Here is a 230686-nt window from a genome sequence, read left to right on the forward strand (position 1 = left end):
CTGGCCGCTTCGGGGAACTCGATATCGTAGCAGGTCAAGATCGCCGCCATGCCCCACTTCGTCTCGATCATGTTCAGCCCGCTGCCGGGCGTCAGCTTCCACTGGTTCTGTTCCTCCGGGGTCAAATGCAGCTTATTTTGCGTTTCGATCCGGCCGTCGGGAAAAAAAAGATGCGCCTTGTTGACGAAATCCCCGTTCTCCCTGCAGATGTGCGTTCCCCCAAGAATGACCATGCCGTGCTTTGTGCCAGCCGCTTGAAAAAACTGCACAACCTTCGCCGTAAAGCCGTCTAAATAATGACACGCCTCGGCATAACTCATCGGCGGCGCAAGAGCGAGCAAATGGGCCGTCGTATATTCCGGGAACACGAGCAGCTCCGCATGCTCTTCCGCAGCCTCATTAATTCTTGCTTCCAGACCGTCCCAGAACTGCTGCTCCGTCCGGATGCCTTGAAGAGCGTACTGCGTTAAGCCGATCGTTAATTGCGTCACATGATCACCCTCTACGAACGAATTTGTAAAGAATAAAGATCTGTCCGGCGGTCGCGGATCGTCAATGCGTCTTTCGTTTTTTTATAGCGCTGCAGCACTTCCAGATCCAGTTCGGCCATCATGACCGTTTCCGTGTTTTCGCTGCATTCCCCCGCCACCCCGTCGCGGTCGAACGAAAAATCGGAAGGCGTATATACGCCGGACTGGGCATACTGAATGTCGACATTTTCAACGTGGGTGAGATTGCCGACGGTTCCGGCCGTCACCACGTAAACTTGATTTTCAATCGCCCGCGCCTGCGCGCAATATTTGACGCGCAAAAACGTTTGACGGTCCTCCGTACAAAAAGGCACGAAGATAATCTGCGTCCCTTCCTGCGCGGCAATGCGCGAAAGTTCGGGGAACTCGATATCGCTGCTCAGCATCATCGCGATTTTGCCGCAGTCGGTATCGAACACATCCAGATTCGGCCCTCCGTTAATACCCCACCACTTTTGCTCGTTCGGGGAGATGTGGAGCTTGGTCTGCGTCGCCATCGTTCCGTCGCGCCGAAACAGATGGGCCACGTTATAAATGCGTTTATTTCGCTCGACAAAATGGGATCCGCCGATCACGTTGACGTTGTACTTCACGGCCAAATCGGAGAACAGCTCGACATATTGGGGCGTGAACTCCGCCAATTTTCGGACCGCGAGGCTGGGCGAGCGCTCCTCGAGAAACGACAGCAGCTGCATCGTGACGTTTTCCGGGAATACGGCGAAATCGGATTTGTAGTCCGACGCCACATCGACGTAATGCTCGCACTGCGTCGCAAACTCTTCAAAGGATCCGATTTTCTTCATCATATACTGAACGACGCAAATGCGAACCGGAAACGATACTTTATAATGAAGCTTCGATTTCGCCGGTTTAAATTCGATATTGTTCCATTCGAGCAGCGCTGCATATCTCATCGACTCTTGGTCGTCCGGCATATAGTTAATGATGATCCGTTTCAAGGTGAAACCGTTCATCATCTGAAAGGTGAGCACCGGATCGTAAATGTTTTGCTGCAGCACCTCTTCGGCATACTCCCGCGGCGTCATTTTATCGCTGTACTTGTGGTAGCCCGGGATTCGCCCGCCGACGATAATGCTTTTTAAGTTCAGCTTTTCGGCCAGTCCCTTCCTCGCCTCGTACAGCCGCCTGCCGATCTTCATGCGCCGGAACTCCGGATGAACCATAACCTCCATACCGTACAAATTTTCGCCGTTCGGGTTATGGTTTCGAATATAGCCTTTATCGGTAATTTCCGCATACGTGTGCTGCTCAAAATAATCGTTGAAGTTGACAATCAAGCTGGAACACGACCCGATGATTTGGTTGTCGTATTCCACGCAAATTTGCCCTTCCGGAAAAATCCGGATGTGGCTTTCCAGCTGTTCCAGCGACCATGGCTTCATATTCGGAAAGCAGGCATGCTGGAGCTTGATAATCTCCTCAAAATCTTTGCGTTCGATGCTGCGAATAATAATTCGTTTCTCAATTTGCGACTTATGACCGTCGGTCATCATCATCCCCACCTTGATCCATTGGATTTGGCTGCCGGAACCGTTAGACATGATTTCTCGCTCATCATTAGGTTCAGTATAGCAAAAAGCCGCCTATGAAACGGGAACGACCTGCTTAAACTGCCCCATATTTACCAATACTTCATTTTATCCTTTTCTAAACGGACTAATTCCGCGGCGGCATCATCCGCCATATGAATGAGGTAAGAGAGACTCCTCAAGCTTCGGCATTTTGCAGCAGGCCGTGTCATACAGCGGGTTCGGTTCACGAAAAAAAAGACTCCGACGGCATTCGTCAGAGTCTTCTATGTATGCTTTAATATTTTTGGGTCCGATACTTATTTGCTGTCTTTTTTCGCGTGGGAACCGTCACAGCTTCCTTCTTTACTTTGCGTTTTACCGCATGCACATTGGGCCATCGTTAACGCCTCCTTTTGTTAAGGTAATGTTATTATAACCACTGTACTAACTTTTGTAAAGATGGTAATATAAAATAAGTATGTGAGAATAATAATCCTTCTCAAATTGAGTTCATGAACAAAAAAGACTCTGACGGCATGGCCAGAGTCTGCAGAGAGACATCGGTTGTGCATGATGAGGGAGAACTATGCGGATGTGACGACGCCCACCGTAAGGATAATGTTGGCGAACAGCCGCAAGTCGCCGGTAGCGACGGCTATTTTTACATTTTCTTTTTTACTCACTTCATAGAACTCGAACCGCTCCAGCCTGTTAAGCGATATCCCGTCTCCGATAATATCGGCAAACTCCGAGTAGATCGGCAGCTCCGAGGAGTGATCCGGCAGCATAACCTCCGCCTGTTCGATATTGATCGTCTGCGTAATGACGCGCAGCACGTCGGTCACCGTCGGGATTCCGGCCGTCAAATTCAAGCGGATCTTGGCGGCATCGGGGTGCGTGTACGATTCCAGGCAAAAATTACCGTCCGCAATTAATATTTTGTCTCCGTGCCCGCACTTTGCGAGCGCATATAACAAATCCGGATGTGTGCAAGCGGTTTTCAACATGAACAAGCACCTCGCCTCTATGTAGTTGACAAACGAAACCGTCAATTCAATGATAGGCGAGTCCCGTGTTGCGGTCAATCACGATTGGCGTGTTACGGCCTCCGGCTGGTAACCGCGTTTCATTAACGTTTCGACAATAGGCTGATCCTTTAAAAACCGCATCAACTGGCCGCAAATATGATCAAGCTCATCTTCCGAATAGATGCGCAGCATCTGCTCATACATTTGAGTTTCGATACTTTCAATCGTCCTTGCCATTTCCCCGCCTTTGGCGCTTAACTGTAAAATGACATACCGGGAATCTTTCGGGTCCGCGACTTTGTCGATAAGACCGTCCTGATTCATCCGCTCAATAAGTCTGGACGGACTGCCGGTTTCACATATTAATAATTTGCCCAGCTCTTTAAGCGAAAGGCTGTCCCATTCATCCAGAATACGGATCACTTCGGCTTGCGAAGACGTTAATCCCATTTCCTTTAATAAGTCGTTCAAGATTCGATTGCCCTGCCGCTGGGTCGCCAAAATGAGGTAACGAAACGCTTCCGCCTTGGAATGCTTATTCTTTTCCACTCGCTCTTCCACATCCTTTATGCCAAAATTTTGCGGTCCAATACATAAATGATACATCATCTATAATACGATCCATCGTAAATGATCGATCGTCAAAAGTCAACTGGCCCGGCCCATATGTCATCATTCGTAACATGTAAAACGGTGTTTCATTGATTTGTCAAGTGGAGAACCCTTTTTTTGTGCATCGTGAACAGCTTTTCAAGTCCATTTTTATTTTCATTAACATTATTTTCATAAACTAATGAAATTTGAAAGCTCATTCATTATACTTTAAATATATATGGAATAATTATTTACAAACAATGTTAGATTTAATGAAAGAGGGGATTTGGGTTGGAACAACAGATTGGCAAGTTTAAAGTATTCTCATTGGGTCTGCAGCACGTACTCGCTATGTATGCGGGCGCCATTCTGGTGCCATTAATTGTGGGACGGGCATTAAACCTGACGTCCCAACAGCTTTCGTACCTGGTGGCGATCGATCTGCTCACTTGCGGGATCGCGACGATCCTTCAGGCCTGGAAAACGAAATATTTCGGGATCGGCCTGCCGGCTGTACTCGGCAGCTCATTTGTCGCGGTTACACCGATGATCGGAATCGGCAGCCAGTACGGGGTAACGGCCATATACGGCGCGATCATCGCCGCCGGCCTCTTTATCCTCGTATTTGCTTCCTTTTTCAGCAAGCTTGTTAAGCTGTTTCCGCCGGTTGTAACCGGGTCTGTCGTAACGATCATCGGTCTTTCCCTTGTTCCGACTGGAATCCGGAACATGGCGGGCGGCGTCGGTAAACCGGACTTTGGAAGCCTGGAAAATTTGCTCCTTTCTCTGGGCGTTCTGGCTGCTATTTTATTCATGAACCGTTTTTTGAAAGGTTATGCCCGTGCGCTGTCGGTGCTGCTTGGAATTATCGGCGGTACGCTGGTCGGATTTATGATGGGCAAAGTGAAGTTTGACGCGGTTGCCGAGGCCTCCTGGATTCATATTCCAAACGCTTTTTATTTTGGTACCCCTACATTTGAGATTGGGCCCATCATTACGATGATTATTGTCGGCATGGTCATCATTATTGAATCGACAGGCGTTTTTTATGCTTTGAGCAAAATAACCGAGCGGACGCTAACCGACCAGGACTTGGCTCGCGGATACCGTGCCGAAGGTTTGGCTTTTACACTGGGCGGCATCTTTAACGCTTTTCCTTACAATACGTTTGCCCAAAATGTAGGGCTTGTTCAATTATCGAAAGTTAAAACGACCAATGTCGTTTTCGCGGCAGGCGGCATTCTCGTTTTTCTTGGCATCATCCCGAAAATAGCCGCTCTTGCCACCGTTATCCCGGCTCCTGTTCTGGGCGGCGCAACAATCGTTACGTTTGGGATGGTCGTTTCGTCCGGAATCAAAATGCTCAGTTCCGTCGATTTTAATAACCAGTACAATCTGCTGATCATTGCCATTTCCATGTCTTTAGGACTCGGCGCTACGGTCGTTCCCGAGCTGTTCAAAGGGCTGCCCAGTTGGCTGCACATTATTGTGAGCGACGGTACAATAACGGGAAGTTTAAGCGCGATTCTCCTGAATCTCTTTTTCAATTTCCGCTCGGGTTCTGCCGATGAATCGGCGGAACCCGAACAGCTAGCGTCCTGAAACCGTTAAGTAAGCAAGAAGCATCCAGCCTGCTGTCGCAACAGGCTGGTTTTCAAACCCATTTCTGTAACTGATGATCGTACCGGAACAGTCCGTCCCGATTGAGCAGCTTCTTCAATCTCGGTTCTCTCTTCCAAATGATGCGGTCAAATTGAACGGTCAGCAATTCTTTAATGCCGGCTTTCGTTTCAATGGACGCCATCTCGGCCATATACGCTTTCAGATTTTCGGAAAGCTGGCCCTTATGAAGCCGAAACCCTCCTAAATATGCCTCCACGATTTTTAATTGTTCAACGGCCGCAAATTGTCGCCATATATAAAAATCGCCGGCATATTGAAACGTCGACAATGTATACGGATCAATTAACGCGTTCAGTTCCTTGCTCCAGAAGGTGGATTCCTGCTGCACGAAAGGAAGCTTTTTGCCGTAATATCCGCAACCCAGCAAGTTTTTCCGGTATTTAAAAGGCAGGAAAGAAGCGACAAATTGCGAACGATCGTTATAGTTCACATTTAGTCCGGTGAGCCATTTCACTTGCTTTGATTCAAACAGATCCAGAATAATGTCAAAAGCATGCCTGGAGTAATAATCCCCCGCATTAACATAAGCGCATATATCGCCTGTTGCCAGCCTCAAGCCTTTCGATAACGCGTGATACATGCCGAGGTCGCTCTCGGATAGGAGCTTGATAAAGGGACAATCGAAGCTTTGAATCCGCTCAACCGTCCGGTCCTTTGAAAGGCCGTCGCAAATAATATATTCCAGCTCCACCCTTCCCGACTGTACGGCCGTTTGACCGATGACCGATTCAACCGTCTCCACAATATATTTTTCAGCATTCAGGCACGGTGTAATAATCGATATTTTTTTCAATGCTCTCCTCTCCGCTTTCCGTTTAAAACTGTTTCTCCTGTTATATTTTTATGAAATTAGGCTCAAGATGTGCACGTCAAAATGGACATAACCGGCGGGCGAAGACTGGATTGTACCGGCGATACAAATCGAAAGGCGCGCCCCTTAAGGCACGCCTCCTTCTTCACTTAATTCTGAATGCCGATTTGAATCTGGCCCAAGTATTGATCCACCACAAATAGATCCGCGGTCGGTGGGACTACTATTTTCATCTCCGTTGCTCCTTGTAATAGGTCAACGTTTCGCTTAGACCAGTAACGAAGTCATACTTCGGCTTCCAGACAAGAAGGCGGCTTGCTTTGTTATTATCGAGCCGGCTGTACCAAACATCGCCGCTGCGGGCGGGCATATAGCGGGGAGCAAGCGACGTGCCGGCAAGCGCGTTCATCAATGCATATCGTATATTCAGACTTCCATTTACATCCGCATTGATCTCAAAAAAACCGCATTCATCTCACCAGAGGGAGACGGTTAATTGATAAATTTATAAAAATGAGGAACCTCCAAAATCTTTGGCGCGAACGACTTAATCAAAGCAGGTGAAGGTTTGAGCGTCCGGATGAATTTCTTCTGCAACGAGACATAATACGAATCTGCAATTTCCTCCCTCCTTTTTCACCGATTCCGCCAACACCTTGGCTTGGGCAAGCTGATTAACGGCCGCAACGGACCAAATAATCATACGGTTCACCCCTTTGGAATTGCATTGTTGCGGATATATGCGAGCTGACTTTAACCACAATGGCTGTCACCTCTGGACAGCGTCATGACCAGCACCGTACCCCGGTCGGAAGCCCGGGTGCCAGTCAACCCAAAACCCGCCTTCTGGTAAATATTTACTGACGCGCTATTGTGTTCGAACACTTCAAGATAAATTTCTTTAAGCCCCATCTCGAGAAACCCGAAGTCGCATATGGCGGTAACGCTCTCCAAGCCGATGCCCTTTCCCCTTGCCTTGGAATTGCCGATCATGAGCCGTCCGAACTCTGCCATTTGCTTGTCGGTATCGATATTGGACAGAGCTCCCATCCCAACAACCTCGTGGATGTCCGCCGTTTCTTCGATCATGAAAACAATATCGCGTTCATTATTCAAATAAGCTGCAAACCAGGAGAGATGCTGTTTCCAGGTTATAATATCGTTGTTGAAAAACGAATTTCGAATCTCCGCCTTGTTTCTCCATCCAAAAACGCGATCCAAATCCTCCCGCACGAGCGGCCGCAGCTTAAGACGGTCCGTATCGATGCTGAAATTGTGCCTCACATGTTCACCCCTTTGCATGCTGCAGAATAATGCCGCCCTCATGGCAAACGAAAAACACCTGCCAGCTGTCCGGTAAAGGAAGCTTAGGCAGGCGCTTTGTATGCAGCGCACCCTTTTCCAAGCGCCGGTTATCCCACAGCCATTTCATGACTTATGAGACTGTCCTTTTTTATAGCTACACTGTTTCAATTATTTCGTCCAAAAAGCTGACGCAATTTGGCAAGCCATTTCGCACCTTGTTTCACAGTCGGCTCCGGCGCATTCGAATCGGGCTTCGTAATCGCCGCCTCAGGCTCAAGCGCTGAGGGAGACGCCGCGGTTTCCGATTCAGCCGAATGTACTAACGAATCAGCCCCTGTTAAAGACATACCCTGCAACAGCTGCCGAAAGGTTTCGTGCATGTTTTCGTCACCATGATAAGGAGCTTCCACTACGCACACGCCATTGATACCGGTTTCCAGCTCATTTATTTGCAAAACATGGTGCAGATAGTTAATGATCAGCAAATGAGCCGTTTTCCCGGGTCCAACCGCACTATCAATAGCCGCTTTAAGCAGTCTCACATCTTCCGCAGATTGAGATCCGACTTGTGTCCGAATAAATAGAAACGACTGCTTGTCTTTCAACAGTTTATAAAACCTATTAATTCTCCTATCCATCTTTTCTCTGAATTTAGGATAACCCGTTAAAGAAGTAGGAGTGTTTTCGTTGATATGAAAATCGTGAAAAGAAAGTGTGTTATGAATGAAATCCTCGACAATATACGTACCGAGCCCGTCATGCGGATATTTAACGATTAGATTAGGCTGCTCCATAAAATTGGCAAAGCGGGTTAACAGCATATAGGCCACTTTTGGTGATGAAGGTGTGACGAACCAGTCCAATGGCAAAGTGGCTTGTTTCAAATTCAACTTCTCCAATTGAAGGGCGGGCATACAATTAGCGCCGAGGGAGATGAAGTAATCATATGATTTTTCCAGTTCAGATAATTTCAAATTTATCACCTCCAATCTTACGGTATTATAGTTTGTCTGCCGACTCTCTGTAACGGCGTGAGCATATTGTGTGTAACTATTAATCGTGTTAAATAGAACCAAGATCTATATATGCGATGCACTAGCGGTTCGACTTATATATCTAGCTGCAGTGATTCTTTGAAAATAGTCTATTGGCTTATCACCGGTCTAATTCTACTTAATATAATAATCTATCGATCAGATCAGATCAGACTACTGGGAAGAGGTGATTTAGGCAATATGAAATACTTCGCTTGTATAGGGTATGTGAACCGTCAGGATTTGCTGCGTAACGCTATTCTCAGCGTTCAGCCTTATTGGCCCCACTTGATGATCATCGATAATTCCGAAGGGAGAGATTTACGCAACGCCGACTGGTTGAAATCTTATGCCACGGTTTATGAGCCGCCTGTTCCTTTTAATTTTTGTCAAATGATGAATTATTTACAAAAGTTAGGCGCACAGCGAGATTGTGACTTTGTGCTATTTATGCACAATGATGCAGAACCACAGCCGAATGTAGCCCAATATTTTCTGGATATGATAAAAATGTACCAATCGTCCGGCAGAAAATGGGGTGTTGCTTACACAGCTTACGACATACTCGTCGCTTTCAATATAGAGGCCGCGAAGGCTGTCGGGCCGTGGGATACGAATTTGCCGAGCTACTATACCGATTGTGATTACTATTGGCGGATGAAGCATTCACCGTATGAGATTATAGAAACGGGACTGCCGGTTACCCATCACAATGGGGGAGGAACAACCCACAAATCTGATTCATACAAGGGCAAGGTAAATGAATGCACATTTAAACTTTATGAACAATTTTACATTACAAAATGGGGAGGAACTTGGTATGCGGAAAAGTATCCAACTCCTTTTAACCGATAATCTACAGCTTATTAAAAATTATTTTATGCCCCTTAACATGAAGCTTGACACCGGTTATGTGAATAGCTCTGACATGAGGTATTTGCTTGGCATCGGTTATGTCAATCGCTCCGATCTGCTCGTCAAGGCGGTAACTTCCGTCTCAGATTTATGGAAAAACGTGGTCGTTATCGACAACTCTCCCTCAGGAAGCTTACAGACGGAAGCGTTATTGCCTGAGGCTGTATCCGTGTACACGCCTCCCGTTCCGCTAACACTGCCTCAGACGATGAATTTGCTGCACCGAATGGCGGCCGAGCGCAACTGTGATGCCGTACTGTTCATGCATAATGATGCGGAAGCGGGAGCCGGGACACCGAACCAGCTACTGAAAAGGCTCAATAATCTCCAAAGTACGGGTACGAGATGGGGAGCCGTAACTGCTGTCGACAATGCCTTATCCGCGTATAACATGGCTGCAGTTCGAGCGGTAGGACCTTGGGATACGGTCTTTCCTCATTATCTTGCCGATCACGATTATCTCCGAAGATTGAAATTGAGCGGTTACGAAGTCATCCAATCCGATCTTCCCGTTCATCATCATAATAACGGCGGAAATACAATTAAATCGAACGTCCATTTAAAAGAAATGAACGATTTGAATTTGCCGCTTTACGAAACTTATTACAACGACAAATGGGGTGGAAAAGTCGGCGCAGAGCAATATTCGTTGCTATTCAATCAATTTCCGCTGAATCCGGTCCCCGATTATTTGGCATTTGTCGATCCTGAGAACAAGGAGTTAATGATCAATGGATCCATCCATTCATGATTTGGCAGACAAGATGAAAGTCGTGATTTTGGCCGGGGGACTAGGAACACGCATTATGGAGGAATCCGCCGTCAAACCGAAGCCAATGATCGAAATCGGGGGGATGCCTATTTTATGGCACATCATGAAGAGCTTTTCCACTTTCGGATTCAAACATTTCATCATTTGCCTGGGGTATAAAGGTCATGTGATTAAAGATTATTTCGCCCGCTATTATTTGCACCATTCCGATGTTACGTTTAACTATAATGGCCGGAACGACTATATCGCTCATCATTCTGCAGTTGAGCCGTGGACAGTGACGTTAGTTGATACCGGGCAGCACTCCATGACCGGAGGACGAGTGAAACGCGTCGCTGATTATGTCGGAAATGATCCGTTTATCCTCACTTATGGAGACGCCGTATCCGATATCGATTTAAATCTTTTGCTTACCTTTCATTTATCCCATGGGAGGCTTGCGACCGTATCGGCGGTTCAGCCTAGCGGCAGATTCGGAGCGCTGAGCCTGGACAGCAATAAGAAAGTCGTTTCGTTTAAAGAGAAGCCTAAAGGAGACGGACAATGGAGTAGCGCGGGATTTTTCGTGATGCATCCGGACGTTATGGATTATATCAAAGGTGATCAAACGATTTTGGAGAAAGAACCGCTGGAGAATTTGGCCAAGGACGGCCAATTAATGGCTTATAAGCATACTGGATTTTGGCATCCGATGGATACGATGAAGGACAAGAACGAGCTTGAGCATCTATGGAATACGCACCAGGCTCCGTGGAAACGGTGGTGACGGGAATGATAGACCCCTCTTTCTGGAAAGGCAAGTCGGTCTTCATCACCGGTAATACAGGTTTCAAAGGCTCATGGATCAGCATGTGGCTGCATTCGCTGGGAGCCAATGTGACAGGCTATTCGCTTCAACCCCATACGAACCCCAGCTTGTTTGAGCTTTGCCGTTTATACCAATTGGTGCCCACCCATTATGCCGATATCCGCGACAAAAAAACGTTGACTGAGGCGTTACGGAAAGCCGATCCCGATATCGTCATTCATATGGCCGCACAACCGATTGTTAGAGAATCATATCAGCATCCGCTCGATACGTATGAAATCAATGTCATGGGAACTGTTAATTTGCTTGAAGCTGTCCGCGAGATGGCAGCCAGTAACGGACGAATTCAAGTGTTCCTTAATGTCACTAGCGATAAATGCTATGAAAATAACGAATGGCCATGGGGTTATCGGGAGAACGACCGGCTTGGAGGGCATGATCCGTATTCCAACTCCAAAGCTTGTTCGGAACTCGTGACTTCGGCTTATCGAAATTCTTTTTTCCACTCGGGCTCAGACCTCAAAGTAGCGGTAGCTACCGCCAGAGCAGGGAACGTCATCGGCGGAGGCGACTGGTCCAAGGATCGGTTAGTGCCTGATTGCATCAACGCTCTGCACCATAATCGGAGCATTGTTATCCGCAACCCCCATGCTCTGCGCCCGTGGCAGCATGTGCTCGAGCCAGTGTCCGGATATATCCTCCTGGCGCAGCAATTGTACCTGCATGGATCGGCCTATGCCCAAGCTTGGAACTTCGGCCCCTATGAACAAGATGTAAAGTCGGTACAGTGGATCGTCAATAGTTTATGCCGCAAATGGGGACAGTCCGCCTCTTTCGACATTCAGCCTGGGGACCATCCGCACGAGGCTCAATTGTTAAAGCTCGATTGCTCCAAAGCTATAGCTGAGCTGGGCTGGAAGCCGAAATGGCATTTGGATACGGCGCTCGATAAAGTGGTGGAATGGGCGCGAGCCTATGAAGAACAAAGAGATCTTCTGACGTTTACATTGTCGCAGATCGACGAATACATTCATACCAGCTAGAGGAGGAATGCAGGAAATGATTGAGGGTGTAAAAGTGACCCCATTAAAACAAATTGTTGATGAACGCGGTAAAATCATGCAAATGCTGCGTGCGGATGACCCCGTTTTCGTTAATTTCGGTGAAATTTATTTCTCATTCATCCATCCCGGCGTCATCAAAGGGTGGCATCTGCACCGCAAAATGATCCTTAATTATGCGGTACCTCATGGCCACATTAAATTTGTTCTGTACGATGCCAGGGTAGACAGTCCCACCTACAAAATGATTCAAGAACTATATTTAGGTCCCGACAATCATTGCTTGGTGACGGTCCCCCCCTATGTATGGAACGGATTTAAAGGTATCGGAACAGAGACGGCTATTGTCGCCAATTGTGCCTCAATTCCACATGATGCAGGGGAAATTGTGAGAATGGATCCTTTTGACCCGGCCATTCCTTATGATTGGAGCTTGAAGCATAGATGAGTAAGACGGTACTCATTACTGGAGGACTGGGATATGTCGGAGGGCGCATAGCACAATATATGGAACAAACGACCGAATATACGGTTAAAATCGGAACTCGGCGGAAAGACATCTCCCCTCCTTCTTGGCTAAAGCGGGGTACAATCGAACCGATGAACCTTCTGTCGGAAGACGATTTGGACCGAGCCTGTGAGTCGGTGGACATTATCATCCATATGGCAGCCGTCAATGAAATTGAATCACTGGCAAACCCGGAGCAAGCGGTAGCGATCAACACTTTGGGCACGATGAAATTGCTTCAGGCCGCGGAACGGGCTAAGGTGAACAAATTCGTATATTTCTCAACTGCCCATATTTATGGCCCTTTAACCGGAACGATCACCGAGGACACTGTTCCTCAGCCCGTTCATCCTTATGCCATTACCCACTTGGCTGCTGAACACTTTATTCTTGCGGAACACGCCAAAGGAAAGCTGGAAGGACTCATTATCCGGCTATCCAACGGATTTGGAGTTCCGGCGTTGGATCATGTCGATCGTTGGACGTTAATTGCTAACGACTTGTGCCGGCAAGCCGCAACGGCAAAGAAGCTGGAGCTGCGCTCTTCCGGTCTGCAGTACAGAGATTTCGTCACTTTAACCGATGTTAGCCGAGCCGTCGTTCATCTTCTGGAGCAAATCGATCCCACTTATCCTGACCGGATATTCAATGTTGGCGGAGAATGTTCGATACAAATTATCGATTTAGTGAACACGATCATAGAGAGATGTTCCGCCGTCCTTGAATATACGCCTTCTTTATATTTACCTGAGCCAACCAAACCAGAGCAGCTGCCGCCGCCCCTGGACTATCGAATCGACCGTTTGAAGAAAACCGGATTCACCTTATACAAGCCGCTCCATGACGAAATTGATGCCACTCTTCGTTATTGCCAGACAATTTTTCAAACCTGATGAGAGCAACAAAATAGGGCTGTCAACAAGTATAGTTCGTTTACTGTACGTCCATTTCTGTGGATACAACAAGATAAGAGGACTTAGGCGGATAGAAGATGATTCCTTTCTTTATCGAGGCTACTGAAGAACTGTGTTTAAAGACGACCATTTATCCATATTTTGGATGAAAGGTCGTCTTTTTGCTATTCCAAAAGGACCGTAGTCCAGATCTCTTACTTTATCAGTTTCAATATTCTCTTTAGGTTTACAGTGAAAATCGCCATTGCGCCTTGTAACTCCATGCCAACAAGACCCGAGGAGGACGCTACGTCATACCCTTGCCTGTGTTTGAGTTCACTGTTCTTCGCCTCAATTTTGTAGAGAATCCGCAACTGCTCAAGGTCATCTGCGACCGTTTCTTTGAGCAGATTGAGCGGTTCTTTTATCTTGGGAAGCTCGCAGACACCTCCTTCTGCTTCAAGAACATCAATAAGTTTCTGGCAGTAGGCAATTTCGTCTTCAAGCACATCGCTGGTATTTTTCACCGGAAACTTGGCTTTTAGTAGTTTGTCGACCGTGTAGACGGCTTTTCTCAGTTTTCGGGAACAGTCCTGCAAAATTTCTCGAGGGGCCTTCTGGTTGTAGCGAGCTTTCGTGTGCGTCGCATCGACAATAATCGCCTTGCTTTCGACGAGGTCAGCATCAGATAACTCAAAAATTGCCTTGAGCAGCAAGTACTTGAACATCCGAATCGGATCGATCGTATTTCTGCCGTTGTCCAGACAGTAGTTCTCTTTTAGTTCTTCATACACAAAGGAAAAGTCAACAAGCTCATTGATTTGCCGCAGCATATTAGAAAAAAGGTACAGCCATCTCACTTTTCTTGAGTGACTGTACCTTTCAAACTTCAAAAGGACTTTTTCAGTGGCCTCTGCGCTACGCGGTTTTTTCATATTATGGTTGTGAGTCCTTGTTCTTTGGGTTAGACAAGAATCTGCATCCTTACCCGATTACGGACAAGAACTTGCATTGATTTCCGAATTGATCTCGAGAGCACATCGGGCAGCGTGGGGATAAGTTGAATATCTGGGGCATTAGCTCAACTTGGAGAGTGCTTTGCATGGCATGCAAGAGGGTTATCCCCCTTGGCTCCATATAGCACACAAGACGTCCACTGACATAGTGGCGTTTTTTGCTATTTGGAGCCGAGAAGGGAGCTGGAGACAAGCGAGCTTTATGTAAAAAAATCTTGACACAATGTATCCTTAACAGTACATTATGTATAGAAATATTTACTTGCTAATTAATAGAAGATAAGCGGAGGAGATGTTTGTTGTCCTATCAAGAGAAGAAGAATATTGTATCGCTAATCAGCACGATTGTTGTATTTGGAGCTTATTGTTGGAATGTCTATTTACGGTACAATGATACGAACATGGAAGGGGCAGAGCTTTTCCGTTTCTGGGGTGCCGCGATCTTAATTCTCGTCCCGGTATCGATGGTGGCGAGAATGATCATCGAGATCATATTCATTATCATCAACTGGCTCTCGACGAAAGAAGCAGCACCTTCCTTCGCTGACGAGCTCGACAAGATCATCGAATTGAAGGCCATTAGAATTTCCTATTTTGTGTTCATTCTCGGGTTTCTGCTTGCAATGGGTTCCTTAGTTCTTCAAATGAAGCTATCCTCAATGTTCATCATCATGTTTCTTTCAGGATTCACGGCCGATGTAGCCGGCATCATCTGGCGACTCTATCTCTATCGGAAAGGTGTTTAAAATGGTCAAATGTCACATCAGCAACAACATTCGTAGTCTGAGGTTCAACAAGAACGAGATGACCCAGCAACAACTGGCCGATCTAGTAGGTGTGACAAGGCAAACAATAGTTGCGATTGAAAAAGGCAAATACTCGCCTTCGTTAGAGTTGGCTTTCCGCATTGCGCGCGTATTCAATCTTCATGTCGAGGAGGTCTTCACTTACGAGGAAGAACATGATTAATTGCGAAGAGCGGATTAATTGTGGGAGTACTGTTTATGATCACGGTTCGGCAAATACCTAGATCAAGGAGAGCACAATGAAGATAACAGCCTCGAATCTCATCCGTTGGGCAGGTTTATCAGCTGTGGTGGCAGGGATCCTTTTCGTGGTCATTCAGATGATCCATCCACCTGAAATTCTTTCGTCGGTCACCACCGGCGCATGGGCAATCGTCCACTACTTGACCATCGCCATGTCCCTCTTCGGCCTGCTTGGCATTGCGGGGATCTACGCAAGGCAAGTGAAAGAGGCCGGTTGGCTTGGTCTGGCCGGCTTTCTCCTGTATAGCCTCTGGCTGGTGCTCGTGACGGCCTTTACCTTCGCCGAAGCCTTTATCTTGCCGCTGTTGGCGACCGACGCACCGAAGTTTGTAGAGGGCTTCTTGGGGCTCTCCAGTGGGTCCGCCGGCGAGATGAGCCTCGGAGCCCTCACAGCAGCACCGCCGGTATCAGGGGTACTGTATATGCTCGGCGGTCTGCTGGTTGGCATCGCTACGTTCCGCGCCGGTATCCTGCCGCGCTGGGCGGCCGGCGTGCTTGCCTTCGGGGCCGTATCGGCCCTCGCGGCTTCGCTGCTCCCGCACGGACTCGGGCGGATAGCGGCGGTGCCGGTGGGGTTAGGTCTGGCTTGGCTGGGATATGCGCTCTGGTCTGAACGGCGAGAGTAAGCCCGGAACCCTTCCCTGGCAGTGGAAGCCCCCAGCTCCGCCAAACCGGAGCCGAATAAGTTCGCTGGAAACTGCATGGAGTGGACAGCGGCCATACGGCCGCTTGTCTCAGTTGTGTACTCGATAGTCACCCTATTAATCACCACCGATGGTGATGACGCCTCACCACGTGGCCCGGTATCTTCGGAACGCGCTATGAAACGCACACTGCACAGCGTAAATCTGTCCAAGGAGCTGAAAATAAAAGCGAATGTCTAAAAATGAAGGTCGAGCCCCCGATGTGCCTCAGCTCAATGAGTTAGGGAAACCTACGTCACAGAAAACCAAAGCGCCGGCAAAAGCAGTTTCGGCAGGGTGGCTCGTGCCCGCCGCACTGCTCGTGCTGAGCGCCGTTCCGCTCGCCGCCGGCGCCTTCCGCCTAACCGAGCTGGCCGGCGGAGCGGAAATCTCGCCGGCCAACGCACGATTCTTTGCGTCGCCCCTGCCGGTTGTGCTGCATATCTTGAGCGCCAGCGTGTATGCCATCCTGGGCGCGTTCCAGTTCGTAACCAATTTCCGGCGGCGCAGGCCCGGCTGGCACCGCGCGACCGGGCGGCTACTGGTTCCATTCGGACTGCTGGTTGGGCTTTCAGGGCTGTGGATGACCCTGTTCTATCCCCGCCCGGATGGCACCGGTGAGCTGCTTTATGCATTGCGGCTCCTGTTTGGGTCGGCCATGGTCGTGTCCATCCTCCTCGGCTTTACCGCGATCCGGCGAGGGGACGTGATCCGGCACCGTGCATGGATGATGCGCGGCTACGCGATCGGGCTTGGCGCGGGCACGCAGGTGCTGACCCAGTTGGGCGGGGCATTGATCGTTGGCCCGCCGAGTGAGCTCAGCGGAGCGCTACTGATGGGCGCGGGCTGGGTGATCAACCTCGCCGTGGCCGAATGGGCCATCCGTATGAATTAATTTGTAGACGACGGTCTAAAACTAATTTTTCAAAAGCTGACGTTTTTCCAACTCAAAAATCGCGTAAAATCAACATCTCCGGTCTAATACTTTATTTTCCTTAAACAGCATGACGCGGATTATAGAGTGTTTCAAGGCGCTCTTGAGTTCTTGTCAACCGACATCCGGCGCAGCCCCCTTCAACTCTCGCTCGATTGCAACGAGCTGATTGCAGAACAGGAGCCCTGCAGGGCTGCTGATTCAGTTGAAGCAGGCAGCAACTTCCTCTCCTAAATAGAATTAGCTCATCTTTCAACACTACAGGGTAACATTTCCAGTAGATATCAGTTGTCTCGAATATGTGTTCATAAAAAAAGAACCGGCTCGAGTTCCCGGTTCTTCATTTCCCTATTTCGATGCAATCAAATCAGGTCGATAATTCCGGTACCATTGCGCAGTGTCGTGAAGCGTCTCCGTGAGCGGTCTGAAGCGGATTCGGAGCTCTTTCATCGCCTTGGCCGAGCTGGTCTTATTCTTCTGTGTTAAGACGCGAACGGCATCGATCGTCAAGTTGGCTTCGCGCTTGGTGACCGCCGCAATCCGTTCCGTCATCCATGCGATGAAGTAAATCATTGCCGTCGGCACCCGGCGCGACGGAGCTTTAATGCCGGTCACTGTTTCAAGCTCACGGCAGAGCTCCGTTAAGCTCGTATAATGCCCGCTCACAATGTAACGTTCCCCTCCCTTTACATGGGATGCGGCTATAATCATAGCGGTCGCGACGTCGCGGGCGTCGACAACGTCAAAGCCGGAATCGAACACACCGGAAATACGGCCGTTCACAAAGTCGAGCACGAATCTTCCGCCGCTTGTCGGCGCCGCATCGCCAGGGCCGAACATCCAGCCCGGCATGACCGTTACGACCGGGATGTCATGGGTCTTCATAAACGCCGCAATTGCCCGGTCCCCCAGTACTTTGCTTCGTCCGTACAGATGAACGGTTTTCTCCGGCTGAGCCACATCACTCTCATTGCCCGGCTTGCCGTCCGGCCGTTTGCTTATCGTATTGTTGCTGCTCGTGTGAATAATTTTCCCTACTCCTTGCTGCTCGGCCAGCTCGAACAACCGGACCGTATTCGTAATGTTGAGCTTTTCCAGCATCGGCCAATGATCCCCGCTCCCTAATGCTTCGCGGAAGTAAGCCGCGGTATGGAACAGGACGTCGCAGCCGGCCATCTCCGGAGCGAATGCTTCCACGTCGTTCATATCTCCGACAACGATCCGCGGGCCGGTCTCACCAAACATCCGCTTCGCTTTTTCGGCGTTTCTTGCCAGTGCAATGACCTCATATCCCTGCTGAATGAGCAATCGAACCAAATTGTTCCCAAGCAACCCCGTGCTTCCCGTCACAAACGCCCGCATGTCAATAACCTCCCAGAATGAATTTTTTTATTTATTAGTCAATAAATGAACGGCCAAAAAAAGAGTTGATTCCAGTAGAGTAGATTCCAGTAGAGTCGAATTCGAGCAGATGCTTTGCGTTAAGATTTCAAATATATTTATTGATAAATAAATAATAAAGGGCGGCCACCTTTTCGTCAAGCATATCAAGCAGAAACGGCTGACGCCGTCTTAATGGGCGACCATGCGTTTCGCGGTGAAATATAAGAAAGTATAAGCGTGAAACTTTCTTATTATTTTGAGAAAACCTCTATCGAGGCCTCTCAGGGATGAGCGACCGTGTTTAAGCGAAAAAAACCATGGAGCGGATGTCCATGGTTTTTTTAGAGGCAAGCGCCGTTATATCGGAAAAATGACTACTATATCCTGAAGGGCTCGTCCAAAATTTGAATTACATCGCGGGCAACCAATTCGGAAACCCTTACCTGCGACTCATTGGTCAACCCCGCGATATGAGGAGTGACGATGCAATTGTCCAAAGCGAAAAGCGGGTAACCGGGCTCCGGAGGCTCTCGTTCCAACACGTCCAGAACGGCACCTGCAATGGAACGGCGCGACAACGCCGCGAATAAATCCGTTTCGTTCACGACTCCGCCGCGCGACGTGTTGATCAGATAAGCTTGCGATTTCATGGACGCGATGGCATTGCCGTCGATCAGGTTTTTCGTTTGCGCCGTCAACGGGACGTGGATGCTGACAAAATCGGCATCGCCGAGCAGCCGCTGCACGGAAACCGGCTCGACTCCCGTTTCCATGACCGGGTAATCGTACGGAGAGACGAGGGGATCGCACCCGATCACTTTCATGCCGAACGCTTTGGCGCGTCCAGCCAGCCGGTGGCCAATTTCGCCGACGCCGATCAGACCGACAGTTTTTCCGTATAATTCAAACCCCGTAAATTGCTTGCGCGCCCACCCTCCTCTGCGTACATCGGCATGGGCAGGCAGCAGCGGCCTTGCTATCGTAAGCATGGCCCCCATGACATATTCGGCAACAGAGGCGGCATTGGCGTTCTTCGCATAGACGACCTTCACCCCGCTCGCTTCCGCCGCCTTCAAATCGATATTGTCCAGCCCGACGCCCAGCCTGCCGATCACTTTCAAACGGGGCGCGCCGTTTATCACCGCGGCATCCACTTTCGTCTGGTTGCGAACAATAAACGCATCGGCCTCATCAAGTTCGCGCCGAAGCCGCTGCGGATCCCGGTAAAGCTCGGGTTCATAAAGGACTGACCATCCCTTGTCCCGCAGCAGCCGGATGCCGGACTCTTCATTCCATTCGCTGATCACAATTTTCATTTGCGTTTCCTTTCCGAAGTTCGCGCATATACCGGCGCGAGCTGCATCGCTGCATGGCTGCATCGCAGCATGGCTTCTGTCAGGCCGCATCCGTTTGTTGATTCGATTTTTTCGCTGGCCTATTCGAACGGAATACCCAGCTCGCTTCCGAGCTGCAGCAGCTCGGCTTCCGTTTGCTCCGTCAGCTTGAGCGGCTGCGATTTGCGCCGGGCGTACTCATTCTGCCTGCGCTCGCCTGGATAATAAATCCGGTCCGCATCCGCATTTCGCGGAGAGCCGGTCACTTCGCCGATCATCCGGTCCGTCTCCTGCAAATACGTTTCCATATCCATCCATTTGGAAATATCGAGCAGGATGAAGCTGTGGCCAACGTTGGCCTCACCGTCCGAATCGTTATAGATACTGCCCACGTGCGGGCCGAAGGCCGCTCCGCTTAATATGCCGGTTAGCATTTCGATCGACATGGCAAGCGCGTAGCCTTTGGCGCCTCCGATCGGAAGCATCGTCCCCCGCAGCGCTTTGGCCGGATCGGTCGTTTCATAACCGTCTTCATCAATCGCCCAACCGGGCGGAATGCTGCGGTCAGACGCTTTCGCCAGAATCACTTTTCCGCGTGCCGCCACACTGGAGGACAGATCGGCGATGATCGGCGCTCCATGTCCGGTCGGAAACCCAAAGGCAATCGGATTGGTGCCGAAAAACGGCGATTTCCCGCCCCACGGGGCAATCGCCGGAGGCGAATTCGTCATCGCGATCATCGCCAGATTGGCCTCGCAAGCGATCCGGCAGTAATACGACGCCGCCCCGAAGTGATTGCTGCCGCGCACGAACGCGGCGGCGATTCCCGCTTCCCGGGCGAGCGGTATCGTCTCTTCCACTGCTCTTGCCGAAACGACCTGCCCAAGCCCGTTATCCCCGTCCACCTTCAGGACAGAGCCGGTCCTGACGATGCGGATGTCGGGGTTGGCGCGGATCCGGCCTTCGCGCAGCCGCTTGGCGTAAATCGGAAGCCGGCTGATCCCGTGGCTTTCAACCCCTTCCAAATCGGCCTGCAGCAGAGCGTGCGCCGTCAGCCGCGCATCCGCCTCCGGCACACCTAAAAGCACAAGGACGCGCCCGGCGAAAGCTTGCAGCCGCTCCGGCGTATATAAAGCCGGTTCCTTTTTCATTGCTCATCCCCTCCTTATCATGGTAACCTTTTCCATGAAATTGCGTCTAATTTTGTACATGATCATTTTTGAGGAGGAGTCATATCTATGTTGTCTAAACAGCGTCATTCCATTGTACTGCTTATCACAGTATTAACAGGCGTTCTCCTAATGACCGGCGTACATTCGGCGTGGGCCATATCTCCTGCCGCTTCGTTCATTGGAGCCAATTATGAAGAAACGTACGGACAAGGCAAGACAATCATGCCGGTTTGGCGGAAACCAGCTGACATTCCTGCCGGGTCGCAGTATGGCACAGACTATGCTGCATCGGATAAAGGCAGCGTGTTTGTCCTGCAGAAGGGTAAACTTACCGCATTTGAGGCTAAGTCGGGACATGTTCGGTGGACCTTCGGCAGCGGTCTCCAGCTCCCTTTGTACAACAAAGATGGAACCATCTACGTTGCTTCGGCAAATGGCTACCTTTTTGCGGTTGATGCTTCAACTGGCAGGAAGCGCTGGAAAAGCAGCGCACCCTCTCCCGGCTTGTCTTCGATCACGGCAGCAAACGGTCAAGTGCTGATTACGAATGGACATATCCGGGCGTACGATATCTCAACCGGTAAGCTGCAGTGGCAGGACAATAATTATTGGGCGGCGAGCGGTCCGCTGACCCTAACAGAAAATCTGGTGCTGATGGCCAGCGTAGAGTCGGGAGCCTATACCTATGATATTTTGCGAGCCTATGATCGGAAAACCGGAAAAAAGCAATGGGAGCAGGCTAGACATAACACTCCCTTGATAGCGAACGACAAGGCGATTGTTGTAGACCGGACAAGCACGATGCTGGAGCAAACCAAGCTGCCTACACTGGATACGATCGATCCGAAGACCGGAAAGATCATCAAAAGCGTCGTCTATAACCCCGAGAATCTCAATGAAGATACGATGGAGCAAGCATTCGGTGCGAAGTTCGTTTTAAGTGATGGCAAAGTCTTCTTGATTGCCGACACTAAAGTCTATGAATATCCGGAGGAAGCCGATCCGGCCAAGACGAAACCGGCTATCTATTCACTGCAAGGCAGTCTGGATTACCGATATGCCGCCGGCCCCTACAATGGAAAGCTTCTCTTCTCAAACGGCCGGGGTGTTTCCGCGATAAAAACCGTAAATAACACAACCATCAGCTTTGAAGGTATTACCAATCCGACCGCCCGCTTCGACTTATTGAACAAAGGCATGTACCTGTCGCAAACCGACGGCTATGTCGTTGCGATCAATTTGCGCACAGCCAAGGCGGAGGTTCGTCTGCAAACCGGAAGCCGTACGTTTGGAACGCCCCTGCTGGAATCTGGAATGATCATTGTTCAAGCAAAAGGGCAACTGATCGCATTTCGGGAACCGGAAAGCTTAAAGCAATAAGCGCAATGAAAGCGAGAATTTCGCGCTGCACCCCCTGTGCCCTCCCTCGAAAAAGGAGAGCGGAGCGGCTGGTTTGGAGCTGGAGAAGCGTTAGCGGTCGCTTTTGTCACCGGATTCTAACCCTGTAAGGGTTTATCGAATCCTAGAATCCGGGGGCGGTGGCGATCGGAAGCCCAAACCAGCCGCGCAGCGGCTCTCTTTTTCCCCTCACTTTCGGATGCCGTTCTTCTCGGCAATTTCCGTGCTGCGCGCGGTTTCCTCGTTGATCGTTTTCACAAACTGCTCCGAATTTTGATACGCGGGGTTCAAATGAATTTTGCGCAGCTGCTCGATAAACACCGGGTCCTGCTCCATTTTTTCCAAAGCATCCTGCCACTTGTTAATAACCGCATCCGGAGTGCCCTTCGGAAACGATATTCCCGTCCACCATTTAACGGCCAGATCGGGCAGACCCTGCTCCGCAGTCGTCGGAACATTCGGCAGCAGCGGGCTGCGCTCGGGGGATTGAACGGCCAAAATCCGGATTTTGCCCGCCTCGGCCATCGCATACATTTCGCCGACCGTGTGTACCGCCAGCACGGCATGACCCCCGGCCACCTTCGGTACGGAATCGCTGGCCCCCTTGGACGTGACCATCCGCGTTTTCGTAAAATCCGCCCCGATCGCGTTAAGCCACTCCGCCACGCCGAAGGAAGAGAAGCCGGCCGCACCGACACTCGTCCACGTCAGCTGCTCCGGATGCTGCTTCACCCAGTCGGAAAATTCCTTAAAATCTTTCCAAGGGGCATCCGCTTTAACGGCGTAAGCGAGCGCATCCCCGGCGATCATCGCGCCGAAAATTTGGTCTTCCAGCTTCACCGCCGGATTTTTGCTGCCCGCCGTCAGCATCGTCGTATTGGAATTGTTGACCGCGAGCACCGTATAACCGTCTTTGGGCGCTTCTTTGAGCGCATATTGGGCGCCGATGGCGCCGCCTCCCCCGGGCTTGTTGACGACCGTGATCGTTTGTCCCCATTCCTTGCCCAAGTACTCGGCTACTGCGCGCATGACAAGATCGACTCCGCCTCCGGCCGAGTAGGGTGCGACCAGTTCGATCGGTTTCGTCGGATAGTTGTCCGCCGACTGGCGTGCTCCCGAGCATCCGCTTAGTGCTACGGCTGCGGCAAGCAGCAGGATGCCGGTAATCGTACGCTTTTTCTTTTTCCCAAACATAGTAGACACCTCCATTAATTTGACGGGCTGCATAAATGCCCGAAACTGCCGGTTCAAACGATTTCCAGCTCATGAACGCCTTCCTGGTGCAGTCTCCGCTTCGTCCGCTGCATGAGCACAATGGAAACGGCCAGCAGCAGCGCAGCCGCGACCAGAATCGTCAAGCTGATCGGGTGGGTAACGAATATCGCCAGGCTGCCTCCGGAAATTTGCACGGATTGGATAAACGAAGTCTCCAGCATCGGTCCGAGCACAAGGCACAATATAAACGGAATGACCGGCCAGTGGAATTTGTGAAAAAGATAACCGAGCGCTCCGAAGAAGAGCGTAACTCCCACATCGAACAAGCTGTTGCGCACGGAGTAAGAGCCGATGAAGCTGATCAGCAGGATGAGCGGGCCCATCACTTGAAACGGCACTTTGGTCAGCTTCGCCCATAAACCGACCATCGGCAGGTTCAAGATGAGCAGAAAAAGGTTGCCGATAAACATGCTGGCGATGACGGTCCAGACGAAACCGGCATTTTTTTCAAACAGCAGCGGTCCCGGCTCCATGCCGTAAATCATCAGACCGGCAAGCAGCACGGCAAGCGGCGGCGAAGCCGGAATGCCGAGCGCAAGCAGCGGGATGAACCCCGCCGAACTCGTTGCGTTGTTGGCGGCCTCCGGCGCCGCTACGCCTTCGATCGCTCCTTTTCCGAAGCGGGCGCGGTTTTTGGAAATCTTTTTCTCGACGTCGTAGGACAGAAAAGATGTAACGGTCGGCGAGCATCCCGGCAGCAGCCCCAATACGAAGCCGATCAGGCCGCCGCGCAGCATCGGGCCCGATGTTTGACGCAGCTCCGCCAAGCTCGGATAGCTTCTTCCGATCTTCTCCTGCTTGACCGCCGCCCGCTTCTCTTCGATTCCTTTGAATACTTCGGTGAGCGCAAACAGCCCGATCAGCACGCTTGTCATTTCGATGCCGCCGACCCAGGAGTCAATGCCGAAATCAAACCGCGGCACTCCCGACGACGCCCCGAGGCCGACGAACGATACCAAAAATCCGAACGCGCCCATTATGAGCGACTTCACGAGCGAGTAACCGGTCATATTGACGGTCACCGCAAGCGCCAAGATCATTAAAGCGAAATACTCCGGCGGGCCGAATTTCAATGCCTGGTCCGCGAGCAGCGGCGCGAAAAACACGAGGCCGACGAGGCCGATCAAGCCGGCGGTAAAAGAAGCGATGGCCGCGACTCCCAAAGCGGCTCCCGCTTTTCCCTGCTTGGCGAGCGGATATCCGTCCAGACAGGTCGGCACGGACGACGTTTCGCCGGGAATATTGAGCAAAATCGCCGTCGTTGAACCGCCGTACATCGCCCCGTAATAAATGCCGGCCATCATAATAATGCCTTGATCGGGCGCGATGACGGCTGTCATCGGGAGCAGAATCGCAATCGCGGACGTCGGGCCTAGTCCCGGCAGCACCCCGACAAATGTCCCGATCGCCGCGCCGAGCGCGGCAATAAGCAGATTAAGCGGGCTTACCGCCTCGCCAAAGCCGGACAGCAGCATGTTCAGCGAATCCATTCCATCCCCCCCATTAAATTCCGTTGTTTAAAAATGCAAAATGGCGCCCGGGAAAGGCGTTTGGAGCCAGTAGACGAAAATAACGTACAGCAGAGCCGCAGTAAGCCCGGCATACAGCAGCGTTTTCGGCCACCGGTAGGCGCCGATCACTTTAAACAAACCGGCTGAAACGAGCAGCGTGCTGACAAAATAACCCGTCACGGGAATGAGATAGCGGTATAGCACGAGCAGGGCGAAAGCGGCGAACAAAACAAACAGCGATTTGCCTTTCGGAAACGGCTCCGGCGCCCTCTCCTCCGGCTTCTTGAGCGTCAGCGCCAGGCCGAGCAGGCACAGAAGAATGCCCACAATGGCGGGGAGCACATGATCGCCGATGAGAACGTCCGTCCGATAGGCGTAGAGCCGTGCTGATTCGGTTAACGTTATCCCCCCGATAATGACCGTCGCGATTCCGCCGATACGGTCGGCGGTAAACTTGTTGCCGTTTCGATTCATGGCATTTCTCCTCCCGAAGCTGTCAAGCCAAGCGCATGTTCCATGCTGCTCAAATGACGCATCATGGCGGCTTTGGCCGCGTCTGAGTCCCGTTGTTTGAGCGCCGCCATGATGCACGCATGCTCCTCCCATGACTGCTCGATCCGTTTGGGCAATTTGGCCGCCTCGGTCCGGACGTCGCTGAGCAGATCCGTCAAATGCTGCATAATCCGGTAGGTGACGGAATTGCCGGATAGCTGCGCAAGCGTTAGATGAAACCGCTGATCCCGGTAAGCGAGCTCCTGCGCGTCGACCGGTCCGTTTAGCACGGCCCCGATCGTGCCGGTCACGAAGTCATCCAGGGCGGCTATTTGCCGGTCGGTTGAGCGCTGGATGACCCATTCGACGCCCTGCGTTTCAAGCAGCTTGCGAATTTCGAACAGATCGGCGAATTGATGGCTCCGCACCAGAAAATTCGAGGCGAGAGAGTCCAAATTTTCGTTATGCTCGCTGACGAATACCCCCAGCCCGTGTTTAATTTCAATAAACCCGAGTGTGGCGAGAATTTTATACGATTCCCGTATCGAGTTCCGGCTCACGTTCAACTGCCGGGCCAGCTCCCTTTCTGCCGGAAGCTTTTCTCCCGCCTTCAGCTTATTGCCCTGTATAAGCCGCTTAAAATGGTCGACCACCTGATTGGACACGCTGCTGCGGTCGAGAGTGAAAAAATCGTGCATCGCGCTTACGATTACCTCCTTGCTCCAATTGCCTGCATATGAGGAAAGACGGCCCTTTTGCGCCGATGAGTCCGGTCAGCGGAGGTCGGAGGTGGTGTGGTCCGACCACCTGATCTAAAAAAAATATGCATGTCGGACGCAGATCAGGACGTTTACAAGCTCTTTTTTCCATGAAAAAAGAGACCTTCTCCTATGATGGTTCACCCATCGGAAAAGGCCTCCTGCGATCAGGTCAGCACTCATTATACATACTATTTCGCTTTGAATAATCAATATTATATCAGTCGTTATTACGGATTTCAATACAATTTTTTGCAGTTGCTGTAAAGGAGTGGGCCAGATCATTGAATGCCTACAGGTCTCTGCAAAACAGCAGGTTTGCTGCCGTCTTTCGCTGCATGCAGCGGAGAATCCCGGTGGATTGGTTCAGTAAGCAACACTTTTGCAAGTGGGTGGGAACTCACCTTCTACTACTTCTCGCTTTACGCGATCCGTAGATACTTGATCTTTTTGGTTTTGCCCAGGTACCTTATATCTCCATGGAGATGTTTGGACAATATCCCTTTGCTGCCGTGAACATCACGATGCTCCGTATAGCCGCAGGTACAGATATACACTCTTGTAGAAGTCTTCTTCCTTCTACCGCAACAAGGACATTGTTGACTCGTGAAACTTTCGTCGATCCGATGGATCTGAGTCCCGTGTTCTTCAAGCTTGTAGGCAAGCAGCTTCAGGATTTGGCCAAACCGCCAGTTGGAAAGTTTTTGATTCACGACTTTTCTTCGCTTCTTCTTCGTGTTGCGCTGTACGCCTTCCACTTGACCGACGACGACTTCCTTCACTTCGTTTTCCGTGCACCACTGTACAAAATTCCGTGTCGTTTTGTGGATCGCGTCGCTTAATTGACGGTAGCTTTTGCTCAATATGTATTTCATCGCCCGGTTGTATTTTTTCCATTGACGGCTGCCTTTTTTGCACTTGCTCTGCCCGTCCTGCTCGACAAGGAGGGAGAAGCTGCGCAGAAATATGAGATTCGCCCGATTCCGTCCACTTTCTTTATCAATAAAGATGGAATCATTGTGGACGGCGTATTGGGGGCGCTTGACCAGACTTTGCTGGAAGGCAAAATCGGGAACTTATCAATAGCTAAGATGGCTGACCGGACACTCCATTAGCAGCAATCGGGTGCCGGTTAACTCGGTTCTGCCGATACCGTACGTGATCCGCGCGGATTTGCCGTAAAATTCTGCACAGAAGAAGGAAATTATGACTTAGTTGGCAACAATACCCCTGTTTTCTTCATTCGTGATGCGATTAAATTCCCCGATTTTATCAATTAACCGCAGAAGACTCCCTCCTCTACAGGTGGTGAGATGAATGCGGTTTTTTTGACTTTCTGTGTTTTTTTGTAAGAACATACGTTTCGTTTTGTGGTAAAATATTGGTGAAGGAGGTGAAACAAAGTGAAATTGGTCTACAAGTGGTCGCCAAGCCTCACTGCGGAGCAACTTTCTATTTTGGAAGATTTGGCTTTTCATACGACCAAGCTCTACAATATCGCCAATCACCGGTGCCGGGAAGAAGGGTTCCTTCCCTACGTGAAACTGGAGAAAGAACTAAAGTCGAATTGGCACCACGATTATCTCCACTCGCATACCTACCAGCAATGTCTGAAAATGGTGGAGCAAAACTGGAAGAGCTTCTTTGCTTCCAGCAAAGATTTCAAGAAGAACCCGCATAAATATAAAGGCACCCCCCAGCCTCCCAAGTACAAGCACGTCAACAATCGCAAGAATGAAATCATTTTCACCAAGTTTGCGATTCGCTTACAGGAGAATGTGCTCAAGCTATCGTTATCGAAGAAGATGCAGGAACGTCATCAGGTTGACAGTTTTCATGTTGTCCTTGATCCGGACAACATGCCGTTTGACGTCACCACCCTTCAGCAGATTCGATTCCAATGGCGGCAAAGCCTCCGTACATGGGAGATGGTGATGATCTACAAACAGAAAGAACGGGTACTTCCGAAGACCTTTACCAACACCATGTCCATTGATTTGGGCGTCGATAATTTGGCTGCGCTCACGTTCCTGGAAGGCGAGGACAGTTACCTCATCAACGGAAAGCCCTTGAAGAGCAAAAACAGCTACTACAACAAAGAAATCGCGCGTCTGACCTCCATCGTCATGAAGCAAACCGGAACGAGCGAGGACTTCATCCGCACCCGACGCATTCGTTCTCTGCAGGGGAAACGAAACCGGTATGTCCATAACTTTCTGCATCAAGCCAGCCGGCAGATCGTAGATCTGGCTGTGGAGCATCAATGCCGCACGATCGTCATCGGCAAGATGAAAGGCATCAAGCAAGAACATCCATGCAAAATGTTTGTCCAAATCCCTCATGCCCGCTTCGTTGATTTGATCACCTATAAGGCAAAGCTCGCTGGGATTAAGGTAACCAGTCAGAATGAAGCCTACACGAGCGGTTGTTCGGCTTTGGACGAAGAAAACATTTCGCAGAAATCGTATGCGCCGGAGCGCCGGATTCATCGCGGGCTATTCGTATCGAATATGGGACTTGTAATCAATGCGGATGTAAATGGAAGTCTGAATATATTGCGGAAATACATGAAGCAAAAAGGTAGTCCTGATCTGATTCGTTCAGCAAGGGATAATGGGTGCTTGAAGCATCCGAAGCGTATCCTTGTCGGCTAAGACTTGGAACGTTTGAATCCCCCACCCCTAAGGGGGCTGCCCGTAGGTGGCGGGAGACTTCAATCATACGCAAAAACGCCATCCGCAAACACACTTGAAAAACCCGAATGCGGTCTGGGATTTCTGGTCTTTATCTCCTGAATCATTGCATCAAGTGACCATTTTAATGTCCGATCGCGGAATTCCGGCAACACTCCGACATATGCATGGTTTTGGCAGCCACACCTTTAAATGGGTGAATGCCGAAGGTCAAAGCGTATGGGTGAAATATCATTTCAAAACGGAACAAGGTATAAAAAACCTTGATGTCGACCTCGCCTCCAAGCTTGCCGGTGAAAATCCGGATTATCATCTCGAGGATTTATTCAACGCCATTGAGAATGGCGACTTCCCGGAATGGAAATTGTATGTTCAAATCATGCCGTTAGAAGATGCAAGCACCTATCGTTTTGATCCATTCGATGTAACGAAGGTATGGTCTCAGAAGGACTACCCGTTAATCGAAGTGGGCCGCATGGTATTGGACAGAAATCCGGAAAACTATTTTGCCGAAGTTGAACAGGCAACATTTTCTCCGGGATCGTTTGTGCCGGGTATCGAAGCTTCACCGGATAAAATGCTGCAAGGCCGTCTCTTCGCATACTCCGACGCTCACCGTTACCGCGTTGGCGCTAATCATAATGCGCTGCCGATCAACCGTCCGGTAGCAGAAGTGAATAATTATCAGCGCGACGGGCAAATGCGATTTGACAACAACGGCGGGGCTTCGGTTTACTATGAACCGAACAGCTACGGCGGATCAACCGAATCTCCTCAAAACAAGCCGGCTCCTTTCGTGGTATCCGGTCTGGCCGACAGCGTTGCCTATGACCATGACGATCATTATACGCAAGCCGGTGACTTATACCGTTTGTTGAGTGAAGAGGAACGGACACGTCTGATCCAAAACATTGTCGGTGCCATGAAACCTGTTGAACGAGACGAAATTAAACTCCGTCAAATCGAACACTTCTATAAAGCCGATCCGGAATATGGACAACGTGTCGCCGAGGGGCTTGGCCTTCCCGTACCGCAAGGCGTTTAATCACTCGAATAGACCGAGGCTGATGCGGCAGGTTGTTAACGTTTAATTCGTTGATATGGAAAAAAATGCGCTAGTGGAGAAAATGATATCTTTCTTCACTAGCGCATTTACTATAAGCAATCCGGGCCCTTACATCTCCTCGGTCTGCTCCGGCAAGTACCGGATTAACGATTCTTTGCCGAGCTCGGCGTACTCGCCTTCATGAGCTATAACAGACGCTTCCTCGATCCAGCCGAACGCCCAATGCGTACGATCGACGTCGGGAAAATGCTGCACGACCTCTGTTTTGCCATCGGCAAGCGGACCTCTGGACAGCCCGATATCGATCAGCTTGGCCGCCTCGTCGCGCCGCAGAAATTGGTCCGGTTCGAACGCGATGGCTGTGAGACCGTCCACCATTCCGAGCGTTTTGGCGGTGCCGACCAAATCCTGCGCCCAGTGGCCGTCTACGTCGCCGAAGGAAGGCAGCGGAACGGGATGAATTCCGCGCAGCCGCAAAATGAGCGCGGTCATTTCCGCCCGCGTAATCGGCTCGTCCGGCCGGAATTTGCCGCCGCTTCCTTGCATGTACCCTTCCTGCGTCACTTTGACGATATAATCGCGAGCCCAGTGGCTTTCGTATACATCGGCGTATTGGACGGGCGGGTCCGGCTTTATTTCGAGGTTTTTGATGCGGGCGATAACCGCCGCCGCTTCCGCCCGGCTCAGATTGAATTCGGGATGGAACTTGCCGTCCGGATAGCCTTTAAAGAACGGCTGGTCCGTCTGCGGACCCGCTTCCAGCCGGACGGCGGGAATCGTCACCGACACCCCCGAATCCGATTGGGCTGTGCCGCTTATGGCAATCGAAGTACCCGCCTGCACGTCTGCTCCGACCTTCAGGTTGAAATCGAAAGCGGCGGTGCCGTTCGCCGGTATATCGTTCACGCTCCACTGCAGCGTTCTCAGTTCGGCAAGCCACTTGGCTTCGCCCGCCGAGCTTACTTCCAGTTCCAAAGGGACAAAAAGGTTAATGCTTGCTTTCGATACCGCTTCGCCGACGCCATTATGTACGAGCAAATGAAACGACGCCTCCCCGCCCGGAGCCACCTTATCCTGGTCGGCGATCAGCTGTACATCGAGCGCGGTTTGCGTTTGCGTTTCGGCAAACGTCGTGAAAGGGCAGGCGAAGGCAACGAGCAGCAGCAGCCCAAGCAAGCGCACCGATATTTGCCCCGGCCTCCTGTTTGTTTTCGTTCTCATCTGTTGACCTCCTTTTTGAACCAGACTTGTTTTGCTACTGTATACTTTTCGCATTGCAAGCCCGGTTTTGGACTCTTATCTGCATCCCAATCAATAATAAACCCACCCGGTGCTGGTTAAAGCAGCCGGATGGGCATTGACTTTCCTTGATTCTATTGGCGAATCCATATCCTCTTTATCCCTTCACAGCGCCGGCCGTAATGCCCTGAATAATATAACGCTGCATCGACAGGAAGAACAGAATGATCGGGATGATCGCCATCGTCAGCGCCGCCATCGCCAAATGCCATTCATTCGTATACTGCCCGAAATAAACGGATGCGGCGAGCGGAATCGTCTGATTTTCCTTGGCGTTCAGCGTAATAAGCGGCAGCAGAAAATCGTTCCAGATCCAAAGCGCCTGCAGAATGGCGATCGTCGTCGTAATCGGCTTCAGAAGCGGCAGCAGTATGCGGAAGTAAACCCCAGCAGTGCCGCTGCCGTCGATATGGGCCGCCTCCTCCAGCTCCCGCGGAATCGACTTGATGAAGCCGTGATACAGGAAGAGGGCAAGCGGGATGCCAAAGCCCCAGTACATGATGATGAGGCCGTACAGCGTATCGATCAGCCCCATATCTTTGGCCACTTTGACGAGCGGAACCATCATCGTCTGGAACGGGATGACGAGCGAAGACAGAATGGCAAGGAAGATGATCTGGCTGATCCGGCCGGGCCGGCGCACCAATTGATAGGCCGCGGCCGAGCTGATAAGCAGAATGCCGCCTACGGAAACGACGGTTACGATGAGGGAATTGATGAATACCCCCAGGAAATTAATTTGCTTCCAGACGGTTCCGAAGTTTTTGAACTGGAATACATGCGGCAGCGAGACGGTTGAGACAACGACTTCCTGATATGTTTTCAGCCCGTTGACAAACGTAATATACAGCGGAAAAAAGAACGCGACCGCAAGCGCGATCATCAGCAGCTCGAGGATCAGCATGCCGGGCGTATACGGGGCGCCGGTCCGGTTTGCCCGTTTGACCGTTGCTTGCTTGATCTGCATCGCTTGCCCCGCCTGCTCTGCCGGTTGTTGGAGCTGAGGTGCCTGCTTTGCGAGCTTCACAATTCCACCTCCCTTCGTTTCATCGCCGCGACCTGCACCAAGGTGATCGAGGCCAGCACGAGGAAGAACACGACGGCTTTGGCCGATGCGTACGTAAACAGGTTTTTCGCGAATGCGTCCAAATAAATATGATAAGCGAGCGATTCCGTCGTCCCGAACGGCCCGCCCCTCGTTAATGCGAAGTTGAGGTCGAACGCTTTGAAGCCGTTCGAAATGGCCAGAAACAGATTGATCGTCATCGCCGGCCGGATGAGCGGCAGCAGCACGTGCCAGAAGCGGAGGTACCGTCCCGCTCCGTCCATTTCGGCCGCTTCGAGCAGATCCTTCGGCACACCCTGCAGAGCCGCCAAGTAAATGACCATGAAGTAGCCCGCCGAATGCCATACCGTTACGATGACGAGCGACCAGAAGGAGTGGTCGGGGAGGCTGAGCCAGTTTTTCTGGAACAGGGCCAGGCCCGTCGCTTTGCCGATTTCAGGGAACAAGCCGGTAATGATAAACTGCCAAATAAAGCCGATAATGACCGGACCGATCACATAAGGCAGGAAGAAAGCCGTCCGCAGCACATTTTTCGTCCGCAGCGCCATATTCAGGACCAGCGCGAGAAGCAGCCCCAGAACGTTAAGGAGAATGGTAGTGGCAATGACGTATTTGAACGTAAAAACAAACGATTTGCCAAATCCGGAATCGTGCATGAGCTTCGTATAATTGCTCCATCCCGCCCAGCGGATATGGCTGCTGATTCCGTTCCAATCCTGAAACGAGAACAGGATCGCCCTGAAGAACGGAATGACGATGATCAGGATAAAAAAGAGTACCGCCGGCGCAACAAACGCCGTATATGCAGCCATATGGCGGGCTTTCGTTTTACTCACCGCTCTCTCCTCCTTTCTCTCGATTAAGATGCACGAGGGCGCACCGGGAGAGGTGCGCTTGGCACGCTTCCTCCCGGCACGCGGTGCGCCGCACCGTTCACCTGTTTATTTTTTCACCCGGTCATCCCAAATCTTTTGAACCTCTTCCAGCGTTTTCTCCTTGCTCAGCATGCCGCCCACATAAGCCTGCAGCGGCTTGGCAAACTCCTGGTTCGCGCCCGTCGGCCACAGCGTGTGCGCCCACGGAATCGTCTGATTCTTCTCGACGTAAGCGCTCAAATCCGCGGCAAGGGGGCCAAGCTCCGGCGTCGTTTTCAGATCGGTGAACGCCGGGATGAGCTTGAAGGAATCGACCAGGTACTTTTGGCCGTTGTCGTGGAGCCAGGTCAGAAACTTTTTGCATTCGTCGAGGTTTTTGGCGTTCTTGTTGATGACATAGTAGCCCGGAACGCCGACCGGCATTTTCGTATCGGCGGCCGTATCGTTCAGCGGAATCGCAAACATGCCCATCTTAATGTCCGGGTTGATTTTCACAATCGAATCGATCGTCCAGACGCCCTGCTGCATCATCGCTGTTTTACCCGAGGCGAAATCCGATACCTGGTTGTCGTAGCTGGATCCGACCGACTCCGCGCCTTTACCGTATGTGACGGTCTGATCGAGCACATCGAAGAAGCCGTTCATGTTCGCGATGTCGCTCACTTTTATTTCGCCTTTGTTGATTTTATCGATGGATGCGACGGGATCCTTCTCGTAGGCAAACGGCAGATTGAACAGGTGCTGGCCGAGCACCCACCATTCCTTGTAGCCCTCGGTATAGGACGAAATATTCGCCGCCTTCAGCTTCTCGTTCGCCTGCTTCAGCTCCGTCAGCGTCGTTGGCACCTGATCGATGCCCGCTTTTGCAAACAGGTCCTTATTATAAATAAAGCCGTAGCCTTCAAACGCGACCGGGAAGCCCAGCTTCTGGCCGTTTACGGTCATTCCGTCGACGGCGGAAGGAGAGACGCTGGCCATCCACGGCTCATTCGACAGATCGGCCAATTTGTCGGACCAATCGGCAATATCCGTAAACGCCTTGGTCATGAACACGTCCGGTTCGTCTCCGGAAGCGAAACGGGTTTTGAGCAGCGTCTCGTAGTCCTTCGTCACCTGCGTCTCGATCACAACGTTCGGGTGCTCCGCCATATAGTCGGCAGCCATCGCTTTCACTTTGTCGGTAATTTCGATTTTAAACTGCATCAACTTGATCGTAATTTTTTCATTGCCCGCTGCCGAAGTGCCGCCGCCGCTTTCGTTTGTCGTACCGCTCTGCTGCGCTTCGCCGCTTTCGTTCGGCTCGCTCCCTCCGGCACAGCCGGCAAGCCCCGTCAGGAGCACCACTGCGGCGATACCGACCGTCATCCGTTGACGCACCACTTCCAACCGTTTACGCATCGACCTAATCCCCCTAGAAAAGAAATCGCTTACAAAACAAGTGTAACGGGTTCCCGGCAAGAACGGCAGTGACGATTTTCGCCAAAAAGAGGAATCTATGAATGTCTGCGCTGCTTGCGGAACTGCAGCGGTGACAAGCCGGTATGCTTCTTGAACACTTTGCCGAAATAATTTTCGTCCGCATATCCGAGTACCGACGCCATTTCCGCGACCGGCATATCGGTATGCGCAAGGAGAGAGCCGGCCTTCTCCACACGCAGCTCGGTCAGATACGTCATGACGGTCGTGTGATACAGTTCCTTGAACTTCTTGGCGATATACTGAGGGCTGAAGTGAAAGCGCTCGGAGAGCGTCGACAAGGACAGATCCTCCTGAAAATGTTCAAGGATATATTGCCGGATCGTCTCGATTCCCCGGCTGCCGCCATCGCCCGCTCCTTGTTCCATTAGGCGCCACCACGTCTGGATGAACAGCCGCTCCCATTCATTCAAATCGCCGATCCACTGCGGCATTGAAAAATCCGCGTCATCGTTGCCCGACATGCCCGGGCGGCTTGCCCGTTCCAATAAGACGTTGGCCTCGAGCGTATACACCTGCAATTCCTTGAGCGTCAGCGTCCCCCGCTGGCGCAGCATGCCGGTAAACGAGCGAATGATCTCGGCCGCATACGCCTTATTGCCGTTTTTCATGGCCGCCTGCAGCAGGATGTATTGATCCGCAAGGCGCGGCGCTTCCTTGCCCGGCTTGGATGGGGAGCCGGAGGCGAGAAGGTCGCATTTGAGCAGCGACGAACGCGACGCACCGATGGCAGCCGGCAGCGTATCCGCCGATGCGCCCGCGCCGCTTAAGCCGATAAGCGTTTCGAGTCCGAGCGTTTGCCGCCACGCCTCTGTAACCCGGTTCATATAGCGGCGGTATTCATCGGCAGTGCGGGGCCCGCGCTCAGGGGAGACCAGCAGCATCCACTGGTAATCGTCCAGCCGGCACAAATAATGGGAGCCGAGCGGCGTTAACGTTTCATGGGCAATATTGTTGACCGCAAAGTAAAACAGCTCCCCGTCGCCGAAATAGCGCCGGTCCACAAGCGCGCTCCGGTTGCAGGGCAGCACGAATGCGACGCCGACGTGCTGAACGGACAGCCCGATTTTGTAGAAAATTTCGCGGATCCCGTCATGAAAGGAGGTCTCTCCTTTAAAATAGGCGGCGAGCTTGTGCTCGTCGAGCAGCGCATCCGCCTGCCGCAGCTTATGCCCTCGCTCGCGTTCCTCGCGCAGAGTCGACTCCTGCCGCTTCCAAGCCTTCACCGCGCGCGCAAGCGCCTGCTCCAGATCGCTTTTGCGAAACGGCTTGAGCAAATAATCGACGCCGTCCGCCCGCAAAGCCGCTCTCGTATAGGAATAATGATCATAGCCGCTGACGACGATGACCTGCGTATCCCAGCTCTCCTCGCGGAGCAAGCGGAGCAGCTCCGTGCCGTCCATGCCCGGCATGCTCATGTCGCAAAACAAAACAGCCGGTTTATGAAGGCGGATCATCTCCATCGCCTCGATGCCGTTCTCCGCCGTCAACCGTTCGGCAATGCCGAATTGGTCCCAGTCAACGGCAAGCTCAATGCCCTCCCTGACATGTTCCTCGTCGTCCACAATTAATACTTTCACTTCGCGTCCTCCTCTTAAGCCGGATGATCAAGCGGTAACCAAAGCGTAATAACGGTCGCCTCGTAAGGGATACTCTCGATCTCCCAATCGAAGCCTTGTTCGTAGCGGAGACGCATCCGCTGCAGCACATTGATCAGCCCGATCCCGCTCTGCCGATCGTTCACGTGCTTGCGTCCCGCATATTCCCGTCTGATGCGCTCGATCGTATCGGCGCTTATCCCTTTGCCGTTATCGATGATCCGGATGCAGAGCTCCCGATTCGGGCGGAGCTCAATTCCGATGTGCAGCACCCCCGATCCGGTCCCCTTCTCAATGCCGTGCACGATGCTGTTTTCCACGAGCGGCTGCAAAATCATTTTCGGCACCTGCACCTGCAGCGCGCCCGGCGGACAAGAAAGCGTGTAGCTCAGCTTGCTTTTAAACCGTCCCGTTTGCAGCGACAGGTAATGCTCGATATGTTCGATCTCTTTTTGCAGCGGCACGATTTCGGTTTCCAAATCCATGCTGTAGCGCAAGATGGTGCCGAGCTCGGCGATTTTGTCGCTGATCTCCTCAGAGCCGTTGCGAAGCGCGAGCGTGCCGATCGACTGCAGCGTGTTATACAAAAAATGCGGGTTGATCTGCGCCTGCAGCATCTTAAGACGGGCCGTCGTCAGCTCCAACCGGTTCCGGTACTCCCGGTTCATCAGATCGTCCAAGCTTCGGACCATCGATTGAAAGCGGTGCTCCAGCACGCCAAGCTCATCCATCCGGATCGGGACGGGCTTTACCTCGAAGTTGCCGAGCTGAACTTGGGCGATGCTGCGCACAAGTCTCTTGAGCGGCGCGATCAGCACATAGGCCAGGAAGGAAGCGAGCACGATCACAAGGGCAACCGCCATGAGCTGAATGGCCAGCGACTGATTGAGCGTCCGGTTCGCCGACTCATTGATGACCGATGAAGCGACAAACTTCACCATCGTTAACGGCACATCCATGTAGCTGCTTTTCACATAAATAAACACGCCGCTGCGATCGTTGATTTTTCCGGCAAACGTTCCCCGCTCGCCGTTCATTTTCCGTGCAAGGCCTTTTTGCCACTCCAAAGACGCATTCGTACCGGAACCGTACAACAATTTAAAGTCTTGGTCAATGAATAAAAAAGCGCTTTCAGATTCCGGTGTCTTCGAGACGTAGAGCGGACTGATCAAGCGTCCGATTTCATCCGTGCCGACATATAAGGAAAGGAGTCCGAGCACCTTCGAGTCCGGATAATCGACGATGCGCTTGTGATAGGCGAGCAAGCTCTCTCCTTCCACCGAAACGACCTCAAAGCGCTGGTTATCGTGCCAGGCTTCATTGCCGCTGCTTTGAATCGTCTGCCGGATCAGCGGAACGTCGGCCCCCATTTTGCTTATGTCCGACTTGATAAACGTTTCGCCCGTTAAAGCGCTCGTATAGTGCACCGCGCGGAATTCCGGCCGGATGTTGTAGACGGCCGCCACTTGATCCGTAATATAAAGCGTCTGATAAGAGACGGACTGCTTCGATCTCAAGTAGCGCATCAGCGTCTGGTCATGGTAGAAGGTAACGGAGGTGTGGTTCAAATCGTTCAAATAGCGCTTGATATAAAAAATGCTGCTTTCCATCGCGTTCTGATTCAGCTCGATCACTTGGCGCTCTACCGATGCGGAAGTCGTCCGATACGACAGTATAACGGAGATCATGAACGGGATAACCGCCGCCACGAGCATTCCGACCAGCAGCTTCGCAAGCAAGCTTTTTTTCAGCCACATTGGCATTGTCCCCTTGTACCGACCGATTCGATTGCCCCAAAAACGAGCCGTTCCGCTACCATAAATTCGATATATTTCGTCTATTTCCTGCACCGATCCGCCGCGCCAAGCCTCCGACCGCCGTTAACGCATCAACTTGCATCCCGTGTTAGATTCCTCTTCAGATTCGGTTCGTCTCTTCCGATATATATTACAGCTTCTATCTAAATAACGAGGTGTCTTGGATCATGAAAATCGTCGATTCGAAAGAGATGTACGTTCTGAATGTGGACGTACCAAGAGGAGTTGTGTATCAAAAGCCGCGCGGTTTCTGGAAAGAGGAAGACGCGCTCCGCTTTGTCGAGGATATGAAAACGAAAGTCATCCCTCTCCTCGAAAAGAAGAAATGGGTCGTTATTTCCGATGTCCGGGAATATAAAGTCTCTTCCATCACCGAAATACTAAACGAATTGATCGCTTATTCCCACCAGAAGGGACAAGTCGGAGGCGGCATCATCGTCGAAAGCGCCCTCGTCAAAATGCAGCTCACCCGCAGCACCAAATCATCCGAAATCGCTCCCGTCGTCTTTACAAGTGAGGAAGAGGCGGAAGCATGGTTGAAAGAGCAAGGCTATTAATGGACTGACAACGCCTGGAACGCCCCGGATGACGGAAGTTTTCGTCCGGGGCGTTCTGCGTTTCCTTCAAATTAAATCCGCCCCCGAAATCTCTCGGAACCGAATTTCCTCGCTGCACTCAAGTTTGCTCTCACGCCTGTACCGGCAATGACGATTGTTTTCATTAACTACACGCTGCATAGAAGCAGGAGAAACAAATTGAGATGACGAATGCGTTTTTGTAATCCTTTTGTAATACTTTATTTTGGTGAACGTAAGATTTGCCAAGTAATATAAGGATTATCCATCCGGAAAGGAGTGAGTAACCCTCCATGAGCGACTGGCTTCGTAAAATTCAGAGAGGATACGGTAAAAAGCTGGCCTCCATTCACGCATGGAACGGCGGAATCGTCGTCATCCTGGCTGTGACGGGACTCATTCTGCTGGGCGGCTTCTGGCGGGAGGTGCTCGGAGGCGGGCGACAGTGGATCAAGTGGCTGCATATTGTCATCGGTCTTGCCTCCATCGCGCCGGTCATCTATTATTTGCTGCTGGCGGGAAAGCACTGGAAGCAGCTCAAGAGTCGGCCATGGCAGAAATTGAATGTGCTGATTGTGCTCGTCCTTCTGCTCGGCTGGTTTGGCTCGGGTATTCTGCTGTGGCAGTACCGGGCCGTAGGGCCGGCCTTCTCCAATGCGGGTTTAATCATTCATGATTTGCTGACGTGGGTAGGTCTTCCCTATATGATTTACCATTCCCTTACCCGTACGAAATGGCTGAAGGAACCGAACCGCCGCGCGGTAAAATTCGAACGAAAAACGGTAACGGACCCCTCTGCCGCTGCGGGGCCCGCAAGCCCCCAACCTGTGTATACCCGGCGTTCGTTTATTAAAGGAGCGGTCGGCGTCGGACTGGCCGTTACCGTCGGACCGTCCTTTTTGAAATGGATGGGCAGTTCGCTGAGCGGCTTTAGCGGTTCGTCCTCCACGAATGACCTTGTACTGGCGGACAAAAATCAGTTGATCCCTGCGCCGCAGCCTTTGCCGGATTCCTTGATCCCCGCCGGGGGAGGAGCGCGCGGGAACTTCCGGGTCTTCACCGTCACGCCGATTCCTTCTTTTAATAACGACAACTGGTCGTTTACGGTGGATGGCCTTGTCGATCACAAGCTGAATTGGAACTGGGAGCAGTTCGTCCGGCTGAAACGCACCGTCCAGGTCAGCGACTTTCACTGTATTACTGGCTGGTCGGTGTACAGCAATACATGGGAAGGCATCAAGCTCAAAGAGCTGCTCGACATGGCCGGAGTCCAGCGGGCCGCGCGCTCGGTCAAGTTTTATTCGGGCGACGGCGTTTATACCGATTCGTTGACGTTGGAGCAGGCTTATATGGACGATATAATGATCGCCGTCATGCACGACGGCAAACCGATTCCAAACGATTTGGGTGGTCCGGTCCGGCTGATTGTCCCCAAAATGTACGCTTACAAGTCGGTTAAATGGGTAAAACGGATTGAGCTGATCGAAGACCCGGATTATACCGGCTACTGGGAAGAAAGAGGATATTCGAAGAATGCGTGGATCTAAGAGGCTGCTGGCGTCAAAGAAAAACAACTCCCGGCCGCCCGTCGTATACGGACCGAGCGGGAGTTGTTCGATCATGATATAGCCCGGATCTGTCTCAATTCTTTCCGTTTCCGCAGGACTACGTTCAGCCATTCTGAGAACAGAAGCAAGGCAGCGGCTGATACGACAAGGTACAGAGGAAATATACCAATGGTCGAAAAACCTGCAAGAAATCCAAGAAACGGTGGCATCAATGTACTGCCCGTGTACGCAACCGCCATTTGATACCCCATAAGGGTCGAAGCATTCGTCTTGCCGAAACGAATCGGCGTCTCATGCAACATGCATGGGTAGATCGGTGCCAAGCCCAATCCTGTGAAGTGCGCCATAATTAGGACAGCTCTTTTTCTGTCTATCGTTCATCATCCTAAGATTTCTTCTCCATCGCTTGCGTCCGCACGAGGTTTTGACCGCCGACGTGTGACCGAGCACCGCGCGGGGCGGAAAAGAAGCTGCATATGCGCTTTCAGCATCCACCTGGAATGCCGGGCGGCGATGATCTGGCAGTTATGGCACACATGAAACGGCTTGTTCGTGTCTTGGTCAAAGTGCACGCCGACGTCATGTTCGGACACTTTAGAGTCCGGAGCTCACTCAGGGAGCACAAAGCTGCCGATAACTGTAGACGAGCATTTAAATCTATACGACATAATACCAGTCGCCATACTAACTGGAATTGCAATAAACAAAGCAAGCCAGGCCAAAAACCGAGCAATCCAGCAGCCGCACAATACGGAACAGCAATCCAACCGCAAACCTCGCTACTGTAGAGTGGATTCCCGTTTTATATCAAACCCTCAGAATCCACCTGCACTAACTTTTTCAATCGTCAACATTGATGTTACTTTCTCGGTCATGCTTTCCTCTTTTACATATGGATTCTTTTGTTTTGCTTTGATCTTAGCAAACATCCTCCGCTGAACCGTATTTGACTGTCCTAAGCTCTGCTTGTGTACTTCAAACATGACACCAACATTTGTGTCTATCACTTTTACGTTGCTCTCGTCAGCATGATCGAAGAAAACTGCGTCTAATAACAAATCACGGTCAATGTCATACGTAGCAAGAATTGTCCAGTTTGCAGACTCAAAAGTCACAGAATATACATCGTGCTTATTTAACGACTTTCCGATGCGAATATTATTCGGATTTAGGGCTTGGTTCCGAATTTCTCCAGAAACGAAGCTTCGACGATCGTCCCAATTGTCTTTAGCCTATATTTTCGTTAAAATGTTGGCCCGACCCCAACATATATGAAAAAAAGGCCGGGGATGCTTTCCCTCGGCCTTTCCTTGTGCGGCGCTTCCGCTACAACCCGATAATACTCTAGTAGAACGACCCTGAAAAACTGTTTCCATTACGGGTTGTTCTTGGATGCTAACGGAAGCAGTGGACGTTATTCCGCTCATGTTGTTCGATTTGAAAATCTAACGGAAGTATCGGACCTTATTTCGGTTTTTCGGTCTGAAAATAGACCATTTTCAATCGATTAAGAGCTGTGAGTTCCGTTAGATATCCAAATGGGCTCATAAATGCAAAATAAGAGCACTGAGTTCCGTTAGATCATCGGAAGGTTTTTCGGAGCGAGCGACTCAGATCCCCATTCATAACGCCTTGTAAATGGCCTGCATCACGGTCTCCAGCGGGACGCCGAAGCTGCAGGCGGCAGCGGCGGCATCTTTGAACTCGGGGGATTGGTGGACCAGGCGCTCGCCATCCCAGCCTTGTTTCACCCGGATCGGTCCATACGGCGATTGGATTTGGATAAAACAGCGGTCCAACACCTTTCGTTCCATAACGGCTTTGCGCAGACCGAAGGTGGACGTTTCCGTGAGCAGCGTTTGTTCGCAGCGCTCCGCGGATTCCGGATGGGCGAGCACGCTGACGAGCACTCCCGGGCGGTTCTTCTTCATATAAACCGGCGTGAAATAAACATCAAGCGCGCCGGACTCGAACAAGCGATCCATTGCAAATCCGAGCGCTTCTCCGGTCATATCGTCCACCTGAGCTTCGATAACGATTACGGATTGCAAACCGCTTCGCTTAGGATCGCTTTCTTTTGTCATCAAGATGGCGCGGACAACGTTGGGATGCTGAAAATCTTTCGTCCCCGCGCCGTAGCCGATGCGGTCGATCGTCCCTGCGGGCATCGGACCGAACCCGCTTGCAAGAGCTTTGACAATACCGGCTCCTGTAGGAGTGGTTAACTCCCCTTCCTCCGTGAATGACGACAGTGGCACTCCCCGCAAAATTTCAGCGGTAGCCGGCGCCGGAACCGGATATAGCCCATGGGCCGTCCGCACCCGGCCCGTTCCGGTCGGAACCGGAGATACGAGCAACTCGTCAAATTCGAAGCACTCCAAAGCCAGACATACGCCGATAATATCGAGGATGGAGTCCAGAGCTCCAACCTCGTGAAAATGAACGTCGTCCGGATCGACGCCATGAATTTTGCCTTCCGCTTCGGCAATAACGCGAAAAATTGCCGAGCTTCGCTCTTTCACCCGTTCAGGCAGGTCTGATGCTGCTATCATTTGCAAGATATCGGCCGCTTTGCGCGGGTCGTGAGGATGGTGCCGGGCATGATCGGGCATATCAAATCGCTCGTCATGATCGTCATGGTGAGTATGATGGTCATGATGACGATGGTAATGATCATCATGGTGATCTTGATGATCCTGGTGATCATGAAGATAATCGCGTTCAGAAAACCGCAGATCCAGCCATTTCGCCATAATGCCGCGCCGGTTAACCGGAATAAACTCGATCGTGAACAGCTCAAGCGGAAGTTTTGCCAGATGAGAGCGAATAAACGCCGGATCGGCTCCTAAATCAACAAGCGCGGATAACGTCATGTCCCCGGCGATGCCCGATATGCAGTCCAAATATAAGATTTTCATTGCGGTGCCTCCGCTGCAAGCTGCAGGATCATCGCCGCATGATAACCCGCCCCGAACCCGTTGTCGATGTTGACGACCGTGATGCCCGCAGCGCATGAGTTCATCATGGCGAGCAGTGCCGCTATGCCTTCAAAATGCGCGCCGTATCCTACCGAAGTCGGGATCGCGACCATCGGTCGGCGGATCATGCCCCCGACAATGCTGGGCAATGCCCCTTCCATTCCTGCCGCTGCAATGACGACATGGGCTTCGCAAATCCGGTCGCGGTGCGCAAGCAAACGGTCGATGCCCGCCACTCCGACGTCATAGATCCGGTCCACCGTGCAGCCCATCCATTCGGCCGTGACGGCCGCTTCTTCCGCAACGGGAATATCGGACGTCCCGCCGGTCACGACGGCTACCGTTCCGGCCAGCATCCGCCGCGGCTCTCCGTAACGGATGATCCGGGCGACGCTGTCATACGCCGCCAGCGGATATCGCGCCGCAATCCTCGCCGCCGTTTCCGGCGTCGCCCGGGTCACAAGCGCCCGTCCGTGCACTTCGACAAGGCGCGCAAAAATCGCCTCGGTCTGCTCGGCGGTTTTTCCCAATCCGAATACGACCTCGGGAAATCCGGTCCGCTCTTCCCTGCCGATATCCAGCTTGCAGAACGTCATATCCTCAAACTTTTTCATAGGGACGATCCTTTCCGGCTCAGGCTCAGTTCCCCGTTCATGCTGCCGCTTCGGTAACCTCCAAGGTCCATCGCTACGTACATATACCCCAGATCCTTCAGATGACTCGTAATCCGGTCCGCCTTCGCTAGCAATTGCTCTATCTCTTTGCTTTCCACTTCAATTCGCGCGATGCTCCCATGCGTCCGCACCCGGACTTGGCGCAAGCCTTCGGAACGAATGAACCGTTCGGCTCTCTCCACCCGGCTGAGCTTTTCCTCCGTAATGGCTTCCCCGTACGCAATGCGGGAGGAAAGGCAGGCCAGCGAAGGCTTGTTCCAGGTCGGAAGCCCTTTGATGCGTGAAAGCTCGCGGATTTCCGATTTATAAAGCTCCGTTTCCTGCAGCGGCCCGCGTACCCCAAGCTCCTTCGCCGCTTTCACTCCGGGCCGGTGCTCATTCATATCGTCGGCGATGAGCCCGTAGACGATGTGACGGTATTTCCCGCCGTTCAGGAACGGCTCCAGCTGCTCAAACAGATTCCTTTTGCAAAAATAACAGCGGTTGCCGTGGTTTTCCTTGTAGCCGGGAATGGCAAGCTCCGACGTTTCGATCACGACGTGAGACGCTCCGATGCCGCCCGCAAGCCGTTTCGCTTCCTCGAGCTCTTCGGAAGGATACGTCTCGGAATCGGCCGTAACGGCAAGGACGTTGTCCCTTCCGAGCGTCTCGATCGCGGCATGAAGCAGCAGCGTGCTGTCCACTCCGCCGGAAAACGCCACGACGACCGAGCCCATTTCGGCCAAAATGTCCTTCAGCTTGTCATATTTCGTGTCCATGACGATGCCCCTCCTGTTCGTCTGCTTCCATTCATCCTGCCGTTGATCCAGTCATTTGGGCAAATATCCGTCATCGTCAAACGTCCATTCGTAAGGCTCCCCGATCACCTTGATCCGGGGATTGCCAAGCGCCTCCGGAAGCAGCGCTTCCGAAATTTCGATCGTCGCCAGATGAAGCGTGTCGCGGATGCGGACGAGCCTGCAGGCCCCGTAGTCTAAAATGTTGCACGTTTTAACGCCCGCCTTGATCGCGTCGCGGTCACTCGCCAGCGTCGTCGCCTGCTTCGTAGGCGCGCATACCGTGGAGGTCAGGCCGTTGGCGTACGTTGCCGGCCAGTCTGTTTTGGCGACCAGGCGGGCGGTCGTAAAGTCGGCGGTGCCGACGCCGTTTGCATTTCCGCCCGATTCAGGCGTCAAATCGAGCACGACGATTTTATTGACGTCGGGCCCGCCCTGCGCGTACGGCGTCGGATACCTTCCCGTTATGTTGGGATCCGCCCCATCGCCGCTGATGTTTTTGCCGATATAATCGATCACGAGCACGTCCAGCTGCCCGAACGGGATTTGCGGCAGCAGCCGTTTCGCCTCCGCAAGCAGCTCCGGCTCGCGCCGTTCCATCTGATCCGCGCCGAGCACCTCAATCCGGCATATGCGATCGTATGCGTTCTCGACCACCGCCACGCCGAACCGAACCGGGAGCTTGTCGAGCATCACCTTCGCCATGGCAGGCACATTGTCCGCCATATATTTGAAGCCCATCTGATGGCACGCTTCGGCTCCCTTCTGCTTGCCGAGGCCGATCGCCAGCATCTTGAGCAGCCCGCTTTCGACCGGACCGCGAAACGCCGTATGCGGCTTGATCCGGTTAATGACGACAATCGCATCCGCCTCTTCCGCCGCGATTTTGTCGCAATAGACCGGCAGCCCGTTCGGAAGCTCCCCAAGCTCGATCACGTCCATGGACGAGCGGACGGGCGCGCCCATCCGCTGCTCGTCGATACCGAGGTGGGCGAGCACTTCCGCCTGGCCCGCTGCCGTCGCGCCTCCGTGGCTGCCCATGCACGGCACGATGAACGGCTGCGCTCCGATCCGTTTCAGCTCCGCAATGACGGTGGCGGTCAGCTCATCGATGCGCGAAATTCCGCGGCTGCCGACGGCTACCGCCACTTTCTGACCGGCTGCAATCCCGTCCATTGCGCCGGGCGCGCGAAGTCGGCGAATCAGCTCGCCCAAAGGATCGTCCAGCTTGGTATCGTCGAAGGTTTGGCGGATGCGCACCATTTTCGGAATCGGCACATGCTCGACCAGCTTCGTCAGAATGTCGCTCATATCGTCATCGCTCCAAATCCTCCGTCTACGCGAATAAGCGATCCGGTCACAAACGATGAGGCCTGTTTGGAGGCCAAATAAACAACCGTTCCTTTCAGCTCCTCGGGACTTCCGAATCTGCCCATCGGGGTGTGACGCATAATCGCCTCCACGCGGGCCGGCGTCAGAATGCTCCGGTTCTGCTCCGCCGGAAAAAATCCCGGGATAATCGCATTGACGCGGACGCCGTGGGCAGCCCATTCCCGGGCCAGAAATTGCGTGACGCTGTTAATGCCGGCCTTCGATACAGAGTACGTAAACACGTTCGACAGCGGCGGACCTGAGGAAACAGACGAGATATTGATGATTGCCCCTCCTTCGCCCTGCTGAACCATGTGGCGGCCGAAGATTTGGCTGGCGAGCACCACGCTGTGCAGATTGACGGCCATGATGCGCTCCCATTCCTCCGTACCCAGCTCAAAAAAAGGCGTCGCGCTGTTCGTCCCCGAAGCGTTTACGAGCGTATCGACCCTTCCGCCCCACGCCAGAACCTGTGCAAGCAGCCGTTTCAGCTCGCCTTCGCGGGTCGCATCGGCAGTGAAGCAAACGCCTTCCCCGCCCTCCCGCTCGATGCGGGCTTGCACGGACTCCGCTTTCTGCAGATCCCGGCCGACAATCGCCACTTTCGAACCAGCTGCGGCCAGCGCTTCCGACATGGCGCCTCCGAGTACGCCGCTGCCGCCGATCACAACCGATACGGTGCCTGTCAAATCAAACATCTTTGTCCCCCGCCCCCTCTCCCCTGTTGTGAACGGCTTCCTATTTTCGTCCGATAAATGTCCAAAAGTTGCGGCTGAACAAATCCTCCAAATCCCGCTGAATCTCCGCCTCTGTCACCTGCCAGCCCTCGCGGTAAAGGCGTTCGTACCGGTCCGCCAGCACATCGCCGATAATCGTGCGCGAATGCTCCCACTTGTAGATGAGCTGTTCCAGCACCCGACAATCGGAGTGCTGCGGGATCGTCGCGGTGCCGAGCAGCTCCAACCGAAAACGGGTCATTTCTTCCACCATCGATTCGATATGAAGGAACCACCAGCAGCCGAATACCATGACATTGCGGAACTTTCGGGCGAGTACGGCGAGCTCGTGCTGGTTCTCGCGCGCAAGCATCGTGACCAGAAACTTCTGGTCCGGGTATCGGCGGCAAAGCGCTTCGACGGCAGTCGCATCCGCGCGCATGCTCATGTCGCCGGCCAGCCGCAGCAGCGGATTCACCTGGCGGCGCACGCCGATCATAAGAGCGAACGGAAGCGCATGCGCCCGGCAGACGGGCACGATCGCTTCGTCGATCATACGGGAGCGGTGGTCGTCCAACGGATATCCGAAATCGCCCGGCAGCGAGACGGCCACATACAGTGCGTCCATGCGGACGATCCATTCCGTAAGAAATCTGCGGACCTCGTCTTTTGTTTCCTCCGTCCACGCCTCCACGACCTGGTACCCGAGCCCCTGCAGCTCGCTAACCGCACGAGGCCAGTCGTTCAGCAGGCTGTCGATCCGCAAAGCCGCATAAAAGCGGGAGTCCGTCTTCCCTCCTCCGGATAACCATACCTTTCGTTCCTGCGGGTCGAACGGATCGTTGGTCATGACGATTTCGTTTACTTTTGCGATTCTCATCACGTCATCGAGCTGCTGCTCCACGGTTCGATCCGCCCATGCCGCACGGTATTCGTCCAAATCCCGGGATGCCGTGTTCAATCCCATCCGGTTGAAAATCGTAATAAGGCCGCTTGTTGCTTCGCTGATCGGAGAATGGTCCATGAACAGCTTCCGCCAAATCCAATTCGCCTGTTCGCGTTTCGTCAGCGACCAGAAGTCGTCGTAAGGCACTTCCGACCAGCGGAACGACTCCGAGATTAAATAATGGTAAGTGAGCAGCTCGTCGACGCCCCAAAGCAGCAGCTCTCCGAACTCGGCCGGATACAGATGCGTGTGCATATCCGTAACCGGCATCGTTCTCGCTAGCCGGCGGACGGTTTCCTTCATCTCGGCGATACGGTCTGTCAGTGGTCCATGCATCCCCATCCTTCTTTCTCCGCATGAGATTTATCCGCAGATTATCCGCTCACCACTACGGCTTGTTGCTGTGCCAGCAGGCAAAGCTCGGCGGCTTTGAACGCATGCTCCTGCGTCATCGCATGCTCCGTCCGGTTCAGGCAATCGAGAATCAGCTGTCCGAAAAAAGGATAGCCCATTTTGCCGGCTAGCGAAAAATGCCGCTCGCCCTCCTTGTTGACCAAATACAAATGATCGCCCCGCGGATCGCGCGCAATATCGATATATTTCCGCAGCTCAATGTAGCCGTCCGTGCCGAGAATAAGAGTCCGGCCGTCTCCCCACGTACCGAGCCCCTCAGGAGTAAGCCAATCGACGCGGAAGTAATGGGTCGCCCCGTTGTCGCCGATGAGCGTTGCATCGCCGAAGTCCTCAAGCTCGGGGTACATCGGAGCGTTGTAGTTGGCGACTTTGCTTTGCACAACTTTGGCGTCTTTGCAGCCTGCAAAAAACAGAAACTGCTCGATTTGATGACTGCCGATATCGCATAAAATACCGCCGTAGCGTTCCTTTTGAAAGAACCACTCCGGTCTGGAAGGGGCATTCAGCCGGTGCGGACCGAGGCCGATCACCTGCACAACCCGCCCGATGGCGCCTTCCTGGATCAGTTGACCGGCGAACACGGCGCTTTCGACGTGCAGCCGCTCGCTGTAATAGACGGCGTACTTCAGTCCGGTTTCCGCCGTTTTCGCCCTTGCCTGCCGCAGCTGCTCCAATGTCGTAAAGGGAGCTTTATCGGTAAAATAATCTTTGTTATGGCTGAGCACCCTCATCCCGAGCGCGCATCGTTCGGACGGAACGGCCGCCGAGGCGACCAACCGCACTTCCGGATCCGTAAAAATCTCCTCTTCGGAGGAGGCGACCCGCGCCTGAGGAAACGTTTTGCAGAAGGCGTCTACTTTGGCCGGATCGGGATCGTACACCCATTTCAGCTCCGCGCCCGCTTCGATTAACCCGTTGCACATCCCGTAAATATGCCCGTGATCCAGCGCAACGGCGGCGAACCTGAACTCAACTGCCTTCACAACCGGGTTCGGCTTCCCCTTGGGCGCGTAATTCATTCCGTCATTGTGCGGCAATTTGATCATTCCTTCCGATTTTTCGTTGCAAATGATCGTAAAATAGCTGTTCGTCGATCGGGAAGTTCACCCAGCCATCGGTCCAGGTGGACAGCAGCATCGCATTGGAAAGCATCAGCCCGTTAATCCCTTCTTCTCCTGGAGCGAGCAAAGGCTCGCCATGCAGGATCGCATTCACCCAGTTCTGCGTAATCCCTTTATGGCCCGATTCCACTCCGGCAATCGGAATCTCGCATTTCCAGCATTCCGGCTGTCCGAAGCTTCCTTTGAACGTACGGTTAAATTCCGGCTCCGGCACACGAAGACGCCAAAAATGCAAGCGCCCGTCTTCGATCACGATTTTTCCGCGGTCCCCGCAAATTTCAAACCGGTTCGTTCCCGGCGCTTCGCCGGTCGTCGTCACAAAAACGCCGGTTGCCCCGTTCTCATATTCCACAAAAGCGGTGACGTCATCCTCTACTTCAATGTCGCGGTATTTACCGAAGTAGCAAAAGGCGCGAAGCCGTTTCGGCTTCAGTCCTGTCGTCCACTGCCAAAGATCAAGCTGGTGCGGGTCTTGGTTAATGAGCACACCTCCGCCTTCTCCGGCCCAAGTCGCTCTCCAGCCGCCGGAATCGTAGTAGCTTTGCGAACGGTACCAGTCCGTAATAATCCAGTTGGTCCGTCTAATCTCGCCCAGCTCGCCGGAAGCGATAAGGTCGCGAAGCTTCTGGTAGAGCGGATTGGTGCGCTGGTTATACATCAGGCTAAATACTTTGCCTGATTTCGCGGCGGCTTCATTCATCAAGCGCACCTGCTTCGTATAAACGCCGGCAGGCTTCTCACAAAGCACATGCAGCCCCCGTTCGAAAGCCCGGATCGCCAGCTCCGTATGGGAATAATGAGGAGTCGCAATGAGAACGCCGTCCAGCCCATCGAATGCGAAAAAGCGGTCCAAGTCATCAAAGAGCTCGACGTTATTTCCGATGTTTTCTTTTGCCCATTTCAGCCTTTCGGAACCTCTGTCGCATACGGCCGCAATCCTTGCTCCCTGCACTTCATTGTCGATTAAGTACTGGACATGCCCCGTTCCCATATTGCCGAGGCCGATAATGCCAAGCCGGATCTCGCTCATCTGAAATGTTCACAACCTTTCTTCGCCTCTACTTTCCAAACTTTACCTGCTCGCCAATATCTATGTAATCCTTTGCTGTGTCATTACTCCATCCTTTTGCTCCCGGATAGAAGGGCTGATCGTCCAGCACAGGCGGCACAAAGTAAGATTTGTAAGCCCTTACAATTTGCATTTTACCCCTTCACCGCACCTGAAGCAATGACGTAAAAAAAATGTCACCTGGCGGGATAGGTGGAATTGAGCCCCCCTCCTTTGGTCAAAATAAAAACTCCCGGCCGTCCGCATACGGGACAAACCGGGAGCCTCAATAACTCTCAACGTATCATGTTGTAAAATCCTATTTCTTCGCCCACATCGTTTCGATTTCCTCCAGCGACTTGCCTTTCGTTTCAGGAATTGCGCGCCAGGTGAAGATAACCGTTACGAGAGCCATGAAACCGAAAATCCAGAACGTTACGGCCGGACCGGCCGTTGAAAGCAGCGGCGGAAACGATTGGGAAACGGCGTAATCCGCCACCCAGTGCGTCATCGTTCCGATCGCGACCGCTTTGCCGCGGATGGGGGCCGGGAAGATTTCGGACAAAATGACCCACAGTACGGCGCCAAGTGAAATCGCAAATGAAGCGACATAGAGCAAAATGAAGATCAGCACGATCGGTCCGGACGTTTGGCCGGTTTGGAAAGCCAGTCCGATAACCGTCAAACATACCGTCATCGATATGGAACCGATGAGAAGCAATACTTTGCGCCCTACTTTATCGACGAGCCACAACGACAGCAGCGTGAAGACCAAGTTGACGAACCCGACCATAATCGTTTGGATCAGGGATGCATTCGCGCCCATGCCCGTTTCCTTGAAAATGACCGGAGCGTAATACATGACGGCGTTAATTCCCGTGACCTGCTGGAGCGCCGCCAGAACGACACCGACCATGAGGGCGGTTCTCATACCGGGCATGAACAGCTGCCGGAACGAGCCGCCGCTTTCCTGCTTGGACACTTCCTTGATCGCCAACACTTCTTCTCTGGCCAATTGCTCACCGTGGATTTTGATCAAAATCGGCAGCGCCTCCGCAGGACGTCCTTTCTTGATCAGCCATCTTGGACTTTCGGGTACGAAGAACAGAAGCACCAGGAACAGCAAGCCGGGAACCGCCCCGACTCCGAACATCCAGCGCCAAGCGCTGGAGACGTCCCAGGCATCGTCGCCGAAGCTTGTAATCCACAAATTGACAAAGTAGACAAGAAAAATTCCGGTCACGATGGCAAGCTGGTTCAAGGCAACGAGCCGGCCGCGGTATTTCGCCGGAGCAATCTCCGCGTTATAAAGCGGACTTAGCGCCGATGTAATCCCGATTCCGAGGCCGCCGATCATCCGGGCGATATAATAACCGGTGAACGTATCCGGAAGCGCGGAGGCGACGGTACCGACCATAAAAATGAACGCCGCCGCAATCAGCACTTTTTTCCTGCCGAACCGATCGCTGAGCACCCCGGAGATAGCCGAGCCCGCAATACAACCGATAAGGAAACAGGAAACGGCCCAGCCGAGCTGTACCTGATTTAATTGAAAGCGCTCCCCCAAAAAGCCGAGTGCACCCGAAATGACAGCCGTATCGAAACCGAACAATACGCCGCCCAAAGCCGCTACGATGGAGACAAGCGTGACAAACACCATATTCGGCTTCTGCGCAGTTTCCCCGCTCTGCCGTTCAGCCTGTTTTTCTATCTTTTTTTCATTCTCTTTTTTGATGACTAATGACACTGTTATCCTCTCCTTCCGTCATTAGCACTGCATCTTTCGAGAAAATTATAGCACGAGGAGCTTCCGGCCAAAGCTCATATCATCTGCACTTTTCTGCGATCTTCCTGCATTTAATTATCTTGGCGCCCGATTTGCCGGCTGCGAGGAGCAAACTAGTATATTTTTGTCCTGCTGAACACAAAAAAGTCCATGTGTTGAATTATCCCCCCCAGGGGGATATAATAGGACCAAAATTAAAAGAGGTGATACGATGGGTTTCGGACATCATCATGGTCCCGATGGACACTCTCATACGCATGGCGGCGTAGACTCGAATATTATCCAAAGTAAGGAAGCGACAAAGGTTTTATTGATTTCGCTTGTCGGTCTGTTGATAACCGCCCTTTTTCAAGCTATTATTGTAGCCATATCCGGCAGTGTTGCGCTCCTCGCCGATACCATTCATAACTTTGGGGATGCATTGACATCCATTCCGTTATGGATTGCTTTTGTGCTAAGCCGTAAGCTTCCAACAAAACGCTTTACGTACGGATTGAACCGGACAGAAGATATTGCCGGCCTGATCATTGTTCTTGTCATCGCTTTCAGCGCCTTTGTAGCCGGTTATCAATCTGTCATGCGGATGATCCATGGTTCAACCTTCACCCATTTGGGCGCGACATCAATCGCCGCGATCGTAGGCTTTATCGGAAATGAAATTGTCGCCATCTACCGCATACGCATGGGTAAAAAGATGGGAAGCGCCGCACTGATTGCTGACGGTCAGCATGCGAGAGTGGATGGAATGACTTCGCTCGCTGTATTGGTTGGTGTCCTTGGAGTGTGGCTAGGCTTCCCGATTGTGGATCCGCTCGTTGGACTGGTGATTACAATTATGATACTCTTCATTGTAAAAGACTCGGCAAAAGCGGTGTTTACCCGCTTATTGGACGGAATCGAGCCCGAAACCATCGATACGATCACAAGATCCGCTTCTCAGGTTGAAGGCGTTCAAACCGTAAATGACATCAAAGCACGCTGGTTTGGTCATGAAATATTAGCCGAAATTTCAATTACTACGGATTCGAACCTGTCGGTTAGAGAAGGACATGCAATCGCTCAAAATGTCATCCATCGTTTGCAGCATGATATTGAGCATTTGGGGAAGGTACAGGTTCATGTGGATCCGGTTGAAGAACAAGGCTATTCTTTTCATGAGCATGCTCATTTCCATGCTGCCAAGCATTCGCATAAACATGGGCACGATCATCACCATGATCCCCACGATCACCACCATAAGCATCAGCACCACCATGACCATGACCTTAAACATGATCCTTCTCATGACGATCATAAACATCGGCATCATAGTCATCATAGTCATCTGCAACCTGCAGCAAAATAATTCCGCAAATGATGCCCTTGTATATTTCCAAGGGCATCATTCATCTTTCCGGAGGGTAAGAATATGAACGATAATCATCAGCCGGATCATACTCATGATCATGAGCATAAACACCGCAAACAAATTGTAAACCGTCTGTCACGAATTGAAGGACATCTTCGCGCTGTTAAGGAGATGACTGCCGACGGCCGCGATTGTGCAGAAGTGCTGCTTCAAATTGCGGCCGTTCGTAAAGCATTGGATAACGCAGCAAAGCTTTTATTAAAAGACCATCTGGAAAGTTGTGTTATCAATGCCGGCTCTGGTGACGATCGGACTAAAATTTTGGATGATCTGAACAAAGCATTGGATCATTTTATCCGTTGATAAATGCGGGCGTGCGGATTTCACGAACGGTTAACGATCGTTTTTGTAAAAAAAAACGTGACAGCCTAGAACGATTCTGCACGTTCCAACTGCCACGCTTTATAAACGGAGTGTGTTCTGTACGGGTTTATTTGGCTTGGCCGCGGTACTCGGAAGGGGTGATGCCCGTCACTCGTTTGAATACCCGGCTGAAGTAATTCGGGTCCTTGTAGCCGACCTCGAAGCATACTTCCTTCAGGCTGAGCGACTCCGACGCCATCAGCGCCTTGGCCTTCTCGATCCGCAGGCGGGTCACAAGGTCGATGAACGTTTCCCCGATTTGCTGCTTCAAAATTTTACTGAGGTAAAAGGGATTCAGATGAACGTACTCCGCCACTTCCTCGAGCGAAATATCCTCTGTGAACCGTTCCTGGATATAGCTTTTGGCCCGGTCGAGAACGGTCAGCGTCTGCTGCTCGCGTTCTTCCCTGTTCCGCTGCAGGGCGGAAACGACGTAGGACCGGTGAAGCGCGCTCTCGTTCAAAGACCCTTCTCCCGGCACAGGGAGCGGAACGCCGCTGCCTTTCTTCAGATCGTCGAAATGGCATGCTTTTCCGCCGTGCTCAAAGTAGGTGGATGCAAACACCGCTTCAAAATACGACTGGTGCAGCCCTTCCGTTCCGCTTTGCGCCGACCCGATGCCTACAAATAACGTCATGTCGAGCTGACGCTTCGCCCGCGAGATGAGCTCCTCGCCGTACCGGATCGTTTCCTGTTTCCACACCTCTCCCGCCGCTGCCGGAGGAGTCCGCAGGAAAATCGCCATATGGCGGTCGATCAGCGAGCTGACAATGCAGTCCGGCCCGCTTGTTTTGGCAAAGCTGCGGACCGAATCGTAGATCTTCTTTTTGTCCCGGGTATAGACGTCTTTCGGAAAAGCAACAACGACCGCGCAACCTCCATCCAGTGGAAAGTCCAGCCACTCGGCGAGCTGCCCGGCATCCGCGTCCACGATTTGATGGACCATGATCATAAGCGCCAGCTCGTTCTCGGCCAAAGGAATGAGCCTGGAAACGGTATGCCTGAGCTCCAATTCCTCGGTACGTTTGCTTCTTTCGCTGTCCAGCTCCTCCACAAGCCGCTTCAGCGTTTCCACGACATGAGTCCGCTTGGCCGGTTTGACGATGTATTCCTTTACGCCGAGCGAAAGCGCCTCCTGCGCATAAGAAAAATAATCATACGCCGTGACCAGCACAAATTTCGTATCCGGCAGACGCGATTTGATTTCCCGGATGGCATCGAGGCCGCGGATGCCCGGCATGTTGACATCCATCAGCACGATCTGCGGATGATGCTCCTCCGCCCGTTCGATCGCGATCCGCCCGTTTTCCGCATGGATGATCTCGAACTCGCCCGGCATCATATTCCGGACAATCCATTCCAGTCCTTCCCTCTCAAGCGCTTCGTCATCGGCGATCATCACTCTGTACATGGATCGTTCCGCCCCCCTTTCCCGCTGGAATCCGAATCGTAACCTTCGTTCCTTCGCCTGGCCCGCTTTCGATGTCCACCAGATCGCCGCTGCCGTAGAACAGCTGCAGCCGTTTGAACACGTTTCTTGTGCCCAGCCCCGTCCCAGCCTGCGGCTTCTTCTCCGCTCCTGCCTCCGCCTCTTCCAGACGGAGCAGCGCGAGCCGCTCCTGCTCGCTCATGCCGATCCCGTTGTCGGACAGCGTAATGCGTACCTCGTCCGCCCTGCGGGCCGCTTCCAGGCGGATGACCGCGCCTTGCTCCATATCCGCAATGCCGTGCAGAAACGAATTCTCGACAATCGGCTGAAGCGTCAGCAGCGGGATCGGCACATCGAGCGCCGAATCGTCGATATCCGTCTCGAATTTGACGCGGTCGCGGAAGCGTGCCTGTTGAATCGTAATGTATTCTTTGACATGCTCCAGCTCTTCCCGCAATGTGACGGGCCGGTCCAGCTTGCGCAAATTGTACCGCAGCAAATTGGACATCGATACGATCAGATCGCTCGTTTTCTCCGCCCCTTCCAGCAGCGCCAGCTTGGAGAGCACATTGAGGGTATTGAACAAAAAGTGGGGATTGATTTGGCTTTGCAGCGCCTGAAGCTCCAATTCCTTCACAAACCGGTCCCTCTCCAGGCTTTCTTTATCCTTCTCGATCAGCACATTCAGGTCAGATGACATTTGCGTAAATGCGCCCAACAAAATTCCGAGCTCGTCACCCGATCGCGGCGGCGGCTCAAGACGCAGGTTTCCAGTGGAAACCTGTCTGGCCATGGCGACAAGACGGCTTACCGGCCGGGTAATGCTCCGGGAAATCCAGATCGCGATTACAACGCTCATCACCGTGTTGACGATCAAGATCGCGGCCCCCAAACGGTTGATGCGCCCGGTTTCCTGCTGGATTTGCTTATAAACCGGCTGGTAAAGGCTCAGCTCCATATCCACCAGATGCTGCCCCTCCTCGCGGATAAACCCGGTTGTTTGCTCCGCCTCTTCGTAACGGTCCAGCGCGGGGCGCAGCGCCGGCGTCGTTGCCGCGGCCAGAGCTGCCTGCTCCTGCTCCATCAGCGTATCCAACATATGGACATACCCGGCTGCCGCCGATGCCATCGGGGTGGAAGCGGTTGTATCAACAAGCGACGCGCGCGCCGCAAGCAGCTGCTCCCGCGATCTCCCCAGCTCGCCGGCACCGCCGTCATTCGGGTTGAGCAAATAACCATAAAGCGTTTTCAGATGATCTTCCGCCGTCTTGACGGATTGCTTGTACAGCAAAACGCGAACTATCGTCCGGTCATAGCTCGTCTGTACGATTTTTCCGCTCTCGAATAAGAAGTACGTCACCGAATTGACCAGCAGGACGAGCAAGGGGATAAACAGCAGCAGCTTCATTCGAATCGTCATGGGCAGCTTCCTCCGCTTCCGCCTGCGGCCTTGCTTCCTGTCAGGATGTTTGCTTGCGTATAATACTGCGGCGCCGGCTTCTTTCCCTGGAAATAGTCATGCAGCATCGAGATCGCGCCATACCCCATTTCATGCGGCTGCTGCACGATCGTCGACACGATTTTGCACTGCCGGACCGCTTCCTTCGTTTCGCTCAAATCGTCGAATGCGAAAATTTTCAGTCCCGCCGGACTTTCGCGATTGGCCGCTTCCAAAATCCCCAGTCCGTCGAGCGCGCTGAAACCGATCATATAGCGGACCTGAGGGTACTTCGCCAACAATTCCTCGGCCTGCTGCGCTCCCTGTAAGCGGGAATTGTCGGAGGCGCGAACCCCGACAACGTCCAGATCAGGGTATCGGCCGATCACCTCGCGGAAGCCGGCCAGCCGCAGCTGCTGGCTGTACGAATTCTCATTGGCGATCAGCACGCCGATGCTGCCTTCGCCTCCTGCCGCTTTCGCTACCAGCTCTCCCATCGTTTTGCCCGCGTTCAAATTGTTCGTGCCGATATAGGACAGCCGCCGGCTGTACGGCTCGTCCGCGTCCACCGTAATGACCGGAATGCCTTTATCCGCCGCCTGGCCGATCAGCAACCGCTGCTGCGGATCGTTAATGCCCTGCACCAAAATCGCGTCGGCTTTGGCCGCAATCGCTTTCTCAAGCAGCCGGATCTGCTCCGCCGGATTGATGCGGATCGGACCGGTATATTCGACATTCATCCCGTATTTCTCCGACGCTTCCCGGGCTCCCTCTTCAATCGTCCGCCAGTACGGATTGTCAATTTCCTGGGCAATTAAAACGACATGAGGCGGCGGATTTCCGTTCATTGCGCCGGGTTTAGGGTTCACCAGCTCCCGGAGACGCATCGTCGAGAATACGAACTGCAGCAGCAAGCAGGCAAATACGATAAACAGGATCACGATTGCAAAATTCCATCTTCGGGACGGCATGCAGCACTCCTTTGTTCAAATCAAAGTAAGTATAAAGTTGCACGAATACTTTCTTTGATTTCATCGCGAAACTTTTGGTCGCCATTAAGACGGCGACAGCCGTTTCTGCTTGGTCGTTAGACTCATTATACAGGAATCGTCAAGGGAACGAAAAGAAAGACGGTCATCAAATACCGGCTGACGCCCGAATACGCTGCGTGCTTCACTTTTGGCGAAATACGGATGTTTGTCGCAATTTGTCGTCCCTTCACTCACTGATGTCAAACTGCTGCTTCATATCCGTCGACAGAGAAACCTCTGAGAAGATAATGTGCGTGCACGCAACGGCATATTGGGCGACCTCGTCGATAAAGGCTTCGATTTCCTGCAGGCCGGTGACCGAAAGCTTCACAAAAAAGCATGCCCGTCCGGCAACCCGATAGCAAAATACGGCGCGCGGGTGCTTTTCCACAAAACGTTTGAACTTGTCGTACTCGCCGTTTTTAATCGTAACTTCGATCATACAATCAAGCGTCAGCCCAAGTTTTTCACGGTTAACCGTAATGGTGTACTTGTCGATGACGCCTTGGCTCTCCAGCTTCCGGACACGTTCGGCAACGGAAGGAGGAGACAGGTTCACTTGCTTGGCGATTTCCCGCAACGACAACCGCGAATCTTTCGACAACACATCCAAAATGGACAGATCCGTTTCATCTATTTTCATATATAACCCCTTCCTCCTCATTCGCTTACATCTGAAAACAATATTGGCATAAATTCGTTTTAAATGGAATGGAAGAACGGAGAACCCCTTGTATATAATTTTAGTCATACGAGAGGAGAGTTGAAAAGATGGCGCGAATCGCATATTCAGCAGTGGGTGAAACCGCCTTTCAGCGGTTGATGGGGCACCACGAAGCGGTGTTGAAAGGCTGGAACGGTTTGGGGGAGATTTTTGAGACGGAGGGGTTAAGCGCCGAATTAAAGGAGCAGGTGCGAAGAACGCTCGCTTACGGCAACTGCTGCGAATACTGCAAAGCGAAAGGGGCGCCCGACGCCAATCCGGCCAATGAGAAAATCAGTCTTGCGGTCGCTTTTGCCGATATGGTGCTGAACAACAGATCGTCCATCAGCGACCAAACGTTTGCCGTTTTAAGCGAATCGTTCACGCCGCAAGAGATCGTGGAATTGTGTACGTATATTTGCTTTACAACCGCTTCCCAAATGTTCGGTGCAATCATGAACCTGCAAGCGGACGATTTACACGCAACGTTCTAGCGGCGGTTAAGCCCCATCAGACAAAGGAGCCGTTCCGGATTTAATTATTGGCATTAATCAAACGGCAATAACCCGCCAGGTTTGCGCCAAGGACGGGTTATTGTCGTCGTTTTCGAAAATAGCCATTCCTACTGCCGGCCGTCCGTTTGGTTACTGCGCCACGTCGTCGTGGTCCGTCCCCGTAATGACATCGTACCACGCTTCATTGTCTTGCTGAAGGTTGGCCGTCTTCTCGTTGTACCGGGCAAGCGTGTCTGTGCCGAGCAGCAGATGGACCGGAGGCCGGTCGGCGTGCGCCAAGCGGATGAAGGCGTGCGCCAGCTTGACCGGATCGCCCGGCTGCTTCTTGTTTACTTGCGTGGCGAAGCTTCTCATTTCGCCTACCGTGTCGGCATAATCGTCAATGACGTTCGCGGTTCTCGTCAAGGACGTCGTATCCAGAAATTCCGTCCGGAAGAAGCCCGGCGCGACGACGGTGGCGTAAATCCCGAGCGGAGCCAATTCCAGTGCCAACGCTTCCGTCAGTCCTTCAACGGCAAACTTCGTGGAGCCGTATATCCCCCAGCCGGCATAAGCACTCAGCCCCCCTACCGACGAAATATTGATCACGTGTCCCGATCTTTGCTCACGCATAATCGGCAGAACCGCCCGAGTCACGTTCAGCAGGCCGAACACATTGACTTCGAAATTCCGCTTCACTTCTTCGCCCGTTGCCTCTTCCACCGCGCTGAGCAGGCCGTAGCCGGCATTGTTGACCAGGACATCGATGCGCCCGAAGCGGTCAACCGCTTGCCCTGCCGCCTCTTTGGCCTGATTTTCGTCCGTGACGTCCAGCCGGGTCACGAACAGATTCGGATCATTTTCGAGCCGGCCTGCCAGCTGCTCCGTTTCGCCGCGAACGGCCGCGACCACCTTGTCGCCGGCAGCCAGAGCCGCTTTTACAATTTCCAGCCCGAAACCTCTCGATGCTCCCGTAATGAACCATACTTTTGAAGCTGCTTTAGAAGTTGTCATGTTATTCCTCTTCCCTTCTCAATTGTATTGGATGAGCGATGAGTTAAGGATAACAAAGCGGGAGCCGGCTTACTTTCCTAAACGGCCCAGCAAATTTATCAATTTGGCTCAAAAACTGCTTCAAAAGCGTAAACGAACCGATCCAGAGGCTCATCTCGGCCGGTTCGTTCGTTTTGTCAGCTCTGCACGAAGGGGTCATTTTTGAAATTCCTGCGTTCGTACATCTTTTTTCTTGTTATTTTTCGACTGCGTTAAAATTCCTGCGAAAATACATCTTCTCACCGACCCAATCGCATGTTCAGGCAATAAAAGCCCGAAATGCCTGTACAATTGCAGGTTTTCCCTCTCGAGATGCGATTTCGATCGATAAAACCTGCACATTCGCAGGTTTGCGAGGAAAGGACCTCCGACTCCGCGTTGCCGGCGGTGAAGTGCACCCATTAGAATGAACATTGAGAAAAGACCTCACAGTGACGAAACTGGAGGTCCTCTTGTGTCCTATTAAGGACTAGCTCATTCATGTGAATACTTATGAGACAGCCTCTTCAAGCCGTCGACGTTTAACTTAACTGCTGTTTGAGGGACGAAGGCGGATGACCGAACCGCTCTTTAAACACTCTGGAGAAGTGCCCCACGCTCTCGAAGCCGGTGGCAAAGCAAACATCCGTTACCGACATGGCGGAATGGGCCAGCAGCTCCCTCGCCTTGTCCAGCCTCCTGTGCCTTATCCATTGCGAAGGCGGGGCGTTGTAAATCGTCTGGAAGTCGCGCTTAAAGCTGGAAAGGCTTCTTCCCGACAAATACGCCAGATCGTTCAGCGAGACGGGATTCATCAGGTTCTCCTCGACAACGGCCGAAATATTGGTGCGCGCCTGCTGCTTCAATTGCACGAATTGCCGCATGAAGCTCTCGTTTGCATCGGCAAGGTCGAACAGCAATTCCAGCAGCTTAATGCGAATGAGGTTATCCCTGATCGAATCCGGTTCGTTGAAATAAGGCTTCAGCGATTCGACATAAGCGAGCAGGCGGTCGTTCATCGGCATGACGGATACCGGAACGAGGCCGGCCGGTTTGACGGATGGAAGCTGCGCCATCATCATGAAATCTTTCAGCAGGTCCTCTTTCAGAAAAAACATCATGTAGTCCAGCAGGTAATCTCGATCGGGTTCGCCCGATTTCTCATAGTGGACGACGATCGCTTTTTGCAGCAGCACCATCTCATTCTTGCCGACCTTGTACGTCTGGCTGCCGTGGCGGACCGTGTAAGTGCCCTGCAGCACGAACAGCAGAAGATGGTCTTCCAGGAACATGGAGCCTTGTTTGCCGTCGGTATGCGAGCACGATTCGATGACGGAGAGCCCCTTCGCCGTTAATGCGCTTTGATGGTAAGGCTCCGCCGTCAACCCTTGCGGCACTTTGACGATTCTGTCGCTCACGCCTCCATCACCTCCTTAGGGACGTTCCAAACTTAACATTCCAATGCGTCTGCAACAAACGGCAAGGCATTCCCGAAGCCAGGCTCATCGCTTATTTTTTCTGGGCGATCAATTGCTCGGACCGGGAGGAATCTGCTGTCTCGCCGCCATGACCGGGTCCAAAGAGGTTCAAAATGACGACCCCGACTACGATTAAGGCAATTCCAATTATACTTCCTGTATTTATTCTTTCTTTCCAGATTAATACCGATATGACAACCGTAGCAATCGCGCCAATGCCGGACCAAATGGCGTAAGCGGCATTTAAAGGTATTGTCTTCAGCGACAATGACAAAAAGAAGAATGCGCAAGTAAAGCTAACGATCATCCCTAACACGGGAAGCAGCCTTGTAAACCCTTGGGACGCTTTTAACATGGAAGTTCCGACAAGCTCGCTCACAATTGAAATCGCTAAAAATAAATACGCCAATTACTTCAGCTCCCTCTACCCTACTCGCACAAAATGATAGGGTCGACTCCATCAATTTCTAGATTTGTCTGCCAAATTACATACTAAACTATATCGTTCGGATAGGATCGTTTCAAGTCGATTGAGAGAGACCCTTGACATTCTACCTACTAGTAGGCACTATGAAAATGAGATGGAATATAATAATCCTTACAGAAAGTACTGGAAGAGGAGAATGGATATGAGCGTTTACGACTACAAAGCAAACAATATTCGCGGTCAGGAAATCAGCTTGGATACATACAAAGGCAAGGTGCTCCTGATCGTGAACACGGCCAGCAAATGCGGCTTCACGCCGCAGTACGCCGATCTTCAGAAGCTGTATGAAACGTATAAAGACCGGGACTTTGTCGTGCTTGGATTCCCCTGCAACCAATTCGGCGAACAAGAGCCCGATTCCAACGAGAACGTGAACATCTTCTGCCAGCTCAATTATGGCGTTTCCTTCCCTTTGTTTGAGAAAATTGACGTAAAAGGGGAAACGAAGCATCCGCTCTTTGCCTACTTGACGGAACAAGCGCCGTTTACGGGCTTCGACCAAAGTCAGTCCGCCGGCAAATTGCTGCACAGCATGCTCGCCGAACGAATGCCGGAATCGCTGCTCAATAACGAGGTGAAGTGGAATTTCACCAAATTTCTCGTCGACCGCGAAGGCCGCGTTGTGAACCGGCTGGAATCGCCCGTCGACCCGCTCGATATCAGCCCCCTCATAGAGGCGCTATTATAAAATTATAAAATAATAGAGAGCTGGCATGTCCACCTCACTGACCAATCCGTTTTGGGTTGGTTTTTTTGTTATGGACTGGACATATCAAATAATCTGTATATAATGTATATATACAGTTTATTATAGGGGTTACAAATGGACATCATACTTTTAAATTCGAGCGACCTGCCGATCTATCAGCAAATCAAACATCAGATTATCGAACAGATTTTAAAAGGCCAGCTGTTGGAAGGCGAGCAGCTTCCATCCATACGGAAACTGGCACAAGAATTGAAAATCAGCGTGATTACAACAAAACGGGCGTATGAAGAGCTGGAACGCGAAGGATATATTGACAGCGTCCTTGGCAAAGGGTCGTTTGTTTCCTTGAGCGACAAGCAGATGTTAAGACAACGGCAATTGGAAACGGTTCGGAAGCAGTTGAAAGAGATTGTTCAAGACAGCAAAAAGTATGACATCACCCTCCAACAACTGATTCTCCATATCACGCAATTATACGGGGAGGATTGAAAGTGGAAACGATTCTGGAATTGAATCACGTAAGCAAAGGGTTTAAGGATTTCGCGTTGCAGGATGTCAGTTTTTCGCTGGAAAAAGGCTACATCATGGGATTTATCGGTCCAAACGGGGCAGGGAAAAGCACCACGCTCCGCTGCATCATGGATCTTGTACACATCGAAAGCGGCGAAATTAAACTGTTCGGTACCGATTACCGCAACAATATGAAAGCATTAAAGCAGCGTATCGGGTTCGTCTATGATCAGGATGTTTTTTTTGAGGATTTGACCGTCGAAAAGAACAAACGCATTGTCTCTTCATTCTACGATCAGTGGGATGACGATGCATTCTACCGGTATATAAAGGATTTCGAAGTTCCTCTAACGAAGCCGGTGAAAGCTTTGTCAAAAGGAACAAAAATGAAATTTGCTTTAGCCGTCGCTCTATCCCATCATGCGGAGCTAATTATTATGGATGAACCGACTTCCGGACTTGATCCGATTTTCCGAAAAGAGCTGCTGGACATCCTGCTGGATGTCATTCAGGACGAAAACAAGGCGATCTTCTTCTCGACGCACATTACCACCGATTTAGAACAAGTGGCCGACTACATTACTTTCATTCATGACGGGAAAATTGTGCTGTGCGAGGAAACGCAAAAGCTGCTGGATGATTACCTGCTCGTTAAGGGACCGTTAAGCCTGGCCGAGAAAGTGAGAGGGTACCAGCCCGATGCAATGAAAGAAACGTCACTCGGGTTCGAAGCATTTATGAAAAGGAACGAGACAAAGCAATTCGAGACGGAGTTCAATCTCAGAATGGATCGGCCCACTCTGGAAGACATCATGTACTATATGGTAAAAGTGCGAAAACGTTAATTTTGCAACAGAAAGGAGTTCTTACACGATGTTTGGATTAATGATAAAAGATTTTTATACACAAAGAAAATTCGCTTACTTAGCACCGATCTTTTTATTGCCGTATTTCTTAACATTGGGAAGAAACATCTCCGGCGCCGGGATCGAGCTCTTCAGTCTAAGTATCGGTTTTATTGGTTATATCATGACCTTATATTCCAATTTTAATATCGGCGAAAGCGAAAAAATGCAAAACAGACTACTTATCAGTTTACCAACCACGAGGACAGCGATTATCTTTGCCAAGTATGTAATGATTAGCTTTTGGTGGTTGATTTCTTATATTTCGTATGTGGTTTTACTATTTGTTTTAGAACGTTTACTTCATTATAACCTAACCCAATCGTTTGATATCAGAATCGCTGCTTTATCGCTTTGTGCCACTTATCTATTTGCTTCCATTTTTTATCCGTTTCATTTCAAATTCGGATATCGGGCCGCGAGTTTATTGGGGATCGCAATGTTTTTTCTGGTAACAAACGGGATGGGGAAGCTATTCTCGCTTAGTCGTAGTGGAAGTTGGGGTTCTGCAATGGCCGATCAGCCAATTCTCAGCTTTGCTGTTATTACGCTTTCATGTGTGCTTGTTTCTTATCTCTTATCAGTCCGTATATTTTCCAAAAAAGATTTTTAGATACCAAAAGACGTAGTAAATAAGAGCTCTAGGATCAAGAAGCTTTTATAAAATGAAACAGACCTGGCATGCTCCGGCATAACCAGGTCTCTATTTTTTCGCTTCGCGGTGCTTACACCATAATTTTGCAAATATCGTTGGTGAATTCAACGGGATCGCTGATCGGCAGCCCCTCGATCAACAGCGCCTGATTGTACAGCAGGTTCGTGTACAGATTCAGCTTCTCTTTATCTTTCGCGAAAGCGTCTTTCAGCGACTGGAACACCTCGTGGTTGACGTTGATTTCCAGCACCTTCTCCGCTTTCACGTCCTGGCTGTTCGGCATCGCTTTTAATATTTTCTCCATCTCGATCGTCAGATCGCCTTCTGCCGCCAGACAGACCGGATGGGACCGCAGCCGCTTCGAAGCTCTTACCTTCGTTACTTTGCCGGACAGCAGCGATTGCATCGATTCAAAAAGATCCTTGTTATCGCTCTCCTCCGCATCCGACTGCTTCTCATTCGCCTCCGGCTCAATGCCTAAGTCACCGCTCGACACCGATTTAAACTCTTTTTCTTTGTACGTCATGATCATCTTGATCGCGAACTCGTCGATATCGTCGGTAAAGTACAGCATTTCGTAGCCTTTATCGGATACGACCTCGATTTGCGGCAGCTTCTCGATCCGCTCAATCGATTCTCCGGAAGCGTAATAGATGTACTTCTGGTCTTCCGGCATTCGCGAAACGTATTCGTCCAGCGTAACCAGCTTCTTCTCCTTGGAAGAATAGAACAGGAGCAGGTCCTGAAGATCGTTTTTATGGGTGCCGTAATCGCTGTATACCCCGTATTTCAGCTGTCTGCCGAACGCTTTATAAAACGGCTCGTACTTGTCGCGCTCGTCTTTCAGCATGCTTTGCAATTGGGACTTGATTTTGTTCTTGATGTTTTTGGCGATCAGGCTCAACTGGCGGTCGTGCTGCAGCATCTCGCGGGAGATGTTCAGCGACAAGTCTTCCGAATCGACCATCCCTTTCACAAAGCCGAAATAGTCCGGAAGCAGGTCCGCGCATTTGTTCATGATCAGCACGCCGTTCGAATACAGCTCCAGTCCCTTCTCGTATTCCTTCGTATAATAATCGAAAGGCGTATTTTCAGGGATAAACAGAATCGCATTGTATACGACCGCGCCATCGGCACTAATATGGATATGCTTCAGCGGGTTGTCGAAGCCGTAACGTTTTTCATGATAAAAATTGTTGTAGTCTTCCGCTGTCAGCTCATTTTTGTTTTTGCGCCAGATCGGCACCATGCTGTTGACGGTTTGTTCTTCCTCGTACTCCTCGAATTCATTGTCGCCGCCTTCTTTTGGCCGCTGGCCTTTCACATCCATCTTGATCGGGTACCGGATAAAATCGGAGTATTTCTTAATAATCGCTTTCAGCCGGTACTCTTCCAGGAATTCATCGTATTGGTCGTCTTCGGTGTTTTCTTTAATTTTCAGAACGATTTCCGTACCGGTCGAATCCTTCTCGCCCGGCACGATCGTGTATCCGTCCGCACCTTCAGACTCCCATTTATAAGCCTGATCGCTGCCGACGGCCTTCGTCGTGACCGTCACGACATCCGCAACCATAAACGCCGCATAAAATCCGACCCCGAACTGACCGATGATGTTGTGCCCGTCCTTCAGCTCGTTTTCGTTCTTGAAGGCAAGCGAGCCGCTCTTGGCGATGACGCCGAGATTGTTCTCCAGCTCTTCCTGGGTCATGCCGATGCCCGTATCGGTAATGGTCAGCGTGCGGCCGGCCTTATCGGCGGTTACTTTAATGTAGTAATCCTCTTTGTTGAACGTGAGCTTATCGTCGGTTAACGCTTTGTAATACAGCTTGTCGATCGCATCGCTCGCATTGGAAATAAGCTCTCTGAGAAAGATTTCCTTCTGCGTGTAAATGGAGTGGATCATCATGTCCAGCAGTCGTTTCGATTCGGCTTGAAACTGTTTCTTTGCCATGAAAATGGAGCTCCTTTCAATTCAAAAAATAAAGTGTGAATCGGTGTCGTCGTAAAAAGTTGGAGATGTTCGTTAAACCGGTCGACTCGGAAATAGCACTCTAACGGATCGAGTGCTAAATCTTATTTTTATATAACATAGGATGATTTTTGAGTCAATATGGTAACCGATGCAGGGAATGCATGTATTGGCGGAGAGATGGTTAAAGTAACAGACAGATCCAACATGAAGGAGGGCAAATCATTGGAAAATACGCATGATTTTGTCGAGAAACTGCAAGATACGCAGAAAAAAGCCGAACAAAATAAAAAACATCAAGGGCAAGGAAATCCGGGCCAGCAGCTGCCGAACAAGCAGCACAGCACGAACAAATAGCACTTCACGATTCCATGCTCGAACTGCAAAAATTAATTTCCCGGCCTTCCAGCCGGCTCATTAAAAGGGTGACAGCATGAACAAAGAGGGTCTGCCGGGCTTCCCGGACAGGCCCTTCTATAATTTGAATTTGCTCGAAGCAATGAATTTTCGAATTAAATCGGCCGTTTCTTTGCGGTAATGAATATCTTTATGTCCGTACGGCAGGACGATAAAATCGTACATTCCATCAAAATAAACGGACTCGACGGTGACACGCCCGTCATTATCGCCCTTCAGCAGCTTCCCCAGCAGCAGATTGCTGTTATTTCCGGCGATGACCCCGACTTTGACGTCCGTTTCCTTCATGTTTAGATGGCGGACGCTCTTGCCTCGGATCGATTCCAATGTCTTGAAAATTTTGACGCCTGTTCTGGAGACCTTTGCCAAAAAATCGGCGAGCTCGCTCCCTTGATTGGGAGTTGCAATCAAAATGCACTTGTTCACTCTGTCCAGGTGCTTCGTATCCGACAGAAACTTGCGAATGACCAATCCGCCGCTGCTGTGACCGACCAAGCTTATTTTTTCACCGGTCTTTAATGCAGGGACGAGCCCGTCAAATATTCCCTCCAAAACAACCGCGCAATGCTCGATGCTCTTAAACGTCAGCGGCAAATCAATCGGCATGCATGCAAAATGGTGACGGGATAAATTCGCCTGCAGCTCCATCATATCTTTTTTATTTTTGCTGAACCCGTGCAGTAACATGACTTTATGCCCCGATCCTTCAATCTCCATCGGCATCTCCTCGGATTTGAGATGTGTTCAACTATTATTGTATCTGAAAATACAATTTTTTGCTGCTCAATGGTTCTTCGTCCAGTTTGTGAACAGCTCCTTGTTACGGATATACAGCTGTTTGAATAGTCCGTAGTAATGGTCGTACAGCTCTTGATGCCGCTGATCGGGCTCATAATACCGCTCCTCCAGGGCTACCGCCTGATTGCACCCTTCGCTTATCGACCGATAGATGCCGACACCGGTTCCGGCGACGATCGCCGCGCCGACGCATGCTTCTTCTTTCACCTTGGTCGTATAAACCGGCTTGCCGAATATATCCGCCTGGCACTGCAGCCATACACTATGCTTCGCGCCGCCGCCGGATGCGATCACCTTGTCGGCCGCAATTCCCTGCTGCCCCAGCAGCTCCATCGAGTCCCGGAGCGCGTAAACGACACCTTCTACAACCGCTCTCACCAAATGCTCCTTACGATGCTTTAAAGTCATGCCAAGGAAACCCGCCCTTGCTGCCGGATCCATGTGGGGCGTTCGTTCGCCTGCCAAATAAGGCAGAAAAAGCACGCCCTCGCTTCCCGCATCCACATGCGAGCACATCTCCATCAGAATATTAAAATCTGCTGCCTGCAGTACATTTTCCTTCAGCCACTTCAGCGCAAGGCCGCTGTTCAGATTAGAGCCCTGGATCACCCAGGAGCCCGGGAAGATGTGACAAAAGGTATTCATTCTCCACTGCGGATCGTAAATCGGATTGGATACCATGGCGGCGACTTGGCCCCCCGTCCCGATATTCGAGGTCACCCAGCCGGGTTCGACGACCCCATTGCCGACCGCTTGCATACATTGGTCGGATCCTCCGCACACGACGGGCGTGCCGGGGTACAGCCCTGTTTCCCGCGCCGCTTCCGTCGTGACTTCGCCGGCAATATCGAGCGGCTCCAGGCATTCCGGGAATATCGTGCCCGCAATGTCCAGCGCTTCGATTAGCGGGTAGGACCATTGTCTGCCGCGTGTATTAAACGCCACCGAGCCGGAGGCGTCGGTCGCCTCGGAAGCAAGCCGGCCGGTCAGCTTATAGCGGATATAGTCCTTGGGCAGAACAATCTTATGAACGGCGGCGTACTGCTCGGGTTCGTTCTCTTGCATCCACAGCAAGGACGCGAGCGCAAAACCCGTGGATGCCTTGTTCATCGTTTCACCGGCAAGGCTCATCCGCTCCATTACGTCATTGATTCGATCAACCTGCCGCTTCGATCTTTGATCCGGCCAGATGATTGCCGGCCTGACCGGCCTTCCTGCTGCGTCGAGGGCAACGAGTCCATGCATTTGGCCGGACAATCCTACACCGCGTATGCTTCGGGGATCGGCCCCTGTATCCGTCAGCAGCTTGCGGATCGTGCGGGCTGCGGCGGCCCACCATTTTTCGGGCGACTGCTCGGCCCAATCGTTCCTTGAAACGTCGATATCATAATGCTCTTGGGCGATCCCTAGCATCCTGCCGTCGATATCCATCAGCAGCGCCTTTACGCTTGAAGTTCCCAGATCAATACCTAGCAGTAAGCTCAATTCGGATTCTCTCCTTCTGCAGTGGAGTGGCAGGCGGTCGAGCAGGTCGTTCCTTTAAGTCATTCTGACGACGCCTTTGATCACATCTTCATCACGTTTTCCTTGGAGCAAGTCTTCGACCTCCTCCAAACCAATCTCCGTTAGGATCGAATCGAGCTTGTACGCCCCGGCCTCGATCAGCCGAATTGCCCGCACCTGCGTATCGGGATACGTGAACGAGCCGATCACCCGCAGCTCCTTGCGGAAAATTTCGTACGGCTCAATGGATACGGTCCTGCCCTGCGGATAAGCGGCGAACAGCAGGATGTCCCCGCCCTGCTTCGTCGCCCGGACGCACTGCATCAGGACATCGCCTGCTCCGGCGCAATCAACCGTTACATCAAGATCGGCCAGTTCCTCCAGCGCCGATTTCCCGGCAAACGGATCGATCGCCTGGAAACCGAGTTCCGCCGCGACTTTACGTTTATGCGCCTGCGGCTCGATCAGGGTGACCTCACTTGCTCCCTGGAGCCGAAGCGTCTGCAGCATCAACTGGCCGATGAAGCCTCCTCCGAATACCGCCGCGCGATAGCCCGCCTTAATCTGCAGCCGGTCCAATCCATGCAGCACGCATGAGACCGGTTCTGCCAGACAAGCCTGCAACGGATCGACGTTCGGCGCTATTTTATAGACGAGCTCCTCCGGAACGACGCAATACGACGACAGCCCGCCATTCAGATTGACGCCGAGCGCGCGCATAGCCGTGCACAAATGCGGAGCTCCCTGCAGGCATGAAGGACAATGGCCGCACCAAATGTTGGGGTTGACCGTAATAAAGTCGCCAACGGCGGCATGCTTGACCCCGCTTCCGGTCTCCACGATGACTCCCGCAAACTCATGACCCGGTGAAACCGGCAAGGATGCCGGATAAGTGCCGTGAAAAATATGGCGGTCGGTGCCGCATATACCGCAGGCCGACACTTTGATAAGCACATCGTTGCTGCCGATGGAAGGCCGGTCGACCTGCCTAATTTCAATTTCCCCCGGCTTGTGAAGAATAAGCGATTCCTGACTCATTTTTACGCCTCCTGTTATGTGAATGAGCTAATCGATGACGGCATTTAGCGTGAAGGCGGCGATCAAGCCTCTCCTTCACAATTTGAATCCGCTTACAATTTGAGATTGTCAGCACAAAATAAAGTCCGAGCCCATCATAATCCGCCGTGCAATTAATGTCAATGGCTCCGCACCTGCCTCCAGACTGCCGAAAAGAAAGATCAAAGAGCTGTCCCCTAAGCAGGTTTTTAATCATATCAATCAAGCTCTTCAGCTTCAAAAGCGAAAAACGAACCGATCAAGGGGCTTATCCTTGGCCGGTTCGTTCGTTTTCATCGCTCTGCACGACCCCCTTATTTGGTAAGCTCGGCATACAATTCAGGTCTTCGATCCCGAAAGACCGGTTCTTGCTTTCTCTCTTTAAATATTAAGGATGTATCAATTTGTCCGATTAAAACTTCCTCTTGGTCGCCCGCTTCAACCACAACTTCGCCGCGCGGATTGACAATTTTGCTTTTTCCGCAATATACGAACCCGTTCTCCGTTCCTACTCTATTTACAGCTACCGTAAAAATTTGATTGTCCTGTGCCCGAGCGCTAGTACGGAGGTCTAACAAGTATTCAAAGTTTTTAGGAATAACCGAAGGAATAAAAATGATTTCGGCTCCTTTAAGCGCCAAAATCCGAAAACATTCTTCGAAAGCGTGGTCATAACAGATCACTACGCCTACCTTCGTCCCGAACAGTTCAAAGATCGGAAATTCAGCACCGTTTCGGAAGTATCGGTGTTCCGTCGGATAAAGATGTACTTTTCGATATTTTCCGATATACTCGCCTTTCTCATTGATGACAAAAGCGGTATCATACAAAACACCGGTTTTGAGCTCATCTTTTTCTACGATATTTCCGATAATAGCCGTCTGATATTGCTTTGCTTTGATGGCTAATCGTTCCACCGTCGGACCCGGTATTGTCTCCGCCAATGTATAGAATTCGTCTTGAATCAGATCGAAGTTATATCCTGTCGAAAATAGCTCCGGAAAACAAATGATGTCCGTCTCTTGACCGATTTGATCGATATAATATTCCGCTTTTTGAATATTGCTTTCGATATCTTTAATGACGGAATCCATTTGCACAAGCCCTACATTTAGTTGTGTCATCTAATTCCCTCCATACATGAGTCTGATTAAGCCTCGAATTTTACATAAACTTCATCCCTAAGGTCGTAATCTGCGCTGGGCCAACATCAATAGAAACCGTATCTGTATGCGCAATGGGTTGAATGATTTCTTCAAGAACGTTGCTTGTATAGACTTCCTTGATGGACGCGTTGACTTTAATTGCTATTTCCGATTCTTCCACTATCATATTGAACCAACGGATGATTAAATCGTCCGTCTGATCGTTTATTTTCATACTCGAAAAAGCGATACCCTCTCCGCTCCACTCCAGAAGTCCAAAATCGGCCGGCAGCTTTCCTGAATGAACCCCGGTTTGCTGCACAGTCCATGGAATCTGGAACTGGTAGGCCTCCACAAAGGCTCCGGAACGTACACCATCAATCGGATGCGGAATAATTTCAAACTCGGCGGTCTGCTCGCCCAAACATTGCGCCTCCGGTGTTGGGAACACTCCCCAATCCCCGAGTTCACCGACCGAGCGTAATAAAGTTAAAGCAATCGTGTTGCGCCCGTCTCTTAAAATTTCGTATTCATTCAGCCCAAGGTTGGCAATCGTCAGTCCTGCCCTCTCATCACTCACATCGACAAATGCTTGCTGGTGTTGGCAATTGCTTGGGTTTTCCCATTCCGGGGCCGGCTGGATATTTCTCTGGGCCACCTCAAAAATCGAATCAACCGAGCATACATCCGTTTTCAAATCAACAGGAAACAAGACGCGCAATCGATGATCCGTTGCCTTGTTGTCAAAAGCTGTTTTTACCTTCACCCCTTTGCCGCCCTTTTCCAGGCTGACACGAGTGACGATCTTAAGCGGCACCGTTTCTTCGACGCGCTGCGCCTTTCGTTCTTTGAACAAAACCATTTGGCTGATTTCGGTTTGCAATACCTCGTTGGCGCCTTTTGGAATGGCTAATTCATGGATGATTTCAAAGGAAGCACGATAGGGGTGATCCTCGATAAGGCTAATCGCGGCTTTCAGGCCTTTCGTTGTGATTGCACTCTCCCCGTCAGGTTGTTTAAATACATACTCATTTCCAATATCACCTACATCCTCGTAAGCTAAAAGTTCCGAAAACGTATGTCCGCTTTGTTTTTCCGTAATGACTAACCGGCCATCTTCGGATATGGCCACTTTTAACCATTCGTTTTCCATTTCCCGTTCCCCGCTTACTAGAGAGGAATTAGGTACAGCCTCTGAATGAGCGGCATCCGAGCGGACCGGATTTTTTATCCATGCATACGTCTTAAACCCGAGAGCGGGTACATCCTCTGCTGCAAATGTAAGCTTATGTTTGCGGGCCATATAAGGCTGGCGGAACCGCTCCTCCGGAAGATCATAGCCAAATTGCACTCCCAGGTCTTCCATGACAGAAGAGATTTTATTGCCGTGACGATCCACCAGAATCCAGTCCTCATCGCTCTCTTTCTGTAACTCCTCTACAACGAGAGCGGGGACTTTTCCGTCAATCGGCAAACGCTTGATTTCCAATACGACAGAAACAACACCTGTTCGCACCCAGCCGCTCGTATTAAAAACGGAGAACGGCACAGCCTCTGCGGAAAATTCCGTAAAAACATCGGACTGGATATGCCGGGTGATCGCTTTTAAACTTTCTTCAACAATTACTTCTGCAACATGGAGACTTTTATCGAAACGGGTCATCATTTCCCGGTGGACCTCGTCAATACTGCAGCCGCAAATGCTGTCGTGCGGATGATTCTGCATTAACGTTTTCCATGCATACGTAAACAAATGGTGAGGGTAACGCTGCCCAAGAAGATGAGCAAATGCGGCCAAAGGCTCGGCCACCTTCTCCAGCATAGCCTGGCCGATCTGGTTCTTTTGTTTCATATAAACTCTGGCTGAAGCCGTGTTGACTAAAGAAAACCATCCATCCGTATGTTGGCTCCGCAATTCCCCTTTCACGACAGATAAATGGCTTGGCAGCGACGGCTTAACCTGTTCAATATAGCGTTCAAAGCTGGAATGGACGAATTGAACATCGGGCAATACTTTTCTTGCTGTTGTCAGCGCAGCAGTCAAGTCCGTTTGAACGGGTTGATGGTCACAGCCGTTCATGAATAATAAATGAGGGGTGGAAGCGTACCGCTTTGCATCCTCAATTCTTTTCTCCCAATAACCTAAAGCTTCTTCCTCTTCTGCCGGCACTTCCATTCCATTGTGGTACCAGTTAGCAAACAGGATTCCTAGAACAGAGGACCCATCCGGGGATTGCCATATCATCTCTGAAAACGGTGACTCAAAATGGTTTGTTTGATCCTCCACCGCATTATTGAATCCTGTCGGCTTTACCCCCCGTCCAAATACGGCGGTATCAATTCCAGCCTGCCGCAATATCTGTGCGGCCTGTCCCATATTCCCGAAGGAGTCCGGGAAATACCCCAGTTTTGATACAACATTGCCATACTGTCTGGCATCTTGAAATCCGGTCATCAGGTTTCGGATATTGGCTTCACTGCTTGTTAAAAATTCATCCTGCAAGATGTACCATGGGCCGATATGCAATCTGCCTTCTTTAATGTATTGAACCAGTTTGCCCCGCATTTCAGGGCGAACCTGTAAATAATCCTCGAGAATGATCGTTTGTCCGTCCAAATGAAAACTATTAAAGCCAGCGTCTTTTTCCAACAGATCCAATAACTCGTCCATTAACCGGATGAGACGAACATGATGTTTTTCGTACGGCAAATACCATTCGCGGTCCCAATGGGTATGAGAAATGAGATGGCAAACAAATCGATTGTTCATGGTCACTCCGCTCCCGTAAGTAAAGATCCGGCGCTAGTTAACTTGTTCACTTCACGCCGGATCTGATAACCCGTTTATTTTACAAAAGGATTTGTTTTATCCTGCTGCAGCTTGTTCCGCTCATCCTGAACCTGTTGACCGCCGCTCTTGTAATAATTCGCTACATAATCGTCAAAGGTTTGACCCGGATCTGTTTTGCCGTCCACAATGGCTTTCGTTAAGCCTTCCTGAACCAGCGCGGCCAGCTTGGAGCCATATTGTTCATTCGCAGGGCTTGCAATGGTTCTTCTATAATCCGCCGCATACTTGTTTATTTTGGATTTCTCCAGGTAGAGATTGTATACTTGTTTCAAATGTTCGAATTGATCTTTGTGATCTGCGAATTTCGATTGAAGCTTCTCCAGGGAATCTACTTCGGATTGCGGAACAACTTCACGAAGAACTTCAAGAGGAGCATAATCGTCAGGCAATTTGTCACTTGCGATTAGCGTTTTAACTCCGTCTTTCTCCGTATAGGTTTTGTCCAAAACGCCATACTTCATGAGGTCCAGACCGTCGGTTAACTGCCAGTCCAGGTATTTGAAAATACAATCGTAATAAACGCGGTGATATAGAAGCTTTTGAGCAATGCGCCCGTAGAAAATAAATACTTATAGGCTTGAAACGTCAGCTCCTTAGGCCATAAAAGAAGATTGCTCTTGTGGATCTCGTTTGCAGAGGTCAAGGAAACGTTGAAAACGTGAACGATCGGGAGGATCGTGACCAAACAGGCAAAAGCTAAAATGGAATAAATCAAAAGATCAGCCAGACGATTTTTTTGTTCAACCACGGCCCTTCACCCTCCTCACCATAGCGTTGGCTCGCCGCTTCGTTTAATAATTCGGTTAGCCGACACAATTAAGATAAAGCCGACAATCCCTTTAAACAGTCCGATTGCCGTGGCCTCGCTGAAGTTAGCCTGTTCGATGCCGATGCGGTACACATAGGTATCAAATATATCCGATACGCTATACACCGTCGGATTACTCATCACAAAAATTTGTTCAAAGCCCGCATCCAGAATATAACCGATCTGTATAATCAACATGAGAAATACAGTTGGAATAAGGGAGGGTAATGTCACGTGAATCATCTTTTTCCATCTGCCGGCGCCATCGACTGTAGCCGCCTCGTATAATGACGGATCGATACCGCTTAATGCTGCTAAATAAATAATGGCTCCCCACCCAAAATCCTTTAAAATACCTGTGATCACCAGAATGGAACGGAAATAATCAGGACCCGTAACAAAATCGATTGCAGGAATGCCAAAACCCTTTAATATTTCATTAATGATCCCCGCCGGGCTGATAAAAGAAAGGATCAATCCTCCATAAACGATCCAGGAAAGAAAGTGCGGAAAATATGTAATCGTTTGAACGGTCTTTTTAACGGATTGTTTTCTTACCTCATTCAGCAGCAATGCGAATATAATCGGAACGGGAAATCCAAAAATAAGCCGATAGCTGCTAATGAGCAAGGTATTGGTTAATAACTGATAAAAATCGTCGGACTGGTAGATCATGATAAAATGTTTCAGTCCTACCCACGGGCTATCGGCAATGCCGACGAAGGGCTGAAAATCTTTGAATGCGATGCTGATACCAAGAAAGGGGACATAGTGGAAAAGGAAAAAATAAGTTAAGGTAGGTAATAACATGAAGTATAAATTTCGATGCTTCTTCATTCGCCGCCACCACGATAAACCGGGTGCTCTCATGGATAAACCGGATGCTTTCAATTGGGGAGTTTGTTCCACATCCATAAATGCACGTCGCCTCCTTTTGAAATAGATGACTTTTTAGTTATAAAGTAAGCAGTTTTTAATCATCCATCAATTTCCTAAAACGTTTTAGAAAAAGTGCAAAGAGCGCCCTATAAGTTGTGATTTCGTCACGCAACGCCACCTCATGTAAGATTTGTATTAGCAAATCATCATTCACAAGACCTAAAACGTTTTCGATAACATTTATAAACTAATTATATGTTACAATAAATAACGTGTCAATTACTTTCTTTAATCTTTTTATTGTTTTATGTTAGTTAATATAACGTCATTGTTTTTCTCGAGTTCAATATCAGAAGAAAGATTATTATATCGGCAACCTACTTCTTGAAGGGTAAAGTAATCTACTATGGATCCAGCCATTTGAGGCTTCTATAGAAATCGTTTTAGATATGGAATCGAGTTTTCGCGCCCATTCGCTTCGGAGACTGAAAGGCAGTGCGGCTGCTTGGTCCACAAAAAAACCATTGCAGCTGAAATCCTGCAATGGTTTTTTTCGGCTTGTTACTTATCAGGGCTGCATCAACCGTTTAATCGATGTTGCATCAGCCACTGTTTTGCGTAATCTACCGCTTCCCCCATATCGAACAGTTTGCAAGCAGCATTGCCTGCTTGCACCACCGCTTGCGGACCCCCGAAAACCCATCCCAGACTGGATAAAGAGGAATGGACCAGCAGTTGGTCCCCCTCCCGAATACCAAGCCGTCTTAGATCCTGAACCATTCCGCTGCCCCATGCAGCCCGTCCCTTACAGTTCCATCCATTCGTTGACCAAATCAATCGTCCGTTTAAACCGTTCCCGGCCTTGATTCACCAGAGCCTGCTTCGCCTGCTGAAACTCCCCTTCCAGCATCCATCTCGCATTCTGGTCCTTAACCTTGTATTTTATGGTCCATTCTCATCCTCGCCAAGATACCTGTGGATGTGGCAGGCCATCTTGACGTTAAACCAGTCGTCGCCTTCGTCGAACGCATAACCGAGCAGGTCGCGAATGCGTCCGATCCGGTAATAGAGCGTATTGTGGTGGATGGACAGCTCCTGTGTCGTGCTCCGCAGGTCTTTATCGTTCTTTACGAATGCAAGCAGCGTTTGGAGCAGACTCGTGTTTTTCTCCCGGTCATACGCCATGATCGGATCGAGCACGTCGCGGAGATATTCCTCCAGCTCTTCCCGGTTGTGCCGGATCAGGAAACGGATAATTCCCAAATCACCAAAATAGATCACCCCTCGTCCGCGCTCACGTTTATCCAGCAGACGAGCGCTCTGCTGAGCGTCAAGATAAGAGCGGCTTACCCGGTCCAGCCCCTGATAAAGACGTCCAATTCCTCCTTCGATCGTTCGCATGCGCTGCAATTCATAAAGCAAGGCACGGAAAGCCGATTGACGCTCGCCCGGTTCCATCGCAGCCGGAAGGCTCAGGATCATAATGCTGCGCTGACTTCGCTCGACGGATAAATATTGGAACGGCATTCGCTGCAACAGCTGTTCCAGAGCGGTCTGCACGTTCATCTCCATCGGGCTTGTCAGCAGTACGGCATAATAGCTGTCTTTCTCCAGACCGAGATACCGCGCCTGCTCCTGAAGCTGGACATTCATTTCCCCGGCCAGTACATCTTCGAGAAAAGCGTCCTTGACCCGCGCCTGCGACTCCCGCACCGCCTCTTTCTTCACCCAATCAAGCGCCAGAACGGTCGCGCTGTATTCGAAGATCAGCTTGCCGGCGTCCACGAATCCTTCCGGCCCCGTCCGGGCGCATAGATAGCCGAGCAGCCTTTCCGCGCCGACAATCGGCGTGACGAGCAACGTACCGCCGCCCTCGGGCAGATCGATGCGCTGCCAATTCCGGTTGCGCTGTACCCACTGCATGGCCGGATGCTGGAGAAAATGGTCCGGCAGCCGGAAATCGCCGCCTTCCGGCAGCTTCGCAACGGGTGTCAGCAGCGGATCATAAACGGCAACGGGCACCTTAATGTTATGGTACAGCGCGGCCAAAATTTCCGGTGTGCCTTGTCCTTTGGCGGCTAGGTGGCTGAGCCGGTTATGGAAATCGATCGTGATCTGCAGCCGCTCATGCTCTTTGCGCAGCGCCTCGTGCGTCATCTGCAATTCGCGGTTCTGCTTCTGCACTTGAAGGAACAACCGGTTCCGCTCCAGAACGACGGCCGCAAGATCGGCGAAGCCCTGGAGCAGAATAAGGTCCTCGTCGCCGAACGGCTCCGGGCTGGCGAAATTGTCGATGGTCAATACGCCGATGCACTGGCCGCCATACATAAGCGGCGCAGCAATGCAGCTGTTCGGATAGTTGGCGTAAATCGTCGAATCGAGATAATACTTATGGTTAAGCTCGGTCATATTGGCCATGGCCGAGCGTATATTCTCTTTCCCGTTAATGAACATCGGCTTTTCGCTCATAAACGTGCGCCCTGAGATCCCCTCTCCCGGCGAGAGACGGGTCATCGCGGATGCAGATTTGTCGAAGCCGATTACCGAGTGCACCGCAAGCTTGCGGATTCGAGCGTCATACAGAAACAGAAATCCGGTATCGGCGGCCGGAATGGCGTCGATGGCCGACTGCAAAATCAAATCCAGCATTTGCTCTTCGTTGATCGACGAAACGATAGTCCGGGCAATACGCATGAGCGATAGAAACGAACGATCTGCCACGGTACCCCCTCCTACCTTTGAAAGTTCAAAATCTTTGCTCTTACTTACTCGAGTCAAACGTAATGCGGCCGCCGGCAATTGTCAGTTCGGCTTGACCGCCTTCGGTAACGGGGTCACCGTCCCAAAGCACAAGATCGGCGTCCTTGCCCGGTTTCAGCGAGCCGGTCCGCTCCGACAAGCGGAGATGGCGGGCCGCATTGAGGGTCAGGCCGCGCCATGCCGCCTCCGCGGAAAGCCCCGCCCGGACCGCCAGCCCGGCCGACATCGGCAAATACTGGATCGGCAGTACCGGATGATCCGTCGTAAACGAAATCCGCACCCCGGCTTCGTGAAGAGCCGCATACGTCTCCCAGCCCATCTCCCGCAGCTCCACTTTGCTGCGGGACGATAAGGTCGGTCCGATGCAGCAATCCACGCCGTTTTTCGCAAGCAGGTGGGCCAGCCGGCGGCCTTCGGTCGCATGCTCGACCGTCAGGTCGAGTCCGAACTCCTTGCCGATCCGAACGGCCGTCTCGATATCGTCGGCCCGATGGGCGTGAACCCGGACCGGAATCCGTCTCTGCAGCGCAAGTACGAGCGCCTCCATCCGCAGATCGCGGCCGGCTTGCGCCGCGCCGGCAGCTTCCCGCTCCTGCATGTAGATGGCGGCCTTCACGAATTGCTCGCGGATCAAGCCGGCAATGCCCATCCGGGTCAGCGGCGCCCGTCCCGCCGCGGCTCCGTGGTATTTCTTGGGGTTTTCCCCCAATGCCATTTTAAGCCCGGATGGGTGCAGCATCAGCATCTCCTCCAGAAGCGCTCCGGGGAGCACCTTCAGGCAGCACATAAGTCCGCCGATAACATTGGCGCTTCCGGGCAGCACCTGAACGGTGGTGATGCCGGCTTCCGCGGCTTCGGCGAACCCCCGGTCAAAGGAATAGATGCCGTCCAGCGCGCGAAGATGCGGTGTGACAGGCTCCGAGGTCTCGTTATAATCGTCGCCTTCCCAACCGACCCCCTCCTCGTCGATGCCAAGATGCGTATGGGGATCGATGAGCCCGGGCGTTAACAGCCGGCCATCCGCTTCAATAACGAGCGCATCTTCGTCGTTATCATGATCCGGCTCCGTCCGGGAAGAAACTTCAATTAACCGGCCTTCGGCGATGCGAACCGCCCCCCGCTCGATCATTGGGCCTTCCATCGTCATAATGCGGGCATTGCGGATAACGATCGACCTGCTCATCTCCATTCGTTAACCCTTCTTTTCCAAAGGAATGCCCTGCTTCACGGCATCCACCCAGTCGTAGTACTGATCGATCAGCACGCTTTTGTTGTCCCTGTAAATGCGTTCAAGCTCATCGACCGGCTCCGGATGGTCGTCGACCCGAAAGTCGATGAACGGAAAGCCGGCGATCGCCGCCACTTTGATGGCTGCGGACTGCTTGCCCCGTCTGTCGCCGCCCGCCCGCGAGCCCGCCTGCAGCGCGGCCAGCAGCCGGTCTGCGAAATCGCCATCGCATAATGCGTACGCCTTTTCCATGGCACCCATAACGGAGTCGTTCGCCAGCAGATTGCCGGAGATGCAGAATTGATCCCGGATCAGATGACCTTTCACATCGTCGTTTTCCCTGCCTGTATAGGCGGCGCAATTGCCGAACCGGTCGACGACGGACACCTGCCTCAGCTCCCGCCCCGGATCCTCGAGGAGCAGCTTGTTCAGCACTTCATTCGCCGTCATCCCCCCGCGCAGCAGCTCGATCCCGAGCGGTCCAAGGGTCGGATTGACCCACCCCTGCGTCGCGACGATGCCGGCCTCGGGGTCGATGACCGGAGAATAGGCGCCGACCCCGGGGAACTTGGAGGCGACTGCCGCACCGAACTGCTTCGTGTCCGGACAGCGGGCTATGATAGCAAACGTATTGCAATAGAAGTCGGGCATTGCCCGATGCGGATTGATCAGAATAGGCATCGCGTATCATCGTCCTTTCAAATCTCTGTTAGACTGTATCCCGCCGAATCGCCCTGAAGACGCTCGGCATAATGGCAGGCCGATGAGTGGCCGCTTTCCAGCTCGCGCAGCGCCGGCTCCTCAAGCCGGCACCGCTCCGTCGCAAGCGGACAGCGGGGATGGAAACGGCAGCCGGAAGGCGGAGCGACAGGGCTCGGCAGCTCGCCTTGAAGCAGGATGCGTTCCTTCCGCTGCCGCGGATCGGTCTCGGGTACGGCGGAAAGCAGCGCCTTCGTATAAGGGTGGAGCGGGCGCTCGTACAGACGGGCGCTCGGCCCCAGCTCGACGAGCTTGCCGAGATACATGACGCCGACCCGCCGGCTGACGTATTGCACGACGCCGAGATCATGCGCGATAAACAGGCAGGTGAGATTATACCGCTGCTGCAGGTCGACCAGCAGGTTCACGATCTGCGCCTGGATAGAAACATCAAGCGCGGCGACCGGCTCGTCGGCGACAATGAATTTGGGCTCGACGGCAAGCGCGCGCGCAATGCCGATCCGCTGCCGCTGCCCGCCCGAGAATTGGTGCGGGTAGCGGTCCCCCGCGGCTTGCGAAATGCCTACCGCATCCAATAGTTCATTGATTTTGCTGTCGCGGCCGCCTCTGAATAAACCGTGCGTCACCATCGGCTCCTCCAGAATTCTCCTGACGGTCATGCGCGGATTCAGGCTCGCATACGGATCCTGAAATACCATCTGAAACTGCCTGCGGGCCCGCTTCAGTTCGCGGGCGTCCATGCCGGTCAGCGGACGGCCGTCAAACCGGATCGCACCCGAGGTCGGCTCGGTCAGGCGGATCAGCATCCGGCCCGTCGTCGACTTGCCGCACCCGGATTCGCCGACGATCCCGAGCGTCTCCCCCTCGAATATATCGAAGCTGACGTTGTCCACCGCTTTTACCGGAGGACCCTGTTTGCCGAACAAACCGGTTCGGACCGGAAAATGCTTCGTCATCCCTTCGGCTTCCACAAGCTTCTTCATCGTCTCTCCTCCTCCAGCCAGCAGGCCGAGCGATGGCCGGGACCGGCTTCAAACAGCGGCGGAATGCGGCCGCCGCACTTGTCCATCACATACGGACACCGCGACGCGAAACGGCACCCTGACGGCAGATCGAGCAGGCTCGGCGGCTGCCCCTCGATCGGAACGAGCCGCTCCCGGCTGCCCGGCTTCGGGATGGAAGACAGCAGCCCCTGCGTATACGGATGGCGCGGACCCGCGAATAATTCGCCGACCGGCGCTTGTTCCACGATCATGCCGGCATACATGACGGCAACGGTGTCGCACGTCTCCGCCACGACGCCAAGGTCGTGCGTGATCAGGATGATCGACAAGCCGCGTTCGTCGCGGAGCCGCTTCATCAGCTCCAGTATTTGCGCCTGCGTCGTCACATCGAGAGCCGTCGTCGGCTCGTCGGCAATGAGCAGCTCGGCCTGCGAAGCGAGCGACATCGCAATGACCGCGCGCTGGCGCATCCCGCCGCTGAACTGGTGCGGATAATCTTTTGCCCGCGACTCCGGCGCAGGAATGCCGACCTGCCGCAGCATGGCGACGGCGGTATCCCACGCGCTTCGGCGGCTTGCCCGGGCATGAATTTCCGGCACTTCCGCCACCTGGCGGCCCACGGTATAAACCGGATTCAACGACGTCATCGGATCCTGAAAAATCATGGCGAGCCTATTGCCGCGCAGCTGCCGCATCTGCTCTTCCCGAAGCGACAGCAGATCGCGGCCATGGAACGCGATTCGCCCCTCCACCGTCTCGTTCTTGCGGCCGCCGATCAGCCGCATGATTGCTTGCGATGTCACGCTCTTGCCGCACCCGGACTCGCCGACTACGCCCAAGATTTCGCCGCGGCCCACGCTGAAGCTGACGCCGTCGACCGCTTTCACGAGCCCCTTGCGGGTCCGGAAGTGGCAGCGGAGATTTTCGACTTGAAGGACCGCCTGTCCGTTTTCGGTCATTGGTACACACCCTCCTTATGCGCAGGTGATAAAGGTTTGCCCTGGTGAGCTCTAGTGAGCAGGCATCCCGGGATGCGCTGTCTGGCTCCCGGGGCATGCTGTCAGGCATCCTGGGACGCGCGCGGGTCCAGCGCATCGCGAAGCCCGTCGCCCAGAATATTGAAGCTGAGCACCGCCAGCGTAATCGCGATGCCGGGGAATACGGCGATCCACCAGGCCGATTCCATCCAGTCCTTGCCTTCGCTGAGCATGACGCCCCAGGAAGGCATATCCGGCTCCGCGCCGAGTCCGAGAAAGCTTAAGGAGGCCTCCGACAAAATCGCAAATGCGAACGACAGCGTCACCTGAACGATGACCGGCCCCAAAATATTCGGCAGCACATGCCGCCGCATGATCGCCAGATGGCCGACGCCGATGGAGCGCGCCGCCTCGATATAGAGAGAATCTCTCATCGCAAGCACGGCGCCGCGCGCGATACGGGCGAAGATCGGCGTATAGACGATACCGATCGCAACCATCAGATTCGTCGTGCTGGCGCCAAGTACAGCCATTACCGCAAGCGCGAGCAGAATATCGGGAATGGAGAACAAGACGTCGACGACGCGCGAGATGACGGCGTCCGTCTTACCGCCGAAATAGCCGGCAAGCACGCCCATCACGACACCTGCGGCAAGCGCTATGCTGACGGATACCGCACCGACGTGAAGAGAGATCCGCGTTCCGTATACGATGCGCGACAAAATGTCCCGCCCGAGCTGATCCGTGCCGAGCCAGTGCTTGGCCGAGGGCGCGCCCAGCATCTGCGTGCCGAGCGCATACGGATCGTACGGCGACACCAGGGAAGCAAGCAGCGCCGTCAGCGCGAAGGCGGCAATGAAGAGAAATCCCGTCAGCGCCAGTTTGTTTTTGCGGAATCGGTACCAAATTTCTTTCATCGGGACGGATCCTCCTAGTAACGGATTCTCGGGTTCAGCAGGGCGTAAATTAGATCGACGACAAAGTTGATGAGCACGAAGCAGAACGCAACGAACAGAATGGTGCCCTGCATGAGCGTATAATCACGGTTCGTAATTGATTGCAGCGCCAGCCTGCCGACGCCGGGCAAAGAAAAAATCTGTTCAATGACGACCGAGCCGCCGATCAAATAACCGATCTGGATGCCGAGCACGGTGATGATCGGAATCATCGCGTTTTTCAAGGCGTGGCGGATGACGAGCAGACGCGCCGGCACCCCTTTGGCGCGCGCCATTTTCATATAGTCCTGGTCCAGCACCTCAAGCACCGTCGAACGGGTCATCCGCATCACAACCGCGGACACAGCAGCCCCCAATGCAACGCCGGGCATCGCCATACGGCGCAAATTGTCCAGCGGGTCCTGCCAGAGCGGCGTGAATCCGCCCGATGGAAACCAGCCCAGCTTCAATGAGAAAAAGAGGACCAGCAGCGTTCCGAGCCAGAAGCCGGGCACCGAAATGCCGAGCAGACCGAGAAAGGTGGCGGCATAATCCGGCGGACTGTTGCGGCGGTACGCGGCCCAGACGCCGAGCGGAATGCCGATCACGACGGCGAACAGGACGCTGATGACGGCCAGCTCCAGCGTCACCGGCAGCCGCTCGAGAATCGAGGTCAACACCGGATCGCCGCTGAAGGACGATTTGCCGAAATCGCCGCGAAGAACGTCCGAGATCCAGATGCCGTACTGCACGTACAGCGGTTTATCCAGCCCGTACCGCTCCATCATCTCTGCCGCCAGCTGCTCGTTGTACCGGTTTCCAAGCAGTACGGTGACCGTATCGCCGGGAATCAAGCGGACAAGCAGAAATGTAATGACCGATATGCCGAACAGGACGGGGATGGTGATCAGCAGCCGTCTGATAATGTACCGAATCATGGCAAACCTCCAGAAAAGCGGGAACTAGCCCGCTCGAACCGGCTAGCTTCCGCAAACATTTCGGGAACAGCCGGGATGCCGCGCATCCCGGGGGCATGTCCCGATAGGGGAATGTTACTTGATGTCCGTACGCTTCAAGGAAATCGTCGACACCGTCGGCTCCACTTCAAAGCCGGATACGCTCGTGCGGTAGGCTGCCGTGCGCTCGTTCATGTACAGGAACACCATCGGCGCGTCTTCCGCAATCAGCTTCTGCGCCTGCTTGTAAATTTCTTTGCGCGCATCGTCCCCGACCGTCGTACGGCCCTGCTCCAGCAGCTTGTCGACCTCGGGGTTGGAGTAGCCCTGCTGATTCCAGGCTCCGCCCGTATGGAAAATGTTGTACAGATACTCATCGGGATCGACGAAGCCGGACCAGCCGACGACATCCATTTGGAAGTCTCCTTTGCCGAGAGCGTCGAAGAAAACGCCGGATTCCTGGGCTTGCACCGTTACCTCGATGCCGATATCCTTCAATTGCTGCTTCACGATTTGTGCAGCCTGAACCTGATAATCCCAGTCGGAGCCCGCTTTGATCGTCAGCTTCAAATTCGCAGCGCCCGCTTCCTGCAGCAGCTGCTTGGCTTTCTCTACGTCCCGCTTCTCATACAGCTTGAGGTCCGGGAATGCCCAGTGGTTGGGCGGAATATTGGCGCCGTCCAGCACCGTTGCCTTGCCGAATTTGACGAGCTGGTTGATCTGCTGGCGGTCGATGGCGTAAGCGATTGCCTGGCGCACCTTCGGATCCTTCAAGGCCGGATCTTTCGCATTGATGCCTACATATTCCCAGAACGTACCCGGCACCGATTCCAGCTTGACGTCCTGCTCTTTGGCGAGCACTTCGTTTTCCTTGGCGGTCGTTTCGAGGATCAGGTCGATCTCGCCGTTGCGGATTGCCGTCGTACGGGCCGTTTCATCGGTGATCGGCTTGAAAATAACCTGATCGAGATACGGCAGCCCCTGCTCAAAGTAATTCGGGTTTTTCTTCAGTACGAGCTGCTGGTCTTTCTTCCATTCCTCCAGCTGGAACGGCCCGCTGCCGGCATCGGCGCCGTCGAGCTTGCCGCCGTTTGCTTCAACGACATCCTTGTTCACGATCGCGTTCATCGGATGAGCCAAGTAGGAAAGAAACGGCGCCATCGGTTGCTTCAGCTTGATTACGATCGTGTAGGGGTCCGGCGTTTCTACGGAGGATACCAGCTCGAATTCACTGGCATGGACCTTCTGTTCCACAATGCGGTTAATGGAATATTTAACGTCTTCGGAAGTCACTTCTTTATCGGAGTTGTGAAATTTAACGCCTTGGTGCAGCTTGAACGTATACGTCAGCTCATCCTCGGAAATCGTATACGACTGGGCAAGGCCCGGCACGACCTCACCGTAATTCTTCGTATAGGACATGAGCGAATTATACATGTTCTCGATCAGGTGAATGGAGCCGGCGTCGGCTGCCAAGTGCGGATCGAGCGTCTTCCCTTCGGCCTGAATCGCGACGCGCAGCACTTTGGGCCCTGCGGCCGGCGTACTCCCGGACGTATTCGTCTGTTCATTCGCGCTGTTCCCGGCTTGTACGCCGGCATCGCCCGTATTCGCGCCTTTCGTTCCGCCATCGGAACATGCCGCAATTAGCGCCAGCATCATTCCTAATATGACGACCATCCATCTTTTCATCGTTCCACCCCATCCGCTGGATTGTTGTTTCCTATGTACGATCCTAACAATCCAACGTCGGTCATGGTAGGTAATCTGTCACGAAAAAAAGTTCCTCTCTTTGGGATATATACCAAAACCAAGTCGTCTGCAGGTGCAAATCTATTCGTTTTACTATAAAAAAAGAATATAAACCGGTTCTCGAAATTTCCAAGTAAACGGAAATGAGTTTGCCTGAAACGGCAATGTTTGATTCTGTAAACCAAATTATATGTAAGGTTATTTTACATGTAATAGGAGCGTTAGGTGAAGGTCTGGAACTGCATTCTCCAGAAAAAAGCGAAGGAACGGGGACGGAAGACAACTTGATCGGTCAGCGGAGCCCTTCAAGCATGGATCTATATTTTACAAGCATGAGAAATTACCGGGATCTTACCCATTCGTACCAAGACAGAAAGAAAGGCCTGCTGCACCCGAGATCAGATCAGCAATCTCCGCAGCTTCTCCAGCGTTTCGGCCGTTTCCGGCAAATGGACCGTGACCAACAAATCCGGCGCGTCACTAACCTGTAATGAAAGGTGGCCGAGAACAATCCAGCAACTCCTTCATATACGACGATGTGAACGTCCGCCAAATGGAATTGCGCTCCAACTCCGACATTTCATTATAATCTCCAAAAACTTCGCACGCGGCCCGGTTCCACGCAACAAAATCCCATCTGAGAGCACATAAGCCGGACTGGGATCGGCGGCGGATGGGGATTTCAAGCAAGCCTGCAGCTGGCGGGAAATATCCCCAGACCGGAAGATCGCGCAAGCGTCATTTCAACTTATTATTCCGCGTCCTACTCCGGGTTTGTCGTTCCGATTGTCGGCGTGGGCTTGATGAGCTTGTTTGTAGGCTTATTTCATTCGCTTATTATTTTGAATATATGTGCAACCCTCATTGTCGTATTTCTTATCGGCTTCTCATTGAAATACAAATCGTATTTAAGTTAGGGTGGCGACGTATCCAGAAAAGGAGAGAGGCGGTCTTTAGCCGGTTCGTTCGAAAAGCTGCAATCGCTCTGCACGAAGGGGACATTTTTGATAAAACATCGCACATTTGCAGGTTTGCAAGGAAGGACCTCCAACTCCGCTTTGCCAGCGGAACTGGAGGTCCTTTTGCGTCTATTTGGGACTGGCTCATTCATGTGAACACCTATGAGACAGTTCCCGATTTCTATTTTTGTGCCTGTATCGGGATGCGGAGCTTCTGGCCGACGACGATAAAATCCGGGTCGGACAGGCGGTTGTATTCGGCGAGCTCCTGCCAGGTCAACCCATACTTCGGCGCGATCTTGGACAACCAGTCTCCTTTGTGCACGATGTAGATGATTTCAGTTTTGGCAGGTAGGGCCGGCTTGGCTGGTGTTGACGGTTTCGCCGGTTTCGCCGGTTTCGACGGTTCAGCCGGTTTTGTCGGCTTTGCCGGTACAGCCGGTTTCGTCGATTCGACAGGCTTCGCCGGTTCGGTTTCCTTCGGTTTCGATTGGCTGACCGCGATCCGGCCGTCCGTTTTCGGTGCAATCGCTCCTTGCTTCTGGATCGCCTCAATGATCAAGCCTGACAACAGCGGACCCGCATTGGCATCAAGAAGCACGTTGGCGTCCTTGAACATCTCGTAACCATCGCCGCCATTGGCAATGAAATCGACAGTGGCAAGCGTATACGTCTTGTCCGGATCGATCGGTTTGCCGCCGACCGTCGCTGTGACAATCCTGCTTCCCGCCGGCAACTCGGGGTTGAAGCTGTACGCCATGCCGCTCACTTGCGCGAAGCGCCCGGCGCCCTTCTCGATTTCGCTGACCCCGTTCTCAAGCGCCTGCATCAGCTGCTTGCCGGTAACTTCGATCTTGACCACATAGTTTGTGAACGGCATCGCATCCATAATATCCTGTTTGGTCAGATCACCGGCCGGGAACACCCGATCCGCACGAATGCCTCCGCCGTTGATCAAGGCAACGTCGGCATTCGTATAAGCCCGCACCGAATCGGTGATAAAGCTGCCGATGGCGGTTTCCCCATTGCGCTGGGACGCTTTCATCACGTCCAGCTCGGTTCCGGTTTTGCCGATGACAATAGACAATTCCTTCGAAAGCTCGCTGTTGTATTTATCCATAACCGCTTTGACCGCCGCATCGGGCTGGAAGCCGGCTTTCGCCGCCTCTTCCTTGACCGTATGGCGTTTGTAGTTGAAATCGGCGATTTTGCCTTCCTTCACCTGCAGGTTAATTTCCCCGACAAATTCAAATTCGTCCCCAATGAACCAGAGCAGCGTATCGTGGATTTTCTCGGGGCTTTCATACGCGAACGCCGCATGGTCGCCGACTATGAGGTCGATTCCGTCGACTTCTTCCGCAACGACGCGGGCATCAGGGCTTGCCAAATGGGAGGAAACGACAATGAGCTGAGCCCCGGCCTGCTTCATCTCCGGTACGATTTTCTTCATCGCTTCGACAGCCGGCAGCACGAAGGCATTCTCGCCCATCGACGTAATTTCGGGCGCTTCTTCATTAATCAGGCCGGTGATACCAACCTTTACGCCGTTCACTTCTTTGATGACATAACGTTTGGCCCCTTGCGTGGCGGCGAAAACGTCATTCGTCCGCTTATCGATCACGTTGGCGCTGACCCAGGTGAACTGACTCTCCTTTACCCGTTCCGCCAGCTGATCCGGACCCATATCGAAGTCATGATTGCCGAACGTATCGACATCCACTTTTCCCGCGTTAAACGCGTCCACGATATGCCGCCCTTTGAACGTCGAGGACAGTACCGAAGTAGCCAAATCGTCGCCATTGGCGATGAACAGGCTGTTCGGCTGCTGATTGCGGATTTGGTTGACAACGCCGAAATAATTGCTGATATTCTCCTCTTGGCCGGCATTTCCGTAGTTTCCGTGGAAGTGCGTGTCATGTACAATCGTGAGTGTCGTTTCCGTAAGAGGATGCTTTGACTTCTCGTAAGCTTCTCCTACGAGATTAGGCTTGGATGTATCGGCGGTACCGCTGTGCGCAGAAACAAAACCGATTCCCGTCAGTTGAAGCGCCAGCGCCCCTGATATAGCCAGCGCTGCAATCTTGCGGGCTTGTCCCGAAAACGGATAGAAGTCGATTCTCCCCAGTTTCATTCTGTTTCTCCTCCCTCTATTTAGACACATTAATTAGCATAATATAGAAATATTTAGGCCGTCAATTAAAGATTATGATTCTATGACAGCGCCAAATCATAGGAAGAAATAGCAGAAGACTTGAAAGAGAACCTAATAGAAAGGGTTCCTTTCTTCAACATCCGATTTGATAGCACATCGAATCATTCAGATCGCAAAATGCAGGATGGCGGCAACTTAAACTTCAGCACGGTCCCGCCATCCCGCACGGTCTTTTACCAGAGAAAACGATATTCTCCCGACCCCGCATTCAGCACGATCCCCGTCTCCCGACTTTCAATCTTGGTGATCCCGGCCGATTGCTCCAATGATTGTCCGCTTTCCGTTGCCGTTTCCGGCCGTGCGCCCGGCAGCCATATTTCAGCCGTCGTATTGGGCGGAACCGCGGCTTGCATTTCCATGTTCCCCTGCTGGAGCTTCTTCCAATAGCATCGGATTTCACCATACATCGTTTCAAGGCGCCCTTCGGCCCATGTCAATCCTTCGGGGGGCTGAGGCCGGATGATGATGCGCTTGTAGCCCGCTTCCTCCTCATCCGTGTCGATCCCGGCGATGCAGCGGTACAGCCAGTCTCCGATCGCTCCGTAAGCATAATGATTGAAGGAGTTCATTCTATTGCTCCAGAAGCTGCCGTCCTCCTTGATTCCGTCCCAATGCTCCCACACCGTCGTCGCGCCTTTCTTCACCTGGTACAGCCAGGAAGGATAATCCTCCCGGAAAAGCAGTTTGCACGCCACGTCATGAAGCCCGTTCGCGCTTAGGACATGGTTCAGATAAGGGGTGCCGACAAAGCCGGTCGTCAGGTGATAGCTGCTCTCCTCGATCAGCTCTGCAAGCTTGCCGATCGCCCGTTCCTTGGCTTTTCCATCCAGCAAGCCGAACATGAGCGCCAGCACTTGAGCCGTCTGGGTCGGCACTGACATTCGGCCCGATGGAGTAACGAATTCCTCTGTAAATGCGGCTTGGATGTTCCGGTACAGCTCCCCATAAATGCGCACGTCATCGGCCTTGTTCAGGACAGCCGCCGTTTTGCGCAGAAGCGATACGGAATACAGATAGAAAGCTGTCGCGATAAAGTCCTTGTCGGTCGCTCCGACATAAGTGTCCGGCTTGGAATCCAGTCCGAGCCAATCGCCGTAATGGAAGCCCGTATTCCATAGAAACTCGTTGTCCCCCTGATTTCGGATATAAGACACCCAGGCTTTCATGCTATCGTATTGCTCTTCCAATATCCGCTTGTCGCCGTAGATCAGGTAGAGCGTCCACGGACAAATGACGGAGGCATCCCCCCAAGCGGCGGACGAGTGCGCCTTATCGTTCAATATATGGGGAATGACGTGAGGAACGCCTCCATCCCCGGTTTGGTCCGTCTTCAAGTCGCGAAGCCATTTGGTGAAGAACGGCGCGACGTTTTTCAGGAAAGCGGCCGTTCGAATGAACATTTGGGCATCGCCCGTCCAGCCGAGCCGCTCATCGCGCTGCGGGCAGTCCGTCGGCACGTCGAGAAAGTTCCCTTTCATTCCCCATTCAATGTTGTGCTGCAGTTGATTGACCAGCGCGTCGGAGCACCGGAACGAACCGGCTGGCGCCATATCGGAATGGAGCACGATACCCGTAAAATCATCCAAATCGACTTGTTCATCGAAACCGGTCAGCCTGACATACCGGAAGCCATGAAAGGTGAAATGCGGCTCGAACGTCACCTTCTCCCCTCCCTTCGCAATATAGCGGATTTCCTGCTTCGCGGAACGGAGGTTGTCGGTGTAGAAGTTGCCTTCCTGGTCGAGCACTTCGGCATGATGAATGACCGCCTCATGGCCGGCTTCGCCCGTAACCGAGAAGCGGAGCCATCCGACCATATTTTGTCCCATGTCGAGCACGGTCTCGCCTCGCGGCGTCTTGATCAGCGCGATCGGCTTGATTTCTTCCATCTTCCTTACCGGCTCATTCTCCTGGGCGATCAGAATTTCCGTAGAATGGGGAATGATCTCGACCGCTTTCCACTGGCCGTCTTCGAATCCGGGCGAGCTCCAGCCCGGCTGCTCCAGACGGGCATCGTACGTTTCGCCATCATAAATTTCCGACATCAGAACGGGGCTGCCGGCCGTCTTCCAGCTCCCGTCCGACATCACGACCATTTCTTTTCCGTCCTCAAAAAGAATATGCAGTTGAACCAGCAGCGCCGATCGGTCTCCATAGATGTTCCTGCGGCCTTCCCAGGCCAATCTCCCGCTGAACCACCCTTTGCCGAGCAAAGCGCCGACGGCATTGTCTCCCTGCCGCAGCAGTTCCGTCACCTCGTAGGCTTGTATTTGCAGACGATAATTGTAGCTGGTCCATCCGGGCGTGAAATAATAATCGCCGACTCTTCGGCCGTTGATCTCCAGTTCATATAACCCGAGAGCGGACGCATAAATAGTCGCTTGTTTCACAGTCCCCTCGACTGTGAAAGCTTTGCGCATCATGGGAGATTGCCCCGAATCCATAGCAATCACATCCAGAGGAGTCCCGATCCACTGCGCTTTCCACTCATCCGCGTTCAACAGTCCCGTCTCCCAGAAGGCGGGGTCGGACCAGCCGGAATTCGTCTCGTCCCGGTTCCAGACCATCACCCGGTAATGATAGCGGCGGCGCGAACGGACTTCCAGACCATCCAGCTCCACATGAACGGACTGCGCCGATTGGACTTTGCCCGAATCCCACACGATCGTTTGGAAACGGCCATCTTCCGCAACTTGGATGCGGTATGCGGACTGCAGCACTGCTCTTTGATCCGATTTCAATTTCCAGCTGATGCGCGGACGCCTGACATCGATTCCGATCGGATTTTTCATATATTCGCAGCGCACTCCGGTAACGGTTAGCATGGCTATTCCCCTTTAACATGTGATTTCAATACTATGTTATTGTTTCACCGGTATTTTCAGTCTCTGAGCATGCAGCAAAGCTGCGGACTTCCGGGAAGCCCGCAGCTTAAAATCAATACGGTTGCCTGCCTTTCTAAATGGTGTCCGGATCGGTGAAGACGGTCCCCGTTACACCCTCCGCCGTCAGCAGGGGAACTTTAACGGAATGAAACGCATTCCCGATCAGATACACGTTGTCCGCATCGACCGCATGGATGCCGATGCCGGAATTTTTCATGACATTATCCGCAATGATAATGTTTCGATTGAATTTGCCGCTGAAGCCGTCCGAGCGGATGCCGATGCAGCCGGAAGCACCGTACCTCGGGAAAAAACCGCAGTTGTCGAACTCGCAGCCTTTGATGACGATATCCCTTGCATGGCCTCCCTCTTCGTGCACGGGCAGCTCCGCGCCCAGCAAGACGCCGGGGTTCATCGTATTTTTGTACGTGCAGTTCAGGATGTACAAATGCTCGAAACGAACGAGATGTCCGGCCCCGGCAATATTGACGAACTCGGAGTCTTTGCAAATATACCGGTTCGGTTTCCAGCAGGCTGCCGTTCCTAACGTCCCTTCGGCCGCTTCGTCCGGAAGTTCCCGGTCAAAGACGATCCGGTACAGCTGCCCGTCGCCTTCTTTTCCCTCATGGGACGAGTCGAGAATGCGAAGACTGTGCGCTTCTTCACCGTCGTACAGGTCGACGACGCTTCCCGCTTCAAGTGGGGCGTACGTAAATTTGCAGAAGAAAACCGCTTCGTACCGGTTGACAATCCGCCTCAGAACGAGCCAATTGCCGTGCATGTTCTGGCCGTCCATCCGTACGCCTTCCACCTTCATCCGGCTGATCTCGATGCTTCCGCTGCATTTGAAAATTTTCCAGGCGTCGCGGGGACATGTAAACAACCGGTTTCCGTCCGGTTTAAAGACGAGGCGGTCGGCCGTGATGTTATGGCAGCTTTCCGTCAGCACGCAGAAGCTGTTCGAATTCATCGTCCGAAGGTTATGAAGCTTTAAATCATCGCATCTTGCAAAGTAGGTCTGAAAATCCGTTTGCGCTCCCTGATGCCAGGACAAATGCTCACCGATGTTGACCTTGGAAGCGACATCTGCGCTGGATAACGTTAACCTCCTTTCTCCTTCCTGTCTCCATAGCGTTCCGGCTCCGCCGCCATACGTGACGCTTTCGCCTATCAAATCCCCCGTATCCGGGTCGAGACGGTTGATACAGTACGTTCCCATGCCGTCGTAGCAAGGATTGCCTTCAAAAACTTCAACCGTAACGCTGCATTCATCTTTCGCGATCACGACGCCGGCCGACGCGAATGCCGGCCCGCGGGTGAAGGCGATATCGTTCACCTGCAACTGATCGCAATCCTCGCACCAAAGAATGGAAGGCAGGAAACCGTTAATGTTCAGGTCGTTATAACCCATCAGCACGGTTCCCGGCTCGCCGTTCCCGCGGGCGGCGCCTTGCAAGGTCAGTCTTCTCGCGCCGAGAATTGGAATATGGCAATCCTTCTCCGTTTCGCCAGGACTTCCCGCATCGTGGGCAGATCCTTCCGTCCGGATCGTCACAGCGCTCTTGAGCGTATAGACCCCCGGCTCGAAAAGCACCGTATCCGCGTTCGTTTCCAATGCGGCTTGAACAGCGGCGCGGATGCCGGCGGCATCGTCCGAACGGTCCGGATTCATAAAATCTTTAACATGAACGACCGATTTCACCTTCATCGGATCTCACCCCTGTTCTACCGTTTGTAATTCCTGAGTCAACCGAATCAGCAGCTCCGCTTTGGAAGAATCGATTTTTTTGCCGGATTGCGCTTCAATCTGATTGATGAATGACTGCAGCTGATTAATATACGCTTCATCCTGACCGCCTTCCAGCGATGCGATGGCCGCTTCGAGCTTGCTAATCAGCGCATTCTCCAAGGTCGTATCTCCGCCTTCCAGGAGGAACCGCTGCACCAGCTCGACCAAGCTCTCTACCGTCACGACCACGGTAACGTTCGTGCCGGATACCGTTTCATTTCCCGCCGCATCGGCTGCCGTCACCGTCAGCGGATGCTCGCCTGTGCCGAGCTCATAAGCCTCCATATCGATAATGGGGGCGGAACATGGCTGCCCGACAAGGCCCGATAAAGCATCCGCTGCCTGGCAAGTCACGTATACGGACTGGGAAACCGTGTAGGTACCGCCGCCAGACCATTGCACGACCGGCTGCGTCCGGTCGATCTTAACCGGCAGCTGCCGTTCCTCCTCCTTGTTGCCCGCGCCGTCATACGCAAAGTACTTCACTTGATGAATACCCTCTTCCGCAACCGCAACGGATCCCGACGACGAGTCGATTCGCTGCTCCGGCCCGTTGTCGATCGAATAGACGATGCGCGAAACACCCGAACCTCCCGAGTCCGCGGATTGGAACCGGATTTCCGCATCCTGCGCATTCCAGCCCGACTCCGTCGGCTGCGGAGCGATCGACGCGGCCGTAACGGGCTTGACCGTATCGTAGCTTAGCGGTTTAAGCACCTTCGCGGCGGAACGGCTGACATTCCCCTGCAGATCGGTGATCTCGACGAAATAGTTGAACGCATCTTTGACTTCAGGCACCTTCTCGATAAATTCAAACGGAAAGTCCGTCTCCTCCTTCGTCAGCCACGCCCCGTCTCCCGTCTGATAGTGGAGAACCGCTTTTTGAATTTGCGTATTCGTATGCGGTACGAAGACATAGGCGTAATACGAAGCGGGGTCGATCTGCAGCACGATGCCTTTGCCGAAATCGTCCGCGGATGCCGGCTCCGCCACGGTATTCCCGGTTGGCTGCGCAGACATCGCCGCTTTGTCGATTTCGGCGAAGTTCGGCGCCTTAACGGGCACATCGTGAAGCGTAACGGCGGCAAGCGATTTCGCCGGGATCGCAACCGTCAGCTGCCCGTTCACCACGGCGGCTTCGGATACGGCGCCTCCCGGGAGATGAACTGTAGCCGTCCCGTTTATCGGCTTTCCTCCGGTTACTTCATCCCCAAGCGTCACCGTCACCTCGGTCGTTTGAGGGGCTTCGTTCATGAGCGCAACCCCGAAGACGCCGTCTTTCCTCGACGCAATCCAATCCACCTGCTTGTTGTCCGTTGCAATCAGGCCTCTCTTTAACCAAGGCCACATGCCTTGCTCGCCGTAGAAGGTTCCCGGCTCCAATCCGTACACCCGGTTTTCGAACCAGACGTATCCGTACTGGCGGACCGAAGGGAACTTAATGCTTCCTTCAGACCATTTCCAGGCTTGGGCGAATAAATAATCTTGAAGAATGCCCATGTAAACCGGAATATGATGATAGTAAATATTTGTCGTGTCCGGCCCCGTATAAGGATAATCGGCCTGCATGTAATGGGTCATATCTTTGCCGATATAGTAGCCCGGATAGCTCGCCGCCCTCCCGATAATTTCGTTGCGGGCGACCGTTTCGAACAGCGTATCCCCGGTATACGCCGCCAATCGAAGCAGATCCGCCGCCCAGTTGGTCATCGTCACATTGGTGGAATCCTGCCAGAAGTATGTGGCGGTGCCCTCCACGCTCCAGCCGATCCGGGAAGTCAGCCAGGCCGGAACGTCGCTGCTTGTCAGCGTATCGATATTGTCCGCCGGCCCGTTCGGTCCGTTATCATCGTTTGAAAAAGGCTGCTCATTCCCTAACCGGTGCCGGACGAGCCCGTTCCAAAAGTACGTTTGGTTTGCCCAATCGTCGCTCCAGAACCCTCTTTGGCGAATCCAATCCGCATCGATATGAATCGTTCCGTCCGGCACGAGCGGCTGCGTCCATGTACTGGTCAGCAGCTGCCTTGCGCTTTGAACGGCTGCATCCAAATATTTGGCATCGTTGCTCGCTTCGTACAGATCGAGCAGGGCGGACACGTTCGGCCTTGCGTCCAGCGCATAGAAGGCGCCGTTCGGATCGGAATACCTGCCGCCGTACAAATTGGCGTTCAAGTATTGATCGGCTTCCTGCTTGGCCTGATTCAGCATTTCGGCGTCGCCGGTTTCCCGGTACCGGTACACTTTATCGAGCCAAGCGGGAATTTGAGGCGTGACCGAACCTTTCACCGGCCCTTCTACCCCGATTTGGCGATAAGCGGGGACGAGCCCCCTTGTCATCGCATACATGTTCGCGAAAATGCCTGTTCCGTAAAATTGCGTCGGCTTGCCGATCGGAAGCACCGGATGCGTGGAGCCCGGAAGCGCCAAATCTTCGCGGCTGCGCGTCAGCAAATAAGCCAGCGTCGGAATCGTCCGCCGCTCGTAGAAGGCCGGATCTTCCGTGAGCAGATACTCTTGCAGCATGACCAGCGGAACCGGCTGCTTGTACTGATTTTTCACTTCCATGTTGGCGAAGCCTTTGGCATTGTCGCTCCATCCCGAGTAAGCGTCGTTCATAATCAGGTCGTGGAGATTGAAGACGGTATCCGTAACCGAAGCATTCAGATTCTCGCGAACATCGCGGACCTTGTACAGATCGCTGACAATATGCTTGTAAGCCGGGTACCACGAATCAAGCGCATAGATCGGGCGATACGAGATTTCATAGGCTGTTCCCGCTTCAAAGCGGGAATCCGGCATGCCCAGCAGCGGCGCGAACAGCTGCGGCTGAACGCCCCCGTCCCGGCCGCGGATGCCGAGCCCGAATTTTTGGTTGTCCGTATACGCCCACCGGTAAGGGACCGACGAAGGATCGACGGCAATGCCGAAGGTTGCGGCACCGCTGGCGCCGGGAAGCGTTTGAACCGTCATCAAGCTGGACGCGTTCGTGGACGTCACTTCGGATACCAGGGCGGAAATCGGCGGCAAAAACTTGTTGATGAATTGCAAAGGAGCAAGCAAGTACTCAACTTCCGCCAGCGGCGTCTCCATGCCGTTGAACATGCCGAGCGTCAAATACCCCGGCTTCTTGGCTTCAAGGCTGCACGTCACTTTCGGTTCCAGATCGCCCTCCTGCAGCTCCCATTTGACGTTCAAGCGGGCATATTCATTTTCTCCCCGGAGAATAACGGTGTTGTTGCCGGGACTCTCCATCGACGAGGGAACAATCCAGCTCGGCACCCCGCTTCGGAAGATGTCGCCCGTCTCATAGTTCAGCGTTTGGCCGTCATATTGAACCTGCTGCTTCCATACCGGTGAGCCGTTAAAATAGTACGTGCTGATCGAGCTTTGATCCGCGAACAGGGTCATATATCCGAAGCTGCCGCCGCGGTCCTGGACGGCAACCCATGAATCGTCTTTCTTCAGCTCCACCTTCTGTTGAATGGCCGTGCCTTGCGCTGTCGGAACTTCATAGAACGTGACGCGGGTATTGGCGTTTTCCAGCTTCCGGTTCGAAGCAGGCTCGGCCGGAGCATTGGCCCATTCCGGAAAGGCGAGCAAATTTGCAAAGGGCGAGCTGTTCTTCGCTTCCACGACGTCGCTTATCGCCAGCATTTGCTGGTAATTCTCCGGCGGGATCAAGGTCGGGTTATCGGTAATGAACAGCGAATCGAATCTGGCGAAAAAGGCCGACGTATCTTTCAGCATGACGTTTAATTCTCCGGCCGGAAGCTGCACGAGCCCGCCGTCTTCCCACCGGAAGCCGTTGCTTCCGTGCTTGCCGAACGCGCGGTCATACAGACCGCCGCCCAGCTCCACATTGAAAAATCTCGCGCCCTGCTGATTCGTCGCAAAATCCGAAGCCCGCACCCATACGCGGTAAGTGCCGGGAGCCTCAATGATGACAGAGGATTGCGCCGGCCGCGTGTTCTGCGCATTCGTGTCGGTTGCGCCCGCCAGGATGACATTATCGAAAGAACCGGTGAACGAGCTCAGCTGCCAGGAGCCGAAATCGTCCGCAAAACTGGAAGCCCGCAGCAGAAAGGAATGATGCCCGCCTGGATTTTCATCGGGCGCCTGATAGATTTTGATATCGTCAAAGGCAAGCCGGCTCGTCATAACCGATTTCACTTTGAACGAGATGCGGTTGATGCTTTCCAGCTTTGCGCCGCCGACAAAGCTTTTATTGCCTAGCAGAATACGGTCGCCTTCCATGAGCGTCCACGTGTCGGTCACCGTATTGATATAAATTTTATAGTGATGCCACTCATTGGACGTAAAGCGATAGGCGCCGCTGACCAAATCATTGTTGGCCCGAAGCTGTCCCGCCTCCGCCGTGACCAGGACGGCTTCGGCGGTGCCCCCGCCTTCTTTCGTTCCATGCAGGACCGGAATTTGCTGATATTGCTCGTCATTCACTCTCACCTTATATTCCACGACCACATTGCCGGACAAGCCGGGGAAAATCTTGCTCACATTGCTGCTCCCCGTACCGCTTGTATTTCGGATCTCCACAAATTTGTTCATCTGCTCTTCCACGATTTGCGCCGCGACCGGACCTGCCAGCGTCCAGCCCGACCCTGTCGGCAAATTTCCGGCCGTGTACGATTCAAAGGTGTCATCCACCGTGTATGCGTTTTCAGAATCAGCTGCAATGGAGACGCCGGCAAAAGGAACGAGCTGCGCAATGATCAGAAGAGCGATGGCCAGCAAGATCAACCGCTTGGTTTTCAAGATTCATGCCTCCAATTCGTAAGGCGATGGGGACCGATCATCCGATCCCCGTGCTGCCCCGATTTTCATGACCATTTTCTCAAGCTTTGCTTAATTTTTTGATATAATCGTTCATTTGCCGGACGTATTCTTCTCCGCCGTTCTTGTACCATCCGTCCAGAAGCTCGTCGAATTTGCCGACCGGTTCATCCCCGAGCACAATTTTCATGATCGTCTGCTGCCACACCTTTTGATAATCCATGTAGTTGGGCTGTTTCGAAGCATCGGGAACATAATCGAGCGACAAATTAGGCACGACGCTGCTTACCGACCGGTCAAGCCACGGTTTAATGATGTTCAGGTCTTCGGTCGAAGTGCCGGGATCGATGAAGAAGTCCGAGTCTCCCGCCCGTCTCATCGAATTTCGCCGCAAGGGCGCCGGCTGCCTTTCCTTCATGTATTGCTTGCTGCCGTCAACCACTTGGTAGTCGGTCCCTTCGTATCCTTCCTTCACCTTCGTCCACGCCTCGTCGGTCAGCCAGTAATTGAGCACCTCCACCGCCTTTTGCGGATTTTCGCTCCCCTTCATGATCGCCCACAACCCCCACATTCCGGTGCTCGCTTCGGATGGAGGCGCCCCTTTCACTTCACCCTGCTCGTTCTTGACATGAACAAACGTGACTTCGGCATCCGGATTCAGCTTTTTCACTTCATCCCGGTAGGAAATATACGTGCCGGCAAAGGCGGGCACAACGCCGGCGACGCCCCGGAAAAAGCCCTCGTATGCCTTGGTGCTGTCCGTCGTGGCGGAATTCGGCTCGAACAGCCCTTCCTTGTACAGATCCTGCGTATATTGAAGCGCCTTCTTGTAACCGTCGCTCGTACGGTCGTACATCAGATCGATGTATTCATAGGATCCGCCGCTCGCCTTCTGCCACCCCAATTCGCCGAACGACGAAGCGACAATGGGCTGAAGCACCTTGTTCTTGTCGACCGAGCCGGCGAACCCGTAGGTGTCGTTCTTGCCGTTCCGGTCCGGATCGTTCTTGGTGAATTTCCGTAATATGTCGGCGAACTGCTCCAGCGTGACCGTTCCGTCGGCCGGCAGCTCGATCCCGACGTTCGCGGCCCAGTCCTTCCGTATCCAGTACCCGTCATTCCGGACGACGGACGTACGCGGAATGCCGTAAATGTTGTCGTCCTGATTGACCTTGAGTACATCCCAGGTTGTATCGTACGTATACTTCTTGATTTCGGGCGCTTGGTCCAAATAACCGTTGACCGGAAGCACGATGCCGTCGCGAACCGCATTTAGAAAGCTTGGATCGGATGCGGACGGGAAATAGACGATGTCCGGGTAATCGCCCGTCGAAAGCATGAGCTGCAGCCGCTCTTTGTAACCGGTCGTCGGCGGAACTTCAACCGTCAGCTTTGTGTTCGTCCCTTTTTCGATCATGTCCATGAAATGCCTGTCGGTGTCGAAGAAAGAAGCTACGCCGTAGTCTGCCATCATTTTGATCTCAACCGGCTGCTGCTCCTGCTGCTGTTGCTGTCCGTTCGGCGATGCCGTTCCCGTATCTTGCTGCGGTTGTCCCGCATTGTTGTTGCCGCTGCAAGCAGCCGTCGCGAGTATGGACAACACGACAATAAAGCCCGCAATCCCCCTGTGCAATCTGTTCATGTTTTCAGTCTCCTCCTGTTTAGGATGAATACCCAATATTTCAAGCAGAAACGGTTGCCGCCTTTATTACCCCTTGACGGAACCGAGCATAATGCCCTTCACAAAATATTTCTGGACGAACGGATAGACGAACAGAATCGGAAGAATGACAATGATGAGCGATGCGTACTTGATATTCTCCGTCATGACCTGGTCCATGCTCATCTCCGCCGCATTGCCGCCCGAAGCAAGCTCCCGCATTTTCGAGGCTTCGATCACTTCGCGCAGAAACAGCATGAGCGGCCACTTGTCGACGCTGCGGATGTAGACGATCCCGGTGAAAAAGTTGTTCCAGTACGTCACGGCCGCAAACAGGCACAAGGTGGCGATGATCGGTTTGGAGAGCGGAACGATGATGCGCCATAAAATATACGGGTCGGACGCCCCGTCGATTTTGGCCGCTTCCTCCAGCTCTTCCGGCAGGTTCTCCATGAAGTTTTTCATCAGGATCAGGCTGAATCCCGTCAGCAGCGGCGGAAGGACGAGCGCGGCCAGCGTATCGAGCAAGCCGAGCGTCTTCATCAAATAATAGTTTGGAATCATGCCCCCGTTAAACAGCATCGTGAAGATGACAAGGAGCATAAACAGCTGCCGGCCTTTCAGATGCTTCTTCGAGAGCGGGTAGCCGGTCAGAATATAAAGCGCAGCGCCGATCGATACGCCGGACACGGTGACGATAATCGTGTTCAGATAACTTCGCCACAACACCGGATTCGCCATAATCTGGCGGTAGGCGTCGACATTGAAGCCTTCCGGCCAGATCCGCATCGGGTTGTCGATATAAGCGGTGTAGGAGCTGAAGGATACCGCCGTTACGTTGACGATCGGATACAGCATCATAATCCCGATAATGACCAGCAGCGTGTGATTGACGATATTGAACATATTGAGCCGTTTTCTTTTTCTCATGCCAATCCCTACCATATTTGATTTCCGAATCTTCGCGCCAACCGGTTGGCCAGCACGATGAGAACGAAGCCGACAACAGCCTTGAACACTCCGGCAGCCGTCGCAAACGAAAGCCGGCCATCCACCAAGCCGATTCGATACGTGTACGTATCGAATACATCCGCCACCGAATACGTCGACGTATTGTAAAGCAGAAACACTTGTTCGAACCCGTTGTCCAGAATGTTGCCGATCCGCAAAATGAGCAGCACAATAATCGTGGTCATAATGCTCGGGATCGTAATATGCCGGATTTGCTGAAAACGGTTGGCTCCGTCCATACGGGCCGATTCATACAGCGTGGGGTCGATATTCGTCATGGCGGCCAAATAAATGATCGTCCCCCAGCCAAGCTCCTTCCACACCTCCGCGGAGACGATGATGCTGCGGAAGTAAGCCGGTTCCAGCAAAAAATGAATCGGCTCTCCGCCCATCGCCATAATGACGCGATTGACCCATCCGTTGTCGGGGGACAGAAACTGGATGATCATGCCGGAAAGCACGACCCAGGAAATAAAATGGGGAAGATAGAACACCGTTTGCGAGATCCGCTTGAACAAGGCGCTGCGCACTTCGTTCAGCATGATCGCGACCAAAATCGGAGCCGGAAATCCCCATATGATCTGATACGTGCTGAGCACGAGCGAATTGCGCAAAATGGTAAAAAAATCGCGCGACTGGAACAGGTAATAAAAATTGTCAAACCCGATCCATGAAGATCCCCAAATTCCTTTGACCAGGCTAAAATCTTTAAAAGCGATTACAATTCCGAACATCGGCACATATTTGAATACGATGAAATACGTGAATCCCGGGATCAGAAAGAAATACAGCCATTTGTTCTTGAGCAAATACTTGAAATTGATCGTGCGCTCGCGCTGCCGCTTCAGTCCGGCAATGGCGGCGTTTGAAGCGCTTTCGTAATCCGGCGACATGGTCTGCACCTCCTCTGTGTAGCTTACGTTGTCTCTTCTCTTAAACAGTAGCCTGCGACGGGAAAAATATGGACTTCGTAGCCGTTCGTTCCGGCAACGGAATAATAAAGCGTGTCCGCTTCTTTCCGCCACTCGATGCGGATCGTTCCGCCGCCTGCCGGCAAGCTTCCTTCGCAGCGGGAGAGAAAGGAAGGATCGAACTGCAGCTCTAGCCGCCGGGTCGCATGGTCCAATGTCCGGACTCCGAGCGCATTCCGGTACAGCCAGTGGACGACATGCGATGCAAAGCCGTGGTTGCAGCTTGCCCGCTCCGACATATGCTCCCACAACGTTCCCGTTTTTGCCGCCATGTAGTGGAAGTATCCCTCCATCTGTTCCAGGACGTTCCTGCCGAGGCCGTAACGGGAGAGCAGCTCGAGACGAAGGTAATTCCCGATAAACGCGTTCGCCGGATAAACGTGCGGAAAGAGGTTTTCCTTCTGCCTGGACGGCCCGAACGAGCGGACAAGCAGATCCCACAGCTTCGGATGGCTTACGGGATCGGCGATGCCGAACATGAAAGCGTAATACTGGCAAACCTCGGTCGTTTCCCGGTTTTGCACCAGCTTGCCGACTTGGCGAATCGCCTGATCGATAAAAAAGGTTCCGTCAAACGCCTGATCGCGGATCTTCGCTCTCACTTGTTCGGCTTGAGCCAGCAGATCGCCGTCGCCGTACAATCGGCCGGCCGCGGACAGCGCCCCTGCATAGAGCATATTGGTCGGATAGTTCACGCCTTGCACAAGCTCATTGGCTTTGGACCATTCAACGAAAATCCAGCCCTGCAAATTTTCCAGCAAGCCGTCTTCGTTCCGAAACGTGCGGAAATAATTGAACAGACGGTCCGTCTTTTCCTTTGCCTGCATCACCAGCTTGCGGTCTCCCGTACGGCCGGCATATTCTTCAAGCTCGAGGACGAACCACAGCATCCAATTGGGGATGAATCTGCCGTCGTCATGGTCCGCAGGGTAGCACATGGGCAGCACGCCATCCGGCAGATGGGCGAACCGCTGCGGCAGCAAATAGTTTTGCAGAAAATTCGTTTCCACGGCGGCCGCGCCCGTCAGCACATACTCCGCGCGGGAAGTGAAGAAGCTGTCGCACAGCCATCCCGCCCGTTCGCGGGAAGGGCAGTCCATATAGAGGTCTACCGCATTCTGCTTGAACGTCTCCACTCCGGCCGCGAAGATCTCGTTAAGCGGTTCCCTGTCGCAGCGGAAGGAAGCGGTCTCCGTGTCGGGGTTGATATATTCCCGCAGCGACACAGCCTCCACGGCCACCTCCCCTCGCATCACCATCAGTTTGGCATAGCGCAGCGTATAGGGTTCCATGCTCTCCAAGTCATATTGGCCCGGCTCCAGCTCATAACCGATCGCATTCACGCAGACGAGTCGGAGGAAATCGACATCTCCTTGCCCGCTCAATATTTCGTCAAAGGTGATATAGAGCTTGGCCGGCTTCTTCACGGTCAGTCTGACGCCGACAAAGCCGGTCAGGTTGAGTCCGAAATCGAGGATGGCGAATCGGCCTTCCTGCAAAATCCGCGTTTCGGCGGCTTCATATCGCTCCGACAGCTCGCGGCGCTCGACCGTCCTTGTTTCCTGCAATTCATCGGAAACAAGCAGCTCCAGTTCGTCTATCCGATAACCGGCAAGGCCTGACCCCACCGACACAAGCGAGCGGTTCCTCCAGTAGCTTTCCGGCGGGTATCCGGCTTCGAACCGGCCTTCGGCAACGACCGCCGCCGGATTCCGGAGTTCAAAAGCGGGATAGGACACGCCTCTTGGCAGCAGCGCCTTCGGCGCAGCTTCCGAGCATGGACCGGCAGCGACCGGCGCATCGGCAGCGGTTATCCAATCGCGCGTGTTCGCTTTCAACCTGTAATATTCGATAAATGTCCGTTGGAAGCTGTACCGCTGCACCTTCTGGATCCGCTCATCGAGACGGAACGGCGTGAAATGTCCGTTATCCGCCGAGGTATAAGCGATGATCCGGCTGCCGCTCTGCAACTCCGCCTGCAGGAAGGACGGCTGGTTCAGCACATAATAGCCGTTGGCATTATAACCGGCGACTTCAATGGCAATGACATTGCGGCCAGGCTTCAGCGCATCGGTCAAATCCCATTGATCCACCCGGTAATAGCCGTGCGGACCTCTTGCAGGCCCGTGCCCGATAAAGGTTCCGCACACGTGAACCCTGTACAGGCTGGATGCCGTTAAACGAAGCAGCATCGGCTCCTCCCCGTCCGGTTCCACAATGGCGCGGAAGCCGGCCGTTACGTTCATTTCATGTTCAAGGCCGTCAAGCCACACCGGTTTGGCCCTCTCAAAATGTTCCGATTGTGCGGATTGTGCGGATTGTGTGAAATAAGAATCTGTCACAATGTATTCCCCCACTCTTCCGTTACCGGGGCAATAACGCCCGGGCGCATCGCAGTCTCGAATTGACGTCCGTCAAAGCTCATCGCTTCATTGCCTTCGATTGCGAACGGGATTTGGAGGTTCTCGTACTCCACCACTCCGGCAACCGCGTTCGCGCTTATTCCGATAATCCCTTGAAGGGAGCCGCTTCGGTCCGTCACCAGCCGAATGCCGCGGGGAAAGCGGTACAGAAGGCAATCGTCGCGGTACACCTTGGCTTCCGTTGCATTGGTCACGATTTCGAACTTTCGGTGATCGGCCGTTCGGCCGTAAGCGAATTGCTCCTCCTGCCGGCTTACGCCTTCATACGCCCACGCCGTCATGCCCGTGAACCAGAGCTGCCCGCTGGGCAGCGGGACGATGCCGCACAATCGCTCGATGTAATCAAGCAGGCATAGAATGGCAGGCGTGTATTCCGAAGTGTAAGCCGCTTCTCCCGACCACGGGCACATCCCTTGGGAAAACCGGGTCATCTTGGAGAATGCCGCGATTGCCGCATTCATGATCCAGCTCAATTCGACGAACCGGCCGTGATGCTCGAACGCATGAGGAGCCCGCAGCAGCGTCAGGAAGTTGGTCATGCCGAACCAATTGTTCAGATCGAACCGCGGATTGAACCGGGGATCGTCCATCGCGATCGAGGTCAGCGGAAACCGGGAGAAAAATTTCCGGGTATTCAGCAAATATTTTTTCAGTGCCAGGCTGAAAAAGCGGTCGTCCCCGACTTCGCAAGCGAGCACGCGCAGCAGGACGTCCGATTGAACCCGGATAAAGCCGCCAAACCGGTCGACGTCGTAGAAGAACTGATCCCGCTCGTCAAAGCAATGATTCATCAGGTTTTCCAGCATTTCAGCGGAGAGCGTTTCCCAGAGAACGGCTTCCGACTCCGGCTCTCCGAGCTCTCTCGCCATCTTCGCCAAATACTTCCGCTGGCAGTAGACATTAGCGGTCAAATCGGGTGCGAGATAAGGCAGTGCCGGAACATCTTCATAGTAGGCGCACGCATCGCCAAGAGGGGTGCAATCCGGGATATGCCAAAACCGGGGAGACCGGTCGTGCCCCGTATCCCAGACGCAGAACGCTTCCACGCATCCCGTTCCCCGTCTGTTCCGGTGTTCCCCTACCCACTGGTCGAACCGCTTCATCGCGCCGTACATTTTGCTCAAGTGATTCCGGTCTTGACCCCCCTGAAGCAAGTAACTGTTCCAGACCGATCGGGCGAGCGGTGTCACCATCTGAATGTGGGTGTAATCGGCTCCTGCCGGCGTAATCATAAACGGGAGCAAACCGTCTTCCCGCTGAAAATCCGCAAAGTGCTCATAGGTGCTTGCCGCCGCCTCCGGCCAAAAACGGGCCAGCACTTCCGCGTTGATGGTGCCCGTGCTCTCCAGCCAGCACCCTTGATATACGCCTCCTTCATATAAAATGGGGCGGTCCAATGGGGATGCCTCGACGCTTGCGGACAGCTCTCTCAGACCCTGGGCATATATTGCCTCCAGCGATGATGAGGTGCATGCAAATCGGACCCCCATTTCCCGAAAACCAGCGTTTTGCCTTAATCTCGTCAGCATGTCGCACATCCGTGTCGGCTCCTCATCGCATTTTTCCTTCACGAGCTCCCGCTTATTTACCGTGACGTTCCCGGCAAGAATCGGGGGAAGCGGCCGTGCGCTATCGTATGTCATGGAAGCCTCTTCATCATAGAATCCGCGGAGCTTTCATTCAATCCTGCGCGTTTTACATTTAAGGTACCGGATTCGCCCGAAATATTGAAACCGTTTTCAAAACTTGGTTCGCATCCAGTTGCCTGATTCAACTTCGGAAGATTAAATCCGATGCCCATGAAACAAGCACGAAGCCAACCGAATGGCATACGCAAGCGGAGGAATTATCACAAGACCAGCATCGAATGGCTTACGAACCGAGTCATCGTTATTTGTACATATTGAAGCTGTTCCAAGCTCTAACGAATCGCAGCGTCACTATTTGATTCCGATCGACTCGGTTTGGTTGTTTTTTGATGAAATAGTGATTGTAGGGTTCGTTATCGCTCAAGAAGTCTCATTATTCCTGAAATAACGGTTTTACGATTCTTTAGGCCAGTTTCATAAGGCGTGCGCTGCCGTTCACTGCTCGAAGACTCCCCCTGCCTCAAGATTCGCCCAATCCCTGCGGCCATAACGAAACAAAAACGAGGCGGAAGTCAAAAAAAAACGTTACCGGCCGGTAACGTCGCTTAATGAATGTACGGAATGACCATCTCGACAATCGTTCCCACTTTAAGCTTGCTGCGAATGGTAAGCCCGTATTTGTCGCCGAATGAAAGCCGCAGCCGCTGGTTCACATTTCGCAGCCCGATATGTTCGTTTTCCTTGAACAGATCCTTCTTTAAATCCGCGTTTAAGCTGTGCGCCGTCGAAAAAGGGATCCCGACTCCGTTGTCCCGCACCCGTATGACGATCGTTTCCCTCCTGGCTTCAACGGAGACGGTGATCATTCCATTGCGAGGGCTCGGCTTGATCCCGTAATAAATCGCGTTCTCCACGATCGGCTGCAGCACCAGCTTTACGATTTTGCAATCCAGAAGACGTTCATGAACGTTGCACCGGAACGAAAATTTGTCTTTGTAGCGCAGCTTCTGCATTTCCACATACAGCCGGAGATGCTCCAGCTCCTTGCCGATGGTGACGAGATCGTCTTTCGTCTCCAGCGTCAGCCGAAGCAGCGCCGACAACGATTGGATCATCTCGGAGGCCTCGTTTTTCCCGCGTGTGAGACGCATTACCTTCCAATTGATCGATTCCAGCGTATTGTAGAGAAAATGAGGATTGATCTGCGCTTGTAAAGCGACCGCCTGCGCTTTGCGCAGCAGCTCATACTTTTCCTGCAGTTGCACCTCCATGCTGCGGTTCTGATGAAACGATTCCGTCAGGTTCGTTAATATATACTTGGTCTCGTTCCATGGTTTCGAGCCGGATTTGCCGCCTACGATCCAAAACGGATTTTCTTTGTTCTCGATAAGCGACAGAATTTGCCGGATCGGCTGGTAGCTTCTCGTGGCGATAATAAAAGCCAATACAATGGCGGAGCATACGCTGACGCCAAGAAGTACGATCATCAATTCTGTGATCTGCGTACGCCTCGCTTGATACGATTGCAGCGAAACGACCGAAATGTAAGCCCACTTCTTCTCGGATAGGGAAGGCAATACGGAGATCACCTGATTTTGTCCTTCCAGCTTGAGAATGCGCGATGCGATCCCGTTCTTCAGAAGCGCAGCCAGTTCGGGCTTGGCCTCATGCAACGGTTCGTTCAGCAAAGCGCTGTCGCGGTGAAACATGATTGTTCGTTCCGGATCGACGACGTAAATCCTCTGGTAGACCGAATGATCAACCAGGTTTCCCAACTTCTCGAGGTTCAAATGGATCAATACGCCGCCGCTTTTGCCTCCTTCATAGGATGAAATCCGGTTCACGAAGCTGAGCAGCGGCGTACGCGATGTTTTGTCTGTCACAAGACCGGTTGTCCAGAAATTGGAACGGCCATTATGCTGCTCATAAGCGTTGAACCACCATCGATTGTCGGCATTCTGGAACGTACCGCCGGACTCGGCGGTCAGATAGAAGTTATTGTACTCCGAGAACATTTGGATCGAATCGATATACGGGCTTGTCAAACGGGCGGTTTGCAGCACCTGCTGGATGCGCTGAATGCGTACCGTATCGCTGTAGTTTAACGGAGATGAAAGCCGTTCCTGATAAAATAAACCGGAGTCGGGATCGGATTTGATTCGCACCGATAACCGCTCCGTTTCGGACAGCACCATATCGATCGAATCCCGCGCGATGGCAAGCTCGCCAAGCGCCGACCGCTCAATCTCGGCCCGCATATTCGCATCGTTATGCTCATAAACGTAAACGCTGATGCCGATAAGCGGCAAAATAATGAGCCCGACGATCAGTACGAAATTGCGCAGCAGGATGCTGTTGAAATTGTACTGCCTGATATTTCTCCACAAATTGTTCATCGGTTTCATCATGAATGCTGCTCCTTGGAACAACCCGGCATGGACGATGATTTCTCATTTTCCCCGGAATTCGGAAGGCGTGTAGCCCGTATAACGCTTGAATAATTTATGAAAATACTTCGTATTTTTATATCCGATCAAGGCGCCGATTTCGTAAACTTTGTACTGGGGGTCTCTTAAATAGTCCATCGCTTTTTTCATGCGCAAGCCGGTGACATAATCGGAGAACGTTTCGCCGGTTTCCTGCTTGAACAAGCGGCTGAAATAAACGGGATTCAAGTGAATATAACGGGACACCTCACTTAAACTTAAACCCCGCTCGACCTGCTCCGAAATATATTGCTTTGCCTGTCGTATGATAGCCCTTTCATTTTCTGGCGAGCCGCTTTCCTTGTCCGGCACCGAAACGAACATTTTCCGGCACCATTCGATAATCGGTTGTTTTTCCTGCATTTCGCGAAGCTCCCTGATCGCTCCTTCCAAATCGCTTTCCTGCAATTCATCCCGCATCATCGTCAGTACGCCGATAGCCAATTCCTTCAAATCGGACAAGCCGTTGTCGGCCGCGGTGACTCCCCACTCGACAAAGTCCCGCTGGTGAAGCAATTCGCGCAGGCTCGGGTAAACCTTATGCCGGTCGAGCCGGATGGACATGCCAAGCAAGGATAGCAGCGATTTTTGAATATGGATGAAAAATTGCTCGTTCTTTTTCGCAAACTCGTCGTACGTGCATTCGCCCATAGCGGCAGCAACGATGAGCAGCCGGTTGTCCCCCAAATGGATGCAAGTGTAATAAACCTGATCTTTTTCCTTCGTAATCGCAACGCTCAGCGCATGAATTTCTTCCGACCTTCGTTCCGGCGAACGGGCGGCTAGATCGGGCCGCGACCATTCCGCCTTCATAATCGAGCATTTCCCCTCGTCCGGATGGATGGGAAGGCCGAGCTGCTGCAGCTTTCGATGGATTTCTTCGTGTCCCCATGCTCCCCCAACCATCATATTAAAGAAAAACTGCTCCAACAGCATCGGAAGCAGCGTCTTGTACTGTTGACGCTGCTTCCAATTCTGCTCGATTTGTTTCTTCTCTTCCTCTAATTGCCGGTATATCTTCTGGAAGGTCGCAGACACCTCGTCCAAATCCGTCGGCTTCAGCAAGTAATGCGTGACGTTGTATTTCATCGCCTCTTGTGCCAGCACGAACTCCTGAAAACCGCTTAACAGAACGACTTTCGCGTTCAATTTGTGCTCGGCAACGTACCGCGCGATTTCGAGACCGCTGGCGAACGTCATTTTGATATCCGTCAGAATCGCGTCGACCTCATGTTCTTGAAGATAATAAATCGCATCTTTGCCGTCCTGAAACGTTCCAGCGACAAGGAATCCGAGACTGGACCAATCGATCATATCGGCGAGCCCCTCCCGGATTTCCTCCTCGTCATCGACAATCAACAATTTATACATCCCCCAAGCCCCCCGGTTGATTATGCCCTTCATCTATAACGATGTTGAATGTTGTAAGCGCTTTATAAACATTATAATCGGGGAGCCTATTTTTAACAATCCACTGCTTTTAACTTTTGGGGGTAGGATAATGACATTCGACCCGCAGCGGAGGTTCGATCAAACCGCTCGGGATCAAGTTATAGTCTTTCATGAAATGGCCGTCAGCCGGAATAAAAGCGTCCGGCGAATGGCCCGGAGGCAGATGCCGTGAACGGTGGAGCGGCCCGAACGTGTTCCGTCTTGTCAAAAACACCGTCAGATCCACGGATCCGTCTTGTTCCAGCAAGCGGGTAATATCGAGCCGGTAGGGCGGAAACGCGATGACCTCCTCCTCGCCCCGTTTATTGGACACCGTTATGCACGCTGCGCTGAACTGCGGGCAATGCAGCAAGACCGGCTGTTCCGGGCGGGTTTCCGTGCGAACGATATGACGGTAAGTGACGGCCCCTCCGTAAAAGGGAAAGCCTTGTACGCACAGATCGCCCGTTGTTATTTTCGGCGGCAGAGAGGTGATGACCTTACGGTCGCCATTCAGCCGAACACCATATTCGCCTAATAAATAGATCGCTTCCAGCGCCGAGCCCTGCCGGAAATCCGTCTTGACCTCAATGACGTTTCGGCCGGCGACAAGGGCTTCGCCGGGGATTGGAATGACTTGAAAGCATCGATCCACCCAATATTGCCGGCTCCGCGTATCATGAAGCAAGGTGCCGTTGCAGCGGAACGCGAACGTATCCGTATTTTCCACGGCAACATAAACCGGACCGTCTGGCCGTATTTCGATGTCGAATTCGAATGCCAGCGTGACTGTTATTTTGCCGCCGTCCGACTGATGACCGTACTTTTGCCTGAACCATGGCTGTATCATCTGCTCGCCCCGGGCTTCGAAGCCGAATTGTTCGCATAAGCGCCGTTCGATCTGCAGCACTTCCGTTTCGTCCTGCCATTCCGAATCTCCGAAGCGGTATTGGGCCAGATCCAGGACGCATACGTTTGGCTCGTGCAGCGTATAATCGTACTCGCCGTTCAGCTCTTCACTGCTTTGTTCAATCGGATGTTCTTCGAGTTGCGGCAGCCCCCGTTCCTCTTGCCTGGTTAGCACGAACAGCTTTTCTTCGCCTGCGGCAAACGAAGTATCGATTGTGATCCCGGCTTCTGCCGCTGCGCCGGCTTTATACCTTAGTCCGCTCCTCAAGTCCCACTGCTCGGCGTATCCCTCATAATCAAAATGAATCCGAACGGGAGCGATTGCTTTGTTTCGGTCCGTATTCAAGAACGCCGCAATGAGAACGTCCCCCTCCTTGCGGACTTGGCAATAAATCGAATCCGTGTTGGCCGCAGCCTGAATTCGAACCGGCGGAAGCGTAAGACAAGCAAGCCCCTTTGAAATTTGTTCGTTGTTGAATTCACACCGGAACGACCGTTCCGCCAGAAGTCCGGGCCGCGCACTTGGGAGAGCATCTGCATATTGCGGGGCATCGCCGACGAACAGAACCTTCCCTCCGGCCGTCTGGAATTGCTCGAGAATATCCAGCGTGCTCTCCCGGACCGTTGTCAGTCCCGCAACGACGACGATTTTGTACGCTGCTTCTCCCACATATAAAACCGGCTCCTTTGTTCCATCGTGCCCGATCCGGCATAAACGGCTGATCATCTCTTCATCGCCATAATCGAAATCGATTCGCGATTGCATCAAGATTTGAAACAGCTCCATGAAATGCCGTTCGATTTCAATCGCTTCCGGCGATTTCGTCTCAAACACCTTGACCCAATCCGGATAAATTTGGCACCACAGGCTTTCCACGGGATGAATGACAAGGACGTCGCAGCAAGCAACCCCCCGGCTCATCATATATCCGAAACGGGCAAAATAATCCTCCACGTACCGGTATTGCGAATGCCAGGCGCTTTGATGCAGTATGCTTGCGGGATAGTCCCTTTTGGCCTGCCCTTCCATCGTATACCAGGACAGGTGGGGACATCTCAAATTGACGCCGAATAAAGCCTCCCAGTCTCCTACCGCTTTATGGCCGTAAAACGGCATCTGCCAGCCCGTTACCCCGTACAATTCCGTTAACGCAAACTTCTTGCCGGTCTGTCTCGCGACGGACATCACCTGTTTGGCGGACCAGTATCGGTCATACGCTTCCCCAAGGACATCGATTCCCGGATAATCCATCTTTTCGTAGAAGCGCATCGAAGAACCGACATGGCCGGTTTGTCCCGCCAACGTACATTCGCGGAGAACGTGTCCGGTCAGATGCATCCGGTTCTCCTTGCACCATTCCGCCAGCGGGGCCGCGAAATTTTCCAAAAACATCGTCTGCTGCAGCTCGATATATTTCCATTTCACCGCGGAAACCGCGTTGCCGTTCTTTTTCAAAAACAATTCGGGCAGCACGGCCGTGAGAGACTCTTTATATTGTTGTTCGTAACGGTCAAACAAGATTTTGTTGTAAGGCGTCAAATATCCGGCATCGCGATTTTGAATCCCGAACCCCGTCATGTTCGCACCGCTGTGGGGCTCGTCGATAAAAATGCCTTTAATGCTGCTGCCGATCCTCTCTCCGCAAGCCGCCTTGTATTTCTGATGGGTCAGCCTCATAAATTGTTCGGTCGCCGCTTTATTTAGCGTATCGATATAAGTGTAGCCATTGTAAAAGCTTTCGGGTTTCATCTCTTCAACCGAGAAAACGAGTATTTTAAATGGTTCGGCGAATTCGGCCAGGTTCGAATCCCTGTTTATCGGTAGGGCCTTCGTATAAGACAGATCGGCAACGTCCGCCGCAAACGCGGCGAGAATGCCGTCCGTCCATTGAAAATCGGCCCGCTCCTTTATTTCCAGGCGCAAATAGTTCATCCTGTATTCCGAATTTTCCGTTACGGCGCCTCCCGCGGTTCCGCTCGGCCACCGGTCTTCATCGTACAGCCAAGCCTCCAATCCCAATTTCTCGGCTTCATCACTGCAGGTATTGATGAGCTCGAACCACTCTTCTCCCAAATATTCCGTTTGAAGCCCCGTTCTGGAATGCATGAAAAAACCGCCAAACCCCATTTCCTTCATCACGTGAATCTGCTTGATCAGTTCCTCCTTGTCCAGCTTCCCGTTCCATGCCCAGAAAGGCTTACCGCGCCATTCCGGACTTGGATTCAAAAATTCATCGTAAACCGCCTTATCCATTCGGCTTTCCCCCAAACTTCAATTTTGTTTACCAGTTTATCATGAATGCGGTTTCACACAATCCGGCTGGCTTTACTTTTCTGAAGCTTCAATATTCAACACCGCTGCTCCTTTCATGAAAAAGGGGCTAATCTTTACATTTGCTATATAGAAATGATTCCATTATTTTTCCGCTCTCCCCGGCTTATTCTGGTTGCAACGTAAAAAGAGGCTGACCGATTCAGCCGGTCAACCTCTTTCGAAACGATTTTACAGAATCTTATTCTAGCTTAGTGCCTGCCGTGCACCTATTAGAGAAAAAGCAATCAGCCTGCTGCTTGAAATGTTATACCTTAACCCTGCCGTAAGCCGCCAGCATGATGGCAAAAGGATCTGCGGAAACCGGATCCTCCTGCAGCTTCATCAGCACAGCCCGGAAGCCTTCGCCGTATCTATCGTTCCGGTCCATGAGCCCCTCGCGCAGCTTCTCCGCCTTGCCCGCATACCCAAGCTGCTCCAGCACATGTATTTCTGCCCATTTGGCGAGACCTTCAAGCTCTTCGCCAGGGATGACATCCAGCTGCAAACTGTCGTATTGCCAAATATGAGTCAACTCATGCGCCAATGCGGCGATAGCATCGCTTCTTGCCGTGTCACCGGCCAACCGGATATGTACGACGCCGTCCGGGAATCGGACGGCTTGGCCGTACAGCTGCCGCCCGGGCTCCAGTTCCGGCGCCTCGACGATAGGCGTGCCGATCCTTTCCCGCATGCCGTCTCCCGAAACGAGGGACAGCTCGATCCGCTCCCGGAGTCTCACCTTCAGGCCGCTCAGGAAGACGCCCCGCACATCAAGATAGACGGCAAACAGGTCGTCATGCGTCGCAATCGGCACATCCAGCTGCGGCTTGGCATTTGGCTTTGACCGATCGTCGGAGGACTCAACTGTGGCGCTCGGCATAACTGTTACGGCCGCCATTTCGGACTCGACTGCACCGCTCGGTTCAACTGTTCCGTCTGCCGCCTCGAACTCGATTGAGGCGGCTGCTTCGGCCTCGGCGGCACGCGCCTCCTCAGCGATACGCTCCTTGCGCAGACGCCTCGCCCGCTCCCTCTTGCTCTCGCGCTTCGCCTCGCCCGTGACGGCTGCAGGCTGCTGCGACGCGTCGGCGGAGGAAGCTGCCGCAGCAGCCGCAGCTCCCTTGCCGGCGACGGCCGGCCTGCTCTCCTGTGGCGGTGCCGACGGATGTCCCGACGATGGCGCAGATGGTGATGCTGTCGGCTGAGCCGATAGCGGAGCTACCGAAGGCGCGGACGATGCTGCCGACGGCTGTCCCGAGGACGGCGCGGACGGCTGAGCAGCCGGGCTGCTCTCCGTCAGCTGTGCTGGCGTCGGCGCGGACGGCCGTGCCGACGAGCCCGCCGATGTCGCATCAGCCTGCGGTACCGCTCCCGCCGTCCGCTGCTCATATTGTGCCCGCAGCGTCCGGAGCGACTGCGCCGGAAGCCAGCGGCGCATCATTGCCGCGAGTTCACGCAGCAGCAGATCCCGTGGCAGCGTCACGCCGCCGTGCCGGAGGTAATTTTCCTTGTCACCTGCCCGGCCATCCTGCTTGAACACCCAGTACAAGTAATCGTCAAGAATCTCGATATAATGGTTCCAGTGCTGGATGACGCTCTCGATCAGACCCAGGTTTTGGAGGCTGTCTTCGAACACGTACAGTTGAACGATCTCTTTTGTGTTGCCCTGCGAATTCGCCGGCTTCAGACGCGGCACGTATTGCAGGAGCCGTTCGCGTGCGGCGTCTTTGCCCGCCGCATAGAACGAGTCCGGCAGCGCCGTACTGACGGACAAACATTTATGGTTGTACGGGTACAAAGTAACGAACAGCTCGTTCAGCAGGTAGCTGAGTGTGAACGCCAGCCGGTCGGCTTGCTCGAACTCGCCGTCCAGCGACTGGATCGTAATCGAGAGCATATTGCCCTGCGTATAGGACCGGCGCGAGCCCTGGTCCTCCTCGCTGAGCGGCACATAGACTGCGGATTCGCTCTGAAGGTTGATGCCGCTGCTGAAGTCGAAGTAGCCGTTCGTATGGACGTCAAAGCTGCGAAACTCGGCCCGAAACGTCAATTCGAACCGGTCGATCATCCACCGGACCGGACTGCCGTTAGGCTGGCTGACGCTGTCTTTGCGGACGGCGTAGGTCCGGCTTTGCTTATACAGATGCGGGCTCGTCAGCGGCTCCACAGCGAGCTCCACACGCTGCAGGTAGTCGTCGATCCTTGCGATCCGGTACCACCGGCCGCCGAAAGAAGCGGCCTGGCCCGGCAGGTACTGCTGATACACGTCGCCCGGAATATGGGCAATCGTATCTCCGGATTCCAGCCGCACCGCGTAGGTTGGCAGTACGGACTTCTTGTACCGCTCGGCCTCCTCCGGATTGAGACGGTACAACATATCCTCCTTGAACCGGCCTTCGGTCCGGTCAAACCGCTTGCGGAAGCGCACCTCCAGCATGTCGCGGCGTGCGCTCGTTCGCCCGAGCAGCTCCGCATATTTTCGAACGCCGTCGGCCAGGGAGCTTTCCTCGATGCCGGCCTTGCGCAGAATGCCTTGAAGCTGCATCCCGGTCAGCCAAGTGCGCGATAACCGGTCCATCATGGACAAATACGCGGTCTTGCGGTTTGCTGCCGGCTTCGGCACGATGGATGAGATTTTGCGGTGATTCTGCAGGAAAAAGTCGGCATTCGCCGCAAGATAGTCCCGTAGCAGATAAGGCGGCGATACGACAACAACGATCGTATTGTCCTTTCCCGCCGACCACCAGCGGCCGATGCCCTGGATCAGATTGTGCGACGCGTCACGGCAAATGACAAGCGCATCGCCGCGCTCGGCGACGGACCATTCGCGCGCGTGCAGCTCGATGCTCTGACGCAGCCGGTCAGCGGCTTGATTCGGGAGCTCGTAATCCTTCACGGCGTGCACAATATTTTCGGACAGCTCCTCGATATTATCCCGGCCCGGCATACTGCCGTAATCGACGACGACGATCTCCTCCAGCCCGATCTTGATGGCCGGAATGACAAGCGCGGCCTCAGGGTCCAGCCAGCGGTGAACGAGTCTCGGCATGATCCGCTGCTGCAGCATGCCCCTGTCCTGTGCGACCGCGGCGTAATGCAGCTCCCGGCTCCGGCTCTGGTGAATCGTAATATCGTCCGCCTGCACGCCGAAAATTTTTTGCATCGCGTCCTCGAGATCTTCAGCCCAATCGGAAAAAACGACAAACTGCGGCGTTCCCCCAAGAACCCCGGTCAATCGGCTGGCAAACAGCTTGAGCGGGTTGCCGTGCCCCGCGAACAGCTTCTCGCCCTCCATCATAATAACGACCAGGTCGGATTTATGCTGCTCATGCTCGTGCTGAATGTAGTCCATCAGCGTTTCAGCAAGCAGATCGCTCGTCTTCACTAGCAGCAGATCGGCCTCCAGGTTCTGTTCCACAGCGGTCGCCAGGGGAGCGGCCGTCCAGGCAAAAGCCGGCCCTCCCGCTTCTTTGATCCCCCGGTAGAACCACTCGGCGCCGGGCGCCAGGTCCTGCTCCGACTCTACAATCAGCACCAGCTTTTTATTTTGGAACAGCAGCCGGTACAGCGCGGGGAAAATCGCCTTGCTTGCGGTCAGGAACATGCCGTCCCGCACGAGCAGATGCCGGCCCTGCACAAGTCCCTGCAGGATGGCCTGCATGGACTCGCCGTGCTGCGCTTCCGCTTTGCCTTCGAGCTCGCGCGGGTCGCCCACGATGCCGGAGGCCAGCAGCTGCGAAGGCCACAGCCTCTTATATTCCTCGAAAAGCTCGCGATAGGATACGTTTGTGCGATCCTCGGCTGTCCCGGGCGGCTGCGTCTGCCGCTTGCCCTTGCCGCCGGCAAGGAACCAGCCGCACTCTGCCAACAGAAGAAACGCAGCCGCCAGATGATCCGGCAGCAGATCCGAATACGGCTGCAGCTCCGGTACGATCGCGAACACGAAATAGATCGCGAGCAGAAAACCCGAAACGATGGAGGCGTAATGGAGCGCAAGGCCGGCATGCCGGTACTCCGCCTTCACGCGCAGCGTCCCCTGGTGCTCCTCGAAAAATACCATCCCGGCGTTCGGATCCCGCCGCTTTAGCCGATGATGCACCCGCTTCGGCAGCAGCGCAACATATCGTTTCGCGACGAAGCGCACCGGCGAGACGGCCCACTTCAGCCGCCTCGCGATAAACCTGCCCGCCCGGTGAACAAATACACCGATCGCTTTAACGAGGGCAAACAGCGCCAAAAAAGCCAAGTTCATCACGACAAACAGATAAGGCACAAGCTGCGGCATATATTCGTTCAGCAGCTTTTCGATCGCCGCAAAGATCGCATCATGGGCAACGAGGAACACCGCTCCCGCGACAAAAGCGAGAAGCGGCGACCAGAACTGCAGATACCGCTCCCCTTTATCGTAATTGGAGAGCTTCAGCGAACCCGCGACAAAAGCGAACAAGGCGAGAGCGACGAGCAGGGTCGTCATTTGAAAAGCACTCATAAACGGTACACCCGATCATGCTCGCAGATGACCCTCTCCGCCGGATAAATGAGGGCGCCCTTGATCGTATCGCGTGACAGGCCGACGACGAGCTCGGCCGCGGCATCGCCGTCCTGTTCGACGCCGGGCTGCTCCCAGAGCGGGCAGTAGACCGGGTGAGCGGTCGCGTCCCGGTCGAACCAGCTTTGCTCATCGTACCAGTTCTCCAGCGACCGGCCCTGATCTTCTTTTACCCCAATGTTCAACAAATAGGCGAGACGCTTGCCGATATCGATCGCCTCCTCCAGCGCCGTCTGGTGAAACCGCAGCCGAAGGTTCTCCTCCGCCTTCTCGCTGCTTAACCGGCTGACGTCGTGCGTCCGCTGCGTCAGCTTAAGCAGCTTGTACAGCCGATTCAGGTAATCGTTATATTGCTTCTGAGTACGGTCCTGCTGGACTATCATCTCGTCCAGGCGCTTTTCGGTCCTGCGGCTTCGCCTCTTGACCGCATCGAAGATCATGTTGCGCGACAGACGGAGACAGAGCGCGACCGCCGCTGCCGCTGCAGCCGGATAAACGCCGTACACAAGCACGGGATGCAAGCCTCCCGTCCCCGCAGCGGGCGCCGCGTCATTCCACTTCACGAACGCCGGCGCCAGCAAGGCGCCGCCGATGATAAAGGTGATCCAACCGATCTGGCGGGCTCCCGGCATACTCCGTAACTGGAACGAAATATCCTGCTTCGTCTGCTCCATATAGTCGTTCCACGCCGATAACGACGACGGCGTATGAGGCACCTCGGCGAGCAGCTCCTGCCGGGTAACGGCTATCTCCTCCTGCAGGCGGCGGATGATTTCTTCCGGCTCCTCCTTGGTGAAGGCTTGCGGCTCTTCCTTCAGCTTCTTCTGAATGTCCAGCTTGCGCATGCCTTCCTTCGCCAAGTAAAGAACCCGCTGGTCCCGCTTGTTCATCATCTCGCGAGCCTCGTCTTCAAAGATCCGAAACTGCTGCTCGAACTGAAGGTAGCGGCCGCGCCTCAGCTTCGGCAGCGGCACATTCATTTCTTCGAGCGCCTCCCGGCCGTGCGGCAGCGACGTCCACGGCGCATAATCCGGCGCCATATCGAGCCTTCGGTTGCGCAGCGAATCCTCGATCCGCGACTTGCAGATGTACAACCTCGTAATATAGCGATTGAACAGCGAAGCCAGGTCGCGCTCCCGGAAGGCAACGTCAAGCGTATAGGCATTCCCTTCCTGCCAAAGCCGTGACACCGGATCGTTCAGGGCGATCGCATTAATGGCATACGCGACCTTCAGCAATGTGCGGACACGTCTCGCCGCGAACTCCTGCGGATACGGCACGCGAATAAAGACGTAAGAAGCGATGGATACTTTTGTGCCCATGAGCTCCTTCAATACCGCCTTCAGTTCATGCGACGGCAAATATTCATTCAGCTTGGGGGACAGCGGCGGCACCATAATCCGGTTAATCCGCTCATAGAACCCTTCCTCCACGGCGCGAATCTCGTTCTCAAACAGGACGTCGGTCGGAACGCTCCCGGGGTCACAGGCGTACTGCTGCTCGATTTTCCGTTTATCCGCCAAAATCTCCCGGAAGCTGATCTTCACCTTGTCAACCTGCATTCTCAATAGTTGAAGGAACGACTCGGTCGGTTCTTCGAGCGGCCCAGCCTGCCTCAGATCAAGCGCCGACCGGTCCCACGAAGCGTCGAGAGCTTCAATCTCACCAAGGTAAAAAAGATTCCCATCACCGAGGGGCTTCCGCGGCAAGTAGCCGTGAATATCGAGCGTCCAGACATCCCTCAGAAAATCGTCCAGCGGAGCGCCGCCCTCCTCCCGGTCGATGCCGTCCAGCGCGAGGACGAACACCTTCTCGGGCGACAGCTTGCGGTCCTGAAGACGGCTAAGGAAGCTTTTCCGGAATTCCCCCAGCTGCGAGCTGAGCCGCTTCCGGTAATCCTTCTCCTGGGAAATGTTCATCATCCAGACGAGCTGCCATTTCTCTACCATGTTGACATTCAGGTACTCATATACCTTGTTAACCAAATACTGATAAGCCGCGTTCCGGTTCGCCTGATGACGGAACAGGGCAAGCTTACCCGAATGGATGCCCATATGGAAGAAACGTTCGATAAGGTTCCAATCCTGCGGCGTTTCATCATAATGCACCACAATCGTTAGCATTGCGATCCTTCCTTCGGCGAGCAGCTTACACTCTCGCTATAGTTTCAATCCTGCGGGTAATCAGATTCTCCCACTGTCCGTACGTGGAAGAATCGGTTTCCACCGTAAAGCGCAGGTCGGACCCTTGCCATAATTGCAGGATAAAGGCGGACGCTTTCTCTCTGGCGAGAGGGCCGCGATGGCCGCCGTACGTTTCAATGAAATACCGTTCAATCTCGTCCAGCAGCACCACCCGCAGATGATTGGCTTTCTCCGACAGATCCTGCCTCGACGAATCTTCCAGTTCGTATAGAAACAGAATATCCAGGATGTTCTTGACATTTGTTTTCGTCGTCATGGACAGACCGGACGCCTGCTGGATGAACTGATGCTTGTCCATATTGTCCCCGTGCTTCCTTCGGTCCTGGTCGAATTCTTCCTTCACGCGCTCCAGAATCTCTTCGCAAATGATCGGATTATGCAGCAGGCCTCTGTGCAGCTGATAAATCTCCCCGCCAATGTCTTTCCCGTTCCGGTATATCATGCGTGTACTCGTCCGGTCCAGATACTGGTAGAGGTACTTGCCGTGGGTGTTCTTCATCACCAGCCAGCCGTATATGATGCCGAGAATGAGCGCCCGGTCGACGCGGTGGTTGTCGAGCTCCGCCTGCTTCGGGTTCAGGTCCGGCATGAAGGCCGGCACGTGCCAGCGCCGGTCGAGATGCGGCGTAACCGCCGGCTCGTTCCGGTTCAGCTTTTCGACCCGCTTCTTGTAAGCCGCATAGTATTGCCCTGCCGGACGGACAAACGAATCCGCGTAGTCTCCGGAAGAGAACTTGCCGAAATTCTGTACGCTGAGGCCGTAATGGGCCCGGTAGCAGATCAATTCATACCGCGAAAAAGCCGGATCCGTTACCGCTCGTTCACCGAACAGATCCTTCCGCTGCGACGCCGTAAACGGTGTCAGGCTGTCCGGATGGATGCCCCAGAACCGCAGCTCGCGGCTGTCCGCAATGTTTGGAATGAACGGGCTGGACAGTTCCTCGAGCGCCTCCGTTTTTCCCTGGATATAGGCCGGCGCCTCCAGCTTCAGGATGGCCGCTTCCCGCAGCAGAGCGGTCGTCACGTCGATGTCAAGCCGGTCGCTGCAGCGCTTCTCGATATCGTCCCGCAGGTAGGCGAGCACGTGCTGGCGGTAGAGCGCCTCGACCTTGATCTCCTGCTGCATTTCTTCCGGCAGGCGGTTCTCGTTGCGGCGGCAGAACTGGAGATAATGCGCCTTGTAGATCTGGCCCGCCACGTCGCGCGGCAGCACATCGTTATCGAACATGCGGCGGACGCCCTCCCACGACTGCTGCATCATGAAGGCCGAAGCGAGTACATAATTTTGCGGCGTGTTGTCGGTATGCTCGAATTTCGTTTCGATCCGTCCCAGCTCTTGGAGCAGGTTCAGGCGCGTGTTCTTGAGGTTGTCGAAAAACCGCTCCCAATCCTTGCACAATTGATCGACCGATTGCGCCACCGAGTTGAGAACGAGCTCGAGCAGCATCGACTTCTCGTATTTCTTCAGCGTCGTCAACTGGCGGTTCGCCTTGTCGAGATATTCGGTCCTGAAGTCCTTCAACTGGTTTTTGAAGAGCGCGCCGACCGCGTTCTGCTTGAGCGCCGCATCCACCCGCTGCTGTGCGGATTCCTTGCGTTCCGTCTGGCTCAGGCTGTACGCTTCCGGATATTTGTCGATCTGCTGCTTCGCGGCTGTGTTTTGGGTGCGGAGCGACTGTATACGCGTGCGCAGCTCGGCCCGGATCTGGTAGAGCATGTAACGGACCGCGATCGGGTGCACCGGATCGGGCTTGCCCAGGAACCACGTGTTGAGGCGGTACTCCTGGCCGTCGATCAAGTTCTGTTCATTGGCGTCCTGCTCAATGATCTGATAAGCGGCGTACGTGCGGTACTCGTATACCTTCTTGTTGATCTGCTCCTGATAGTACATCAGCTGGCTCTCGACCCGGCCGATTTCCTGCTTCATCTGCTCCTTGATGCCCAGCTTGCCTTCGTTGATACGGCTGCTGGCCTCCAGCGACCGCAGCTCCGCATCGTCGCTGAGGATACGGTAAACGAACTCTTCAACCCTTCGAAGGAATTGTCCCGACTTCGCATCGCCGATCTGCCCCTTCTCCAGCTGTTCGTACGCCTGGCGGTATACCTGCGTGAAGAACGGCTGCGGCTTCTCGTCGCCGTAGACATTGTCCAGGTGCCAGATGTAACGGTCCCCGCGGTCCGGCTTATCCCTTGCCACACCCCGCCGCAGATCGCTCTCGTAGCGGTCCATCTCCTCCTCGAACAGCTTGTCGAGATAAAGCCAGTTGTCGCTCAGGCCGTCCACGGACCTTTTAAGCGCAACGTATTCGACGATGTCTTCATACGGGTAGGTCAGCGAAGCGACGCCGGCGCCGCAAAACCGCCCGCGCCCTTCCGAGGAAATGAGCTCGAGAATCTGGTTGTCCTCCTGCGAGAAATGCTTGGCCGAGATCGGGCTGAACAGCTGCAGGTAAATCGTGCGGGTCACGAGCTCCAGGTAGTCGCTGAAGCCGTTCAAGTGCTGGCCCTTCAGGTTCTCGTAATCGTAGAAAAAGCAAAAGTCGAACGGAAGCTGCTTTTCCGTCACGGCATGCGTCACGTTGCCTTCCAGGTCGACCTGGTTCGGGCGGTATTCGAGCTCGATCGTGACGCCGTCTTCTTCGTTCTGGTTCCACTTGCCGGCCGCGCTCAGCGTAATGGCGTTCAGTTCTTTCATGCACGCATAACCGTTCGCCTGTACCGCTTCCCATTCCCGGTGATCCAGGATGCCGGTATGTACGAACAGATCCGGCAGCAGGAACGCTCCGCGGATGAGGACGCTGGACTGCCCGAACCGCCGCTCCAGCACCTCGCGGAGATACATCGCCACCTGCAGGAAAATGCCGGATCCCGTTCCGCCCGCCAGTGAGCTCAAGATGATGACGCGTACGCCCTGTACCGTGCTGTCGCGCTGGACCGGGAAGATCGCGTTTATGCTGTCCCACAGCCCGTTCATCTTGCCGTCTTCCATCGCCGCGCGGAACGCGAGCCGCGAGACGGCCCGGATCTGGCCCGCCCCTTCGGTCATCGTCTTGCGGTTCAGCTGCGGGTTCTCGGGAAACCACGACTTCAGCGCGCCGTTCTGGGCCAGATACTCCCCTACCGAACGGGTCGTGCTGGTCTGTGTCACGTTACCCTTCAAATGCTCCAGCTTCTGCAGGCTGTTGACGTCCGTATCGAACGCGTGAATGGCGACCCTGTCCCTGCTGTCTGCCGGAATGCGCCCGTAAATTTCGTTCACGACCTGCCCGCCGATTCCGCCGAGGCCGATCAATATCGTTGGCACGTTGTGCGACATATCTATTCTGCTCCTCTCGCACCGCTTAATTTTCTAGCCTTGCACCCATTCTTCGAGCGTCCTTTGGACTTGCATCCGTTCTTCGGACATGCATCAGTTCTCCGGATATGCATCAGTTCTCCGGATATGCATCAGTTCTTGCAATATTTGTACACCGACTCCATTTGGCCGTTGCGGACGATGATCTCGTCATTGCTGTAAATGCGGCAGTCGCGACGGCCGGCATCCTCGTCCAGCACTTCCTCGGCAACGATCATCCCCGGGGACTGCGAACCTTTCGGCAGGACGATATGGTCCCGCTTCGCCCCCGCCTCGAACGTGAGGTCGTGGATGAGCGACTTCTCCGGCCAGTAAGGAACGAGCCAGCGCGACCACCACTTGGACCGGAACGGTTCCGTCGATTCGTATTCGCCGATCGCCCGTCCGTTGATTAAAGTTCGCGTCGTAACGGACATGTAGGACGACTTCCGGTGGAACCGCGGCTTTCGGATCATTCCGATCAGCCACCATAGGAAAACCGCCAGAAGCACCAGCGCAAGGATCGGCAGCCCCCATCTGTACCACCAGGGTACGTCCTGGACCGTCGCGGTGTACTTGACCGTTGCCTGCTCGTTCGGGAAGGTCCCGTTTATCGTGAGCGTCAGCGGGATTTCCCCGGCGTCCGTGAACCATACGTTCCAGTGCGGACGCGGCTGAAGCAGAATCTCGCTGCCCTCCTGCTTCACGTCGAAATGGATTTTTTTTCCGTCGGCATCGACTTTAAGCGAAGGCAGAATCTGCGCCAATTCCTCTTTTCCAACCGGCTCGCCGTCCGCGGTTACGATGAACCGCAGCGGTTCCGCATCCTCCAGCTTGTCCACGCGGGCCGACCATTCGACCTGCCCCGATTCCATGCCGAACTTGCGCGGCGCGTGCCCCCGGAATTCGAGCGACTGCTCCTTCTGAAAAAAACCTTTGATGCGCACCTGCGCGTTCACTTTGGTGAAGTCCTTGACCGGCATATCAAAGGGCGCCGTATACGCCTGCAGCTCGTCGTCCCACTGGAACGCCAGTGCGTTGCCGTCATCCAGCGAACCTGTGACCTCCACCAGCTTCCTTGTAGCGGGAAGCAGATCGAGCGGGTCGTTCGTGGCATTGCTCTTCACCAGCTTGACCACGGCGAGCATCTGGCTGCCGAAGAAAAACGCATTTTCCTGCTGGCCGAGCGTACCGTCCGGATTGCGGTTATATACCGCCAACCGGAAGTCCAGTGCGGGCTCGGCCAGCAACTGCACCCGATCCTTGCGGGAGTCGGCCCCCTTCATCTCAATTCGGTATTCGCCGTCCTGCATGATGCCTTCATCCGACAAGTCCCGGTATTGTGTGATCTGACCGAGAATCGGCGGGTTGAGATTCGCTTTATCCTTCGGGGTCACGATCTGGTAAGGTCCTTCCGTGCCGGTGCTTCCGCCCTGGTTGATCGTAAGCTTCCCCTGGTCATTCGGGATGGTGACCCCGGCCGAGTTTTGAACGACCTGCTCCAGCAGCGTCAGCCGCTTGATCGGGAATAAAGAGTTGAACTGAATGCCGTTGCTAGTAAAAACAGGATGCAAGCTGACCGCCGTTCCCGACTCGGGGTCGCGGTTTGTGATGAGCGCTGCGACCTCATTGATTTTACTGATAATATTTTGCTGCCCGTTGCTTTCAATGACCTTCGCGTCGAGCGCATCCTGCCACATCTCCTTGATGCTGCTCATCATCCTCTTGTCTTCTTCGTTCAAATACTGCTCGATCGTAACGAGCGCGCTCCGGGTTGTTGCGTTGTACGACTGCATCGTCTGGCGGTAGGCCAAAAATTGCTCGCGGGCGCGCTTCATGTTTCCTTCGGGATCGGCGACATTGTCTTCGGCCGGGTCGAAGTCGTTGAACACGCCATCGGTCAGTACGACGAGCCAAAACTCGGAATCCGGATTGGCCTTCGCCTTGTCCATCAGATGCTTCATGGCCGTCTGGACGGATAAGAAAGGGGTCGGCGTATTGCCGTCATCCACCCATTGCTGCACGGACCGGATGGAGCCCTGCCGCTTATCCGAGGAGAGCGCAATCTCTTCAACCTTCGTCGGGTCGCTCATGCGGGTAACGTAAAGATTGTCCTCCGGTGCCAGCAGTCCCGCGAGGCTCTGCAGTGAGTAGTTCGCATACTTCCAATTGTCGATCTGCATGCTCTGGCCCGTTGAGGGATTTCGTGCATACTTCATGCTGCCCGAATCGTCGAACACGAGTGCAACCACCCGGTTCTTCACGAAGGACTGCCCGGCCGCCGCAACACGCGGTGTTTGGGGCAGACATAGAATAGATACGACAAATATCATCACGATCGTTAGGACTTTTTTCATAGTTACTCCCGTTTTTGGATGAATGTGGTCTAAAAGTACCGTTATGAATATTCCATAATTATAGTAAGTCTTCCTTTTCTTTGAAATCGATTTCTCTTGAAATCTCCTATAAAATTATATTTCACAATAAGTAACCGACTATTTGGCAACAAGTAGCCGACTTGCGTGTTTCTGCTTCTTAGACGATTTACGGCCGACAAAAGTCCTGGTTTCTTTTTTTGGAAGAAAAAAACAACCTCTGCCGCTTCTCTCCCTTCATCTTTCATCTTTCATCTTTCATCTTTCTTCTTTCTTCTTTCTTCTTTCTTCTTTCTTCTTTCTCCCTTCATTCTTTGAGCGGGTCGTTTTGGCCGAATCGGCCAATCGCAGCGGGAACAAAACCTATTCCCCGCGTTTCCCGTAGTGGTTGCTTTAACAGCCCGCTTGGTAGTCTTGTTTTAGAACAACAATCCGAACTGCCTTTAACCTACTTGATTGCATACCGATGAAGCTAAAATTCACCCCTTCCGTCCGCGCGTGTTGAACCCTTGTAGGGCTGAGAAGATAGATAACGAGTTTAATTGCTTGATGAATCAGCCATGTTGTGATACATTTTAAGCAAAATTAACGGTATGAAGCACTTACCGCTTTGATACGTTCTGCTCATTCGGGCTTTGCGTATTGAGGCGGTTTTTTGCTTATTATGAGATTTGGTGGGGGAGAGGATGGGATTGTTTGATGCCGTTTATGAAGATTGGTTGTCCAAACAAATAGCCGAGGAGAAAAACCGTAGAAGACGGGAGCTTTTAGAGAATGGTTTGGGACACGGAACAATTGAGTTCTTACGCTCGATATGGTTCCCAGCCATCGGCAACCTGGATCATCTGTATCCCGAGCACGAAGTGCGGGACCTGGGTAATCGATATCGCTATCTTGATCTTGCTTATATGCCGGGGAACGCGAAAGGCTGCATTGAGATCCAAGGCTACGCTACACATGCCAGAGATATCCAAGCAGGGAGGTTTAAGGATTTATGTATGAAGCAAGCGCTGCTTGTCCTCGATGACTGGTACTTCATGCCTGTCGCTTACTTGTCCATTCGGGATGATCCGGGGATCTGCAAGCAATTGGTGCTCTCCTTTGTCGGGAAATTCCTGTCGAACTCGCTGCATTCTGATCTGCACTGGGCGGAAGCAGAAACGCTGCGCTTTGCCCGTAGACTGATGCGTCCTTTCGCTCCCAGGGAGCTTTCTTCCCATCTAAGGCTTTCGGAGCGCCACACCAGAGTAATCATTCATGATTTAGTAGACAAAAAATTGCTGTCCGTAGCAAGCGGAAATCAGCGATACCGTACGTTTCGGCTCAGCTCGACTCATTCCGGTTCGATTCATTCCGGCTGAGATCGTCATTAAATGCCAGGTTATTTCCTAACGGCTGCCACAGCCGCTAATTTGATGAAAATGACCCATTTTAAATTTTAACGGAGCTGAGCGCCTTTATTGTATGCACGAATGGTCATATTTCAACGGAAACCTTCAGATAAGGTCTCTGACAACCGTTAAATTTTGCAAAAGGGCATTTTGAGCACAATAAGGTCTTGGTTAGCCGTTAGCGCTCGAAGGTCATCCACTCCGTCCGCGCGGGGTGAACCTCCAACCTCATGGCTGCCAGTGAAGCGCTCTCCCGGCTGAGCTATGGCCCCAATAGTTCAGACATGATGCCAGCTAATGACCTATTTCGTAATCATTTCGAACCCGGTCGGATTGAAAAGAGAGATATCGCATTGGGTATGGCCCTCCATTGTTAGAACCGCAAGTATTTCTCCGAACAGAAAGCCGGACTCCTTCTTCATCAGAGGAGTCCGGCTGTGCCGGGGCATGGCGCTTAACAGCATCCGCTCCGGATAACCGGGATGAACGATACCGGAAAAAGCGGCGGGAGAAAGTGCTAGATAAACCACCACAGTCCATCTCTTATTTCAACAAGACGTCATCGTACTCTTTGTGGCGGTCGAATTGGCTTTTGGCGAAAGGGCACAGGGGCATGATCTTGATCCCTTCCTCCCGGGCAAATTCGACGAGCCGCTTCACTAACGCTTGTCCGACTCCTTGACCCCGCAGACGATCGGAAACAATCGTGTGGTCGACGATAATTTTATCGTTTCCAGTAGGAACATAATGGATTTCCGCATCTTTATGATCCTGTTCGCCTACATAAAAACTGTTCGTATCTTTTTTGATTTCGATCATGAAACCACTCCCCCCAAAAGTTTGCTGCATCGTTTTATATTTTTTGCTTTTCCAGCCCCAAATGTTCGTTTCTCATCGTTGTATATTCAGGCATTTCCTGCCTCGTTATCTTTTCGGATATATTGCAACGCGCCGCTTGGGCATGTATCGATAAGAGCTGCAATTTTGTCGGCGGATTCTCCATCGGCATTTACCCATGGCTTCCTCTTCACATTGAACACTTCCGGCAGCCCTCTCACACAATTTGCCGAATGAATGCATCTTTCCGGGTGAAATAAAACGTCGATATGTTCCCCTGTATATCGCTTGACTTCATCGCTCATTACGATCACTCACCCTTCGGCTCTTTCATTTCGTATCGAGATATCCTTATTATCAATCAAAACGGATATATGATCAATCCGATTGATAGGGAGCGCATTTAGATGATAGGGAGCGCAGTTCATAGAACGAGATGTTTATTCAAAATAAGACCGTCTCCACATGCGGAGACGATCTTATTCCCTCATGGATCAGCTATTTCACTTATTTACCAGATACGCCGCAACTTCAGCCAAACGTGAAGCATAACCCCACTCGTTATCGTACCAGGCTGCGATCGATAAAATTTCGCCCTGTAATTGGGTCAACGGAAGGTCAATGATGGAAGAGTGGGAATCGCCTACGATCCGGGAAGACGCCCATTCACCTTCGAGAACATCCAACACTCCCTTTAGCTCGCCCTCTGCGGCGGCATTGCGGAATAGATCGTTTACTTGCTCTACCGTGGACGGCTTTTCCGTCACCAGGTTTAATTCGGCGATGCTTCCGGTACGAGTCGGGATCCGGTATGCCTTACCCGTAATCTGCAAATCGTTCCAAATAAATTTCAGAGCCTTGGCAGCTCCGGATGAAGAAGGAATAATATTTTCCGCGGCGGCCCATGAATCGCGCCGATCCTTCATCGGCTGATCGGTCAGCGATTGCGTGTTCGTATAGGAATGAACCGTCGAGAACAAGCCGTATTTGATTCCGAAGTTTTCTTTCACGATTTTGACGACTGGAGCGAGTGCATTGGTCGTGCAGCTTGCCATACTAATGATCTTGTGCTTGTCCGGATCAAAGCTGTCCAGATTGATCCCTTTAAGCAATACGGCATCGCAATCTTCAAGAGTTTTGCTCGGTCCGCTGACTAACACCCGGTTTGCGCCGCGATCCAAATGGACTTGCGCAACAGCACGGGTGACGGCCCGGCCTGTGCAGTCGATGACGAGATCGACATCCAGAGCTTTCCAATCCGGGACTTCTTTCGAAGAATTGATAAACAGAATTTCACGGCCGCCGATCACGATCAGACCCTCTTGTGCCGAGACCTTTTCGTGCCAACGCTTATAGTTGGTATCCACTTCGAAAAGAGCGGCAAGCGTTGCCTCGTCTTTAATATCCGAAATGGAAGCCGGAACAAACAGCTCATCCTGCAAAGCGACTCTTAATAATTGCCTGCCGATACGTCCAAATCCAAACACTCCAATTCTGCCCATCATAAACCTCCTTAAGGTTTTTCTGAAAGGAAAACCACTTCGTAAGCATTATCTTGAACAAATGACTTAACATTTTTATTATACTTACTTTTTAGTAGCGTTGTAAAATTAATTTTCAGAATATTAGATCGAAGCCGCTTTGGTTACTTTTCCGAACCGACAATCATTTTTCTGTATTCCGACGGGGTCATGCCCGTATATTTTTTAAACGTCCGGAGGAAGCTTCGGGAGTTGGCATAACCGACCTTCTCCGCAATATCGTTCACCTTCCTGTCCTTCTCGAGCAGCAGCGCCTTAGAGGCATTAATACGAATTTGAATCAAGTAATCGATGAAATTGTTCTCCGTATATTCCTTAAACAGCCTGCTGATGTAAGCCGGGCTGATATGAAATTGCTCCGCCAGAAGGTCGAGAGAGAGCTCGCTTTCCTGATAATGCTCCTGGATATATGCGGTCATCCGCTCAATCGTCTCATTTTTTCCGCGATGGCTCCGCTTCTCTTCGATTTTGGCGGACAGCTCCTCCAGAACGGAATAGACGAGCCGTTCCGCTTCCTTCCAATTATCGCAAAGTCCGATCTTCTCATAGATGCCGCTAAGGGAAGGGGCGGACGGCTCCTGTTCAATGCCAAGCGATTCGACCGTATACAGAGATTTCAGGATCAGTTCAAAGGACAATTGACGAATCAGCTCCGGCTCCAGGCTGCTTTCCACGGCGGCGCGGAACATGTCATCCATGTCATGGCGCACTGTTGTCATGTCCGTCTTTTTCAACGCGTCGGTGATCGAATGGACAAACCGGCTTAACCGGTAATAATGCTGGCTTTCGGACGGAAGCAGGTCTTCGATGGAAATGACCGAATTTTGGCCAAAAACCATTTTGTAACGGAGCGCCTTTTGCGAACCGGTATACGATAAGGGGATATCTTTCATTTCTTTGAAGCATGTGCCGACTCCAACGGTCACGACGATGCCAAACTGCCGCTTCATGATATCAAGCACCTGTTCCAGCAGCGCAAGCGTCCGCAGATGGTTCTGGTCCGCATCGCCTTCGGCAAAGCTGATGACAACCGCTGCCCGGCCGCCTCCCAAATCGATTGCGGCTCCCGCACATTCCGTATTGATCAGCTCTTCCGCCACGTTGCAAAACGCAAACGCAAAGAGCGATTCGTCCCGCGGGCTCAGAGTCGCTCCTTCTTTTTCGATTTCAGCCGTACAAACCAGAAACCATTCTTCGTAAAGCTTGGCCCCGACAAATTCAAGCTGCTGGCTCACCGATTGATAATCCGCTTTGAACCCCGTCAATATATCCATAATGATTTTCCACTTCAACATCGGCTTCGAATCCCGCAGATGCTTTGCGAGGTGATCACGGTCGATGACCATTTGGTCAAACACCGTTTCCAAATAGCCAAGCTGTGCCGTATTCCAAGACTGCGGATGCGACGGGTCGCTTGTGTACGCGCTCGATACTTTCCCGATCAGCCTCTCCAGCGGTCTAAACGTCCAGCGGTTTACATAAAACAAAGCGGCCAGCCCAAGCGCAATCATCAAACAGGCGAATAAAACGAGCAAATTACGGGTAATGTTCAGCGGTTCGTAAATTTTCGATTCCGGTATAATGCTGATCATCTTCCAGCCCGTATATTCGGAAGTCCGATAAAAAACCGTTTGCCGCACGCCGTCCAAATCGACCGTAAAAAAGCCGTTTTCTTTTTCCGATAACACGCGTTTAATGTATGGAAGCGCATTCATATTGTGGAATAATTGAGTTTTGTCATCATGGGTAACGACTTTTCCTTCCTTGTCCACAATCATTAAATGGCCGGCGTGCCGATCTTCGTAAACGGCTTTGACCATGTTATACACGACTTTTTCATTAATGTTGACGGCGACCAAGCCTTTGCGGAATCCCGGACTGCTGATCGCCGGATAGCTGCGGACAAGGGTAATGACATTGTGATTCTGGCTTCCATCCCAAGCCTGATGAGTGGGCAGCCATTTGAAATATTCGGACATATTCAAATAAGGCTTTAACCAATTGCTCTCGGGAGCGGCATTCTTGATGTAGGACTTATCTGTTAAAATATCGCCGCTTTTATCGGAATAGACATAGATTGAGGAATAATCGGGATTCGTACGAATGAAGTCGGTCAGTTTGGTGTTCAGCGCATAAAAGTTATTGTATTTCTGAGCGTCATCTTTATAACTGTCCATAATAAAGTAAACGAATTCGATGTCGTTTGTCAGGTTAAGCAAGTCCTTCTCCGTCTGCCGGAACACGACTTCAATTCGTTGATCGACCTGCTGAAGCAAAGCCGAGTTCGTATCGTTTAAATCCCTTTCCAGCGTCCCCATCGTACCGATGTAAGACAACCAAAACGTAAGGATGATAACGGTTAAAAAGACGACTCCGTAAACCAACATCACTTTCCCGGAAATGCTGATCTCCATTCAAGGACCCCCATCGGTTCGGCTATGGACACGGACGGCTCATACTTGGAAAAATTTATCGGCACAGTAAAGTATATCAAAGTCGGTACAAGTGCGTAAAACGGAATTTGGGGGATATTTTGAAATACATGCGATCCTGCAAAAATACTTTTTTTGTTGCACCGCTGCAGGTTTAGCGAGGAAGGACCTCCGACTCCGCTTTGCTTCAGCGGAATTGGAGGTCCTTTTGGGGGATAATCGACAACCCGCTTGCTGCGCTGTTTATAGAGTGTATGTGTCGATAATGCTTCGTATTCGCAATCCGCTCTGCAATTCGCTAAGCGTTGAAGGCGCGGAGAGATCTTCTTTACGGAGGATGATTCGTTTCGGACGACCCGCAGATAGGTGGATGAAATTATCGCTGAGCCGGACGTCATGACCGGTGAAATCCAACTCGACAAACGCGGCAAACGATTCGGAATGAAGGGTCAGGATGTAAGCATCGGCCTCTTCCGTCATTTCCGCCCGCAGCGCCGGCTCTGCAAAATGAAAATGTTTCGGTTTCACAAACAGGACGCAGCCTTCGCTGACAGCCCTTCCCTCCAATTCAAGTTCATATTCCAGGTAAACTTCACGGCTCTTGACCGGGTCTCCTCCAAGCACTTCGGCAAAATCCAGCTCCGCAGATCCCGCTGCCGAGAGCGCCTCGACCGTTATGCTCATCGAGCCTTGTTGAATGACGGCTGAGAGCCGGTCCCGGAGCCGCCAATGAACCATACCTTGAACAAGTTTCGGCGTATCGTTCGTGACGGCAAGCTTAACCTTCGTTCCCGTTTCTTCCGCGGACAGCAGCACCGGCGCATAAAAGCGTTTTGCGTAGTAATGCAGGGCTTTCCATCGGCCAAAATAATCGATGCTCGACCAGGATGCACCCGGCCAGCAATCGTTGAGCTGCCAATAGATCGAGCCCATGCAGCGGCCCCGGTTGCGGCGCCAATGCTCGACGCCATAGCGCATCGCTTCGGCTTGAAGCAGCTGCGAAACAAACAGCAGAGAATCGAAGTCCTTAGGGTACAGAAAATTTTCGGAGATACCCGCTATAATTTTCCCGTTGCCCGCCGGATTTTTTTGATGACTCTCCATCACGGAGCTGAAAATATTCCGGTCCCCCTGCTCCGTGAACGAATCCACCGTCTTCAACGCGGGGAACGATTGAAAGCCGAATTCCGAGCAGAAGCGGAAATAATGCTCCCGGTATGCCGTGAAAGGCTCCCCTCCGTGCCAAACGTCCCAGTAGTGGACATCGCCTTTATGCGGGGCGTTTGGCTCGTCAAAGCCGCCTCCCGAAGAAGGCGAAGCCTTCCAGTAAAACGTACCCGGATCAAGCGTCCGCATCAGCTCCGGAAGAATGATTTCAAACTGTTTCACATAGTCGGTCTTCAGCTTGGCCCGCTTCGGAAAGTCCCAATCGACCCAGGCCATTTCCATTTCGTTATTGCCGCACCAAAGGCCAAGCGAAGCATGATGGCGAATCCGTTTGACGTTATCGGCAATTTCGGCTTTGATCTGCTCCGTAAATTGTTCCGTCATTTCATATTCCGCACAAGCGAATAAATGATCCTGCCAAACGATCAAACCGTATTGATCGCATAAATCGTAAAAATAATCGTCCGGGTAATAACCGCCGCCCCAGACGCGGATGCAGTTGAAGTTCGCATCCCTGCAGTCGCGGATGAGCCGCTCCGTCCTTTCCTTGCTTTGCCGGGCCCTGATGTTATCCTCGGGGATATAGTTCGCCCCCATTGCAAACATCGAAACCCCGTTGACGACGAATTCGAACGTTTCGCCCCAGGAATCGGGTTCCCTCTTTACGGTCAGGGTCCGCAGTCCGATCGTATACTCCCGTTCATCCACCTGCATGCCGTCTTGCCTGAGCTCGAGCTGCAAGCGGTACAGAGGCTGTTTGCCGAGCCCGCTCGGCCACCACAGCTCCGGCTGATTGACCCGAATCCGGATATGCCCGGGGCTGGCGCCGCCCGGAAGCGTTTGGGCTTCGTTCAGCAAGCCGTCCGGCGTATACAGCATGGCGAGAAGCTCGAAGGAATCCGCACCGGGCGATGCCCCAAACGATTCGGCCGATACCCGGATATCCAGCAGAACGCCGCCTGAATCGTCGTGTTCCTGCGTTATGTAGACGTCACCCAGGCGTCCTTTGCGGTAAGCCGCCAAGTAAATATCCCGCCAAATGCCGCTGTCCGGCAGCTTCGGCCCCCAATCCCAGCCGAACATATAGTGCGCTTTGCGCAGATGCGGAAAGCCCTGCACAACATATTCGCCGTTCGCCGCCCACAGGCTGCGCTCCTTCTGCTTTTGCTCCACATATTCGACCGGAGAATAGAATATGAGCCGGAGCGTATTCACGCCGGAAACGATCTTGGACGTCACGTCAAAGCAATACGTACGATGCATATTCATCGTTTTCCCGATGATTTCTCCATTCAAACGCACTTCCGCTATCGTGTCGAGCCCTTCGCAGACGAGCTCCAGCCGTTCGCCTTCCAGCAGCGCGGGATCAACAATAAATTCACGCACATATTCATAAATTCGCCGGAACGAATCAAAGACTTCATACTGCCGCTCCCGGTAATACGGGTCGTTCATCTTGCCGGCGCGAATGAGATCGGAAGCGATCGAACCCGGCACGCGGGCGGGAATCCATTCTTCGCCCAAGGCTGCTTTCATCCTCCAGCTTCCGTTTAAATCCTGCTTGATCATGTTTGATCCCCGCTCTTCCTGTTTTGGGTGCCGTTACAAAAATTCGCTCAGCAGCATCAGGACCAAACCTTGTCCGTACAGTGTCGGATGACAAGGAATGGCGTTGTAGGCTTCGACCGTATCCAGAACCGGGGTTCCTCCCGAAACGCCGGATACCTCTCCATTTGCATCGATTTTTTGCAAAATCGCTTTTAAGGTTCGGTCCGCCGACTCCATCATGGAACGATCGAGAATGCCCTGCCTTACCCCCTGAGCAATACCGCAAGCAATTCCGGCGCTGCCGGACGTCTCCGGGTAAAAGTCGGAGCGGACCATGACGGTAGGCCACAGCCCGTCTTCCCGCTGGTACCGGATCAGCCCTTCGATCAGCAGGGTATACTGGCGGATCATTTCCTCGGAAATGGGACATATCCCCTCCAGCTCGCTCACAATCATCGGCACGCCGACGGCGACCCAGGCGTTCGCCCGGGTCCATCTGGCAGAAGACATATGATTGGCGGCGATGCAGTTCCACCCGTGAAAAAGCACATGCGTATCTTTATCCTGAAGAAGCCTCAAGTGAAGCTCGAGCTGACGGGCAGCTTCCCGTCCGTATTCCGCCCGCCCCGTCAATTTCGCCAATCGTGCCAAAAACAGAACGGCCATAAACACCGTATCCGCCCAAACCTGCTCCGGAAACCCCACATTTTCCGTCACCGTATGCTCAAACGCGCCTTCCCTCGTACGCGGAGCTTCATTCAGCATCCAATCCCCTGCCTTGACAGCCGTGTCGAAAAAGTAGGCGTCCGACGTATAACGAAACAGCTGCGGATAGATCGCAAACGGGGCCATGGAATTAATCACCTTGGCACGCTCCGCTTTGTCCCTGTTATTTTCCGCCCACGCGGCCAATTGATCGATGATTTCCTTCCGTCCGCTTCGTTCATAATAGGACAAAATCGCGATCACCCCGACTCCGGGCACCCAGTCCCATTGATCGAGGCCCATCGCCCACTTGTTGGCATGCGGCTTCAGCATATACTCGTACACCAGCCGGGCTTTGGCCGGAATGCTTTCCTGTGGTTCAATATGTTCCATTCCCCCCTGATCCTCCTTCTGCTATCCGCCTAATTTATCCGGTCCCGGCCGCACGTCCAGCGATATCGAAAGCTTCTTGCCGGGGACGGCGCTTTCGGCCGTCAGCCGGTCCGGTTCATGGGTGAGCATGACTTCAGGAACAGAGGCCGTTTCGCCGATCGATAACATAAACAAAAAGGCCGCTTTCTCCATCCGCGAAAAATGAAACGTCCGCTCCGCGCCCGCATAAATGACATAGTCGGCGGCCAAGATGCCGTCCTGCTCCGTCACTTCCCAACGAAGCTTCACGCCTTCATCCGGGGGATCCTTGGGCTTCCCGCTTTCATCCCCGGCTTCTTCATCGAACGCGCCGTAAACCGAACGGACCGCCGCCTGCATGTCGCCGATGCGCAGATGAACCGTTTCCGAATCGGACCTTTCACTCTCCACGTGATGGAGGGATCCGCCGATTTCGAACCGGATCCGCAAATCCGACGACGTGATGGAGCCGCCCGTTTTGTCCAACGAAGGGTGCGTGTTTCCTCCGTTCGTTAATAAGGTGAGGCCAAATAAGGCATTCCCCTCCATTTGATCGCAAGTCAGCAGGGCCGAGGATAAATCGTATCCATCGTTTAAAAATCTCATGTGCAAATAAGTCACTTCTCCGCCGTTATCGAAATACGCAACGAGGCTCCTGCACTGATTCCACATGATCTCCCGGCTAAACGAGCCCAACGTATAACGGGGATTCATATACGTTGTCGCCCATTTCTCCACTTCTTTCTGCTCGTCTTTAAAATACATGTCACGCACGGTGCATTCTTCCGGCGTACGGAAGTAAGGCAGGAACCGCATCGGGCACCGGATGCCGCTCTTGAACCACTCCGTAGAGTACTCAAGCCGATCGGACGAAAGAAAAGAAGCGGCGCCAGCTGTCGCGATCTGCAAAAAAGATTGCGCGTACGGCTGCAGCAGCGTGCTGTAGCTGCGGGTATGCGGACCGGCCCACTGCCTCGTCGGAGGATGGTAATGCGCCGCAACCATTCCCCATGCGATATCGAGCAATTCCAGACAAACGGTCTTTACGCGTTCCAGCTTCGTTTCCGCATGCAGCTTGGATAATTCGAGGATCGAAATGAGCGCGTAAGTCGGACTGTTATATTCCTGAAAGGTATTCAGCTTTCGGGTGTACGCAAGGAAAGTTTCCAGTCTTTGCAGCCCATAGCCTGTGTAGTCTTCCCTGCCCAGCAGCTCTCCTGCAATGAGCGTCACGAACGATCCCATAATGGAAATATTCGTATAATTAGGGCCGACATTCCGCTTGATGATGGCGTCCGCTGCATTGCAGACCGCCTGACGAACGCCACTTTCGAGCGATTCGGGAAGCTTGCCGCCGTGCCTGGAGAGAACCAGGGCGAGATTTTTCCCGATAAAATCGGCCCAGTTCCAATCGGGAGGGGACATTTGCGACAGTGGCTCCTCGTAAAACCAGGACCAAATCCCAAACGTATCACGTTTGGGATTGGTATCCTGAAGCTGGATCAGCTTGCCCAGAATGCTGCAGGCACGCTCTTCAAGTTCCGGAATTTCGCTGTCCAGCAATGCGACCGCATAGACCGCACTTGGGTAAGTGGCATGAACGAAATCCGCCTGCTTGATGGTCGTATGGTAGCCCGGGCTGCTAAAGGGAACACGAAGCAGCTGGACCTCGGGATTATATTGGTCTTCCAGCGACTTTAGCTTTTCAATGAGCCGGTGATGATCCGTCATGGCTTCCATACTCCGCACCTCCGATCAGGATTTAATCTGCTGCAGTATTTTCAGGCTCAACGGATGTCTCGGTTGAAGGCTGGTCTGGTGTATCTCCAGCATTCATGGATGTCTCGGTTGAAGATTGGCCGGCCGTGTTCGTCGATTGGAGGATGGCATTCGCATCTCTTAACAAATAAGACGCCGCCTCGTTTGTAATCGATTTGCCGGTTTGTTCTTTTACCTGAGCGATAAAGCCTTTGATATCGCCTTTCTGCAGCTTCTTCTGTAAGCTGGCGGCAATTTCGGCCTTACTAATCCATTTTTTTGCTTCAAACAGGGATACCAATTTTTTTAATGAGTCAATATTGGTATACGTCTGGAAAGTCACCGTCTTTTGCTGCGTGTTCCCTGCCAAATCGCTTGCATTTACCGTAAAGGTATGGGAGCCAAGCGGCAGGCTGTAAAGGGGAATGGTCGTTCCCGGCGCTACAATCCCGCCATCCAGCGTCGCCGTTGTCTTTTGCGCGTCCACCCCGGATAAAGGGTCCGTTACGGTATACTGCGGCGTTAAGTCGCCGGCATCGCTGTAACTGCTTTCTGCCGGCGCCGTTACGTCAATGACGGGAGCGGTTGCATCCATGTTGAAGCCGATCGTATGAGCTGCTTCAACATTGCCCGCAAGATCCGTCGAACGGTAGCTGAAGGAATAGGTTCCATCTTGATCGAAAGGTACGGCCCCCGTGTACACTTGCCAAGCGGTGCCGCCATCCAGGCTGTATACGGACTCGGCCACTCCGGACCGATCGTCGGCGGCATCCAGACTTACAGTTACTCCGTGCACATACCAGCCGTTTTGGCCGTCAGGTGCTGCAGGGCTCACGCTTGAGGTCGTGGTCGGCGCCGTTACGTCGGCATGAATAATAACCGGCTTGAACAACGAAGATTGCTTACTGGACCCGATTCCGCTTCCCCATTCGATATAACCTTTGCGGCCATTGCCGTCGTTATCGTTCACAACAACCGACAAGCTGAGAATGCCATCTTCCGGTACGATCGGCGTCAGCTCGCTCCAAGGCACCGCCAACCGGTAAATCGTATCTTTCGCCGTCTCATCCCTCGTAATTTGCAGAGTACGATTGGTTACGGTTCCGGGGACGATTCCTTGCGGGGCCAGCCATCGATACAATTCCGGCCCTGTCGGCGTCAATGCCGCCCCGTACTCATACCATTGACCATTTTCGCCCGGCGTGCCGGCCGAAACCGCAAATTGAACGCCATCTCCCTGCCAGATCGACTCCTTCTCAAACGGCTGGGAAAAAGCATCATCATGAACGTTCGCACTCAAGTACAGGTACTCGGAATCGTATCCGAACCAAAGCTTCCCGCTCAGATCTTCGGCGCCGCCGTAAGTTGCAATCTTCAAATTAACGTCCGTCACCAGATCGATGCTCCCTGAATCAGGCAGGCTGTTCATTTGCTCCGCCGTGCGGTAATCCAAAGGGAACATGCTGCCGGCGTCAACCAGCTTTAGATTTCCTCCGTATTGCAGCGTTTTGCCGTCCGCCATAGTCAAGTTGAACGTATAAGGAAGCAAGGTATTGTACGGGAGGCCGTCAGGAACCGGAATTTCCACCGATCGTTTGGTATACGCAGGAATGACCATATCGACATTCGTAGCGCCCGTTATCCCGCCAATGTTCCAATCGATGCTCATTAACCGCCGTTCGAACGGCCTTTTATTGTCGACGATGACTTCCAGCACATCTTCCGACTCGTTTTTCAGGATATGCTTGGCCGTCACTTCCTGAGGCGTTATGACGTCGAACGTTTCGGACAGCCTTGCAAATTTGCCCGCCTCGTTTTGCACAGTGGCGAAAGCCGTCTTTTTGCCTGCCTCGACAACGCCCGGGAACTGTAGAGGGTAGCTTCCCGCAGCAGTTACCGTCAAGTCCTTCGATATCCCTTGGAAAGAAACGGTAACCGTTTCTTGCGGGGATGCATCCTGCTCGGTAAACGTCAAGGTTACCGGATCTTCGGTGTACGTCAAACCGCCGGCCAGCTTAAACCGGCTGCTGGCATCAATGGTGTCGATGCTCCCTTGCACGAACAACGGCTCGCCGCTCAACGTCAGATAGACTTTTCCCTGATTCGGAACGTAGGTGTCCGAGCGGCCCATCATGTCGGTTATGACAAGAGGGGTTTGCGTACTCAGCGCAACATCTTTTTTATCGAGCGACCATAACACGTGTACGGCGTTGTTGTCCTTATTAAAGCTGTAATGATAGATACCGTCCGACGTCATCTGAGCGGCGACGGTTGCTCCGGTAAGCTGCCTCGTCATCGTCGCCAGGGCGACATAAGCCGGTTTAGGCGTGTACGCGCCCAGCTCATCGCCGGAATTGTGGATGATGCCGAAATTATGCTCATTGTTGAGCTTATCCGTGCCGTCGTTCATCAGATCGTACCAAAATATTTTTTCCACACCGGATGCGATACTGACCACGTAGCTGCGGATCAAGTAAGCGGCCTGCGTATTCTCATCCACACCAAGCGGATTAAGATGTGTCGGCCATCCGATTTCGGAGAACCAGATCGGAATAGTCGCTCCATTATTGTGCGTGCGCACCAGCTCGTTCAGCCGGTCGATTTCCCCGATGAGCCCTTCCGGACTGTCCGGATAACGGTAGGGATGGACCGAGAGCGTATCCATGTAGTTCAATCCGCCGAGTTCAAATACGTCCGTAAGCCATTCATGCGGAATTCCGGCCGTAGCTGCACCGACGACGTTCAGGTCCGGGCGCACGGATTTGACCGCTTCGTAACCTTTCTTGAGCAACTCGAAATACATATCCGCCCTTGATGCCGCGGGACCTTTGCCTCCGAAAAACGGAAGGTTGAACTCATTCCAAATTTCTCCGGACTGGAGCTGGCTCCCGAATTTATTCACAACCGCCTTCACATAATTCGCGTACCCTTCTCGGGCGGAATCGGTATAGGGCGTCTGGAAGTTATCGTAATACTGATTCGTAAACGCGAATACTAGAAATGGATCAATTCCTCTCTCCTTCATCGACTGCATCGGGAGTGTGAATTTGGGGTTGAATGAATATTGACCCTGGGTAAGCTCGATTTCCGACCAGAAAAAAGAGTCGCGAACCGATTTGACGCCTGAATATTCAACAACCGGCATCATCTCCCGGTTCCAGCCAATCCCAAAGTGCGCTTGGATGGCAAAAGGGGAATCCGCTACTTGTGAAATGTCGAACGCGGGCAGTGCCGCAAACGTCGTTTCAGCCGTTTTGACGAGTGCACCCGCTTGATAAGCGTCCACCTTGAGCCGGTAATATCCGTCCGCAGGCACCTGCACGTTCAATCTGGCCTTGCCCGCTTCAACGGGCATGCTTCCGGTCGCGACCTGCCCGCCATAAGCATCGTAGGCCGTCCATGCCACTTGATCGCCCGTCGTTAGAACGTCCATCGTTGCGGTCCGGCTTCCGGCAAACACATTGCCTACCTGTGTCTGTACGATCGCCAGATCAGGGGTATTCACTTTGGCCCGAATGTCATCGAGCCAGATGGTTCCGGCTGTCTTGCCGGTTATCAATCCCGGTTTGGATAATTTGAAGTAAATTTTCTTCAGCGGGCCGTACCATATCCCGTCGTTTTTCCCGCCAAAATGAATGTAATTTGTTCCGGAGGTGAAAGAGCTCACCGTGATTTTCTGCCAATCCGACACCGGCTGAAGATTGATCGTCTGCTGGTGATTCTGGTTGCTGCTATCCATTAAAACAAGGTCCAAAGCCTTGAAATCGCCCGTTTTTACCCAAAACGATATTTCCGCCGCATCGACCGGCAAAATCCTTTTGAACGTATAACGCTCCAAGGAAACCGCGAAATATTTGCTGAAATCAAGCTGCATTTTCCCTGATGAATTGCCGAATTGATAAATGGCGGGATCCAAACTGTATTCTCCGTTGCCAAGATTGCCGCTGCCTCCGATCAGAAAGTCCCATATTTCATCCGTGCTTTCAAAATCTCCGAGGCTTACTTCAGTCGTCAAACTGGATGCCGCATTAGCTCTCGGTTCCGGCACGCCATAGGCTGCAGGAAAAAGAAATGAACCGAAACCGATTGCGGCCGAAACGAGAACGGACAGCGCTTTCTTATGCCAACTCATGATGGTTGCGCCCTTTCTTTCTAGATTTTGTGAAAAAGGCGGCAACCCATCGTCCACAAAAAGGTTGGCATAGGATTACCGCCGCAACGTTATTTCAGATCGGCTTTATTTTTCTCGTACCACTCTTGAACCAGCTTCTCTACATTATCGCCGCCAAGCCGCTTCCATTCCTTGCGGATTTCTTCCATACCGGCCTGCGGTGTAAGCGCGCTGCCTCCGGTTATGATCTTGGCCTCGATTTGGGTGGCGATCGGATAGAAGGTCGCGACGAGCTGCGTCAATTCCGGAAGGTCCGGGTTATAGGGCAAATCTCTGCGGTACGGGTTTTTCATGGCCGTTTGAATGGATTGCGATCTCAGCTTGGCATACTCCTGCGAAAGAGGATCCTGGGCCGCCATGATCGGAAACCACTCCGGCTTCGGGCTCCACTGGCTTAAGACGGCATATTCGGAAGCATACGAAACCTCATTCCTGAACTTGGTGGCGTCAATCCGTTGCGGAACTCCGTCAACCAGCTTGGAATGGACGTTCTCTTCGCCGATTCGGAGCGTCCACCAGCCTTTATCCAGCATCCAATCCAGGAATTTAATGGCCGCTTCAACCTTCTCCTCCTTCATGCTGCTGTTGAAGGCGACCAGGATGTAGGCCGGGTTTTCCTGGTACAAACCGTTTTTGCCATATTTCGATGACAGGGATTCCAGCGGGGCCAGCTTCGCATCCGGGACGTTTTGCTTTAAATCTTTGAATTCATTCTCCATGTCCCAGTTGCCGAAAAAAATGCCCGCATTCCCGGTCGTCCACAGCTGGCGCGCACGCTGGAAATTCGTATCGGTAATGTATTCCTTGTCGATCAGCCCTTCATCGAACAGCTGCTTCTGGAAGGCAAGCGAATCGGTGTAACGGTCGAGCGTTCTGGCGAACTTGAGCTTGCCGTCCTCCAAATACCATTGGTTTTCATTCGTAAAGAAGAATGCCCGCATAATTTGCACCGCATTGCCGTTGAAGACGATCGGCACCGTATCCGGTTTCCCGTTGCCGTCGAAGTCCGCATCCCTGAATTTACGGGAGACCTCGATTAACTCCTCCACAGAGGTCGGCGCTTTCAATCCAAGCTTGTCGAGCCAGTCCTGGCGAATCCACATGCCGTGGTTGGCGATGGTATCAATGCCGCGCTTACTTGTAAGCGCATACATTTTTCCGTTAATGGTGATGGCGGACTTTAATTCGGGATGGTCGTTCAAATATTTTTTGATCGTGGTGCTGTACTTTTCAATGTACTCATCAATCGGCTGAATCGCCCCCTGGTTGGCGAGCTGGGCAATGTAGTTGCGGTCGTATTCCCAAATCAGATCCGGCGCGCTTCCCGAAGCGATTAACGTATTCAGTTTTTGCTGGGCTTGCGGCCGCGGTACGGGTACCCAATTGACTTTGACGGGCGAATTGTCGTTGATCCATTGGGTCCACCGGTTCTTTTCGTAGCTGCCTTCTTCTACCGGCACTGTCCCCCTGTCGAACATGGAAACGCTGATTTCCGTCTTCGGTACATTTGGAGCCGTTCCCTCTCCCGTTGAATTCGAATCGTTAGGAGCCTCCGAGTTGGAGCTGCAGGCAGCCAGTACGGACAACGACAAGCTTGCGGCGAGAACCATTTTCCAGATCTTCTTTCTGCTCAACTGATACATCCCCCTGTACAATAAATGTATATCAAGAGAATAAAACCTCCGGATATCAGCCGTTCACCCTTTCACCGACCCGATCAATACGCCTTTGACAAAATGCTTTTGCAGGAAAGGATACACCAGCAGAATCGGCGTAATCGCGATGACGATGGCGGCCGCTTTAAGCCCTTCCGGCGTAAGGACGATTTGCGAAGCCCCTTCGCTTCCCGACACGTTCGTTAGCAGGCTCTGGTCCACTTGCAGAATCATCTGGTATAACTTGACCGACAGCGTTTGTTTTGTGGTGTCCGATATATATATGAGTACACTGAAGTACGAATTCCACCATCCAACGGCATAAAACAATGATAAGGCGGCGATGATCGGCTTGCAAAGGGGCAGCATGATCCGAACCAGTATGAGCCAGTCGCCCGCTCCGTCGATCGCTGCGGATTCCTCGATTTCTTCCGGCAAGCCTTCCATAAACGTTTTCATAACGAACAGGTTATACGTACTGATTAACGCGGGCAGCCACAGTCCCCAATACGAATCCATCAAACCGAGGAATTTGACCAGGATAAAATTCGGTATAATGCCGCTAATGAACAGCATCGAGAAGGTGATCAGCATGAGGATCGAGTTTCGCCCCATTAATCTCCTTCTGGAGAGAGGATACGCGGCCAAAACCGTCATGACGATGTTGAACAGGGTGCCGACAGCCGTGAGTATAACCGTATTTTTCATCGCAACGAAAAGCTGGCCGTCTTCCATGAGCCGCCGATAAGATAAGACGTTGAATTCGACCGGCCATAAAAACACTTCCCCGGCCGTAATCGCCCGGCTGCTGCTGAAAGAGGAGGCGACGACGTACCAGAGCGGATATAAAGCCGCCAGCGAAAGAAGCGCCAGAATGAAATAATTCGCTCCCGTCCAAACGGACCCTGCCTGTCGTTTTGCCCCGGACATTTTCATTTTCTACCATAACCCCCTTTCTCCGAATGCCCGGATCAACCGGTTGACGGTCACGACAAGAATGAGAGCAATGACCGATTGAAAAAGCCCAAGCGCAGTGGTATAGCTGTAGCTTGCATTTTGCAAGCCGACCCGGTACACGTACGTGCTGATGACATCGGCGACGTCGAGCACGGATTGGTTTTGGAGCACCAGCGTTTGTTCGAGTCCAACGTCCATGAACTGCCCCATCCGGAGGATAAGGAGAATGGCAATCGTGCTGCGAATGCCGGGAAGCGTAATGTGCCAAATTTGACGCAGCTTGGATGCTCCGTCGATTTTCGCCGCTTCATACAGCTGCGGATCAATGGAGGCCATCGCCGCCAAATAAAGGACCGTACCCCAGCCCGCTTCCCGCCATATGCCGGACATCGTGTAGGCGAAAGGCCACCAATTGGAGCTAGCCATGAAATAGACCGGTTCGATCCCGAATACATTGTGCAGAATCATGTTCACGACACCGGTGCTCGGCGAGAGCATGGCGATGACGATCCCGCCCAGTACGGCCCATGAAATGAAATGCGGGAGATAGAGCAGGTTTTGCATCGTCTTCTTGTACCATTCCCTGCGAACTTCATTCAGCAGGAGGGCGAGCAGAATCGGAACCGGGAATCCGAGCACAAGATTGTAAACATTGAGCAGCAGCGTATTGCGGAGAACCCTCCAAAAATCGGTGCTCTCAAACAGCATCCTGAAATGCCTCAGACCCACCCATTTGCTGCCGAAAATTCCATCCACAAACCGGTAATCCTTGAAGGCGATAATTTCCCCGGCCATCGGGGCGTATTTAAAGATCAGATAATATCCGATGACCGGCAGCAGCATCAAATAAAGATGCCGGTCCCGAACAAACCTTCTGACAATGGCTGCGCCAGGCTTTCTTTTGTCCACTTTTGTCCATTCCTTCCCGGCTGGTGTCTTTTCCCCGAATGGTGTCTCTTCGATTAGGGCCGCTTGATTGTTCACTGCTTGATCGCTCACTAGGTATCCTTTCCGGCCGGTTGCTCGCCTGTCTTCTTCTTTTTTGACTTGGATTCAAATGGATCGTATCATGCCGCAGCCAAAATCAACATTGACACATTCGATACTCGATGTCTTTTTCTTCAAAAATGCAGGTCGCATTTTTTGCACCCAGTTCATTTTGTTGAGGTGTCAGGTACTTTAATTTGGAGTGAGGCGGAGAGACGGCGTGGCAAGGGCGGCTGCTCGCGGTCCCAAATTAGCTTCAAAAATATAAAAAAACGAACCGTTAAGGTGTTACCCTTGAGCGGTTCGTTTGCATTTGAGATCTGCCGCCCGGAGTCCTCGGAATCCCCGGACACCCCGGCTGTTGAAATTCTAACGGAACGAGCAGCCGTTATTTGAAGAAAATGAAGCACATTAGAAATGTAACGGAGCCAAGGGACCCTATTTACTGAAAAAGACCATGTTAAGGCCATTTATGTGCCCCATAAGGACTCTGGTCTCCGTTACGTTAGAAATATGGACTTTTTCCAGCTAATAACGGCGCTGAGCTCCGTTACGGGCAGCCAATACGGACTACTTCATCAGATTCGATCCTCTTCACTCTTCATCAGATTCAATCCTTTCTTCGATCCTTTCGGAACACCCCTTTGCCAAAACAACCGGCGTGGTACGCCGCCACCTACTGTCCGATCGTCCTGCCGCATGCCCTCCGGCAATAAACGGCAAGTAGCCAATGCCCCGCGATAACTTGAAGCGCTTACACAACACTCATCGCCTCAGACCGAAACTTCATCCGTTTTACGGGAGACGAGCGCCTTTCGTTCCCATGCTCTGCTTTTCCAGCGCAAAAAGAGGACCAGTCCCCGTACCCATTCGTCAACAATAAAAACAGCCCATATGCCGTACAGGCCATAACCCAATTGAATCCCGAGCAGATACATCAGCGGCATGCTGAACAGCCACATAATCAATACGGCCGAATTCATCGCGAACCGCGCATCGCCTGCAGCTTGCAGGGACCGTTCGAAGATGATATTGAAGTTTCTTCCCGGCTCCAATAAGAAGCTTAGCAGGAACAAAGTCGACCCGAGCCGGATGATGTCCTCCGATTCCGTGAACATTTCAAGCAGCGGAACCCGGAAAAAGCAGATGATGGCTACGGCCGCCAGCGTGATCAGCATGCTGCGGAACAGGTTGCGGAGCACCTGCTTATACGCTTCTTCATGCTCGCCGGCCCCCACTAGCTGCCCGACAATAATCTGGATCCCCCGCCCGATCGCAATCGCGATTACCATGACGATGAACGTGATGTTCTGCATGTAAATCTTGGTTGTCAGCATCATGGTGCCGAGCGATGAGACGAAGTAGGTGATCACTAATTGGCTGACGTTGTACGACAAATTGACAGCAGATGAAGGTATCCCCACCTGCAGCACCTTCGACACGAGGTCGCGTCTCCAATGCATCAAATTAACCCACCAGATAGGGATGCCGACGATTTTCCGCAGGATAAACAAATTGATGATTAAACCGATCAGCTGACTGACGTTCGTCGAAATCGCCACTCCGGTTACGCCAAGCTTCGGAAACCCCATCGGCCCATATATGAACAGGTAGTTGCCGAAAATATGCAGCAAATTGATCCCAACTGCGACCAGCATCGTGTGCCGGGTAAACCCGTGAGATTGAATCACCGCCACCGTCACCGTATTCAAAGCCTGCAGCACAAGCGCCCCGCCGGTAATCAGCAAGTAAGTGCGGGCCATTTCGAACAGATCTGGACTTAAGCTGAAAATATGCAAAAGTCTTCCGCTGAACAAAACGACAATGGCGCTCATGAAGAGACCGAAAACAAAATTGATTCCGAGTGACGAGGCAACGATGTTCTCGATTTCATCCGTTCTGCGGGATCCGAGATATTGGGAAACGACGACGGTGGAGCCTAGTGCGATGAAGTTGAAGGTGAGCACGGCAAACATAATAATCTGGTTGGACACGCCCACAGCTCCAACCGCTTCATCCGAAACCTTACTCAGCATCAGCGTATCCGTTGTGCGCAGGAGCATTTGGAGCGCAAACTCGATAAAGATCGGAAAAGAAATGGCAAACAGGGATAAGCTCCCTGCCCGGTGTCTGTTCATGCCAGTCGCCTTCTTCCTTAACCCTCGCAGGCTTACTTGATCGAACCTCATTACAGTATAGGGTCTGGAAAAATGAATGAGAATGTTAGATTCAGATTCTTTTTGTACATTAGCGACTTTTGCTCCTGGAACTGACCTCCCTCTTTACGGACGGAAAAACCATTAATGACAAAATTACAATTTTGTTAGTTGACAGTTGTTATATGTCAGGTGTATATTATAGTCAACAAGAGAGGAGATGTGAAAATGATGGATAAGAAGGAAGGAAATGTCGTTCTTGTCACAGGAGCAAGTTCTGGAATCGGTTATTTATCCGCGAAGTCGTTGGCAGCAAAGGGACATACGGTATACGCCAGCATGCGCGACATCGGCGGTCGAAACGCGAGGAAAGCGGAGGAACTTTGCGATTACGCCGAAGCTCATGGGTACACATTAAGGCCAATTGAACTCGATGTACTGTCGCAAACCTCCGCGGACCAAGCGGTTCGAACCATCGTGGAAGAACAAGGTCGACTTGACGTCGTCATGCACAATGCCGGTCATCTCGTCGTCGGGGTCGTGGAAGCTTACACCCCGCAGGAAATCATGAACGTGTTCGAGACAAACGTCCTCGGCTCACAGCGTGTCAACCGCGCGGCACTGCCGTACATGCGGGCGCGTCAATCCGGATTGCTGCTTTGGATCAGCAGCACGACCGTAAGAGGCGGATTTCCTCCGTTCCTTGGGCCGTACGTCGCGGCGAAAGCGGCCATGGACTCTTTAGCGCAGTCGATGGCCTACGAAGTCGCGAAGTTCGGTATTGAAACGTCCTTTGTCGTGCCTGGAGCCTTTACGAAAGGGACTTCCCACTTCCCCAATGCAGGCCGCCCGCAAGACGACGCGACTTCTGCGGAGTACGAGCGGATCAACGGCCTGCTTGAGGAGGTCGGCGCACGTTTAAGCGACCTTACGCCTCCCGAAGCCGATCCTCAAGCCGTAGCCGACGAAGTCGCTCGGATCGTAAGCTTGCCGGCTGGCAGCCGCCCCGCTCGCGCTGTCATCGATTTCGTCAATGACGGTGCTGAAGAGGTGACGGAGCTCTCCGAGAAAGTTCGGATTGAATTCATTCGCCGCATCGGATTAGATGATTTACTCACTGCATCTGCCTCAATGTAAGACGGAATCATATAAAATTATAAAAGGATGGGATAAACATGGTTCAAACGCTGGAAGGGAAAGTAGCATTGGTAACAGGGGCGTCTCGAGGCATCGGACAAAAGATTGCCGAAACGTTGGCTTCGGCTGGCGCGAAGGTCGTTGTGAATTACGCAAGCAGCCCGGCGAAAGCAGAAGAAGTCGTGAACGGCATTCGACAAAGTGGCGGCGAAGCGATTGCCGTGCAAGCCGATATCGGGAAAGTCTCGGAAGTGGAACGGCTGTTCGACGAAACGCTGCGGGCTTATGGGCGATTGGACATTCTCGTGAACAACGCCGGTGTTCTTGCGACGAAGCCGCTTACCTCCATCACGGAAGAGGATTTCGACAAGCACTTCGCAATTAACGTGAAGGGAACATTCTTCGCGATTCAGCAAGCGGCACGAGTCATGAGCGAGAACGGCCGCATTATTAATTTCTCCACTTCCATTGTGGGGATGATGCTTCCGACGTACAGCCTTTATGCGGGGACGAAAGGTGCCGTCGAGCAATTTACGCGTCATCTGGCCAAGGAGCTTGGACCGAAGAAAATTACGGTCAACGCGATCGCGCCGGGACCGGTGAACACGGAACTGTTTACCGCCGGGAAATCGGAAGAACAGATTAGGATGTATGCCAGTATGAACGCCTTCGGAAGATTAGGGGAAACAGAGGACATCACCAAAGTCGTTCTTTTCTTAGCGAGCGACGAGTCCCAGTGGATTAACGGGCAGACGATCCGTGCCAACGGCGGTTCCATCTGATTTCGCGACATCGTTTCGACGAAACATAGTATACATGCCTCGAAGGCCCGGTATCCTTATTGTCGGGGCCTTCGTGTATACCTATTTATCACATTTTCAATGAAGACACATTTCAAGCAAGAAGGTCATATCTCTGTTTAGTATCAGGCATTATTGAAGTAACGGGTAACGTTAGTTCAACAACCAGCGGCAGTCTAGACTATTTCAGTCCAAGGCTGCAGCTGGTTATTATATTGGGGTCAGTCTATCCTGAAAATATCGCTATCCTGAAAATATCGCTCCGTAATGTACACCTAAAAAAGGCAGCAAAAAAGTGACCCTTCGGCAAACAAAAAATGCCCAGGGGCATTAGCAACGTATGGTCTGAATAACGATCAGGATGCTGCCGTATTCACAGTAATTGATACACCTAATGACTCCAGTTTCTTTATGGAATGCTTGATGATCACGTCCCGTTTTCGTTCCTCGTAGTAGTTTGGACCGAGCTCGATGTAGGATTGTTTCCGCTTAAGGATATAGTAAACCATAGACAATATACTGTGTGCTACTGCGACCGTCGCTCGATTGGCTCCTCGGCGTGCGGCAATCCGGTGATACTGACTGGATAAATACGTCTCTTTTGTTCTAGCCGCAGCCTTTGCGGCTTCTACAAGCGTACTTCGGAGCTTCTTGTTTCCTTTTCGCGTCTTTCCGGACAATCGTTTTCCAGCGCTTTCGTTCTGACCCGGACACAGCCCTGCCCAAGAACATAAATGGGCCGCGGAAGGATACTGATCCATATTGGAGCCAATTTCGGCTAGAATGGTCTCCGCTGTTCTTCGTGCCACACCTGGGATTGTGTCGAGCAGTTCCAGGTCTTCCTCAAAAGGGAGCATGCGCTTTTTTATTTCCTCATCCAACCTGCGAATCTCTTCGTCCAAATAATCGACGTGACGGAGCTGAGCTCCGAGCATCAGTTTTTGATGAGGTCCCATTAAGCCGTTCAAAGCTCGCTTCAAGTCCGCTTTTTTGCTTCTCAGCTTCCGTTTTGCCAGATCAGATAAAGCCTCAGGATTGGTTTCACCAGCAATCATCGCTTCAATCATGGCGCGTCCTGATTTCCCGAGCACATTGCTGGCAACCGAGGAAAGCTTTATGTTTGCACCTTCCAGCACTTTTTGAATGCGGCTGACTTCTCGGGCGCGTTCCTCAATGAGACTACGACGATACCGGATCAATTCTCTCAGCTCGCGTTGCTCGCGGTTAGGGATAAAACTACCTTTCAATAGTCCGTGACGGAGCAGTCCTGCAATCCATTCCGCATCTTTAACGTCGGTTTTACGGCCCGGAACATTCTTGATGTGCTGGGCGTTCACAACAAGTGCTTCAATCTCCTCAAGCTCCAACAGATTGTATATCGGTTTCCAGTATGGTCCTGTGCTTTCCATAGCAGCATGAGTGCATTAAGATGGCTGCCTCTTGAATCTGCATGTTGGGGAAAATGTTAAGACCTCTTCAAGCGAGGCTCTTCCTGCATGACGCGGTAGTCGATAATATTGCCGTACCGGTCCGCTTCAATCGCACAGCAGCTGGTCATCATGTCCTTTATCATCTTCCGGCCCCGCTGCACTCTTGATTTGGCTCCCGAATAAGAGATCCCGAGATGCTCGCTTAGTTCCTTCTGGGACATCTCACTCAGTTCAGAGAGCTCCAGCGCCTCCCTGTATTTGTCCGGCAACAGCCGGATGACATTTTTCAAGCCGGCGACGGCCTCCTCCGTAAGATCCGGTTCTTCGTATTCATCGGAGAAACACAGCTGATCCGGCAGTTCCCCGGTTCGTTTCTGTTTCCGGTAATGGTCAACGATGCAGTTCCGCGCGATTTGGTACAGCCAGGCTCGTATTTTCAAATCGTCCTTTACGTCGTCCACGCGGGCGAAAGCCTTCATGAACACGTTTTGGACAATATCCTCGGCATCGGGATGAAAATGGGTTTTATGATCGACGAATCTTCGGATATGCTCATGGTGCGCTTCCCAAAGCGTTTCAGCCTTCAACACAATTCACTCTCCTCCGACCAAAAAGTTTTCAAGATTGCTGCGTCTGCTTCCTTTTTGCTGCGTCCCCTTTAGTGTAAACCATATTCCGGAAGGAGAGAAGGCAATGAAGTACAATTTGCTTGGTAACACAGGAGTGATGATTTCGGAAATCGGTCTCGGCACGATGACGTTCGGCGGCGGGGAGATGTGGGGCGCATTCGGTTCGCTTGGCGTAAAGGAAGCGGAGCGGTTGGTGGATCATGCGCTGGACGCCGGCGTGAACTTTTTCGATACGGCTAATGCCTATGCGGAAGGGCAATCCGAAGAGATACTCGGAAAAACGTTAAAGTCGAAACGGCACCAAGCGATCATCGCCACGAAAGTGAGAGCTCGCATGGGGCCGGGTCCTAATGATCTCGGCTTATCCCGGCTGCATATCATCCGGCAAGTGGAAGAAAGTCTGAGGCGGCTGGAGACCGATTATATCGACCTGTACCAAATTCACAATCCGGACCAGCTAACCGATTGGGAAGAAACGCTTCGCGCGCTCGACGACCTTGTACGCAGCGGCAAAGTTCGCTACATCGGCTCATCCAACATGCAAGGATGGGAAATCATGAAGGCGCGCGGGATATCGGCATTACGAGGTCTCGAGGCGTTCAAGAGCAGCCAATCCTACTACTCGCTTGCGGCACGCGAGATCGAGCGGGAAATGATCCCGGTTCTGAACGATCAGAAGATGGGGTTAATCGTTTGGAGCCCGTTATCGGGCGGTTTCTTGTCCGGCAAATATACGCGTGACAATCAAGGGGGCGCAGATGACCGGCATAACAAGGCATCTTTTCCTCCCGTGGATAAGGAGAAAGCATTTCGGATCGTGGATGTGCTCTCGGACATTGCTGCGGAACGCGAAGCAACAGTGGCCCAGATCGCTCTCGCATGGGTGCTGAATCAACAGACGGTCACCAGCATTATCGTCGGAGCGAGAAGCCCCGAGCAGCTAACGAACAATTTGGACGCATCCGGCATCCTTTTGACCGAAGCAGAATTAAGCCGCCTGGATGAAGTGAGCCGGCTGCCGATCGAGTACCCTAAATGGCCTTTTCTCGAAGATAACGATTCCATCGTTCGGAAACATTCGGCAATAGCTCGATAAAAATAAGACTTATGGAAAAAACCAAAGGCGACTTCCGGCATGCTCGCTCACCCCCGTCTCCAAGCACGCGAAATGCATATAAATTCTCTTGAGTATTACACCGATGTCAGGGTTTATAATGAAATTGTATCCTATGAGAAGGAGTTGCTTCGCATGAGAATCGGAGAACTGTCCACCCGTACCGGGGTTAGCATTCGCTCGTTGCGTTATTACGAGCAGCAGGGTCTGCTCGCTCCCGATCGACAAGGGAACGGTTACCGCGAATATTCGCTGCTTGCGGAAGATCAGGTGCGTACAATTAAGTTTTATTTGGACCTCGGACTATCGACGGAGCAAATCGCCGGGTTTTTGCAGTGCGTCCTGAAGAACAAAGAAGCATTCTGCCGGGAAGTGCTCCCCATTTATCGGCAGAAGCTGGCGGAAATCGACGATCAGATCCAGCTTCTGCAAAATATCAAATCGAATTTGGAGGACCGCATCCACTCGATCTTGAACGAACGACAAATCGACGAACAGGAGGCTTGATCCATAAGCATGTACGATATCATGCTTCTGCGCAATTCTATAGATATCGGCTAACAAGAGTCTGCAACTGGTTTTTAGACTTGAAGCCGACGATTCTATCCACTGCCTGACCGTTCTTGAACACGATAAGCGTCGGAAGGCTCATCACGTTGAAGCTGCCGGGGGTTATCGGATCATCATCCACATTCAACTTGACGATCTTCAAGCCCGGTATTTCGATATCTAACTCTTCAAGAACCGGCGCGATCATTTTGCAAGGCGGGCACCAGTTCGCCCAGAAGTCGACGAGTACCGTCTGAGCGGATTCAACAACGTCTTTGAAGCTTGCGTCCGTTACGTCTGAAATAGCCATCATACACACACCTTCCTTAAAATGTTTTCGCCGACCGCCATTTCTGAAGCAGCTGCTTCTCGAATAAAACAGAACTCATCGCAGGTCACCTCCTTATCATGCATCATCTATTCGTCATGTTTCCGTGTGGTGTAATCATACCCCCTGACACTGGTGTCAGGGTCAAGAGATTTTTTCATTTTAACCTTCAGGGATTCATCTCCCCTTGGCGTCATCCATCAAAACAAAAAACCACTTCTAAATGAAGTGGCTTGATTTAATACTATCGAAACCATACATCGTGTACTTCAATGAAAGTCAGGCAGCCAGAGATATTTCCTTCATACAGTGTTATCCACTGCCCATTATGACGCTGAAAACCGGCTTCACATTTTTCTCCGCGTACATCAAACAATGTAATTCGAGCCATTGAAATTCCGCATATTTCTCATCGATTAAAGGCTTGAAGAATTGTGCAGGGTACACGTTATGAATTCAATCAACTTTTAATCTGGAGACCGTTTTTATGGAAGTAACTCTCCAGATATTCCGCCTCTTCTTTACACACTTTGAGCAACCTCCGCAAGATTCCGAAATCGTCTTCTGGTTCCTTTTTGTTTTTACGAAGTTGTATTCTCCATTTTTTTTCTACGGGGATGATCGTCACAGTCGAATGGCCGCCTACAGCAGTCGAAATTTTTTGATTATCATAAACTATATCTATCAATTGAGATGGGTGAAAAATGCTCGAGAAAGCAAAGTATGAGCCTTCTGCTTCCAGCTTTAAAGCCTCTTCCAGCAATTCATTCGTCTGTTTGCGGTTAAACGTTGGGGGAGTGGGCAGCTGTTGTGCCCGTAATAAAATCAATCCTTTTTCTTCATAGTCGAACATAAAAGCAAATGCATATAGGGTATAGATTCGGTTATTGTACATGGTGAATAGTTGTTCGATGTCTTGCTTCTCGATTGGCCTTAACCGAGTAAAATCTATGTGTAGTATATTACCTTCTTTGAGAATGGGAGCAGTATAAGAATCGGGATGGAATTGGAACATCACATGGCTTGGGTCTTTCTTGGATTGGATTATAAACGGGTTATACTCTGCAAGCTTGATCATGTTATCCAAATTTAGTTTCATTGTTCCGTACGTTTCTTCACGCACATATTCCATTAACGAATCAAATAGCATAGGAGCCCTCCTCAAAAAACTATTTCAGGATCGCCTGCAAAATAGGAATATACAACGAGTCGAAGCCCGTCATACAAGAGGCTACTCTACTCTGAAGTTTAAAGCGCACGTCAAAATAAATCAACTCATTACATCTCGGCATCTATGCTCCCGACGGGAAATATATTTACCGCGACCCGTAAACAAGCCGTATGGGGACCGATTCACATTTTCGGGTTTGCCGAAGCCGAATCGGTATGGGCTTATAGTGGTTTATTGGACCTTCGCCAATTCATCCAGAAACGCGGGACGCCTGTTGTATTGGTTTTCTAATTGAAGAACGATCTCATTCTGGCTCGCTTTGCCGGCAATTTTTTTGTAACGCTTCAGCATGCCGCATACGCGCTGATACTTTTTGCGGTTGGAAGATGCACTGGCAGCGTTATAGATCTGATCCGCATAGATCCGTTTGACTTCTTCGCTGTATTTCTCAGACAGACGGGCGGCATGCTCGCCTGGAAGGCTCATGATCCTTAACAATAATGGAAATAGCTCTTTGATCCGAAATTGCGATAAGAGAAATATTGTTGCTCATGAATCCCATTCCTTACGAGATCTTTTTACTTCATCTAGAAGTTCCTTGCCTCGTTCAGGCGATAATGTCCCAGCCGCTTCCAAAAAATCATCAATCGAGTAATGATCCTCTTGAGCTTGGTTATCGATTTTTTTGGGGATCATCTTTATCCCTCCAATGTCGTACATTTTATATCAATTATAACATACCCGTTACAGTTTCAATTTAAGCTCTTAAATAGCTTTGCCTAGTCGGGTAAGCAAGTAATCCCGCAGCTCCTTATCCCTGCAAAAAACATAACAGCCCTTCATGCCCCGCGTCATCAGCACTTTGTAGATGTTCTTGATCAGACGGGTCAGCTCCTGGTTGTTGTTTTTCATCCCTTTTTTCCCGGTCGTATCTTTATACTCATTGTAATCCGCAACAATTTCATCCGTCTCCGGGTTATACTTCAGATCGTTACCAATAATGACGCCGACATAGTCGAATTCCAGCCCCTGTGTCGTATGTACGCAGCCGACTTGATGGACCCCATCGGGATGAATCGCCCAAGCACCCTGTATGGCACGTCCGTTCCAAGGCATCCGGAAGTCATGCTCCTCGATAATGACATCGTCCACTTCGCCATTGGCGTTTCCTTTATCCGTCCATGGCCATGCAAATCCTGCCACCATTCTCGCTTTACAGCCACTCGCCTGCTTCTCTTGGGTAGCCTCATAAACCTCGTGAGGAGATTCATATATCCGAAAATCAAACGTTTCCCGATCCCATCCGCTATAATTGGCCGTCTCCCGAATGCGCAGCACATCGTCAATCCAGTTTAAAAAGCCGTCAGCGCCCGAGCATCGAAACTGTGACGTTAACGAATACTCATAGACCAAAGAATGACGCTCAGCCGCAATGCGCTTAATCTCGTCAAGCGAGCCGATATCATTGGGCCGGATTCTCTGGTTGTCGTCGATGAAAAAGACGTTAACCTTCGAGCTTTTGATAATATCGTCGATCTGATTAACCCCTTTGTACATGTATGTACCTTTGCCCTTCAGCCGGTGGGCTTCGTCCACGATCAGCACGTCAAACTCATCTTCCTGAGAATCGACAAAGCTGCCGGAACCCATAAAAAGGCTTTTCGTGCGCATCTTCGATTTGGAGCTTTGCTTCGTCAGCATCTCCACCATGACATTCCGGAATGAAGCATTGGGAGCGACGAATTTAGTATTCAGCTTGCTGCGAAGCAATCCGCCAAGCGCGTTCATAGAGATGACTGATTTTCCAGTACCGGGGCCGCCCTTAATGATGATCGTCTTCTTCGTATCCTGTTTTTTGGCAAGCGAAATAATCGTCTCATAAGCGATCTTCTGCTCATCCAGCAGCACAAAATCCGAATGCCCTTCGAACAGAGCATGAACATGATCGATCAACGATTTGGAGGGGACGATTTTGCCGTTCTCGATTTCGTAGAGAAGCTCCATTCCCTTGCCCTGGCCCACATACTTGTACAAAAAGGTTTGCAGCTGCCTCATTTCATGCGAGAAAAATAGCGGTGCTTCTTGAACGGTTTTACGATACTGCTCTGCCTTTAGCGGTTCCGGATTCTTCTCCTTGTAATTATGCAGGAAGGCGACGGAGTGTCCTTTAACTCCACGCGAATAAACCGCCGCATTCATATCGTACATGAACTGGCGGTATGACCAGGCTTGATAGGAAGGATGCGTCGTCTCTCGCAAGGAGCCGTTAATGCTTGAAAGAACGACGTCCTCTTTATCGGTAGCCAACGCCTCTTGCCACTGCTTCAGCTCTACGATAATAAAATGATCGTCCTGATTGTCGTCCTTTCCGGCAATAACAAAATCGATTCGTTTGCTCGTCGAGGGAATGTTATATTCGATCATGACGCCGCAGTCATCAGCAACCTTCGAGTTTCGGATGACCCGTTCCATAAACTGCATCGAATTGTTCCACGCCCGCCACTCCGATACCGTCGGACGCTTGCCTAGTTTTTCGATATAAGAAGCTTCGATATTTGCGGCGATTTTGTTGTCGTCCACCGCTTCCTTAAACTCTGCGACAGAGCTGCTGTACACGATCATAATGTCACCGTTCCTATAACGTATCGTATTTGTCTTTTTTGCCGAATGCCTTATCGATCGGGTACTTCCGGGCATTCTTCTCCATCTTGCTGCGGATAATTGTTTCGAGATCAAACCCCATTTGATCCGCCATCGTAAAACAATAGATCAGAACATCTGCCAGCTCATCCGCGATGTCATCGCGTTTGTCCTGCGCCGCTTCCTGCCAATCCGACCATTGAAAATGCTCCAGCAGCTCGGCTGCTTCCAGGCTTATGGAGATGGCAAGGTCCTTCGGGTTGTGATATTGCTTCCAATTGCGTTCATCGCGGAAGCGAATAATATCTAGCAGCAGTTGGTTCATCAGGACCTCCTAATATGTACAATGTCAGGCATCTTCCACCTCAATCAGGTAGAAGCGATTGTAGAAGCTTGTGGGGATACAGTTCCGACCCGTTTGTTAGAAAGTTATGTAAATACTATTCGATTAAGGAATCATCGTTTCCTTTATTCAGATAACTTTCAGTCAACTTTCAGCCGACTTTCAGCCCACTTTTAAGCTGGGTTCAGTATCGTTTCCTATAATGGATCCATAGCACTTCATCACCAAAAGCTTATGCTTACGAAGTAGTTTTGCTGCGCAAAACCTTAAGGAGGAGCGAACTCCATGAAAAAAAATAAATGGCTCAAATGGAAAATCGGCGGGGCTTTTATGATCGGAATTACGGCTATTTTTCAAACGGTGAGGACCAGCGTGCTGTTCGAAGCGAAGACGGCCGATGCGGCATCGTCCAAAACAAGCACGACCGATTCCGCGCAGCAGCAGCAAGACCTTGTCATCGACGAGTGGTCGAACCAGCGCCCGAATCCGGATGACGGTACGGGCTTCCGCCATCATCGCAGAGGGAATTTTCAAGGCCAAGACGGCGGACAATTCGATAACAACGGCCAAAGCGGCAGTTCGTCCGGCAGCGGCGGTTCGTTCGATGATGGTTCGTCTGGTAGCGGCTCTTTCGGCGGCGGATCGTCAGGAGGCGGCTCCGGCTTCGACTCGAGCACAGGCCGTTCGTAACGCGCATTAACGAGAGGAGGGCTGCATGATGGAGAACGTTGTAGCATCAGTTCGAGAGGAATCGCTTCATTCGTTTCGTTTCAAAGCTATGAATACGACAGTGGAATGTTCGCTTCTATGTACGCCGGAGCAAATCTGTGAACTGGAGGAGTTGACGTTCGACTGGTTCGCGCAGGCTGAAAAGCGGTTCAGCCGCTTCCGTCCGGACAGCGAGCTCAGCTATCTGAACAAACGGGCGGGCGAACGCTGCATGATTTCCGCGGCTATGATGGAGGTGCTGCAGCTCGCCGAATCGTATAAACGGCTGACAGAGGGCGTATTCGATCCCTATGTGCTGGACGCCCTGCTTCAAAGCGGTTACGACGAATCGTTCGACCTTGTTAAAAACCGGCCTCTTGGTGAACTCGGCAGCAGGACTATGCCTACATCTGACCACCACACGCTTACATCAAACCAGCACACACTTACATCCGACCGTCACAGTCCTATCCGTCCGCGCGAGATGCAAATCGACCCGGTCATGAAATCGCTCAAGCTGCCGCCTTTGGTTACGATTGATTTGGGCGGCATTGTGAAAAGCTGGTCCGCGCAGCGTCTTGCCGGCTACTTCCGGGATAAAAAGGGGATCCGGCGCGGACTGATCAACGCCGGCGGCGATTTGAGCGTCTGGGAAAGCCCAAAGTACGAAGCGCGGGCTTGGCGGATTGCCGTCGAGAACCCTTGGACGGACCAGACGAAGGCGGGAATCTTCGTCATGCAAGAGGGCGCGGCGGCGACGTCCGGCACGCTCGGCCGCAGTTGGATGTCCGGCGGCAAACTTATGCACCACCTGATCGATCCGTCCACGATGCAGCCAAGCGACAGCGATGTCGTGCAGTGCACAGTCACCGGACGAAATGCAACGGAGTGCGAGATCTGGGCGAAAACGATCTGCATCGCCGGCAGCAAGCGCGGGCTGTCCCTGCTGACTGCAAAGGCCGACCCGGATTGCGAAGCACTGCTCTTCACCAAAGACCGCAGAACGCTGTTCTTTGGAGATCCATCATCGCTAGGCGCCGCATGGCGCGATGTAACGGTCGACCGCGTCTACCCGAAAAATCATTTTAACCCACATTATCCGGAGGTGAATCCCAATGATTTCGTTTTTCGTTGATCTTCCAACCTGGCTAATTATACGGATCGCGGGGATTGCTACATATGTCCTACTAACGGTCGGCATTGTGCTCGGCATGTCGTATAGTCTGCCGCTCTGGTCCAAAAAGACGAAAGTGTCTCTTTACAAAGCCCACTCCTTCACCACCATTTCCGGCATGGCGCTCGGACTGCTGCATGGCGTTTTCACCGTCATCGACGCTTATGTACCCTACACGTGGAGCGAGCTTCTGATCCCGTTTACCGCCCATTACGAGCCGGTGCTGAGCGGACTCGGCACGTTAAGCGCATATGCGATGCTGACCGTGATTCTGACGACCGACCTGCGCAACAAGCTGAAGCGCAAAGTATGGCTTGCGCTGCATATGCTCTCCTACCCCATATTCATCATGTCGACGATCCACGGGTTCTTTATGGGTACGGACAGCAAGCTGCCGGGTATCCGTATCATGTACTTGGCAGCAATCCTGCTTGTGCTTGGACTGACGGCGGTTCGCGCCGCCATAAAACCCGCTAAAAAAACCGCCGCAGCAAAAACTCCCTTGCAGCCTGAAATCATCTCGCCCGGCAACACCCGTGCGCTCAGTAAGAGATTTCAGGACATGCATCCGTCCTCCCGGGACACGTTAAAATAGAGTCTAGCTGTATTACACCATATGCTGGAATAAAGTTGTTCGTATCGTATTTGTAATCCCTTCTTGTAGCTGACTAAATGTGTAATACTGTATAAAATGTATCCGTCATTCCCGATATTTAATCACTTGCCGCTCTGTATACGATCTTATGTCTTTCCTCCAAAACAAAAAATCAATGCCGGAGCTTGATGTTTGGACTAAAGGGGAATTGCAGTGGGGGCACTCGAGTGTGATATTTGAGCATTACATCCGTATTTATAACCACTGTCGTCCACAAAGAAAATTAAACAAGCTGACCCCGGTAAATACCGTTGCCAGCTTGCTAGGTAGGGCTTTTCTAAATTGTCCGCTAAATGGGGTCTTGACCACCTTGTGAAACAAGGCTTTTTAGTTTTATTTTTCTGCGTTCGAATGCGCCGCAGCTGTCGGAAAAGAAATAATGTGACCAGAATTGTGACCAAGAAAACCCAAGGTTAGGCTTGCTGTTTCGTATATTTCTTTGACTGCTCTATTGTGGTTCTGAATCGTTTACACATTCCATAGATTTTTTGATATACATCTGTAGCATAATCTCTTCTGCTATCTCTTGATTCAATATCAACAGATTCACGTATTTCCTCTAATTCTTCAACACGAGCTTTAACGTGATAATTTCGAAGCCGTCTAATGAGATCATCTAGTCTATCGATGAAGTTATATCTTAAATCCCCATCTATTTTCATATTAAAAAATGGAGCTAAAAGATCGTCCATTCCATTTAAAAATGAAACTGTTAATTTGAGCTGTTGATTCGTTACTCCTAGTTCTATATACATAAGTAATGAATTAACTACACTAGCAGATTTATTAGCTTCTTGATCATCAAGGTTGATTATAACTTTGTCTATAATAGTCAAAGCTTTCTGAAGCAACATATCAAACTGCTCTTTATCTACAATTGTATTTATTAACATATTACAATAATCTTCTATTTTTTTCGAGTTTAATTGTGGGCGTCTTTCATCCTTCCATACAATTTTCGAAATAATATATAATAAATGATATCTGAACTTTGAATATTTATCTTCTATTTTGTCATTATTAAAATAGTTATCTATAATATGCAAAAGTAAAGCAGATGTGTAATAAATGATTGGCTGTTGCCCAGTCACAAAAATTCCCTTACTGATATCCTTACCATCATCTTTTTCAATGTCATCTTTTAAGCTACCGTAAAATCTACTTGCTCTATGTGGAGAATCCAAAAAAACAGATGCAAAAGCCCGCATTTGCATTTCAGGATTCACAATTTTCGATTTGTCAATATTTCCATTATAGTTGTACTGACCTGATCTTCTTTCATAGTATAGATTATATGATCCACCATAACTAATAAAATAACTTTCCAATAATTCTTGGTATTCAGTCATAGAGAGTAGCTGAATTTCTTGCACCTCAGTTTGATTATTCGTTGCCTTTACAATATTTTTAATAATTGTATCGTTATCAGTAATTACTATCTTCACAGCAACCCACATACTGTTGTCCAGTTGTTCTGAACTTAAGTGAAGTATATTTGAGGTTTGACAACCATTCACTACATAGAAGTTTTTAATTGTATACAATCCTTTTCCCTTACTTAAAGATTTTCCAACGATTGTAATGCCATTATTCATTAACCCAAAATAGTTTTTATTATCAGAATTAATTGTATTAATTATTTCCTGATTAACACGATTATTTTGAATACCATTAAAATCTCGCACATTAAGTTCAAAAATACCTTTTGTGATCTTGTTTTGTTCATCACCTATTAACTTCAGATATTCTTTTACAGGCAAAATGGCCAAATAAGACTCCTTAACACCATCCATATATGGTAACTCAATTTTTTCTTTTAGCTCAAAAGTCGCGCTATTTTGTAATTTTGTTAATTCATATTGTTTTCTAATTTCCTTTGATCCATAAGTATAGAACTCAATATTTTCTTCAAATAATTCTAATTGTTTAATATCAGAAATTATCTTTTCTTTATCACTCAATAGATTCAAATCATCAGCCCATATCCCCGTCGTAACATAATATAGATAACATCTGGGAGTCGAACTAAATGAATCATAATTGTCAAGCAACATCTGAATCATTTTGCATTTCTCTTTAATTTTCTCATTTCTAACTTTAGTTACACCATCACCAATTTTAAAAACATCGAGCACTCCATTGCCGAATTGAAGCATTTCTTTCCCTTCAAACTTATCTGAAGTCTTGGATTGAATAAAATACATTTCCACCGAAAACTCCATTCCAGATCCCAGGATATCTTCAAGCTCGCCAAGTGTAGAAATATACTTATTATTGAGAACTATAGCTAGGCCATCAATCGCACAGTCCCCACCATCTCCAGTAGATACTGATGAAAGATTAAAATTCGAAATATTTTTTGGAAAAAGAACTGAATAATTAATAAACTTCTCAAAATTTCTCTCCGATAGTCCGCCACTTATCCCAAACTCAGTTAAAAATTTCTCAAAATATCTCCCTGTTATTAAATCCATAAAAATTTCCTGCCTATTCTATATAGTATTAATCTTAATAGGTTTTGCCTTAGTTTAAATTAGGAATCAATCTATTAAAGGTCATCAAATTTGTATCAACCCATTGATTCACTAGAGAAAAGTAGCTAAGTTAATTGAAAAATAAAAAGGAGATGAAGGACATTAGATAAATGGGAACAAAACAAAGTCACAGCTAAAGGAACACGTCGTTTAGTTTCGTTGCGCTTACATCTCAAGAACCGTACGATAAGTACGGAAAGGATTCCTATAAGAAGTAACTCTGAAGGGGAGACAGTTCCCCTTCTTTTTTAAAAGCATTCCTTGCCTTCAGCACATATTGATTCGGGTATTGTTGAAGTTGACCTACTCTCTTCTTTGTTTTTGTTATGCTTAGCTAGGAGGTTTTTTTCTATAGATATTTACTTTTTAGTAGCTTTGCTACTCCCACATGAGCAACATTGGAACTTCTATATAATCCCTCTACCACTTCTGGTATAGTTTTTCCTTCAAAAATTCCTTTATTTTCTCCTTCAGTGTCAATGCTGTAATAATTTAAAAATGTTTTACTTAGCCAGCCTTTATAGCTCTCCGTCTTAAACAATTTTACTTCAATTTGTGTTAAACTAAGTCCTTGAAATAAGTAATAGTATATGATTTCTGGGATCAAATCTTCAAGATTACGATGATCAAAGAGGTCGTACGTTTTAAACAATCACTTCCTCCTCCTTTTCATTAAGCCATTCTATTAGAGAGTTGAGAGGAATATGTGCTGATGTACTCAAATTTGAATTATATTCTGTTTGAGTTACACCATCTGGTTGAACCACATTAAATTTTGGAACACTTGAAGCAGGAAAAAATCGAATGTTATTTTCAAAATATGTTTCATCATATTTTAATTCATGAAGGATTTCTTCAGGAATATTTTTAATTAACTGTTCAATATATAACAGCGTTCTATAGTCCTCGGCAGCAATTGTTCTGACCCCTTGAATTAATTTAAATAACGATAATCCAGCATCGTCTTTTCGCAGAAGACAAGAAACTATCATAATATCATACAGTTCAGACAACAGCTGTTCATGCTTAAAATGATGAATTCTAATGCTTTGTATTGTAGATTTAACTTCTATTCGTTTTATACGATTGATTGTAAAATCAAAGTTCATTTTATTCTGCTTCTGCCAATAAGAACTAATATTTACTCCAAGCTCCATAAAGTATTTAATGACATATAGTTCTGCAAACAAACCTTGCAATTCAGTATCGGCAACTTTCCCACCTTGAGCGAAAAGATTGACAAGAGCGGAAAAAAGTTCGTTAAGCATGTATGGGTTGCTTGATACTAGATGCTTTGAAAAGGATTCTGTTAATCGTACAAATGCCAGCTGTTCCTCAGGTTGGCTACTTAAACACGTGAGAATATGAACGGTTTTTTCTAAAAATACTCCATTAATTATCATTTCACATTTAGTATTTGAGCTAAAAAATAATTTCCTTGTACTTTGTAACTGAGAATTCATTTTAGGATTAAGGGATTCTATTACAAAAACAGGGTTTTTATCATTATCTACACCGTAATAAATGGTTTGTGAAAGATCAGCGATATCAAACAAAACAAATTTGTCATTTTTAGGGGAAGTTTGAAGTGCTTTTATTTGGCTCAAAATATATTCAGAATTCATATCATTCCCTCCAAACTCTTATATTTGTCCTACAAGACGCTCCATTTGTTCGGAATACGCTACAGGTACATAAAGGGCAATTGCAGGGCTGTAATAATTTATTTCCGGAAAATTCTTAGGCTTTATAAAGTGAATTTGTAACTGCATGACATCACTTCTCTCAATAGTTACCATATTGCTATCTCCAGGATAATAGGTTTTACTCCCTTGATTGGAGTTTCGGCCTTGAAATAACTGATTTATTTTCCCAGAACTACTAATAGTACGTGTTTCGTGAGCTGTATCTCTTATCCAAAGAATATCCACCACGGGATTAATATCGCTTTTTATAAGTGCCTCTTCTATTTTATTAAAAAAAGTTTGATCCAACACACTCGTTTTTGGAAAAACCAAGTGATCCAGTAAAGTTCTTTTCAATTCAAAAAAATCCAAGCCTTTTATGAATGCATGTTTATTCACACCATGATAATCTAATATTTCAATGAGATCATGGTGCCTATCTCTAAAAGCGCTGATATATGCACTATTACTATCTACACTCAAACGGTTCAATAGAAGGATATCTTGCTTGTTCCATTCCGAAAAACTAAAACGTTCAGCTCTTGCAACATTTCTTCTTGTCATGTTAAGCATTTTGTTAGCAAGAACAAATACCCTCGGAATTTCTTTAAAATGAGCTCCTCTGAGTTCTGCACGTTCAATAGTAGCCCAGAGATCATCATCGTGCTCTAAAATGGAAGAAAAATCATCTTTAATCGGTTGTGTTGTGAATACTCTACACACATCTAAGAAACTCCGCTTATATCCAAACCACCGTGCCCTTTGTTCCGTGTTATCTACATTGGATACTCCACGGGCTCGGCGAATTATATAAGTTACTGCTAAGCCTTTGATTGTCAAACCTCGTTCTACTAAATTACCCCCAACAAAAATATTAACCCTGTAAAATCTTGAGTTTTCACTCGCATCTTCATCACCATTGCAGAGATGCGCGTCTGGACACATTCCAATACACTCTAATATATAATTCTCTAGTTCACTAAAACTCGGAAGAATTACTCCGTCATTTTGGAAGTCAACATACGCTTTTTCTAAATGAGTTGAAAGATTTTGATAAGATATATCCTCTATGCCATCAAGCTTAGCGCGAGCATGTTCTCTCCACTCATTCAATACACTGTTTACTTTTCTTAACACGATTTGATGATCATACTTCCTCTGACTCGGATGAATCAACATTGCATGATTACGATTATCTCCACGATAAACTCTGATTGCTCCACCAATAAAAAAAGCGGCTAAAGCCTTATAAAAAGACAAAGGAAGACCCACATCTTCCAAAATGCTTGGTTCATTATCCGGAATTAATTTGATATAAGTGTCTTGAATTTCTCCGTGGAATTCATCAAGCCCACAATAATCATCACCTGGATATACCAAAGAACCAAAATCAGGAGACAATTGATCACAAGTTTTAATTAAAATGTTAGCTTGGGGAGTTGCAGTAATAGACAAAAAACAATGTCTTTGCAACCTTGCCTTTAATGTAACCGCCGCTTCATATGTAGCACTCATAGAGTTACGAGACGCTTGTGTATTAAGTGTTGCTTGATCGCCTTCATCATCAATCACTAAAGTTGGTACATTACATAATATAGGATCTGAAAAAATGCCTGCAATTGTATTTATCCTAACCTTACCTTTTAGTCCTACAATTACTACTTTTCTTTTTTCCTGAATAAATTGTTTAATCGCAGTAGGATTAAGTATGGACTCATTTTGGTTTGTAGCTAGAATAACCATTTTATCCATCTCAATGTTACTAAAATATGAGCGTATTCGCGCTACATTTTGACCAAGAAGAATATTTTTTGTACCACCTAATACAACAATAATATCGTAATCGTTATCAAAGGCAAGAGCCATTAAAGAGATAAAATTTGAAGTTTTCCCACTCTGTACTTTTCCAATTATGATCCCCGTTTTTGAGTTAGGATTCTCATCCTTAGGGTTCGGACAATTCGAAAGAATATTTATTGAATTTTGAAAAATTTTATCAACAGCATCCCTCGGGATATCGTCCTTAGTCAATTGCTCAGTCATTTTCATGCGAAAGAAACCGTCAGAAATAATCGGCCAACTATTACTATTGTTCTTAACTTTCATTTCAATAGTTTTATCCATTACTCCGATCTCCTTCCTATGATTGCAATGCGAGATCTGCCAGAATTTTATTCATTTTATTTCTAATTGAACTAGCTTCAATTCGCCCATCATAAGATATTTTAAGAGCCTCTACTTCCGCAAGAATTATTGCAATTACCAATTTTGTCATAACTACACTGAATTCTTTATTATCAATAAAAGGTTTAAAAAAAGCATGCTTCATATTTAACTTAATTTTATATACTTCATCTACTGACTTGGATAAAGTTACCCAAGGTGATAAAGGATTTAAAGTTTCAAACTCAACAAAAAAAGTATATTTAACTTTCATGTATTCAAAATTAGTTTGGTAACTTGATGGCCCACTTAATATAAGTCCTGTGTCAATTGCGCTTTCATCAACAATATTACCAAGCGCGACATTTTGTGTTTTATTCATGTCAGGTGCAAGTTGAGGAACATAATGTGAAGATGGTTCACTACTAGCCCCAGCGACAGGTATTATACTAACTCCTTGTATCACATCCGCTTTTTGTAATCCATCTACTACTTTTCCAATGACATCTGCAGTCTTTACACGTTGACGCACTCGTATTTGTTCTGCTTTTGCACGAAATGGTTTTGAAAATACCAATAATTTTTCGATAAATTGCTCTTCCAGACCACTTGTATGCCAATCAAAATCATCTTTCGCCTGCGTAACAGGCCAATTATCCATATAAAGCTCACCAAAAAGCCTTTGATATGTATATGAATTTGAATCGCCAAAAAGCTCTGTTGGCCGATAGTTTTTTTCAGGTCCTCCGACAATTACTCTGCCTCTCCTAATAAGAGTAAACCCGGCATCTCTTACACTAGCAGGGATTCTTATTGCAATAAACCCCTGAACAGTTAGCTCTTTTCCTTCGTGATTAACGGAGAATTTAACATCCCTTTTCCATCGTTCAACACTACCATCGGCCAGTTCTTCCTCATAAATAGCAGGATCGCTATAAGTTAGTTCCGTTCCATTATATCTAATAATAACTTCCCCGCTTCTAAGATCTTGCCTATATATATTACTCAAAAGTTCCTTAATCTTCCATACGGTTCGAGAAGCGGTTAATTTTTTATTTAAACATTCAATTTTTATAATTGTGTAATGCTCAAAAGGATTTGCCTCAAAAATGTCAGCATCTATTTCATCGTCCTTATCGTTCTTCAGTTTTTCCACATCGACAGTTGCACTATATGCAAAATTAGATCCCAATTGAGTAGAAGTAACACTCCATTTCTTGCCAAACCAACATGCTGCAGTTTTTAATCCCATTCCAAATTCATTGCGTCCCTCTCTATTCTTAGGCACCTTATCCAAAATAATAGCTCTCTCAAAATCTTCCCATTCCATTCCATATGCAGAATCAGTGATTGTGAGAGTGTCGTTTCCATCCGAATTACTTTCATATATAATATCAATATTCAGCTTTTTGAAATCAGGTAATTCTAATAATTCTTCTCTATGGTCAAAATAACTTTGCGTCGAGTTGTCCAGAAATTCTGCAATCGCTGTCCAAGGCTGGTAACTTAAGCGCTTATATGTAGCATACACAGCACTTGTGGGGCGAATATTAATCTTTGCCATAAAAGCTCCCTTCTCTACATTTCCCCCAAAAATAATTATTCCAACAAATAAATAATTGGATATTTTCAGAACTCTCATTTCATAACCATCAAATCCGGTTCTCCAACAATTTTATCTAGTTTGCTAACTGCACTAAAATATTAATAACTTAGCTATACTTAAACTATTTGCATCTCTTGTCTGAAATTAAGCTCTTGATTATTAATACTTTCTTCCATGATCAAAGATTGGATGATTCTATGGACCACCTCAACATTTAACGCATTACCTAATGCCTTATATGCAGACGTAAGACCTTCTGGCAAGCACTTCAAACTATCCATGCTTTGAAGTCGCGCGCACTCTCTTGGAGTCATATATCTATTTTCCCAAGTAATAATAGGAACCTGAGTCGCAGTCATTGCAACCAGAGAAGGTGAAGTCGTCGGTCTTTTAGCCCTAAGTCCTGATGCTCTGCATTGTAAAACCAAATTTGTTAGATTTCTCTCTGCACCTTTACAATTCCATTCAAACTTTTGGAAGCTGGAAGGAAGATCCAAAATAGAAGGTAACCATTCATCAATCCATTCTTTATTATCTTCATAAAGTTGACGGTTTTGTTTAATAAAACGAATTTTCCAATCAGGAAATCTATCCTCCTTTGTTCTTGCGTAAGAAGGAAGAGTTAAAAAAAGTTCCTCTTTGGTTAGATTTTCCAGAGATCTGCCATGAGAACCCAAATATCCTCTAAGCTTTTCAGAACCCATTTTCCATGGGGTTTCCTCCTCATAAGGATACGTAGCACCAAATTCCATTGACCAAATTGGAAAAGAGGGAAGATTCCTCTCTTCAGGGTAAATATTTAAAAATTGCTGCCATGCAGCAATACATTTATTCACATGTTCCGGCAACTGCCTGGCATCCGTAGGTAATTTATCAAGCACAGATTTTATAGAAATATCATGCTCCACCGTTAGTTTTTCAGGCCACTTAAAATGTGAGAGTCCCTTTCTACTACCGACTATAAAAACCCGTTCGCGTATCTGGGGTATTCCAAACCAATGCGGAGATAGTTTCCTTATATCTACTTCATAGCCTAGTTCAATTAATATTTTTTTGGCTATTCTCCAAGTCCTACCTTCATCATGCCGTTCAAAGTTAGCCACATTTTCAAGCATGATATAAGTAGGTCTACGCAATCTGAGTATCTTAACAATATGATAGAAAAGATCACCTGATTTTTCATCCTTAAAACCATTCTGCTCACCGGCTTTGGAGAATGGTTGACAAGGAAATCCCCCGCATAAAATATCATGTTCAGGGACATCCTTTGCCTTTATAGCTTTAATGTCTCCACGAGGCATTATACCGTGGTTCTTTAAGTAAAGCTTTCTTAAACCCTCATCAATCTCTGAAGCAAACACACATTCATGGCCAGCCCAAGAAAGAGCAAGATTAAACCCTCCCAGACCAGCAAACAAATCTATAAATTTCATTCAGATCCCCCGCTGTTTAAAATTTTCATTGATATTTAAGAGTTGCTCATGGAAAGCAGCTAACCTCTCCGTATTATTATAAAAATTATCATTAAAGATAGACCTAAAGTCCTAACCGAAGTCTCAGGATAATTATATAGTTCTACATTTTCCTTCAAATTCCTGTATCAAAAAATGATTCGCAATTTGAATACGAAAGTAAAATGCTTATTTATACAACTTTATATTTTAGAACTAAGCAGATTATTTAATGCAACAAAAGTCGCAATCCGTGAATGTGACCCTTATCCGAACTCAAGTTCGTATGTATCTATTTTATAGAATTATACAAGTTCAATCAAATTAATTTTATATAGAACACAATGGTGCGTCACCCTGATACGATAAGGTTAAGTCGGGGGGGGGGGGGGGGGGGGGATTAATCCCAAATATTTTTTGTCCACATGACCTACTGCTCACTTGATTTTCTATTTTTAACATAATTAATCGTTCTTCTACCAACAAAAGAACTGCAATAAATGTAATTATTTAAAAATTCGTTTGATTTTTTCTAATCATCACTAGACAAGCTACTTAGTTATAAGAAGCGGCATAAGATTGACGAGAGTGAATGGATGGTTTCTCCAAAGCCATCATCGCGAATAAGGCTTGTGAGGAAGAACCTAATACCTGTTCAGTGGCAGTGAAGAACGTATCTAAGAACTAGAGGAAAACTTCAAACGGAAACCGTCGACGAATACAATTCAGTGTCGCAAGTATCGGCGTTTAAGTTTGAGTTAATGAGCTTCTCCGCGTTAAATGTAAACAACGAGGAAGTCTTATGAGTTATGATTCACAGTATCATTGACAGTGTGGACGTTCACCAAGACGGTCCAATCGAAATCAGTTTCCTTCAAAACCAACCAAAAAAAGGGGCGAAGCATATTTAGGCTCGCCCATCCATTCCATCCATAATACACACTCCACATGCACCGTATGCGGGAACATATCCACCGGCTGAACCTCAACCGTCCGGTATCCGCCGTCTTCAAGTACTCGCAAATCCCTCGCCAGTATCGACGGATTATACGACACATACACTACCCGCTCTGGCTTCATCACCAGAATCGTGTCCAGGAGCGCAGGATCGCAGCCTTTTCGTGGCGGGTCGACTACTATGACGTCGGCTACGATGCCTTCCTCGCGCCAGCGTGGAATGACAACTTCTGCCGGGCCCGCCTCGAACGAAGCATTGGTGATTTCGTTCAGCTCCGCATTGCGCTTCGCGTCCTCAACCACCTCCGGCACAATCTCGACGCCGTACACTGTCCTACCTTGCGGGCAAGGAATAGCGAAATCGTTTCTATGCCGCAGTAGGCGTCAATGACGTTCTCAGTGCCCGTCAGCCCTGCATACTCCACCGCTTTGCGGTACAACTCCAATGTCTGCGCCGGGTTCACCTGATAAAACGACCGCGCCGAGATCGCAAAGCGGATGCCGTCCAGCTTGTTGTAAATGACGTCGCTGCCCCACAGTGTGCGCGTTTCATCGCCGAAAGTGACGTTGGTTGTGCGGGTGTTGATGTTCTGTACGATGCTGCTAACACCCGGAATGGCTTCGCGGATGCCTTCGATCCACTGGTCAGCCTGCGGAATCTTCCTGCCGTTGATGATTTCGCCGCTGATAAAACCGGTCCGCACGACGACATGGCGCAGCAGGTCACGACCGCTTTCTTCGTCGTAGGTGGTAACCGCACCGCTTTCCGATCTCTTTGGAGGCGGCCTTCGTCGTTCTGCTCATGCTGGATCAGGCACTCGTCCATGTCGATGATGCGGTGCCTGCCGCGCGCGTAGAAGCCGCCGATCAGGCCGCGGCCTGCGCCGCCTTCCAGCGATGCCATCGCCATGCTGATCGGCCCCTGCGCCTTATTGCGGTAGCACCAAGGGTTCTTCATGCTGATGGTCGGATGGACGATAACGGAGGAACGCTGCTCGGACGAGCCGGATGCAGAAAAATCCGAAGCAAGCTGGCCGGAAGGTGGCACCGTAGTCCATATGCTGCAGCTGGCAGCCGCCGCACTGCTTGTAGATCGGGCACGGCGCGTCGACGCGGTCGGGACTGGTCTGCAACAGCTCGAGCTGCTGGGCTTAGCCGTACTGCTTTTTCACCTCGAGCACTTGACGTTGACTAGCTCCCCTTGCAGCGCTCCCTGCACAAAAAGGGTAAGGCCGTCCACGCGCCTCCCCCTTATCCTTCATACATCCTTGAGATCCCAACCGTTCCCGAATGAAGGCTGATAAGGAAAATCAGTCTCTGAATTTTAACATTATCTGCTTGTTTTACTTCCTTTTCTCAACCACTGTGACTTGGGCTTGGGCATCGAATTTGCCTTGGATTTGGCTGGTTTTAACACTGCTGCAGATGTCGATGAGCCTTCCGCCTTTAAAGGCTGAGTGGTATTCAGCATCGGATAGGGATGGTCTTTCACTTCGGGAATGGTCTTTCCGATCAGTTTCTCAATATCTTTGAGATACGGAATTTCGTCAAATTCGCAAAAGGAGATCGCGGTCCCGCTCTGTCCTGCTCTGCCGGTACGGCCAATTCGATGAACGTATGTTTCCGGAATATTAGGGAGATTGAAATTAATCACATGAGAAAGTTCCTCGATATCAATCCCTCTTGCTGCGATATCCGTCGCGACCAACACGCGCGTCACGCCGCTCCTGAAATTGCTTAATGCCGTCTGTCGGGCATTTTGAGATTTGTTTCCATGGATGGCCTGAGCGGAAATTTTCGCTTTGGTCAGTTCGCGCACAACACGGTCGGCGCCATGCTTGGTACGGGTAAAAACCATTGCCGAAGCAATGGATTTATCTTGTAAGAGGTGATTCAATTGCTTTTGCTTGTTCTCCTTATCTACCTTATAAACCGATTGCTTGATTCGATCCACAGTAGATGATACCGGCGTAATTTCCACCTTCACTGGATTAACGAGCAGCGATTTAACCATTTTGGATATTTCGGGTGGCATAGTTGCCGAGAAGAAAAGCGTTTGTCTTTTGCTGGGCATTTTTGTGATGATTTTCTTCACATCGTTGATAAAGCCCATATCCAGCATTCTGTCGGCTTCGTCCAGTACTAATATTTTGACGTATTGTAAATCGATTCGCTTTTGATTCATCAAATCGATGAGTCTGCCAGGAGTCGCAATAACAATATCCGCACCTTGATCAAGCGACCGCTCCTGTACTTTTTGTGAAACGCCGCCAACAATAGCCAAGCTACGCAAATGGGTGTATTGACTATACGCTTGAATGTTATCCGAAATCTGAAGAGCAAGTTCTCTTGTCGGGGATAAAATCAAGGAGCGAATACGGCGTTGTGTGTTGGGTCTGATCTGCTGTTCGCTTAATAGTTGGACAATCGGTACGGCAAATGCGGCCGTCTTCCCTGTTCCCGTTTGAGCGCAGCCAAATAAATCTCTGCCGGCTAACACAGCCGGGATCGCCTGTTCCTGAATGGGTGTCGGCGTCGTATAGTTCTCTTTACTTAAAGCTTTTAAAACCGCGGGTATAAGATTTAAATCTTGAAATGTCATTTTTTCTCCTTATACATCTATATTCTTCATTGCGTAACTTCTCTTGTAACGTCTTCACAAAGCGTTCCTTTACATCATAACACATAAGATGAGCACAAATCGGCGCAAAAAAAGAAGCGGGATTTTACCCGCTCCACGGATGTACGAAGCTTCATTCTGGTGCTTATTTTTTACCGGCATATTCCTTCGTCGCGGTATCCAGCATGGATTTCCAATCCGCAAAATCCGTCTCTCTTGCAACATGGCGATCCAAAAATTCGTCCGGTATGTTATTGATATCTTCTTGTGTCTTGACTTGAAAGCTGCCTTTTTCTAAAAACGCTTCAAAGCTTTTAAAGCTGGAATGCTTACTCATGAACAATTCATTAAACAACTCATCGAATGAAACATGATTCGGATCTTCTTGAACCGTTTTCTCGCCTTGCAAGTCCTTCAGCAGTTCGTCAAATGACATTGGTTTATGCTTTCTCAGAATACCACCCCTAGATTCAGTTTTATCCATATCCATTCAGATTACCTTGTCGATAAACGCGTTTTCGAGCCACTGATCAAGGAGGTTTCAGGTGCCCTGCTTGTCTGATTTGTCGCCTTTAGGATTACCGGAAGCTTCGGCTCCATCCTGATTTTTCGTGCCTTTGCTTTTATAAGGTTTAGGCGCGCTTCTTTTTCTGTTAGCACTTGCTTGCCATCGGTTCCAGCCCTTTTTATCTGTTCCCCTGCCTGTTCCGCCTTTACCCTTAGATTTAGCCAAGTAATCACTCCATTTTTCGTTGTCGTTAACTTCTGTATTCTCAGCCACTCTAACTTTAACGATCCTGCAGATTAATTCATAAGGCAGCGGCTTTTCGATAGGAAATTGTACTGACTGAAAGTTGGATAAAATCCGATATGATTTTGATAAGCAGCAAAATGCACCAGATTTCCATGCAGCGCAAAAGTAGGCATTTGATAACTTATCTTTCCCTTTGCGTCTGTTGCCGACTCCTTTTCTTAACGTTTGAAGTATTTCCTGAACCTCGGGAGAAAATGTTGAAATATATTCATCAATGGATTCATAATTGATTTTATTTCCTTCCATGATTTCTCCTTCCAAAGGATGGGCATTTACTCACTCTCGAGGCGGCTGATAACAGCCATCCTTTTTATTTTATCATGAAGACCCTATCCAGTGCTTATTTAAATGATTTCTTTTTGACCGTGGAATCCTTCAGCGTCGATCGGAACAACTCGTCAAGCAACTGATCCTGGCCGCCGTCAGCAGCGTGCATACCTGATGCTGTTCGCTCGTAGTAGGCCATTCGTTCCTCTAAAAATTCGTTGATCGGATTGATCTTCGGTTCGTAATCCATTTCGTCGCCTGCTTTTTTACGGGTTAGCAAATCGAGAATAATCGCCTTAAGCTCACTTCCCTCCGGAACCAAATCATCGACAAGCCGATCAAATTCAATTGGAGGCATCGCGTTGTGCTTCTCGATCCACTCACATGCCAAGATTGGACGCAGAACATAGAAGTATTTCTTGATTTTTACTTGTTCACCCTGCAGGTACTCCCGATAGTTCCCCTTCGCCATGTGCAGATAGTGATACATGCATGACCTTGGGGAGAAAGTGTATGGAGAAATGCGGCGGATTTGCTCTGCTGTCGAATAGTTCTCCAAATATACAATCGGGGACTGAAGCCACTCCAGCAGCGGCGGATTCGATTTGCGGAACAAGTTCAAGGCTTTTCTTAAGTCCCAGCCACTGATGTCCAGCATGTCGCTGATCGGCCGTTCGATCACATCTCGTTTCTCGAAAATCGATAAATACCATTCTTCCGGTCTAATATAGATAAATCTGACGTCGTAGTCGCTGTCCTTTGACGGGAAACCCCATGCGCGGCTGCCCGATTCGCAAGCATACAAAATCCGAACATTTTCTTCCTTTTCGATTCGTTCTAACTCTGCTATGATTTGTCGTCTAACATCGGACATGCGGGTCTCCCCCTTGGACATAGAATTAGCAAGAGACCATGGATTCAGCGCCCATGGCCAATTCTTACGGTTGATGGTCTAAACTTATCCCATCTACCCGCTCCACCGGCGACGAATAGCCGCCGCTCGATGCGCTCACGTTATTTGCTTGCTTCCTTTTTCTCACCAATGAGAGAACTCAACCGCTCCAACAGGTCCCCGCCACCCGTTAAAGAGATGGATCCAATTTTCTCACATATTTTCTCCAGGAATTCCAGCTCCTTCAGACGGAATAACGTCTGATTCTCGTCCATCAGCTTCGCGGTATTAAGCAAACTTCGGGTCGAGGCCGTTTCTTCCCGACGAGTGATTAGATTCGCCTGGGCCTTCTTCTCCGCAAGCAGGACGGTGTTTAGAATATCTTTCATTTCCCCCGGTAAAATGACATCCTTAACCCCCGCACTCAGGAACTGTACTCCGAATTCATCACCCTCCTCACGTAAACGGGACAGGATGAACGACGCTACGTCCTCTTTTCGTTTCAAAAGATCGTCCAATTTAAGAGTTCCGACATATTCCCGAAGCATGAGCTGAAGCTGGATATGAATTTGCTCGTCGAACGATTTCATTTCTAACGCACGTAATGGCTTTACGATCTTGTATTGGCAGACGAAGTTCAACCGCAGCGTGACTTTGTCTTCCGTCATGATTTCTTGGCCGATGAGATCCATTTGCTGCTGTCTTAAATCAATGGACTTAATCATAACCGAAACGGGGCCCTTCCAGAAGTAGTACTTTCCAGGAGAAAGCTCTCGTTGTAAAACATGATCGAAAAATAAAAATCCGGATTCGTAACTCGCGATTTCACAGGACTGCACATGGGCTGTAAGCTTCGGTATAATCGAACGGTCTACCTCGGCAGGCAATTCAGGTTTTCTGATATCCGAATGTAAAAAGGTATGTTTTTTGAGTATGTTCCAGTAGGCGTAGACACCAGGCTTAAGCAGTTGTACGAATTGACCGTCCTCATAATGCAGTACGTATTCATGGTCTTGTACTCGCATGATATCGAGCTCTCGCACAAGGTCTTCATCATGAAGGAACAACTGCAAATCTTTGCCCTCTACAACGAACGGATTCGCGATATTCAACACGACAACTGTGGTTTGTGACCACAATAAATAGTGATAGGTCCCCGGAATAAGCTTTTTCACATAACTTCCTTTATGAAAGAGTAAACCGCGCTGGTCAGCTTGAATGGTTACTTTTTTAAACATATTTGTTACCCCCTTAATGGTTCGACCATTGGATGTAGAATCCCGCTGCGGTTCCGGCGGAATCTCGTTTTAGATAAGCGATCTGCCCGTGATTTTTAAGGACATTTGATTCAGGAGGATGACCCTGCTTCAGCCATCCTTCTTCCTCTTCCATCCTAAAAAGCCTCCCGGAGTTTCGCTCCATCGGTATCCACAGATTGCAAGGCCTTTCCTGCAGTGCGCTCAAACTAGCCGCTAGGGATTCTATCCTTTGGTCTTTGTTCAAGTTTTCGCTCGATTGAAAGTCGAGTATTCTACCAGAATCGCTCCCTAGGCGATTGGGGAATCGAACCCCAAATAGTGGCTTTTACCGATCCGATCGTACAGGATACCGTAACCTAACAGGCACGGCACTGCGGGATAAACGGATATCCCCGCCTCGTTACGACCGTCCGAATAAGAACCCATGTATGATGAAACGCCATTAGCGTTTACCACCTAACACTTGCGTCTTACAGGTTCTATAATCGCTCATTTCAATCGGAACGAACATGGCAAAAGTATTACGACTACCCATAAAGTTTCCATTTCATCCAAATCCCTCCCCTGTTAGAATAGAAAAAGACGTTTTATTGAACGGGGGGATTACGATGGCCAAGGAAAGCTTTGATAAAGAAATCCAGTTCCTGCGCATGCTCGTGCTGACAAGCGGCGCATTTAGCAGACAGCAGTTCGCAGAGCGATTGGGCATTTCCGTCCACACCTTTGACAAAACGATCCGGCGGCTCAAAGAAGTCGTAAACTCCATGCACCAGCATTTACAGCAGGAACAGAGCAAGGAATTTTCCGAGACCCTTCGGTTCAGCTATTATGACTCCACCGATCCTCTGCTGCTGTTTCTGTTTCGAGCCAAATCCGTAAAAGAATCCGAAAGTCAAAGAATGTCGCTGCTGCTCGGGGCGATGAACGAGCAGGCTTTGACGGCAATGGAGCTGTTGGATCTGTGCTGCAGCAGTCTGTCATCCGACCTTGCGCTGCCGGACGAGAAGACGATCCGGTCGGACCTTAAGTACTTGGAAGCGGTTGGCGTCATCAGGAGGGAACCAGGACCTCGCCCCTACCGGTATCGCATTCATAACGACTTGGTCCGGAGCTTATCCGATGAGGAACTTATGGATTTATATGATTTTGTGGATGTGATGGCGAACACACAGGTGCCTTCCGTTCAAGGCTATCTGCTGCGCGATGGACTCAAGAAGCATCTTTTGCGCAATCAAGTCGAGCAGCACGCCGTCGAGCCCTTTTTATATAAGTATCACTATTACTCGCGGATTTTGGATGAGGCGCACCTGTTCACGCTGCTTCATGCCATCCGTCACCGCCGCAAGGTCCGTTTTCTCTACTTTTCTCCGAAGTCCGAAAAAAGCTACGCCTCCAAAAACACCAATCCCTTATTTGAACGGGATACGGAGGGCAAAGCCGAAAAAACGCTTCCGCTGAAGATTGTCTACGATCATCAATATGGACGATGGTATTTGCTTTCTTACGGCAGAGAAGGAATCCGAAAATACCGCCTGGAAGGAATGACGCAAATCGAAGAAGATGAGCCTGCAGCGGAGGATTGGTTTGAGGAAAAGCAGAGCGAGCTTGCGGACAAAATACGTTACAGCTGGCTGATCGATACAGGCCGGCCGGTGACGGTGCGCGCACGATTTTACAATCCGGAGGGTTCCGAGCCCAACTTCGTGAAAGACCGGGTCATGCTGCAGGGACAATGGGGACAGATTGTGTCTGAAGATCATTATTCTTTTATCTATGAAATCACCGTAAACGGGACGACCGAGATCAAGCCGTGGTTGCGGAGTTTCGGTTCCAGCTGCGAGATTCTGGAGCCCATTCGGCTCCGCCAGGAAATGATTGCCGAATGGAAGGAGATTCAGTCCTACTATGAATCTGTTTGAGAAAATATTCAACCACCAGATCATCTCCCGCCTGGAGGATTCCGGCACCTTCATGATTACCTCGCATGAACGGGCGTGGCTGAAGACGATGCTGGAGCATCCCGCATCTGCTGACGCCTTTACTCCGGATACACTGGACAAACTGCGCGCAATCCTTGAGCCGGATGAGGTGATGGACACCTCCCGCCACTTGATTGAAAAAGCCCGCAGTATGGAAAAGCAGGTGTATCACCCGCTCCTGCGGCCTCTGCGCCGGCACATCATGAATAAGACTGGAATCCGTATCACTTACGAGATTAAGGGTGGCCGCGTTAACCGGGACCATTCGGGATTTTCGTACAAATTGGAATACTCGATGGTCAAGAGAGAATGGTATCTGCTCTGGTATCACCTCCGGTATCAGGCATTTATGAGCACGAGGCTCAAGAAAATACATGCTGTGACTTCAGAAACGATCAAACCGTCGACAGCAGATAGCATCATCAAGAAGACCGGCAGGATCCTGGAATCGCGTAAGAGTGAAGCGGTGATTGAAATCGTCCGCAAATATAACGAAGAGTTGTCTCGCATCCTGTATGCTTTCTCCAGCTTCGAAAAAGATGTGGAGTACGATGCGGAGAACGATTCCTATAGAATCAGGGTATGCCTTCTCGCGGACGAATTCGAGTATCTTCTCTCTAAGCTCCGTTTTCTGGGGAAACGAGTTCGCGTGGTGGAGGGCGATTATCTGAAAAGGCGGATGTTGGAAGCATCGACAAAGGCCTTGGAACGTTACGGGATCATTCCAGGCGATGAGGAATTGTCCTCATAACCTGTTCCGGTTCGTATACTGCTTGTGGAGGAGGCGGGCAGCTAAGCCCGCCTCCAATGTTATTCCTGTTCATCTTTCCATTCTTCGGGAGGTACGAAGTAAGCGTCGTACTCCTGCAATGCTTTTTTACTTAACCCGTTTTGCCATTCCCATAAGTGCAATAGATAATCTTCTCCCCTTCCCATCCTCCAGAATAGGCTGAAGGGATGGTGTTCAGGATAAACAATCCATTGCGGCAAAAAGAATTCCGGCGAATAACCTTCCTGTTCGTTTCGAACCTCCATCAGAATCTGGCCGAGCATATTACGTCCGGTTCCATCCCCATTATCGCCCCAGAAGGAATCGTTGGAGGTATGTTCGACCAAAAGACAATTGCCTGTAGACATCAAAATTTGTTTGACTTCTTCGTGCTGCTCCATTTTGTATCTCTCATTACTCATCCTACCCCTCCGTTAAGAACTCGAGTTATTTGGGGACAACCAGCCCGATAACAATCTCAATGATCATGACGAAGTCAATCATCTCAGATTCACATGGAATTTAATCTGATCCGAGAATATAAGGTTTCAGTATCGGTGCCAGCTGTTCGGCCATCCGATTGAAACCCAAATCGGTAGGATGAATGCCGTCAACCGTGCACTCGTTAAAATCAGCAGCTCCAAGCAAATGTTCGCCATCGTGAAAAAAAATTCTTTTATCTCCCTTCTCACGGAAGGCATTCACGGTTTCCATCTGAATCCTTTTTCTTTGAAGCCGCAGTTCGAGCAATTCACGATCGAACAACTCCTGCCCAAATCGGATTTGGGAAAGGACGACAATTGGCACATCAGGATGTTTGTTGCGGTAAATTAGAATGAATCCCGGCAAGGTCATTTGGAGCAATTCGGGGCTCACTGAGTTTGCTTCATAGTCAAGAACAAGAAGCGCCGGATTCGGGATTTCACTCACAATGTGTGCCATTTCCGCTTCGCCTTTACCGCTTCCGGAAAAACCTAAATTAATAAATTCAGCGTTAATCTTTCGGCTTAAAATGTTAGTATAAGCCATTCCCGGTCTTGAAGCGCATCCTCCCTGAGTAATCGAAGTGCCGTAGAATATAATCCGTTGGTTACGTTGATACGGCGGAGGCGATATAATGTCAGCATCCGGATCAATTCCGATCAGCACTTCTTCAACTCCTTGGTAAAGCGGGAAGTACAAAGTAATATTTTGAACACCCACAATAAGCTTTTCAAACATTGAAAATTCGTATTCTTGTTTCGTATGGTCGTACTTAGTCGTGCTGTAGTACATCTGCTTACCCGGCATTCCGATATAGCAGTCGAAGCCGCACTGTCCCGTAGCCGGCATATGGTTCATATTCGCCTTTCCGGTCAAACGCACCTTAACCGATAATCGGCTCGAATTCGTTTGAAAGCGGATTTGACCTCCAGCCGTGCAATTGGCAAGGTCATCAACAGCCGGTGGAATCGAAAAATTAGGAGTTAACGGTAATCTCCTGTATACACTCTCTTGTTTAAACCATGCTAATCCGGCAATATGAAACGGCAGCTCCTTCGGGGAATGCCAAACCAGTGCGATCGTTTCGGCTGCAGAGGAAATTTTGTTCGATTCACCCTTATCCATTAGATCATTCCTTCCGCGAATTAATCGGAATTTAAGAAATCCATCGGAATTTCCACTGCCGGCTTGCAAAATTGCCAACAGAGTGCAGAGTGCAAATTGCTTATTAAAGTTTTTCCATCCGACCCAATGAGTCGTATCCACAACCGAATAATCGGTGAATGTCCTATTTATTCCGTTATTTAGTTCTTATTTTCGTTGTTCCTTGGCGAAATATAGATCCAACAACCTGACGCTAAAAGCCAAATCAAACGTCAATCGGTTCTTCACCTCCGCCTGAATCGTCATCGATTCGGAGGTGTCTTTCTGAAGGCTCTCCAGCTTCTGCTTCGCGGCCGTAGCGATGCCGTGGTTGTATTCCCGATGTGGCTTCAAGACATTTAAAACGCTATTCAGATCCTGCTCCAGCCCCTTCGCGTCATTAGCGCTCATTCCCTGGAATGGAACGTAGATGTTATCGATTTTGCGGACCATATCTTCCACCATCACGGACAGCGGAAGTGTCGTCCGGTAATCTGGCATCACCGCCTCATTACGGTAAACGCCGAGTTTTAATTCACGATCATAACCGTTGCCGAACAGCGATTCGAATTCGAACAAAGCGGATCCATCCCCTCCCGCCATTACCGCTGCATTGATTTGACGTACGAGCTCCGTCTTTGTCAAATTGATAAAGGTACCGACACCGGACGTCACGAACGATTTACCTTGGGCAAGAAGGAGTGAATTTTTCAAATCCTGTACGACGACGACAGCGTCCGGAACATAGGACATATGAAACAGGTTGTCTATCAGATTATGCTCTACCCAATACTTGGTTTCCTGGGCGTGCGTCTTTGGAGCTTCGTCATAATTGGGCCATACAGCCGCTGTAATTTGTAAACCGTCTCTGATCACATGGGATTCGGCAACTACCCTCTCGATCCACGTATTAATGAAATCGGCCCGGAATTGAAGCCACTCATCCCAATGATCGTCTCCTGGATGCAGGTCAATCGGATCCACGCCGGCCTTCTTGATGAACAAACCGCGTGTATAGGTATCGTATCCGAAATCATTCGTGTAGTCTCCGGAGCCCGGATAACGGGCATAATCCAGATGCAGGGAAGCGACATCGTATCTGGTCAACAATTCCTTATAGATGGACGAAACAAAGTCTCTGGCTTCCGGCAGAGCGGGATTTAACCAGTACCATTTTGTACCATAGTCATCCAGTTCGAAATTATTCCCTTTTCTGTTCACCATGAGCCATTCGGGACGTTTCTCAACGACCGGTCCGCCAGTACCGAAAGCGAAGTTTTCCACCCAAGCATGAATCTCGATGCCCAGTTTCTCCCCTTCTTCAAGGTAAGCCTTCAACACGTCAAATCCTTCGTAAATCGGATTTAACTTGGTATAAGGGTTGTCGATGGGGAATATCGTGTAACCGTCCCACATCGATTCCAAATAAAGGGAATTGATGTTCGTCTCTTTCATTCTTTTCAGATGTTCCCGCACTTGTTCTATGTTCTTCTCTTTGGGACGAAGCCACAGGCCACGATTGTCGACTTTGCGTGACTCGAAATTCATAAAATAGGTATCCGATATATATTGATCCAATTCGTTCAACAGCTCGAATAACCCGTTCGTTACACCGCCCGAGAGCTCCGCTTTCGCCCGTTCATTGAGCGTTTTGGCAGCTGCGATTTTCTGCTCGATTTGCTCGTATGGAACATCCATGAACTTGCTCTTGGAATCTTGCAGCGCTTTTTCCGCATTCGCGATGCTGATATCGGCCTTGTCCAAATACGATTCCGGTGTGAAAATGATCAGCACTTGTTTATTCGCATGGTCGAACCTTACTTTGGCGCCCACCAAGGCGTTTTTCGTCAACCATTCGTTTTTCACCCCGTGACCGGACAGGACATAGCCGCCTTCGGGAATAAGGCTGTCGTTGCCTCCGTTTGAGATGATGAAGCCTTTGTCGTTCACAACCGCTTCGAAGCCCCAAGGGTTCGTTCCGGTGTGCGTACCGTAGTTGCGGTCATAGACGATCAACTGGTCCGCGCCCCGAAAGCCGGGAAAAGGTCCGCCTGCGGCATCGTCCCAGCCGGCTGGGTTGTCTTCTTTCACCTTCGGATTAAAAGCGTCGTAAGTGATTTTGCCTGCCGAATAGATCAGGCTGTTCGTAACCAACTCCACCGAGTCGCCAACCGCAACCTTTCCGTTCAATTGATTGTAGAAGGGACTTCCGGCTTGAATCGAGAGAACATAACCATCGGTTGGTATGGGAGAGTCGTTATTCAAATATTGTCCCGTACCAGGATCGTAAGTGATCGCTGTTACTCTCGTGACCTTGTCTTGGACGACGGTCAGTTCCATCCCCCACGGATTTTGTCCAGTCGAAGAACCATAGGAAGGCTGGTAAAGAATAACTTCATTAGCTCCGCGGGAAGCGTCTACTTTATCGATGCCGACAGTAATTCCGTTCACGGTAAAGTACTTGGACGGAAGCACCGGAATTTCAATGTTCCGCGTTTGTAACACATCACCGACATCCAGATCCCCGAGCGCGGCGGTAGACGTTCCGGAAGCAGACAGAACATATCCCGTCGTCGGAATGAACGTTCCTTTGGTGCCATTCTGATTTTTGACCACTACAACGCCGTCGGCCACGATATACTCCACAGTGTCTTCACTGAACGGAGGCGTCGTTTCACCATAGTTTCGTGTGTAGATTGCAAGTTGATCCTGACCACGTTCTTGATCGATCGCATTGACGGATAAACTCTTTCCGTCTTCAAGAACGATTTCCGGAACTCCCTCCGAATCTGCACCTGCCTGTCCAACCGCTCCCGTAAAAAAAAGTGTTATTCCCACCAGAATTAATAAGGCTTTGTTCCTCTTTTTCATTTTACGCCTCCTCTATTCCTGTAGACTATTGTTCATAGATTGTTCCTGAAAGTCTGACATGCTCTTCTCTTCGTCATCTCCTATATATTTGAATGCATTACCCATGTGTTAATTATAGTAACGTTTGTTTACAATGAAAAGATCTTTTTTTTTATTTTGATAAAAAAATATTTCCTCCTTTATTGGAATTGATAAGCTTCATTTCCCCTTCACACAGCAAATTTTGATGAGTCTTTTACTATAGAGATCGACACCCAAACCCATGGCCGCCACGTCTTCTTCGTAAGTGGAGATCGATCTAATCATCTAGGCGGAGCAGGCTTTGCCGGCTTACATACTGAAGAAATAATCCGATATATATTTTTTTATGGAAAAAAAATCTACTAGATGTTATGTTGTAGATAATCTGGATACGAGCCGGAATAAACGCTCACACAAATTTATTACAGGCGGCTGTTAAACGTAATGTTCGCGGGAGAACATCTATCCGGGGTAGTGCACCACATCTCATCCATTGGAGGAAATTGTTATGAAAAAAATGAAAGTTGCAGTAATCGGATGCGGCACTATAGCTAACAGTGCACACATCCCGGCATACATGGCCAACCCATGTGCGGAGATAAAATATTTTTGCGACATCATTAAAGAAAAGGCCCAAAAGGCTGTTAAGGAGTACGGATGCGGTGAAGCGATTCAAGATTATCATGACATCTTAAACGACCCTGAAATCGAAGCCGTGTCGATTTGCACACCAAATCATGTTCATGCATCAATCGCGATCGATTTTTTGAGTGCTGGCAAAAACGTATTATGCGAAAAACCGGCCGCAAGAACGTATTCCGAAGCGCTGGAAATGCAAAAGGTTCAGCACGAAACAGGGAAGGTACTGAATATCGGCGTTGTGAACCGCTTTAATACCGGTGTAAACATCATCAAGAAAATGATCGAAACCGGCGAGCTCGGCGAAATTTACCATGTATACGTAAGTTTCCGTGCGCAACGTTCTATTCCAGGGTTAGGAGGAGCATTCACTACGAAGTCAATCGCGGGCGGCGGCGTATTAATTGATTGGGGTGTTCATCTTCTTGATATCGTCATGTATTGTTCGGGCGATCCGCAACCCAAAACGGTCTCCGGACAGACATACAGCATGCTGGGACGGAATATGGAAAACTACTCATATTTGAATATGTGGGCAGGTCCTCCCGATTATTCCGGAACGTACGATGTTGATGACTTTGTAACGGCGATGATCAGAACCGAAGGACCGAGCATTACACTAAACGGCGCATGGGCTCAAAATATAGGCATCGAAGAGATGTATATCGATTTTTTGGGGGACAAGGCCGGAATAAGACTCCAATACGGAGCGGACTTCAAAATTTACAGCGCACAAAACGGCGCCTTGTTTGAAACCACTCCCAAGTTCAATATGGGAAATCATTTTCAAACCGAGATCGATAGCTTTATAGAGTGCATTAGATCAGGCGAAAAACTGCCGTCACACATTGATACGGTCGTTGTCACCGCGAAAATTATTCAGGCAATATATGATTCATCCGATGCAGGCGCAGAAATAACCCTAACAAGTCTGGAGGATAAATAAGATGGCTAAGATCGGTTTTATCGATTATTTCCTCGATGAATGGCATGCAGAAAAATATCCGGAATGGATTGAAAGTGCGACGGACGGCAAGATGAAAGTAACTTACGCTTACGGCAAGACCGATTCCACAACCGGGCTCAGCAACGCCGACTGGTGTGAAAAAAAACGCATACAGCTGCTCGATTCAATAGAGGCTGTTGTGGAACAAAGCGATTATTTGATCGTACTGTCACCCGATAATCCGGAGTTTCACGAAGAACTGTCCGCGCTTCCTCTACAATCGGGAAAACCCACATATATCGATAAAACGTTTGCTCCCGATAGAAAGACTGCGCTTCGTCTGTTCGAGTCAGCCAATCATCACGGAACGCCGATGTACTCAACCTCTGCTCTTCGGTTTGCAACTGAATACATTGAAACAGATAAGCAAGGCATTGAAACCATTTGCAGCGTCGGCCCAGGAAGTTTCAGCAATTATTCCATTCATCAAATTGAGCCGATCGTCTCGCTTATGGGAAGCGAGCCTAAGCGAGTCATGTATATCGGAACTCCCAAATCTCCCGCCCTGCTTATCGGATTCGCGGATGGAAGACAAGCCACGATCCATCATTTCGGATGGGAATGTCCTTTCAGTATGGTGTTAAACTATGATTCGGGCAACACGAAACTGTTAAAGCCCGAATCGGATTTCTTCGGTTTGTTTATTAAAAACTTGATCACGTTTTTTGAGACCGGCAAGCCTGTGGTCGACCCGTCCGAAACGATAGCAATAGCAACCCTGATTGAGTACGGGCATAAGGCTGCGAAAAATCCCTATCAATGGCTGGAGCTTCCATCTGAAACGGTATAGCTTGGCATTTCGCATTTTCAACTCCGATGGCGTGTCCACTTTCATTCCGCAAACGTAAGAAGAATACAACGAAGCGCTGCGACTTATTTCGACATTATTATTCAAACGGATACTCCATAGAGAATCTGGAGCAAAGGATCATTTATCCGTTGTAAATGGAGGAAAGCATGTCGATTATGAGCACACTATCAGAAAAAATTCGGACACAATTGTCCGGCGAGCCGATATTCAGCGCGAAAACGGACCTGCAGCTGGATGGGCATTTCGGTGAGCTGTCGGTCATAATCACGGAGGATGAAATTACACTCTGGTGCGAAGATGGTTCACTGTCTTTCCGGCTTGCGATCGGGGAGCTGACGGAAGCACATGCGATGAACGGCGTCGGAGGAGGAATGCTGATTGCCGACACGAAGAACGGACCGATCGTGATCGCGCGGTACACCGCTGCGTTATCCTCGGTATTCGGATTTGCCGCCAAATTATTAAGCGCGATGGCCAAGGAAGAAGAACGTCCGGTTGCCTTGGAGAATGAGTTTCCCCGTTACTGTCCCAATTGCGGAAATCCGCTGTCCGAAGGCACGCAAATATGCCCGACTTGCAAAAATAACGGAAAAGTGATTGCTCGCATGCTGCGGTATGCCAAACCGTATAAGCTCCAAATGACGGCAGCAGCGTTTCTGCTCATTATGACAACCGTCTTTGAACTTATTCCTCCTTACTTGACCAAAGTCATGATCGACGACGTGCTGCAGCCGAAAAACATGGGATCGACGCTGCTATGGGTCGTGCTCGGACTCGGCGCTACATCTCTAGTGATGTCCGTGATGCAAACGCTGCGCGGATTGATCGGCGTGTGGGTCGGTTCCAAGTTGATGGGTGATTTGCGCAATGACATCTACAACTCGCTGATGAGGTTGTCCCTCGCTTTTTTTGATAGGAGACAAACGTCCCAGTTCATCGGACGCGTCAACAGCGATTCAGAGGCGATGCGCCAATTCATGACGGACGGCGTCATCTGGTTCAGCGGGGAGTCGCTTCGTGTCATCGCCATTTTTGTCATTATGTTCGGTCTAGATTGGAAATTAACGCTGCTTGCCCTGCTGCCGATGCCGGTTATGATTGCCGTATCCATGAAAATATGGCCCAAGATGGGTCGGCGCTGGTACCAGCAGTGGAGGTCCATTTTTCGGCTCAATGTACTGGTTGGCGATTCGCTGCAGGGGATTCGTGTCGTCAAAGCGTTCGGCCAGGAAACTTCGGAAATATCCCGATATTCCGAAGCGAATCACGAGGTCGTGCGTCAGAATATCCGAATCGAAGGTCTATGGCAGGGCATCTTTCCGATGTTTTCTCTCATTGCCGGAGTAGGCACTCTGTTTATCTGGTATTATGGCGGCTCATCGGTGCTTCGGGACGAGCTTCAACTCGGCGTTCTGATGGCGTTCATTGCTTATGTCGGCATGCTGTTCGGTCCTCTGCAATGGGTCAGCCAGATGATTAACTGGGCAAGCCATGCACTGTCTGCTGCCGATAGGGTATTTGAACTGATGGACACCCCTTCCGAGGTTCCGGACGCCCGCGACCCGGCGCCGATCGGTCTAATTATGGGTGAAGTGATATTCGACAATGTGACGTATGGATATGAAAAACATCATCCCGTCATCAAGGGCATCAACCTGCAGGTGAAAGCCGGCGAAATGATTGGACTTGTCGGTCATTCCGGAGCAGGCAAGTCGACGTTCATCAATCTGATCTGCCGGTTTTATGACACGGATGAAGGTTCCATCCGTATCGACGGTATCGATTTGCGCAGCATCAGCCAATCCGATCTGCGCAAGCAAATCGGCGTCGTCCTGCAGGAGACGTTTCTGTTCGACGGCACGATTGCCGAGAATATCACCTATTCCAAGCCGGATGCAACGCCGGAGGAAATCATGCGGGCGGCTAAAATCGCCAATGCCCATGATTTTATCGTCCGTCTGCCGGACGGCTATGACACTAGGGTCGGAGAACGCGGGCATCGTCTGTCCGGCGGAGAAAAGCAGCGCGTTGCCATCGCTCGCGCGATTATCCACGATCCCCGCATTCTGATTTTGGATGAGGCAACCGCTTCAGTGGATACGGAAACGGAAAGGCAAATCCAGGAAGCGATCTCGCGACTTGTCAAAGGCCGAACGACTTTCGCAATCGCACACCGTCTTTCCACGCTCCGGAATGCGGACCGGCTTGTCGTATTGGAACGCGGGAAAATCGTGGAGGTCGGCACGCATGAAGAACTGCTCGCCCAAGAGGGCGCGTACTTTAAGCTTGTCGAGGCGCAGAAGGAACTGTCCAAAATCAAGGGGGTTGAAGGATGATGAACGACACCTATGATATACACATACTGGAGCCGGAAATCGTATATTTCAGCCGGGGTACGGGCGGTGTCCTTAAAGGCGTTGTCGAAGGCAAATTATATGAGGAGCTCATCGTCTTCCGTGCCTTTCCATTCCTGTACCCTACGCAATATATTTCCATACGTGATTCCAAGGGCGAGGAACTCGGCATCATCCAAGATATTTGGCAGCTTGATGAGGAGAGCGGAAAGGAATTGGAAAGAGAGCTTCAGTTTCGTTATTTCCTTCCTCGGGTAACACGTATCGAGAGTGTAAAAAACAAAACCGATTTGTGGATTTGGGAGCTGCAGACGGGCTTGGGCCGGACCCGCTTGTCCATGCCAAATTTGCATGAGTATATGCTGTTTCCGGGCGGGGGACGCATTATCCTTAGGGACGTCAGCGGCAAGAGGTGCGAAATCGAGGATTGGCGGACGCTTGACAGCCATAGCCGAATGCAGCTGACAGATGTGATATAATTCGCGAATCGCAAAAGCGTTAAAAAACGTTCCCCTGGTCATCCATTCTACCAGGGGAACGTTTCTTTATCCTGATGAAACCGTTATTTCGGCAACTGCGAAGGATTCACTTTCCTTCCAACAAAGACGGCATTTCCTGCCACCACTCGTAACGGTTAATGTATACTGTATCGAACAGCATCACCCCATACGTTCGCTCCCGGCACATCCGCACCGCTCTCCGGAACTGTTCAAGATTTCCATCATAATCATTCAAATACAGGCTGGCAATGACAGGAATCCGGTTTTGGATGGCTTCGAGGCTCATGTCGATGGCGCCTTCCACACTATACCATGCAGCCGGTCTGTTGTTCGCGGCAGCTTCCTCGACCGTAACCTCAGGGTAATAACAGCCTGTCATGATGAAATCGAGTTCATCCGCATAAGCGCTGTGGTGATAATCTACCGATGCCCAAGGCAGGCTGGAACGATACGTTTCGCTTGCCCAATTTACTCCTTCCTGGTAATAGAGCGGATACCAGGAACCGACGTAAATGCTAAACAGGCACTCGTGGCGAATCGATTTGACCGCCGCTTTCGCTTCCTGCACGAATTTCTTGATGTTGAGCGCGCGCCATTCCGTCCATTTTGGAAACCATTTTCCTTGCCGGAAATCCCCCGTCCGCCGCCTGCAACGGGCTCTAAAATATCATAAGGCCACCGCTCTACGGTTTGGTTGATATACCGCTCGAACCCTTCTCTGCTCCGGTCGCTGAAATCTGCATGGATATTCGGATAACGGCAGCGGTCCAGCACGATCCCGTCGACCCCGTACCCGGAAACGATTTCCCGGAGGATAGACAGCTCGTGTTCGACGACTTCCGGATGGATCGGATTCACAAATACGGCATCATTGTCCTCACCCTCCGCATAAGCGGAAAGACCGGAAGATTCCGGTTTGATGTAAACGACCTCCCAATCTTTTTTTTGAAAAGCAATCCCTTCTCCGCTCTTCTTCGATCCTTCCATAAACACATCGACGTTAGCTAAAACCTTCAAGCCAGCAGAACGAGCCTCCCGCAATATTTCGGCCATAAAGTCCCTGCCCTCCCATGCTTGATAGCGGCCGTCCGACCACTCACTGACATGAAGAGCATAACGACTGGGATATGTAGTATGCCCGTGAGGAATTTTCGCATCCACGACCAGATGCGTGACCCCGGACTCCTTCGCCCGGCTCACCAATGCTTCCTGCTCGCTTGGGTCAGCCAGATGGGCCCCGTTGGCCAGAAAGTCAACCCATAGCACATTCGCGCCTTTTTCGATTTGGTTATGCAACGGCATCTATTTCCCTCCCAACTCGGTACTGGTTTATTTCTTAGATTTCATTATATCAAAATTACTGATAACTATAAAGTTTTATTTCTATATTGAAATAATTTTAGGAATAAATATTCAGTATTTATTTTGACAAGGACACCTTAACTCATATCGTGTTTAAAGCTCATTTCACTTTTCATTTTTTGATCCGAAGTCTAATAATCAAAGTACTTACTTAGTAGTTAAAAGCAAATTCCTTTATATTATACTTTAATAATGAAATTTTCCTTTAAAATTTAGTTGATTTTTAGAGGATATTCGTGATCAATATAGAATATCTAATCAAGGAGGTGCCGACTTTGAATAACAGAAATCCCGGCTCAGATGGCGCACGTATACCACAAAGGATCTATACCTTTAATGATGCATGGACGGAGTGGCTGCAGGGAAATAAGTTCCCTATTGCTTTTTTCGGAGATAGTACAGTCGATGGCGTTAACACCGCGGAATGGGTAGGTAATACCGTTGGTGCGGACAGCACTTCACCTAATTCGTTCGCCAAGAAACTGGAGGATATCCTTCGAAAAGGGACAAATAACGAAACTTTGCGCATTTATAACGCGGGATTTAGCGGTCAAGTCGCGTCCTGGGCCGCAACCGTCTTAGATCGGGAGTTTAGCGGAACTTCTGCGTATCGGGACGTGAAGATGATCGGTATCGGCTTCGGCATTAACGACCGGCTTGGGTACTCAAACGAGAAAGCTTACCGGGACGGATTTAAGAAGCATATACAGGAAATCATCTATTGGTGTTACTTCAACCAGATTCAACCGTTTCTTCTGACAACGCAAGCCATCGTACAGCCGGGAGTCATGACCGAATATACGAAAGACTATCCGATGAGAACGAGCGAGCATATTCAATCTGTCGCAAACGAGGTTAAACGGGAACTGGCGGATGAATTCCGTATTCCCTTAATCGACCTCAACAAGTTTACGGAGATGTTCTTGCTGTACTCCTCCCACAGCGCACAATGCATTATCTCAGACCGGTTGCATTTTGGAGATATCGGCCATCAGTACGAAGCAGAGTTAATTTTCACTCACCTGTGTCCTCGAACCATCATGGTAGATGGTTATACAAAAATTGATTACTCGAGTCAAAGCGTTTCGGACTGTGTGCCTGAAGATTGGCTCACGATGCCGGCTGCACCAACGGACAGCTTCAAAGTATATGTCGATTATGTCAAGCAGGATTTGGCAGACATGAAAATCATGACGGCGTGGGTATTTATTAACGCTAAAAAGAAGCTGACCCTAAAGGTTTATAAAGGAAGCTCATCTTCAGACACTTATATAAAAGTGAATGCTGTGACCAAAGCTTTAACCGGTACAGAAACGGTATTAGGGCAGCTAGATATGGGACTTCATCAATTGGAAGTATTCACTGGACCTTCAAAAATGGTGGACTTTAAAGGGTTTATCCTGGATTAAAACAATCAATGGCCAATCATCGACGGCTTCCTGGATGAAATATGGGTATCCTCCTTAGTATGGGTACCCTGTTGAACATGGCTTAATATTCTACTTTCTCACAAACATCTCCGGATCTCTACGCAGACATTCCTCTCCAAACTCAATGAACGGCTCTGCATGAATGACATAGGAACCCGCGTTACCGATTTTCCCCTTCCGCATGATGCCTTGTTCGATCAGCTGCTGCTCGATTCTTGTAAAATATCTTGGCGTTCCCCAGTCATGGAGCCATATTTTTCGCAGGAAACTACGCTTGTTCCCATCCGTTATTTCAGCAATCGCCGGCTCCGGCTGCAGATGATAGTCGCTTCCGGCCAGTTCTTCCACCGTATGAAATGTCGTATTGGAATCCAGCGTCACCCCCAATAGCAAAATTTTCCCGTTCCTGCAGCCAAGCCGATAATACGGACTGCCGTAACCGCACGGCGTCGGACAGTCTTCATGACCCGTCGTCAAATTTGCCGCGTGAACGCCGATCGCCGCGACGGAATGTGTCGGGTGGAGCGAACGAAATGAACCTTCCATCCGCCTGAGTGTCTCTGGAATCGTTCCCGTCCAACACTTCGATTCGGTCACGTCGAACCGGGGCGGACATTGCGGCGAATCATGAGGCGTTCCCGTTAAAGTCGGAACCAGCAACGTTCCGGAGTCCGGCCCGACGGCCGCAATTAATGCTTCAATCACCGTACGGGCGCCTCCGTCTACATATCCGAGTGAAGATAGCGAACTGTGAACTAGAACTTCGTCCCCTTCTGTAATCCCCATTTCTTCCACGTCCTGCATCAATTCCGATAGGGTAAGCAGCTGCAATGTACCACCTCACTTCATACAGACATACGGATTTTGCTCAATCAGCCTTACCGTTCGATTGGCCAAATCCGATAACGGGACGATGCCAAAACCTTCCACACCGGACCGGATCTTGTCGTTCAATGGAGCAATCCACTTGTCCGGCAGGGCGCTCGCGCCGTTGCGCATTCCCAGTACGGATCCAGCGGTGGCGCCGTTGCAATCCGTGTCAAAACCCGGAACAACGGCCATTCCGAGGGTTGCCTCCAAATCGCCCTCCCCGTATAACAGCGCGGCGGCTACGATCATGGCGTTGGAAACCGCGTGGCACCAGTGATGCACGTTGTTCTCATCGTATTCTTCGCGTATCCGGGCAACCGCTTCGTCGAACCCATCGCCTTTCCGCTTCCAATCCATAACGCGAACAATGTGTTCTGCCATTCGGCACTTCTCTGGAATCTGGCGTAATCCTGCAAGTACAATGGATTCAAGATCATCGGTTACGGCTGCGGATGCGAGCATGGCCGCTACCCACATTTCGCCGTATATCCCGTTCTTCACGTGGGAGATAGAAGCGTCTCTCCACGCCATCTCCGCGGCTTTCTCCGGATTTCCCGGATTGACGTACCCGAACAAATCCGCCCGGATTTGAGCGCCGATCCATTCGCGGTATGAATTGCGGTACGAAGCGGAGCGGGGCGGATCCATCAGATTCAGCAAATTCCGATAAGCGATTCGTTCTGCTGTGCAGGTCCGAAGGATGGGCAAATAACGAAGCCAGGCTTCCGCCACGTCATCGGGAGTAAAGTCAAACCCGTACTGCTCCACAATGGCGAGACCGATGATCGTGTAATTCATATCATCGTCTTCCACCATGTGTTTGACATTATTGATCCAGCTTACGCTGTCGTTGCCGTAACTGCCAGGCGTATTTTTCACCCCGTATTTTTCGGCAATCGACGAATCGATTTCGGATGAAATGTAATAACGGATCGGCAAATTCCCCGTTTCTTTCAGCAGACCCAGGATGCGTTCTCTCTGCCATCCTTCGATCGGATGGCCAAGCAAACATCCTGCGCATCGCGCCAACCAAGCGCCATAAATTTTGTCCGTCAGTTTTTCCCTGGAAACCGGAACCGCTTCCGAATTGTATTCGGAAGGCTTGGCAGCAAGAATGCCCGGCAAATCGGAAGGCTCGGCGTATGGATAATCCACCCGTATGGCCATCTTTTCCATCTCGTCGAGAAAACCGGCGGCAAGCTTCTCCCGCTGCGGATCCCACAGATCGAGTGCTTTAATTTGCGCATATTCTTCCTCCAACTTCGGAGCGATGATTCTGCCTTCATCCAAAGCTTGTTCATACTCGATTTCCACGTGCAGGGCGTACTGCAAATAAGCATGCTGCGAGATTTTCAACCTTCGCTCACCTCTGATTTCAGATAGTTTGCCTCATTTCACGTTCGATCTCCATGCCATTGCTCTTTCATTTTTTCCACCTTGTGAACAAAACCGTCCATTCGGGTCAGGTTGTAGTCCATGCCTTCGATCCGGCACGATCTTCTCCATAGTGCTTCGAACTCGTATCGAAATTGTTTCATTTGCCGGGCAAGCTGTTCCAGCTCGTTCATCGCTTCCGTTCGCAGTTTCTCCTCGCCCTTTCTTTTCCACTCATCGAAAAGCGTAAGCAGGCGGTTGCTCCGAAAGGGCAGTTCTGTCACGAATCGCGCACGGCGGTATGCAAAATCAATATACTGCAGGTTTTCGGCGTTTCTCGAAACTGACAGCCTAGACTCATTTTGAAACCAAAGTTGACGGAAGGCGTCCAACGATTCTTTTGCTTTCTGCGCGGTTCCCAACTCTCTCACGAACGGCTCTATGAATATTTTGCCGCCGTACAGCGTCTCGAAAGTCCCGAAGGAATAGTCGGTTTCCACTTTCCCCAAATGCCATAAGGCCGTTCCCAGATGTTCCCGGCCTGGACCAAAGTAGGCGGCCCCAAACCTTGCAGCGAACAAACCTTGTTCCACCGGCTTGCGCGCGTTCCACGACATTTCCGCTTGAAATCCGTATCCATACCAATTGTATTCGCGGAAATTTTCGCCTCCGTCATCCGCCCAGGAAGCGTTCATGGAGCCGATGCAGCCGTGCTCGATCCCTTCCTTGTTCAGAGCAGCGGTCGTGCCGTACCCCCAGGTGTAATCCGGAAACATGCGTTTCCAATTGATAATGCTAGGACTAACGACTTCCGTGAATCCTTTTTCGATCACGATAGGCATATATGTGTACAAATTGTCCCACCAGGCGTCCCCGCTGCCCGGCCCTGAAAACGTATAATTAACCATGACGATGTCTTTGTCGATCAAGTCCAGAGAGTCCGGATAATCGATCGCCAGCGTCGCGTAAATCCAAAGCTGTTTGCCCAGACTCTTGGCAATCCGGTTCAGTCCGTTGTAGTAGTCAGCGTATACTTTGGCATGTCCAAATTTGTCCAATATGGGTTTGCTCCTGCCCGAACCGATGTCCGTCGTCTCGTCCAATCCCGCGAATAGAATCGGACTGCTGAAAGCACCGGCCAGCTCCCGGTAGAAATCTTCCATCAAGCGGAGTGTACGCGGGTCGGCCGGGGCAAAGGAGAAGGACCCCTCGCCCTCGCGGAACTCGCCGTATTCAGGCATCTTGACCATCTGATCCTGATGTCCGAGGCTTTCGAACAGCGGAGAGAGATCCACAAACCGGTCCCTCGCGTATTCTGCCAGCTCCCGGATCTCATCCGCGGTCAACCCGCCTCTTCCGATGCCGATTCTTGGATTTTTTTGAAATCTGAACAGATCCTCGATATATAAGAAATAGGTATTGATCTTATATTCCGAACAAAATCGAATGATGCGCTTAAAGTGCTCCAACGTCGACACCTGGCCGCGTGAAATATCGTCGGAAATTGCCCGAATCCGAAAGTCGGGCTTATCCTCGATTTCCATGCAGGGCACGGTCCCGTCTGCGTTGATTAGTTGGCAAAGCGTCATGGCGCCATACCATCTGCCTCGCTTGGCGGATGCGATTATCGCGATCCGATCCGGACGAATACTAAGCTGATAGGCCTCTTCAGCTAGTGAATTGTCCCATTCATAGGTTACGGGGGTGGGAAAATGCGTTCCTGCGATTCCGATATGCGGCCTGCAGCCGCTGACTTCCTCGCAGCGGCTTGAAATATGCTCCGCCATAAACGCGGCACCGGCATCGTAAGCTTCGTATACGATGCCTCCGTTCCCAAGATCGAACGCGCCTTGTGTTCGAATGATGTGTTTGGGGTAAGGAACAAGAGGCCAGTCATTGGACGAAAGGGAACCCTCGTTCATGTTCATCATGTCACCTTGTGCGTTTGGATTAGCTGCTTGATCCGACATGGGATCGTACCTTCCGGACGTAACGTTTGACGATTTCCTGTGGTCGTGTGATGGCCGTACCCATGACCACCGCATGCGCACCCGCATCAAAGCAGCGCAGGCATTGTTCGATCATCCAGATTCTCCCTTCCGCCAAAATGGGTACTTTGCCGAGCGATGCCAATCTGCCGACCAGTTCGATATCCGGATCTTCCAGCTGCGGACTGTGCGGCGTATATCCGGACAACGTGGTGGAGATGAGATCTACTTTAAGTGAAATGGCTCGAACCCCTTCTTCATACGTTGAAATATCGGCGACAATCGAAGTTTGCGGATAATCGCTACGGATCCGGTCGATCAGATCCTCCAATCTTTCTTTGCCCGGCCTGGAAAGCTTCGTGCAGTCCAATGCGACAAAATCGGCGCCCGCCTCCACGACTTCGCGAACTTCGTGAATCGTCGGGGTGATATACACTTTCGAATCGTCATAAAATTTCTTGTAAATTCCGATGACAGGCAATGAACACTTTTGCTTGATTTGATAGATATCTACCGGTGAATTGGCCCTTATAGCCGCCGCTCCGCCTTCTTCCGCGGCGCAAGCCATCGCTGCCATGATGTGTGAACCGTGCAGCGGTTCATCCTCCAACGCCTGACAAGATACGATAAACCCGTGCTTCAGTTTAGAAATCAGACTATGATTCATAGCTTCACCTATTTCTCAATGAATGAATTTGTGATCCCGGAAAAGCTCATCATCGTTCCTTCAAGAACGGAGTTCGCCCGTCTATCCTTGTATAACCATCGATCCGGCGTATCCAGAATGTGCCGGATTTCAATCTCGAACGTCCCTTCCGGAAGCTGTTCCGACTCAAGGAAAATCCGGTTGCCGTCTACGGTGATCGATTTCCAATCCGCAATCCGTTCGCGTCCGTTTTCCAGAATTGTATAGTTGGCCGAATTCGCGGCCGAGTTTACGTCCACCCGCTTATTAAAAGAAATAACGATGTTGTGTTTGCCTTTCCTTGACCAGTTGACAGGCTCGGGGCGGGTGTCGTACATGTATCCACCAATGTGATATTCGTATGCGGTCCATGACGCGAAACCGAGGTCCTCCGCCGCAGCGATAAAACGGTTCAACCAGTCCCCACTCTTGATCATGGTTTTCGAGGAACCGATATCCGCTTGAACCGCAAGAGGAATTTCAGGAAATTGGCTTCGGATTTGATCAATAAAAGGCCGATAATTTTTCACATAATCGGCTGGAAGATCTCCGCGTCCCCAGTCAGGCCAGTGCGTTTGCAAATAATGAATATTCGGGCGAACTTTGGCGATCATTGATGGTGCATCCAGACCCTGATCCTCCTTAAGAAGCTTTACGGAATCCGGGCCGGCATCGACCGCCAACGACCATGTGGCTACCAGAATGTCCGGCCTTGTCTCACGCACTCCTCCTATACCGTTGATCATTTCATTAATAAATCCGTTGACCGCATCGACTCGAAACCTGATCCAAGCTTCGTACGTATCCGGATTTTTCTTGTAGTAATCCGGGAAATCCGGGTTTCGAAAGTCCGGCATTTCAAGACCGAAGCGCTCCCGAAATTCGCGTCGGGCCAATGGGCCGATGTCCCCGTATACCCCTCTCTCGATCCCTCCCCACTCCGGAAAATACGGCTCGGCGATTTCGATTCCGTCGAATGGGTACTCAGCTACCAATTTTGCCATTGCGGACTTTTTCCACTGAACATATTCGCTGCTGAACGGGGACAGCCGCCAAAATCCGTCGCTCGTTTCTTTTAAGAGCTCCATTTGCCAAGATGGCCATTCGTCCGGAAATCGCTCGGTCGAGAACGTTCCGTTGCCAATCACCATGGCCCATACCGACATGCCCCTTTTATGAAACGCGTCGATTAAGGATCGATTCACCACATTCTCATTGACCACAAAATAGTGGACGTTCCGGTACCCGGCCCATTCGATTTCCTCTGCGATGCTGTCTTCCGATCGCTGCTGATAATAAGGAAATAAGGGATCGATTTGGATGCTTGGGCCGTAAAGCGCTTGATTCGGGGAAAAAGTCAAAGGCGGCCACTCCTCTATTACAGTTTTTATTCGACAACACCTGTTCTTTCCACACCTTGAATAAAATATTTTTGGGCGAATAAATAAAGAATGAAAATCGGCAAAATGCCCAACAGCATGCCGGTGTTGAGATACAGTGACGTATGGGAGACGCCTCCGACATACTCCGGACGGATAACACCCGGCAAAAGATCAAGCGATCTTGCCAATAAAGTGGCGTTCGGTGCGAACAAGTTGACGAAATAACTGTCATTCCATTGCCAGATGAAGGAGAACAACATCACTGTGGCGATCGCCGGGACCGAGTTTGGGAGCATGACCCTGGCAAACGTCTTGAACACACCCGCACCGTCGACATACGCGGCTTCTTCCAGTTCTTTCGGAAGCGAGCGGAAAAACTGCCGGAAAATAAAAATATACAGTCCATTCTTCAATCCACTCGCCATTGCGGAAGAGATGAAAAACGGCCAGAAACTTTCAAGCAAATTCACTCCTCTGTTTCCGGTAAACATTTCATAAATTCCGAAGACGTCAAAAAAACGATAATGCAAGTAGGTCGGAACCATGATCGTTTGCGGAGGAACGACGATCGTAAGGATCACGATCGCAAATAAATATTGGCTCCCCCAAAATTTCAATCGAGCAAAACCGTACCCGGCAAGGGCGCAGGAGATCAATTGAAGGATGGAGGTACCCAGGCTTAACCATAGCGTGTTTGTCACGGATTCGTAGTATTTGAGGTACCCGATGACCGTTTCGAGATTCTCCAAGGTGAAATGGCGAGGGATCCAGACGACCGTCGCATCGAACATATCTTGCTTGTCCCTTAAGGCGATAGAAATCTTGGTTAGGATCGGGTATAGAATAATAAAGCATATGCCGAAAATAAGGACGGTTCGGGTGATGACCCATAACCAATGTTTTGCTTTCTCAACCGGATTATACCGATTGTACCAATGGACCGCGGCTTGCGCCGTAGCGTTAACAACACCGAATACTTTCATGTCCCATTTCACCCCCGCTCAATCGTAGTAGAATACACGTTTTGAAATCAGATACGTCGAAACGCCAAGTATGGCTGAAATGATCACAAAATATACCCAGGACATCGCCGCGCTGATTCCGAAATCCAATCTCGTGAACGCGGTATCCTGAATCATTTGGGTCACGCCATTATTGTAAAAGGAGTCAATGATGGTATAAATCGTATTGGTTAATAAGAGCGGCGAAATCATCGGAAACGTGATTTTCCAAAATGCCTCATAGCCCGTTGCTCCCTCAATCTTGGCTGCCTCGTACAACGAAGGAGAGATTGATTGAAGACCCGCAAGGAAAATCAATATCTGTACCCCCGACTTGCTGATGATTTGATAGATTCGGTCTACGGCTCCTGTCAAATAATTGACGACTTCAATACTCATCCCGGCTTGAAGGAGAAGCGGACGCAGCTCAACGCTTTTCAAGCCGGAATAGTTTCCCTCCAAATCGCTAGTCGCGGAACCGATAAACTGTGCCAAGAAATTTCCGTTGTCCAGTTTGGCAATGACGCCGGAGGCCAAGACAACCGGAAGGAATATGATCGCCCTGGCAAACATCCTTCCTCTGAATTTTTGGGATAGCAGCGTGGCGGTAAACAAACTGAAAAAGATGATGAGGGGAAGGTTCAAGGCCATGTTCGAGACAGCTTCCGTCAAGCTGCGGATAAACCAGGGATCCACAAAAAAGACGTTGTGATAGTTTGCGAATCCCACATTCTCCAATGTGTAACCGTCTGATGTGAGTGATAGTTTATGAAAGCTGAATAGCAGTGACTGAAAAAAAGGAATGACCATCAACAATATAAAGCCAAGAAGCCAAGGCGAGATGAACAATATTCCGTACATCGCTTTCTTGCGTTCCAAGCTAAGCGTTCCTCTCTTCCACATTTCGCATCACATCTCCACATCATAATCGCGCGCTTGAATCGTTTTGCCGTCAATGACGACCGCTTTATCATTATAGTTAACGGTCACCTTTATTCCATTCTCATACTGTGTTCTGAACACGCCTTCGGCCAATTTTTCGTGCAAAGTAATCGCTTGGCCGCGTACCTGCTTCAAAAAGGCATTCACTTCCTTATAGGCATCGACGGCTTCATCGAACCATTGCTTGTAATGGCTAGAAAACAGATAGCTGTATTTTGTATCCTTTAATACCGAAGGATCTTCGCAAATCCAGCTGAAATACACATTGGAGCCTGTTTCTATCGAACGGAGAACGTTCACGCGAATATCTTGGTCATCCGCAAGATTGAACGGTGTACCCGCATATTCAACGTATCCGTGAACCGCCATTTGATAGAACGGTACGGATTCCCCGGCAAGTTGGAATCCATTACTCTTTTGGGGAACGTTCAACAGATGTGATACATAAGGCAGCACATAAGCATTTCCGCCGCTCGCCATGATGTTCGGCACTTCCTTGCGAATTCGCTTCACCTGATCCGTTGCAATGCGCTTCGTCTCTTCTCTGGATATTTCCTTATTCCACCGAAACTCGGAATGCACTTGCGCTCCCAAATCACGAAGGGAGATCCCGCCAGGATTCACCTTCCGATATTCCGAAAGGAAACCGTCTACAGTGGATGCCAACTTGCCGGGAGTTAACAGGTAATGTGAAAACAACTCATAATGTTTGAAAAAAGCCGCGCGGTCATATTCAAAAACTTGGACATATCGGCGGGATATGTATTGCGACGCATCTTTGGATGGGTTGAATCCGGCGGAATCATGGTACACCTGCAGAAAAGCCGCGTCAGGATAAAGTCCTCCTCCGCTTTGCTGAAGCTGTTTGGCCACGCTCTCCCACTCTTCCCTGCTGCCCAATACTTTGTCCATTTGCACTTTGGAAGGAAAATCGTGGTACAAACCGCCGTTGAACCAACCTTTATAATTGACCTGGACATTCCGGATTTCATTGTTGTTTAAGGATTCGATGAGTTTCTTCGTTTGTTCGAAATCGCTGAGCGGTACAAGAGACTCGTAGGGGATACCAAGAAAATCTTTCTCTTTCGGCACGCTGCCGGTAAGTTCAAGATAGAAAGGCGTGTCTCCCTCCGGCTGCAATTTTTTCATGGCATAAGTTTTTTCCAAATAAGAGCGGTAGACTGACGCCATACCCGAATAGTTCGCCCGATCTCCGTTAATGAAGGCGTAACGGATTTGCAGTTGGCCATTATAGGTCTTCCTGGGGGTCTTGAATAAGATCTCATTTTTACTTAGACGAACTTCGTCTTTAGGCAAAATGATAAACTGTCCGGATACGGTGTTGTACTCGTGCAGCCTTCCGCTAATATCGGCGGACAGTCTGGCGAGCGCGTCTCCTTTCTCGATGATGGCCAAGAAAGCCGCGTCATTTTTCTTAATACCGAAAACAGGCAGCCTGACTGGCTCCAACTCATTGAATTTTTCACTGACGTATATCGAGCCGTCCTCACCATATAACTGGAGCAAAACAGGCTGGGCCAGTTTTTTGCCGTTATTGAACGGGATAATGGCGCCCGAGCCGTCCGGCAGAAAAATATACCCGTCATCCTTCTTCCCTGCCGCGCCGAAGTTTTCCAGCAAGCTGATGGAATGGATGCGATACGGCGGCGTTGTTTCTTCCATGGCTGCGGTATCAACCGATGCGATCAATTGATCGCCGTTCAATGTGTATTGGATCGTTACGGTAAACTTTGGATTTGCGGATTCGACAGCCCCTCCCACACCGTTCTCTTGATTGTCGATGGCCAAATCTTCTTCGGAGTACTTCATTTTCTCAAATATCCCCAGCAGTTTTTTTACAACGGCTTTGGGAATTTCACGCCGTTCGTAGACATTTTGATCCTCATTGAACTTGAATCGAATCGACAGTTGATCCTTGTCATCCTTATCTTCCAGACGGTTCAACAGTTCTTCGAATCTTTGTTTGCTGATTTTCAGCGGCATGCTTTCGAGGCCTTTTTCAGGATTTCCGAAATGATAAGTAACCGACACTCCGCTGTCCGTCGTCACAATTTTAAACTGCTTGTACTTTACGCTGTCGTTGTAACTATCGTAATTTTTGTTCTGCCCGTTTTGGGTCAGGTAAACGAACGAGATCTGCGAAGACAATTTCCCTTTCAAATACGGACTCGCCAATGAGTCCTCCTGTATTCCTTCCGGATTGGATCGCCACACTTGTCCGCTCCGCTTATCCAGAATGGCAATTTCCGCTGTTTCCCGGCTGATATGCAAACGCATACTGTCGTTTTCCAGAACCGGTTCCAAGCCGGGAAGTTTCGGTGCCACATTGTTCAGGGAGGATAACGCCTTCAAGCCGGGATCTGGATTGCCGCTTTCCGCTTCCGTTGGTGTTTCGGTCATAACGGCAATTTGATCCGGCCCGCCGGAACAGGCGGAGGCCATGACCATGACAAGCAGCAGAGACAATACCGCCAAATACCGATTTTGATGCTTCGTCAAGTTGTTATCACTCCCCGATTCTGAACATGATTTCTTTAAAAACAGTCGTGACGAATGACAGCATTTGCTGGGCCAAACTGAAGAATAACAAACCGAGAAAAACGACGATTCCGATCACGATGATCGTCAAAACCATCGTGACGATCGTTTTCGAGACGCTGTATTGATGAACGGTGAGCATGCCCACAAAGAGAAGACCGAAAAACCAAAGGAATCCGATCGATTCTAACAAACGATAAAACGAACCTTCCTGCATCGTAATGGCATTGGATAGCAATATCAGAGGAATTTGCATCAGTACAATTGGAATGAGCGCATATGCGCTGGCCACGAAAATCTCTTTGAATTTGCCTTCCCCGTCCATCAGCGTCGTTAACGACCAATTGGCGACACACCATAGGAAAAACGGCAGAACGATGAATTTGATTTCGTTAAAGATGTTTACAACCTGATCGACGCCTGGGTTGAAAATAAAACCGGTATACTGTCGCTTCAAAGCATAGAGCAAGGAAAGGACAAGTAATAGAAGAAGCGAGAACCATACCTTCCCTTTATTCTCAAACTTCAACTCCCAAAATCCCTTAAACGGATGGAAGATCGTATGCCACGCCATTCCGATCACTCCGGGTTCGGCTGTCCTCACTTTGATCATTCGTGCGGCAACAATCAGCAAGGTGATTCCAAGAAGAAGCGACAATGCAATCTTTCCGAAATTTTCCCACATGAAATCTTTCCGGTATCTCTCAAATGCCCGCGAATAATATTCACGGTGCATGCCGAGTTTGAAGTTTTTCATCGCCTCAGCATTGTTGCCCTGCCTCAGCTCCGCTTTTCCAATCCCCAAATAGGCAATTTCCAGATTGTTGTTTAATTTCAATGCTTCCTGCCATTCTGCAACAGCCTTATCTTCTTCGCTGGTATCGGTGTGTATGACCGCATCCCGGATGACCTTGCCGTATCGCGTCGGTTCAAACACGACGAGTTGGTTCAATCCTTTATCCAGTACAACCATCCGATCTCCGAGCATATCAATTTCGACCGGCGTCTTGAATGTGCCTACCTGCTCTCCAAGCAGACCATAGATGTACATCAGCTTGCCTTCCCGGTCGTAAGTGAAAATTCTTCCTCTGGTGCCGTCCAGAATACTGTATATGCCGTAGCTGTCGTACGCGACGCTGAGGATCGACGAAGTCCCCCCTCTTGTTCCGCCTGTGATGAATCGTATATCTCCCTTGGGCGGAAAATAGCCGGCCCGCTTTAGGACATCTGCGCCAGATGGGTTCAAACGTTTGACGGGTTGATCCGAAAATTTTTCGCTCGTCGTCACATAAATGAATCCTTCGCTGTCGATATCGACATTATTGAATTCGACGGGAATAAATAACTCCAATTTCGAGCGCTGTTCCGCGGTCGACACCCGTTTCCAAAATAAATCGACCGGATTAAATTTGACTTTGTTAACGCCTATAAAGCCGGCAAATTTCCCCCCGGAGTCAAACTGCATAATGCCGTCGAACACACCTTTTCCGACAACATACAGCCGGTTTGCCGAATCGACAACCAGCTTGATCGGTTCGTATACGAATCCGGCACTCAGAACATCCGCCACCGGAGCACCGATCACTCTGACTAATCTGCCCTCCTCCGTCAATTCGACAATCCGTTTGTTGCCGGTATCGGCCACGAAGACAGAGCCCTCTTGATCTACAAATATACCTTGCGGGCGTGAAAATCCATCCTTCGTCCCATTGTTCTCAAAAGAAGAGATGATTCGAATCAGTTTCCAATTATCGTCCAAAATGACGATGCGGTTGTTGCCGGTATCCACGATATATATGGTTCCGTTCGGTGTAATAAACAAGTCATCCGGAGCATTGAAGGAACCGATGGAAAGCTGTTCGCCTCCGATTTGAACTGACGGCAAGTACGGAACGGGAGCCGGCTCGGGATCGCCCCACCAGGAATAGTTGTAGCCTTCGTAGGGAGCGGCCGATGCCGGAACTGCAACGCCTGCAATGCTTGACAACAGCAGAAAGAGCAGCATCATGATTCGTAATCGTTTCAATATAAAGCTCCCCTTTCCGGTTATTCTTTCATGCCTGAGGTTGACATCGTTTGGATCACACTGCTTTGTGATAAGACGAAGATCAGGATCGGAACTGACAGCATCAGCAATGTCGCTGCCATGGAAGGCCCTGTCCGTATGATTCCACCCGCCAATATTTGGCCAAGTGCATAATCGATAGTCTTCAATTGCTCACTGTAAATATAAATCGCGCCTGCTGCGCCCCCAGCGTTCCATAAACCTTGAAATGAGAAGATGACTAGTGTAAGCCAAGCAGGTTTGACGATCGGCATGACGATATTCCAAAAGATTCGGAATTCGCTGCAGCCGTCGATTTGAGCCGCCTCGATCAGCGCGTCCGGAACCTGCTCCATAAACTGCTTCATGAGATAAAGTCCAAGCGATGAACCGATCGCCGGAATGATGACCGCCCAATACGTATCCAGTAGACCAAGCCATGAGATGGTCATATAGTTGGTGATTTGCGTTACCGTAGCGGAAAACATCAATGAAAACACAACGATGGCAAAAAGTATCCCTTTCCCGGGAAACTTGCGTTTCGCGAGCGGGTAAGCCGCCATGGAAGCGATTAGAACGTGACCTGCTGTCCCGATAATCACGATGAAGAAAGTATTGAATATATAGCGTGTAAAAGGAACCCACGATCCCGCAAGCAAATAGTACAGATCCGTGAAATTGTTCAAGGTCGGATTGCGCACAAAAAAATCCGGGGGGAATTTCAAGATTTCATTAATCGGTTTAAACGCGTTGTTGATCACATAGATAAGCGGCAACGCCATAAAATATCCAACGGCGGCGAGCAGAGCAAACAGTATCAGGTCGCCGGCCCAGGAACGGCTTAATCTCTTTGTTCTAATGCCGGTCATCGTCACTCACCTACCTTCGAAAGCATCTTTCGAACCAATAGGTTCGTCCCGAGCATCATCGCAAACATGACCGTCGCGATCGATGAAGCGTATCCCATCTCGAAGCGAATGGAGCCATAATCCATTAAATGCGTTACGATCGTGTGCCCAGCGTATTGAACGCTTGGGAAACCAGCCAGCGTTACCGCCACTTCTGCCACCGCAAAAGAAGCTGTAATCTGGATCACCGCACCGAACATCAGCATCGGCCTCATGGAAGGAAGGGTAATGAACCACAACTCCTGCCAACGGTTTCGTATACCATCAATGGCGCCGGCCTCGTACAGCGTCTTGTCCATACTTTGCAGTCCCGCAATAAATGCGAGAAAACTGGTGCCGAGACTAAGCCACAACTGTACGATGATGATGATGGTCATAATATATTTCGGGTCTTTCAACCACAGAATCGGTTCCATGGTAAGATGCCATTTCAGCAAAAAAGCATTGACATATCCGTAAGAGTCACTGCTGAACAACAGAGTCCAGACGATAAATGCATTGCCGGACAATGCGGGTGCGTAAAACACTAGCGTCGCAACCGCCCGGATCTTGGGAGGAAGTTCGTTGATGATCCAGGCCAGCACAAAACAGGCAATATAGCTCACAGGACCTGTAATTGCGGCAAAGATCAAAGTATTCTTCACCGCAATCAGAAACACGTCATCACGCACGAACAATTGGGCGTAATTTCTCCATCCGACCCATTCCGGAAACTCAAGCATATTGAAGTTGGTGAAACTGACGAGAACCGATAAGATGACGGGTAGAACCGTAAATGTGAAAAAGATCAGAAAGTAGGGGGCGATCATCATGTAGATTGCCCTGCTTTTCTTCATTTCGTTCCAGGTTTGACTGAGCAAGAGAAGCCCCCCTTTCTACTTTGTTGGCAAATGGAATTCATTGCGTTTGATCGTAATCTCCTGATTGATGGTCCTCACGTAATTTTCCAGTGTCTCACGCGGTTCGCTGCCTCCATTATAAACCTCGTAAAAAGCGTTGTTCAGGTGACGGTCAAGCGAATACCCGCCGGGAACGGCCGGTCTTCCCACAACCCATTGAAATTGGCCCATCAGCTGTTTCAACTCTCGGGCAGACCATGGCAGGCGGCTCAGCGTTTCAAGGTTTGCGGCACCATATCTGCCAGATTCACCGAGAATCGCCTCCAATTCGCGTCCGTAGGTCAATTGCGATTCGGTGTCTGTCCACCATTTGATAAATTCCCACGCCGCTTTTTTATTTTTCGCGTTCTTGAACATAACCGTGCCGGTCGTCGTACTCAAAGTCTCACGATGCAGGGTATTGTCCGTATCCTTTGTTCCCGGAAGGGGAGCAAAATTCCACATTCCTCTGATTTCCGGAGCAAATACAGTCAAGAAGTTGTAAGTTGTATAATCCGCGATGCCGACCGGCATTTCTCCCGTCCGGAAGCGATTGATAAAATCGAATTCCAAAGGCAATTTGTAGTTGGTATACAATTCCGTCCACTTCCGGAACGTGTCCATTCCGACCGCCGAATCCAAATCGGTGGCGATGCCGTCCTTTTGATAGAATTGTCCGCCGCTTTGGTATAGCATCGTTTCGAACAAAATATTCGAAGGCATAGCAATTTCCATATTATGTTTTTGCAATTCCGGAATGATCCGGTACATATCTTCCCATGTCTGCGGAACGTCGAGATGTAATTGTTCCAAGATGTCCTTTCTGTAGAACAGCATCGGAAACGACTGCGTTTCCGGAATCGCATATACCCCGTCTTGATAGGTAAAGCTGACAAAAGCGCTGTCCATGAACCGCCGCTTGACCGTGTCAAACTCGGGAAACTCCGACAAATCCTGGAGCGCGCTGCGCATTGCAAAATTCACCACGTCCGCCATCGTCAACGCAATATCGGGGCCTTTGCCGGCCAATGTCGCAGGCAGGATAACTTCCGGATTGACAAGCTGCAAATTAACGTTGATGCCGGTTTGCGGCACAAACGAATTGTCAATCATTGAGCGCAACAACTGTGCCTGATCCCTGCCTGCTGCGATCCATACGGAAATGTCATTGACACCTCTCTTTTCTGCGTTTACAGTGTTGTAATTCTCGGAAAACGATTTTGAAAAGGACATCACTTCATGCGCCGCTCTGTCCATCATTCCCGTGTTTACTTCCGGTGCCGGGACGTTCGGGGATTTAAAGAACAAGTAATCGATCTCAAGCGGCTGTTGGTTGACCGTCAATAGCCATGTCCCCAAAGCACTGACATTGTCTTTGAATTGTTTCAGGCGGGATGTAAGCGTCTCCGGACGGCTCCCTAAATCCTTCAGTTGATAGGAAGTCGTTCGGAGAATCGTCGTACTTCCGCTGGTACCTCCAACCATCTCATCCATCCGATCCGCCGCCATGGCCAGCAGATCGCTCTGCTCTTGAAACACCGTCTCCAGCTCGGGAATTTTCCGTTCGAGTTCATAATCCCGGAATGGATCGGGAACGGTCGAAGTGAGCATGATGATTTTAAGGTACAAAGCGTTCAATTGTTGGATACTGGACCGAATCATCCGAATGATATCGGACAATTCACCCATCGTGAGCTCCATTTTGATCCGGTGCTTTCCTTCAGTTAAATAGAACAAATACGGTTCGCCGTTTTCGCCGGGCATTCCAAGCTGCCACGCTCCGTCATATCTAAACGGAATTGCTTCCGCTTCTTTAAATGGTACTCGGTCATCCACATAAAGCTTTCTGACGACATTGATCCCTCTGACCGTATTCTGTTTGTATCTAAAGCCCAACTGATACAGGCCGTCCTTGGGGATATCGACTTCCCAGGTAATCCATTGACCTGGTACTTTCCAGTTAACGCCTCCGATCGTGTTCATTCTGATTTTGGAAACATCATAAGGTTCCGTACCTGGACTTGAACGATCGTTCATTGGATACAACGAAGGATTGGATTTCAATATCGCTTTCTCGGCCTGGATTTTGACGATGGCATCTTTCGTCACTTGATAGCCAAGTTTGTCATAGGTATGAGCCACTTCCCGGTAAGAAGGGGTCTTTTCTTCCTGAAAAAGTTTCAAGTAGTCTATAATCAACGGTTCTCTAAGAGAAGCCAGCGTAATTCGATGATTGCCTTTGGAAAAATAAAATGAAAAAGGTTCTTTATAGTATCCTTCCGAATCACTTAAAACGACTTCTTCCCATTCCGGACTTTCAATTTGCCTCGGTCTTAAATCATTTCCCCTGGAATCGCGCTCCACTTCGGGCAATTCATTGCGCCATACGCGGGAAAATACGAGCCGAGCCGCTTCATCGAAAGGGGTGACGCCGTCGATCAACAATTCTCTTTCGATCGGGGAGCTGTTGCCTTCCACCGGAAAGTAACGCAGCCCGATATGATACAAACCGTCTTCCAGCACTTGGATGTCCCAATAGATGGATCCGGTATCTTCCGTGTATACCACAGCACTGGTCGAACCCTGGTAAGAATCAAGTTTTTTGGTTTGCATTCCGTCAGCTGCGGCAAATGTTTCCGCTTCAATGAGCTTCGTAACCTGGGGGCGCGTTTCATTGGAATAACGCGTTATGTAATGTTCATAGCGGTTTCCGACGGAAGCTTGGTGTGACTTCTGATTAGTTGAAATGTCCGAATTCTTTACGGGTTCCAATATATATCCGCTGGCCGACGTAAGGTTCGTACGTATGATGTTAACGAATGTTAAACATACGGCCAAGGTAACAAGGCAAACGGCCGCGAACTTCTTGCGTCTGAATATTTTTCGCACGCGAACCCCCATTCTCATCACTAGATGATCCGTAATAATAGGAGGGGGATCCCCGGAAGGGGTTCCCCAGAGTCAAGTAAAATGTTTCAAGATGAAAGTTTTTTATGGTTTGACGTTGTTCAGGTTCTGGTCTATTCCTTCCTGGGCCGTCTGCTTGATTCTTGCCAGCACCGTCTCCGGAGACTCTCCCCTATTTGCGATGGAAAAGGCGTAATCACCAAACATATTGTTAAGCGGCAGGAAGACGGGTTCGGAATAATTCGTAACATCCAGCATAACTTCAATGTCTTTTTCATCCGCCAACAACTGTTTTTCCGCTTCTTCACGGTTTACTTTCGCGACGTTGTCCCACAACTGCATTTGTTCCCAAATATATGCCTTTTCTTTCGCTCTCTTTACATTCGCCGGAATGTAGAACTGGACATAGTTTTCAATGCTTCCTTGCCAGGTCGTTCTTTTCGGGCCTTTAGGGAAGTATACGAATCCTTGTTCGTCCGTCATGGTCGTTCTTTGCGAACCTTCCCAAAGCTCGCCGGTAACCATGGCCGCTTTACCGCTGCTGAACAACGTTTGGGAATCGTTGTAATCCTCGAAGTTCTCATGCTTGTTAGGTGCTACGACTTTGTGCACATTGAACAAATCGCTGTAGAAATGTAGCCCCTCGAGGGTATTGGGATTATCGGTAGACAGTACATATTTGTTGTCTTTTTTCTCAATGATCGAACCGCTGTTGGAGTGAATTATCATCCGCATCAAATTCCCGGCAACACTGGTAATCCCGTATTGATCAATTACTCCGTCGCCGTCAGTATCTTTCGTCGCTTTTTTGGCGATATCGAGGAAAGTGTCCCAATTCCATTTGTCTTGCGCGATCAAATCGTGGGGATCCGGCAGTCCTTCACGTTCGAACAAGGTTTTGTTGTAATAAAGTCCTGACGCTGTATTGTTGTTTGATGTAAATCCGTACATTTTATCGTTCACTTTGCCGTAATCTTTCATGCCTTTCGGCCATTTCGGATCGTCGAAGTTAAAGAAATCGTCAACCGGCATGAAGAGCCCTTGGTTGATCGCCGGAATCGCGAAGTATAAGTCCAGCGCTACGATATCCCCTACAGATTCACCGGAAAGCGCCGCGTTGGTCACCATGTTGAGAGGTTCTCCCCAAGGTACTTTTTCATATACGATTTTCACGTTATATTTTTTCTCCAGCTCCCTCCATCTTGCAAGGGTCAGAGCGCCTTCCGGCGTGTCTTCCGATGGTCCGGGAGTCCAATGAATGATTTTAAGCGTCTCACCGTTCATATCGATGGCCGGCTCTTCCGGCTCCGGCGATTCGGATTGGGTTGCTGTTGGTTCTGAGGTTGTCGGAGGATTACTCTCGGTTTTGTTAGTTGTGGAATTGTTAGAACTGCTGCAAGCCGAAACAAATACCAGCATTAAGGCCATTAAAATCAATTGGAACCCCTTCATTTTGCTCATTTTACGATCCCTCCAAAAATTTGATATTTTGTTAAATTAATTAACCATTCTCGTAAGCGAACCGGGTTCGCTCATCACCCCTATAATCATGCAGCTTTTTATGTTAAGTAACTTTACATATCTTATATTTTGGATAGTATCATTTTAGGATAATATATTCAATACTTATTTTTATTTTGAAGAAGTTTTTCTCTTTTTTAAAATAAAATATTGCAGGATTTATTGGATAAGCTGATGCAAATGTACGATTGGGATATGTTACAATTGACCTGCTTGGTGATCGACGGGTTTTTATTGGGGCTATGATTCATACTGTTCGTTATTGGTGAATGTAACCTCCAATATTTATTGCTTTTCATTATGACAGTATCCGTGCAATTTCAAAATATTTATTCTTTATTGAACATATTTTTGGATATTTAGTCCAGAACGTATGTTATAATTGGAGAAAAAACCGGGAGGATTTCCGCATGCCCCCTATCGTCTACCTTCCTTTAGATGAGAGACCCTGTAACGCCAAATTCCCATTGCAAATCGCAGCTGCTTCAGATCTAGAGCTGATCGCACCGCCGAGAGCCATTCTTGGAGAAAAGAAACTCCCCGCCGACACCGCGGCCATTGCCGATTGGCTATTGGAGAAGACCGCCCATGCAGACGTACTGATAGTATCCTTGGATACGCTCGTCTATGGCGGTATCGTCCCTTCCAGACTCCACCGTCTCTCTGTGGAGGAATGCCGTAAACGCCTGCAAACGATCATCGAGTTCAAGAAAAGGAATCCTAAGCTGCGGATTTACGCGTTTAACCTCATCATGCGCGCCCCCTCATATTGCAGCAATGATGAAGAACCCGATTACTATGCGGAATACGGGTTCCAGCTGGCACGGTACGGTTGGCTTCAGGACAAGCAGGCGCGGGAGGGCTTGACCGAAGGGGAAATGCTGGAATGGGAACAGATTCTATCCACGCTGCCCCAACCGGTGCTTCAGGATTTCATTGGACGCCGCCGGATCAACACGACGGTAAATAAGATGGCGGTCGATTTAACAAAGGAAGGGGCGATCGATTTCCTTATTATTCCGTTGGACGACAACGCCAAATATGGCTACTCCTCCTCCGAGCAGCGTCAATTGCTGCTCCAAGTAGAGGAACACCGGCTCCTGGACCGTGTACACCTGTATCCCGGTGCGGACGAAATCGGAAGCACGTTGTTCGCGCGCGTTTTTTGCGAAATCAAAAACTATCAACCGGAAATAAACATCCGTTATTCATCGACCGCCGGCCCCCTCGTTATACCGAAATACGAGGACCGAAGCCTGGGGGAAAGCCTTAAATGCCAGATTACCGCAGCAGGAGGATTCATAAGCGATCATGCTGCGGAGGCCGATTTCGTACTCATGGTCAACTCGCCCCCTGTCGGTCAGTACGACATGGCAGAGGCGCCGCAAAGCTTCGGTGAGAGACATGCCGCCTACTTCTCGGAGGTGAATATCCGGGAATTTGCCCAGGCAATCCGCCGCTACGCGAACAAAGGCGCTATGGTCGCGCTCGCCGATGTCGCGACCTGCAACGGCTCCGACGAGCTGCTTATGAAGCTGCTGTCCGCAGCGGGACTGCTGCCATGCTTATCCGCTTACGCTGCATGGAACACCTCCGGTAATACACTGGGCACGGTTATTGCCCATGCGATCGTGGAATCCTACTATCGTAACACGGAGGGGTATCGTAACCCGGAGCGTGCACGGAACAGCGAATCGTTCTATCTGTCCCGTCTGCTGGAAGACTGGGGTTATCAAGCCATCATCCGTACGGAGATCGCCCAGAACCATCTGGAGGTGCTCGGCGGCAACTATTTCGATATCGCCGCCATTCACGATCAGGTATCGGATTTGATCCGCAGCAAAATGGCAGCGTTCATCGAACAGTATTTGCAAGACTTACGTCCCACGCGAATTCGACTGGAGCATGTCGAGCTTCCCTGGAAGCGGTTGTTCGAGGTCGGATTCGACCTGAGCATCGAGGCTGATTAGAAGCTTCGGATTCATGCAGATGAGGCTGTCCCTAAGGTCATTAACGACCTTTCGGGAACAGCCCCATCTTTCATTTGCATTCAGGATATTCTGAAATATTTAAATATAAGTCAATCCAGCGGTATACGGAAACGGAACCGGGAACAGTTCCTTCAGGAAAGCAGTTCCTTCCGGCTTCGGATCCTCAGCGCTAGCGCAATCGAACAGCAAGCGGGTCATTTCCTTCGAAGTTAAAGCTAATCCATTCTGTCCCGCCTTCAGCAGCCAGCTCCCGTCATCCTTCTGCTCCAGGCCGATTGTGCCGGACGCCCCGGAATTCTTCTGATCGAGCCATGGCCGAAGCTGGGCGAGAAGCAACTCGCCATCAACGATTCGGATCGTTCCCAAATGATCCTCTACCGAAGACGTCACGCCGGCCAGTCTGGAATGCAGTTCAGTCTCGTGCCAAGGAACGGGGAAATCAAGGCCTTTCAAACCAAACCGCTTGACGGCATTCAAGATTAGCCGAACGACTGCCTCCGGGTCCCCCGCTTGCTCCAGGACGATGCCATGACGCTCCGGATCGAACGGCACGCCTATGACCGTAAACGCCGTCACAGTCCCTCCGTATTCCGCCACCAGTACCCGGTGCTTCATCTTCATGCAGCTTGCGAGCGCCTCCGCTTTGATGAGGGAAGCCAGCTCGCCCACGCCGAGTTCATAGCGGACGCTGCGAGACGAAGCTGTCTCATTCAAAGCGTAAATATCAGCAGGCTCCATTTCCCTGACTTTCAGAGAGGCCGATCCTTCGAAACCAGGAAAGCTTTCAGCCGTCAGCTCGTCTATAGTGTATCGGCGGATTCGCCCGAAAGGAGCACAGCCCGTTCGCGTATAAAGCGTACGATATCCCGAAACGAGGAGCAGTGAAGCGCCGGCTCGCCGGATATAACCGTACACTAGGCGCAGAACTTCGCTTGCGATTCCACGACCCCTGGCATCCGGATGCGTGCATACCGAACCAAGTGAGAAAACTCGCAATCGGGCTTCCCCGATCCGGATGATCCAAGGAACGAGACCCATGAACGAAACAAGTTCCCCATCCTTGAAAGCCCCGAAGGATACATGCAGCGCCGAGTCGGAAAATATGAACGGGAACGTACCCGCCATTGAAGGCTGCTCCGCATCCCGGAATGTTGCATCCGACAGGCGGATCGCCTCTTTCATTTCGTCGTTTACCAGCATACGAACAATCGCCATATCTCTAACCTTCACTCCAATCGATAAGGTCTGGGGAAGCATGAAAGTGAGGAGTTCCCATACATTGTTATACTCTGGAAGAGGAATATGGAAAAATTTGATCGATAAGCTTTAACGATAACGATCTCCTCTCCCTATTCTTCCACTCCTTAGATATACAGCACCATGCCGTCATAAGCGACCGTAATTTCTTCAGCACCAAATATGGCCGTCAAATCCTCGTGAAGCAAACCGATATTATGGGAAAAATGGGTGACTACCGTTTGTCCCCCGGTTTGAAGAATCCCTTCGTTACGCAGGCGGTCACGGATCCCGAGAACGGCTTCGATATTGAGATGACCGCCAGTAAACGGAAGATTTCCGTTCGTGCAGTCCAAGATGGCGAGGTCGAGCTTCCGGTTTGCAAGCCACGCCCAAGTGTCCTCCGGCAGCAGCCCCGTGTCGTGGCCGTAGAAGACATTTTTGCCATCCTTCTCGATAAAGAAGAGTAAACAGGTTTCCTCAGGATCGTGATTGGCAGGCAGCGCCGTCACGACGGCCGTCCCCGTGTCAACGGTTTCGAACGGCACGATCCGCCGGACGGCGATAAACTCGTCACCGGGCCAGCCTATCGCATCCCGGCACTTGCGGACGACCGCATCATGCCCGTAGATATGCAGCGGATGATCCAGTCCATGCGCATAAACCGGAAGCCGCATACCGAGGTCTTCCGCCCACAGATGATCTAGGTGCGTATGGGTAATGAAAAGATCCTTCACAAGCCCGAGGTCCAGACCATCACGCAGCACATGGTGGAGGGTGTCAGGTGGAAAATCAATTTTCAGCGTATCATCGAATATAGCGGAGCTTCGCGTGCGGATGTTCCTGCCGCTCAGTTCCCGCGCCTTTAAGCAATGCGAGCACCTGCAGAACAATGCGGGAAAGCCCTCAGCGGCAGAGGTTCCCAGAAAATGAATTTTCAATGTCGAGCCCTCCTTATAACGCCTTGTCCACCTTTACGAAGTCTTTTACATGGACATGCTTCACGTACGGCTTCAATTCATCAATCGCATCGTTCGAATTTTGGCCGACCAGCAAAAAATTCCCCGTAACGAATGTGCTTCGGAGCGTACTAGAGCCACTTTCCCGATAATATCGATCACTTGGTCGCTCCGTCCGGCGAACAGACCGTGATTTTCGAGCGATGGCATCGATTACTTCTTTCAATTCATCGCGCCGGCTTTGCTCGTCTTCCATAATGAAATTGTTACATGCACAGAAGCAGGCGACAGGTATCCCACCTTCCCGCTCCCATTTGCGTTTTTTTATTAAGGCTGATATCCGGCGGAACGGTAAATCGCTTCGGTCAACCGAACGACTTGCAGCGCGTAGGCGCCGGGAACCGGAATTTCTTGCTTGCCCCGGAGGGCGTCCACGAAGCTTTGGTCCGAATTCGTCGTTTTTTCAGGCAGATCAGGCCGGATGACGGTACCGTCATACCGGTAGATTTCGATACGGCCGTTATCAAGATACAGAACGCCCTGATCCCCGCAGAACGAATAGAATTCCCGATAACCGGGCACGTGTCCGACAATGTTAAGCGCGGCGACAACCCCTTCCGCAAAGCGGATCCCAGTGAAGGAGTCGATCTCCACCGGGGCCCCGTGGTTATCCAGGGTAGCCTTCACCTCCAACGGCGTCAACTCTCCCGTTGTCCAGAGTAGAACGTCGATGATATGGCTGCCGGAATCCATCAGCATGCCTCCGCCCGACAGTGCCGGATTTTGCCTCCAGGTACCGGTTTGAGACACCTTCCAATCCTGATACAGTGTAGCGTTGACAGACGTCAGCTTGCCGAGAACCCCGCTTGTAATCGCCTCGCGAATATAAATAAACTCCGGCTGAAAATGCCGTTGGTAGGATACCTGCAACAGCCTGCCGTTCTCGTCGGCCAATTGGATCAGCCGTTCGGCCTCCTCCGACGTGCACGTCATCGGTTTCTCGATCAGCACATCGCAGCCTGCGCTCAGCGCATCCGTGGATTGGGCGAAATGCAGCGTATGCGGCGAGCAGATGACAACTGCGTCCAATCCGCCGTCTTTCAGCATATCGATATGGCTTCTATAACTGCGGACGTCCCGCACCTTGAACGTGTCCGCGAACTGCCTTACGGCCAATTCATTTGGATCCGCAATCGCGGCGATTTCTACATCTTCCAGCGCCTGCAGCTGTCCGGCATGAACTTTTGCGATGCCACCGACGCCGATAAATCCAATCTTCAGCTTATTCATGAATAAACCCCTTTCTGTGATGTCAAATCATTGAACCAGTATTGAACTTTGTCGACTTTTCCCTGCTGATATGCACCGAACCTTAGTCGGAAGCTTTATAAAATGAAAGATTTTGAACATTGGCTCGATTTCCGAGTCGGTTGTACATGTTGCCGCTTACCGACTTTACCTTCGGTTTCCCCATTAAGTACCAGCACAAGTCGATGATATGTACGCCCAGGTCGATCAAGAGGGCCGCCACCGGAACGCTCCTTGTCGGCGAACCAACCGCCTGGATTGCCCAATCGGCGCAGACAAGTCGCTTTCGCGTAATAGATTTCCCCCAAATCTCCCGCTTCGAGGAAACGTTTCACGATTTTCGTGTCGAGCTGTAACGGCGAACGAAGCCGACCTGCAGCAGTTTACCGCTCTTACAGACGGCTTCCTGGACGCGTTCCGCTTCCTCGACTGTCTGGCAGAGCGGCTTTTCCACCAGCACATTTTTGCCCGCTTCAAGTGAAGCGATGCTGATTTCCGCGTGCGAATTGTTCCAAATACAGATGCTGACGGCATCGACAGCGGGATCAGTAAGCAGTTCCCATAGTCGGTATATACTTTTACAGCCCTATATTTCTCAGCTTTCGCCTTAGCCCGTTGTTCGTTCAATTCGCAAACTGCGTAAAGCTTTACTTCAGGGTGATTGCCGTATGCGCTAAAATGAACCTCTGAAATCGATTCCGCACCAACCTCTCCATTGTACACTTCTTTATCTGTTGCCTCTGTAGTGCCATACTTGAGCGGCCGCCCCGATGACGCCTGCATCTGCGCCGACATAGGCAGGAAGAAGCCGGCAAGCTTTCCTCATGCCTGGTGATGTCCGCGTTTGCACTTCATTGTCCAGCGCTTCGAAAAATAAGAGACCCGTTTCCGACATGCCGCCTCCAAGAATGACCGCTTCAGGATTAAATGAATGGATAAATCCGGCTACTGCAGTACCTAACGCACGAATGACCTGGTCCATTACTTGTCCCGCTAGTGGGTCTCCTCGCTGCCAAGCTTGAATAATATCCCGCGACTGCGGCTCCCAGCTTGCCTTCCCTCTGCTTGCCGCAAGCGTCTCCCGTCCCAATCTGGCGATGCCGGTGCCGGATGCATACAGCTCGATACACCCGTAATTGCCGCACCCGCAGCGCGGTCCGTTGAAATCGACCGACACGTGCCCCAACTCGCCGGCACCGCCAAACGCCCCGCGTACCAACTGGCCGGATTCCACTATTGCGCCGCCGATCCCCGTCCCCAATGCGAGGCATACAAAGCTGGCGTAATCCTGGCCTGCGCCGTATACTTTCTCCGCGACGGCGATCACATTGACATCATTATCGACGTACACCGGCTTGTGGAATCTCTCCTCCACATGGGATTTAATCTGCATACCAGTCCAGCCTGGGAGCGTATCTCCAGCAAACACGACCGTACCCGCCTGAAAATCGATCTGCCCTGCGCTGCCGATTCCGATTCCGACGTAGGATTCGGCCGTCTGAAGCGCGGCAATGATGTGGTCGATTCCTGCTTTCAACTTCTCCATTACTTGATTCGGGCCAAGCTGCGCTTCCGTAGGCACGAGGTGCTTGTGCAATAATTGTCCATTCGGATCGACCGCCGCAAATTGGATTTTCGTTCCCCCGATATCGACTCCGATCGCATACTCCATGGCGATTCTCCTTCCCTGTTTCGAAACTAATTCCGATTACTGAGGGGCTTTAATAGATCGTCCGGCCAATGAGTTTCGATTCCTTCCTGCCCGAGCAATTCTAAAAATGCCTTAAGATGCTGAGGGTTGTCACGGACCATATGGTTCAATACCCCGTTCTTTACAGCATACGCAGCCAAATATCCGGCGGATTCGCCAATATTCCATTCCGTCGGATGAAGCCGGTAACAGCCGTTTGCGATTTGGGTCGTCCCGATGTTTTTGCATGCCGGCAGCAGGTTTTTCACGCGAATTGGAAGCAGCGATCCGAGTGGAATCTCGTAAGGGTAACTCGGAATATAGAACATCCGGTTCGACCGTGTAGTCGGATGCAGGTCCAGATGATAACTGCCCACCCCTATGCTGTCATCGTAACGTCGAATTCCCTGCTCCCCTCGAACTTCTCTGCTTACGTCATTCTCCGTAATCGTCTGGACGGCTTTGATCCGCCTCGATTCCCGGATATACGGATGCTTCGCCATGCCATCCTCCGAACCAAGAACGTCTCCGCGGAGCCGGATACCGGGATAGCCCCGACCCCCATCCGGCCTCGGAGCCTCGGTCTGAAGCCAATACACAAGCGAAAGGCTAAGCTGCCTGGCGCCTTCCAGATGCTTAAGTCTTTCCTCTTCCGGCACATCGTAAATTGGCCCAAGGAAGTAATCGTTCTGGCTCCAGTTAACAAGGGTGATGTCGCTCTCATATAATCCATCACTAAATATGGAAGCATCTATGATTCTCCGATACGTCCAAAGCGGCATGGGCTCGATACCATCCGGGAAAAAGGCGATTTCTTTCATTTCATCTTCCTTATTCACATCCGGTATGATCCAGCTGAGCTGAGGATACCGAGAAAATCCGGGAACGAATGCCCGCCAGAATTCATACTGCTCCGGTTTATCGATCGTAAAGTCGCCGCCTTCCTTATAGTCAAGCGCGAACACATGAGTAATCGATTGGATGTCAAGCGGATCCGACTTCTCCGGAGCATGCGGTTCTCCTGTTTCGCTGTGGGCCTCGGCTCCAGTCACATATTCTACGCCGGCTATCGGCAGTACATCACCGCATTCAGTGGCATCCAAATAGCAGGCACCTTGCAGCGTTATCATTACCCCTGTCGTTATGTGCCGCACCGTGACCGATTTGATGTAATCTTCTTCAGTAGCAGCATCCACCGGTCGAAATCCGTAATACACGGCAATACGGCCGCTGTTGACGTATGGTGCCAGCATATCTTCAATCACGCGTAAAGCAACCTTTGGCTCGTGGCAGAGGCGGCTTACCCACCCGTTGCCGGGGTTCAAAATCTCCTCCCGACGGGTCTCTTCTCTCAATGGATAGTTATCCTTATAATACCGCCGCACCCTTTCACGGAATTCCCTATACGTCCGGGTGCAGCCGAAACTTTCTATCCATGAATGCTCATCCGGGGGAACCGCCTGGCTTGTCAATTGGCCACCAAGCCAATCCGTTTCCTCCGTCAGGATGACTTGAAGTCCCATCTTCGCACCAGCCATTGCAGCCATACAACCTCCGAGTCCACCGCCCAGCACGATTATATCCGCAGTCTCTTTCATTCTCATCGCCTTTCTGCAGAGCTTCAATTATGAATTTATTGTATCATTATTTGAAGAATTATCCCACTATTTTATTATATTTAGAATAAAATATCCAATATAAAATAAATTTAAAGGAACGATCATTAACGATCGTTCCTTAGGCAAATCTGTTATCCAATGTCTCATGCAATGGCGGTTAAAAAGGTTGCTTCAATACAGCTTGTCGGCTACTGAACGAGCCGTTTTCTCCAGCGAGTCTTTCGCCGTACCCTTCTTCAGCATCAGCAGTGTACAGAGGATGTCCAGCAGATGAATTTGCGAAAATTTCGTCGATAAAGCCCCACCTTCAGTCGGCAATTCCCTAGAAGGAACCAAAAGAACATTGTCGGCATAAGCGGCAATAGGAGAACGAAGATGTCCCGTAAGACAAATGACGACCGCTCCGTTATTCTTCGCTTGGCGAACCGGGTCAACCAGGTCCCGGGTGCTGCCGGATGTGGAGATGCCGAAGACAAGGTCCCCTTTCTTCACCAGTGCGGCGGACATTGCAATGATATGCGCGTCCCGATGCGCTTCAACGTTCATACCGATCCGCATCAGCCTGAAGTGCAGGTCCATCGCCGTAATACCGGAGGAACCAACACCGTACACGAGAATTTTATTGGCGGCCAGCATATTGTCCACCGCTTGCTTGAGGTTGTCCACATTCACGAGATCCAGCGTGTTCTTCAGCAGAATCTCATGCTTCATCGTAACTTTTCTGGCTACTGTCATCACGTCGTCTTTCTCTTCGATTTCCATATTCGAAACTGAAGGTGGACGATCGACCAAATCCTGGGCAACCGAGAGTTTGAATTCGTGAAAGCCGCGAAAGCCCAATTTCCGGGAAAAACGGATAACCGAAGTTTCACCTACACCCGCTTGTTCGGCTAAATCAGTGACGGTTGCCAGCACAGCCTCCTCAGGGTTGTTTTTGACTACATCCGCCACTTTTTTCTCCGCTTTAGTGAGAGAAGAATAAACACTAGATATCATGAGCAGCGTATTCGATTGTTGAAGCTTCGATCCCACTCTTGCCAAATATAATCACTCGCTTTTCTTTTTTATCATAGTAAAAGAATAGATCATTACAAGTGAATTGACAAGTTGAGTTCAATCACACAATTCTTTACTTTCATAAAAAAGAAGAAAAACTCCACAATTTACAACTATGCACTCAGGTAAACATTGCCCACTTTGTGTCTTAGAACCCGTCACGATGGAGCACTAGGCTTAACGTAGGCATTCTTTAAGGGAACCGGAAAATCGAACAAGCGGGGCCAAGCTTTTAGCCGGCCCCGCTTTCCTATTATCCTTTATATGACGATCGTTCACTCAACTATACTTCGGCAGCCAATCGCCATGCGCTTCGATCAGGTCGTCGCACAGCGAGACAATGTCATCGATGGACAGCTCCGCGGACGTATGCGGATCAAGCATCGCCGCATGGTAGATATGCTCGCGCTTGCGTGTAATCGCCGCTTCAATTGTCAACAGTTGAGTGTTGATGTTGGTCCGGTTAAGCGCCGCAGCCTGCGGCGGCAGGTTCCCGACGTAAGTCGGTGTCACGCCGCTCCGATCCACAAGACATGGCACCTCGACGCACGCTTCCACCGGCAGGTTCGGGATGAGCCCGGTATTCATCACATTGCCGCCGATTTTTATCGGAACACCCGTCTCCATCGCTTCGAAAATGTACGATGCATACTCGTGCGAACGCTTGTGAGTAAGGTTTTTATCATTCACAAGCTCATCGCGCATCATCTTCCACGACTCAATCTGGTAAATACAGCGACGCGGATATTCATCCAGCGGGATATTGAACCGTTCGATCAGCTCCGGGTAGTTCTTTTTGATAAAATACGGATGATATTCGGCGTTATGCTCCGACGACTCCGTGATGTAATAGCCGAACTTCAGCATCATTTCGAGGCGGACCATATCATGGTGCTTTTCCTTCTGCTTCTCGGCCGCGCGCCGCTTGATCTCCGGATACAGGTCAACACCGTCTTTCGATACCTCGAGTAGCCAAGCCATATGGTTGATCCCAGCGATTTTAGCCTGGACGCCTTCCGGATTCATATCCAGATTTTTGAACAGTTCGGGAATGCATGCCTGAACGCTGTGACACAGTCCAACCGTGCGAACGCCGCCATATGTGTTCATAACATTCGTGAGGACGGCCATAGGATTCGTATAATTGAGGAACCACGCATCCGGGCACACCTCTCGGACGTCCTCCGCGAAATCCAGCATGACGGGAATCGTACGCAGGTTACGGAATAGACCGCCGATGCCGACCGTATCCGCAATCGTCTGGCGAAGTCCGTATTTCTTCGGAATTTCAAAATCTGTGATCGTGCAAGGATCGTACCCGCCCACCTGGATGGCGTTGACTATATATTTCGCGCCCCTCAGTGCTTCCTTGCGGTTAGTATACGCCTTGACGGTGCAGGCGCTGCCTGTGGTTTGCTTGATGTTATTGAGCATGTTCTCCGAATCCTTCAGCCGCTCTTCGTTAATATCGAATAAAGCGAGTTCAAATCCCTGCAGGGCTGGCGTCAGCATACAGTCTCCCAATACGTTTTTTGCGAAAACCGTGCTGCCCGCACCCAGAAATGTGATTTTTGACATTCTATTCCCTCCGATTATGAATGATATATGAGACCGCTCTCTACAATTAGAATAAGGCAAATCCCAACTCATATACCATGGAAGAAAGAAGTTATCATCTCGACATTTGTAGGCTTATAGTCTACGATGTAGCTAAATTACTTTTCTTGGAGGAAACCGACTTTGGCTGTCCATTATCCAGATCATTTCCATTTTACTGTCGCCGTCAATCCTGCGCCCGCCCACGGGGAACTGTCAGTCCTGTTCTCCGGGGAAGGCAGGCCTTATAGCGCTCACTCGCAAGGGCCTGCGCTACGCGATTATTATCTCGTCCATACCGTCATATCGGGAGAGGGCTGCTTTGAAACAGGTGGACGCCGGTATGCTTGCAAATCGGGAGATACGTTCGTCATTTTTCCTGGTGAGTTGTTCTTCTATGAAGCGGATAAACAGAATCCATGGCATTATGTATGGGTTGCGTTTGTCGGCCATGCGAGCGAGTCGCTGCTCTCCTCGATTGGCATTACCCTACAGCAACCGGTTATTCGGAGAGGTGAAGCCGACTTGTTCGATCGATACAGGGAGCTGCGCAATGGTCTGCTTCACGCCGACACCGTCGTGCTTGCGGACCTAGAGGCGAAGGGGCATCTGCGCTTGCTGCTACACGCGTTCGGCAAGGCTAATCGTTCCGGCATCTCTGCGAAACAGCTGCCGCCTTCGGAAATCGAAAGGCAGATCGCGCATGCGATCCAATGGCTTTCCGTCCAGTTTAACCAGCCCGTTTCGATTGAATTGATGAGTCGGACTCTCGGATATCATCGTACCCATTTGTCGAAGATGTTCAAGCGGGTCACAGGCCTGTCACCGATGCAGTATTTGCTGAAAATCCGAATGGAGCGAGCTTCGGCACTACTGCTCGAAAGTCGGCTTACGATCGTTCAAGTCGCAGCTTCGGTTGGTTTTACCGACGCGTTCTATTTCTCCAAGCAGTTTCATAAGTGGAGCGGCCAATCCCCGACTTCATACCGGGAGTCGCACAGATCATATTAATCTTCAATTTTGTATAGCAAACTGCACGATGTTACGCCTATAAATCTGTAGCGCATAAATCCTAATGAATCTTTCCCTGAGCAAAAAAATCCTCTACCATCGAAATTCCCATTATGTATTCCTTAACACTGTAATAAACCCGTCGAGGATTTGGTGACTTATTTTGAACCCTTTCCCTCGATAAAATGTTAAAGCATGATCATTCCCATTTGGATACAAAGATAAACTGATCACGAACTGACGTAAATGAATTTAACCACTCTAAAGATCCATCGAATAATACAGAACCAATGCCCGTGCCGCGAAATCGTCCTTTAAATAAAAATGGGAGAGACAACCTACATCATCATTTTCAACTGAATCCATGTCAATAAAAGTAGCAAAAATCATTAGAATATGTCTCCTTGGGTGAAATATTGCTGTACACATACCCAATTTGATAAGCCATTAATTCATTGCACAAATCCTAAAGGCAAATCAATCATCTTCGGAAATCACTTCATAATGAATACCCATGTTCATTCATCTAAAAAGCCTGTCAACATAAATAATTTAACCTGATCCAGATTAATGACATCAAAAAGTCATTCCACGAAAGCATGTAACGAAAGATGGATGTCGTTGCCAAGCCGGGCAGGGAAATGGGGAGTATGATCCTTATCGATAACCCCCCGTTTCATTGGCATTATCGAAGCCGGCAGAAGGAAATTGGAGGAAATGATCGAGAAAAAAAGTCCTTATTCCCCACAAGGCTTCCCCTGCATTTACGGTTCTTTCGCCCCTTTAGAAGCAGAGAAAAAAGCCGAAAAAAAAACAGGAGTGGATCCCTGAATTTCGCTCGGCTCGTAGGATGACTATTTAGGCTTTAGTACCACTATTTAGGCTTTGAAATGACTTTGATTTCTATTTACATGTCCTTCCGCACAAGCAGTGCGACCGATTCTACGTGCACCGTATGCGGAAACATATCCACCGGCTGAACCTCAACCGTCCGGTACCCGCCGTCCTCCAGTACCCGCAGATCCCTCGCCAGTGTCGACGGATTACACGATACATATACCACCCGCTCAGGCTTCATTGCCAAAATCGTCTCCAGCAGCGCGGTGTCGCAGCCTTTGCGCGGCGGGTCGACGACGATGACGTCGGCGGCGATCCCTTCCTTGCGCCAGCGGGGAATGACCACTTCCGCCGGACCCGATTCGAACGAAGCGTTGTCGATGCCGTTTAGTTCCGCGTTGCGCTTCGCGTCCTCAATCGCTTCCGGCACAATCTCAACTCCGTAGACTTGTCCAGCCTGACGGGCGAGGAACAAAGAGATGGTTCCGATGCCACAATAGGCGTCGATGACGTTCTCCGAGCCTGTTAATCCGGCGTACTCCACCGCTTTGCGGTACAGCTCCACCGTCTGCGCCGGGTTTACCTGATAGAACGACCGCGCCGAGATCGCGAAGCGGATGCCGTCCAGCTCGTCGTAAATGACGTCGCTGCCCCACAGGGTGCGCGTTTCATCGCCGAAAATGACATTGGTTGTGCGGGTGTTGATGTTTTGCACGATGCTGGTCACGCCCGGAATCGCTTCGCGGATGCCTTCGATCCACTGATCGGCGTGCGGAATCTTCCTGCCGTTAGTGACCAGTACGACCATAATTTCGCCGCTGATAAAACCGGTCCGCACGACGACATGGCGCAGCAGGCCGCGGCCGCTCTCTTCGTCGTAGGCGGTGATTCCGAGCCGCTTTCCGATCTCTTTCACGCGGCGGACGACTTCGTCGTTCTGCTCATGCTGGATCAGACACTCGTCCATGTCGATGATGCGGTGGCTGCCGCGCGCGTAGAAACCCCCGATCAGGCCGCCGCCCGCGCCGCCTTCCAGCGATGCCATCGCCATGCCGATCGGCACCTGCGCCTTGTTGCGGTAGCGCCAAGGGTTGTCCATGCCGATGGTCGGATGGACGATAACGGCGGGGCGCTCTCCTGAAGAAGCCCCGCCCTGTTCCATCGTCCCCGCAACCGGCAGCTTGCCAATGCGCACAAGGTTGTCCACGACGTGCTGGCGCTTCCAGCGCAGCTGGGCGTCGTAGCCCATATGCTGCAGCTGGCAGCCGCCGCACTGCTTGTAGATCGGGCAAGGGGCGTCGACGCGGTCGGGGCTGCTCTGCAGCAGCTCGAGCTGCTTGGCGTAGCCGTACTGCTTTTTCACCTTCAGCACTTTGGCCTTCACCCGCTCCCCGGGCAGCGCACCCTGCACAAAAAGGGTAAAGCCGTCCGCGCGCCCTACCCCTTCGCCTTCATGCGTCAGGCCGACAATGTCGAGGATGACGATATCGTTCTTGCCGACCGGCACTTGATGTTTCATATCCGTTCAATCGCTCCGTTCTTAAAATGCCGGTTTAGCCCCGTTAACCATTCTTCATAAGAGCGCTTAATGAGGTAAATGTTCACCATTCACCCTACAAATGCTTCATGAGGTTAAGGATCGGGCCGAGCCGGCATTCATTGCTTTATTTCATATAAGCGACCAAGCCTGCCAAAGGGGGTCCGGTGGCTTAAATAGTTGCTTTCGTTGTTGTTATTCACGTTTTCGCTTCCGCTTCTGCCAGAGCTGATAAATGTAGCGACTGCCCCATTGCTGAGCTCTTATTCCCTTACTGATAAGTCGAGTTCCCCTGCTCATCGACGAAAATGTTCAAGTGCGCGGGCAGCACCGTGAAGTTGCACGGCAGCGTGCCGCCGTATTCGCCGTCGAGGTTGAGCTGGACGTAGTCCGGCGTGGTGACCTCGAGCGAGCGGGTCTTGAAATGTATGATGTGCGGGTCGTTCAGGTGCTCCCCGCGCAGCGCCAGCGTGACCAGGCGGATGAACTCGGCCAGGTTGCATTTGCGCAGCACGAGCACTTCGAACATGCCGTCATCGAGCTTCGCCATCGGGGCGAGCTTCTCGAAGCCGCCGACGGAGTTGCTGTTGCAGATGAGGAACAGCATGATCTCCTCGTGGATTTCGCCGTAGCCCTCGGCGGTGATGTGCAGCTCGGTCGGGCGCAGGCGGGTCATTTTTTCCAGACCCTTCATATAGTAGGCGAGCTGTCCGATCATCGTCTTCAGCTTGCTCGGCACCTCGTAGGTCAGCTCGGTCAGAGAGCCGCCGCCGGCGATGTTGATAAAATAGCGGTTGTTCGCCCGCCCGACGTCGATGGGGCGCGTGTACTGCTGGATGATCAGCTCGCAAGCGTATTCCCAGTGCTTCGGAATGCCGAGCGCACGGGCGAAATCGTTGGTCGTTCCGAGCGGCAAAATGCCGAGCGGAGGCCGGTTCTCCATCTCGCCGAGCCCGTTGATGACCTCGTAGAGCGTGCCGTCGCCGCCCGCCGCGATGATCATGTCGAAGCCGCGCTCCGCTGCTTCTCTCGCCGCCAGCGAAGCGTCGCCTTCGCCGGAGGTGGCGTGGCAGCTCGTCTCGATGCCGCCGCTCTCCAGCTTGTGCAGGATGTCGGCCAGCCTGCGCTTCATCTCCTCCCGACCGGATGTCGGGTTGTAGATTAGCCGCGCCCTTTTGTGCATAAATTTGGACACTATCCGTTCCCCTCCAACTTGTTCAGCCACTCCGTCATTTGCCGCTCCATCCACTTCGCGACGAACGGGTGCGGGAGCATCGACCGGCCGTTGTACCGGTACTCCAGCCCGTCAAGACGCGACGGAATGACATGACTCGTGAAATATCCGCTGCTTAGAAAAAGCGGCACGACGATAACCGCTTCATCCGGCCGCTTGCGCCTCATGGCGCCCAGCCTGCACGCCGCCTGGTCCGGCAGCAGCATCGCGGTCTCGGCCCGGGCATAACCGCCCCGGGTGACGAGCAAGTCAGCGAGCCGCTTCAGCGTCCGCCGGTAGCGGCCGTGGAACACGGCTTCCCGGCTGCCGTGGCCGATGAGCAGCAGCGCTTCGCGCTCTTGGTTAAGCGTCAGCTCGGCAATGTTTGCCAGCAGCAGGTCGACGATTTCCGGATCGTCGTCGATCGGCAGTCCGGGATGGATGCGCGCTTCCCCGATCCGGAACGGTTCGGCGAAATCGCCCGCACGCCTCGCGCTTACCGGCGGCTGTCCGAACGCCTGCATAATATCGTCCACGTGGGTGCTGCCGGAGGAGACGAACAGCGGCAGCACGAGCAGCTCGCGCACGCCCGCCGCCAGCAGCTCGTCGATGCCGTCCTGGATGAGCCGGCCCTCGACGATCTCCAGAAACGACGAAACGACCGGCACGCCGCCGGCCGTCAAGGTCGAGGCGGCGGCCTCCACCGCTTCGTCCACCAGGCGCACCCACTCTTTATCCCTCGATCCGTGGCTTATGACGAGTACGCCTGGATGTGTCATCGCATTAACGTCCCAGGCGTTCCAGCGCCATTTTGTAGCCGTCGTTGCCGTAGTTCAAGCATCGCTTCACGCGGGAGATGGTCGCCGTGCTGGCGCCGGTCTCGGCTTCTATCTGATTGTATGTGCTGCCCTTGCCCAGCATACGTGCCACTTCCAGACGCTGGGAAAGCGACTGTATCTCGTTTACGGTGCACAAATCGTCAAAAAATATGTAGCATTCCTCAACCGATTTGAGCGTCAGTACCGCTTCGAACAATTGATCAATTGCTTTATCGTTCAGCTTTTTTAGCTGCATTGCTGTCACCCCTAATATGAGAACTGGATAGATTAATTGTAAAGGTAGGGGTTCGTTTAATCAAGCATTACCGTATTCACGCTTTACAGGACGGAAGAGAGAGTATTTCGCCCACAACCGGGCGAACGTCCAATCCTTACGTTTGCCTATCCCATACACTATATAAAAAAAGGGTTGTGATCCATGTGAACTACCGGAACTACCGGAACGATTCTGCCGCCGGCGGTTTCCAGCAGCCGCAGTCTTATCAAAGTCCGGGCCCTTTCCCCGGTCTTGGCGGCGATTTCTTCGGCGAACAGCCGACCGTCCCGCTCGGAGCGCCGCAGTATACGCAGGCGTCTGCTCTGCCGGTGCAGCTGCCTGAGCCGGCCGCCGCTCCGGTTGAAGTTGTGGCCGCCGAATCCACAAAGAGCGGCGGACTCTCCCTTCCCAACCTGACGGAGCTGAAGGGGCTCGTCGACCGCATGGGCGGCATCGACGGCATCCTCTCGACGATGACGAAGGTGCAGAAGGTGGTCGGCAATGTACAGCAGATGGCTCCGTTTGTGAAAATGATGTTTTCCGCCTTCGGCAAAGGCGGCGGAGCGAAGGCTGCAACGACACAGACAACCGACGACACGGAATGGAAGCCGCGCAGGCGCAAAAAACGCCGCCGGCCGTCCACCGCCCGCGGCGCGGCGCGGCGCAAAAAAACGCGCCGCCGCTAGCCGGGCGCAAAAAATCCTCCGAACCGAAGCAGCATGCCGCTGCCGGGCCGGAGGATTTTTTATTATAGGAACAACCAATCGATGATCTGGAACACAAGCGCCGCAAACAGCATCGTAATCGGAATCGTCACGATCCACGAGATGACGATCCGTCCCGCCATCCCCCAGCGGACGCTGGAGAAGCGCTTCGCGCTGCCTACGCCGAGAATCGACGAGGTGATGACATGCGTCGTGCTGACCGGAAAATGAATCATCGTCGCGACCAAAATAACGGTAGCCGAACCGATGTCGGCGGCAAAGCCGTTGATCGGCTCGATTTTGAAAATCTTCGTGCCCATTGTCTTGATGATTTTCCAGCCGCCGACCGACGTGCCGAGCGCCATCGAGAGCGCAGCGGAGAGCTTGACCCACAGCGGAACTTCAAGATGATCCTGCAGGCCAGCCGCTACGAGCGCAAACGTAATGATGCCCATCGCTTTCTGCGCGTCGTTCGTGCCGTGGGTGAACGATTGGAAGGCTGCCGTCACAATCTGGCCGGTACGAAAACCCTTGTTCACCTGATGCGGGCTGGAGCGGGCAAACACTTTTTTCAATATCCACATAATAATAAAGCCGAGCGTAAACGCGATCAGCGGCGAGAAGATCAGTGCCTTAATAATATCCAGGAAACCGGTAGCGTTGATTCCGTCCAGCCCTTCCGCCGAAATGACCGCTCCCGCGAGCGAACCGATCAGGGCGTGCGACGAGGACGACGGGATGCCGAACCACCATGTGATCAGGTTCCAGGCAATGGCGCTGATCAGCGCCGCAATGACGATCTCGACGCCGTGCGACAGCTTGGCGGGATCGGCCACGCTGCCCCCGATCTTCTTCGCCACGCCGGTGAACGTAATCGCGCCGACGAAGTTCATGACCGCCGCCAGCAAAATCGCGACGCGCGGCTTCAGCGCCCGTGTCGATACGGATGTCGCGATCGCGTTGGCCGTGTCGTGAAACCCGTTTATAAAATCAAATGCCAATGCCAAAAAAACGACAACGCCTAGCACAATATAGGTTGTATCCATTTTGTATTATTCGTCCCCTGACTTAGCTGTTACGCATAATAATGGATTCCAGAGTATCGGCAACGTCTTCGCAGTAGTCGGTCGT

At 51.0% G+C, this 230686-nt stretch carries 179 protein-coding genes and 10 pseudogenes (2 of these 189 cut by a window edge); 45 read left to right on the forward strand and 144 right to left on the reverse strand.

Annotated features, from left to right (window positions below):
• The 4 genes from VN24_RS05835 to VN24_RS05850 all read right to left on the reverse strand — a co-directional run.
• On the reverse strand, positions 1-491 hold the 5' portion of the coding sequence (locus VN24_RS05835) for a carbon-nitrogen hydrolase family protein (protein ID WP_052702812.1). It extends 409 nt beyond the left edge of the window; the window shows 491 of its 900 coding nt (coding positions 1-491); its start codon is at positions 489-491; its stop codon lies off the left edge, out of view.
• 11 nt (positions 492-502) lie between these two features.
• Positions 503-2041 (reverse strand): bifunctional GNAT family N-acetyltransferase/carbon-nitrogen hydrolase family protein, encoded by a 1539-nt coding sequence (locus tag VN24_RS05840; RefSeq protein ID WP_045669622.1) that lies wholly within the window; start codon positions 2039-2041, stop codon positions 503-505.
• A 605-nt stretch (positions 2042-2646) separates the two neighbouring features.
• Positions 2647-3069 (reverse strand): RbsD/FucU family protein, encoded by a 423-nt coding sequence (locus tag VN24_RS05845; RefSeq protein WP_045673020.1) that lies wholly within the window; start codon positions 3067-3069, stop codon positions 2647-2649.
• A 78-nt stretch (positions 3070-3147) separates the two neighbouring features.
• Complete coding sequence (locus VN24_RS05850; protein ID WP_045669623.1) at positions 3148-3639, reverse strand: MarR family winged helix-turn-helix transcriptional regulator; 492 nt, start codon at positions 3637-3639, stop codon at positions 3148-3150.
• A gap of 336 nt (positions 3640-3975) precedes the next feature.
• Between VN24_RS05850 and VN24_RS05855 the strand changes: the two genes are divergently transcribed.
• Positions 3976-5286: a nucleobase:cation symporter-2 family protein gene (locus VN24_RS05855; protein WP_045669624.1), complete on the forward strand. Its 1311-nt coding sequence runs from the start codon at positions 3976-3978 to the stop codon at positions 5284-5286.
• A gap of 52 nt (positions 5287-5338) precedes the next feature.
• Here the strand turns inward: VN24_RS05855 and VN24_RS05860 are convergent, their stop codons facing one another.
• The 5 genes from VN24_RS05860 to VN24_RS05875 form a co-directional block, all read right to left on the reverse strand.
• Positions 5339-6160 carry a glycosyltransferase gene (locus VN24_RS05860; RefSeq protein ID WP_045669625.1) on the reverse strand — a complete coding sequence of 274 codons (822 nt, stop codon included), beginning with the start codon at positions 6158-6160 and terminating at the stop codon, positions 5339-5341.
• A 247-nt stretch (positions 6161-6407) separates the two neighbouring features.
• Complete coding sequence (locus tag VN24_RS05865; RefSeq protein ID WP_045669626.1) at positions 6408-6587, reverse strand: hypothetical protein; 180 nt, start codon at positions 6585-6587, stop codon at positions 6408-6410.
• A gap of 138 nt (positions 6588-6725) precedes the next feature.
• Positions 6726-6881: a hypothetical protein gene (locus tag VN24_RS27630; protein ID WP_158453652.1), complete on the reverse strand. Its 156-nt coding sequence runs from the start codon at positions 6879-6881 to the stop codon at positions 6726-6728.
• A 50-nt stretch (positions 6882-6931) separates the two neighbouring features.
• Positions 6932-7462, reverse strand: a complete 531-nt coding sequence (locus tag VN24_RS26200; RefSeq protein ID WP_052702813.1) for a GNAT family N-acetyltransferase — start codon at positions 7460-7462, stop codon at positions 6932-6934.
• 185 nt (positions 7463-7647) lie between these two features.
• A complete protein-coding gene (locus tag VN24_RS05875) occupies positions 7648-8457 on the reverse strand; it encodes a DUF1796 family putative cysteine peptidase (protein WP_052702814.1) in 810 nt (269 codons plus the stop codon).
• A gap of 261 nt (positions 8458-8718) precedes the next feature.
• Here VN24_RS05875 and VN24_RS05880 point away from each other — a divergent pair, with 261 nt between their 5' ends.
• From VN24_RS05880 to VN24_RS05905, 6 genes are read left to right on the forward strand one after another with little or no spacing between them, the layout of a single operon-like run.
• Positions 8719-9372 carry a glycosyltransferase family 2 protein gene (locus tag VN24_RS05880; protein ID WP_045669627.1) on the forward strand — a complete coding sequence of 218 codons (654 nt, stop codon included), beginning with the start codon at positions 8719-8721 and terminating at the stop codon, positions 9370-9372.
• Positions 9338-10183, forward strand: a complete 846-nt coding sequence (locus VN24_RS05885; protein WP_193790100.1) for a glycosyltransferase family 2 protein — start codon at positions 9338-9340, stop codon at positions 10181-10183. The genes VN24_RS05880 and VN24_RS05885 overlap by 35 nt, the downstream gene beginning before the upstream one ends.
• A gap of 13 nt (positions 10184-10196) precedes the next feature.
• Positions 10197-10970 carry a glucose-1-phosphate cytidylyltransferase gene (gene rfbF, locus VN24_RS05890; RefSeq protein ID WP_045673024.1) on the forward strand — a complete coding sequence of 258 codons (774 nt, stop codon included), beginning with the start codon at positions 10197-10199 and terminating at the stop codon, positions 10968-10970.
• Positions 10934-12055, forward strand: coding sequence for a CDP-glucose 4,6-dehydratase (gene rfbG, locus VN24_RS05895; protein WP_420798604.1), 1122 nt, complete (start codon positions 10934-10936; stop codon positions 12053-12055). The genes rfbF and rfbG overlap by 37 nt, the downstream gene beginning before the upstream one ends.
• Positions 12056-12071: 16 nt before the next feature.
• A complete protein-coding gene (locus VN24_RS05900; RefSeq protein ID WP_045669629.1) occupies positions 12072-12521 on the forward strand; it encodes a dTDP-4-dehydrorhamnose 3,5-epimerase family protein in 450 nt (149 codons plus the stop codon).
• Positions 12518-13474 carry an NAD-dependent epimerase/dehydratase family protein gene (locus VN24_RS05905; RefSeq protein WP_045669630.1) on the forward strand — a complete coding sequence of 319 codons (957 nt, stop codon included), beginning with the start codon at positions 12518-12520 and terminating at the stop codon, positions 13472-13474. Before VN24_RS05900 ends, VN24_RS05905 begins: the two co-directional genes overlap by 4 nt.
• Positions 13475-13689: 215 nt before the next feature.
• Here VN24_RS05905 and VN24_RS28785 read toward each other — a convergent pair.
• A pseudogene (locus tag VN24_RS28785) lies at positions 13690-13854 on the reverse strand (IS5/IS1182 family transposase); the annotation flags it as partial.
• Between the two features lie 288 nt (positions 13855-14142).
• Positions 14143-14310: pseudogene (locus tag VN24_RS28790) on the reverse strand (transposase); the annotation flags it as partial.
• A gap of 479 nt (positions 14311-14789) precedes the next feature.
• Between VN24_RS28790 and VN24_RS05915 the strand changes: the two are divergent.
• The 4 genes from VN24_RS05915 to VN24_RS05930 all read left to right on the forward strand — a co-directional run bounded on the left by VN24_RS05915 (position 14790) and on the right by VN24_RS05930 (position 17117).
• Positions 14790-15236: a hypothetical protein gene (locus VN24_RS05915; protein ID WP_045669631.1), complete on the forward strand. Its 447-nt coding sequence runs from the start codon at positions 14790-14792 to the stop codon at positions 15234-15236.
• 1 nt (position 15237) lies between these two features.
• A complete protein-coding gene (locus VN24_RS05920) occupies positions 15238-15459 on the forward strand; it encodes a helix-turn-helix transcriptional regulator (protein WP_045669632.1) in 222 nt (73 codons plus the stop codon).
• Positions 15460-15535: 76 nt separating this feature from the next.
• Positions 15536-16165: a hypothetical protein gene (locus tag VN24_RS05925; protein WP_045669633.1), complete on the forward strand. Its 630-nt coding sequence runs from the start codon at positions 15536-15538 to the stop codon at positions 16163-16165.
• 361 nt (positions 16166-16526) lie between these two features.
• On the forward strand, positions 16527-17117 hold the full coding sequence (locus VN24_RS05930) for a DUF2306 domain-containing protein (RefSeq protein WP_045673026.1): 591 nt from the start codon (positions 16527-16529) through the stop codon (positions 17115-17117).
• 387 nt (positions 17118-17504) lie between these two features.
• Here the strand turns inward: VN24_RS05930 and VN24_RS05935 are convergent, their stop codons facing one another.
• The 3 genes from VN24_RS05935 to VN24_RS05945 all read right to left on the reverse strand — a co-directional run bounded on the left by VN24_RS05935 (position 17505) and on the right by VN24_RS05945 (position 21024).
• Positions 17505-18518, reverse strand: a complete 1014-nt coding sequence (locus tag VN24_RS05935) for an SDR family NAD(P)-dependent oxidoreductase (RefSeq protein ID WP_045669634.1) — start codon at positions 18516-18518, stop codon at positions 17505-17507.
• 398 nt (positions 18519-18916) lie between these two features.
• Positions 18917-19855: a hydroxyacid dehydrogenase gene (locus tag VN24_RS05940; protein WP_045673027.1), complete on the reverse strand. Its 939-nt coding sequence runs from the start codon at positions 19853-19855 to the stop codon at positions 18917-18919.
• Positions 19856-19974: 119 nt separating this feature from the next.
• A complete protein-coding gene (locus VN24_RS05945; protein WP_045669635.1) occupies positions 19975-21024 on the reverse strand; it encodes an Ldh family oxidoreductase in 1050 nt (349 codons plus the stop codon).
• An 87-nt stretch (positions 21025-21111) separates the two neighbouring features.
• On the opposite strand from VN24_RS05945, the gene VN24_RS05950 reads away from it, so the two are divergent.
• The gene (locus tag VN24_RS05950) at positions 21112-22425 is read left to right on the forward strand and encodes a PQQ-binding-like beta-propeller repeat protein (RefSeq protein ID WP_045669636.1); all 1314 of its coding nucleotides are present in this window, start codon (positions 21112-21114) and stop codon (positions 22423-22425) included.
• Between the two features lie 207 nt (positions 22426-22632).
• Here VN24_RS05950 and VN24_RS05955 read toward each other — a convergent pair whose 3' ends face one another.
• The 5 genes from VN24_RS05955 to VN24_RS05975 all read right to left on the reverse strand — a co-directional run bounded on the left by VN24_RS05955 (position 22633) and on the right by VN24_RS05975 (position 27447).
• Complete coding sequence (locus VN24_RS05955) at positions 22633-23637, reverse strand: tripartite tricarboxylate transporter substrate binding protein (RefSeq protein WP_045669637.1); 1005 nt, start codon at positions 23635-23637, stop codon at positions 22633-22635.
• A 53-nt stretch (positions 23638-23690) separates the two neighbouring features.
• Complete coding sequence (locus tag VN24_RS05960) at positions 23691-25208, reverse strand: tripartite tricarboxylate transporter permease (protein WP_045669638.1); 1518 nt, start codon at positions 25206-25208, stop codon at positions 23691-23693.
• A 27-nt stretch (positions 25209-25235) separates the two neighbouring features.
• Positions 25236-25703 (reverse strand): tripartite tricarboxylate transporter TctB family protein, encoded by a 468-nt coding sequence (locus tag VN24_RS05965; RefSeq protein WP_045669639.1) that lies wholly within the window; start codon positions 25701-25703, stop codon positions 25236-25238.
• Positions 25700-26419 carry a FadR/GntR family transcriptional regulator gene (locus tag VN24_RS05970; protein WP_045669640.1) on the reverse strand — a complete coding sequence of 240 codons (720 nt, stop codon included), beginning with the start codon at positions 26417-26419 and terminating at the stop codon, positions 25700-25702. Before VN24_RS05970 ends, VN24_RS05965 begins: the two co-directional genes overlap by 4 nt.
• A gap of 482 nt (positions 26420-26901) precedes the next feature.
• Positions 26902-27447, reverse strand: a complete 546-nt coding sequence (locus VN24_RS05975; RefSeq protein WP_338012239.1) for an RNA-guided endonuclease TnpB family protein — start codon at positions 27445-27447, stop codon at positions 26902-26904.
• Between VN24_RS05975 and VN24_RS27635 the strand changes: the two genes are divergently transcribed.
• From VN24_RS27635 to VN24_RS05990, 4 genes and pseudogenes are all read left to right on the forward strand, one after another.
• Positions 27376-27594, forward strand: a complete 219-nt coding sequence (locus tag VN24_RS27635) for a redoxin domain-containing protein (RefSeq protein ID WP_045669641.1) — start codon at positions 27376-27378, stop codon at positions 27592-27594. The two genes, VN24_RS05975 and VN24_RS27635, sit on opposite strands and share 72 nt — an antisense overlap.
• A 21-nt stretch (positions 27595-27615) precedes the next feature.
• Positions 27616-27756, forward strand: a pseudogene (locus tag VN24_RS26800) (catalase); the annotation flags it as partial.
• Between the two features lie 126 nt (positions 27757-27882).
• Positions 27883-29133, forward strand: a complete 1251-nt coding sequence (locus tag VN24_RS05985) for an RNA-guided endonuclease InsQ/TnpB family protein (RefSeq protein WP_045669642.1) — start codon at positions 27883-27885, stop codon at positions 29131-29133.
• Positions 29134-29188: 55 nt separating this feature from the next.
• Positions 29189-30217: pseudogene (locus VN24_RS05990) on the forward strand (catalase); the annotation flags it as partial.
• A gap of 129 nt (positions 30218-30346) precedes the next feature.
• On the opposite strand, the gene VN24_RS05995 reads toward VN24_RS05990, so the two are convergent.
• The 6 genes from VN24_RS05995 to VN24_RS06020 all read right to left on the reverse strand — a co-directional run bounded on the left by VN24_RS05995 (position 30347) and on the right by VN24_RS06020 (position 38309).
• Positions 30347-31459, reverse strand: coding sequence for an S-layer homology domain-containing protein (locus tag VN24_RS05995; protein WP_045669643.1), 1113 nt, complete (start codon positions 31457-31459; stop codon positions 30347-30349).
• Positions 31460-31634: 175 nt separating this feature from the next.
• Positions 31635-32564 carry a carbohydrate ABC transporter permease gene (locus tag VN24_RS06000; protein WP_338012224.1) on the reverse strand — a complete coding sequence of 310 codons (930 nt, stop codon included), beginning with the start codon at positions 32562-32564 and terminating at the stop codon, positions 31635-31637.
• The gene (locus VN24_RS06005) at positions 32561-33439 is read right to left on the reverse strand and encodes a carbohydrate ABC transporter permease (RefSeq protein WP_238590838.1); all 879 of its coding nucleotides are present in this window, start codon (positions 33437-33439) and stop codon (positions 32561-32563) included. The genes VN24_RS06000 and VN24_RS06005 overlap by 4 nt, the downstream gene beginning before the upstream one ends.
• Before the next feature lie 105 nt (positions 33440-33544).
• On the reverse strand, positions 33545-34876 hold the full coding sequence (locus tag VN24_RS06010) for an ABC transporter substrate-binding protein (RefSeq protein WP_045669645.1): 1332 nt from the start codon (positions 34874-34876) through the stop codon (positions 33545-33547).
• 95 nt (positions 34877-34971) lie between these two features.
• The gene (locus tag VN24_RS06015) at positions 34972-36534 is read right to left on the reverse strand and encodes a response regulator transcription factor (RefSeq protein ID WP_045669646.1); all 1563 of its coding nucleotides are present in this window, start codon (positions 36532-36534) and stop codon (positions 34972-34974) included.
• A 14-nt stretch (positions 36535-36548) separates the two neighbouring features.
• Complete coding sequence (locus tag VN24_RS06020) at positions 36549-38309, reverse strand: sensor histidine kinase (RefSeq protein ID WP_045669647.1); 1761 nt, start codon at positions 38307-38309, stop codon at positions 36549-36551.
• A gap of 227 nt (positions 38310-38536) precedes the next feature.
• Between VN24_RS06020 and VN24_RS06025 the strand changes: the two genes are divergently transcribed.
• A complete protein-coding gene (locus VN24_RS06025) occupies positions 38537-38926 on the forward strand; it encodes a hypothetical protein (RefSeq protein ID WP_045669648.1) in 390 nt (129 codons plus the stop codon).
• Positions 38927-39237: 311 nt separating this feature from the next.
• Positions 39238-40491 carry a molybdopterin-dependent oxidoreductase gene (locus tag VN24_RS06030; RefSeq protein WP_045669649.1) on the forward strand — a complete coding sequence of 418 codons (1254 nt, stop codon included), beginning with the start codon at positions 39238-39240 and terminating at the stop codon, positions 40489-40491.
• Between the two features lie 71 nt (positions 40492-40562).
• Here the strand turns inward: VN24_RS06030 and VN24_RS28060 are convergent.
• From VN24_RS28060 to VN24_RS06085, 11 genes and pseudogenes are all read right to left on the reverse strand, one after another.
• Positions 40563-40847: pseudogene (locus tag VN24_RS28060) on the reverse strand (MFS transporter); the annotation flags it as partial.
• A 480-nt stretch (positions 40848-41327) separates the two neighbouring features.
• Positions 41328-41627 (reverse strand): hypothetical protein, encoded by a 300-nt coding sequence (locus VN24_RS06040; RefSeq protein ID WP_045669651.1) that lies wholly within the window; start codon positions 41625-41627, stop codon positions 41328-41330.
• Positions 41628-42134: 507 nt separating this feature from the next.
• A complete protein-coding gene (larC, locus tag VN24_RS06045; protein WP_045669652.1) occupies positions 42135-43430 on the reverse strand; it encodes a nickel pincer cofactor biosynthesis protein LarC in 1296 nt (431 codons plus the stop codon).
• Positions 43427-44104: a nickel pincer cofactor biosynthesis protein LarB gene (gene larB / locus VN24_RS06050; protein WP_045669653.1), complete on the reverse strand. Its 678-nt coding sequence runs from the start codon at positions 44102-44104 to the stop codon at positions 43427-43429. Before larB ends, larC begins: the two co-directional genes overlap by 4 nt.
• Entirely contained in the window at positions 44101-44922 is an 822-nt protein-coding gene (gene larE, locus VN24_RS06055; RefSeq protein ID WP_045669654.1) for an ATP-dependent sacrificial sulfur transferase LarE, read from the reverse strand. Before larE ends, larB begins: the two co-directional genes overlap by 4 nt.
• Positions 44923-44973: 51 nt before the next feature.
• On the reverse strand, positions 44974-46251 hold the full coding sequence (locus tag VN24_RS06060; protein WP_045669655.1) for a nickel pincer cofactor-dependent isomerase, group 22: 1278 nt from the start codon (positions 46249-46251) through the stop codon (positions 44974-44976).
• The gene (locus VN24_RS06065; protein WP_045669656.1) at positions 46248-47009 is read right to left on the reverse strand and encodes an SDR family oxidoreductase; all 762 of its coding nucleotides are present in this window, start codon (positions 47007-47009) and stop codon (positions 46248-46250) included. The genes VN24_RS06060 and VN24_RS06065 overlap by 4 nt, the downstream gene beginning before the upstream one ends.
• Positions 47010-47049: 40 nt before the next feature.
• A complete protein-coding gene (locus VN24_RS06070; RefSeq protein WP_045673031.1) occupies positions 47050-48309 on the reverse strand; it encodes a glucuronate isomerase in 1260 nt (419 codons plus the stop codon).
• Between the two features lie 38 nt (positions 48310-48347).
• Positions 48348-49424 carry a Gfo/Idh/MocA family protein gene (locus tag VN24_RS06075; protein WP_148505342.1) on the reverse strand — a complete coding sequence of 359 codons (1077 nt, stop codon included), beginning with the start codon at positions 49422-49424 and terminating at the stop codon, positions 48348-48350.
• Positions 49411-50538, reverse strand: a complete 1128-nt coding sequence (locus tag VN24_RS06080) for a Gfo/Idh/MocA family protein (protein ID WP_045669658.1) — start codon at positions 50536-50538, stop codon at positions 49411-49413. Before VN24_RS06080 ends, VN24_RS06075 begins: the two co-directional genes overlap by 14 nt.
• Before the next feature lie 337 nt (positions 50539-50875).
• A complete protein-coding gene (locus VN24_RS06085) occupies positions 50876-52303 on the reverse strand; it encodes a sugar porter family MFS transporter (RefSeq protein ID WP_045669659.1) in 1428 nt (475 codons plus the stop codon).
• 250 nt (positions 52304-52553) lie between these two features.
• Here VN24_RS06085 and VN24_RS06090 point away from each other — a divergent pair, with 250 nt between their 5' ends.
• Together VN24_RS06090 and VN24_RS06095 are read left to right on the forward strand one after the other, a co-directional pair.
• Entirely contained in the window at positions 52554-53687 is a 1134-nt protein-coding gene (locus VN24_RS06090) for a cation diffusion facilitator family transporter (protein WP_082083640.1), read from the forward strand.
• Positions 53688-53750: 63 nt separating this feature from the next.
• Complete coding sequence (locus tag VN24_RS06095; RefSeq protein ID WP_045669660.1) at positions 53751-54053, forward strand: metal-sensing transcriptional repressor; 303 nt, start codon at positions 53751-53753, stop codon at positions 54051-54053.
• A 127-nt stretch (positions 54054-54180) separates the two neighbouring features.
• Here the strand turns inward: VN24_RS06095 and VN24_RS06100 are convergent, their stop codons facing one another.
• From VN24_RS06100 to VN24_RS06115, 4 genes are all read right to left on the reverse strand, one after another.
• Positions 54181-55524, reverse strand: a complete 1344-nt coding sequence (locus tag VN24_RS06100; protein ID WP_045669661.1) for a response regulator transcription factor — start codon at positions 55522-55524, stop codon at positions 54181-54183.
• Positions 55499-56962, reverse strand: coding sequence for a sensor histidine kinase (locus VN24_RS06105; protein WP_045669662.1), 1464 nt, complete (start codon positions 56960-56962; stop codon positions 55499-55501). The genes VN24_RS06100 and VN24_RS06105 overlap by 26 nt, the downstream gene beginning before the upstream one ends.
• Positions 56959-57951, reverse strand: a complete 993-nt coding sequence (locus VN24_RS06110; RefSeq protein ID WP_045669663.1) for a substrate-binding domain-containing protein — start codon at positions 57949-57951, stop codon at positions 56959-56961. The genes VN24_RS06105 and VN24_RS06110 overlap by 4 nt, the downstream gene beginning before the upstream one ends.
• A 247-nt stretch (positions 57952-58198) precedes the next feature.
• Complete coding sequence (locus VN24_RS06115; protein WP_045669664.1) at positions 58199-58654, reverse strand: Lrp/AsnC family transcriptional regulator; 456 nt, start codon at positions 58652-58654, stop codon at positions 58199-58201.
• 128 nt (positions 58655-58782) lie between these two features.
• Here VN24_RS06115 and VN24_RS06120 point away from each other — a divergent pair, with 128 nt between their 5' ends.
• Positions 58783-59208 (forward strand): carboxymuconolactone decarboxylase family protein, encoded by a 426-nt coding sequence (locus VN24_RS06120; RefSeq protein ID WP_045669665.1) that lies wholly within the window; start codon positions 58783-58785, stop codon positions 59206-59208.
• Positions 59209-59358: 150 nt separating this feature from the next.
• Here the strand turns inward: VN24_RS06120 and VN24_RS06125 are convergent, their stop codons facing one another.
• The 3 genes from VN24_RS06125 to VN24_RS06140 all read right to left on the reverse strand — a co-directional run bounded on the left by VN24_RS06125 (position 59359) and on the right by VN24_RS06140 (position 62127).
• Positions 59359-60222: an oxidoreductase gene (locus VN24_RS06125; RefSeq protein WP_045669666.1), complete on the reverse strand. Its 864-nt coding sequence runs from the start codon at positions 60220-60222 to the stop codon at positions 59359-59361.
• Positions 60223-60782: 560 nt separating this feature from the next.
• Positions 60783-61658, reverse strand: a complete 876-nt coding sequence (locus tag VN24_RS06135; RefSeq protein WP_045669668.1) for an AraC family transcriptional regulator — start codon at positions 61656-61658, stop codon at positions 60783-60785.
• A gap of 91 nt (positions 61659-61749) precedes the next feature.
• Positions 61750-62127, reverse strand: a complete 378-nt coding sequence (locus VN24_RS06140; protein ID WP_045669669.1) for a DMT family transporter — start codon at positions 62125-62127, stop codon at positions 61750-61752.
• A 220-nt stretch (positions 62128-62347) separates the two neighbouring features.
• Between VN24_RS06140 and VN24_RS06145 the strand changes: the two genes are divergently transcribed.
• The 4 genes from VN24_RS06145 (at position 62348) to VN24_RS06160 (ending at position 64942) form a co-directional block, all read left to right on the forward strand.
• Positions 62348-62893, forward strand: coding sequence for a glutathione peroxidase (locus VN24_RS06145; protein WP_045669670.1), 546 nt, complete (start codon positions 62348-62350; stop codon positions 62891-62893).
• Between the two features lie 135 nt (positions 62894-63028).
• The gene (locus VN24_RS06150; RefSeq protein WP_045669671.1) at positions 63029-63403 is read left to right on the forward strand and encodes a GntR family transcriptional regulator; all 375 of its coding nucleotides are present in this window, start codon (positions 63029-63031) and stop codon (positions 63401-63403) included.
• 2 nt (positions 63404-63405) lie between these two features.
• Positions 63406-64269, forward strand: a complete 864-nt coding sequence (locus VN24_RS06155; RefSeq protein ID WP_045669672.1) for an ABC transporter ATP-binding protein — start codon at positions 63406-63408, stop codon at positions 64267-64269.
• Positions 64270-64297: 28 nt separating this feature from the next.
• Positions 64298-64942, forward strand: coding sequence for an ABC-2 transporter permease (locus tag VN24_RS06160; protein WP_045669673.1), 645 nt, complete (start codon positions 64298-64300; stop codon positions 64940-64942).
• Positions 64943-65054: 112 nt separating this feature from the next.
• Here VN24_RS06160 and htpG read toward each other — a convergent pair whose 3' ends face one another.
• Positions 65055-66935: a molecular chaperone HtpG gene (gene htpG, locus VN24_RS06165; RefSeq protein WP_045669674.1), complete on the reverse strand. Its 1881-nt coding sequence runs from the start codon at positions 66933-66935 to the stop codon at positions 65055-65057.
• Positions 66936-67178: 243 nt separating this feature from the next.
• Here htpG and VN24_RS06170 point away from each other — a divergent pair, with 243 nt between their 5' ends.
• The gene (locus VN24_RS06170; protein ID WP_202967414.1) at positions 67179-67310 is read left to right on the forward strand and encodes a DUF4023 domain-containing protein; all 132 of its coding nucleotides are present in this window, start codon (positions 67179-67181) and stop codon (positions 67308-67310) included.
• A 117-nt stretch (positions 67311-67427) separates the two neighbouring features.
• Here the strand turns inward: VN24_RS06170 and VN24_RS06175 are convergent, their stop codons facing one another.
• The 34 genes and pseudogenes from VN24_RS06175 to VN24_RS06340 form a co-directional block, all read right to left on the reverse strand.
• Complete coding sequence (locus VN24_RS06175; RefSeq protein WP_045669676.1) at positions 67428-68087, reverse strand: alpha/beta fold hydrolase; 660 nt, start codon at positions 68085-68087, stop codon at positions 67428-67430.
• Between the two features lie 66 nt (positions 68088-68153).
• Positions 68154-69653 (reverse strand): xylulokinase, encoded by a 1500-nt coding sequence (xylB, locus tag VN24_RS06180; protein ID WP_045669677.1) that lies wholly within the window; start codon positions 69651-69653, stop codon positions 68154-68156.
• A 54-nt stretch (positions 69654-69707) separates the two neighbouring features.
• Complete coding sequence (locus VN24_RS06185; protein ID WP_045669678.1) at positions 69708-70709, reverse strand: zinc-dependent alcohol dehydrogenase family protein; 1002 nt, start codon at positions 70707-70709, stop codon at positions 69708-69710.
• A gap of 332 nt (positions 70710-71041) precedes the next feature.
• Positions 71042-71851 (reverse strand): carbon-nitrogen hydrolase family protein, encoded by an 810-nt coding sequence (locus tag VN24_RS06190; protein WP_045669679.1) that lies wholly within the window; start codon positions 71849-71851, stop codon positions 71042-71044.
• A gap of 40 nt (positions 71852-71891) precedes the next feature.
• Positions 71892-74642, reverse strand: a complete 2751-nt coding sequence (locus tag VN24_RS06195; protein ID WP_045669680.1) for an alpha-mannosidase — start codon at positions 74640-74642, stop codon at positions 71892-71894.
• Positions 74643-74716: 74 nt separating this feature from the next.
• Complete coding sequence (locus tag VN24_RS06200; protein WP_148505200.1) at positions 74717-75169, reverse strand: type 2 periplasmic-binding domain-containing protein; 453 nt, start codon at positions 75167-75169, stop codon at positions 74717-74719.
• 32 nt (positions 75170-75201) lie between these two features.
• Positions 75202-75471 (reverse strand): ABC transporter permease family protein, encoded by a 270-nt coding sequence (locus tag VN24_RS06205; RefSeq protein WP_045669682.1) that lies wholly within the window; start codon positions 75469-75471, stop codon positions 75202-75204.
• Between the two features lie 15 nt (positions 75472-75486).
• Positions 75487-76446, reverse strand: coding sequence for an ABC transporter permease (locus VN24_RS06210; protein WP_238590839.1), 960 nt, complete (start codon positions 76444-76446; stop codon positions 75487-75489).
• A 630-nt stretch (positions 76447-77076) separates the two neighbouring features.
• A pseudogene (locus tag VN24_RS28065) lies at positions 77077-77190 on the reverse strand (AAC(3) family N-acetyltransferase); the annotation flags it as partial.
• Between the two features lie 162 nt (positions 77191-77352).
• Positions 77353-79131 carry a helix-turn-helix domain-containing protein gene (locus VN24_RS06220; protein WP_045669684.1) on the reverse strand — a complete coding sequence of 593 codons (1779 nt, stop codon included), beginning with the start codon at positions 79129-79131 and terminating at the stop codon, positions 77353-77355.
• 40 nt (positions 79132-79171) lie between these two features.
• Entirely contained in the window at positions 79172-80359 is a 1188-nt protein-coding gene (locus tag VN24_RS06225) for an amidohydrolase (protein WP_148505201.1), read from the reverse strand.
• Between the two features lie 3 nt (positions 80360-80362).
• Positions 80363-81079 carry a DUF1028 domain-containing protein gene (locus VN24_RS06230; protein WP_238590840.1) on the reverse strand — a complete coding sequence of 239 codons (717 nt, stop codon included), beginning with the start codon at positions 81077-81079 and terminating at the stop codon, positions 80363-80365.
• Positions 81080-81096: 17 nt separating this feature from the next.
• Positions 81097-82101 carry an ABC transporter ATP-binding protein gene (locus VN24_RS06235; RefSeq protein ID WP_045669685.1) on the reverse strand — a complete coding sequence of 335 codons (1005 nt, stop codon included), beginning with the start codon at positions 82099-82101 and terminating at the stop codon, positions 81097-81099.
• The gene (locus VN24_RS06240; RefSeq protein WP_045669686.1) at positions 82098-83081 is read right to left on the reverse strand and encodes an ABC transporter ATP-binding protein; all 984 of its coding nucleotides are present in this window, start codon (positions 83079-83081) and stop codon (positions 82098-82100) included. Before VN24_RS06240 ends, VN24_RS06235 begins: the two co-directional genes overlap by 4 nt.
• A 101-nt stretch (positions 83082-83182) precedes the next feature.
• The gene (locus tag VN24_RS06245; RefSeq protein ID WP_045669687.1) at positions 83183-84016 is read right to left on the reverse strand and encodes an ABC transporter permease; all 834 of its coding nucleotides are present in this window, start codon (positions 84014-84016) and stop codon (positions 83183-83185) included.
• Positions 84017-84030: 14 nt separating this feature from the next.
• The gene (locus VN24_RS06250) at positions 84031-84972 is read right to left on the reverse strand and encodes an ABC transporter permease (protein WP_045669688.1); all 942 of its coding nucleotides are present in this window, start codon (positions 84970-84972) and stop codon (positions 84031-84033) included.
• 114 nt (positions 84973-85086) lie between these two features.
• Positions 85087-86682, reverse strand: a complete 1596-nt coding sequence (locus tag VN24_RS06255) for an ABC transporter substrate-binding protein (protein WP_045669689.1) — start codon at positions 86680-86682, stop codon at positions 85087-85089.
• Positions 86683-87222: 540 nt separating this feature from the next.
• Positions 87223-87477 (reverse strand): MmyB family transcriptional regulator, encoded by a 255-nt coding sequence (locus VN24_RS28685; protein WP_420798605.1) that lies wholly within the window; start codon positions 87475-87477, stop codon positions 87223-87225.
• 405 nt (positions 87478-87882) lie between these two features.
• On the reverse strand, positions 87883-89832 hold the full coding sequence (locus tag VN24_RS28405; protein WP_052702818.1) for a 5'-nucleotidase C-terminal domain-containing protein: 1950 nt from the start codon (positions 89830-89832) through the stop codon (positions 87883-87885).
• 254 nt (positions 89833-90086) lie between these two features.
• A complete protein-coding gene (locus tag VN24_RS06270) occupies positions 90087-92738 on the reverse strand; it encodes a glycoside hydrolase family 78 protein (RefSeq protein ID WP_045669691.1) in 2652 nt (883 codons plus the stop codon).
• A gap of 133 nt (positions 92739-92871) precedes the next feature.
• A complete protein-coding gene (locus VN24_RS06275; protein ID WP_045669692.1) occupies positions 92872-94506 on the reverse strand; it encodes a hypothetical protein in 1635 nt (544 codons plus the stop codon).
• A 6-nt stretch (positions 94507-94512) separates the two neighbouring features.
• On the reverse strand, positions 94513-99360 hold the full coding sequence (locus VN24_RS06280; RefSeq protein WP_045669693.1) for an OmpL47-type beta-barrel domain-containing protein: 4848 nt from the start codon (positions 99358-99360) through the stop codon (positions 94513-94515).
• A gap of 79 nt (positions 99361-99439) precedes the next feature.
• A complete protein-coding gene (locus VN24_RS06285) occupies positions 99440-101020 on the reverse strand; it encodes an extracellular solute-binding protein (protein ID WP_045669694.1) in 1581 nt (526 codons plus the stop codon).
• Positions 101021-101086: 66 nt separating this feature from the next.
• Complete coding sequence (locus VN24_RS06290; RefSeq protein ID WP_052703182.1) at positions 101087-101968, reverse strand: carbohydrate ABC transporter permease; 882 nt, start codon at positions 101966-101968, stop codon at positions 101087-101089.
• A gap of 8 nt (positions 101969-101976) precedes the next feature.
• Positions 101977-102942, reverse strand: a complete 966-nt coding sequence (locus VN24_RS06295; RefSeq protein WP_045669696.1) for an ABC transporter permease — start codon at positions 102940-102942, stop codon at positions 101977-101979.
• A gap of 23 nt (positions 102943-102965) precedes the next feature.
• Positions 102966-105362: an alpha-L-rhamnosidase-related protein gene (locus VN24_RS06300; protein ID WP_045669697.1), complete on the reverse strand. Its 2397-nt coding sequence runs from the start codon at positions 105360-105362 to the stop codon at positions 102966-102968.
• Complete coding sequence (locus tag VN24_RS06305; protein ID WP_148505202.1) at positions 105359-107086, reverse strand: MGH1-like glycoside hydrolase domain-containing protein; 1728 nt, start codon at positions 107084-107086, stop codon at positions 105359-105361. The genes VN24_RS06300 and VN24_RS06305 overlap by 4 nt, the downstream gene beginning before the upstream one ends.
• Before the next feature lie 551 nt (positions 107087-107637).
• The gene (locus VN24_RS06310) at positions 107638-109440 is read right to left on the reverse strand and encodes a sensor histidine kinase (RefSeq protein WP_045669698.1); all 1803 of its coding nucleotides are present in this window, start codon (positions 109438-109440) and stop codon (positions 107638-107640) included.
• Positions 109441-109482: 42 nt separating this feature from the next.
• Complete coding sequence (locus VN24_RS06315; RefSeq protein ID WP_045669699.1) at positions 109483-110889, reverse strand: response regulator; 1407 nt, start codon at positions 110887-110889, stop codon at positions 109483-109485.
• Between the two features lie 109 nt (positions 110890-110998).
• The gene (locus VN24_RS06320) at positions 110999-114112 is read right to left on the reverse strand and encodes a hypothetical protein (protein WP_045669700.1); all 3114 of its coding nucleotides are present in this window, start codon (positions 114110-114112) and stop codon (positions 110999-111001) included.
• 325 nt (positions 114113-114437) lie between these two features.
• Positions 114438-118661, reverse strand: a complete 4224-nt coding sequence (locus VN24_RS06325; protein WP_045669701.1) for a hypothetical protein — start codon at positions 118659-118661, stop codon at positions 114438-114440.
• The gene (locus VN24_RS06330) at positions 118658-120844 is read right to left on the reverse strand and encodes a hypothetical protein (RefSeq protein ID WP_045669702.1); all 2187 of its coding nucleotides are present in this window, start codon (positions 120842-120844) and stop codon (positions 118658-118660) included. The genes VN24_RS06325 and VN24_RS06330 overlap by 4 nt, the downstream gene beginning before the upstream one ends.
• A gap of 25 nt (positions 120845-120869) precedes the next feature.
• Positions 120870-124241 carry a tubulin-like doman-containing protein gene (locus VN24_RS06335; protein ID WP_045669703.1) on the reverse strand — a complete coding sequence of 1124 codons (3372 nt, stop codon included), beginning with the start codon at positions 124239-124241 and terminating at the stop codon, positions 120870-120872.
• 131 nt (positions 124242-124372) lie between these two features.
• Positions 124373-126616: a vWA domain-containing protein gene (locus VN24_RS06340; protein ID WP_045669704.1), complete on the reverse strand. Its 2244-nt coding sequence runs from the start codon at positions 126614-126616 to the stop codon at positions 124373-124375.
• Positions 126617-127320: 704 nt separating this feature from the next.
• Between VN24_RS06340 and VN24_RS06345 the strand changes: the two genes are divergently transcribed.
• The gene (locus VN24_RS06345; RefSeq protein WP_045669705.1) at positions 127321-127995 is read left to right on the forward strand and encodes a hypothetical protein; all 675 of its coding nucleotides are present in this window, start codon (positions 127321-127323) and stop codon (positions 127993-127995) included.
• A 332-nt stretch (positions 127996-128327) separates the two neighbouring features.
• On the opposite strand, the gene VN24_RS06350 is transcribed toward VN24_RS06345, so the two are convergent.
• The 13 genes from VN24_RS06350 to VN24_RS06405 form a co-directional block, all read right to left on the reverse strand.
• Positions 128328-128555, reverse strand: a complete 228-nt coding sequence (locus tag VN24_RS06350; protein WP_045669706.1) for a hypothetical protein — start codon at positions 128553-128555, stop codon at positions 128328-128330.
• A gap of 13 nt (positions 128556-128568) precedes the next feature.
• Positions 128569-128844 carry a GNAT family N-acetyltransferase gene (locus VN24_RS06355; protein WP_045669707.1) on the reverse strand — a complete coding sequence of 92 codons (276 nt, stop codon included), beginning with the start codon at positions 128842-128844 and terminating at the stop codon, positions 128569-128571.
• A gap of 86 nt (positions 128845-128930) precedes the next feature.
• On the reverse strand, positions 128931-129167 hold the full coding sequence (locus tag VN24_RS26805; RefSeq protein ID WP_082083643.1) for a (4Fe-4S)-binding protein: 237 nt from the start codon (positions 129165-129167) through the stop codon (positions 128931-128933).
• Between the two features lie 198 nt (positions 129168-129365).
• A complete protein-coding gene (locus tag VN24_RS06360; protein ID WP_045669708.1) occupies positions 129366-130364 on the reverse strand; it encodes a type I glyceraldehyde-3-phosphate dehydrogenase in 999 nt (332 codons plus the stop codon).
• A 143-nt stretch (positions 130365-130507) separates the two neighbouring features.
• On the reverse strand, positions 130508-132817 hold the full coding sequence (locus tag VN24_RS06365) for a helix-turn-helix domain-containing protein (RefSeq protein ID WP_045669709.1): 2310 nt from the start codon (positions 132815-132817) through the stop codon (positions 130508-130510).
• Between the two features lie 261 nt (positions 132818-133078).
• On the reverse strand, positions 133079-135538 hold the full coding sequence (locus tag VN24_RS06370) for a beta-mannosidase (RefSeq protein WP_238590841.1): 2460 nt from the start codon (positions 135536-135538) through the stop codon (positions 133079-133081).
• A 66-nt stretch (positions 135539-135604) separates the two neighbouring features.
• Entirely contained in the window at positions 135605-136648 is a 1044-nt protein-coding gene (locus VN24_RS06375) for a glycoside hydrolase family 88/105 protein (RefSeq protein ID WP_045669711.1), read from the reverse strand.
• 21 nt (positions 136649-136669) lie between these two features.
• Positions 136670-138406 carry a hypothetical protein gene (locus VN24_RS06380; protein ID WP_045669712.1) on the reverse strand — a complete coding sequence of 579 codons (1737 nt, stop codon included), beginning with the start codon at positions 138404-138406 and terminating at the stop codon, positions 136670-136672.
• A 22-nt stretch (positions 138407-138428) separates the two neighbouring features.
• Positions 138429-142556: an OmpL47-type beta-barrel domain-containing protein gene (locus VN24_RS06385; protein ID WP_045669713.1), complete on the reverse strand. Its 4128-nt coding sequence runs from the start codon at positions 142554-142556 to the stop codon at positions 138429-138431.
• An 89-nt stretch (positions 142557-142645) separates the two neighbouring features.
• Complete coding sequence (locus VN24_RS06390) at positions 142646-144229, reverse strand: extracellular solute-binding protein (RefSeq protein ID WP_238590842.1); 1584 nt, start codon at positions 144227-144229, stop codon at positions 142646-142648.
• A gap of 63 nt (positions 144230-144292) precedes the next feature.
• On the reverse strand, positions 144293-145186 hold the full coding sequence (locus VN24_RS06395; RefSeq protein ID WP_045669715.1) for a carbohydrate ABC transporter permease: 894 nt from the start codon (positions 145184-145186) through the stop codon (positions 144293-144295).
• A gap of 3 nt (positions 145187-145189) precedes the next feature.
• Positions 145190-146206, reverse strand: coding sequence for an ABC transporter permease (locus tag VN24_RS06400; protein WP_338012226.1), 1017 nt, complete (start codon positions 146204-146206; stop codon positions 145190-145192).
• A gap of 761 nt (positions 146207-146967) precedes the next feature.
• Positions 146968-148332, reverse strand: coding sequence for an MATE family efflux transporter (locus tag VN24_RS06405; RefSeq protein ID WP_045669717.1), 1365 nt, complete (start codon positions 148330-148332; stop codon positions 146968-146970).
• A 246-nt stretch (positions 148333-148578) separates the two neighbouring features.
• On the opposite strand from VN24_RS06405, the gene VN24_RS06410 reads away from it, so the two are divergent.
• Together VN24_RS06410 and VN24_RS06415 are read left to right on the forward strand one after the other, a co-directional pair.
• On the forward strand, positions 148579-149487 hold the full coding sequence (locus VN24_RS06410; protein WP_238590843.1) for an SDR family oxidoreductase: 909 nt from the start codon (positions 148579-148581) through the stop codon (positions 149485-149487).
• Between the two features lie 38 nt (positions 149488-149525).
• A complete protein-coding gene (locus tag VN24_RS06415) occupies positions 149526-150269 on the forward strand; it encodes an SDR family oxidoreductase (protein ID WP_045669718.1) in 744 nt (247 codons plus the stop codon).
• Positions 150270-150643: 374 nt separating this feature from the next.
• Here the strand turns inward: VN24_RS06415 and VN24_RS06420 are convergent.
• Together VN24_RS06420 and sigZ are read right to left on the reverse strand one after the other, a co-directional pair.
• A pseudogene (locus VN24_RS06420) lies at positions 150644-151711 on the reverse strand (IS110 family RNA-guided transposase); the annotation flags it as partial.
• Between the two features lie 41 nt (positions 151712-151752).
• Positions 151753-152307 (reverse strand): RNA polymerase sigma factor SigZ, encoded by a 555-nt coding sequence (gene sigZ, locus VN24_RS06425; protein WP_238590844.1) that lies wholly within the window; start codon positions 152305-152307, stop codon positions 151753-151755.
• A 103-nt stretch (positions 152308-152410) separates the two neighbouring features.
• On the opposite strand from sigZ, the gene VN24_RS06430 reads away from it, so the two are divergent.
• Both VN24_RS06430 and VN24_RS06435 read left to right on the forward strand, forming a co-directional pair.
• Entirely contained in the window at positions 152411-153442 is a 1032-nt protein-coding gene (locus tag VN24_RS06430; protein WP_045669719.1) for an aldo/keto reductase, read from the forward strand.
• Positions 153443-153595: 153 nt separating this feature from the next.
• Positions 153596-153967: a MerR family transcriptional regulator gene (locus VN24_RS06435; protein ID WP_045669720.1), complete on the forward strand. Its 372-nt coding sequence runs from the start codon at positions 153596-153598 to the stop codon at positions 153965-153967.
• A gap of 37 nt (positions 153968-154004) precedes the next feature.
• On the opposite strand, the gene trxA is transcribed toward VN24_RS06435, so the two are convergent.
• The 6 genes from trxA to VN24_RS06460 all read right to left on the reverse strand — a co-directional run bounded on the left by trxA (position 154005) and on the right by VN24_RS06460 (position 158473).
• Positions 154005-154319: a thioredoxin gene (gene trxA, locus VN24_RS06440; protein ID WP_045673041.1), complete on the reverse strand. Its 315-nt coding sequence runs from the start codon at positions 154317-154319 to the stop codon at positions 154005-154007.
• Between the two features lie 478 nt (positions 154320-154797).
• Entirely contained in the window at positions 154798-155487 is a 690-nt protein-coding gene (locus VN24_RS06445) for a hypothetical protein (protein WP_045669721.1), read from the reverse strand.
• Positions 155488-155739: 252 nt separating this feature from the next.
• Positions 155740-155994, reverse strand: a complete 255-nt coding sequence (locus tag VN24_RS06450; protein WP_148505203.1) for a hypothetical protein — start codon at positions 155992-155994, stop codon at positions 155740-155742.
• Between the two features lie 63 nt (positions 155995-156057).
• Positions 156058-156204 (reverse strand): hypothetical protein, encoded by a 147-nt coding sequence (locus tag VN24_RS27645; protein WP_158453654.1) that lies wholly within the window; start codon positions 156202-156204, stop codon positions 156058-156060.
• A 69-nt stretch (positions 156205-156273) separates the two neighbouring features.
• Positions 156274-158130 carry a DUF2075 domain-containing protein gene (locus tag VN24_RS06455; protein ID WP_045669723.1) on the reverse strand — a complete coding sequence of 619 codons (1857 nt, stop codon included), beginning with the start codon at positions 158128-158130 and terminating at the stop codon, positions 156274-156276.
• Positions 158131-158143: 13 nt separating this feature from the next.
• Positions 158144-158473: a nucleotide pyrophosphohydrolase gene (locus VN24_RS06460; RefSeq protein ID WP_045669724.1), complete on the reverse strand. Its 330-nt coding sequence runs from the start codon at positions 158471-158473 to the stop codon at positions 158144-158146.
• A gap of 303 nt (positions 158474-158776) precedes the next feature.
• On the opposite strand from VN24_RS06460, the gene VN24_RS06465 reads away from it, so the two are divergent.
• The 3 genes from VN24_RS06465 to VN24_RS06475 are packed head-to-tail and all read left to right on the forward strand — an operon-like array spanning position 158777 to position 160968.
• Positions 158777-159181: a hypothetical protein gene (locus VN24_RS06465; RefSeq protein ID WP_045669725.1), complete on the forward strand. Its 405-nt coding sequence runs from the start codon at positions 158777-158779 to the stop codon at positions 159179-159181.
• 28 nt (positions 159182-159209) lie between these two features.
• Positions 159210-160334 carry an FAD:protein FMN transferase gene (locus VN24_RS06470; RefSeq protein WP_045669726.1) on the forward strand — a complete coding sequence of 375 codons (1125 nt, stop codon included), beginning with the start codon at positions 159210-159212 and terminating at the stop codon, positions 160332-160334.
• A complete protein-coding gene (locus tag VN24_RS06475) occupies positions 160315-160968 on the forward strand; it encodes a ferric reductase-like transmembrane domain-containing protein (protein ID WP_052702819.1) in 654 nt (217 codons plus the stop codon). The genes VN24_RS06470 and VN24_RS06475 overlap by 20 nt, the downstream gene beginning before the upstream one ends.
• A gap of 473 nt (positions 160969-161441) precedes the next feature.
• Here VN24_RS06475 and VN24_RS06480 read toward each other — a convergent pair whose 3' ends face one another.
• From VN24_RS06480 to VN24_RS27650, 13 genes and pseudogenes are all read right to left on the reverse strand, one after another.
• Entirely contained in the window at positions 161442-163502 is a 2061-nt protein-coding gene (locus tag VN24_RS06480) for an AIPR family protein (protein ID WP_045669727.1), read from the reverse strand.
• 409 nt (positions 163503-163911) lie between these two features.
• A complete protein-coding gene (locus tag VN24_RS06485; protein ID WP_045669728.1) occupies positions 163912-164214 on the reverse strand; it encodes a hypothetical protein in 303 nt (100 codons plus the stop codon).
• A complete protein-coding gene (locus tag VN24_RS06490) occupies positions 164207-165187 on the reverse strand; it encodes a PD-(D/E)XK motif protein (RefSeq protein WP_045669729.1) in 981 nt (326 codons plus the stop codon). Before VN24_RS06490 ends, VN24_RS06485 begins: the two co-directional genes overlap by 8 nt.
• Before the next feature lie 18 nt (positions 165188-165205).
• Entirely contained in the window at positions 165206-167371 is a 2166-nt protein-coding gene (locus VN24_RS06495; RefSeq protein ID WP_045669730.1) for a Z1 domain-containing protein, read from the reverse strand.
• 16 nt (positions 167372-167387) lie between these two features.
• The gene (locus VN24_RS06500; protein ID WP_045669731.1) at positions 167388-169052 is read right to left on the reverse strand and encodes an ATP-binding protein; all 1665 of its coding nucleotides are present in this window, start codon (positions 169050-169052) and stop codon (positions 167388-167390) included.
• Between the two features lie 80 nt (positions 169053-169132).
• Complete coding sequence (locus tag VN24_RS06505; RefSeq protein WP_045669732.1) at positions 169133-170449, reverse strand: DNA cytosine methyltransferase; 1317 nt, start codon at positions 170447-170449, stop codon at positions 169133-169135.
• Positions 170450-171331: 882 nt separating this feature from the next.
• Positions 171332-172667: pseudogene (gene rlmD / locus VN24_RS06510) on the reverse strand (23S rRNA (uracil(1939)-C(5))-methyltransferase RlmD); the annotation flags it as partial.
• 87 nt (positions 172668-172754) lie between these two features.
• Positions 172755-174026, reverse strand: coding sequence for a DEAD/DEAH box helicase (locus VN24_RS06515; protein WP_045669733.1), 1272 nt, complete (start codon positions 174024-174026; stop codon positions 172755-172757).
• A 163-nt stretch (positions 174027-174189) separates the two neighbouring features.
• Positions 174190-174480, reverse strand: a complete 291-nt coding sequence (locus VN24_RS06520) for a hypothetical protein (protein ID WP_045669734.1) — start codon at positions 174478-174480, stop codon at positions 174190-174192.
• Between the two features lie 105 nt (positions 174481-174585).
• Complete coding sequence (locus VN24_RS06525) at positions 174586-174777, reverse strand: DUF3934 family protein (RefSeq protein ID WP_045673043.1); 192 nt, start codon at positions 174775-174777, stop codon at positions 174586-174588.
• A gap of 421 nt (positions 174778-175198) precedes the next feature.
• On the reverse strand, positions 175199-175999 hold the full coding sequence (locus VN24_RS06530; protein ID WP_045669735.1) for a nucleotidyltransferase domain-containing protein: 801 nt from the start codon (positions 175997-175999) through the stop codon (positions 175199-175201).
• 140 nt (positions 176000-176139) lie between these two features.
• Positions 176140-177255 (reverse strand): slipin family protein, encoded by a 1116-nt coding sequence (locus tag VN24_RS06535; protein ID WP_045669736.1) that lies wholly within the window; start codon positions 177253-177255, stop codon positions 176140-176142.
• A 13-nt stretch (positions 177256-177268) separates the two neighbouring features.
• On the reverse strand, positions 177269-177409 hold the full coding sequence (locus VN24_RS27650) for a hypothetical protein (RefSeq protein ID WP_158453655.1): 141 nt from the start codon (positions 177407-177409) through the stop codon (positions 177269-177271).
• A gap of 475 nt (positions 177410-177884) precedes the next feature.
• On the opposite strand from VN24_RS27650, the gene VN24_RS06540 reads away from it, so the two are divergent.
• Together VN24_RS06540 and VN24_RS06545 are read left to right on the forward strand one after the other, a co-directional pair.
• Entirely contained in the window at positions 177885-179195 is a 1311-nt protein-coding gene (locus VN24_RS06540) for a helix-turn-helix transcriptional regulator (protein WP_045669737.1), read from the forward strand.
• Positions 179182-180006 carry a WYL domain-containing protein gene (locus VN24_RS06545; RefSeq protein ID WP_045669738.1) on the forward strand — a complete coding sequence of 275 codons (825 nt, stop codon included), beginning with the start codon at positions 179182-179184 and terminating at the stop codon, positions 180004-180006. Before VN24_RS06540 ends, VN24_RS06545 begins: the two co-directional genes overlap by 14 nt.
• Positions 180007-180272: 266 nt before the next feature.
• Here VN24_RS06545 and VN24_RS28570 read toward each other — a convergent pair.
• The 3 genes and pseudogenes from VN24_RS28570 to VN24_RS06560 form a co-directional block, all read right to left on the reverse strand.
• Positions 180273-180434 (reverse strand): annotated as a pseudogene (locus VN24_RS28570) (NADAR domain-containing protein); the annotation flags it as partial.
• Between the two features lie 112 nt (positions 180435-180546).
• Entirely contained in the window at positions 180547-181632 is a 1086-nt protein-coding gene (locus VN24_RS06555) for an SGNH/GDSL hydrolase family protein (RefSeq protein ID WP_045669739.1), read from the reverse strand.
• 186 nt (positions 181633-181818) lie between these two features.
• On the reverse strand, positions 181819-184521 hold the full coding sequence (locus VN24_RS06560; protein WP_052702821.1) for a glycoside hydrolase family 10-like protein: 2703 nt from the start codon (positions 184519-184521) through the stop codon (positions 181819-181821).
• Between the two features lie 529 nt (positions 184522-185050).
• Here VN24_RS06560 and VN24_RS06565 point away from each other — a divergent pair.
• The 4 genes from VN24_RS06565 (at position 185051) to VN24_RS06580 (ending at position 189831) form a co-directional block, all read left to right on the forward strand.
• Positions 185051-186127, forward strand: a complete 1077-nt coding sequence (locus VN24_RS06565; RefSeq protein WP_045669740.1) for a Gfo/Idh/MocA family protein — start codon at positions 185051-185053, stop codon at positions 186125-186127.
• A gap of 1 nt (position 186128) precedes the next feature.
• On the forward strand, positions 186129-186977 hold the full coding sequence (locus VN24_RS06570) for a Gfo/Idh/MocA family oxidoreductase (RefSeq protein ID WP_045669741.1): 849 nt from the start codon (positions 186129-186131) through the stop codon (positions 186975-186977).
• A gap of 176 nt (positions 186978-187153) precedes the next feature.
• Complete coding sequence (locus tag VN24_RS06575; protein WP_238590845.1) at positions 187154-189334, forward strand: ABC transporter ATP-binding protein; 2181 nt, start codon at positions 187154-187156, stop codon at positions 189332-189334.
• The gene (locus VN24_RS06580; RefSeq protein ID WP_238590846.1) at positions 189331-189831 is read left to right on the forward strand and encodes a DUF1854 domain-containing protein; all 501 of its coding nucleotides are present in this window, start codon (positions 189331-189333) and stop codon (positions 189829-189831) included. Before VN24_RS06575 ends, VN24_RS06580 begins: the two co-directional genes overlap by 4 nt.
• Positions 189832-189937: 106 nt before the next feature.
• On the opposite strand, the gene VN24_RS28410 is transcribed toward VN24_RS06580, so the two are convergent.
• Positions 189938-190420, reverse strand: coding sequence for an alpha amylase family protein (locus VN24_RS28410; protein WP_158453656.1), 483 nt, complete (start codon positions 190418-190420; stop codon positions 189938-189940).
• The gene (locus VN24_RS06590) at positions 190321-191154 is read right to left on the reverse strand and encodes a family 10 glycosylhydrolase (protein ID WP_045669744.1); all 834 of its coding nucleotides are present in this window, start codon (positions 191152-191154) and stop codon (positions 190321-190323) included. The genes VN24_RS28410 and VN24_RS06590 overlap by 100 nt, the downstream gene beginning before the upstream one ends.
• A 335-nt stretch (positions 191155-191489) precedes the next feature.
• Between VN24_RS06590 and VN24_RS06595 the strand changes: the two genes are divergently transcribed.
• Positions 191490-192623, forward strand: coding sequence for an SGNH/GDSL hydrolase family protein (locus VN24_RS06595; protein ID WP_052702822.1), 1134 nt, complete (start codon positions 191490-191492; stop codon positions 192621-192623).
• A gap of 90 nt (positions 192624-192713) precedes the next feature.
• On the opposite strand, the gene VN24_RS06600 is transcribed toward VN24_RS06595, so the two are convergent.
• The 13 genes from VN24_RS06600 to VN24_RS06660 all read right to left on the reverse strand — a co-directional run bounded on the left by VN24_RS06600 (position 192714) and on the right by VN24_RS06660 (position 211466).
• A complete protein-coding gene (locus VN24_RS06600) occupies positions 192714-193475 on the reverse strand; it encodes an AAC(3) family N-acetyltransferase (protein WP_052702823.1) in 762 nt (253 codons plus the stop codon).
• Between the two features lie 9 nt (positions 193476-193484).
• Entirely contained in the window at positions 193485-194870 is a 1386-nt protein-coding gene (locus tag VN24_RS06605; RefSeq protein ID WP_045669745.1) for an ADP-ribosylglycohydrolase family protein, read from the reverse strand.
• Positions 194871-194908: 38 nt separating this feature from the next.
• Complete coding sequence (locus tag VN24_RS06610) at positions 194909-196810, reverse strand: glycoside hydrolase family 20 zincin-like fold domain-containing protein (RefSeq protein WP_045669746.1); 1902 nt, start codon at positions 196808-196810, stop codon at positions 194909-194911.
• A gap of 28 nt (positions 196811-196838) precedes the next feature.
• Positions 196839-197543 (reverse strand): N-acetylmannosamine-6-phosphate 2-epimerase, encoded by a 705-nt coding sequence (locus VN24_RS06615; protein WP_045669747.1) that lies wholly within the window; start codon positions 197541-197543, stop codon positions 196839-196841.
• An 8-nt stretch (positions 197544-197551) separates the two neighbouring features.
• Positions 197552-198922, reverse strand: coding sequence for an N-acyl-D-glucosamine 2-epimerase (locus VN24_RS06620; protein WP_045669748.1), 1371 nt, complete (start codon positions 198920-198922; stop codon positions 197552-197554).
• 26 nt (positions 198923-198948) lie between these two features.
• Complete coding sequence (locus tag VN24_RS06625; RefSeq protein ID WP_045669749.1) at positions 198949-199926, reverse strand: carbohydrate ABC transporter permease; 978 nt, start codon at positions 199924-199926, stop codon at positions 198949-198951.
• Between the two features lie 18 nt (positions 199927-199944).
• Entirely contained in the window at positions 199945-200847 is a 903-nt protein-coding gene (locus VN24_RS06630; protein ID WP_045669750.1) for a carbohydrate ABC transporter permease, read from the reverse strand.
• Positions 200848-200853: 6 nt separating this feature from the next.
• Complete coding sequence (locus VN24_RS06635; RefSeq protein WP_045669751.1) at positions 200854-203406, reverse strand: DUF5696 domain-containing protein; 2553 nt, start codon at positions 203404-203406, stop codon at positions 200854-200856.
• A 7-nt stretch (positions 203407-203413) separates the two neighbouring features.
• Positions 203414-205471, reverse strand: coding sequence for a YIP1 family protein (locus tag VN24_RS06640; protein ID WP_238590847.1), 2058 nt, complete (start codon positions 205469-205471; stop codon positions 203414-203416).
• A gap of 20 nt (positions 205472-205491) precedes the next feature.
• Positions 205492-206358 (reverse strand): carbohydrate ABC transporter permease, encoded by an 867-nt coding sequence (locus VN24_RS06645; protein WP_045669752.1) that lies wholly within the window; start codon positions 206356-206358, stop codon positions 205492-205494.
• Positions 206359-206360: 2 nt separating this feature from the next.
• Positions 206361-207233, reverse strand: coding sequence for a carbohydrate ABC transporter permease (locus VN24_RS06650; protein ID WP_238590916.1), 873 nt, complete (start codon positions 207231-207233; stop codon positions 206361-206363).
• Positions 207234-207272: 39 nt separating this feature from the next.
• Positions 207273-209888, reverse strand: coding sequence for an extracellular solute-binding protein (locus VN24_RS06655; protein ID WP_158453657.1), 2616 nt, complete (start codon positions 209886-209888; stop codon positions 207273-207275).
• 378 nt (positions 209889-210266) lie between these two features.
• Positions 210267-211466, reverse strand: a complete 1200-nt coding sequence (locus tag VN24_RS06660; protein WP_158453658.1) for an ABC transporter substrate-binding protein — start codon at positions 211464-211466, stop codon at positions 210267-210269.
• On the opposite strand from VN24_RS06660, the gene VN24_RS27655 reads away from it, so the two are divergent.
• Positions 211441-211683 (forward strand): hypothetical protein, encoded by a 243-nt coding sequence (locus VN24_RS27655; RefSeq protein WP_158453659.1) that lies wholly within the window; start codon positions 211441-211443, stop codon positions 211681-211683. The genes VN24_RS06660 and VN24_RS27655 overlap by 26 nt on opposite strands.
• Before the next feature lie 430 nt (positions 211684-212113).
• Entirely contained in the window at positions 212114-213673 is a 1560-nt protein-coding gene (locus VN24_RS06665) for a DUF4127 family protein (RefSeq protein WP_045669755.1), read from the forward strand.
• Positions 213674-213772: 99 nt separating this feature from the next.
• Here VN24_RS06665 and VN24_RS06670 read toward each other — a convergent pair whose 3' ends face one another.
• The 8 genes and pseudogenes from VN24_RS06670 to melA form a co-directional block, all read right to left on the reverse strand.
• Entirely contained in the window at positions 213773-214909 is a 1137-nt protein-coding gene (locus VN24_RS06670) for a GNAT family N-acetyltransferase (protein WP_045669756.1), read from the reverse strand.
• A 149-nt stretch (positions 214910-215058) separates the two neighbouring features.
• Complete coding sequence (locus tag VN24_RS06675; RefSeq protein ID WP_045669757.1) at positions 215059-215871, reverse strand: MBL fold metallo-hydrolase; 813 nt, start codon at positions 215869-215871, stop codon at positions 215059-215061.
• Positions 215872-216216: 345 nt separating this feature from the next.
• Entirely contained in the window at positions 216217-217179 is a 963-nt protein-coding gene (locus VN24_RS06680; protein WP_045669758.1) for a Gfo/Idh/MocA family protein, read from the reverse strand.
• Positions 217180-217264: 85 nt separating this feature from the next.
• Positions 217265-217980 (reverse strand): annotated as a pseudogene (locus tag VN24_RS06685) (Gfo/Idh/MocA family protein); the annotation flags it as partial.
• Positions 217925-218869 (reverse strand): ROK family protein, encoded by a 945-nt coding sequence (locus VN24_RS06690; protein ID WP_045669759.1) that lies wholly within the window; start codon positions 218867-218869, stop codon positions 217925-217927. The pseudogene VN24_RS06685 and the gene VN24_RS06690, both read right to left, overlap by 56 nt.
• A gap of 26 nt (positions 218870-218895) precedes the next feature.
• Positions 218896-220491: an FAD-dependent oxidoreductase gene (locus VN24_RS06695; RefSeq protein WP_045669760.1), complete on the reverse strand. Its 1596-nt coding sequence runs from the start codon at positions 220489-220491 to the stop codon at positions 218896-218898.
• A gap of 186 nt (positions 220492-220677) precedes the next feature.
• Complete coding sequence (locus tag VN24_RS06700) at positions 220678-221547, reverse strand: MurR/RpiR family transcriptional regulator (RefSeq protein ID WP_045669761.1); 870 nt, start codon at positions 221545-221547, stop codon at positions 220678-220680.
• Between the two features lie 294 nt (positions 221548-221841).
• On the reverse strand, positions 221842-223140 hold the full coding sequence (gene melA / locus VN24_RS06705; RefSeq protein WP_045669762.1) for an alpha-glucosidase/alpha-galactosidase: 1299 nt from the start codon (positions 223138-223140) through the stop codon (positions 221842-221844).
• A 162-nt stretch (positions 223141-223302) separates the two neighbouring features.
• Here melA and VN24_RS06710 point away from each other — a divergent pair, with 162 nt between their 5' ends.
• A complete protein-coding gene (locus tag VN24_RS06710) occupies positions 223303-224169 on the forward strand; it encodes an AraC family transcriptional regulator (RefSeq protein ID WP_045669763.1) in 867 nt (288 codons plus the stop codon).
• A 907-nt stretch (positions 224170-225076) separates the two neighbouring features.
• Here VN24_RS06710 and rlmD (VN24_RS06720) read toward each other — a convergent pair.
• The 4 genes from rlmD (VN24_RS06720) to VN24_RS06735 all read right to left on the reverse strand — a co-directional run bounded on the left by rlmD (VN24_RS06720) (position 225077) and on the right by VN24_RS06735 (position 228830).
• Complete coding sequence (gene rlmD / locus VN24_RS06720) at positions 225077-226525, reverse strand: 23S rRNA (uracil(1939)-C(5))-methyltransferase RlmD (protein ID WP_052702826.1); 1449 nt, start codon at positions 226523-226525, stop codon at positions 225077-225079.
• A 289-nt stretch (positions 226526-226814) separates the two neighbouring features.
• Positions 226815-227726 carry a diacylglycerol kinase gene (locus VN24_RS06725; RefSeq protein WP_045673052.1) on the reverse strand — a complete coding sequence of 304 codons (912 nt, stop codon included), beginning with the start codon at positions 227724-227726 and terminating at the stop codon, positions 226815-226817.
• 11 nt (positions 227727-227737) lie between these two features.
• The gene (locus VN24_RS06730) at positions 227738-228535 is read right to left on the reverse strand and encodes a sirohydrochlorin chelatase (protein ID WP_045669764.1); all 798 of its coding nucleotides are present in this window, start codon (positions 228533-228535) and stop codon (positions 227738-227740) included.
• A 4-nt stretch (positions 228536-228539) separates the two neighbouring features.
• Positions 228540-228830 carry a YerC/YecD family TrpR-related protein gene (locus VN24_RS06735; protein ID WP_006038628.1) on the reverse strand — a complete coding sequence of 97 codons (291 nt, stop codon included), beginning with the start codon at positions 228828-228830 and terminating at the stop codon, positions 228540-228542.
• 185 nt (positions 228831-229015) lie between these two features.
• Here VN24_RS06735 and VN24_RS26205 point away from each other — a divergent pair, with 185 nt between their 5' ends.
• On the forward strand, positions 229016-229537 hold the full coding sequence (locus tag VN24_RS26205; protein WP_052702827.1) for a hypothetical protein: 522 nt from the start codon (positions 229016-229018) through the stop codon (positions 229535-229537).
• 62 nt (positions 229538-229599) lie between these two features.
• Here VN24_RS26205 and VN24_RS06745 read toward each other — a convergent pair whose 3' ends face one another.
• Complete coding sequence (locus VN24_RS06745; RefSeq protein WP_045669765.1) at positions 229600-230601, reverse strand: inorganic phosphate transporter; 1002 nt, start codon at positions 230599-230601, stop codon at positions 229600-229602.
• A gap of 22 nt (positions 230602-230623) precedes the next feature.
• Positions 230624-230686, reverse strand: partial view of a DUF47 domain-containing protein gene (locus tag VN24_RS06750; RefSeq protein ID WP_045669766.1) — the 3' end only. 549 nt of this gene lie beyond the right edge of the window; 63 of the gene's 612 nt are visible here — the last part of the coding sequence; its start codon lies off the right edge, out of view — the gene reads right to left on this strand; its stop codon occupies positions 230624-230626.

Origin of the sequence: Paenibacillus beijingensis (genome assembly GCF_000961095.1) — a bacterium.
GTDB classification, from domain to species: domain Bacteria; phylum Bacillota; class Bacilli; order Paenibacillales; family Paenibacillaceae; genus Paenibacillus_O; species Paenibacillus_O beijingensis.

Bases quoted from the DNA above. Each gene is read 5' to 3' on its own strand.
- VN24_RS05840 (WP_045669622.1), bottom strand. From the start codon at position 2,041: ATGACCGACGGTCATAAGTCGCAAATTGAGAAACGAATTATTATTCGC.
- VN24_RS05845 (WP_045673020.1), bottom strand. From the start codon at position 3,069: ATGTTGAAAACCGCTTGCACACATCCGGATTTGTTATATGCGCTCGCA.
- VN24_RS05865 (WP_045669626.1), bottom strand. From the start codon at position 6,587: ATGAACGCGCTTGCCGGCACGTCGCTTGCTCCCCGCTATATGCCCGCC.
- VN24_RS27630 (WP_158453652.1), bottom strand. From the start codon at position 6,881: ATGATTATTTGGTCCGTTGCGGCCGTTAATCAGCTTGCCCAAGCCAAG.
- VN24_RS05880 (WP_045669627.1), top strand. From the start codon at position 8,719: ATGAAATACTTCGCTTGTATAGGGTATGTGAACCGTCAGGATTTGCTG.
- VN24_RS05885 (WP_193790100.1), top strand. From the start codon at position 9,338: ATGCGGAAAAGTATCCAACTCCTTTTAACCGATAATCTACAGCTTATT.
- rfbF (WP_045673024.1), top strand. From the start codon at position 10,197: ATGAAAGTCGTGATTTTGGCCGGGGGACTAGGAACACGCATTATGGAG.
- rfbG (WP_420798604.1), top strand. From the start codon at position 10,934: ATGGAATACGCACCAGGCTCCGTGGAAACGGTGGTGACGGGAATGATA.
- VN24_RS05900 (WP_045669629.1), top strand. From the start codon at position 12,072: ATGATTGAGGGTGTAAAAGTGACCCCATTAAAACAAATTGTTGATGAA.
- VN24_RS05905 (WP_045669630.1), top strand. From the start codon at position 12,518: ATGAGTAAGACGGTACTCATTACTGGAGGACTGGGATATGTCGGAGGG.
- VN24_RS05920 (WP_045669632.1), top strand. From the start codon at position 15,238: ATGGTCAAATGTCACATCAGCAACAACATTCGTAGTCTGAGGTTCAAC.
- VN24_RS05925 (WP_045669633.1), top strand. From the start codon at position 15,536: ATGAAGATAACAGCCTCGAATCTCATCCGTTGGGCAGGTTTATCAGCT.
- VN24_RS05935 (WP_045669634.1), bottom strand. From the start codon at position 18,518: ATGCGGGCGTTTGTGACGGGAAGCACGGGGTTGCTTGGGAACAATTTG.
- VN24_RS05940 (WP_045673027.1), bottom strand. From the start codon at position 19,855: ATGAAAATTGTGATCAGCGAATGGAATGAAGAGTCCGGCATCCGGCTG.
- VN24_RS05945 (WP_045669635.1), bottom strand. From the start codon at position 21,024: ATGAAAAAGGAACCGGCTTTATATACGCCGGAGCGGCTGCAAGCTTTC.
- VN24_RS05950 (WP_045669636.1), top strand. From the start codon at position 21,112: ATGTTGTCTAAACAGCGTCATTCCATTGTACTGCTTATCACAGTATTA.
- VN24_RS05955 (WP_045669637.1), bottom strand. From the start codon at position 23,637: ATGTTTGGGAAAAAGAAAAAGCGTACGATTACCGGCATCCTGCTGCTT.
- VN24_RS05960 (WP_045669638.1), bottom strand. From the start codon at position 25,208: ATGGATTCGCTGAACATGCTGCTGTCCGGCTTTGGCGAGGCGGTAAGC.
- VN24_RS05965 (WP_045669639.1), bottom strand. From the start codon at position 25,703: ATGAATCGAAACGGCAACAAGTTTACCGCCGACCGTATCGGCGGAATC.
- VN24_RS05970 (WP_045669640.1), bottom strand. From the start codon at position 26,419: ATGCACGATTTTTTCACTCTCGACCGCAGCAGCGTGTCCAATCAGGTG.
- VN24_RS05995 (WP_045669643.1), bottom strand. From the start codon at position 31,459: ATGAGAACGAAAACAAACAGGAGGCCGGGGCAAATATCGGTGCGCTTG.
- VN24_RS06010 (WP_045669645.1), bottom strand. From the start codon at position 34,876: ATGCGTAAACGGTTGGAAGTGGTGCGTCAACGGATGACGGTCGGTATC.
- VN24_RS06020 (WP_045669647.1), bottom strand. From the start codon at position 38,309: ATGTGGCTGAAAAAAAGCTTGCTTGCGAAGCTGCTGGTCGGAATGCTC.
- VN24_RS06025 (WP_045669648.1), top strand. From the start codon at position 38,537: ATGAAAATCGTCGATTCGAAAGAGATGTACGTTCTGAATGTGGACGTA.
- VN24_RS06030 (WP_045669649.1), top strand. From the start codon at position 39,238: ATGAGCGACTGGCTTCGTAAAATTCAGAGAGGATACGGTAAAAAGCTG.
- larC (WP_045669652.1), bottom strand. From the start codon at position 43,430: ATGAAAATCTTATATTTGGACTGCATATCGGGCATCGCCGGGGACATG.
- larB (WP_045669653.1), bottom strand. From the start codon at position 44,104: ATGAAAAAGTTTGAGGATATGACGTTCTGCAAGCTGGATATCGGCAGG.
- larE (WP_045669654.1), bottom strand. From the start codon at position 44,922: ATGGACACGAAATATGACAAGCTGAAGGACATTTTGGCCGAAATGGGC.
- VN24_RS06060 (WP_045669655.1), bottom strand. From the start codon at position 46,251: ATGAGCGACATTCTGACGAAGCTGGTCGAGCATGTGCCGATTCCGAAA.
- VN24_RS06065 (WP_045669656.1), bottom strand. From the start codon at position 47,009: ATGTTTGATTTGACAGGCACCGTATCGGTTGTGATCGGCGGCAGCGGC.
- VN24_RS06070 (WP_045673031.1), bottom strand. From the start codon at position 48,309: ATGCATGGACCACTGACAGACCGTATCGCCGAGATGAAGGAAACCGTC.
- VN24_RS06080 (WP_045669658.1), bottom strand. From the start codon at position 50,538: ATGAGCGAGATCCGGCTTGGCATTATCGGCCTCGGCAATATGGGAACG.
- VN24_RS06090 (WP_082083640.1), top strand. From the start codon at position 52,554: ATGGGTTTCGGACATCATCATGGTCCCGATGGACACTCTCATACGCAT.
- VN24_RS06095 (WP_045669660.1), top strand. From the start codon at position 53,751: ATGAACGATAATCATCAGCCGGATCATACTCATGATCATGAGCATAAA.
- VN24_RS06100 (WP_045669661.1), bottom strand. From the start codon at position 55,524: ATGTACAGAGTGATGATCGCCGATGACGAAGCGCTTGAGAGGGAAGGA.
- VN24_RS06105 (WP_045669662.1), bottom strand. From the start codon at position 56,962: ATGACGATTCGAATGAAGCTGCTGCTGTTTATCCCCTTGCTCGTCCTG.
- VN24_RS06110 (WP_045669663.1), bottom strand. From the start codon at position 57,951: ATGCCGTCCCGAAGATGGAATTTTGCAATCGTGATCCTGTTTATCGTA.
- VN24_RS06115 (WP_045669664.1), bottom strand. From the start codon at position 58,654: ATGAAAATAGATGAAACGGATCTGTCCATTTTGGATGTGTTGTCGAAA.
- VN24_RS06120 (WP_045669665.1), top strand. From the start codon at position 58,783: ATGGCGCGAATCGCATATTCAGCAGTGGGTGAAACCGCCTTTCAGCGG.
- VN24_RS06125 (WP_045669666.1), bottom strand. From the start codon at position 60,222: ATGACAACTTCTAAAGCAGCTTCAAAAGTATGGTTCATTACGGGAGCA.
- VN24_RS06145 (WP_045669670.1), top strand. From the start codon at position 62,348: ATGAGCGTTTACGACTACAAAGCAAACAATATTCGCGGTCAGGAAATC.
- VN24_RS06150 (WP_045669671.1), top strand. From the start codon at position 63,029: ATGGACATCATACTTTTAAATTCGAGCGACCTGCCGATCTATCAGCAA.
- VN24_RS06160 (WP_045669673.1), top strand. From the start codon at position 64,298: ATGTTTGGATTAATGATAAAAGATTTTTATACACAAAGAAAATTCGCT.
- htpG (WP_045669674.1), bottom strand. From the start codon at position 66,935: ATGGCAAAGAAACAGTTTCAAGCCGAATCGAAACGACTGCTGGACATG.
- VN24_RS06175 (WP_045669676.1), bottom strand. From the start codon at position 68,087: ATGGAGATTGAAGGATCGGGGCATAAAGTCATGTTACTGCACGGGTTC.
- VN24_RS06185 (WP_045669678.1), bottom strand. From the start codon at position 70,709: ATGAGTCAGGAATCGCTTATTCTTCACAAGCCGGGGGAAATTGAAATT.
- VN24_RS06190 (WP_045669679.1), bottom strand. From the start codon at position 71,851: ATGACACAACTAAATGTAGGGCTTGTGCAAATGGATTCCGTCATTAAA.
- VN24_RS06195 (WP_045669680.1), bottom strand. From the start codon at position 74,642: ATGAACAATCGATTTGTTTGCCATCTCATTTCTCATACCCATTGGGAC.
- VN24_RS06210 (WP_238590839.1), bottom strand. From the start codon at position 76,446: ATGGATGTGGAACAAACTCCCCAATTGAAAGCATCCGGTTTATCCATG.
- VN24_RS06225 (WP_148505201.1), bottom strand. From the start codon at position 80,359: ATGGAGATGAGCAGGTCGATCGTTATCCGCAATGCCCGCATTATGACG.
- VN24_RS06230 (WP_238590840.1), bottom strand. From the start codon at position 81,079: ATGCCTATTCTGATCAATCCGCATCGGGCAATGCCCGACTTCTATTGC.
- VN24_RS06235 (WP_045669685.1), bottom strand. From the start codon at position 82,101: ATGAAGAAGCTTGTGGAAGCCGAAGGGATGACGAAGCATTTTCCGGTC.
- VN24_RS06240 (WP_045669686.1), bottom strand. From the start codon at position 83,081: ATGACCGAAAACGGACAGGCGGTCCTTCAAGTCGAAAATCTCCGCTGC.
- VN24_RS06245 (WP_045669687.1), bottom strand. From the start codon at position 84,016: ATGAAAGAAATTTGGTACCGATTCCGCAAAAACAAACTGGCGCTGACG.
- VN24_RS06250 (WP_045669688.1), bottom strand. From the start codon at position 84,972: ATGATTCGGTACATTATCAGACGGCTGCTGATCACCATCCCCGTCCTG.
- VN24_RS06255 (WP_045669689.1), bottom strand. From the start codon at position 86,682: ATGAAAAGATGGATGGTCGTCATATTAGGAATGATGCTGGCGCTAATT.
- VN24_RS28405 (WP_052702818.1), bottom strand. From the start codon at position 89,832: ATGAAACTGGGGAGAATCGACTTCTATCCGTTTTCGGGACAAGCCCGC.
- VN24_RS06270 (WP_045669691.1), bottom strand. From the start codon at position 92,738: ATGCTAACCGTTACCGGAGTGCGCTGCGAATATATGAAAAATCCGATC.
- VN24_RS06275 (WP_045669692.1), bottom strand. From the start codon at position 94,506: ATGAAGGTGAAATCGGTCGTTCATGTTAAAGATTTTATGAATCCGGAC.
- VN24_RS06285 (WP_045669694.1), bottom strand. From the start codon at position 101,020: ATGAACAGATTGCACAGGGGGATTGCGGGCTTTATTGTCGTGTTGTCC.
- VN24_RS06290 (WP_052703182.1), bottom strand. From the start codon at position 101,968: ATGAGAAAAAGAAAACGGCTCAATATGTTCAATATCGTCAATCACACG.
- VN24_RS06295 (WP_045669696.1), bottom strand. From the start codon at position 102,942: ATGTCGCCGGATTACGAAAGCGCTTCAAACGCCGCCATTGCCGGACTG.
- VN24_RS06305 (WP_148505202.1), bottom strand. From the start codon at position 107,086: ATGACATACGATAGCGCACGGCCGCTTCCCCCGATTCTTGCCGGGAAC.
- VN24_RS06310 (WP_045669698.1), bottom strand. From the start codon at position 109,440: ATGATGAAACCGATGAACAATTTGTGGAGAAATATCAGGCAGTACAAT.
- VN24_RS06315 (WP_045669699.1), bottom strand. From the start codon at position 110,889: ATGTATAAATTGTTGATTGTCGATGACGAGGAGGAAATCCGGGAGGGG.
- VN24_RS06320 (WP_045669700.1), bottom strand. From the start codon at position 114,112: ATGGATAAGGCGGTTTACGATGAATTTTTGAATCCAAGTCCGGAATGG.
- VN24_RS06325 (WP_045669701.1), bottom strand. From the start codon at position 118,661: ATGAGTGCTTTTCAAATGACGACCCTGCTCGTCGCTCTCGCCTTGTTC.
- VN24_RS06330 (WP_045669702.1), bottom strand. From the start codon at position 120,844: ATGCTAACGATTGTGGTGCATTATGATGAAACGCCGCAGGATTGGAAC.
- VN24_RS06335 (WP_045669703.1), bottom strand. From the start codon at position 124,241: ATGTCGCACAACGTGCCAACGATATTGATCGGCCTCGGCGGAATCGGC.
- VN24_RS06340 (WP_045669704.1), bottom strand. From the start codon at position 126,616: ATGAAAAAAGTCCTAACGATCGTGATGATATTTGTCGTATCTATTCTA.
- VN24_RS06345 (WP_045669705.1), top strand. From the start codon at position 127,321: ATGGGATTGTTTGATGCCGTTTATGAAGATTGGTTGTCCAAACAAATA.
- VN24_RS06355 (WP_045669707.1), bottom strand. From the start codon at position 128,844: ATGATCGAAATCAAAAAAGATACGAACAGTTTTTATGTAGGCGAACAG.
- VN24_RS26805 (WP_082083643.1), bottom strand. From the start codon at position 129,167: ATGAGCGATGAAGTCAAGCGATATACAGGGGAACATATCGACGTTTTA.
- VN24_RS06360 (WP_045669708.1), bottom strand. From the start codon at position 130,364: ATGGGCAGAATTGGAGTGTTTGGATTTGGACGTATCGGCAGGCAATTA.
- VN24_RS06365 (WP_045669709.1), bottom strand. From the start codon at position 132,817: ATGGAGATCAGCATTTCCGGGAAAGTGATGTTGGTTTACGGAGTCGTC.
- VN24_RS06370 (WP_238590841.1), bottom strand. From the start codon at position 135,538: ATGAAAGCAGCCTTGGGCGAAGAATGGATTCCCGCCCGCGTGCCGGGT.
- VN24_RS06375 (WP_045669711.1), bottom strand. From the start codon at position 136,648: ATGGAACATATTGAACCACAGGAAAGCATTCCGGCCAAAGCCCGGCTG.
- VN24_RS06380 (WP_045669712.1), bottom strand. From the start codon at position 138,406: ATGGAAGCCATGACGGATCATCACCGGCTCATTGAAAAGCTAAAGTCG.
- VN24_RS06385 (WP_045669713.1), bottom strand. From the start codon at position 142,556: ATGAGTTGGCATAAGAAAGCGCTGTCCGTTCTCGTTTCGGCCGCAATC.
- VN24_RS06395 (WP_045669715.1), bottom strand. From the start codon at position 145,186: ATGAAAATGTCCGGGGCAAAACGACAGGCAGGGTCCGTTTGGACGGGA.
- VN24_RS06405 (WP_045669717.1), bottom strand. From the start codon at position 148,332: ATGAACAGACACCGGGCAGGGAGCTTATCCCTGTTTGCCATTTCTTTT.
- VN24_RS06410 (WP_238590843.1), top strand. From the start codon at position 148,579: ATGATGGATAAGAAGGAAGGAAATGTCGTTCTTGTCACAGGAGCAAGT.
- VN24_RS06415 (WP_045669718.1), top strand. From the start codon at position 149,526: ATGGTTCAAACGCTGGAAGGGAAAGTAGCATTGGTAACAGGGGCGTCT.
- VN24_RS06430 (WP_045669719.1), top strand. From the start codon at position 152,411: ATGAAGTACAATTTGCTTGGTAACACAGGAGTGATGATTTCGGAAATC.
- VN24_RS06435 (WP_045669720.1), top strand. From the start codon at position 153,596: ATGAGAATCGGAGAACTGTCCACCCGTACCGGGGTTAGCATTCGCTCG.
- trxA (WP_045673041.1), bottom strand. From the start codon at position 154,319: ATGGCTATTTCAGACGTAACGGACGCAAGCTTCAAAGACGTTGTTGAA.
- VN24_RS06445 (WP_045669721.1), bottom strand. From the start codon at position 155,487: ATGCTATTTGATTCGTTAATGGAATATGTGCGTGAAGAAACGTACGGA.
- VN24_RS06450 (WP_148505203.1), bottom strand. From the start codon at position 155,994: ATGAGCCTTCCAGGCGAGCATGCCGCCCGTCTGTCTGAGAAATACAGC.
- VN24_RS27645 (WP_158453654.1), bottom strand. From the start codon at position 156,204: ATGATCCCCAAAAAAATCGATAACCAAGCTCAAGAGGATCATTACTCG.
- VN24_RS06455 (WP_045669723.1), bottom strand. From the start codon at position 158,130: ATGATCGTGTACAGCAGCTCTGTCGCAGAGTTTAAGGAAGCGGTGGAC.
- VN24_RS06460 (WP_045669724.1), bottom strand. From the start codon at position 158,473: ATGAACCAACTGCTGCTAGATATTATTCGCTTCCGCGATGAACGCAAT.
- VN24_RS06465 (WP_045669725.1), top strand. From the start codon at position 158,777: ATGAAAAAAAATAAATGGCTCAAATGGAAAATCGGCGGGGCTTTTATG.
- VN24_RS06470 (WP_045669726.1), top strand. From the start codon at position 159,210: ATGGAGAACGTTGTAGCATCAGTTCGAGAGGAATCGCTTCATTCGTTT.
- VN24_RS06475 (WP_052702819.1), top strand. From the start codon at position 160,315: ATGATTTCGTTTTTCGTTGATCTTCCAACCTGGCTAATTATACGGATC.
- VN24_RS06480 (WP_045669727.1), bottom strand. From the start codon at position 163,502: ATGGATTTAATAACAGGGAGATATTTTGAGAAATTTTTAACTGAGTTT.
- VN24_RS06490 (WP_045669729.1), bottom strand. From the start codon at position 165,187: ATGAATTCTGAATATATTTTGAGCCAAATAAAAGCACTTCAAACTTCC.
- VN24_RS06495 (WP_045669730.1), bottom strand. From the start codon at position 167,371: ATGGATAAAACTATTGAAATGAAAGTTAAGAACAATAGTAATAGTTGG.
- VN24_RS06500 (WP_045669731.1), bottom strand. From the start codon at position 169,052: ATGAGAGTTCTGAAAATATCCAATTATTTATTTGTTGGAATAATTATT.
- VN24_RS06505 (WP_045669732.1), bottom strand. From the start codon at position 170,449: ATGAAATTTATAGATTTGTTTGCTGGTCTGGGAGGGTTTAATCTTGCT.
- VN24_RS06515 (WP_045669733.1), bottom strand. From the start codon at position 174,026: ATGACATTTCAAGATTTAAATCTTATACCCGCGGTTTTAAAAGCTTTA.
- VN24_RS06520 (WP_045669734.1), bottom strand. From the start codon at position 174,480: ATGTCATTTGACGAACTGCTGAAGGACTTGCAAGGCGAGAAAACGGTT.
- VN24_RS06530 (WP_045669735.1), bottom strand. From the start codon at position 175,999: ATGTCCGATGTTAGACGACAAATCATAGCAGAGTTAGAACGAATCGAA.
- VN24_RS06535 (WP_045669736.1), bottom strand. From the start codon at position 177,255: ATGTTTAAAAAAGTAACCATTCAAGCTGACCAGCGCGGTTTACTCTTT.
- VN24_RS27650 (WP_158453655.1), bottom strand. From the start codon at position 177,409: ATGGAAGAGGAAGAAGGATGGCTGAAGCAGGGTCATCCTCCTGAATCA.
- VN24_RS06540 (WP_045669737.1), top strand. From the start codon at position 177,885: ATGGCCAAGGAAAGCTTTGATAAAGAAATCCAGTTCCTGCGCATGCTC.
- VN24_RS06545 (WP_045669738.1), top strand. From the start codon at position 179,182: ATGAATCTGTTTGAGAAAATATTCAACCACCAGATCATCTCCCGCCTG.
- VN24_RS06555 (WP_045669739.1), bottom strand. From the start codon at position 181,632: ATGGATAAGGGTGAATCGAACAAAATTTCCTCTGCAGCCGAAACGATC.
- VN24_RS06560 (WP_052702821.1), bottom strand. From the start codon at position 184,521: ATGAAAAAGAGGAACAAAGCCTTATTAATTCTGGTGGGAATAACACTT.
- VN24_RS06565 (WP_045669740.1), top strand. From the start codon at position 185,051: ATGAAAAAAATGAAAGTTGCAGTAATCGGATGCGGCACTATAGCTAAC.
- VN24_RS06570 (WP_045669741.1), top strand. From the start codon at position 186,129: ATGGCTAAGATCGGTTTTATCGATTATTTCCTCGATGAATGGCATGCA.
- VN24_RS06575 (WP_238590845.1), top strand. From the start codon at position 187,154: ATGAGCACACTATCAGAAAAAATTCGGACACAATTGTCCGGCGAGCCG.
- VN24_RS06580 (WP_238590846.1), top strand. From the start codon at position 189,331: ATGATGAACGACACCTATGATATACACATACTGGAGCCGGAAATCGTA.
- VN24_RS06590 (WP_045669744.1), bottom strand. From the start codon at position 191,154: ATGCCGTTGCATAACCAAATCGAAAAAGGCGCGAATGTGCTATGGGTT.
- VN24_RS06610 (WP_045669746.1), bottom strand. From the start codon at position 196,810: ATGAACGAGGGTTCCCTTTCGTCCAATGACTGGCCTCTTGTTCCTTAC.
- VN24_RS06615 (WP_045669747.1), bottom strand. From the start codon at position 197,543: ATGAATCATAGTCTGATTTCTAAACTGAAGCACGGGTTTATCGTATCT.
- VN24_RS06625 (WP_045669749.1), bottom strand. From the start codon at position 199,926: ATGAAAGTATTCGGTGTTGTTAACGCTACGGCGCAAGCCGCGGTCCAT.
- VN24_RS06630 (WP_045669750.1), bottom strand. From the start codon at position 200,847: ATGTGGAAGAGAGGAACGCTTAGCTTGGAACGCAAGAAAGCGATGTAC.
- VN24_RS06645 (WP_045669752.1), bottom strand. From the start codon at position 206,358: ATGACCGGCATTAGAACAAAGAGATTAAGCCGTTCCTGGGCCGGCGAC.
- VN24_RS06650 (WP_238590916.1), bottom strand. From the start codon at position 207,233: ATGAAGAAAAGCAGGGCAATCTACATGATGATCGCCCCCTACTTTCTG.
- VN24_RS06655 (WP_158453657.1), bottom strand. From the start codon at position 209,888: ATGCAAACCAAAAAACTTGATTCTTACCAGGGTTCGACCAGTGCTGTG.
- VN24_RS27655 (WP_158453659.1), top strand. From the start codon at position 211,441: ATGATTTTAAGCGTCTCACCGTTCATATCGATGGCCGGCTCTTCCGGC.
- VN24_RS06660 (WP_158453658.1), bottom strand. From the start codon at position 211,466: ATGAACGGTGAGACGCTTAAAATCATTCATTGGACTCCCGGACCATCG.
- VN24_RS06665 (WP_045669755.1), top strand. From the start codon at position 212,114: ATGCCCCCTATCGTCTACCTTCCTTTAGATGAGAGACCCTGTAACGCC.
- VN24_RS06670 (WP_045669756.1), bottom strand. From the start codon at position 214,909: ATGGCGATTGTTCGTATGCTGGTAAACGACGAAATGAAAGAGGCGATC.
- VN24_RS06680 (WP_045669758.1), bottom strand. From the start codon at position 217,179: ATGAATAAGCTGAAGATTGGATTTATCGGCGTCGGTGGCATCGCAAAA.
- VN24_RS06690 (WP_045669759.1), bottom strand. From the start codon at position 218,869: ATGGAGTATGCGATCGGAGTCGATATCGGGGGAACGAAAATCCAATTT.
- VN24_RS06695 (WP_045669760.1), bottom strand. From the start codon at position 220,491: ATGAGAATGAAAGAGACTGCGGATATAATCGTGCTGGGCGGTGGACTC.
- melA (WP_045669762.1), bottom strand. From the start codon at position 223,140: ATGTCAAAAATCACATTTCTGGGTGCGGGCAGCACGGTTTTCGCAAAA.
- rlmD (WP_052702826.1), bottom strand. From the start codon at position 226,525: ATGAAACATCAAGTGCCGGTCGGCAAGAACGATATCGTCATCCTCGAC.
- VN24_RS06725 (WP_045673052.1), bottom strand. From the start codon at position 227,726: ATGCACAAAAGGGCGCGGCTAATCTACAACCCGACATCCGGTCGGGAG.
- VN24_RS06730 (WP_045669764.1), bottom strand. From the start codon at position 228,535: ATGACACATCCAGGCGTACTCGTCATAAGCCACGGATCGAGGGATAAA.
- VN24_RS06735 (WP_006038628.1), bottom strand. From the start codon at position 228,830: ATGCAGCTAAAAAAGCTGAACGATAAAGCAATTGATCAATTGTTCGAA.
- VN24_RS06745 (WP_045669765.1), bottom strand. From the start codon at position 230,601: ATGGATACAACCTATATTGTGCTAGGCGTTGTCGTTTTTTTGGCATTG.